This window comes from Hyphomonas sp. (assembly GCF_018402285.1).
Classification (GTDB): Bacteria; Pseudomonadota; Alphaproteobacteria; order Caulobacterales; family Hyphomonadaceae; genus Hyphomonas.
Genome location: NZ_JAGYJH010000003.1, coordinates 940,161 through 1,163,950 on the forward strand (window position 1 = coordinate 940,161; position 223,790 = coordinate 1,163,950).

Annotated in this window: 219 protein-coding genes, 1 tRNA gene, 1 other RNA gene, 3 pseudogenes and 1 riboswitch (1 of these 225 only partly in view); of the genes and pseudogenes, 135 read left to right on the top strand and 89 right to left on the bottom strand. The window is 64.0% G+C overall.

Translation table 11 applies throughout. The features are described from left to right. On the top strand, positions 1-630 hold the 3' portion of the coding sequence (locus KG722_RS07150; protein WP_213271063.1) for an MBL fold metallo-hydrolase. Its footprint begins 270 nt before the window's first position; only the last 630 of its 900 coding nucleotides appear in the window; the start codon falls outside the window, past its left edge; the stop codon is at positions 628-630. 66 nt (positions 631-696) lie between these two features. Here KG722_RS07150 and KG722_RS07155 read toward each other — a convergent pair whose 3' ends face one another. After that, positions 697-1,200 carry a hypothetical protein gene (locus tag KG722_RS07155; RefSeq protein WP_213271064.1) on the bottom strand — a complete coding sequence of 168 codons (504 nt, stop codon included), beginning with the start codon at positions 1,198-1,200 and terminating at the stop codon, positions 697-699. A gap of 111 nt (positions 1,201-1,311) precedes the next feature. On the opposite strand from KG722_RS07155, the gene KG722_RS07160 reads away from it, so the two are divergent. The 4 genes from KG722_RS07160 (at position 1,312) to KG722_RS07175 (ending at position 8,109) form a co-directional block, all read left to right on the top strand. Continuing rightward, on the top strand, positions 1,312-2,937 hold the full coding sequence (locus KG722_RS07160) for a peptide ABC transporter substrate-binding protein (protein ID WP_213271065.1): 1,626 nt from the start codon (positions 1,312-1,314) through the stop codon (positions 2,935-2,937). Between the two features lie 41 nt (positions 2,938-2,978). Next, positions 2,979-4,091, top strand: coding sequence for a DUF3667 domain-containing protein (locus tag KG722_RS07165; RefSeq protein WP_213271066.1), 1,113 nt, complete (start codon positions 2,979-2,981; stop codon positions 4,089-4,091). 257 nt (positions 4,092-4,348) lie between these two features. Continuing rightward, positions 4,349-7,348: a TonB-dependent receptor gene (locus tag KG722_RS07170; protein WP_300998292.1), complete on the top strand. Its 3,000-nt coding sequence runs from the start codon at positions 4,349-4,351 to the stop codon at positions 7,346-7,348. A 224-nt stretch (positions 7,349-7,572) separates the two neighbouring features. Continuing rightward, the gene (locus KG722_RS07175; protein WP_213271067.1) at positions 7,573-8,109 is read left to right on the top strand and encodes a hypothetical protein; all 537 of its coding nucleotides are present in this window, start codon (positions 7,573-7,575) and stop codon (positions 8,107-8,109) included. Positions 8,110-8,133: 24 nt separating this feature from the next. Here KG722_RS07175 and KG722_RS07180 read toward each other — a convergent pair whose 3' ends face one another. Together KG722_RS07180 and KG722_RS07185 are read right to left on the bottom strand one after the other, a co-directional pair. Then, positions 8,134-9,030 carry a class I SAM-dependent methyltransferase gene (locus tag KG722_RS07180; protein ID WP_213271068.1) on the bottom strand — a complete coding sequence of 299 codons (897 nt, stop codon included), beginning with the start codon at positions 9,028-9,030 and terminating at the stop codon, positions 8,134-8,136. Further along, positions 9,027-9,842 carry an RNA methyltransferase gene (locus KG722_RS07185; RefSeq protein ID WP_213271069.1) on the bottom strand — a complete coding sequence of 272 codons (816 nt, stop codon included), beginning with the start codon at positions 9,840-9,842 and terminating at the stop codon, positions 9,027-9,029. The genes KG722_RS07180 and KG722_RS07185 overlap by 4 nt, the downstream gene beginning before the upstream one ends. Before the next feature lie 104 nt (positions 9,843-9,946). On the opposite strand from KG722_RS07185, the gene KG722_RS07190 reads away from it, so the two are divergent. From KG722_RS07190 to KG722_RS07405, 44 genes and pseudogenes are all read left to right on the top strand, one after another. Then, positions 9,947-11,377, top strand: a complete 1,431-nt coding sequence (locus KG722_RS07190; protein ID WP_213271070.1) for a hypothetical protein — start codon at positions 9,947-9,949, stop codon at positions 11,375-11,377. Continuing rightward, a complete protein-coding gene (locus tag KG722_RS07195; protein WP_213271071.1) occupies positions 11,374-12,636 on the top strand; it encodes a hypothetical protein in 1,263 nt (420 codons plus the stop codon). The genes KG722_RS07190 and KG722_RS07195 overlap by 4 nt, the downstream gene beginning before the upstream one ends. Before the next feature lie 115 nt (positions 12,637-12,751). Next, a complete protein-coding gene (locus KG722_RS07200; RefSeq protein WP_213271072.1) occupies positions 12,752-13,588 on the top strand; it encodes a M48 family metallopeptidase in 837 nt (278 codons plus the stop codon). 200 nt (positions 13,589-13,788) lie between these two features. Beyond that, entirely contained in the window at positions 13,789-14,235 is a 447-nt protein-coding gene (rplK, locus tag KG722_RS07205) for a 50S ribosomal protein L11 (protein ID WP_213271073.1), read from the top strand. A gap of 5 nt (positions 14,236-14,240) precedes the next feature. Continuing rightward, a complete protein-coding gene (gene rplA, locus KG722_RS07210; protein ID WP_213271074.1) occupies positions 14,241-14,936 on the top strand; it encodes a 50S ribosomal protein L1 in 696 nt (231 codons plus the stop codon). A gap of 394 nt (positions 14,937-15,330) precedes the next feature. Then, the gene (gene rplJ, locus KG722_RS07215) at positions 15,331-15,846 is read left to right on the top strand and encodes a 50S ribosomal protein L10 (protein WP_213271075.1); all 516 of its coding nucleotides are present in this window, start codon (positions 15,331-15,333) and stop codon (positions 15,844-15,846) included. 58 nt (positions 15,847-15,904) lie between these two features. Further along, a complete protein-coding gene (gene rplL, locus KG722_RS07220) occupies positions 15,905-16,282 on the top strand; it encodes a 50S ribosomal protein L7/L12 (protein ID WP_213271076.1) in 378 nt (125 codons plus the stop codon). 154 nt (positions 16,283-16,436) lie between these two features. Next, positions 16,437-20,575 (top strand): annotated as a pseudogene (gene rpoB, locus KG722_RS07225) (DNA-directed RNA polymerase subunit beta). A gap of 114 nt (positions 20,576-20,689) precedes the next feature. Further along, the gene (gene rpoC, locus KG722_RS07230; RefSeq protein ID WP_213271077.1) at positions 20,690-24,898 is read left to right on the top strand and encodes a DNA-directed RNA polymerase subunit beta'; all 4,209 of its coding nucleotides are present in this window, start codon (positions 20,690-20,692) and stop codon (positions 24,896-24,898) included. Between the two features lie 426 nt (positions 24,899-25,324). Beyond that, positions 25,325-25,696: a 30S ribosomal protein S12 gene (rpsL, locus tag KG722_RS07235; RefSeq protein WP_011647831.1), complete on the top strand. Its 372-nt coding sequence runs from the start codon at positions 25,325-25,327 to the stop codon at positions 25,694-25,696. Positions 25,697-25,711: 15 nt separating this feature from the next. Next, positions 25,712-26,182: a 30S ribosomal protein S7 gene (gene rpsG / locus KG722_RS07240; protein WP_213271078.1), complete on the top strand. Its 471-nt coding sequence runs from the start codon at positions 25,712-25,714 to the stop codon at positions 26,180-26,182. Positions 26,183-26,268: 86 nt separating this feature from the next. Continuing rightward, positions 26,269-28,392 (top strand): elongation factor G, encoded by a 2,124-nt coding sequence (gene fusA, locus KG722_RS07245; RefSeq protein ID WP_213271079.1) that lies wholly within the window; start codon positions 26,269-26,271, stop codon positions 28,390-28,392. A 36-nt stretch (positions 28,393-28,428) separates the two neighbouring features. Next, positions 28,429-29,619 carry an elongation factor Tu gene (gene tuf, locus KG722_RS07250; protein ID WP_213271080.1) on the top strand — a complete coding sequence of 397 codons (1,191 nt, stop codon included), beginning with the start codon at positions 28,429-28,431 and terminating at the stop codon, positions 29,617-29,619. Between the two features lie 391 nt (positions 29,620-30,010). Next, positions 30,011-30,331, top strand: coding sequence for a 30S ribosomal protein S10 (gene rpsJ, locus KG722_RS07255; RefSeq protein WP_011647827.1), 321 nt, complete (start codon positions 30,011-30,013; stop codon positions 30,329-30,331). Beyond that, a complete protein-coding gene (gene rplC / locus KG722_RS07260; RefSeq protein ID WP_213271081.1) occupies positions 30,331-31,089 on the top strand; it encodes a 50S ribosomal protein L3 in 759 nt (252 codons plus the stop codon). The genes rpsJ and rplC overlap by 1 nt, the downstream gene beginning before the upstream one ends. Beyond that, the gene (gene rplD / locus KG722_RS07265) at positions 31,089-31,733 is read left to right on the top strand and encodes a 50S ribosomal protein L4 (RefSeq protein WP_213271082.1); all 645 of its coding nucleotides are present in this window, start codon (positions 31,089-31,091) and stop codon (positions 31,731-31,733) included. Before rplC ends, rplD begins: the two co-directional genes overlap by 1 nt. Further along, positions 31,733-32,032: a 50S ribosomal protein L23 gene (locus KG722_RS07270; protein WP_213271083.1), complete on the top strand. Its 300-nt coding sequence runs from the start codon at positions 31,733-31,735 to the stop codon at positions 32,030-32,032. The genes rplD and KG722_RS07270 overlap by 1 nt, the downstream gene beginning before the upstream one ends. An 18-nt stretch (positions 32,033-32,050) precedes the next feature. Then, a complete protein-coding gene (gene rplB, locus KG722_RS07275) occupies positions 32,051-32,881 on the top strand; it encodes a 50S ribosomal protein L2 (protein ID WP_213271084.1) in 831 nt (276 codons plus the stop codon). A gap of 18 nt (positions 32,882-32,899) precedes the next feature. Beyond that, positions 32,900-33,178, top strand: a complete 279-nt coding sequence (rpsS, locus tag KG722_RS07280; protein WP_035592996.1) for a 30S ribosomal protein S19 — start codon at positions 32,900-32,902, stop codon at positions 33,176-33,178. A gap of 2 nt (positions 33,179-33,180) precedes the next feature. Next, positions 33,181-33,570 carry a 50S ribosomal protein L22 gene (gene rplV, locus KG722_RS07285; RefSeq protein WP_213271085.1) on the top strand — a complete coding sequence of 130 codons (390 nt, stop codon included), beginning with the start codon at positions 33,181-33,183 and terminating at the stop codon, positions 33,568-33,570. Further along, the gene (rpsC, locus tag KG722_RS07290) at positions 33,570-34,307 is read left to right on the top strand and encodes a 30S ribosomal protein S3 (protein WP_213271086.1); all 738 of its coding nucleotides are present in this window, start codon (positions 33,570-33,572) and stop codon (positions 34,305-34,307) included. Before rplV ends, rpsC begins: the two co-directional genes overlap by 1 nt. A 3-nt stretch (positions 34,308-34,310) precedes the next feature. Further along, the gene (rplP, locus tag KG722_RS07295; RefSeq protein WP_213271087.1) at positions 34,311-34,727 is read left to right on the top strand and encodes a 50S ribosomal protein L16; all 417 of its coding nucleotides are present in this window, start codon (positions 34,311-34,313) and stop codon (positions 34,725-34,727) included. Between the two features lie 2 nt (positions 34,728-34,729). Continuing rightward, positions 34,730-34,927, top strand: coding sequence for a 50S ribosomal protein L29 (gene rpmC, locus KG722_RS07300; protein WP_213271088.1), 198 nt, complete (start codon positions 34,730-34,732; stop codon positions 34,925-34,927). An 11-nt stretch (positions 34,928-34,938) separates the two neighbouring features. Then, positions 34,939-35,184 carry a 30S ribosomal protein S17 gene (gene rpsQ / locus KG722_RS07305; RefSeq protein ID WP_213271089.1) on the top strand — a complete coding sequence of 82 codons (246 nt, stop codon included), beginning with the start codon at positions 34,939-34,941 and terminating at the stop codon, positions 35,182-35,184. Then, positions 35,181-35,549 carry a 50S ribosomal protein L14 gene (gene rplN, locus KG722_RS07310; RefSeq protein ID WP_213271090.1) on the top strand — a complete coding sequence of 123 codons (369 nt, stop codon included), beginning with the start codon at positions 35,181-35,183 and terminating at the stop codon, positions 35,547-35,549. The genes rpsQ and rplN overlap by 4 nt, the downstream gene beginning before the upstream one ends. Before the next feature lie 2 nt (positions 35,550-35,551). Then, positions 35,552-35,869, top strand: a complete 318-nt coding sequence (rplX, locus tag KG722_RS07315) for a 50S ribosomal protein L24 (RefSeq protein ID WP_213271091.1) — start codon at positions 35,552-35,554, stop codon at positions 35,867-35,869. Further along, positions 35,862-36,416 carry a 50S ribosomal protein L5 gene (gene rplE / locus KG722_RS07320; RefSeq protein ID WP_213271092.1) on the top strand — a complete coding sequence of 185 codons (555 nt, stop codon included), beginning with the start codon at positions 35,862-35,864 and terminating at the stop codon, positions 36,414-36,416. Before rplX ends, rplE begins: the two co-directional genes overlap by 8 nt. A 19-nt stretch (positions 36,417-36,435) precedes the next feature. After that, a complete protein-coding gene (gene rpsN, locus KG722_RS07325; protein ID WP_213271093.1) occupies positions 36,436-36,741 on the top strand; it encodes a 30S ribosomal protein S14 in 306 nt (101 codons plus the stop codon). 16 nt (positions 36,742-36,757) lie between these two features. After that, the gene (gene rpsH, locus KG722_RS07330) at positions 36,758-37,153 is read left to right on the top strand and encodes a 30S ribosomal protein S8 (protein WP_213271094.1); all 396 of its coding nucleotides are present in this window, start codon (positions 36,758-36,760) and stop codon (positions 37,151-37,153) included. A gap of 12 nt (positions 37,154-37,165) precedes the next feature. Next, on the top strand, positions 37,166-37,777 hold the full coding sequence (rplF, locus tag KG722_RS07335) for a 50S ribosomal protein L6 (RefSeq protein ID WP_213271095.1): 612 nt from the start codon (positions 37,166-37,168) through the stop codon (positions 37,775-37,777). Positions 37,778-37,781: 4 nt separating this feature from the next. After that, positions 37,782-38,144 carry a 50S ribosomal protein L18 gene (gene rplR / locus KG722_RS07340; RefSeq protein WP_213271096.1) on the top strand — a complete coding sequence of 121 codons (363 nt, stop codon included), beginning with the start codon at positions 37,782-37,784 and terminating at the stop codon, positions 38,142-38,144. A 13-nt stretch (positions 38,145-38,157) separates the two neighbouring features. Then, positions 38,158-38,760 (top strand): 30S ribosomal protein S5, encoded by a 603-nt coding sequence (gene rpsE, locus KG722_RS07345; RefSeq protein ID WP_213271097.1) that lies wholly within the window; start codon positions 38,158-38,160, stop codon positions 38,758-38,760. A 12-nt stretch (positions 38,761-38,772) separates the two neighbouring features. Next, complete coding sequence (gene rpmD, locus KG722_RS07350; RefSeq protein ID WP_213271098.1) at positions 38,773-38,958, top strand: 50S ribosomal protein L30; 186 nt, start codon at positions 38,773-38,775, stop codon at positions 38,956-38,958. Between the two features lie 49 nt (positions 38,959-39,007). Next, a complete protein-coding gene (gene rplO / locus KG722_RS07355; RefSeq protein WP_213271099.1) occupies positions 39,008-39,487 on the top strand; it encodes a 50S ribosomal protein L15 in 480 nt (159 codons plus the stop codon). A gap of 89 nt (positions 39,488-39,576) precedes the next feature. Then, positions 39,577-40,932: a preprotein translocase subunit SecY gene (gene secY, locus KG722_RS07360; RefSeq protein WP_366910189.1), complete on the top strand. Its 1,356-nt coding sequence runs from the start codon at positions 39,577-39,579 to the stop codon at positions 40,930-40,932. Then, on the top strand, positions 40,929-41,498 hold the full coding sequence (locus tag KG722_RS07365; RefSeq protein WP_213271100.1) for an adenylate kinase: 570 nt from the start codon (positions 40,929-40,931) through the stop codon (positions 41,496-41,498). The genes secY and KG722_RS07365 overlap by 4 nt, the downstream gene beginning before the upstream one ends. Positions 41,499-41,646: 148 nt before the next feature. Continuing rightward, positions 41,647-42,015 (top strand): 30S ribosomal protein S13, encoded by a 369-nt coding sequence (rpsM, locus tag KG722_RS07370; RefSeq protein ID WP_213271101.1) that lies wholly within the window; start codon positions 41,647-41,649, stop codon positions 42,013-42,015. Positions 42,016-42,028: 13 nt separating this feature from the next. Further along, entirely contained in the window at positions 42,029-42,418 is a 390-nt protein-coding gene (rpsK, locus tag KG722_RS07375; protein WP_011647803.1) for a 30S ribosomal protein S11, read from the top strand. 63 nt (positions 42,419-42,481) lie between these two features. Continuing rightward, complete coding sequence (locus tag KG722_RS07380) at positions 42,482-43,501, top strand: DNA-directed RNA polymerase subunit alpha (protein ID WP_366910222.1); 1,020 nt, start codon at positions 42,482-42,484, stop codon at positions 43,499-43,501. Positions 43,502-43,545: 44 nt separating this feature from the next. Further along, positions 43,546-43,968, top strand: coding sequence for a 50S ribosomal protein L17 (rplQ, locus tag KG722_RS07385; RefSeq protein WP_213271103.1), 423 nt, complete (start codon positions 43,546-43,548; stop codon positions 43,966-43,968). Positions 43,969-44,479: 511 nt separating this feature from the next. Then, positions 44,480-45,691 (top strand): RtcB family protein, encoded by a 1,212-nt coding sequence (locus tag KG722_RS07390; RefSeq protein ID WP_213271104.1) that lies wholly within the window; start codon positions 44,480-44,482, stop codon positions 45,689-45,691. A gap of 310 nt (positions 45,692-46,001) precedes the next feature. After that, the gene (locus KG722_RS07395) at positions 46,002-47,066 is read left to right on the top strand and encodes a hypothetical protein (protein ID WP_213271105.1); all 1,065 of its coding nucleotides are present in this window, start codon (positions 46,002-46,004) and stop codon (positions 47,064-47,066) included. A gap of 101 nt (positions 47,067-47,167) precedes the next feature. Then, positions 47,168-47,764 carry an HD domain-containing protein gene (locus KG722_RS07400; protein WP_213271106.1) on the top strand — a complete coding sequence of 199 codons (597 nt, stop codon included), beginning with the start codon at positions 47,168-47,170 and terminating at the stop codon, positions 47,762-47,764. Positions 47,765-47,779: 15 nt separating this feature from the next. After that, a complete protein-coding gene (locus tag KG722_RS07405; RefSeq protein ID WP_213271107.1) occupies positions 47,780-48,004 on the top strand; it encodes a hypothetical protein in 225 nt (74 codons plus the stop codon). A 128-nt stretch (positions 48,005-48,132) separates the two neighbouring features. On the opposite strand, the gene KG722_RS07410 is transcribed toward KG722_RS07405, so the two are convergent. Continuing rightward, the gene (locus tag KG722_RS07410; protein WP_213271108.1) at positions 48,133-49,053 is read right to left on the bottom strand and encodes an SDR family NAD(P)-dependent oxidoreductase; all 921 of its coding nucleotides are present in this window, start codon (positions 49,051-49,053) and stop codon (positions 48,133-48,135) included. A gap of 142 nt (positions 49,054-49,195) precedes the next feature. Between KG722_RS07410 and KG722_RS07415 the strand changes: the two genes are divergently transcribed. Continuing rightward, complete coding sequence (locus KG722_RS07415; RefSeq protein ID WP_213271109.1) at positions 49,196-49,561, top strand: VOC family protein; 366 nt, start codon at positions 49,196-49,198, stop codon at positions 49,559-49,561. A 64-nt stretch (positions 49,562-49,625) separates the two neighbouring features. Here the strand turns inward: KG722_RS07415 and KG722_RS07420 are convergent, their stop codons facing one another. Next, complete coding sequence (locus tag KG722_RS07420; RefSeq protein WP_213271110.1) at positions 49,626-51,107, bottom strand: peptidase S10; 1,482 nt, start codon at positions 51,105-51,107, stop codon at positions 49,626-49,628. Positions 51,108-51,441: 334 nt separating this feature from the next. Here KG722_RS07420 and KG722_RS07425 point away from each other — a divergent pair, with 334 nt between their 5' ends. The 5 genes from KG722_RS07425 (at position 51,442) to KG722_RS07445 (ending at position 59,129) form a co-directional block, all read left to right on the top strand. Next, positions 51,442-52,275, top strand: a complete 834-nt coding sequence (locus tag KG722_RS07425; RefSeq protein ID WP_213271111.1) for a hypothetical protein — start codon at positions 51,442-51,444, stop codon at positions 52,273-52,275. A 93-nt stretch (positions 52,276-52,368) separates the two neighbouring features. Next, positions 52,369-53,658, top strand: a complete 1,290-nt coding sequence (locus KG722_RS07430; RefSeq protein ID WP_213271112.1) for a nucleoside transporter C-terminal domain-containing protein — start codon at positions 52,369-52,371, stop codon at positions 53,656-53,658. Positions 53,659-53,750: 92 nt separating this feature from the next. Then, positions 53,751-55,751, top strand: coding sequence for a TonB-dependent receptor (locus KG722_RS07435; protein ID WP_300998295.1), 2,001 nt, complete (start codon positions 53,751-53,753; stop codon positions 55,749-55,751). 10 nt (positions 55,752-55,761) lie between these two features. Continuing rightward, positions 55,762-56,376, top strand: coding sequence for a glutathione S-transferase family protein (locus KG722_RS07440; RefSeq protein WP_213271113.1), 615 nt, complete (start codon positions 55,762-55,764; stop codon positions 56,374-56,376). Positions 56,377-56,480: 104 nt separating this feature from the next. Further along, positions 56,481-59,129: a M1 family metallopeptidase gene (locus KG722_RS07445; protein WP_213271114.1), complete on the top strand. Its 2,649-nt coding sequence runs from the start codon at positions 56,481-56,483 to the stop codon at positions 59,127-59,129. Between the two features lie 21 nt (positions 59,130-59,150). Here KG722_RS07445 and KG722_RS07450 read toward each other — a convergent pair whose 3' ends face one another. Then, on the bottom strand, positions 59,151-59,942 hold the full coding sequence (locus KG722_RS07450; protein ID WP_213271115.1) for an SDR family NAD(P)-dependent oxidoreductase: 792 nt from the start codon (positions 59,940-59,942) through the stop codon (positions 59,151-59,153). Further along, positions 59,939-60,370 carry a PaaI family thioesterase gene (locus KG722_RS07455; RefSeq protein WP_213271116.1) on the bottom strand — a complete coding sequence of 144 codons (432 nt, stop codon included), beginning with the start codon at positions 60,368-60,370 and terminating at the stop codon, positions 59,939-59,941. The genes KG722_RS07450 and KG722_RS07455 overlap by 4 nt, the downstream gene beginning before the upstream one ends. Before the next feature lie 111 nt (positions 60,371-60,481). Between KG722_RS07455 and KG722_RS07460 the strand changes: the two genes are divergently transcribed. The 4 genes from KG722_RS07460 to KG722_RS07475 are packed head-to-tail and all read left to right on the top strand — an operon-like array spanning position 60,482 to position 63,553. Beyond that, positions 60,482-61,642: an acyl-CoA dehydrogenase family protein gene (locus KG722_RS07460; protein ID WP_213271117.1), complete on the top strand. Its 1,161-nt coding sequence runs from the start codon at positions 60,482-60,484 to the stop codon at positions 61,640-61,642. Further along, entirely contained in the window at positions 61,642-62,877 is a 1,236-nt protein-coding gene (locus tag KG722_RS07465; protein ID WP_300998296.1) for a serine hydrolase domain-containing protein, read from the top strand. The genes KG722_RS07460 and KG722_RS07465 overlap by 1 nt, the downstream gene beginning before the upstream one ends. Next, positions 62,874-63,131: a DUF3253 domain-containing protein gene (locus tag KG722_RS07470; RefSeq protein ID WP_213271118.1), complete on the top strand. Its 258-nt coding sequence runs from the start codon at positions 62,874-62,876 to the stop codon at positions 63,129-63,131. The genes KG722_RS07465 and KG722_RS07470 overlap by 4 nt, the downstream gene beginning before the upstream one ends. A 44-nt stretch (positions 63,132-63,175) precedes the next feature. Then, positions 63,176-63,553 (top strand): TfoX/Sxy family protein, encoded by a 378-nt coding sequence (locus KG722_RS07475; protein WP_213271119.1) that lies wholly within the window; start codon positions 63,176-63,178, stop codon positions 63,551-63,553. A 2-nt stretch (positions 63,554-63,555) separates the two neighbouring features. Here KG722_RS07475 and KG722_RS07480 read toward each other — a convergent pair whose 3' ends face one another. After that, positions 63,556-64,044, bottom strand: a complete 489-nt coding sequence (locus tag KG722_RS07480) for a DUF3291 domain-containing protein (protein WP_213271120.1) — start codon at positions 64,042-64,044, stop codon at positions 63,556-63,558. 95 nt (positions 64,045-64,139) lie between these two features. Next, positions 64,140-64,940: an enoyl-CoA hydratase/isomerase gene (locus KG722_RS07485; RefSeq protein WP_213271121.1), complete on the bottom strand. Its 801-nt coding sequence runs from the start codon at positions 64,938-64,940 to the stop codon at positions 64,140-64,142. 165 nt (positions 64,941-65,105) lie between these two features. Here KG722_RS07485 and KG722_RS07490 point away from each other — a divergent pair, with 165 nt between their 5' ends. Beyond that, complete coding sequence (locus tag KG722_RS07490; protein WP_213271122.1) at positions 65,106-66,542, top strand: coniferyl aldehyde dehydrogenase; 1,437 nt, start codon at positions 65,106-65,108, stop codon at positions 66,540-66,542. Between the two features lie 110 nt (positions 66,543-66,652). On the opposite strand, the gene KG722_RS07495 is transcribed toward KG722_RS07490, so the two are convergent. After that, positions 66,653-68,854 (bottom strand): transglycosylase SLT domain-containing protein, encoded by a 2,202-nt coding sequence (locus KG722_RS07495; protein WP_213271123.1) that lies wholly within the window; start codon positions 68,852-68,854, stop codon positions 66,653-66,655. 99 nt (positions 68,855-68,953) lie between these two features. Between KG722_RS07495 and dapA the strand changes: the two are divergent. Both dapA and smpB read left to right on the top strand, forming a co-directional pair. After that, a pseudogene (dapA, locus tag KG722_RS07500) lies at positions 68,954-69,834 on the top strand (4-hydroxy-tetrahydrodipicolinate synthase). A 9-nt stretch (positions 69,835-69,843) separates the two neighbouring features. After that, positions 69,844-70,329: an SsrA-binding protein SmpB gene (gene smpB / locus KG722_RS07505; protein ID WP_213271124.1), complete on the top strand. Its 486-nt coding sequence runs from the start codon at positions 69,844-69,846 to the stop codon at positions 70,327-70,329. Between the two features lie 91 nt (positions 70,330-70,420). Here smpB and KG722_RS07510 read toward each other — a convergent pair whose 3' ends face one another. The 5 genes from KG722_RS07510 to KG722_RS07530 are packed head-to-tail and all read right to left on the bottom strand — an operon-like array spanning position 70,421 to position 75,497. After that, positions 70,421-71,464, bottom strand: coding sequence for an alcohol dehydrogenase family protein (locus KG722_RS07510; protein ID WP_213271125.1), 1,044 nt, complete (start codon positions 71,462-71,464; stop codon positions 70,421-70,423). 44 nt (positions 71,465-71,508) lie between these two features. Beyond that, positions 71,509-72,528 (bottom strand): phosphotransferase family protein, encoded by a 1,020-nt coding sequence (locus KG722_RS07515; RefSeq protein WP_213271126.1) that lies wholly within the window; start codon positions 72,526-72,528, stop codon positions 71,509-71,511. Positions 72,529-72,581: 53 nt separating this feature from the next. Beyond that, positions 72,582-73,241, bottom strand: coding sequence for a uracil-DNA glycosylase (locus KG722_RS07520; protein WP_213271127.1), 660 nt, complete (start codon positions 73,239-73,241; stop codon positions 72,582-72,584). After that, entirely contained in the window at positions 73,231-75,123 is a 1,893-nt protein-coding gene (locus KG722_RS07525; RefSeq protein WP_213271128.1) for a gamma-glutamyltransferase family protein, read from the bottom strand. Before KG722_RS07525 ends, KG722_RS07520 begins: the two co-directional genes overlap by 11 nt. Further along, entirely contained in the window at positions 75,120-75,497 is a 378-nt protein-coding gene (locus KG722_RS07530; RefSeq protein ID WP_213271129.1) for a TIGR02301 family protein, read from the bottom strand. The genes KG722_RS07525 and KG722_RS07530 overlap by 4 nt, the downstream gene beginning before the upstream one ends. A gap of 39 nt (positions 75,498-75,536) precedes the next feature. Between KG722_RS07530 and KG722_RS07535 the strand changes: the two genes are divergently transcribed. The 3 genes from KG722_RS07535 (at position 75,537) to KG722_RS07545 (ending at position 78,804) form a co-directional block, all read left to right on the top strand. Further along, positions 75,537-76,532 (top strand): NAD(P)-dependent oxidoreductase, encoded by a 996-nt coding sequence (locus KG722_RS07535; RefSeq protein ID WP_213271130.1) that lies wholly within the window; start codon positions 75,537-75,539, stop codon positions 76,530-76,532. Between the two features lie 24 nt (positions 76,533-76,556). After that, positions 76,557-77,735, top strand: a complete 1,179-nt coding sequence (locus KG722_RS07540; protein WP_213271131.1) for a PQQ-dependent sugar dehydrogenase — start codon at positions 76,557-76,559, stop codon at positions 77,733-77,735. Positions 77,736-77,799: 64 nt separating this feature from the next. Further along, the gene (locus tag KG722_RS07545) at positions 77,800-78,804 is read left to right on the top strand and encodes a magnesium transporter CorA family protein (protein WP_213271132.1); all 1,005 of its coding nucleotides are present in this window, start codon (positions 77,800-77,802) and stop codon (positions 78,802-78,804) included. 26 nt (positions 78,805-78,830) lie between these two features. On the opposite strand, the gene KG722_RS07550 is transcribed toward KG722_RS07545, so the two are convergent. Further along, entirely contained in the window at positions 78,831-79,757 is a 927-nt protein-coding gene (locus KG722_RS07550) for an alpha/beta fold hydrolase (RefSeq protein WP_366910223.1), read from the bottom strand. Positions 79,758-79,819: 62 nt separating this feature from the next. After that, a complete protein-coding gene (locus KG722_RS07555) occupies positions 79,820-80,803 on the bottom strand; it encodes a nitronate monooxygenase (protein WP_213271134.1) in 984 nt (327 codons plus the stop codon). 91 nt (positions 80,804-80,894) lie between these two features. Between KG722_RS07555 and KG722_RS07560 the strand changes: the two genes are divergently transcribed. Continuing rightward, positions 80,895-81,260, top strand: a complete 366-nt coding sequence (locus KG722_RS07560; protein ID WP_213271135.1) for a hypothetical protein — start codon at positions 80,895-80,897, stop codon at positions 81,258-81,260. Positions 81,261-81,423: 163 nt separating this feature from the next. Next, positions 81,424-81,696, top strand: coding sequence for a hypothetical protein (locus tag KG722_RS07565; RefSeq protein WP_213271136.1), 273 nt, complete (start codon positions 81,424-81,426; stop codon positions 81,694-81,696). Positions 81,697-81,832: 136 nt separating this feature from the next. Here KG722_RS07565 and KG722_RS07570 read toward each other — a convergent pair whose 3' ends face one another. From KG722_RS07570 to KG722_RS07580, 3 genes are all read right to left on the bottom strand, one after another. Further along, positions 81,833-82,618: an SDR family oxidoreductase gene (locus KG722_RS07570; protein ID WP_213271137.1), complete on the bottom strand. Its 786-nt coding sequence runs from the start codon at positions 82,616-82,618 to the stop codon at positions 81,833-81,835. 169 nt (positions 82,619-82,787) lie between these two features. After that, positions 82,788-83,234 (bottom strand): NUDIX hydrolase, encoded by a 447-nt coding sequence (locus KG722_RS07575; protein WP_213271138.1) that lies wholly within the window; start codon positions 83,232-83,234, stop codon positions 82,788-82,790. Continuing rightward, positions 83,231-84,568 (bottom strand): hypothetical protein, encoded by a 1,338-nt coding sequence (locus tag KG722_RS07580; protein WP_213271139.1) that lies wholly within the window; start codon positions 84,566-84,568, stop codon positions 83,231-83,233. The genes KG722_RS07575 and KG722_RS07580 overlap by 4 nt, the downstream gene beginning before the upstream one ends. Between KG722_RS07580 and KG722_RS07585 the strand changes: the two genes are divergently transcribed. The 3 genes from KG722_RS07585 (at position 84,567) to KG722_RS07595 (ending at position 86,508) form a co-directional block, all read left to right on the top strand. Further along, on the top strand, positions 84,567-85,598 hold the full coding sequence (locus KG722_RS07585; RefSeq protein ID WP_213271140.1) for a patatin-like phospholipase family protein: 1,032 nt from the start codon (positions 84,567-84,569) through the stop codon (positions 85,596-85,598). The two genes, KG722_RS07580 and KG722_RS07585, sit on opposite strands and share 2 nt — an antisense overlap. A gap of 79 nt (positions 85,599-85,677) precedes the next feature. After that, positions 85,678-86,091 carry a hypothetical protein gene (locus tag KG722_RS07590; protein ID WP_213271141.1) on the top strand — a complete coding sequence of 138 codons (414 nt, stop codon included), beginning with the start codon at positions 85,678-85,680 and terminating at the stop codon, positions 86,089-86,091. 135 nt (positions 86,092-86,226) lie between these two features. After that, positions 86,227-86,508, top strand: a complete 282-nt coding sequence (locus KG722_RS07595) for a hypothetical protein (RefSeq protein WP_213271142.1) — start codon at positions 86,227-86,229, stop codon at positions 86,506-86,508. Here KG722_RS07595 and rsmD read toward each other — a convergent pair. Continuing rightward, positions 86,505-87,065, bottom strand: a complete 561-nt coding sequence (gene rsmD / locus KG722_RS07600; protein ID WP_213271143.1) for a 16S rRNA (guanine(966)-N(2))-methyltransferase RsmD — start codon at positions 87,063-87,065, stop codon at positions 86,505-86,507. The two genes, KG722_RS07595 and rsmD, sit on opposite strands and share 4 nt — an antisense overlap. 143 nt (positions 87,066-87,208) lie before the next feature. On the opposite strand from rsmD, the gene KG722_RS07605 reads away from it, so the two are divergent. From KG722_RS07605 to KG722_RS07625, 5 genes are all read left to right on the top strand, one after another. Beyond that, entirely contained in the window at positions 87,209-87,877 is a 669-nt protein-coding gene (locus tag KG722_RS07605) for a crotonase/enoyl-CoA hydratase family protein (RefSeq protein ID WP_213271144.1), read from the top strand. Between the two features lie 65 nt (positions 87,878-87,942). Continuing rightward, the gene (locus KG722_RS07610; RefSeq protein WP_213271145.1) at positions 87,943-88,131 is read left to right on the top strand and encodes a type II toxin-antitoxin system VapB family antitoxin; all 189 of its coding nucleotides are present in this window, start codon (positions 87,943-87,945) and stop codon (positions 88,129-88,131) included. Next, positions 88,128-88,496: a type II toxin-antitoxin system VapC family toxin gene (locus KG722_RS07615; RefSeq protein WP_213271146.1), complete on the top strand. Its 369-nt coding sequence runs from the start codon at positions 88,128-88,130 to the stop codon at positions 88,494-88,496. The genes KG722_RS07610 and KG722_RS07615 overlap by 4 nt, the downstream gene beginning before the upstream one ends. An 8-nt stretch (positions 88,497-88,504) precedes the next feature. After that, positions 88,505-88,945: a deaminase gene (locus KG722_RS07620; RefSeq protein ID WP_213271593.1), complete on the top strand. Its 441-nt coding sequence runs from the start codon at positions 88,505-88,507 to the stop codon at positions 88,943-88,945. 58 nt (positions 88,946-89,003) lie between these two features. Beyond that, positions 89,004-90,740 carry a cation:proton antiporter gene (locus KG722_RS07625; protein ID WP_213271147.1) on the top strand — a complete coding sequence of 579 codons (1,737 nt, stop codon included), beginning with the start codon at positions 89,004-89,006 and terminating at the stop codon, positions 90,738-90,740. 12 nt (positions 90,741-90,752) lie between these two features. Here the strand turns inward: KG722_RS07625 and KG722_RS07630 are convergent, their stop codons facing one another. Then, positions 90,753-91,646, bottom strand: a complete 894-nt coding sequence (locus KG722_RS07630) for a LysR family transcriptional regulator (RefSeq protein ID WP_213271148.1) — start codon at positions 91,644-91,646, stop codon at positions 90,753-90,755. 157 nt (positions 91,647-91,803) lie between these two features. Beyond that, a complete protein-coding gene (locus KG722_RS07635; protein WP_213271149.1) occupies positions 91,804-92,550 on the bottom strand; it encodes a sulfite exporter TauE/SafE family protein in 747 nt (248 codons plus the stop codon). Positions 92,551-92,680: 130 nt separating this feature from the next. Between KG722_RS07635 and KG722_RS07640 the strand changes: the two genes are divergently transcribed. From KG722_RS07640 to KG722_RS07660, 5 genes are all read left to right on the top strand, one after another. Next, on the top strand, positions 92,681-93,982 hold the full coding sequence (locus tag KG722_RS07640; RefSeq protein ID WP_213271150.1) for an acyl-CoA dehydrogenase family protein: 1,302 nt from the start codon (positions 92,681-92,683) through the stop codon (positions 93,980-93,982). Positions 93,983-94,051: 69 nt separating this feature from the next. Then, complete coding sequence (locus KG722_RS07645) at positions 94,052-94,765, top strand: hypothetical protein (protein WP_213271151.1); 714 nt, start codon at positions 94,052-94,054, stop codon at positions 94,763-94,765. A 43-nt stretch (positions 94,766-94,808) separates the two neighbouring features. Further along, positions 94,809-96,107 (top strand): MATE family efflux transporter, encoded by a 1,299-nt coding sequence (locus KG722_RS07650; RefSeq protein ID WP_213271152.1) that lies wholly within the window; start codon positions 94,809-94,811, stop codon positions 96,105-96,107. 46 nt (positions 96,108-96,153) lie between these two features. Next, positions 96,154-97,104, top strand: coding sequence for a serine protease (locus KG722_RS07655; protein WP_213271153.1), 951 nt, complete (start codon positions 96,154-96,156; stop codon positions 97,102-97,104). A gap of 98 nt (positions 97,105-97,202) precedes the next feature. After that, the gene (locus KG722_RS07660; RefSeq protein ID WP_213271154.1) at positions 97,203-98,492 is read left to right on the top strand and encodes an acyl-CoA dehydrogenase family protein; all 1,290 of its coding nucleotides are present in this window, start codon (positions 97,203-97,205) and stop codon (positions 98,490-98,492) included. Here KG722_RS07660 and ttcA read toward each other — a convergent pair whose 3' ends face one another. Then, positions 98,493-99,380, bottom strand: coding sequence for a tRNA 2-thiocytidine(32) synthetase TtcA (ttcA, locus tag KG722_RS07665; protein ID WP_213271155.1), 888 nt, complete (start codon positions 99,378-99,380; stop codon positions 98,493-98,495). 5 nt (positions 99,381-99,385) lie between these two features. Then, the gene (gene trmFO / locus KG722_RS07670) at positions 99,386-100,789 is read right to left on the bottom strand and encodes a methylenetetrahydrofolate--tRNA-(uracil(54)-C(5))-methyltransferase (FADH(2)-oxidizing) TrmFO (protein WP_213271156.1); all 1,404 of its coding nucleotides are present in this window, start codon (positions 100,787-100,789) and stop codon (positions 99,386-99,388) included. Positions 100,790-100,888: 99 nt separating this feature from the next. Between trmFO and KG722_RS07675 the strand changes: the two genes are divergently transcribed. Next, entirely contained in the window at positions 100,889-101,695 is an 807-nt protein-coding gene (locus KG722_RS07675) for a hypothetical protein (RefSeq protein WP_213271157.1), read from the top strand. A gap of 63 nt (positions 101,696-101,758) precedes the next feature. Continuing rightward, positions 101,759-102,736: a hypothetical protein gene (locus tag KG722_RS07680; RefSeq protein ID WP_213271158.1), complete on the top strand. Its 978-nt coding sequence runs from the start codon at positions 101,759-101,761 to the stop codon at positions 102,734-102,736. Positions 102,737-102,758: 22 nt separating this feature from the next. Here KG722_RS07680 and uvrA read toward each other — a convergent pair whose 3' ends face one another. Continuing rightward, positions 102,759-105,740: an excinuclease ABC subunit UvrA gene (gene uvrA, locus KG722_RS07685; RefSeq protein WP_213271159.1), complete on the bottom strand. Its 2,982-nt coding sequence runs from the start codon at positions 105,738-105,740 to the stop codon at positions 102,759-102,761. Positions 105,741-106,143: 403 nt separating this feature from the next. On the opposite strand from uvrA, the gene KG722_RS07690 reads away from it, so the two are divergent. Together KG722_RS07690 and blaOXA are read left to right on the top strand one after the other, a co-directional pair. Beyond that, a complete protein-coding gene (locus tag KG722_RS07690; protein WP_213271160.1) occupies positions 106,144-106,632 on the top strand; it encodes a single-stranded DNA-binding protein in 489 nt (162 codons plus the stop codon). Positions 106,633-106,693: 61 nt separating this feature from the next. Continuing rightward, complete coding sequence (blaOXA, locus tag KG722_RS07695; protein ID WP_300998395.1) at positions 106,694-107,518, top strand: OXA-1090 family carbapenem-hydrolyzing class D beta-lactamase; 825 nt, start codon at positions 106,694-106,696, stop codon at positions 107,516-107,518. On the opposite strand, the gene KG722_RS07700 is transcribed toward blaOXA, so the two are convergent. Next, on the bottom strand, positions 107,506-108,561 hold the full coding sequence (locus KG722_RS07700) for a kelch repeat-containing protein (protein ID WP_213271162.1): 1,056 nt from the start codon (positions 108,559-108,561) through the stop codon (positions 107,506-107,508). The genes blaOXA and KG722_RS07700 overlap by 13 nt on opposite strands. Positions 108,562-108,738: 177 nt before the next feature. Here KG722_RS07700 and gyrA point away from each other — a divergent pair, with 177 nt between their 5' ends. The 4 genes from gyrA to queA are packed head-to-tail and all read left to right on the top strand — an operon-like array spanning position 108,739 to position 114,051. Next, a complete protein-coding gene (gene gyrA / locus KG722_RS07705) occupies positions 108,739-111,519 on the top strand; it encodes a DNA gyrase subunit A (RefSeq protein WP_213271163.1) in 2,781 nt (926 codons plus the stop codon). A 52-nt stretch (positions 111,520-111,571) separates the two neighbouring features. Then, entirely contained in the window at positions 111,572-112,069 is a 498-nt protein-coding gene (gene coaD, locus KG722_RS07710) for a pantetheine-phosphate adenylyltransferase (RefSeq protein ID WP_213271164.1), read from the top strand. Continuing rightward, positions 112,066-112,971 (top strand): peptidylprolyl isomerase, encoded by a 906-nt coding sequence (locus tag KG722_RS07715; RefSeq protein ID WP_213271165.1) that lies wholly within the window; start codon positions 112,066-112,068, stop codon positions 112,969-112,971. Before coaD ends, KG722_RS07715 begins: the two co-directional genes overlap by 4 nt. Positions 112,972-112,995: 24 nt before the next feature. Then, positions 112,996-114,051: a tRNA preQ1(34) S-adenosylmethionine ribosyltransferase-isomerase QueA gene (gene queA / locus KG722_RS07720; protein WP_213271166.1), complete on the top strand. Its 1,056-nt coding sequence runs from the start codon at positions 112,996-112,998 to the stop codon at positions 114,049-114,051. A gap of 8 nt (positions 114,052-114,059) precedes the next feature. On the opposite strand, the gene KG722_RS07725 is transcribed toward queA, so the two are convergent. Next, the gene (locus KG722_RS07725) at positions 114,060-114,524 is read right to left on the bottom strand and encodes a GIY-YIG nuclease family protein (protein WP_213271167.1); all 465 of its coding nucleotides are present in this window, start codon (positions 114,522-114,524) and stop codon (positions 114,060-114,062) included. 48 nt (positions 114,525-114,572) lie between these two features. Then, a complete protein-coding gene (locus KG722_RS07730; RefSeq protein ID WP_213271168.1) occupies positions 114,573-115,196 on the bottom strand; it encodes a ribonuclease HII in 624 nt (207 codons plus the stop codon). Between the two features lie 761 nt (positions 115,197-115,957). Between KG722_RS07730 and KG722_RS07735 the strand changes: the two genes are divergently transcribed. Then, a complete protein-coding gene (locus tag KG722_RS07735) occupies positions 115,958-116,731 on the top strand; it encodes an SDR family oxidoreductase (protein ID WP_213271169.1) in 774 nt (257 codons plus the stop codon). Between the two features lie 203 nt (positions 116,732-116,934). Here the strand turns inward: KG722_RS07735 and KG722_RS07740 are convergent, their stop codons facing one another. Next, positions 116,935-117,981: an alpha/beta hydrolase gene (locus tag KG722_RS07740; protein WP_213271170.1), complete on the bottom strand. Its 1,047-nt coding sequence runs from the start codon at positions 117,979-117,981 to the stop codon at positions 116,935-116,937. 180 nt (positions 117,982-118,161) lie between these two features. On the opposite strand from KG722_RS07740, the gene KG722_RS07745 reads away from it, so the two are divergent. Next, positions 118,162-118,950, top strand: a complete 789-nt coding sequence (locus KG722_RS07745; RefSeq protein ID WP_213271171.1) for an enoyl-CoA hydratase/isomerase family protein — start codon at positions 118,162-118,164, stop codon at positions 118,948-118,950. Between the two features lie 7 nt (positions 118,951-118,957). Here the strand turns inward: KG722_RS07745 and KG722_RS07750 are convergent, their stop codons facing one another. After that, positions 118,958-119,326 carry a VOC family protein gene (locus KG722_RS07750; protein ID WP_213271172.1) on the bottom strand — a complete coding sequence of 123 codons (369 nt, stop codon included), beginning with the start codon at positions 119,324-119,326 and terminating at the stop codon, positions 118,958-118,960. 125 nt (positions 119,327-119,451) lie between these two features. Here KG722_RS07750 and KG722_RS07755 point away from each other — a divergent pair, with 125 nt between their 5' ends. Next, positions 119,452-120,429 carry a quinone oxidoreductase gene (locus tag KG722_RS07755; RefSeq protein WP_213271173.1) on the top strand — a complete coding sequence of 326 codons (978 nt, stop codon included), beginning with the start codon at positions 119,452-119,454 and terminating at the stop codon, positions 120,427-120,429. 273 nt (positions 120,430-120,702) lie between these two features. Then, positions 120,703-121,185, top strand: a complete 483-nt coding sequence (locus tag KG722_RS07760) for a TspO/MBR family protein (protein ID WP_213271174.1) — start codon at positions 120,703-120,705, stop codon at positions 121,183-121,185. On the opposite strand, the gene KG722_RS07765 is transcribed toward KG722_RS07760, so the two are convergent. Then, entirely contained in the window at positions 121,177-121,989 is an 813-nt protein-coding gene (locus KG722_RS07765; RefSeq protein ID WP_213271175.1) for a hypothetical protein, read from the bottom strand. The genes KG722_RS07760 and KG722_RS07765 overlap by 9 nt on opposite strands. After that, a complete protein-coding gene (locus KG722_RS07770) occupies positions 121,986-122,195 on the bottom strand; it encodes a DUF2093 domain-containing protein (RefSeq protein ID WP_213271176.1) in 210 nt (69 codons plus the stop codon). The genes KG722_RS07765 and KG722_RS07770 overlap by 4 nt, the downstream gene beginning before the upstream one ends. Positions 122,196-122,350: 155 nt before the next feature. Between KG722_RS07770 and recA the strand changes: the two genes are divergently transcribed. Both recA and alaS read left to right on the top strand, forming a co-directional pair. Next, the gene (gene recA / locus KG722_RS07775; RefSeq protein WP_366910206.1) at positions 122,351-123,448 is read left to right on the top strand and encodes a recombinase RecA; all 1,098 of its coding nucleotides are present in this window, start codon (positions 122,351-122,353) and stop codon (positions 123,446-123,448) included. A gap of 177 nt (positions 123,449-123,625) precedes the next feature. Next, positions 123,626-126,271 (top strand): alanine--tRNA ligase, encoded by a 2,646-nt coding sequence (alaS, locus tag KG722_RS07780; RefSeq protein WP_213271177.1) that lies wholly within the window; start codon positions 123,626-123,628, stop codon positions 126,269-126,271. 263 nt (positions 126,272-126,534) lie between these two features. Here the strand turns inward: alaS and KG722_RS07785 are convergent. The 4 genes from KG722_RS07785 to KG722_RS07800 form a co-directional block, all read right to left on the bottom strand. Then, a tRNA-Pro gene (locus tag KG722_RS07785) sits at positions 126,535-126,611 on the bottom strand. 126 nt (positions 126,612-126,737) lie between these two features. Then, positions 126,738-127,103, bottom strand: coding sequence for a hypothetical protein (locus KG722_RS07790; RefSeq protein ID WP_213271178.1), 366 nt, complete (start codon positions 127,101-127,103; stop codon positions 126,738-126,740). 26 nt (positions 127,104-127,129) lie between these two features. After that, a complete protein-coding gene (locus KG722_RS07795; RefSeq protein WP_213271179.1) occupies positions 127,130-127,960 on the bottom strand; it encodes a universal stress protein in 831 nt (276 codons plus the stop codon). An 83-nt stretch (positions 127,961-128,043) separates the two neighbouring features. Then, positions 128,044-129,099 carry a Glu/Leu/Phe/Val dehydrogenase gene (locus tag KG722_RS07800; RefSeq protein WP_213271180.1) on the bottom strand — a complete coding sequence of 352 codons (1,056 nt, stop codon included), beginning with the start codon at positions 129,097-129,099 and terminating at the stop codon, positions 128,044-128,046. A gap of 140 nt (positions 129,100-129,239) precedes the next feature. On the opposite strand from KG722_RS07800, the gene KG722_RS07805 reads away from it, so the two are divergent. Then, positions 129,240-130,694, top strand: coding sequence for a TrkH family potassium uptake protein (locus KG722_RS07805; RefSeq protein ID WP_213271181.1), 1,455 nt, complete (start codon positions 129,240-129,242; stop codon positions 130,692-130,694). On the opposite strand, the gene KG722_RS07810 is transcribed toward KG722_RS07805, so the two are convergent. The 8 genes from KG722_RS07810 to KG722_RS07845 form a co-directional block, all read right to left on the bottom strand. After that, positions 130,691-131,512 carry a sulfite exporter TauE/SafE family protein gene (locus tag KG722_RS07810; RefSeq protein ID WP_300998396.1) on the bottom strand — a complete coding sequence of 274 codons (822 nt, stop codon included), beginning with the start codon at positions 131,510-131,512 and terminating at the stop codon, positions 130,691-130,693. The genes KG722_RS07805 and KG722_RS07810 overlap by 4 nt on opposite strands. 24 nt (positions 131,513-131,536) lie before the next feature. Further along, positions 131,537-131,770, bottom strand: a complete 234-nt coding sequence (locus tag KG722_RS07815) for a hypothetical protein (RefSeq protein WP_213271182.1) — start codon at positions 131,768-131,770, stop codon at positions 131,537-131,539. 71 nt (positions 131,771-131,841) lie between these two features. Further along, on the bottom strand, positions 131,842-132,954 hold the full coding sequence (locus KG722_RS07820) for a hypothetical protein (protein WP_213271183.1): 1,113 nt from the start codon (positions 132,952-132,954) through the stop codon (positions 131,842-131,844). Positions 132,955-133,086: 132 nt separating this feature from the next. Further along, a complete protein-coding gene (locus tag KG722_RS07825; protein ID WP_213271184.1) occupies positions 133,087-133,503 on the bottom strand; it encodes a DUF1489 domain-containing protein in 417 nt (138 codons plus the stop codon). 9 nt (positions 133,504-133,512) lie between these two features. After that, on the bottom strand, positions 133,513-134,259 hold the full coding sequence (locus tag KG722_RS07830) for a hypothetical protein (protein ID WP_213271185.1): 747 nt from the start codon (positions 134,257-134,259) through the stop codon (positions 133,513-133,515). Positions 134,260-134,424: 165 nt separating this feature from the next. Then, positions 134,425-135,684, bottom strand: a complete 1,260-nt coding sequence (locus tag KG722_RS07835) for an amidohydrolase family protein (protein ID WP_213271186.1) — start codon at positions 135,682-135,684, stop codon at positions 134,425-134,427. Beyond that, complete coding sequence (locus tag KG722_RS07840; RefSeq protein ID WP_213271187.1) at positions 135,681-137,084, bottom strand: amidohydrolase family protein; 1,404 nt, start codon at positions 137,082-137,084, stop codon at positions 135,681-135,683. The genes KG722_RS07835 and KG722_RS07840 overlap by 4 nt, the downstream gene beginning before the upstream one ends. A 139-nt stretch (positions 137,085-137,223) precedes the next feature. After that, positions 137,224-137,520: a hypothetical protein gene (locus tag KG722_RS07845; RefSeq protein ID WP_300998303.1), complete on the bottom strand. Its 297-nt coding sequence runs from the start codon at positions 137,518-137,520 to the stop codon at positions 137,224-137,226. Positions 137,521-137,658: 138 nt separating this feature from the next. Between KG722_RS07845 and KG722_RS07850 the strand changes: the two genes are divergently transcribed. Then, complete coding sequence (locus KG722_RS07850; protein WP_213271188.1) at positions 137,659-139,023, top strand: acyltransferase; 1,365 nt, start codon at positions 137,659-137,661, stop codon at positions 139,021-139,023. 23 nt (positions 139,024-139,046) lie between these two features. Here the strand turns inward: KG722_RS07850 and gcvPB are convergent, their stop codons facing one another. From gcvPB to KG722_RS07905, 11 genes are all read right to left on the bottom strand, one after another. Beyond that, entirely contained in the window at positions 139,047-140,618 is a 1,572-nt protein-coding gene (gene gcvPB / locus KG722_RS07855) for an aminomethyl-transferring glycine dehydrogenase subunit GcvPB (RefSeq protein ID WP_300998304.1), read from the bottom strand. Then, the gene (gcvPA, locus tag KG722_RS07860; RefSeq protein WP_213271189.1) at positions 140,618-141,961 is read right to left on the bottom strand and encodes an aminomethyl-transferring glycine dehydrogenase subunit GcvPA; all 1,344 of its coding nucleotides are present in this window, start codon (positions 141,959-141,961) and stop codon (positions 140,618-140,620) included. The genes gcvPB and gcvPA overlap by 1 nt, the downstream gene beginning before the upstream one ends. A gap of 3 nt (positions 141,962-141,964) precedes the next feature. Further along, positions 141,965-142,336, bottom strand: coding sequence for a glycine cleavage system protein GcvH (gene gcvH / locus KG722_RS07865; protein WP_213271190.1), 372 nt, complete (start codon positions 142,334-142,336; stop codon positions 141,965-141,967). A 17-nt stretch (positions 142,337-142,353) separates the two neighbouring features. Beyond that, on the bottom strand, positions 142,354-143,508 hold the full coding sequence (gene gcvT, locus KG722_RS07870) for a glycine cleavage system aminomethyltransferase GcvT (RefSeq protein ID WP_213271191.1): 1,155 nt from the start codon (positions 143,506-143,508) through the stop codon (positions 142,354-142,356). 148 nt (positions 143,509-143,656) lie between these two features. After that, a riboswitch (glycine riboswitch) is annotated at positions 143,657-143,748 on the bottom strand. Between the two features lie 51 nt (positions 143,749-143,799). Beyond that, positions 143,800-144,576, bottom strand: coding sequence for an isocitrate lyase/phosphoenolpyruvate mutase family protein (locus KG722_RS07875; protein WP_213271192.1), 777 nt, complete (start codon positions 144,574-144,576; stop codon positions 143,800-143,802). Positions 144,577-144,685: 109 nt separating this feature from the next. Further along, positions 144,686-145,051, bottom strand: a complete 366-nt coding sequence (locus KG722_RS07880; RefSeq protein WP_213271193.1) for a DUF6768 family protein — start codon at positions 145,049-145,051, stop codon at positions 144,686-144,688. Next, complete coding sequence (locus KG722_RS07885) at positions 145,048-145,593, bottom strand: RNA polymerase sigma factor (RefSeq protein ID WP_213271194.1); 546 nt, start codon at positions 145,591-145,593, stop codon at positions 145,048-145,050. Before KG722_RS07885 ends, KG722_RS07880 begins: the two co-directional genes overlap by 4 nt. A gap of 49 nt (positions 145,594-145,642) precedes the next feature. Beyond that, positions 145,643-146,707 carry an endonuclease/exonuclease/phosphatase family protein gene (locus tag KG722_RS07890; RefSeq protein WP_213271195.1) on the bottom strand — a complete coding sequence of 355 codons (1,065 nt, stop codon included), beginning with the start codon at positions 146,705-146,707 and terminating at the stop codon, positions 145,643-145,645. Positions 146,708-146,805: 98 nt separating this feature from the next. Beyond that, entirely contained in the window at positions 146,806-147,945 is a 1,140-nt protein-coding gene (locus KG722_RS07895; protein ID WP_213271196.1) for a YcjF family protein, read from the bottom strand. 602 nt (positions 147,946-148,547) lie between these two features. Then, positions 148,548-150,317: an arginine--tRNA ligase gene (gene argS / locus KG722_RS07900; RefSeq protein ID WP_213271197.1), complete on the bottom strand. Its 1,770-nt coding sequence runs from the start codon at positions 150,315-150,317 to the stop codon at positions 148,548-148,550. Between the two features lie 3 nt (positions 150,318-150,320). Beyond that, positions 150,321-150,908 (bottom strand): hypothetical protein, encoded by a 588-nt coding sequence (locus KG722_RS07905; protein ID WP_300998305.1) that lies wholly within the window; start codon positions 150,906-150,908, stop codon positions 150,321-150,323. Positions 150,909-151,021: 113 nt separating this feature from the next. On the opposite strand from KG722_RS07905, the gene ispH reads away from it, so the two are divergent. From ispH to rfbA, 4 genes are all read left to right on the top strand, one after another. Further along, positions 151,022-151,969 carry a 4-hydroxy-3-methylbut-2-enyl diphosphate reductase gene (gene ispH, locus KG722_RS07910; protein WP_213271198.1) on the top strand — a complete coding sequence of 316 codons (948 nt, stop codon included), beginning with the start codon at positions 151,022-151,024 and terminating at the stop codon, positions 151,967-151,969. 238 nt (positions 151,970-152,207) lie between these two features. After that, positions 152,208-153,272, top strand: a complete 1,065-nt coding sequence (gene rfbB, locus KG722_RS07915; protein ID WP_213271199.1) for a dTDP-glucose 4,6-dehydratase — start codon at positions 152,208-152,210, stop codon at positions 153,270-153,272. 44 nt (positions 153,273-153,316) lie between these two features. Then, positions 153,317-154,219: a dTDP-4-dehydrorhamnose reductase gene (gene rfbD, locus KG722_RS07920; protein WP_213271200.1), complete on the top strand. Its 903-nt coding sequence runs from the start codon at positions 153,317-153,319 to the stop codon at positions 154,217-154,219. Next, entirely contained in the window at positions 154,216-155,085 is an 870-nt protein-coding gene (gene rfbA, locus KG722_RS07925) for a glucose-1-phosphate thymidylyltransferase RfbA (protein WP_213271201.1), read from the top strand. The genes rfbD and rfbA overlap by 4 nt, the downstream gene beginning before the upstream one ends. A gap of 24 nt (positions 155,086-155,109) precedes the next feature. On the opposite strand, the gene kdsA is transcribed toward rfbA, so the two are convergent. Both kdsA and KG722_RS07935 read right to left on the bottom strand, forming a co-directional pair. Continuing rightward, the gene (kdsA, locus tag KG722_RS07930; RefSeq protein WP_213271202.1) at positions 155,110-155,964 is read right to left on the bottom strand and encodes a 3-deoxy-8-phosphooctulonate synthase; all 855 of its coding nucleotides are present in this window, start codon (positions 155,962-155,964) and stop codon (positions 155,110-155,112) included. 69 nt (positions 155,965-156,033) lie between these two features. Next, positions 156,034-156,525, bottom strand: a complete 492-nt coding sequence (locus KG722_RS07935; RefSeq protein WP_213271203.1) for an NAD(P)H-dependent oxidoreductase — start codon at positions 156,523-156,525, stop codon at positions 156,034-156,036. Between the two features lie 62 nt (positions 156,526-156,587). Between KG722_RS07935 and KG722_RS07940 the strand changes: the two genes are divergently transcribed. Then, positions 156,588-157,535, top strand: a complete 948-nt coding sequence (locus KG722_RS07940; protein ID WP_213271204.1) for a rhodanese-related sulfurtransferase — start codon at positions 156,588-156,590, stop codon at positions 157,533-157,535. Here KG722_RS07940 and KG722_RS07945 read toward each other — a convergent pair. From KG722_RS07945 to KG722_RS07965, 5 genes are all read right to left on the bottom strand, one after another. Next, complete coding sequence (locus KG722_RS07945; protein WP_213271205.1) at positions 157,519-158,592, bottom strand: hypothetical protein; 1,074 nt, start codon at positions 158,590-158,592, stop codon at positions 157,519-157,521. The genes KG722_RS07940 and KG722_RS07945 overlap by 17 nt on opposite strands. Before the next feature lie 173 nt (positions 158,593-158,765). Next, positions 158,766-159,284 carry a regulatory phage cox family protein gene (locus KG722_RS07950; RefSeq protein ID WP_213271206.1) on the bottom strand — a complete coding sequence of 173 codons (519 nt, stop codon included), beginning with the start codon at positions 159,282-159,284 and terminating at the stop codon, positions 158,766-158,768. 4 nt (positions 159,285-159,288) lie between these two features. Beyond that, the gene (locus tag KG722_RS07955) at positions 159,289-160,041 is read right to left on the bottom strand and encodes a TlpA disulfide reductase family protein (RefSeq protein WP_213271207.1); all 753 of its coding nucleotides are present in this window, start codon (positions 160,039-160,041) and stop codon (positions 159,289-159,291) included. 156 nt (positions 160,042-160,197) lie between these two features. Next, positions 160,198-161,406, bottom strand: a complete 1,209-nt coding sequence (locus KG722_RS07960; protein ID WP_213271208.1) for an acetyl-CoA C-acyltransferase — start codon at positions 161,404-161,406, stop codon at positions 160,198-160,200. A gap of 170 nt (positions 161,407-161,576) precedes the next feature. After that, positions 161,577-163,169 (bottom strand): phosphoenolpyruvate carboxykinase, encoded by a 1,593-nt coding sequence (locus KG722_RS07965; protein ID WP_213271209.1) that lies wholly within the window; start codon positions 163,167-163,169, stop codon positions 161,577-161,579. A gap of 456 nt (positions 163,170-163,625) precedes the next feature. Here KG722_RS07965 and KG722_RS07970 point away from each other — a divergent pair, with 456 nt between their 5' ends. Further along, a complete protein-coding gene (locus tag KG722_RS07970) occupies positions 163,626-164,804 on the top strand; it encodes an aminotransferase (RefSeq protein ID WP_213271210.1) in 1,179 nt (392 codons plus the stop codon). Here KG722_RS07970 and KG722_RS07975 read toward each other — a convergent pair. Both KG722_RS07975 and KG722_RS07980 read right to left on the bottom strand, forming a co-directional pair. After that, complete coding sequence (locus KG722_RS07975) at positions 164,787-165,197, bottom strand: NUDIX domain-containing protein (protein WP_366910207.1); 411 nt, start codon at positions 165,195-165,197, stop codon at positions 164,787-164,789. The genes KG722_RS07970 and KG722_RS07975 overlap by 18 nt on opposite strands. Before the next feature lie 128 nt (positions 165,198-165,325). After that, positions 165,326-165,619 carry a hypothetical protein gene (locus KG722_RS07980; protein WP_213271212.1) on the bottom strand — a complete coding sequence of 98 codons (294 nt, stop codon included), beginning with the start codon at positions 165,617-165,619 and terminating at the stop codon, positions 165,326-165,328. A gap of 255 nt (positions 165,620-165,874) precedes the next feature. Between KG722_RS07980 and KG722_RS07985 the strand changes: the two genes are divergently transcribed. After that, a complete protein-coding gene (locus KG722_RS07985) occupies positions 165,875-167,215 on the top strand; it encodes an acyl-CoA dehydrogenase family protein (protein WP_213271213.1) in 1,341 nt (446 codons plus the stop codon). 51 nt (positions 167,216-167,266) lie between these two features. Here the strand turns inward: KG722_RS07985 and KG722_RS07990 are convergent, their stop codons facing one another. Next, the gene (locus tag KG722_RS07990; protein WP_213271214.1) at positions 167,267-168,631 is read right to left on the bottom strand and encodes a tryptophanase; all 1,365 of its coding nucleotides are present in this window, start codon (positions 168,629-168,631) and stop codon (positions 167,267-167,269) included. Between the two features lie 251 nt (positions 168,632-168,882). Here KG722_RS07990 and KG722_RS07995 point away from each other — a divergent pair, with 251 nt between their 5' ends. After that, positions 168,883-170,634: a DUF4332 domain-containing protein gene (locus KG722_RS07995; protein ID WP_213271215.1), complete on the top strand. Its 1,752-nt coding sequence runs from the start codon at positions 168,883-168,885 to the stop codon at positions 170,632-170,634. Here KG722_RS07995 and KG722_RS08000 read toward each other — a convergent pair whose 3' ends face one another. Continuing rightward, positions 170,635-171,615, bottom strand: a complete 981-nt coding sequence (locus tag KG722_RS08000; protein ID WP_213271216.1) for a Gfo/Idh/MocA family oxidoreductase — start codon at positions 171,613-171,615, stop codon at positions 170,635-170,637. It lies immediately after the preceding gene. A gap of 186 nt (positions 171,616-171,801) precedes the next feature. Between KG722_RS08000 and KG722_RS08005 the strand changes: the two genes are divergently transcribed. Next, positions 171,802-172,227: a hypothetical protein gene (locus tag KG722_RS08005; RefSeq protein ID WP_213271217.1), complete on the top strand. Its 426-nt coding sequence runs from the start codon at positions 171,802-171,804 to the stop codon at positions 172,225-172,227. Between the two features lie 85 nt (positions 172,228-172,312). Continuing rightward, entirely contained in the window at positions 172,313-172,594 is a 282-nt protein-coding gene (locus KG722_RS08010) for a hypothetical protein (RefSeq protein ID WP_213271218.1), read from the top strand. Between the two features lie 8 nt (positions 172,595-172,602). Here KG722_RS08010 and KG722_RS08015 read toward each other — a convergent pair whose 3' ends face one another. From KG722_RS08015 to KG722_RS08030, 4 genes are all read right to left on the bottom strand, one after another. Further along, positions 172,603-175,875, bottom strand: coding sequence for an efflux RND transporter permease subunit (locus tag KG722_RS08015; RefSeq protein WP_213271219.1), 3,273 nt, complete (start codon positions 175,873-175,875; stop codon positions 172,603-172,605). Then, on the bottom strand, positions 175,875-176,948 hold the full coding sequence (locus tag KG722_RS08020) for an efflux RND transporter periplasmic adaptor subunit (RefSeq protein ID WP_213271220.1): 1,074 nt from the start codon (positions 176,946-176,948) through the stop codon (positions 175,875-175,877). Before KG722_RS08020 ends, KG722_RS08015 begins: the two co-directional genes overlap by 1 nt. A 162-nt stretch (positions 176,949-177,110) precedes the next feature. Further along, a complete protein-coding gene (locus KG722_RS08025; RefSeq protein ID WP_213271221.1) occupies positions 177,111-178,610 on the bottom strand; it encodes an amidase family protein in 1,500 nt (499 codons plus the stop codon). Positions 178,611-178,677: 67 nt separating this feature from the next. Next, positions 178,678-179,250 carry a superoxide dismutase family protein gene (locus KG722_RS08030; protein WP_213271222.1) on the bottom strand — a complete coding sequence of 191 codons (573 nt, stop codon included), beginning with the start codon at positions 179,248-179,250 and terminating at the stop codon, positions 178,678-178,680. A gap of 48 nt (positions 179,251-179,298) precedes the next feature. Here KG722_RS08030 and KG722_RS08035 point away from each other — a divergent pair, with 48 nt between their 5' ends. After that, positions 179,299-180,051 carry a TlyA family RNA methyltransferase gene (locus tag KG722_RS08035; protein ID WP_213271223.1) on the top strand — a complete coding sequence of 251 codons (753 nt, stop codon included), beginning with the start codon at positions 179,299-179,301 and terminating at the stop codon, positions 180,049-180,051. On the opposite strand, the gene KG722_RS08040 is transcribed toward KG722_RS08035, so the two are convergent. Next, on the bottom strand, positions 180,048-180,623 hold the full coding sequence (locus tag KG722_RS08040; protein ID WP_213271224.1) for a copper chaperone PCu(A)C: 576 nt from the start codon (positions 180,621-180,623) through the stop codon (positions 180,048-180,050). The genes KG722_RS08035 and KG722_RS08040 overlap by 4 nt on opposite strands. Positions 180,624-180,720: 97 nt before the next feature. Continuing rightward, positions 180,721-181,491, bottom strand: coding sequence for a glycine zipper domain-containing protein (locus KG722_RS08045; RefSeq protein WP_213271225.1), 771 nt, complete (start codon positions 181,489-181,491; stop codon positions 180,721-180,723). Between the two features lie 127 nt (positions 181,492-181,618). Between KG722_RS08045 and KG722_RS08050 the strand changes: the two genes are divergently transcribed. Both KG722_RS08050 and KG722_RS08055 read left to right on the top strand, forming a co-directional pair. Beyond that, positions 181,619-182,716 (top strand): class I SAM-dependent methyltransferase, encoded by a 1,098-nt coding sequence (locus KG722_RS08050; RefSeq protein WP_213271226.1) that lies wholly within the window; start codon positions 181,619-181,621, stop codon positions 182,714-182,716. Between the two features lie 149 nt (positions 182,717-182,865). Then, on the top strand, positions 182,866-183,366 hold the full coding sequence (locus KG722_RS08055) for a porin family protein (protein ID WP_213271227.1): 501 nt from the start codon (positions 182,866-182,868) through the stop codon (positions 183,364-183,366). Between the two features lie 82 nt (positions 183,367-183,448). On the opposite strand, the gene aroC is transcribed toward KG722_RS08055, so the two are convergent. Beyond that, positions 183,449-184,540 carry a chorismate synthase gene (gene aroC / locus KG722_RS08060; RefSeq protein WP_213271228.1) on the bottom strand — a complete coding sequence of 364 codons (1,092 nt, stop codon included), beginning with the start codon at positions 184,538-184,540 and terminating at the stop codon, positions 183,449-183,451. 84 nt (positions 184,541-184,624) lie between these two features. Here aroC and pdxH point away from each other — a divergent pair, with 84 nt between their 5' ends. The 4 genes from pdxH (at position 184,625) to KG722_RS08080 (ending at position 187,579) form a co-directional block, all read left to right on the top strand. Beyond that, positions 184,625-185,284: a pyridoxamine 5'-phosphate oxidase gene (gene pdxH / locus KG722_RS08065; protein WP_213271229.1), complete on the top strand. Its 660-nt coding sequence runs from the start codon at positions 184,625-184,627 to the stop codon at positions 185,282-185,284. Between the two features lie 90 nt (positions 185,285-185,374). Further along, positions 185,375-185,764, top strand: a complete 390-nt coding sequence (locus tag KG722_RS08070) for a DUF4345 domain-containing protein (protein WP_213271230.1) — start codon at positions 185,375-185,377, stop codon at positions 185,762-185,764. Positions 185,765-186,319: 555 nt separating this feature from the next. Continuing rightward, positions 186,320-186,673, top strand: a complete 354-nt coding sequence (locus KG722_RS08075; protein ID WP_213271231.1) for a DUF4398 domain-containing protein — start codon at positions 186,320-186,322, stop codon at positions 186,671-186,673. A 12-nt stretch (positions 186,674-186,685) separates the two neighbouring features. Beyond that, entirely contained in the window at positions 186,686-187,579 is an 894-nt protein-coding gene (locus tag KG722_RS08080; protein WP_213271232.1) for an OmpA family protein, read from the top strand. A 99-nt stretch (positions 187,580-187,678) separates the two neighbouring features. Here the strand turns inward: KG722_RS08080 and KG722_RS08085 are convergent, their stop codons facing one another. Then, positions 187,679-188,068: a hypothetical protein gene (locus tag KG722_RS08085; RefSeq protein WP_213271233.1), complete on the bottom strand. Its 390-nt coding sequence runs from the start codon at positions 188,066-188,068 to the stop codon at positions 187,679-187,681. Beyond that, complete coding sequence (locus KG722_RS08090) at positions 188,065-188,667, bottom strand: glycerophosphodiester phosphodiesterase family protein (RefSeq protein WP_213271234.1); 603 nt, start codon at positions 188,665-188,667, stop codon at positions 188,065-188,067. The genes KG722_RS08085 and KG722_RS08090 overlap by 4 nt, the downstream gene beginning before the upstream one ends. Before the next feature lie 115 nt (positions 188,668-188,782). On the opposite strand from KG722_RS08090, the gene KG722_RS08095 reads away from it, so the two are divergent. From KG722_RS08095 to KG722_RS08105, 3 genes are all read left to right on the top strand, one after another. Then, entirely contained in the window at positions 188,783-190,408 is a 1,626-nt protein-coding gene (locus KG722_RS08095) for a long-chain-fatty-acid--CoA ligase (RefSeq protein ID WP_213271235.1), read from the top strand. Between the two features lie 22 nt (positions 190,409-190,430). After that, positions 190,431-190,778 (top strand): DUF3088 domain-containing protein, encoded by a 348-nt coding sequence (locus tag KG722_RS08100; RefSeq protein WP_213271236.1) that lies wholly within the window; start codon positions 190,431-190,433, stop codon positions 190,776-190,778. Between the two features lie 96 nt (positions 190,779-190,874). After that, positions 190,875-191,780 (top strand): DUF1499 domain-containing protein, encoded by a 906-nt coding sequence (locus tag KG722_RS08105; RefSeq protein ID WP_213271237.1) that lies wholly within the window; start codon positions 190,875-190,877, stop codon positions 191,778-191,780. On the opposite strand, the gene KG722_RS08110 is transcribed toward KG722_RS08105, so the two are convergent. The 4 genes from KG722_RS08110 to KG722_RS08125 all read right to left on the bottom strand — a co-directional run bounded on the left by KG722_RS08110 (position 191,781) and on the right by KG722_RS08125 (position 193,942). After that, positions 191,781-192,257, bottom strand: coding sequence for a hypothetical protein (locus tag KG722_RS08110; RefSeq protein WP_213271238.1), 477 nt, complete (start codon positions 192,255-192,257; stop codon positions 191,781-191,783). Between the two features lie 61 nt (positions 192,258-192,318). Then, positions 192,319-192,795: a PaaI family thioesterase gene (locus KG722_RS08115; RefSeq protein WP_213271239.1), complete on the bottom strand. Its 477-nt coding sequence runs from the start codon at positions 192,793-192,795 to the stop codon at positions 192,319-192,321. 8 nt (positions 192,796-192,803) lie between these two features. Further along, a complete protein-coding gene (locus KG722_RS08120; protein ID WP_213271240.1) occupies positions 192,804-193,175 on the bottom strand; it encodes a tRNA-binding protein in 372 nt (123 codons plus the stop codon). Next, positions 193,175-193,942, bottom strand: a complete 768-nt coding sequence (locus tag KG722_RS08125; RefSeq protein ID WP_213271241.1) for an SDR family oxidoreductase — start codon at positions 193,940-193,942, stop codon at positions 193,175-193,177. The genes KG722_RS08120 and KG722_RS08125 overlap by 1 nt, the downstream gene beginning before the upstream one ends. A 135-nt stretch (positions 193,943-194,077) precedes the next feature. Here KG722_RS08125 and KG722_RS15425 point away from each other — a divergent pair. Both KG722_RS15425 and KG722_RS08130 read left to right on the top strand, forming a co-directional pair. After that, a pseudogene (locus KG722_RS15425) lies at positions 194,078-194,233 on the top strand (PepSY domain-containing protein); the annotation flags it as partial. 251 nt (positions 194,234-194,484) lie between these two features. Beyond that, positions 194,485-194,982, top strand: a complete 498-nt coding sequence (locus KG722_RS08130; RefSeq protein ID WP_213271242.1) for a YciI family protein — start codon at positions 194,485-194,487, stop codon at positions 194,980-194,982. A 5-nt stretch (positions 194,983-194,987) separates the two neighbouring features. On the opposite strand, the gene KG722_RS08135 is transcribed toward KG722_RS08130, so the two are convergent. Further along, entirely contained in the window at positions 194,988-196,652 is a 1,665-nt protein-coding gene (locus tag KG722_RS08135; RefSeq protein ID WP_213271243.1) for a DUF262 domain-containing protein, read from the bottom strand. A 111-nt stretch (positions 196,653-196,763) separates the two neighbouring features. Here KG722_RS08135 and KG722_RS08140 point away from each other — a divergent pair, with 111 nt between their 5' ends. The 12 genes from KG722_RS08140 to KG722_RS08195 all read left to right on the top strand — a co-directional run bounded on the left by KG722_RS08140 (position 196,764) and on the right by KG722_RS08195 (position 210,122). Further along, positions 196,764-197,597: a fumarylacetoacetate hydrolase family protein gene (locus KG722_RS08140; RefSeq protein WP_213271244.1), complete on the top strand. Its 834-nt coding sequence runs from the start codon at positions 196,764-196,766 to the stop codon at positions 197,595-197,597. Between the two features lie 371 nt (positions 197,598-197,968). Next, a complete protein-coding gene (locus KG722_RS08145) occupies positions 197,969-199,198 on the top strand; it encodes an EAL domain-containing protein (protein WP_300998306.1) in 1,230 nt (409 codons plus the stop codon). 82 nt (positions 199,199-199,280) lie between these two features. Beyond that, positions 199,281-199,850 (top strand): hypothetical protein, encoded by a 570-nt coding sequence (locus KG722_RS08150; RefSeq protein ID WP_213271246.1) that lies wholly within the window; start codon positions 199,281-199,283, stop codon positions 199,848-199,850. Between the two features lie 33 nt (positions 199,851-199,883). Next, entirely contained in the window at positions 199,884-200,735 is an 852-nt protein-coding gene (locus KG722_RS08155) for a TIGR01459 family HAD-type hydrolase (RefSeq protein ID WP_213271247.1), read from the top strand. 105 nt (positions 200,736-200,840) lie between these two features. Continuing rightward, positions 200,841-201,272: a MaoC family dehydratase gene (locus KG722_RS08160; protein WP_213271248.1), complete on the top strand. Its 432-nt coding sequence runs from the start codon at positions 200,841-200,843 to the stop codon at positions 201,270-201,272. Then, positions 201,272-202,198, top strand: a complete 927-nt coding sequence (gene ribF, locus KG722_RS08165; RefSeq protein ID WP_213271249.1) for a riboflavin biosynthesis protein RibF — start codon at positions 201,272-201,274, stop codon at positions 202,196-202,198. Before KG722_RS08160 ends, ribF begins: the two co-directional genes overlap by 1 nt. 144 nt (positions 202,199-202,342) lie before the next feature. Continuing rightward, the gene (locus KG722_RS08170) at positions 202,343-202,906 is read left to right on the top strand and encodes a YbjN domain-containing protein (RefSeq protein WP_213271250.1); all 564 of its coding nucleotides are present in this window, start codon (positions 202,343-202,345) and stop codon (positions 202,904-202,906) included. Between the two features lie 202 nt (positions 202,907-203,108). After that, positions 203,109-206,123 carry an isoleucine--tRNA ligase gene (ileS, locus tag KG722_RS08175; protein ID WP_213271251.1) on the top strand — a complete coding sequence of 1,005 codons (3,015 nt, stop codon included), beginning with the start codon at positions 203,109-203,111 and terminating at the stop codon, positions 206,121-206,123. A gap of 104 nt (positions 206,124-206,227) precedes the next feature. After that, on the top strand, positions 206,228-206,764 hold the full coding sequence (lspA, locus tag KG722_RS08180; protein WP_213271252.1) for a signal peptidase II: 537 nt from the start codon (positions 206,228-206,230) through the stop codon (positions 206,762-206,764). Between the two features lie 34 nt (positions 206,765-206,798). After that, positions 206,799-207,296 (top strand): DUF3035 domain-containing protein, encoded by a 498-nt coding sequence (locus KG722_RS08185; protein WP_213271253.1) that lies wholly within the window; start codon positions 206,799-206,801, stop codon positions 207,294-207,296. Positions 207,297-207,363: 67 nt separating this feature from the next. Next, positions 207,364-208,722: a pitrilysin family protein gene (locus tag KG722_RS08190; protein WP_213271254.1), complete on the top strand. Its 1,359-nt coding sequence runs from the start codon at positions 207,364-207,366 to the stop codon at positions 208,720-208,722. Then, on the top strand, positions 208,722-210,122 hold the full coding sequence (locus tag KG722_RS08195; RefSeq protein WP_213271255.1) for a pitrilysin family protein: 1,401 nt from the start codon (positions 208,722-208,724) through the stop codon (positions 210,120-210,122). The genes KG722_RS08190 and KG722_RS08195 overlap by 1 nt, the downstream gene beginning before the upstream one ends. 249 nt (positions 210,123-210,371) lie before the next feature. Here KG722_RS08195 and KG722_RS08200 read toward each other — a convergent pair whose 3' ends face one another. Next, positions 210,372-211,322: an NAD regulator gene (locus tag KG722_RS08200; protein WP_213271256.1), complete on the bottom strand. Its 951-nt coding sequence runs from the start codon at positions 211,320-211,322 to the stop codon at positions 210,372-210,374. Next, complete coding sequence (locus KG722_RS08205) at positions 211,322-211,894, bottom strand: HD family hydrolase (protein ID WP_366910224.1); 573 nt, start codon at positions 211,892-211,894, stop codon at positions 211,322-211,324. The genes KG722_RS08200 and KG722_RS08205 overlap by 1 nt, the downstream gene beginning before the upstream one ends. A 245-nt stretch (positions 211,895-212,139) precedes the next feature. On the opposite strand from KG722_RS08205, the gene KG722_RS08210 reads away from it, so the two are divergent. Continuing rightward, the gene (locus tag KG722_RS08210) at positions 212,140-212,289 is read left to right on the top strand and encodes a hypothetical protein (RefSeq protein WP_213271258.1); all 150 of its coding nucleotides are present in this window, start codon (positions 212,140-212,142) and stop codon (positions 212,287-212,289) included. 14 nt (positions 212,290-212,303) lie between these two features. Here KG722_RS08210 and KG722_RS08215 read toward each other — a convergent pair whose 3' ends face one another. The 5 genes from KG722_RS08215 to KG722_RS08235 all read right to left on the bottom strand — a co-directional run bounded on the left by KG722_RS08215 (position 212,304) and on the right by KG722_RS08235 (position 215,413). Continuing rightward, entirely contained in the window at positions 212,304-213,425 is a 1,122-nt protein-coding gene (locus tag KG722_RS08215; protein ID WP_213271259.1) for a beta-ketoacyl-ACP synthase III, read from the bottom strand. Between the two features lie 126 nt (positions 213,426-213,551). Beyond that, a complete protein-coding gene (locus tag KG722_RS08220) occupies positions 213,552-213,824 on the bottom strand; it encodes a hypothetical protein (RefSeq protein WP_213271260.1) in 273 nt (90 codons plus the stop codon). Further along, a complete protein-coding gene (locus KG722_RS08225) occupies positions 213,821-214,030 on the bottom strand; it encodes a hypothetical protein (RefSeq protein ID WP_213271261.1) in 210 nt (69 codons plus the stop codon). Before KG722_RS08225 ends, KG722_RS08220 begins: the two co-directional genes overlap by 4 nt. Then, complete coding sequence (locus tag KG722_RS08230; protein ID WP_213271262.1) at positions 214,027-214,608, bottom strand: DNA-3-methyladenine glycosylase I; 582 nt, start codon at positions 214,606-214,608, stop codon at positions 214,027-214,029. Before KG722_RS08230 ends, KG722_RS08225 begins: the two co-directional genes overlap by 4 nt. Then, positions 214,601-215,413, bottom strand: coding sequence for a folate-binding protein (locus KG722_RS08235; RefSeq protein WP_213271263.1), 813 nt, complete (start codon positions 215,411-215,413; stop codon positions 214,601-214,603). The genes KG722_RS08230 and KG722_RS08235 overlap by 8 nt, the downstream gene beginning before the upstream one ends. A gap of 537 nt (positions 215,414-215,950) precedes the next feature. Between KG722_RS08235 and KG722_RS08240 the strand changes: the two genes are divergently transcribed. The 3 genes from KG722_RS08240 (at position 215,951) to KG722_RS08250 (ending at position 221,199) form a co-directional block, all read left to right on the top strand. Next, positions 215,951-217,366 (top strand): M20/M25/M40 family metallo-hydrolase, encoded by a 1,416-nt coding sequence (locus tag KG722_RS08240; protein ID WP_213271264.1) that lies wholly within the window; start codon positions 215,951-215,953, stop codon positions 217,364-217,366. Positions 217,367-217,494: 128 nt separating this feature from the next. Next, positions 217,495-219,363 carry a feruloyl-CoA synthase gene (locus tag KG722_RS08245; protein WP_213271265.1) on the top strand — a complete coding sequence of 623 codons (1,869 nt, stop codon included), beginning with the start codon at positions 217,495-217,497 and terminating at the stop codon, positions 219,361-219,363. A gap of 288 nt (positions 219,364-219,651) precedes the next feature. Next, positions 219,652-221,199 carry an acetolactate synthase large subunit gene (locus tag KG722_RS08250; protein ID WP_213271598.1) on the top strand — a complete coding sequence of 516 codons (1,548 nt, stop codon included), beginning with the start codon at positions 219,652-219,654 and terminating at the stop codon, positions 221,197-221,199. A gap of 73 nt (positions 221,200-221,272) precedes the next feature. On the opposite strand, the gene KG722_RS08255 is transcribed toward KG722_RS08250, so the two are convergent. Next, complete coding sequence (locus KG722_RS08255) at positions 221,273-223,354, bottom strand: S9 family peptidase (RefSeq protein WP_213271266.1); 2,082 nt, start codon at positions 223,352-223,354, stop codon at positions 221,273-221,275. Between the two features lie 120 nt (positions 223,355-223,474). Between KG722_RS08255 and ffs the strand changes: the two genes are divergently transcribed. Continuing rightward, positions 223,475-223,567, top strand: an RNA gene (gene ffs / locus KG722_RS08260) — signal recognition particle sRNA small type. Positions 223,568-223,790: the final 223 nt, after the last annotated feature.

The window sequence follows — 223,790 nt, forward strand, 5'->3', positions numbered from 1 at the left end:
GGCCCGCTGGCCGAATGGGCAGGCTGCAGGACCTATGCGCGCGACGCCGGCATTCATACGGCCAAGGACGAGCTTGGCAGCGCAGACGACCTGCGCTTCATGCCGGACGTGAAGCTGAAGGATGGCGATACCGTCTCCGGGCCGGGCTGGACGCTGGAGGCGATCTTCACGCCGGGCCATACCGCCAACCACACCTGCTTTGCCCTGCGCGAAGAGAATGCCTGTTTCACCGGCGACCATATCATGGGCTGGTCAACCACGGTGGTCTCCCCGCCGGACGGGGATATGGGCGATTATATGGACAGCCTCGAGAAGATCCGTGTGCGTGGTTTCGAGACGCTCTGGCCAACCCATGGCGAGGCGGTGCGCGGCAAGGAATTCGTCAACACCTTCATCACCGAATATGCGGCCCACCGGCGCGCGCGGGAAGCGGCGATCATCGAGCAGTTGGCCCGTGGGCGGACGAACATCCCGGAGATGGTTTCGGAAATGTATGCCGATGTCGACAAGCGCCTGCATCCGGCCGCCGCGATGAGTGTGCTCGGGCACATGATCGATCTTGTCCGGCGCGGCGTTGCGCGCACGCCCGACAGCGCGCCGACGACAAGGTCGGTTTTCGAGCTTGCCTGAGCCTGGCCTGAGCCTGGCCTGAAACTGGCCTGAACTCGGCCTGAACTGGTCCAGGAAACGCCCAGGTCAGTTTTCCCGGCGCACCCGGAAGGCGAGGCCTCCGTCAAGCTTCATCTTGTAGCTGCCCATTGCGGCCTGGAAGATTTCAGCTGTCTCGACATCGCGCGCCCTGACTTTCTTGTCATCGATCTGCTGCCAGACCGAGCCGTTCTCGAGCGTGACGCGCAGCTTGCCGCCAGCGCCGGAAACCGACTTTACAGCTTCGGTGACCCGCTCCAGTCCGGTCGCGCCGGATGTCTCGCCCCCGCCGAAGGCGGGCAGGGAGGGGATGCGGAACCCGAAGGATTCGCGCTGGACCTTTTCGACTTCGGCCCGGGTGATGACTTTCACCTCGCCCTGAGCCTGGGCCTCTTCCAGCCGCCCGGCGGCGGCGTCGTAACAGCCTACCCGCTCGGCCGGGTCTGCGATCACGCGGCAGGCGAGGACCGCCTCAAGGCTCGCTTCCTGAGCGAGCGCCGGCCCGCCAAGGCCCGCGGCAAACAGTGTCATGACAGCAAGACGACGCAGCATGGATCAGCTCCCGTTCACTTATCTGTGGGCAAGTCTTTGCTTTTTGCTGCCCGTCTGGCACCAGTTCTGGCAAATTCGGAACGAGACTGGAAGATCAAGGAGGCATAACCGATGAAAATGAGATCCCTGCTGGCCGGCGCGGCCAGTGCGATGCTGGCGCTGACGCTGGCTGCCTGCGGTGGTGGCGGCGGCTCTGCCGAAGACGATGTGCCAACGCTGCGGCGCGGCATCTCGGCCAAGGTTGATACGCTCGACCCGCACAAATCCTCGGCGGCCTGGGAAAACATTATCATCGGCGACATGATGATCGGCCTCACGACCGATGATGCCGACGGCACGCCTGTGCCGGGGATGGCGACAAGCTGGGAGGTCGATGACACCGGGACGGTGTGGACCTTCAAGCTGGGCGATTACACCTGGTCGGACGGGGCGCCGGTAACCGCCGAGGACTTTGTCTACGCTTTCCGCCGCATCCAGGACCCGACGGTCGCGTCCCAGTATGCCTCGATGCTGTGGCTGGTGAAGAATGCCGAGAAGGTGAACAATGGCGAGCTGCCGCCCGAGGAAATGGGCGTGCGCGCGATTGACGAGAAGACCTTCGAGATCACGCTGGAATATCCCGCGCCCTACCTGCCGGGCCTGGTGTCTCACTATACGACCTTTCCGGTGCCGCGTCAGGCGGTGGAGACCTTCGGCGACGCCTGGATCCAGCCGGAGAACATTGTCGTCAACGGCCCTTACAAGCTTGTCTACTGGCGCACTGGCGACCAGCTGGTGGCGGAGAAGAACCCGTCCGGTTTTGGCGCGGCCGAGGCCTGCTTTGACCGGGTCGTCTATTTCGAGATCGAGAATGAAGCCGCCTATGAGAACAAGATCTCGGCCGGAGAACTCGACATCAACAATGCCTTTTCGGGCCCCCGCCAGTCAGAGATCGAAGCAAAATTCCCCGGCTGGGTCCGCACCGGGCCAGGCCTCCTGACCACCTACTGGACGTTCAATCAGCAACGCGCTCCCTTTGATGATGTGCGGGTGCGCAAGGCGCTTTCCCTGGCGCTCGACCGGGAATTCATGGTGCGCAATGTGATGACGCCGGGTTTCCAGGCGGCCTATGCCTTCGTCCCGCCGGAGATGAGCAATTACGACGTCGATCGCCCGGCCGTCTACTGGAAGGATCTCTCGCGAGAGGAACGCCTCGCCCAGGCCCGCAGCCTGCTTCAGGAGGCCGGCTTTGGCCCGTCCAACCCGCTGCGCTTCGAGTTCACCCACCGCTCGACCGGGGACAATCCGAAGGTTGCCCCCGTGGCCCAGCAGAACTGGGCGGAGATCGGCGACTGGGTGCAGCCGACCATCGTGCGCCAGGACACCAAGGTGCTCTATGCGCGCCTGCGCCAGAACGACTTCCAGGTGTCGGACGCCGCCTGGCTGGCGGACTTCGATGATCCGATCAACTTCCTCTACCTGCTCCAGTCGACGACCGGGCAGCAGAACTATGGCCGCTATGCGAACGCTGAGTATGACGCGCTGCTGGCCCGGTCGAACCAGGAACTTGATCCTGCCAAACGGGCCGAACTGTTTGCGCAGGCCGAAGCCCTGATGCTGGAAGAGTATCCGATCACGCCGATGTGGGTTCAGGTGACCCAGAACCTCGTCGATCCGACCCTGACGGGCTGGGAAGACAATGCGAAGGATGTCCATCGCTCGCGCTTCCTGTGCCGGGACGGCCTGACGGCCAACTGAAGCCAGGACGGGGCCATGTAGCATGCAGGGGGGAGGGGTGGATGGAGCATGAAGCTGAAGCCGCTGGCATGGCCGCTGCCGGAGGGCTCTCCAGCGGCGCCCACCACCCTGTCACCACAGGGGTGCCGTGCCGCAATTGCGGCACGGTGCTGCATGACCGGTTCTGCCCGTCCTGCGGGCAGCTGGGGGCGGACTTCCAGCGCCCGGTGTTTGAACTTGTCAGCACCAGCCTCGGCGACATGTTTGCCCTCGACGGGCGTCTCTGGCGCACCGTTCCGGCGCTGCTCTTCCGCCCGGGCTGGGTGACGCGGCAGTATCTGGACGGGAAGCGGGCGCGCTTCGTGCCGCCGTTCCGGCTCTTCCTCCTCTCTTCGCTGATCTTCTTCTTCATGGTCTTCGGCGTGCTGGAGCGTCAGCCCTGGATGCAGGAGCTGCGCATCGATCCGGCAGACCTTGCCGGCGACCAGATTGTGGCCGACGGGGTGAGGGTGAACCTTGGCGGGGAGGCGGCGGCTGCGCGGATCGAGGCAGAACTCAGCCAGTCAGGCCTGACGCCCGAGCAGCAGGCAGAGCTCTCGCGCGCGATCGAGGCGGGCGATACCGGCGGGATGCTCGACCATTTCATCCGCGAGGATGGCTCGGTGGACCGGGAGGCCCTGCGCGCTTCCATTGCCGAGCAGAATGCGGGCAGCATGACGCCCGAGCAGATCAGGACGACGCAGGATGTCGCCGACCGTGTGGCGCGGGTGTATGAGAATCAGGCGCTGTTTGCCGGCCGGATGAAGGAATGGGCACCGCGTTTCACCCTGCTTTTCCTGCCGATCTTCGCTTTCCTTCTGGCGCTGTCCTATGGCTGGCACCGGAAGAAGTTCTTCTATGACCACCTGATCACCAGCCTGCATTACCAGACCTTCGTGCAGATCATGCTGGCCGCGCTCATCGGCGCCAGCGTGATCTTCCCGCCGCTGGCGGGCTGGGCGTCGCTGATCTCGCTGGTTTTGCTCTACCTGTATCTCGGGCGGCTCTTGCGGGTTACCTATCGCACGGGGCATTTCATGTCGGGATTGCGCGCCTTTATCCTGCTGAATGCGGGCTTTCTGGTGCTGTCCCTGCTGGCGATCGGCCTGGTGCTGCTCAGCTTTTTCCTGGTTTGACAGGGCAGGGGGCGGTCAAGCCACTTCGTGACGGCCGGCGGAAATCCGGGCTGAGTGACACATCACAAGGCCTTGTTAACCATCGGATGTCTCCGAGTGAGGCGTTGTTGCCACAGTTTGCCGCTTTCATGACATTTTTGACAAAGCGCGATTGACTTGGGGAGAGGAGCAAACCTTAACTCCGGGCAATTGTCCGCCTAGAGGGTTGGCGGACGCTCGTTGCTTTACGAGCAGTTTTAACGGGAGAGAGCACACTTATGAGTGAATTTAACCTCAAGACACGTCTTTTGATGTCGTCGATGATCGCCGGGGCGATGTTTGTTGCGACCGCAACAATCCCCGCCATGGCACAGGAAGATGAAACGCCTGTGACAACAACGGATGAGGCAGCTCCGGATGCCGAAGCCCGCCAGCAGCGCATCACGGTCACCGGCACGCGCATCCTTCAGCCGAACCTGACGACCACCAGCCCGGTTTCGTCGGTTTCCTCGGAAGACTTCAAGCTTCAGGGCGTGACCCGCGTTGAAGACCTGGTCACCCAGCTGCCGCAGGCTTTCGCAGCGCAGAACTCGACCGTTTCGAACGGCGCTTCGGGTACCGCGACGGTTTCGCTGCGCAACCTCGGCGCGACCCGCACCCTGGTCCTGATCGATGGCAAGCGCATGCCTTACGGCTCGCCCAACGACCCGGCCGCTGACCTCAACCTCATCCCCAGCCAGCTCGTCGAGCGGGTTGACGTCCTGACCGGCGGCGCGTCGGCCGTTTACGGTTCTGACGCCATTTCGGGCGTCGTCAACTTCATCATGAAGAAGGACTTCGAGGGCGTTCAGGTCGACGCCCAGTATGGTTTCTTCAACCATGAGAACGACTACGACACCAACGGCAACCTCCGGGACGTGATCGAAGGCCGCGCCGCGACCAACCCGAGCCAGTTCGCGCTGCCCGAAGACAATGTCACCGTCGGATACAGCAAGGAAATCACCGGCGTTATCGGCATGCAGACCGATGATGGCCGGGGCGGTTTCGTCGGTTATGTCGGTTACCGCAACAACGATTCGGTTCTGCAGAAGTCGTTTGACTATTCTTCCTGCGCCATCGGCAGCGCGAATGCGACCGGCTTCACTTGCGGTGGTTCGGGCACGGCTGATCCGGCCCGCTTCACTGACTTTGCCACATTCGACCTGACATTTGACCGCGATTCCGGCGCCTACCGCCCCTGGAGCAACGCAACCGACCAGTACAACTACGGCCCGCTGAACTTCTATCAGCGTCCCGACGAGCGTTACTCGGCAGGTTTCTTCGCCGACTATGAAGTCAATCCGTATGTGAATGCATATGCGAACTTCATGTTCATGGACTACCAGTCGAACTCCCAGATCGCGCCTTCGGGCAACTTCTTCTCGACGGCCAGCATCAACTGCGACAACCCGCTGCTTCCGGCTGCGATCACGGCTGTGAACGGCTGTACGCCGGCTGCAATCGCGGCGGGCGATTCGGTGACGATGTATATCGGCCGCCGGAACACGGAAGGCGGCGGTCGTCAGGACAATCTGGGCTACCAGACCTATCGCGGCGTTATTGGCTTCAATGGCCCGCTGTTCGACGTCCCAGGCTTCGAATACGATGTCTCGGCCCAGTTCAGCCAGGTCACGCTTACGCGTTCCTATGGCAACGAGTTCTCCACCGCTCGTCTGACGCGGGGCCTGGACGTGATCACCGACCCCGACACCGGCCTGCCGGCTTGCCGCAGTGCCGTTGATGGTTCTGATCCCAACTGCGTTCCCTACAATCCGTTTGTCCAGGGTGGTATCGGCCCTGACTTTCTGGACTATGTCCAGCTTCCGCTGCTGCAGAACGGGACCACAGAGCAGTCTGTCGTGATTGCCTCGATCACGGGTGACCTTGGCCAGTACGGCTTCCAGCTGCCGACCGCAGATGAAGGCCTGAAAGTTGCCGGCGGCCTGGAATATCGCCGTGACGCGATTTCCCAGACAGTTGACGTCAGCTTCTCCTCTGGCGACGGCGCTGGCCAGGGCGGACCGACGCTGCCACTGTCAGGCTCGATCGATGTGTACGACCTCTTCGGTGAATTCCAGCTTCCGCTGATCACCGGCCGTCCGGGCGTCGAGCTGCTTTCGCTCGACGGCGCGGCACGCGTTTCGGACTACTCGACGGGCATCAGCTCGGAAGCCTGGAAAATCGGCGCAGAATATGCTCCGACCTCTGACGTCCGCTTCCGCGGAAGCTATCAGAAGGCTGTTCGCGCCCCGAACGTCATCGACCTGTTCACCTCGCAGGGCCTTGGTCTCTTCGACATTGACGATGATCCGTGCGACTTCACCGACCCGGCTGGCGACGGCACGGCAACGGCTGCCGCCTGTATCGGCGGCGCGCCTCACCAGCTCACCCTGACCCAGGCAAATGCCGGTTTCGTCACCTCGCCCGCTGGCCAGTACAACCAGCTGACCGGTGGTAACCCGGACCTTGATCCGGAAGAAGCAACGACCTTCACCGTCGGCTTTGTTGCAACGCCGAGCTTCGTTCCGGGCCTGTCGCTGTCGGTCGACTATTACGACATCGAGATCACCGAAGCGATTTCTTCGGTCGGTTCGTCGGTTACGACGCAGCTTTGCTACTTTGAAGGTGATGCAGACGCTTGCGGCCGCATCACGCGTAACCCGGGTACGGGCGCCTTCTGGACCCCGGGCGGCGTCATTCAGGACCTCAACCTCAATATCGGTGGTATCCAGACCTCCGGTGTGGACATCTCGGGTGCTTACGGCTTCGACATCGGCCAGCTGGGTGGGATCAACCTCACCTATAACGGTACCTATCTCGACAGCTATACGGTTGACCCGATCAACCAGCCCTTCGCAGAGTTCGACTGCGTGGGCAAATACGGCAACGATTGCGGTACACCGACCCCGGAATACCGTCACCGCGCCCGACTTGGCTGGGCAACGCCGTATGATGGTCTCGGTCTGAACCTGACCTGGCGTCACATCGGCGCTGTCGACCTCGACACCGGTGCAACCGGCCGGGTTGACTCGACCCTGGACGCTCAGGACTACTTCGATGTCTCGGGTACCTGGGCTGTCAGAGACTGGGCTGCGTTCCGCTTCGGCGTGAACAACTTCCTGGATAATGACCCGCCGCTGTCGGCTTCGGTCGGCACCACGGGCAACGGCAACACCTACCCGCAGACCTATGATGCCATGGGCCGCTACGTGTTCCTTGGCCTGACAGTCGACTTCTAAGAAGTCTGCGACAGCAAGAATCTGGGAACGGCGGTCCTTCGGGGCCGCCGTTTTCTTTTGTGGCGGGTTCGGTATCGGCCCCTTCAGGCCCTCTCATGAACCGCGCTCAAGGCTGCCTGGGGGAGGCGTTGCCCTGGCATTGCGTGGCTGTCCCCCCTGTTGAGGGGGATTACAGGGGCGCGGGGTGTGTCATTCTGAACGCCTTCAGCACATGGGAGATCGACATGACCCTCAACCCACCCTTGAAGATACTGGCGGGGATTGCCGTGGCGGGCCTCGTTGCGGCGTGCGCCAGCGCGCCGGCGCCGCCTGAAGCACCGGCGGCTGTTTCGGCCGTGCCGGACCTGCCTGCGCCGGAATGGCGCAAGATCATCCAGCAGGACGAGCGCTTTGCCGTCTTCATCAGCCAGCCGGCCTTGCGCGAGGGGGACCTTGCCTTTTTCCGGATGGTGTATGTCTACATGCCGGACGAGGTGTCCTTCGAAAACCGCTTTGTGGCCTGGCAGGAATATCCGTATGCGACGCTCGACTGCGCGCGGGACAGCGTGAGGATGGGCCAGCGCACGCGCTATGATTTCGAAGGCAGTGCGTTCGGACAGGACGAGGATACGGCTTTCTATCCGATCATCGGGCACGCGGTGGCGCGCTCTCGCGATGTCATCTGCAAGAATGAGCCCTGGGACGGCATGGATGTGGTCGCCGGCGGCGCAGGCTGGGTAGAGCGCGAGCGGGCGAAAATCCCGGGCAGCAAGGCCCTCTGACACCCGCAACGGGGCAGGGCAGCGTCAGGCCGCCCGCCAGCGGGCGTAGAGCGCGGTTGGCAGGAGCCGGTCTGACCCCTGCTGGGGCAGGGCCATCTCGCCCATTTCCATTACCCCGCCATAGGGCGCCAGCCGGTCGCCCAGCGCCTGGGCGACGGCGAGATAGGAGAGGCGCACGGCATAGGCGGTCAGGATGACGAATTGCGGCGCCTCGCTGAGGAGGCTCTGCACGCCGTCGAGCAGTTCGGGCAGGCTCTCTTCGAAGCGCCAGGTCTCGTTTTTCGGGCCGCGGCCAAACTTTGGCGGGTCGAGCACGATGGCGTCATACCTGCTGCCCCGGCGGATTTCGCGGGCGACGAATTTCATCGCGTCATCGGCGATCCAGCGGATGGTGCGATCCTCCAGGCCGGACAGGGTCTGGTTGTCCTTGCCGTATCCGTTGGATTTGGGGCTGGCATCAAGGTGAACGACCTCTGCGCCGGCCGCCGCGCAGGCGAGCGACATCATGCCGGTATAGCCAAAGAGGTTGAGCACTTTGAGAGGACGCTTTGCGGCGCGGATCTGGTCCTGCGCGAATCGCCAGTGCACGGAGTGTTCCTGGAAGACGCCCATATGGCGGAATGCGGTGCGCCGCGCGGTGAAGGTAAGGCCGTTCCAGCGCATCGGCCAGTTTTCGGCAGCGCGCGCGGAGAGCACTTCCCATTGCCCGGCCCCGTCTTCATCCTGCGCCTTGGTGACGAAGCGGGCGTCTGCCTTCCAGCTCTGCACCGGGCGGGCTGGTTCCCAGAAGGCCTGCGGGTCGGGGCGGATCACGGTCTGGCCGGCGAAGCGTTCGAGCTTCTGCAGGTGGCCGGAATCGAGCAGGGCGTAGTCTTCCCAGTCATCTGCCACGAGCAGGCGGGTTTCGGTTTTCAGGCTCATGCATAGCTCCGCTGGCGCCAGGCTTCATAGATCATGATGGCGCTGGCCTGGGCAAGGTTCAGGCTGTCGGCGCCCCCGCGCATGGGAATGAGGCAGAGCGTGTCGCAGGCCGCTTCGGCCCATTCCGGCAGGCCCGCCTGTTCATTGCCCATCAGGAGGATCGCGCCGCCGGTGAAATCGGCGCCGTCATGGCGCATGCCGGCATTTACGGAGGCGGCAGAGAGGCTGAGGCCCACGCCCTTGCGCCAGGTGTTGAAGGCGTCAAAGCTCGCCTGGGCGAAGGGGACATCGAACACCGATCCCATGGACGCGCGCACGGCCTCGAAACTGTAGGGATCACAGCAGGTGCCGATGAGGATCACGCCGCTTACCCCGGCGCAGTCTGCGGTGCGCAGGATGGTGCCGAGATTGCCGGGGTCGCGCACTTCATAAAGGGCGATGTAGAGCGGCGGGGGGGCCGGTTCGGGCAGGGTCTCGAGCGTGAGGTGGCGCTGGCGGAAGGCGGCAACCACGCTCTGGGCGTTGTCCTTCTGGGTGATCCTGGTCATCAGCCGCTCAGGCGCCATCACGACGCGGGCGCCGGCCTTTGCGGCCGCTCCGGCGAGGTCACGGATCTGTGGCCGTTCTGCCATATCGGCCGCGATAATGACGGTTTCGGGCTGCCAGCCGCGGGCGAGGCCTTCGCTCACGATCCGGGCGCCTTCTGCGAGAAACAGGCCGGATTCGGCGCGCTCCTTCTTGCGCTCAAGGCCTTTCAGGGCCTTGATCAGCGGATTGGACGGGCTGGTAATCAGTTCAAGGGGCTGTTTCATCGCCGGAATGGGTCTGTCGGGTTCATCTTGCGGTCTGGTAAGGGTTAGGGCATGCCTCGGCTCAGAGGGTGCTGTGGGGGTACTGGTTTTGGGAGGTCAGCGACGTGTTTCGCCTGCTTGACTACCTGATTGGGGGGCTTGCGCTCCTGGCCCTGCCTTTCCTGTTGTGGTGGGGCATCTACCAATCCCCGCAGAGCGCTGTAAACCTCCAAGCACGGCTGGAGGCGCGCGCGGCCGCCGCCCTCACACAAAGCGGCAATCACTGGGCGCGTGTCTCGATGGATGGCCAGCGGGCTGTCCTGACCGGGGCGGCGCCGTCCCATGACGCCGTCACCGAGGCTGCCCGGGCGGTCCGCCGCAGCAGCGGGCCGGGCGGAATTGTCTTCGGAGGGGTCACGCAGGTGGAAAGCCGCACAGACGCGGCCCCGCCCATTTCCCCCTATGTCTGGCGGGCCCGGAAGACGGCCGAGGGGCGGATCGAGCTCTCCGGCCATGTGCCGACCAAGGCCATTCAGGCGAGCCTGATCGAGGAGGCGCGCCTGGTTGGCCGCGCGGCCGTGGATGACCAGATGACGCCCGCGCCCGGCGCGCCAGGCGGAAACTTTCAGGGCATTGCCCGCTTTGCCCTCACCCAGCTGTCACAGCTGGACGAAGGGGAGGTGACGATTTCCGATTACCGGGTGATCCTCAAGGGCAGCGTGGCCGATCCGGCCAAACGCGCCGGGATCGTGTCCGCGATGTCGAAGATCGCGGCGCCGTTCCGGGGCGAGCCTTTGCTGACAGGTGAGATGCACTGGCAGGCGGCGCTGGCAGGGGGCGTGCTGAGCCTTTCGGGAAGCGTGCAGACTGAGGCAGAGCGGCGCCAGGTTCTGGCGGTCGTTAAGAGCGCCGGATTTGAAGGCGAAATCAAAGACGGGATGACGCTTGAGCCTGCTCCGGCGGAAGGGTGGCTCGCAGGGGCGCTGGCGGGCCTGCCTCAGTTCACGCAGTTTGATGAGGGCGTTATGGCATTTGACCCGGCAGGCGGCGTGTTCCGGTTTGAAGGCGCAGCGCGCGCCAGCACGCTCCATTTCCTGCAAGAGGACATGGCGCGGGAAGCGGCTGGCTGGAAGACCGTAATGGGGGCTGAAGTGGCCCGAAATGTTACCGCAATGGCCGCACGTGTCACCCCGGCGTCTGCCGATGGCGCGCCTCTGGCGTGTGAGGACGAACTTGCCGCAGCGCTCGCCGCAGGCGGCATCGGCTTTGCCGAAGGCGGCGCGAGGATTGCCCGCCAGAGCGGCCCGGCGCTCGACCAGATCGCCGCAATCCTGCTCAGCTGCGACACGGCAGACCGTTTCGAGGTCATCGCCCCGGGCAGCGTGCAGGCTTCGGAACTGGCGGATTTCCTTGTGTCGGCGGGGGTGGCGCGTGCGCGCCTGGCTGCTATCAGCTATGGCTCACAGCCGGGCACAGAGGCTACTCAGTCAGCCGAAGATGGCGGGGACAGTGCCCGGCCTGTCGATATCAGAATTGCGGAACGGAGCAGACAATGACCTGGCTTGTGGCACATATGTGGATTGCACTGGCTGGCGCGGCGCTTCTGGCGCTGGCGCTGGGCTGGTCGATCCGCGGCATGCTGCTGCTCGGCAAGCTGCGCCGGGCTGAAGTGGACCGCGACGTGGCGCGCGTGGAGCTGGGCGAAGCGCGCGAGGAGATCGAGCGGCTGTTTGCCTCTCAGCGCAAGCTGCTGTCAGGCCAGGGAGACACGCAGGCCTATGAGGCCATGCAGGTGTCGCCCCAGGCCGATCCGGCCCTTGAGCAGCAGCTGGCAGAAACGGCCGCCGCCCTTCAGGCGGCGCGCAGCGAACTGGAAGCCCTTCGGTCTGCGCCGCCCGTCCTGGCGCCCGTGCTGGCGCCCGCGCCGGAGCTTGCCGCGCTTCCTGTGGCAGACGGCGGGCACATGCAGAAAACCCGGGAACTGGAAGACCGCGTGGCCGGGCTGGAGGCAGACCTTGCCGAGGCGCGCCGGGCGCTCGGCGCGGCAGAACTGGCCCGCGCTGAAGCGGTGGCGGCTGCGCCGGCTCCGCAGGCAGCCTCTCCGGCTGAAGCCGATCCGAAACTGGTCTGGAAGGTTGAGTACCTGACCCAGCGCGTGAAAGCGCTGGAAGGGGAGGTAGCCGCCCAGCCGGTATTGGCCACCCTGGCTGCCCCGGTTGCAGAGCCCGGTGGCGCCGCCGAGGCCCCTGCTGCCAGAGCGGCCGAGGAATCGGCCGAGGAAGAACTGGCAAGCCTGCGCTGGCGCAACCGGTATCTTGAAGGGCGCCTTGCGTATTTTGAAGGCGATGCCGAGAGCGTCGCGGACGAAATGGAGGACGCCGGGGAAGACATCGACCCGCAAGACGACGCGGCAGACGCCCTGGCGGATGAGGACGATGCCGCCGCAGACTTTGCCGAGGATGACGAGGCGGACGAAGGCGCCTCCGCCGCTGAGGCGATCCTTGGCCGTCTGGAGAAAGAAGATGCCCTGGCCGATGCCGGAGAGCCTGGCGCCGGCGCGGCCCCCGTGCGGCCCCTGGCGCTTGAGCGGCCGGTCGAAGGCACGCCCGACGACCTGACCCTGATCGGCGGCATCGGCCCGCGCATCCAGGACGTCCTCAACTCGCTCGGCATCTATCACTATGACCAGATTGCCGAATGGACGCTGGAAAACATTGCCTGGGTCGACGCGTATCTGAACTTCCATGGACGCGTGAAACGTGAAGGCTGGGTCGAGCAGGCGGCCGTTCTGGTTGGCGAGGGCGCCGAGCCCTGAGGCGGGCAGTTCACATTCAGCGCGGGTTCACGCGCCGACCCTAGACTGGGCCAGCCAGATTGCATTTTGCCGGCAGAGGGTTAACCTTCGCCTTGCCGGTCACAAGGAGAGACAGATGGTCGAACGGATTGATTTTGACGGCGAGATTCTTGCCGGCGCGCCCAAGATCGCCATGTCGCGCCGCGCGATCATCACGGGCATTGCGGCCGGCTCGGTCCTGCCCTTCGTGTCGGGCTGCACCACCAACCCGGAAACCGGCCGCAGCCAGTTCCTGCTGATGGGCGACGCGGACGTCGCCAGCATGGCAACGGCGGCCTGGTCGGACATGAAGTCCCAGGTGCCCCAGACGTCGAATTCGGCGCTGCGCAACCGTGTGCTGAATGTCTGGAACCGTACCGCCAAGGGCGCCCGGCGCGACCATGAGCAGTGGGATGTGGCCGTGTTTGACACCGACGACATCAACGCCTTCGTGATGCCCGGCAACCGGGTGGGCGTGTATCGCGGCATCACCGAGCTGACCGAGAATGACGACCAGCTCTCGTCCATTCTGGGCCATGAGGCCGGACATGTGACCGGCCGTCATGCGGCCGAGCGCATGTCGGTGGCCATGGCGGCGCAGGCCGGCATGATGGTTGGCCAGATCGCAGTGGCGTCTTCCGAAGAGCTCAGCAAATATGGCTCGGCCATCGGCGCGCTGGGCGGCGCGGCCGTGCAGTTCGGCGTGATCTTGCCCTATAGCCGCAATCATGAGCTCGAAGCAGACCGTCTCGGCGTCGATTACATGCACAATGCCGGGTATGACGTGAAACAGTCGGTGCGTCTTTGGGAGCTGATGAACGCCCAGTCCAAGGGCCAGCGCCCGCCAGAGTTCATGTCGACCCATCCTGATCCGGTCCGCCGCGCCCAGGAGCTGCGCCAGTATATCAACGCCCGCGGCTATGCGATGATGTAGGCAGGGCGGCCACGCCGCTTGTGTTGAATCGGCCCGGACGCCCGGCGCTCCGGGCTTTTTCATGCCCGCGCTTGACCGGGCAGGGGCTTTGGGCCATACGCCCCGCTTCTGCGGGAGGCTGCCAACCCGACCGCGGAGCCTCGATATCAACCGGGCGGATCGAAAGACCACCGCCCCTTCGCCAACGTTGTGAGGACAAAATGGCTAAGAAACTTCTGGGGCAGATCAAGCTCCAGATCCCGGCCGGCAAGGCCAACCCGTCGCCGCCAGTGGGCCCGGCCCTGGGCCAGCGCGGTATCAACATCATGGAATTCTGCAAAGCCTTCAACGCCCGTACCCAGGGCATGGAAGAAGGCATCCCGACCCCGGTCGTGATCCAGTATTACCAGGACAAGTCGTTCACCTTCGTCACCAAGACGCCGCCTGCCACTGTTCTGCTGAAGAAGGCCGCTGGCCTGAAACTCGGCAAGAAGCCGGCATCGGGCGCGAAAAAGCCCGGTTATGACACCGTCGGCAAAGTGACGATGGATCAGGTGCGCGAGATCGCGAAGGTCAAGATGGACGACCTGAACGCGAACGATCTCGATGCTGCCACCAAGATCATCGCCGGCTCTGCCCGCGCGATGGGCCTTCAGGTTGTGGAGTAAGCGACATGGCGACCAAAGGTAAGCGTACCCGCGCAATCGAGCAGACCGTCGACAAGACGAAGGCGTATTCCGTCTCGGAAGCCGTCAAGCTCGTGAAATCGAACGCCAAGGCGAAATTCGACGAGTCGATCGAAATCGCCATCAATCTCGGCGTTGACCCGAAATATGCCGACCAGCAGGTCCGCTCGGTGGTGAACCTCCCGGCAGGCACCGGCAAGGACGTCCGCGTGGCCGTGTTCGCCAAGGACAAGAAGGCTGAAGAGGCCCTTGCTGCCGGCGCAGACATCGTGGGCGCCGAAGACCTGTTCGAGAAGGTCAATGGCGGCTTCATGGACTTCGACCGCGTCATCGCGACCCCGGACATGATGGGCCTCGTCGGCCGTCTCGGTAAGGTGCTCGGCCCGCGCGGCCTGATGCCGAACCCGAAAGTTGGCACCGTGACCCCGAACGTCACCCAGGCGGTCAAGGACGCCAAGGGCGGCGCCGTCGAGTTCAAGGTCGAGAAGGCCGGTATCGTTCACGCCGGCGTTGGCAAGGCCAGCTTCTCCGACGCTGACATCGAGAAGAACGTCCAGGCGTTCATTTCGGCAGTTGTAAAAGCCCGCCCGTCGGGTGCGAAAGGCACGTTCGTTCGCAAGGTGACCCTGTCTTCGACGATGGGCGCCGGTGTTACGATCGACCTGGCTGAAGCCAAAAGCTGAGACCAGGCCCCCAAACGGGCAAGGATTTGAGAAGGCCCGGAGCTGCCCTGCGGCTCCGGGCTTTTTTGCGCCCCTGTGAAAAATTCAGGGAAGGGGGTTGCAGACCTCTGGAAAAACCGTTAACAGCCGCCGCTTGACGGGAGTTCTCCGATATGCATCGGCGGCCTCCCGTTTTCCTGTCCAAGACCATAGGTCGTACCCTTCGGGGTTGCTAAGGGCCATCTGGCCGCCTGTGTAGACGGGGTGAGGCGTTGAAACGGTTCGGAATTTCCTGGAATCCCCAGGAAATGCAGACCGGGCAGGCCAATCCCTGGGCAGGCGCTGAGGCTCTTTCGGGGGTTTTGGCGATTACCAGGGCGGCCGGATGGTCCGGGCGCCTCAATGGAGACCCGCAATGGATAAAGCTGGAAAAAGCGCGGCTCTCGAGAACCTCAAAGGGGTTTTCGAAGGGGCGGGCGTGGTCGTCGTGACCCACTATACCGGTCTTACCGTGGCGGAAATGACGAAGCTGCGTGGCCTTCTCCGCAAGGACGGCGCGCACTTCAAAGTGGTCAAGAACCGCCTTGCGAAAATCGCGCTGGGCGGGGCAGGTGGCGACAAGGCACAGGAGCTCTTCCAGGGCCCCGTGGCGATCGCCTACTCGCCGGATCCGGTGTCGGCTGCCAAAGCGGCCGATGAGTTCTCGAAGGAAAATTCGAAACTCGTCATCATCGGCGCCGTGATGGGTGAGCAGGTCCTCGATGCCAGCGGCGTCGAAGCCCTCGCGAAACTGCCGTCTCTCGACCAGCTGCGTGGCAAGCTCATCGGGCTCATTCAGGCTCCGGCAACGAAAGTTGCAGGCGTCATCCAGGCCCCGGCGTCGCAACTTGCCCGCGTGGTGTCCGCCTATGCGTCGAAAGACGCCGCATAAGACACCCGTTTTCGCTACACCAAGACACTAACAACCGAACCAAACAGGAATCAAAATCATGGCAAATCTCGAAAAGATTGTCGAAGATCTCTCGGCTCTGACCGTTCTGGAAGCTGCTGAGCTTGCAAAGATGCTCGAAGAAAAGTGGGGCGTTTCTGCCGCTGCTCCGGTGGCTGTTGCTGCTGCTGGCGGTGCTGCTCCGGCGGCTGCTGTCGAAGAGAAGACCGAATTTGATGTCGTTCTGACCGACGCCGGCGCGAAGAAAATCGAAGTCATCAAACTCGTCCGCGAAGTCGTTCCGGCTCTCGGCCTGAAGGAAGCCAAAGACCTCGTCGAAGGCGCTCCGAAGACCGTCAAGGAAGCCGTTTCCAAAGCTGACGCTGAAGAGATGAAGAAGAAGTTCGAAGCTGCAGGCGCCAAAGTCGAGCTCAAGTAAGCTCTGCAGTTGAAGCATCCGGGCGGCGTTCGCGCGAGGCGTTGCCCGTTCTAGGATCTGCGCGGCGGTCTCCATTTGGGATCGCCGCGTACTCGCGTTCTAATCACAGGCTGCCTGCGCGCGTGCGGGCAAGCCGAAAGACTGGGAACCTGGGATGGCACTCTCCTTCACGGAAAAGAAACGTATCCGCAAAAACTTCGGCCGCATTCCCGAAGCCATCGAAATGCCAAACCTGATCGAGGTCCAGCGCGAGTCCTACGAAGCCTTCCTCCAGATGAACACGCCGCGCGAAAAGCGCTCGGACGATGGCCTGGGGGGTGTCTTCAAATCGGTTTTCCCGATCACGGACTTCTCTGAGCGCGCGACCCTCGAATACGTCTCCTACGAGTTCGAACAGCCAAAGTTCGATGTCGAAGAGTGCATGCAGCGCGACCTGACGTTCCAGGCGCCGCTGAAAGTGCGCCTCCAGCTCGTCGTGTTCGATGTCGATGAAGACACCGGCGCCCGCTCCGTCAAGGAAGTCAAAGAGCAGGAATGCTATCTCGGCGACATCCCTCTGATGACCGAGAAGGGCACGTTCGTCATCAACGGCACCGAGCGCGTGATCGTCTCGCAGATGCACCGCTCGCCAGGCGTGTTCTTCGACCACGACAAGGGCAAGACCCACGCTTCGGGCAAGCTGCTGTTTGCTGCCCGCATCATTCCCTATCGCGGCTCCTGGCTCGACTTCGAGTTCGACGCGAAGGACATCCTCAACATCCGTATCGACCGCAAGCGCAAGCTGCCGGCGACAACGATGCTGTATGCGCTCGGCTATGACACCGAGCAGATCCTCGACCAGTTCTATTCCCGCTCGATCTACCGCCTGGACAAGAAGGGCTGGGTCACCGGTTTCCGCGCTGACGCCTGGAAGGGCGTGAAGCCGGAATTCGACCTGATCGACGCCAAGACCGGCAAGGTTGTTGCCGAGGCCGGCAAGAAGATCACCGCCCTCAAGGCCAAGCGCGCCGCAGAATCGGGCACCGACGAGATCCGCGTGACCTCCGAAGCCCTGATCGGCAAGTTCCTGGCCCGTGATGTTGTAAATCTCGAGACCGGTGAAATCTTCGGTGAAGCCGGCGACGCGCTGGAAGAGGCGACGATCGCCGAAATGCGCGACTATGGCATCGACGCGATCGAAGTGCTCGACATCGACGCCGGTGGCCGCGGCCCCTGGCTGCGCAACACGCTTAAGGCAGACAAGAACGAGACGCGCTTCGAGGCGCTCTCCGACATCTACCGCGTGATGCGCCCCGGCGAGCCGCCGACGCAGGAAGCCGCCGAGGCCCTGTTTGGCCAGCTGTTCTTCGATTCTGAGCGCTATGATCTCTCGGCCGTCGGCCGCGTGAAGATGAACATGCGTCTCTCGGTGGCCGTGCGCGAGTATGAGTCGGCTGAAGACAGCATGCGCACGCTGCGCAACGAGGACATCATCGGCGTCATGAAGGTCATCCTCGACCTGAAGGACGGCAAGGGCGAAGTCGACGACATCGACAACCTCGGCAACCGCCGTGTCCGCTCGGTCGGCGAACTGATGGAAAACAACTACCGCATCGGTCTGGTGCGCATGGAGCGCGCGATCAAGGAACGGATGGGCGCGGTCGATATCGACACCGTGATGCCCCACGACCTGATCAACGCCAAACCGGTTGTGGCGGCCGTGCGTGAATTCTTCGGCTCCTCGCAGCTGTCGCAGTTCATGGACCAGACCAACCCGCTCTCCGAGATCACCCACAAGCGCCGTCTCTCGGCGCTTGGCCCGGGCGGTCTGACACGTGAGCGCGCAGGCTTTGAGGTCCGTGACGTTCACCCGACCCATTATGGCCGTATCTGCCCGATCGAGACGCCGGAAGGCCCGAACATCGGTCTGATCAACAGCCTTGCCACCCATGCCCGCATCAACAAGTACGGCTTCATCGAGAGCCCGTACCGCCGGGTGAAGAACGGCAAGCTGACCGAAGAGGTCGTGTATCTCTCCGCCATGGAAGAGAGCATCTATTCGATCGCTCAGGCCAACGCGACCGTGAACGCCAAGGGCGAGCTCGTGAACGAGTTCGTCAACGCCCGCGTTGCCGGCGACGTGACCATGGTTGCCAAGGAAGAAGTCCAGTACATGGACGTCTCTCCCAAGCAGGTCGTCTCGGTTGCTGCCTCGCTCATTCCCTACCTTGAGAATGACGACGCCAACCGCGCGCTCATGGGCTCGAACATGCAGCGTCAGGCTGTGCCGCTCGTAAAGTCCGAAGCCCCGTTCGTCGGCACCGGCATGGAAGCGGTCGTTGCCCGCGACAGCCGCGCTGCGATCGTTGCCCGCCGGGCAGGGGTGGTTGAGCAGGTTGACGCGATGCGTATCGTTGTGCGCGCCACGGAGGATCTCGAAGGCTCCAAGTCGGGCGTCGATATCTACCGTCTCGCCAAGTTCCGCCGCTCGAACCAGAACTCGTGCATCAACCAGCGCCCGATCGTGAAGGTCGGTGACGTTGTCACGAAGACCGACATCATCGCTGACGGTCCGTCCACGGATCTCGGCGAGCTGGCCCTCGGCCGTAACGTGCTCGTCGCGTTCATGCCCTGGAACGGCTACAATTTCGAGGACTCCATCCTGATCTCCGAGCGCATCGTGCGTGACGACGTGTTCACCTCGATCCACATCGAAGAGTTTGAAGTCGCTGCCCGCGACACCAAGCTCGGACCGGAAGAGATCACCCGCGACATCCCGAACGTCGGCGAGGAAGCGCTCCGCAACCTCGACGAGGCCGGCATCGTGGCGGTTGGCGCTGAAGTGAAGGCGGGCGACATTCTCGTCGGCAAGGTCACCCCGAAGGGCGAAAGCCCGATGACGCCGGAAGAGAAACTCCTCCGCGCCATCTTCGGCGAGAAGGCCTCCGATGTGCGTGACACCTCGCTGCGCGTGCCCCCGGGCGACGCCGGTACGGTTGTCGATGTCCGCATCTTCAACCGCCATGGCATCGACAAGGACCAGCGCGCGCTTCAGATCGAACGCGAGCAGATCGAGAAGCTGCAGGAAGACAAGGAAGACGAACAGTCGATCCTGGAGCGCAACACCTATACGCGTCTGCACGACATTCTCGTCGGCAAGGAAGCGGCTGCAGGTCCCAAAGGCTTCAAGGCCGGCAAGATCGCAGAAGCTGCCCTTGAAGACCTGACCCACCGCCAGTGGTGGGAAATCGAGCTGAAGTCGGAGAAGGCCCAGGCCGAACTCCTCGCCCTGCGCGAGCAGTTCGACGCGTCGATCCGCGAGCTTGATGCCCGCTTCAACGACAAGGTCGAGAAGGTCCAGCGCGGCGACGATCTGCCTCCGGGCGTGATGAAGGTCGTCAAAGTCTTCCTGGCCGTGAAGCGCAAGCTTCAGCCGGGTGACAAGATGGCCGGCCGCCACGGCAACAAGGGGTTATCTCCAAGATCAACCCGCTCGAAGACATGCCCTTCCTGGAAGACGGTACGCCGGTCGATATCGTTCTCAACCCGCTGGGCGTGCCTTCGCGCATGAACGTCGGTCAGATCCTCGAGACGCACACCGGCTGGGCCTGCCGCGGCCTTGGGCACATCATCGACAAGGCCCTGGAAGAGTTCCACCAGAAGCATGATATGAAGGCGCTCAAGGCGTCGCTGAAGCATGCCTATGGCGCTGGCCAGGAGATGCCTGAGACCGATGCGGAAATCATCGAGCTCGCCGGTAACCTCCGCAATGGTGTTCCGATTGCAACGCCGGTCTTCGATGGTGCCCGTGAGGAAGACATCAATGACCTGCTGACACGCGCTGGTCTGGATACGTCGGGTCAGGTCCGCCTGTTCGACGGCCGCACCGGTGTGGCATTCACGCGCCCGGTCACGGTTGGCTACAAATACCTTCTGAAGCTCCACCACCTGGTCGACGAGAAGATCCACGCCCGCTCCACGGGTCCCTACTCGCTCGTCACCCAGCAGCCGCTGGGCGGCAAGGCACAGTTTGGCGGTCAGCGCTTCGGCGAGATGGAGGTCTGGGCTCTGGAAGCTTATGGCGCTGCCTACACGCTGCAGGAAATGCTGACGGTGAAGTCGGACGATACCGCCGGCCGTGCCAAGGTCTACGAAGCGATCGTCCGCGGCGACGACACCTTCGAGGCCGGCATTCCGGAAAGCTTCAACGTGCTGATCAAGGAAATGCGCTCGCTCGGTCTCAATGTGGAGTTGCTCGAGGAGAACGGCCTCGAGCGGGACGCAGCAGAAGAGGCCCCGGTGGCCGCCGAGTAGACTTTCCGCAAAATAGGGCCCCGCTGAAAAGGCGGGGCCTCGCCGACCCGGATTTATTCAGGGCAGGGGAGAGAGACCTCCCCCTAAACGCCCGCCCCAAGGAGCAGACACCCTATGCGCCAGGACGTCGCCAATATGTTCAACACCAATACGCCCGCCCCGAGTTTCGAGGCGATCCGTATTTCGATTGCGAGCCCGGAGAAGATCCGCTCCTGGTCGTCTGGTGAAATCAAGAAGCCCGAAACCATCAACTACCGTACGTTCAAGCCCGAGCGTGACGGCCTCTTCTGTGCGCGGATCTTCGGCCCGACGAAGGATTACGAGTGCCTCTGCGGCAAGTACAAGCGCATCAAGTATCGCGGCATCGTCTGCGAGAAGTGCGGCGTTGAAGTGACCCTCGCGCGCGTTCGCCGCGAACGCATGGGCCACATCGATCTGGCCGCCCCGGTTGCGCATATCTGGTTCCTCAAGTCGCTTCCCTCCCGGATCGCGACGCTGGTGGACATGCCGCTGAAAGACGTCGAGCGCGTTCTCTATTTCGAGAGCTATGTGGTCATCGAGCCCGGCCTGACCGAGCTTGAGCCTCACCAGCTCCTGACCGAAGAAGAGTATATGGACGCGCAGGACCGCCTCGGCGAAGACGCGTTCACCGCGCTCATCGGCGCAGAGGCCATCCGTGAGATCCTCAAGAGCCTCGACCTGCCGACGCTGGCCGAGACGCTCCGCGAGGAACTGCGCGAATCGAGCTCCGAGCTGAAGACGAAGAAGTATTCCAAGCGCCTCAAGGTGGTGGACTCCTTCATCCAGTCGAAAGCCAAGCCCGAATGGATGATCCTGACGGTTGTTCCGGTCATCCCGCCGGACCTGCGCCCGCTGGTTCCGCTCGATGGCGGCCGCTTCGCCACGTCTGACCTCAACGACCTCTACCGCCGCGTGATCAACCGGAACAACCGCCTGAAGCGCCTGATGGAACTTCGCGCGCCGGACATCATCATCCGCAACGAAAAGCGGATGCTGCAGGAGTCGGTGGACGCCCTGTTCGACAATGGCCGCCGCGGCCGCACGATCACCGGCACCAACAAGCGCCCGCTCAAGTCGATCTCCGACATGCTCAAGGGCAAGCAGGGCCGCTTCCGCCAGAACCTTCTGGGCAAGCGCGTCGACTATTCTGGCCGTTCGGTCATCGTGGTCGGCCCGAACCTCAAGCTGCACGAATGCGGCCTGCCCAAGAAGATGGCGCTTGAGCTGTTCAAGCCGTTCATCTATGCGCGCCTCGACGCCAAGGGCCTCGCCGGCACCGTCAAGGCTGCCAAGAAGCTCGTGGAAAAGGAAAAGCCGGAAGTCTGGGATATCCTCGACGAGGTCATCCGCGAGCACCCGGTTCTCCTGAACCGCGCGCCGACGCTGCACCGTCTCGGCATCCAGGCGTTCGAGCCGAAACTGATCGAAGGCAAGGCCATCCAGCTGCACCCGCTCGTCTGCGCCGCGTTCAACGCGGACTTCGACGGCGACCAGATGGCTGTCCACGTTCCGCTGAGCCTCGAGGCCCAGCTGGAATGCCGCGTGCTGATGATGTCGACCAACAACATCCTCTCGCCCGCCAACGGCAAACCGATCATTGTCCCGTCCCAGGACATCATCCTCGGTCTCTATTACCTCTCGCTCGACCGCAAGGGCGAGCCTGGGGAGGGCATGGTCTTTGCTGACCTTGCCGAGATCGAGCATGCGCTGGACGCGGGCCTCGTCTCGCTCCACTCCAAGGTCAAGGCGCTGTATGACGGCGTCAGTTCGGATGGCAAGCCCGAGCGCCGCATCATCGAAACCACGCCGGGCCGTTACATGGTGGCCAACATCCTGCCGCGGTCGAAAGCCATTGGTCCGGAACTGGTCAACACGGTCCTCTCCAAGAAGGCGATCGGCAAGATCATCGACGAAGTCTACCGCCTGTGCGGTCAGAAGGCGACGGTGATCTTCTGTGACAAGATGATGGAGCTGGGCTTCCGTGAAGCCTGCAAGGCCGGCATCTCCTTCGGCAAGGATGACATGGTCATTCCCGAGGCGAAGAAGAAACTGGTCGATGCCACAAAGGAACTCGTGTCCGATTATGAGCGTCAGTACGCTGACGGCCTCATCACGCGCGGCGAGAAGTACAACAAGGTTGTCGACGCCTGGTCGAGCTGCACCGACAAGGTTGCGGACGCCATGATGGAGTCTGCTGCCAAGGCGCAGATGTCGCGTGGCAAGGAGCAGGTCAACTCGATCTTCATGATGGCCGATTCCGGCGCCCGGGGTTCGAAGAACCAGATGAAGCAGCTTGCCGGCATGCGCGGCCTCATGGCCAAGCCGTCGGGCGAGATCATCGAGACGCCGATCATCTCGAACTTCAAGGAAGGCCTGACCGTCCTTGAATACTTCAACTCGACCCACGGCGCCCGTAAGGGTCTGGCCGACACGGCTCTTAAGACCGCCAACTCCGGTTACCTGACACGCCGCCTTGTCGACGTGGCCCAGGACTGCATCATCAACGAAGATGATTGCGGTACGGAGAAGGGCATCGATATCAGCCCCGTCATGGAAGGCGCAGACGTCGTCGTCTCGCTCAACGAGCGCATCCTCGGCCGCGTCATCGCCGAAGACATCAAGAGCCCGGACGGCAAACTCGTTGTGCCGGCCAATACATATGTCGACGAAGATGTTGCCGCGCTGATCGATACGGCAACGGTGGACCGCGTGAAAGTGCGCTCGCCGCTGACCTGCGAAACCAAGAACGGCATCTGTGCGCAGTGCTACGGGCGCGATCTTGCCCGCGGCACGCTGGTCAACCGCGGCGAAGCGGTCGGCGTCATCGCGGCCCAGTCGATCGGCGAGCCGGGTACCCAGCTCACGATGCGTACCTTCCACATCGGGGGCGCCGCTCAGGTTGCCGACCAGTCGTCGCTGGAAGCCAGCTTCGAAGGGACGGTGCGTTTCACCGACGCCGAGATCGTCACCCGCAAGGACAAGACCATCGTTGTGGTCGGACGCCGCATGCAGGTCGAGATCGTCGACGCCGACGGCCGCACGCGCCAGTCTTTCCGCCCGGCCTATGGCACGCGCCTGATGGCCAAGGATGGCGACAAGGTCATGCCCGGCAAGCTGCTGGCTGACTGGGATCCCTTTGCCCAGCCGATCGTCTCGGAAGTGGGGGGTGAGGCGCGCCTCATCGACCTCGTCGAGGGTGTCACGGTCCGCGAAGAAACCGACGAAGCGACGGGTATCTCCGCACGCGTCGTCGTCGACCCGCGGTCGAGCTCCAAATCGGCCGATCTCAAGCCGTCGATCCAGATCGTGGACGGAAACGGCAAGCCGGTGAAACTGCCCAACGGGTCGCACGCGACCTATGTGCTGTCGGTTGGCGCCATCCTCTCGGTCTCTGACGGGGACCGGATCGAGCCGGGCGATACGCTCTCGCGCGTCGCGACGGGCGGTGCCAAGACGAAGGACATCACGGGCGGTCTGCCGCGCGTGGCCGAACTCTTCGAAGCCCGCCGTCCGAAGGATCATGCGATCATCGCGGAAGTCGATGGCCGCGTCGAATACGGCCGCGATTACAAGAACAAGCGCAAGGTCACGATCGTTCCGACCGAAGAGGGGCGTGAGCCGATCGACTATCTGGTGCCGAAGGGCAAACACCTTGCGGTCCAGGACGGCGACTTCATCAAGCGTGGTGAATACCTGATGGACGGCAATCCCGCCCCGCAGGACATCCTTTCGACGCTCGGCGTGGAAGCCCTGGCCAACTACCTCACGGACGAAGTGCAGAAGGTCTATCGCCTGCAGGGCGTGCCCATCAACGACAAGCACATCGAAGTGATCGTTCGCCAGATGCTGCAGAAGGTCGAAATCACCGATGGCGGCGACACGGTGTTCATCACCGGCGAGCATATCGATGCGATCGAGTTCGACGAGGCCAATGAAGCCATCCGCAAGTCGCGCAAGAAGGACCAGCGCGAGGCCACGGCCAACCCGCTGCTTCTGGGCATCACCAAGGCGTCGCTCCAGACCCGCAGCTTCATCTCGGCTGCGTCGTTCCAGGAAACGACCCGCGTGCTCACCGAGGCCGCCATCCAGGGCAAGATCGACACGCTCGACGGTCTCAAGGAGAACGTCATCGTGGGCCGTCTGATCCCGGCCGGTACGGGCGGCGGTATCCGCCAGTTCCGCCGCGTGGCCGCCGAGCGCGACCTGAAGCTGAAGGCCAAGCGCGCTGCCGCCATGGCCAAGGCGGAGGAGGGGATTGCCCTCGTCAGCCTGCCGGCGCCCGCCAGGGACACCGCCGAATAGGCGCCTTGCGACTTGAATGAACCGGAAAAGCCTGCCAGCAATGGCAGGCTTTTTCATGTTAAGGGCGCATGTCGATGAAGGGTGGATGGACAGGAATTGCCGGGGTGATCTGCGCGGTTGCGGCCGTCGCCCTCATCGCCTGGATGTGCTTTGAAAGCTGGGGCGGGGTCTCGCCCTTCTGAATCGGCACACGGCAATGCGGAAAGCCGCGCCACCGCCCTTGACGTGCTGCGCGCGCGAGTCTACACGCCCCGGATCGTCAGGGAGGCAAAAGGGCGTTTCGTCCTGTGCCGCACCGGAACAGCAATGGTCCGGAGAAGCTGACCCCCAATTTTCCGCTCGTCCCGGAAGCCTGGTTAAGGGCCTTCGGGGCACACGTCATTATAGGCCCTCGGGCCGCAAAGTACGAAGAGACAGTAGGCCCGAATGCCCACCATCCAGCAGCTGATCCGCAATCCGCGCGAGCCAAAGCGCACCCGTACCAAGACCCCCGCCCTGAAGGCCTGTCCTCAGCGCCGCGGTGTCTGCACCCGCGTTTACACCACGACCCCGAAGAAGCCGAACTCGGCGCTCCGGAAAGTGGCCAAGGTGCGCATGACCTCCGGATTTGAATCGCTCTGCTACATCCCCGGCGAAGGCCACAACCTTCAGGAGCACTCGGTCGTGCTCATCCGCGGCGGCCGCGTCAAAGACCTTCCGGGTGTGCGCTACCACATCGTGCGCGGCGCGCTCGACACCCAGCCCGTCAAGAACCGTAAACAGCGCCGCTCGCATTACGGCGCGAAGAAACCGAAGTAAGAGGACTACAGATCCATGTCCCGTCGTCACAGTGCCGAGAAGCGTGAAGTCCTGCCGGACCCGAAGTTCAAGGACATCATTGTCACCAAATTCATGAACCAGATCATGCGCGACGGCAAAAAGTCCGTTGCCGAACGCATCGTTTACGGCGCGTTTGACCTGGTCGAGACCCGTTCCAAGAAGAACCCGGTCGAAGTGTTCCACAACGCGCTTGAAGCTGTCGCGCCGGCCGTCGAAGTCCGTTCGCGCCGCGTCGGTGGCGCAACGTATCAGGTCCCGGTCGAAGTGCGCACCGAGCGCCGCCAGGCCCTCGCGATCCGCTGGCTGGCAGCAGCTGCCGCGGGCCGCAACGAGAACACGATGCGTGAGCGTCTGGCCGGCGAACTGATGGACGCCAGCCAGGGCCGCGGCAACGCGGTCAAGAAGCGTGAAGACACCCACCGCATGGCCGACGCGAACAAGGCGTTCGCCCACTATCGCTGGTAACAAGTAAATCGCCGGGCGGCAGGGTTACCTCGCCCGGCGAGTGACCCACCCTTCCCCTCGGGAAGCAGAAACGAAGGTTTGATCTCATGGCCCGCGAATACCCGCTGGAGCGATACCGCAACTTCGGCATCATCGCGCACATCGATGCCGGCAAGACCACGACGACTGAGCGCGTCCTTTATTACACGGGCAAGTCGCACAAGATCGGCGAAGTGCATGATGGCGCCGCAACCATGGACTGGATGGAGCAGGAGCAGGAGCGGGGGATCACGATCACCTCGGCCGCCACGACCACCTTCTGGGAACGCACGGAGGACGGCTCGACGGCTCTGTCGCCGAAATACCGTTTCAACATCATCGACACCCCCGGACACGTCGACTTCACGATTGAGGTCGAGCGCTCGCTCGCCGTGCTTGATGGCGCGGTTGTTCTGCTTGACGGCAATGCCGGCGTTGAGCCCCAGACCGAAACTGTCTGGCGCCAGGCTGACCGCTACAAGGTTCCGCGCATCGTGTTCGTCAACAAGATGGACAAGACGGGCGCCGATTTCTTCAATTGCGTGGCGATGATCAAGGACCGGACCGGGGCGACCCCGGCGCCGATCCAGATGCCCATCGGTTCGGAAACCGAACTTGAAGGGCATATCGACCTTGTCACCATGACCGAATGGGTCTGGGAAGGCGAAGATCTTGGCGCGAGCTGGGTCCTGAGGCCAATCCGCGAGAGCCTGAAAGCGAAAGCCGAAGAGATGCGCGCGCATCTCGTCGAGCTCGCCGTGGAAATGGATGACGCGGCGATGGAGGCCTTTCTCGAAGGCAATGAGCCGGATGTCCCGGCGCTGCGGGCACTGATCCGCAAAGGCACGCTTGCCTTGAAGTTCGTGCCCATCCTGTGCGGCTCGGCGTTCAAGAACAAGGGTGTCCAGCCGATGCTGAACGGCGTCGTGGATTACCTGCCAAGCCCGCTCGATGTGCCGGCCTATCTCGGCTTCAAGCCGGGCGATGAGACCGAAACGCGCGACATTCCGCGCTCGGCTGATGACGGCCAGCCTTTTGCCGGTCTCGCCTTCAAGATCATGAACGACCCCTATATGGGCACGCTGACATTTACCCGCATCTATTCGGGCAAGCTGTCAAAAGGCGACGCGTTCCTGAACGCGACCAAAGGCAAGAAAGAGCGTGTTGGCCGGATGGTCATGATGCACGCCAACAAGCAGGACGAAATCACCGAGGCCTTCGCGGGCGATATCGTCGCGCTGGCTGGCCTCAAAGAGACGACGACCGGGGACACGGTCTGCGATCCCGCACAGCCTGTCGTGCTCGAAACGATGACGTTCCCGCAGCCCGTGATCGAGATCGCGGTCGAGCCGAAAACCAAGGCAGACCAGGAGAAGATGTCGGTCGGTCTGCAGCGTCTTGCTGCCGAAGATCCTTCTTTCCGTGTCGAAACCAACTTCGAGTCCGGCCAGACGATCATGAAAGGGATGGGCGAGCTTCACCTCGACATTCTGATCGACCGTCTCCGCCGCGAGTTCAAAGTCGAAGCCAATATCGGTCAGCCGCAGGTGGCTTACCGTGAGAAGATCGGCCGCACGGCCGAAATCGATTACACGCACAAGAAACAGTCGGGCGGCACCGGCCAGTTCGCACGCATCAAGCTGACATTCGAGCCGCTTGAGGCCGGTTCGGGTTTCGAGTTTGTCAGCGCAATCGTTGGCGGCGCCGTTCCCAAGGAATACATCCCGGGTGTCCAGAAGGGCCTCGATATGGCCAAGGAGAACGGTCTGCTCGCAGGCTATCCGGTGACGGATTTCCGCGCGACACTGACGGACGGCGCGTTCCACGATGTGGACTCCAGCGTGCTCGCCTTCGAGATCGCGGCCCGCGGCGCATTCCGTGAGCTGAAAGGCAAGGGCGACCCGCGCCTGATGGAGCCGATCATGAAAGTGGAAGTTGTCACGCCGGAAGACTATATGGGCGACGTGATCGGCGACCTGAACTCCCGCCGCGGCCAGATCCAGGGCTCCGAAGCCCGGGGTATCGCCACGGCCATAACGGCGATGGTGCCGCTGGTGAACATGTTCGGCTATGTATCCAACCTTCGTGGCATGTCGCAGGGCCGGGCCCAGTTCACCATGTTCTTCGATCACTATGACGAAGTTCCGCGCGCTGAAGCACAGAAGATCATTCAGGAAGTCTCGGGCTCCTAATCGGACCCCATGTACAAGAGCTAGAGGAGAGGCCCGATGGGCAAGGCAAAGTTTGAGCGCAACAAGCCGCACGTGAACATTGGCACGATCGGCCATGTTGACCACGGCAAGACGACGCTGACGGCGGCGATCACGATCACGCTGGCGAAGACCGGTGGCGCGACGGCGAAGAATTACGCCGATATCGACGCGGCGCCGGAAGAGAAGGCGCGCGGCATCACGATCAACACGGCGCATGTCGAGTATGAGACGCCGGCGCGCCACTATGCGCACGTCGACTGCCCCGGCCACGCTGACTATGTGAAGAACATGATCACGGGCGCCGCGCAGATGGACGGCGCGATCCTGGTGTGTTCGGCCGCTGACGGCCCGATGCCGCAGACGCGCGAGCACATCCTGCTGGCCCGCCAGGTCGGCGTTCCGGCCCTGGTCGTGTTCCTGAACAAGGTCGACATGGTCGACGACGCCGAGCTGCTCGAACTCGTCGAGATGGAAGTGCGTGACCTGCTCTCGTCCTACAACTTCCCGGGCGACGAGATTCCGATCATCAAGGGGTCGGCTCTGGCCGCCGTTGAAGACCGCGACCCCGAAATCGGCCAGAATGCGATCCTGGCTCTGATGGACGCTGTCGACACCTACATCCCGACCCCGGAGCGTCCGCTGGACAAGCCGTTCCTGATGCCGGTTGAAGACGTGTTCTCGATCTCTGGCCGCGGTACGGTTGTGACCGGCCGTGTCGAGCAGGGCATCGTCAAGGTTGGCGAGGAAATCGAGATCGTCGGCATCCGCCCGACGGTGAAGACGACCTGCACGGGCGTCGAGATGTTCCGCAAGCTGCTCGATCAGGGCCAGGCCGGCGACAATATCGGCGCGCTGCTGCGCGGTGTTGACCGTGAAGGCGTCGAGCGCGGGCAGGTTCTCTGCAAGCCGGGCTCGATCACGCCGCACACGCTGTTCGAAGCCGAAGCCTACATTCTGACGAAGGAAGAGGGTGGCCGTCACACGCCGTTCTTCACCAACTACCGTCCGCAGTTCTACTTCCGCACCACGGACGTCACGGGCATCGTGAAGCTGCCGGCTGACAAGGAAATGGTCCTGCCGGGTGACAATGTGAAAATGGATGTCGAGCTGATCAACCCGATTGCCATGGACAAGGGCCTGCGCTTCGCCATCCGCGAAGGCGGCCGTACCGTCGGCGCCGGCGTCGTGTCGGAAATCAAGAAGTAATCGCCGGTTCGCGCAGCGAAGCGATTGCTCCGGTGGATCAATCGCAGGTGATTAGGCTTCCACACAGGACGTATCAGACAGAGAAGGCCGCCCTTTCGGGGCGGCCTTTTTTCTTGCCGGAGCGGTAAATGACCCGCCCGGAGGGGCTTGGGGGCAGGGGAGGGTGCGGCCTGGGGCGATAGCGGCCCGGTTGCCTGCAGATTCATCGAAACCAGCTGTTGACGCACCCGATTCTCTGGCATAGAAGCCGCACTTCGCCGGGATGGCTGCGCTTCTTCAATAGCGAACGCTCCCTCGAAACTGACAATTAATCTACACCCCCTCCCGGGCGCTCGATGCTGACGAGCCATCGCGCCATGGGATAAAGTGTTTTGCGCGGACGGACCAAACGATGGAACGACAGAATATCCGGATCAGGCTGAAGGCCTTTGATCACCGCGCGCTCGACATGTCGGCGAAAGAGATCGTGAACACGGCGAAGCGCACTGGCGCTGAAGTTCGTGGACCGGTCCCGCTCCCGACCCGTATCGAGCGCTTCACGGTGAACCGGTCGCCCCACATCGACAAGAAGTCGCGTGAGCAGTTCGAAATCCGCACGCACACCCGCATTCTCGACATCGTGGACCCGACGCCCCAGACCGTCGATGCGCTGATGAAACTTGACCTGTCGTCGGGCGTCGGCATCGAGATCAAACTCGAGGGGGCCCGCTAATGACGCTTCCTGCTGCCCGCACCGGCGTTCTTGCCCGCAAAGTCGGCATGACACGCATCTTCGCTGCTGACGGCCGTCATGTGCCCGTCACGGTGCTCTCGCTTGATGGCTGCCAGGTCGTCGGTGTCCGCTCGGAAGACGAGCGCGCCGTGACCACCAAGAAAGGCGGCCAGGTTACCCGCACTGATGGCTACAAGGCTGTCATCATGGGTGCCGGCGACAAGAAAGCCAAGAACACCACCAAGGCTCAGCGCGGCCAGTTTGCCAAAGCCGGTGTTGCGCCCAAGGCGAAACTCAAGGAATTCCGCGTCAGCGGCGACCTTCCGGAAGTCGGCTCGACCGTTCAGGCCGACCATTTCGCAGAGGGCCAGCTGGTCGATGTTTCGGCCATGACCATCGGTAAAGGTTTTGCCGGTGCCATGAAGCGCTGGAACTTCTCCGGTCTGCGCGCATCGCACGGCGTGTCCATCTCCCACCGGGCCCACGGCTCGACGGGTATGAACCAGGACCCGGGCCGCGTGTTCAAGAACAAGAAAATGGCCGGTCACCTCGGTGACGAGCGCGTCACGACCCAGAATCTGGAAGTCGTGCGCACTGACGTCGAGCGCGGCCTCATCCTCGTCAAGGGCTCAGTCCCGGGCCATGACGGGACTTTCGTTGAAATCCGCGATGCTGTGAAGAAAGCCCTGCCGGCCGCTGCGCCTGCTGCCGGTTCCTTCAAGGCTCCGGAAAAGCTCTCCGCCGGGGGTGAAGGCTAATGGAACTCGCAGTTAAAACCCTCTCTGGCGACGCTGCCGGCAAGATTGATCTCGACGACGCGATTTTCGGCATTGACGAAATCCGTGGCGACATCCTTCAGCGCACCGTTCGCTGGCAGCTTGCCCGCCGTCAGGCCGGCACGCACAAGGTCAAGTCGCGTTCGGAAGTGAACCGCACGACCAAGAAGTCGATCAAGCAGAAAGGCTCGGGCGGCGCCCGTCACGGATCGCGCAACGCGCCGATCTTTGTTGGCGGCGGTATTGCCCACGGCCCGCGCGTTCGCAGCCATGCGCACGATCTGCCCAAGAAGATCCGCAAGATGGCCCTGGCGCATGCCCTGTCGTCCAAGGCAAAGGAAAGCTCGATCCTGGTCCTCGACAAGGCCGAGCTCGACGCGCCCAAGACCAAGGCGCTGATCGAGGCGTTCAAGAGCCTCGGTATCGAGAACGCGCTGATCATCTCGGGCACGGAAGTGAACGAAAACTTCGCCCGCGCCGCGCGCAACATCCCGAACATTGACGTCCTGCCGGTTGCCGGCCTCAACGTCTATGACATCCTGCGCCGCCACACGCTCGTCATCACCAAGGAAGCCGCCGAGGGTATCAAAGCCCGTTTCGACGGCGCCAAAGCGGAGGCTGAATAATGGCCGAAGTGAAACCCCATCATTACGACGTGATCCGCCGTCCGCTGATCACAGAGAAGTCGACGCTCGTCGCCGAACACAACAAGATCATCTTCGAAGTGGCGCCTGACGCTGACAAGAAGGCGATCAAGGAGGCTGTCGAGGCCCTGTTCAAGGTGAGCGTCACGAAGGTCAACACCCTGACCCAGAAGGGCAAGACGAAACGCTTTCGTGGCTTTGAAGGCCGCCGTTCCGACGTGAAGAAAGCCATCGTTACGCTCGCTGAAGGCCAGTCGGTCGACATCTCGACGGGCCTCTAAGGGAGAAGGACGAAGCTCATGGCACTGAAGACATTCAATCCGACCTCTCCCGGCCGCCGCCAGCTCGTGCTGGTGGACCGCACAGGTCTCCACAAGGGCAAGCCGGTCAAGGCGCTCACCGAGGGCATCAGCTCCAAGGGTGGCCGCAACAATCAGGGCCGCATCACCGTCCGCCACCAGGGCGGCGGCGTGAAGCGTCTTTACCGGAAAGTCGATTTCAAGCGGAACCGCTGGGACATCCCGGCTGTTGTCGAACGCCTCGAATACGATCCCAACCGCACGGCATTCATCGCCCTGATCAAGTATCAGGACGGCGAAATGGCCTACATCATCGCGCCGCAGCGCCTTGAAGTAGGGGACACCGTCGTCACGTCCGCCACGGCTGATATCAAGCCGGGCAACACGCTGCCGCTGAAGTCCATCCCGGTCGGTACGATCATCCACAACATCGAGCTGAAGCCCCAGAAGGGCGCGCAGATGGTCCGCTCCGCCGGCACCTATGCCCAGCTGGTTGGCCGCGATTCGGGTTATGCCCAGATCAAGCTGGCTTCCGGCGAGCTCCGCATGGTGCTCGACAACTGCCTGGCCACGATCGGCGCGGTGTCGAACCCGGACAAGATGAACGAAGTCAGCTCCAAAGCTGGCCGCAACCGTCACCTGGGCAAGCGTCCGACGGTCCGCGGTGTCGTCATGAACCCGGTCGACCACCCGCACGGTGGTGGTGAAGGTAAATCTTCGGGCGGCCGTCACCCGGTCTCGCCGTGGGGCAAGAAAACCCGCGGCCCGAAAACTCGCAACAACAAGGCAACGGATCGTCTCATCATCCGTCGCCGTAACGCTAAACGCTAATCAGGGAGCCCGAGAGACATGTCCCGTTCTGTCTGGAAAGGCCCGTTCGTTGACGGCTACCTTCTGAAGAAGGCCGAAGACGCCCGTTCGTCGGAAAAACGCGCTGTGATCAAAACCTGGTCGCGCCGCTCGACGATCCTGCCTCAATTCGTCGGTCTGAACTTTCAGGTTCACAATGGCAACAAGTTCATCCCGGTCACGGTGACCGACGAGATGGTCGGCCACAAGTTCGGCGAGTTCGCGCCGACACGGACCTATTATGGTCACGGCGCCGACAAGAAAGCGAAGAGGAAGTAGTCATGGCAAAGGCCAAGAATCCTCCCAAGCAGGCCGCGAATGAATCGCGCGCCGTGCTGCGCATGTACCGCTCCAGCCCGCAGAAGCTGAACCTGCTGGCTCAGCAGATCCGTGGCATGCCGATCCAGCGCGCGCTCAACGAGATGAAATTCTCGCCCAAGCGCCCTGCAAAGGATGTCTACAAGCTCCTGCAGAGCGCTGTCGCGAACGCCGAGAACAATCACGGCCTCGACATCGACAGCCTGGTCGTTGCCGAAGCACATGTCGGCAAGAACCTCGTCATGAAGCGCATCCGCGCCCGTGCCCGTGGCCGCGCTGCGCGCATCGTGAAGCCGTTCTCGCAACTCACCATCGTCCTGCGGGACAACAGCCAGACTGCGGAGGCCGCATAATGGGTCAGAAAGTCAATCCGATTGGCCTGCGCCTCGGCATCAACCGTACGGCTGACAGCCGCTGGTATGCTGACAGCGCCGACTTTGGCCGCCTCCTTCACGAGGACATCGCGATCCGCAAGGCGATCCGCGAAAAGCTCAAGCAGGCCGGCATCTCGAAGATCATCATCGAGCGCCCGCACAAGAAATGCCTCATCACGATCCACACGGCACGTCCGGGTCTCGTGATCGGCAAGAAGGGCGGGGATATCGAAGTGCTCCGCAAGGAACTCGCCAAGATGACCACGGACGAAGTCCGCGTGAACCTGGTGGAGATCCGCAAGCCGGAAATCGATGCTACGCTCATCGCAGACGACATCGCCCGCCAGCTCGAGCGCCGGGCTTCGTTCCGCCGCGCGATGAAACGGTCGATCCAGTCCGCCATGCGCCTTGGCGCCGAGGGTGTTAAAGTTGTTGTCTCCGGCCGTCTCGGCGGCGCGGAAATCGCCCGGACCGAAAAGTATGCCGAAGGCTCGGTGCCGCTGCACACGCTGCGCGCCGACATCGACTATGGTACGGCCGAAGCTGAAACCACCTATGGCATCATTGGTGTGAAGGTGTGGGTCTACAAAGGTGAGATCCTCGAGCACGATCCGATGGCTCAGGACAAGCGCCTCGAGACGTCCGGCCAGTCGCGCGCTCGCGCAAACGCCAACCAGCGCGGCCCGGCATCGGGCGCCCAGGCGGCAGGAGCTTAAATCATGCTGCAACCGAAACGCACCAAGTTCCGCAAGGCCTTCAAGGGCCAGATCAGCGGACAGTCGAAAGGCGGCTTCACGCTGTCGTTCGGCCAGTTCGGCCTCAAGGCTCTCGAGCCGGAGCGCGTCACCGCGCGCCAGATCGAAGCCACTCGCCGTGCCATCACGCGTGAGATGAAGCGCCAGGGCAAGGTCTGGATCCGCGTGTTCCCGGATGTTCCGGTCACCGCGAAACCGATCGAGGTCCGCATGGGTAAGGGCAAGGGCGGGGTTGACCGTTGGGTTACCCGCGTTGCGCCCGGCCGCATCCTGTTTGAAATCGACGGGGTCCCGGAAGACGTCGCGCGCCAGGCACTCGCCCTGGGCGCCGCGAAGCTTCCGATCAAGACCAAAGTCGTCAAGCGTATCGAGGGGATCTGATCATGAACGCCGCTGATGTACGCGCCAAGAGCGCCGATCAACTCAACGACGAGCTGATCAAGCTCAAGAAAGAACAGTTCAATCTGCGCTTCCAGGCAGCCACGGGCCAGCTGGAGAAGACGGGCCGGGTAACCGAAGTTCGTCGCGACATCGCTCGGATCAAGACGATCCTGCGCGAGAAGGCCCAGGCAGGCAAGTAAGGAGACCGAGCATGCCCAAACGTATTATGAAAGGCGTTGTTGTCTCCGCCAAGCAGGACAAGACCGCCATTGTCCGTGTCGAACGTACCTTCACGCACCCGATGCTGAAGAAGATCGTCCGGAAAACCAACAAGTACCACGCCCATGACGAGAACAACGTCGCGGTCGAGGGCCAGATTGTAGCCATCCGCGAGTGCGCGCCGAAGTCCAAACTGAAGCGCTGGGAACTCGTTTCCGATGAAGGGAGTGACGCATGATCCAGATGCAAAGCCACCTGCGGGTCGCCGATAATTCTGGCGCGCGCCGCGTGATGTGCATCAAGGTGCTCGGTGGCGCAGGCCGCCGTTACGCCTCGGTGGGCGATGTGATCGTGGTCTCCATCAAGGAAGCCATTCCGACCGGCCGCGTGAAGAAAGGTGACGTCCGCAAGGCTGTCGTCGTTCGCGTCGCCAAGGACATCAACCGTGCTGATGGTTCGACGATCCGCTTCGACAGCAATGCTGCCGTTCTGATCAACAACAATGGCGAGCCGATCGGCACACGCGTCTTTGGCCCTGTTCCGCGCGAACTGCGCGCCAAGAACCAGGTCAAGATCGCCAACATGGCCCCGGAGGTCCTGTAGTCATGGCTGCAAAGATCAAGAAGGGTGACACGGTCATCGTGATCACGGGCAAGGACAAGGGCACCAAGGGCGAAGTCCTGAAGGTGATCCCGGACGAGAGCCGCGTTCTCGTTCGCGGCGTGAACCTTGTGAAACGCCACCAGAAGCCGAGCCAGATGGATCCCGGCGGCCTGAAGACATTCGAGGCGCCGATTCACGTGTCCAACGTGGCTCTCGCCGATCCGCGCGATGGCAAGGCTGTCCGCGTCGGCTTCAAGATTGACCAGCATGGCCGCAAGACGCGCTTTGCGAAACGCTCAGGGGAATCGATCGATGTCTGAGGCATATGAACCCCGCCTCAAGCGGAAGTACCGGGAAGAGATCCGGGCGAAGCTGCAGGAACAGTTCAATTATTCGAACCCGATGAAGGTTCCGAAGCTCGACAAGGTCGTGATCAACATGGGTGTTGGCGAAGCCGTCAACGACTCCAAGAAGATCAAGTCGGCCCTGGCTGAGCTGGAGCGCATCGCGGGTCAGAAACCGGTTGCCACCAAGGCCCGCAAGTCGATCGCCGGCTTCAAGGTCCGCGAAGGCATGCTGATCGGTGCGAAGGTCACCCTGCGCCGCGATCAGATGTACGAATTCCTTGACCGTCTCACGACGATCGCTCTTCCGCGCGTGAAAGACTTCCGTGGTCTGAACGGCAAGAGCTTCGACGGCCAGGGCAACTACGCCATGGGCCTCAAGGAGCACATCGTGTTCCCTGAAATCAATTATGACGAGGTGGAAGAGATGCGCGGGATGGATATCATCGTGTGCACGACCGCCGAGACGACCGAAGAAGCCAAAGCACTCCTCGCCGAGTGTGGCTTCCCGTTCCGGAACTAGCGCCAGGAGATCTGCTGACATGGCAAAGAAGAGCGCAATCGAGAAGAACAATAAGCGGAAGGCTCTGGCCGCCCGTTACGCGGCCAAGCGCGCACAGCTCAAGGCGGCTGCGATGGATGAAAACCTGTCGCTGGAGGAGCGCTTCAAGGCGCGTCTCAAGCTCGCTGAACTGCCGCGCAATTCGGCCCAGAACCGTGTTCGCAACCGTTGCGAGATCACAGGCCGTCCGCGTGCGTTCTATCGTAAACTGAAGATGTCGCGTATCGCGCTTCGTGAGTATGGCTCACGCGGTCAGGTTCCCGGCCTTGTAAAGTCCAGCTGGTAAGAGAGGAGGGAAGCACATGAACATTTCCGATCCCCTCGGCGATATGCTCACCCGGATCCGCAACGCGCAGATGCGCGGCATGTCGAAAGTGACGTCGCCGGCATCCAAGCTTCGGGCCCGTGTTCTCGACGTCCTTACGGACGAGGGATACATCCGGGGTTACGCCGAGATCGAGAAGAGCGGTCACAAGACCCTCGAGATCGAACTCAAGTATTATGAAGGCCAGCCGGTCATCTCCGAGATCAAACGTGTCTCGAAGCCTGGCCGCCGGGTCTATTCGTCCGTCACGGACATTCCGCTGGTGCGTAACGGCCTCGGCATTTCCATCCTGTCTACGTCTCAGGGTGTGATGTCGGACAATGCCGCGCGCGCCAAGAATGTCGGCGGCGAAGTTCTGTGCCGCGTATTCTAGGAGGCAGGTCCCATGTCCCGTATTGGTAAGCTTGCGATCCCCGTTCCGGCCGGTGCGACTGTCACCGTCGCCGGCCAGACGATCAAGGTCAAAGGCCCGAAGGGTGAGCTTGAGCTCGTCCTGCCGGAAGTCATCACCCCGAAGCTCGACAATAACGAGCTCTCGGTAAACCCGCGCGCTGACCTGATCCAGGCAGCCAACGATGTCATCGAAGCCGAGACGGCAAAAGGCAAGCGTCCTCCGACGTTCGCACAGTCGCTCTCGCAGGATGCGCGTACCCAGTGGGGAACTGCCCGTGCCCGCGCCGCCAATATGGTGGAAGGTGTCACGAAGGGTTACTCCAAGACGCTCGAACTCGTCGGCGTTGGTTACCGTGCCCAGATGCAGGGCGTCGATCTGAAGCTCGCGCTCGGCTATTCGCATGATGTGATCTACAAGGCGCCGCAGGGCATCAAGATCGAAGTTCCGAAGCCGACGGAAATCATCATTTCGGGCGCTGACAAACAGGCCGTTGGCCAGGTCGCGGCCGAGATCAAGAAGTTCCGTCCGCCAGAGCCGTACAAAGGCAAGGGTGTTCGCCTGCAGGGCGAGTATGTCCGCCGCAAAGAAGGCAAGAAGAAGTAACGCCATGAAGACGTCACGCGAAAAGTTGCAACGCCGCGCCCAGCGCGTCCGCACCAAGCTCCGCCGGGTCGCCGAAGGCCGTCCGCGCCTTTCGGTGTCGCGCAGCCACAAGAACATCTCGGTGCAGATCATCGACGACGAGAAGGGCATCACGCTCGCTTCGGCTTCGACGCTCGAGAAAGAAGTTATTGCCGGCGCCAAAAGCAGCGGCAACGTCGAAGCAGCAGCCCTGGTGGGCAAGGCAATTGCCGAGCGCGCGAAGAAGGCTGGCGTCGAAGATGTTGTCTTTGATCGCGGTGGCTACATGTTCCACGGCCGGGTGAAAGCCTTGGCAGATGCCGCCCGTGAGGGCGGCCTGAAATTCTGAAGGAGTTTGCCTGATGGCTGAGGAAAGAGGTGAGAAAAGAGGCCGCCGCCGCGACCGCGAGAATCCGCGTGATCGTGACGATGAAGCCTCCGAACTCGTCGACAAGCTGGTTGGTATCAACCGCGTCGCGAAAACCGTGAAAGGCGGCAAGAACTTCGGTTTTGCTGCGCTCGTGGTTGTCGGTGACCAGAAGGGCCGTGCCGGCTTCGGCAAGGGCAAGGCCCGTGAGGTTCCTGAAGCCATCCGCAAGGCGACCGAGGAAGCCAAGCGCAACCTGGTTCGCATCCCGCTCCGTGAAGGCCGCACCCTGCATCATGACGGCAATGGCCGTCACGGCGCTGGCAAGGTCGTCCTGCGGGCAGCCCCTCCCGGTACCGGCGTGATCGCCGGTGGTCCGATGCGTGCTGTCATGGAAGTCCTGGGCGTTCAGGATGTCGTCGGCAAGTCGCTCGGTTCGTCCAACCCCTACAACATGGTGCGTGCCACCTTTGATGCCCTGAAAGGTCAGGCCAACCCGCGTACGGTTGCCTCCAAGCGCGGCCTCAAAGTCCAGGATATCGTTGGCCGCCGCACCGATGGCGCTTCCGAAGCCGGCATGGCCGACTCGGTGAACTGATAGGAGACCCTCATGTCCCAGAAGAAAGTCACCGTACGCCAGGTTGGCAGCCCCATCGGCCGCAAGCCGGACCAGCGCCAGACCCTTCAGGGTCTTGGCCTGAACAAGGTCGGCCGCACCAGCGAGCTGGAAGACACTCCGGCTGTGCGCGGCATGATCCGCAAGGTATCCCATCTCGTGGAAGTGGTCGGCGAATAAGCCTCACTGGCTGCCGGCCCATTTCCTCCGCTTATCGAAAGCTACTGCCATGAAACTCAATGAACTTTCTCCCGCCGATGGCTCCACCAAGAAGCGCATGCGCGTTGGTCGCGGCGTTGGCTCGGGCAAGGGCAAGACGGCCGGCCGCGGCGTGAAAGGCCAGAACGCACGTTCGGGCGTGGCCGTGAACGGCTTCGAAGGCGGTCAGATGCCGATCTACATGCGTCTTCCCAAGCGTGGCTTCACGTCGCCCGGTTCAAAGAAGATGTCCTGGGTCAACCTTGGCCGTATCGCCAAGGCGATCGAGGCAGGCCAGCTCGACGCGGCCAACGTCACCGAGGAAACCCTGGTTGCCTCCGGCGTTGTCCGCAATGCCCGCGATGGCATCCGCCTGCTGGCCAAGGGCGAGGCCCCCAAGAAACTGAACATCACTGTCACCGGCGCCTCGAAGGCAGCTGTGGAAGCGGTGCAAAAGGCTGGCGGATCGGTCACGGTCACCGGCGCTTCGAAAGACGCTGCTGAAGAATAATACGGGGTTCTTGCTCAACCCCTCTTCACAAATCCTGTGTCGCCGCCGATCTTGGCGGCGAACGCTTTTCAGGGAGGCTCGTGCGGCCGATGGCGAATGCTACGGAACAAATGGCTCGCAACCTCAACTTTGCGACCTTTGCGAAAGCCAAAGACCTACAGGCGCGGATCCTTTTCACGCTCGGTATTCTGGTCCTGTACCGTTTAGGGACATTCATCCCGATCCCGGGCCTCGACCCCTCGCAATACGCAGCGCTGTTTGACGCCCAGTCGAGTGGCATTCTCGGCTCCATGAACATGTTTGCCGGCGGCGCCGTCGAACGCATGGGTGTCTTTGCGCTCAACGTGATGCCCTACATCACGGCCTCGATCATCATCCAGATGATGACGTCGGTGTCTCCCACCCTTGAAAAGCTCAAGAAGGAAGGGGAGGCAGGCCGCAAGCAGATCAACCAGTACACCCGCTATCTCACGCTGGCGTTTGCCCTGGTTCAGGCCTTCGCGATTGCCGGCGGCCTCGTGGCCGTGCGCCTGGAGGGCATCTCCTCCTGGTTCTTCATCCTCACCGGCGTCGTCACGCTGACAGGCGGCACCATGCTGCTGATGTGGATGGGCGAGCAGATCACCGCCCGCGGCATCGGCAACGGCATCTCGCTGATCATCTTCGCCGGCATCGTCGCGGAGCTTCCGCGCGCCATCTACAACCTCGTGGCCCAGGCCCGGACCACATCGGTGGATATCGGCTTCATCCTCGCGATTGTCGTCATGGTGCTCGCCCTGGTCGTCTTCATCGTGTTCATCGAACGCTCGCAGCGCCGCCTGATCATCCATTATCCCAAGCGCCAGCAGGCACAGGGCTTCGCTCAGGGCCAGAAAAGCTTCCTGCCGCTGAAGATCAACACCTCGGGCGTCATCCCGGCCATCTTCGCCACAGCGCTTCTGATGCTGCCGCTCACGGCTGTCGGCTTCCTGGGCGGCAATCCTGCAGATGCCGAGACCACCGGCATGACGGGCGTCCTGGGCTGGCTGGCGACGAATTTCGCGCCCGGTTCCTGGACCTACATCATCACCTATGCCGTTCTGGTGGCGTTCTTTGCCTTCTTCTACACCTCGATCATGTTCAATCCGCAGGAAACCGCGGACAATCTGCGCAAGTATGGCGGCTTCATTCCCGGCATCCGTCCGGGTTCCAACACGGCCGCCTATATCGACTATGTGCTGACCCGCCTGACGACGATTGGTGCCCTCTACCTCGTCTTCATCTGCATCCTGCCGGAGTTGCTGCGTCGATATTTCCCTCAGATTCCGTTTTACATCGGGGGCACGTCTCTGCTCATTGTAGTTTCGGTGACCATGGATACTGTCACGCAGATCCAGTCACATCTGATCGCCCACCAGTATGAGGGGATGATCAAGAAGTCGAAACTCGGGGGCAAGAAGAAGTGAACCTGATACTTTTCGGTCCGCCGGCTGCGGGCAAGGGCACTCAGGCCAAGCGACTGGTTGAGCAGCGCGGCTTTGTGCAGCTTTCTACAGGCGACATGCTGCGCGCCGCCCGGGCTTCGGGCTCCGAACTGGGACAGCGCGTGGCAAAGATCATGGATGAGGGCGGCCTTGTCTCCGACGAGATCGTGATTGACCTGATTGCCGAGCAGCTGACGCTTCAGGCCGGCGCGCCGGGGTTCATTTTTGACGGGTTCCCGCGTACGATGGGTCAGGCCGAGGCGCTTGATGCCTTGCTTGAGTCGCGCGGCGCAGAAGTCGATCTGGTCATCCGCATGATCGTGGACGACACACGGCTCCTGGAACGGGTCACCAAACGCTTCGAGGAGCAGGGAAGGGCGGACGACAACCCCGCCACCTTCTCGCGCCGCCTGGAGCGTTACTATGAAGATACCGCGCCTCTCGTACCCCTGTACGCAGAGCGTGGCGTACTGGTCGAAATCGATGGAATGGGCACAATTGACACTGTGTCCGGGGAAATCGATGCGGCCCTGAAACAATCCGCGTGAACGGCGCAGTTCTGCTGTTGACGGGGAGAAAACCGTGGCTATAAGCCTCAAAACTTAGCTTCAGGCTTAACCGCCGGTGCGCGCGACGGGCGTTATTCCCGCTTGGCGCGCATTTCATGTTTTAAAACCCGCTTGAGGAGAAACGGCTTTGGCCCGTATTGCAGGCGTAAACATTCCGACTAACAAGCGCGTCGAAATCGCGCTGCGCTATATTCATGGCATCGGCCCGGCATTCTCCAGGGAAATTTGCGAGAAGGTCGGCGTTGAGCCGTCGCGCCGCGTGAACCAGCTGACGGACGCAGAGGTCATCAAGATCCGCGAAACCATCGATGCCGGTTACATGGTTGAGGGTGACCTCCGCCGTGACACCTCGATGAACATCAAGCGTCTCATGGACCTTGGTTGCTATCGCGGCCTGCGTCACCGCAAGAAGCTCCCGGTACGCGGTCAGCGTACGCACACGAACGCACGGACCCGCAAGGGCCCTGCGAAGCCGATCGCCGGCAAGAAGAAATAGGATCTGACGCCCCATGGCCCGCGAAGCTACCCGTATCCGCCGCCGGGAACGCAAGAACATTACCTCTGGTATTGTTCATGTGAACTCGAGCTTCAACAACACGATGGTCACCATCACCGACGCTCAGGGCAACACCATTTCCTGGTCGTCCTCGGGCGTGATGAACTTCAAGGGCTCGCGCAAGTCGACCCCTTACGCCGCCCAGATGGCGGCTGAAGACGCCGCCAAGAAGGCGAAAGAGCACGGCCTGCAGACGGTTGAAGTGCGCGTGCGGGGTCCCGGTTCGGGCCGTGAGAGCGCGCTGCGTGCCCTTCAGGCTGCCGGCCTCACCGTGACGGCGATCAACGATACGACGCCGATCCCGCACAACGGATGCCGCCCGCCCAAGCGCCGCCGCGTCTAAAGAATACTTCCGGCAGCGCCTTTCGGCGCTGCTGTCCTTTTCGAGGAACCCTGAATGACCACTGTGAATGACCGTAACTGGAAAGTGCTGATCCGTCCGAACCGTCCTGTCGTCCAGGCCGGATACGACGCGAAGCGCAAAGCAAAGCTCGTGGTCGAGCCTCTGGAGCGTGGCTACGGCACGACGCTCGGCAACGCGCTGCGCCGCGTTCTTCTCTCGTCGCTGCAGGGCGCTGCCATCATCGGCGTCCAGATCGACGGCGTTGTCCACGAATTCTCCGCCATCCCCGGCGTGCGGGAAGACGTCACGACGATCGTTCTCAACCTCAAGCAGGTTGCGATCTTCATGGAGTCCGACACGCCCAAGCGGATGGTTCTGCGCGCCAAGGGCCCCGGCGAAATCAAGGCCGGCCAGATCGAAACCCCCGGCGATGTGAAAATCCTCAACCCCGACCTCGTGATCTGCACGCTGGACGGCGGTTCGGAAGTCCGCATGGAATTCACCGTTGCCACCGGCAAGGGCTATGTCGCCGCTGAAGGCCACCGTCCCGAAGACGCTCCGATCGGTTACATCCCGATCGATGCGATCTATTCGCCGGTCCGCCGCGTCGGCTACCAGGTCGAAGACACCCGTGAAGGCACCGTCCTCGACTATGACAAGCTGACCCTCGACATCGAAACCGATGGCTCGCTCTCCCCGGAAGACTCGGTGGCCTATGCTGCCCGCATCCTCCAGGACCAGCTCCAGCTCTTCATCAACTTTGAAGAGCCCACGCTCGACACCGGCGGCTCGGCAGACGAAACGGATCTGGGCTTCAACCCGGTCCTGCTCAAGAAAGTCGACGAGCTCGAACTCTCCGTTCGCTCGGCCAACTGCCTCAAGAACGACAACATCGTTTACATCGGCGACCTCATCCAGAAGTCCGAGGCGGAAATGCTCCGTACCCCGAACTTCGGCCGCAAGTCGCTCAACGAGATCAAGGAAGTTCTCGCCGGCATGGGCCTGCATCTCGGCATGGAAGTGCCGGACTGGCCGCCTGAGGACATCGAAGGTCTCGCCAAGAAATACGACGATCACATCTAGCCCAGGAAATACCGGGGCCTGACCACCTCGGAAGGAACGTAGCCATGCGCCACCAGATTGCCCACCGCAAGCTCAACAAGACGGCCTCGCACCGCAAGGCGATGTTCGCCAACATGGCTGCCAGCCTGATCGAGCACGAACAGATCGTCACCACCCTGCCGAAGGCCAAGGAAATGGCCCCGCTGATGGACAAGCTCGTCAGCCTGGCAAAGAAGGGCGATCTTGCGTCCCGCCGTGCGGCCCTCTCGAAGGTCCGTAACGAAACGGCTGTCCGCAAGCTGTTCGACGTCTTCGGCGAGCGCTACAAGGACCGCAACGGTGGCTATACCCGCGTTCTGAAGGCCGGTTTCCGTCCGGGCGACAACGCCCCGATCGCCGTGCTCGAACTGGTCGACCGTGACGAATCGGCAAAAGGCGCCGCCGACAAGGCCCGCCACGCTGCCGAGCTGGAAGCTGCAGACAACTAGTCTTCGTCCCGATCTTTTCCGATCGCGTTCATCACGCCCTGGAGCCCCGCTCCGGGGCGTTTTGCATTTGCCCACCTCTCTAGGGGAGCGGAGACGTGCGGTCCCGGAGCAGCCGCTCGCCGCTGCCGGACGCGTCGTGAACTGAACCTTCCGGGAAATTATTTTCTGTAAGCAGATCAAAAGGCTTCGGACAAATCCGTCCGGGGCGTTGATTTTTCCCTTGACGCCCGGGCAGCTCACATTCATACGGCGCCTCCATTCAGCAACGGAGCCCGCAGATGACCTGCCGGTATTTGGATCAGCCAAGGAAAGACGTCGCCCCTGAGCGGGCGAACGGCCGATTCCGCATGGAGGTTGCTGGATAGGGACTGCTGATCAGTCCCGGGGCCCGAAAGGGTCTTGTGCCCGCCCTCCGCGCGTTTCGCCCGGAGGGTTTTTTATTGCTTGGAATCCGAAGGGGCCGCGCGGAGGGCTTGAAAAGGAGGGGCTTCCGGAGGGAAGCTGAAACACGATGAGCGAGTTTGAAGTATTCGAGACCTTCGCCGGTGGCCGCATCAAGGCCTGGGTGAAAGGCGTGGAGGTGGAAGACGGCGCGCGCGCACAGCTGGAAAACGTTGCCGGCCTGCCATTCGTGCATTCGCACCTGGCCGTGATGCCGGATGTTCACTTTGGCCGCGGCGCCACGGTGGGCTCGGTCATCCCGACCAGGGGCGCGATCATTCCGGCGGCGGTCGGCGTCGACATCGGCTGCGGCATGATGGCGATCCGCACCAGCCTCACCGCCAATGACCTGCCTGACAGCCTTTCGGCTGTCCGTGCAGAGATCGAACGCAAGGTGCCGGTTGGAAACGGTCCGGGGGGAAACCATAAGGAAACCCCGGCGCGCGCCGCCACGGCCCTGCGCAATTCGGGCCTGCATGAGCGTCTCGACAAGGTGCTGGCAAAACACAGGCGCATCCAGCGCACGATGTTTGCCAAACAGCTCGGCACGCTGGGCGGGGGCAACCATTTCGTCGAGCTTTGCCTTGATGAAGAGGCCCGCCTCTGGGTGATGCTCCATTCCGGCTCGCGCGGAACGGGCAATATCCTTGGCACCTATTTCATCCAGGAAGCCCGCCAGGCCCTGGAAAAGCGGGTGCTCGGCTATCATGTGCCGGACAAGGACCTCGCCTTCTTCGTGGAAGGAGAGCCCCTGTTCGAGGACTATATCGAAGCGGTCGGCTGGGCGCAGGACTATGCGCGCCTCAACCGGGAAGTGATGATGGACCGTGTACTGATGGCCATGCGGGATGTGCTTGCGCCCTTCACGCTGGGCAAGTCGGCGGTGAACTGCCACCATAATTATGTGGAGCGGGAACACCATTTCGGCGCCGATGTCTGGGTCACCCGAAAGGGCGCCGTGCGCGCCCGGAAGGATGAGCTCGGCATCATTCCGGGCTCGATGGGGGCAAAATCCTTCATCGTGCGCGGGAAGGGCAATCCGGACGCCTTCTGCTCCTGCTCGCACGGGGCAGGGCGCTCGATGAGCCGCGCGGAGGCCAAGCGCCGATTTACTCTTGAGGACCACCTCGCCGCAACCGCCGGCGTGGAGTGCCGCAAGGATGAAGGCGTGATCGACGAAACGCCGATGGCCTACAAGGACATCGACGCTGTCATGGCGGCGCAGACAGATCTTGTTGACGTGGTTCACACCCTCAAACAGGTCGTCTGCATCAAGGGCTGAAGCGCGAAAGCGCTTCAGCCACCTGGCCGCTCCTATTTTTTGAATTGACAAAATGTCGCAACCCTGACACTAGGCCGACCTCGTCATCTGGAAACAAATCCGTAACCGGAGGAAGTTTTTCAGTGGCATCAAACCGGAAGACACCATGAAGCAGAGTATCAAGACCCATACCTGCTCTTCGCCTCGCCGGGGAGCGCCGTCTGCGGCCCCCGCGCGTTTGCCGGTGGCCTGGCTGATCTCGCACAGTTGATCTGATCCTTGCCTTGCGCGCAAAAGATGCGCCCACGGCATATTGAGAAGGAGGTGGATCATGGGCACGCCCATGACCCTGCCGGTGCTCCTGGCCGATGGCCGGGCGCCGCCGGTCACGCCCCTCATGGCCTTTCTGGCCGGGGCACATGCCGATCTGGCTGGCCGCATCTGGCCTGCGCCGCATGAGGAATTCCTCCTGCTGCCGGCCGCGCGGCGTCATGCTGCCATCCTCCTCGCCTTGCGGAGCGGATACAGCGCGCAGCGTCTGCAATGGCTCGCCGCCCGTGCGCGGGATGGGGAGCTCGCCGCAGAAATCTTCGGCGATCATCCGCCCGGCGGCGCGATGAAGGCCCTCGGCCGTATGGGGGAAATCCTCTGGGCGGGCGAGGCTTATCCGGTCTTCATCGATCTCTTCCGGGATGAGGCCGCCCGCCAGCTCATCCGTCACATGCCGGCGCTTCATCCGGAGGTTCTTGCCATTGTCAGCCTGCTGCCGGTCCGGCTGCGCCTGGCAAATGTGGTCAGCCTTCTGGGAACGGAGCGTCTGGCGGCGGCAGATCTTGCAGCTGCCTATGCCATGGCCCTGCGCGTGCGGGGTGAGGCGGCCGCAGGCGACATCGCCCAGCGTTTCGGCCGGGCGAAGACCTGGGCCGGGCTGTTCGAGGCCGCCGTTCAGGTCGTCCAGCCGCTTGTGCTGGCGCCGGTGGTTCCGCCCCCGGACCTGCCCGAGCCCTTCGTCCCGGTGCGGCGTTTCGAGATGCTGTCGAAAACCGCGCTCGAATTCCGCAACTGCCTGCGCGACTATGCGGCAGACCTTGCCTCGGGCCGCATGGCGGTCTGGATCTGGCGGGGGGAAGGCGGCCCGGCGGCGATTGCCCTGCGGCGCGATGCGGCGGGCTGGCGCCTCGCCGAAGCCCGCGGCCGGGACAATGCCGAGCTGCCCGATGCGGCTCTGATGGAGGTTGTTGCCGCTGTCCGCGCCGCCGGGGTACGCACCGGCGAAGCCTGGGCGATCCTCTACCGGCGGCTGGAAGACCGGGTGCATGAAGACCCCGCCGCCCGCCCGGCAGAAGGCCCGCCCAGCTGGCGGCAGCAACTCTGCCTTGGCTATCTCTGGGACTGAGGAAAGCGGGGAAGCGCCTGGCGTCCGGGCCCGGGGCTTCCCTTGCTTTGCAGCCGCCCCGATCCGGGTTAGTCTCCCTTAAGGGAACAGGAGGAACCATCATGGCCGACGGACAAGACACTGAAATACGGGCAAAATTCCGCGAAATGCTGGAAGGCTCCAAGGATGACTGGGACATCATCGCGGAGCATTCGCGCCACTTCAACAAGGGCCTCGCTGCCCGCGTCATCAACCATCTGAAACTGCTGGACGGAGACTTCGGCGGCTTCCCGGTCGACCGGCTGACCCACTCCCTGCAGACCGCCACCCGCGCCCACCGCGATGGCCGCGACGAGGAATATGTTGTCTGCGCCCTGTTGCATGACATCGGCGACACGCTCGGCAGCTACAACCACCCCGATGTCGCCGCCGCGATCCTCAAGCCTTTCGTCTCGGACGCCAACCACTGGATGGTTGCCAATCACGGCATGTTCCAGGGTTATTATTTCTTCCACCATCTGGGCCTTGACCGGAATATGCGTGAGCAGCACCGGGACAATCCCTACTTTGAGCATTGCGCCCAGTTCTGCCATCTCTACGACCAGTCCGCCTTCGATCCGGAGTATGAGAGCGAGCCGCTCGAATTCTTCGTGCCGATGGTCGAGCGCGTCTTCTCGCGCCCGAAAAACTCGATGTATCTGCGCAAGGCAGAAGAATAGGATCGGTGGGCGGCCATGCTGAAGCTTCTGGTATTCGTGGCGCTGGTGCTGGCCGTCCTGTATTTCTTCACCTGGGCAAACCGCCGCCCGCCGGGAGACTGGCGGCGCGATGGGGAAGATGACGGCCCGCTCACGCCCACAGGCCGTATAGGCCTTGATGATGACACGCGCCCGCCATCTGCGCCCGCCCCCGAGCATGAGCTGGAAGACGCCGGCACAAGCCGCCGCCAGGACAGCTAGCGCCGCCCCTCCGAGCATCGGGAGATCATCTGCCCACGCCCTTTGCCCAAAGAGAAAGGGCGCCGGCGGGCCCCCTTACGGAAACCAGCCAGCGCCCTTCGATCTCTACACTGTAAACCTTGCGAGGCTTACTTCGCAGCTGCGGCGGCAACTGCCGAGAAGATGTTCTGCCCATGCTCGCCGCCGGCCTTGAAGGCCGGGCGGGTGGTGTTCACGTCGGTGATCTGGTCCCATTTGGCGGCAACGGCTTCCACCGTCAGCGCCTCGCCCTGGCCCACGAACACGCCGGCCGTTTCCACGATCCGCGCCATCGAGAACGCGCCTGCGCCCGCTGACAGGATCATGCCGGTCGGCGCCTCCTCCTTCACGAGGTTGAGCACGCCCGGCGTCACATATTCCGGCTTCAGCGCTTCGAGCATCGCTTCGGACATGATGTCCTCGGTCATCCGCGTCGCGGCGATCGGGCAGACGGCGTTGATCTTGATGTCGTTCTTAGCCCCTTCGATCTTCAGTGTGTTCATCATGCCCACCACGCCGAGTTTCGCGGCGCCATAATTGGCCTGGCCAAAGTTGCCATAGAGACCGGTGGAGGAGGTGGTGACAACGATCCGGCCGTAATTCTGCGCCTTCATGATGTCCCAGGCGGCGTGGATCGGAAGGAAGCTGCCGCGCAGGTGAACGGCGAGCACAAGGTCGATGTCCTCGACGCTCATCTTGGAGAAGGAGCGGTCGCGCAGGATGCCGGCGTTGGCGATGAGGATGTCGATCCGGCCCCATTTGGCCATCGTGTCGTCGATCATGCGCTTGACGCCGTCAACGTCGGATACCGAGGAGCCATTGGCGATGGCTTCGCCGCCGAAGGCTTCGATTTCGGCCACAACAGCCTTCGCCGCGTCCGAGCTGCCGCCCGAACCATCGCGCGAGCCGCCCAGATCGTTGACAACGACCTTTGCGCCGCGGCGGGCAAGTTCAAGCGCGTGAGCGCGGCCAAGGCCGCCGCCAGCGCCGGTCACAATGGCTACGCGGCCGTCAAAACGGATCTCGGACATGGGTATCTCCCTGTAAACGGTGGTCCTGATTTGGCGGTGTCACACCAGACGTTCACGTCAACGTCAAGCATGTCCGCTGCGTCACCCCTTGCCGCAGGCGCTGCGGCATGATTGCTGGCGCCCTGCGATATGGGAGGAAACTATGCTCGCTTACCTGACCCTCGGAACCAATGACAAGGAAAAGGCCTTCGCCTTTTACGACGCCGTGCTGGGCGAAATGGGCGCCAAGCGCTTCTTCGCAAACGACCGCCTGCAATTCTACGGCGTCGCCCCCGGCCAGCCGATGTTCGCCATCGGCACCCCCTATGAAGGCGCCGCCACCGCCGGCAATGGCGTGATGCCCGCCATCGCCGTGGCCGACAAGGAAACCGTCGACAAGGTCTACGCCAAGGCCCGCGAGCTTGGCGCGCCCTGCGAAGGCGAACCTGGCCAGCGCATGCCCACCTTCTACGGCGCCTATTTCCGCGATCCCGACGGCAACAAGATCTGCGTCTGCAAGCTCGGTTAATTCCGTTTCAGGCCGGACACTCAAAAGCCCTCCGGCGCAAGCCGGAGGGCTTTTTCCTTGGCACTCACTCCGGCCGCTGATCCTCCAGCGCCCCGGCATAAAACGCCCGCAGGTCTGCCGCGATCGCGTCCAGCGCAGGCTCGTTCAGATACATCATGTGCCCGGCCTGATAGTAGGTCATCGCCACCCGCTCCTGCGGAATGCCATAGCGGCCAAAGGTGATCTCCGCGTCGAAGAAGGGCGTGATCATGTCGAAATAGCCGTTGGCCACCCAGGCCCTCAGGGCCGTGTTCCGGCGCATGGCGGTGGAGAGCTGCCGCCCGGCATTCACATAGCTCGGCTCCCAGTATTCCCCCTCAGCGGCGTTGCGGAAGTTCCAGCCATTGCCCGCCGCCTCGCTGGAAACGATATAGGGCCGGTCCATGCGCACGCCGAGATCCCGGTAGAGATAGTCGTTGAGCAGGGAGGTATACGCCGACTCGATGAAATAGCTCGACGCGTCGGCCTCAGGCACCTCGGCCACATCATCGGCCTCATCCCCGGCATAGCGCCCGTCCAGCCGCCCGATGGCAAGGCCCTCCTCGCGCAGCAATTCCTTCTGAAAACGCGGCATCAGGATGCGCAGGTCAGAGCGCTCAACATATTCTGCCGAAAGCCCGGTGAAATAGACCAGCCGCTCCCGGATGCGCGCGCGTTCCTGCGGAGAGAGCTGCGCGCCTTTCCAAAGCGCCGGGCCATATTCATCGCGCGCAAAGGCGCGGGCATCGCTCAGAAACTCTGCCTGCGGAACGCCTTGTCCGGCCTTGCCATGATACTGCGCCGCTGCTGCCATGCTCGGCAGGTAGGTGACATAGGAATAGACGTTATCATGCACCGAGGTTGAGCCCTCATAGTCGAGCGCCTGGGAAATCAGCACCAGCCCGTTGAGCGAAATGTCCACTTCGCCCGTCGCCATCCGGTGGGCAAGGTAAGCCGCCCGCGTGGTGCCAAAGCTTTCCCCGATCAGATATTTTGGCGCGTTCCAGCGCTGGTTCTTGGTGATCCATATACGGATGAATTCCGCAATCGAGCTGCCATCGCCTTCCTCGCTCCAATAGTCCTTGTCCACGCCCTTGCCCACGGCGCGGCTATAGCCGGTGCCGACCGGATCAATGAACACAAGGTCGGTCACGTCCAGGAGGGACAGCGGATTGTCCAGCATCACATAGGGCGCGGCGCCATCGTCGCTGTCAGCATCGCTCGCCACCTGAACGCGCTTGGGGCCGAGCAGGCCAAGGTGCAGCCAGACAGAGGCAGAGCCGGGCCCGCCATTGAACACGAAGGAAACCGGCCGCGGCCCGCGCGCATTCTCGCGGATATAGGAAATGGTGAAGAGGCTCGCGGCCGGCTCGCCATCCTTGCCGGGAATATGCGTCTCGCCCGCCTCCACGCGGTAGGTCATCTTCTGCCCGCCAAACGTTCCGGAATGCGTGCTGGTAAACATCACCGGCTCGGGCACCGGCTTGGCGGCGGCTTCTTCCTTGGTCGCGGCTCTTCTCCTGCGCAACGGCAAAGCCGGGCAGGGCGGCGCCCAGAACCAGCGCCATCAACAATCCCCGTAATTTCATGGTCAGCCCTCAGCCCTTTAAAGCCCATCCCGCCGGTTCGCATGCGTGCGGACAGGCGCTTGATATCAAAGGCAAAAGCTATTGCCCGTTTCCGGGGCCGTCAAATCCTTCAGCCGCGCTGGCGGGCTGGCAATAATAACCGTCCTACGCGCCATAGTATCCATTTCCTCTTTCCATTGCCGCCGAATTGGTGGGTATGTAAAAAAGGCTTTATGGCGCCCACACCACGCTGATCGCCCTCGGGGAAAAGCTCGTGATCCGGGAGGAAGAGGAATGCGAACAAAAGCCGGCCTAGCTGCGCTCCTGCTCACGTCCTGTTCTGGTGAGGCTGCCGAGCCTGTCCTCGAGGCATGTGAGCAAGACCTGGCCGATACCAAGATAGGCCTTGTGGCCAAGATCCGCGTCGACGGACATCCGCGAACCGTCCTCTTGGATACAGGGATAAATGGGTTGGTAGTCAGCGATCAGGACTTTCTGGCGCCTCCTGCCGAAACGCATGAAGGGGAGGCCCTACAGCAAACAGTTCTGCCAAGGACCGTGACCCTCCAAGGGTGCCCTTCTGAAATCGAGGTGCCTGCCATTTCATCAAGGAAGATGCCGGACGGGATGCTGGCCTCTTCCAATGCCTTGATGAACCCCGATGTGCTGGCACGCGGCCATCTCGTCACCCTGAAGATCGGCGAGAAGAAGCTCAGCATCCAGCCACTTGAAAGGGGGACGGAGTCTTGTGCAGCCCACCGGGAAGATCCGTCCCATATTCCCGTGATGGACCGCTACACGATGCGGGTCGAAGACCACCAAGGCGTCATGCACACCGCGATCCTTGATACGGGTACAGGTGTATCAGTCTTCAGGACAGAATTGCTTGATCCGACGGCTCCCAAGATCCGGAGCGGCAAGCTCTTGACCCTGTCCGGGATTGTCGATGCCGATCTTTATGGCGGTCAGAAGGTCGTGCTCGGAGGCAAGCATGCCTTGGAAGCGGACGTACTGATTGCCGACGTCCCATTCCCTTCGGATATCGGCGGCTTTGTCGGGCTCAACATGCTCGGCGCTTGCGACGTCGCCTTCTGCGGGGATGCCACTTGGCTCGCCTGCGAGGGGTAGTCCCCGCCTCAATTGCCATTCCCGCTTTCCAAGCCTTTCCGCGCCCGTTAAGTCTCAACGCTTGGGTCTGATTTGCGGGAGGGCTGACGCAACATGCCGGCAGGATATGAATGGGGCTGGGATAACGGCCGCGCGCTGATCGGGATCGTCCTGATTTACGGTCTGTGCTGGGTGCTTTCGGAAAAGCGCAAGCTCTTCCCCTGGAAGATCGTGCTCGGCGCCACGGCCATGCAGTTTGCCTTCGCCCTCATCCTCTTCGGCATTCCCTTCATCAAGGACATCCTCCTGGCCGCCAACGGCCTCGTCGATGGCCTCCAGAACGCCACCCGCGCGGGCACCAGTTTCGTCTTCGGATATGTCGGGGATAACGTCGCCGCCAGCGAGCTGATCGGCGGGTCCGCCCCGCCACTCTTCTTCTTCCAGATCCTGCCCATCATCATCGTCGTGGCGGCCCTCTCGGCCATCCTCTGGCATTGGCATATCCTTCGCTGGATCACCAATGGCTTTGCCTTCGTCTTCCGGCGCGGCATGGGCCTCGGCGGGGCCACATCGCTGGCCGTCTCGGCCAACGTCTTCATGGGCATGACCGAAGCCCCCGTCCTCATCCGCCCTTACATCAAAGGCATGACGCGGTCCGAGCTGCTGATCATGATGACCGCCGGCTTTGCCACCATCGCGGGCTCGGTCCTCGTCGTCTACGGCGCCTTTCTCGAAGGCAAGATGGCAAACCCCTTGCCCCAGCTTCTGGCCGCCTCGATCATCGCTGCGCCTGCCGCCGTCGGCGTCGCCCTCGCCATGATCCCGGAAACGACGCCCGCGTCGGAGCGGATGAAAGACCCCGATTTCAAATACGCCTCCACCATGGATGCCTTCTCCACCGGCGCCACCGATGGGCTGAAGATCGTCTTCAACATTGCCACCATGCTGATCGCCGCCCTTGCGCTGCTCTGGCTGGTCAATGCAGGCCTTGGCGTCTTCCCGGATGTGAACGGCGCGCCGCTCTCCATCGAGCGTATTCTCGGCTGGATCTTCGCGCCCCTGATGTACATGATCGGCGTGCCGTGGAGCGAAGCCTCCCAGTCCGGCTCGCTGATGGGCGTGAAAACCGTGCTCACCGAATTTGTCGCCTTCCTGCAGCTGGCAGAGGTTCCGGTCGAGGCGATGGACCCGCGCACGCGGATGATCACCGCCCACGCCATCTGCGGCTTTGCCAACTTTGGCTCCATGGGCATCCTGATCGGCGGCCTCTCCATCGTCGAGCCCGAGCGCCGCGACGACTTCCTCAGCCTCGCCTGGCGCACCCTCCTGGCCGGCACGCTCGCCACCTGCCTCTCCGGCGCCGTGGTGGCCGCGCTGCCCTACGCCCTCTTCGCAGGCGGCTGACGCAGCGGCCGGGGTCGCCTTCGGGCCCGCCAGGCCCTAGATGTGACGCGGGCGAGGGCAACCGCCGCGCCCTGAAAACAGGGAGCCTTGATTTGCCTTATCGGACCGGACTGCTCGTTATTGCCGCTGCCATGCTTGCGCCCTCTGCGCCGGCCGAAGCGCCCCAGCGGCTGGACCCCGTCGAAGTCTATGGCGACCGCCCAGAGCAGGCCCCCGGTTCCCGCGCCATCCTGGACGCGCAGCTCATCGCCGACACCGCCGCCGACCGCCCCGCCGAAATCCTCAACCAGGCCCCCGCCGTCAACATCCAGATGAATTCCGGCCAGGAGCATCTCATCTCCATCCGCTCGCCCGTTCTCACGGGCGGAGCCGGGCAGGGCAGCTTCCTCATCCTCGAGAACGGCGTCCCCATCCGCTCGCCCGCCTTCGGCAATGTCAATTCCCTGATCGAGCCCCATCATGAAGTGGCCGACGCCATCGAGATCGTCCGCGGCCCCGCCAGCGCCAAATACGGCTCCAACGCCGTCCACGGTCTCCTGAACTTCATCCTGCCCGATACATCCAGCGCCCAGAGCCTGCGCCTCAGCTACACCTCCCTCGAGCGCCTGCGCGGCGACGCCTCGGTCAATCTCGGCAGCGCCACGCGCCTTAACCTCTCCCTCATGGACGACGCGGGCTGGCGCGACGACACGCAGAGCCAGCAGCAGAAACTCTCCCTTGTCACGCAGGCAGACTTCGCCGGCTGGGACGCCTCCTTCTGGCTTGCCGCCTCCAGCCTCAACCAGGAAACCGCGAGCTTCATCCAGGGCCCGCGCGCCTATGAGGACGACGCCCTTCGCGAAACAAACCCCAACCCCGAAGCCTTCCGCGATGCCTGGTCGGCCCGCCTCGGCGGCCGTCTCTCGCGCGATGTCGGCCCTGGCACGCTCACCCTTCTGCCAAACCTGCACAGCCAGGCGATGATCTTCTCCCAGCATTTCCTCCCCTATGGCGGCGTGGAGAAAAACGGCCATACCGGCGGCGGCGTCCTCGCCCGCTATGAGTTCACCCCCACCGGCCCTGTCCGGTGGCGCCTCGGCGCCGACACAGACTTCGCCACCGGCTACCTGCGCGAGATCCAGCCCACCCCCAATCCCAGCCCCAATTTCCCGCAAGGCATCCATTACGACTACACTGTCGATACGCAGGTCTTCGCCCTCTGGGCAGAGGCCGATTGGCAGCTCACGGAAGGTGTCCGCCTCCTCGCCGGCCTGCGCGGGGAAACCCATGCCTATGACTATACCACCGACGCCCCCACCGGCATCAATGGGCGCTTCAATGTGCCTGAAAACCGCACCGATGATTTCACCTTCCTCACCCCCAAGCTCGGTCTCGTCTGGGACCAGCCCTGGGGCGCCCTCTATGCCAACTACGCCCGCGGCGCCCGCGCCCCGCAGGTCTCCGATCTCTACCGCCTTCAGAACCGTCAGGTCGCCGGAGAGATCGACACCGAAACCCTCGACAGTCTCGAAATCGGCGCCCGCGGATCGTCCTTCGGCGGGCAGCTGGACTTCGACATCGCCCTCTGGGGCATGGAAAAGGAAAACTTCTTCTTCCGCGATTCTGATGGCCTCAATGTCCCCGACGGCTCCACCCGCCATATCGGCATTGACGTTCAGGCAGGCTGGGCGTTCACAGACACCCTCTCGGCCAAAGGCAATGTCGCCTGGAGCGAGCAGACCTACACCTTCAACCGTCCCGTCGTCGCCGCCCGGGAACGCATCACCTCCGGAAACCTGATCGACACCGCGCCTCAATGGCTTGCCGACGCCCGCTTCGACTGGCAGGCGAGCGATGCCCTGCGTCTCTCGCTCACCGCCGAACATGTCGGGGAGTATTTCATGGACCCCGCCAACACGGCCCGCTATCCCGGCCACACCGTCCTTGGCGCCCGCGCGGGCTATACGCTTCCCGGCGGCCTTGAAACCTTCCTCATCATCCGTAACCTGACGGACGAGAAATATGCCGACCGCGCCGATCTCGGCTTCGGCAATGAACGCTATTTCCCCGGAGAGCCCGTGAACGCGGTCTTTGGGCTGACAAAAACATTCTGAGGAGGACGCAATGAAACTCTACCACAGCCCGATGGCGCCAAACCCCGACCGCGTCGTCTATTTCCTGCGCGCCAAAGGCAAGCTCGACGCTGTCGATCTGCAGGAAGTCTCGATCATGCAGCAGGACCACAAGAAGCCCGAATACCGCGACGTCTCGCCCTTCTCGCAGGTCCCTGCGCTGGTGCTGGACGATGGCACAAAGCTCACCGAGAGCCGCGCCATCTGCACTTATTTCGAAGGTATCTTTCCCGAGCCAAACCTGATGGGCGCAGACCCCAGGGAAAAAGCCCTCATCGAAATGTGGGACCGCCGCATCGAACTCATGTTCTTCATCCAGTTCGCCGGCTGGTTCCGCAATTCCCACCCGATGATGGCCCCCCTCGAAGTGCCCCAGAGCGCCGAAGCCGCCGCCAAGAGCGAGAAGGCCGCCCGGAAAATGGCCGAGCGCCTCAACGAGCATCTGGCCAGCAACGAATTTGTCGCCGCAGACCGCTTCTCCATCGCCGACATCACCCTCTTCATCACCTGTGGCTTCTGCCGCGTCATGAAATGGGCGCCCCACAAGGAACACGCCCATCTCGGTCGCTGGTACGACGCCATGGCCCAGCGCGGTTTTGCGGGCTGAGGCTCTCATCCCGAACACCCCTCATCTCCCCGGAACCGCGATCAAGGGTTTCCTCCCCGGCCTGATGCGCTATTCCTAGGGGTCAGGCAGCCGGGGGAGTTTTCATGCGGTTTCTGACAGTGGCAAGCGTCGCGGGTCTCTTCCTTCTCGGGGCCTGCGCCCAGAGGTCGGCCTGGAGTGTTCCGGTTCAGCCGGTGGATGCGGCCGCCCTCGCCAAGGTCGCCCCCGCCGGGCGCCTGCCGGGCACTGCCCGCCCGGATGCTTACCGTGTCAGCCTCGATCTTGACCCCCGCCAAACCCACTTCTCCGGCTATGTGGAGATAGATGTCGCCCTTCAGGCCGCCGCCAACGGTATCTGGCTTCACGGCGATGATCTCACCGTCTCCCGCGTCACGGCCACGGCCGGGGACGAAACCGTCGAGGCAAGCTGGGCCGAAATTCTCGACACCGGCGTCGTCTGGGTCGGCTTCCCCCGGCGCCTGGAAGCGCGCCGGGTTACCCTTGCTATCGATTACACCGCCGCGTTTGACACCGGCCTTGCCGGTCTCTTCCGCGTCGAATCGCAGGGCAAATGGTATGCCCTGGCCAAATCCGAAAGCATCCAGGCCCGTCGCTTCCTCCCCGGCTTTGACGAGCCGGGCTTCAAGGCCCCTTTCGAGATGGACTTCACCGTGCCCGAAGGCATGCACGCCATTGCCAACACGCCGGAAGTCTCCCGCGAGGCGGCGGGTGAGGGCTTCGAGACGATCCGCTTTTCGCCCACCCGTCCTCTGTCGACCTATCTTCTCTCCGCCGCCGTGGGGGATTTTGACAAGGTCGACCGCCCGGCCCTGCCGCCCAACGATGTGCGCCGCTTTGAAGTTCCGCTCACGGGATATGCCCGCGCGGGCAAAGGCGATGAGCTTGCCTTCGCGCTGGACCTGACGCCCGAAATGATGCGCGTCTTCGAGGAGATGCTGGGCCAGCCCTATCCTTATGAAAAGCTCGACATCATCGCGGCCCCGCAATGGCCCTCTGGTGCCACCGAGCTTGCCGCCGCCATCACCTACCGTGAAGGGCGCATCCTCGTCGGCCCCAATACCGGCCCGGCGCTCATCCGTAGCGTGAAGGAAATCCACGCCCATGAAATCGCGCACATGTGGTTTGGCAATCTGGTCACCCCGCCCTGGTGGGATGATCTCTGGCTGAAGGAGGCCTTCGCCGTCTGGAGCGAAACCGCCGTCCTTTCCATCATGGAGCCGGAGAACAATCACGAGCTTGCTGCCGTCGCCGATGGCATCCGCGCCATGTCGCTCGACAGCCTGAAAGGCGCCCGCGCCGTGGCCGAGCCCATCGACCGCAATGAGGATGTTCGCAACGCCTATGACGCGATCACCTATTCCAAGGGCCAGTCGGTCATCCGCATGATCGACACTTATTTTGGCCCGGAAGTCCTGCGTCCGGCGCTCGGCCGCTATATTGCCCGCTACGCTGATGGTGAGGCCGACAGTGCCCGCTTCTATGAAGCCATCGGCAAGGCCAGCGGCGAGCCTGCCATCGGCGAGGTCTTCCGGAGTTTTGTCACCCAGCCCGGTGTGCCCCTCGTCACGGCGCGGCCCGTCTGCGGCGCCGGCGCTGCCAAGATCGAGTTCAGCCAGTCGCGCTACCGCCCCATCGGATCAGAAATTTCGCCCGGAGCCCGTTGGTCCATCCCGGTCTGCGCCGCCTGGCAGGACGGGGCCAATGCCGGGGAGGTCTGCACGCTTCTGACTGGCCCTCAGCGCACCGTCGATGTGCGCGGCGCCATCTGCCCGGATGTTATCGTCCCCAATTCGGAAGGCTCGGGCTACTACCGGTTTGATCTGCCTGCAGAGAACTGGCGCGCCCTGACAGAGAATTTTGCCGCGCTGCCGGCGGCCGAAGCCCTCGTCTCGATCGACAGCGCCCAGGCCGGTTTCAATGCCGGCACGCTGGAGGGAGAGGCTTATCTCGGACTGCTCGAGGCGGGCCTTGTCCATCCCCATGGCACGGTCCTGATCGCTGCGCTGAACGCCTGGGACGCGCTGCTTGTCCAGCTCGGCGAAGGGGCAGAGCCTGCCCGGGCCCTCGCCGCGGCCGCGCTGGAGGGCAGGGCGTCGCCATCAGAAGCTGAGGCCGCCTTGCGTCTGCGCGGCTTCCGTGCCGGCTCGCTTGCCGAACCTGAAGCCCGCGCCGCCCTGATCGCCGAGGCCGATGCCTTCCTTGCCGGAACAGGCCCCCTTTCCAGCGACCTCTACACCTACGCCCTGCGCGCCGCGCTTGAAGATGGCGGCACGGAGATGTTCGACCGCGTGGTTGCGGCAACCTCCCGCATCGATGAGGCGGTCTTCCTTCAGGCCGCCGCCGACACGCTCGGCAGCGCTGCCTCCCCGCAGGACGCCGCCCGCGCGCTTGATCTCATCTATAGCGGCGGCATCAGCCAGCAGGTCACCCTCTCTCTGGCCACCAGCCTGATGAACAACCCCGCCCACCGCGACGCCACCTGGGCGCGCATCACCGGAGACTTCCCCGGCTTCACCGCCAGGGTCCCCTCGCAGATCCGCCGCGCCACCCCCCGCCTTGCCCGGGCCTTTTGCGACCCTGCAATCATCCCGGACCTGGAAGCCCTCTTCGCCGCAGGCAGCCGCGATCTGGCCGGGCATGAGCGCGCGCTCGCCGAGACGAAGGAATACCTCGCGCTCTGCGCTGCCCAGAAGGCCCATGCCCTGGAAGTGCTCGCGCCGGTTCTTGAGTGATCTGGCCGCCTTTGGCGCGCTTCAGGCGTTCTTGATCGTCAGCCCGCCATCGACCGGGATATGAACCCCGTTGAGGAAACTCGCCGCCGGCAACACCAGAGAGAGGGTCATGTTGGCAACCTCTTCCGGGATGCCGTACCGGCGAAGGGGTACGCGGCGCTTGGCGTATATTTCCTTGTGTTCATCGGAGATACCCGCCGTGATGCCGGTGATGATCGGCCCTGGGCAGATGCAGTTGACGGTGATGCCTTCCCGGCCCAGATCGACCGCCAGGCCGCGCGTAAGCCCGATCACGCCATGCTTTGCCGCCACATAGGGCGAATTGCCAGGCGTCGCACCCAGCCCTTCGGTGGACGCGATGTTCACAATCCGCCCCCAGCCATTCTTCCGCATATAGGGCAGGGCCGCCCGGATCGCCCGCTGGTGCGAGGTCAGCATCACATTGATGGACGGGCCCCAGCTGTCTTCATAGCTTTCCTCTCCCACCTGTCCGGGGATGGCAAATCCTGCATTGTTGACGAGGATATCCATCCCGCCAAAATGCGCCGCCGCCTCGTCCACCACCTGCTTGATCGCGGCGCCATCGCCCACGTCCAGCGCCCAGCCCTTTACATGCTCGATGCCGGCCGCCTTGATTTCATTGACGACCTTGTCGACGTTCTCCTGGCGAAGGTCGGTCACCGCGACATTGGCGCCTTCCCGCGCAAAGAGATGGGCGGTCGCCCGCCCCATCCCGCTGGCTGCGCCGGTGATCAGCGCTGTCTTGCCTTTGATGCTTCTGGACAGTTCCTGATAGGGGGGCTGTTCGCTCATGCCTGTTTCCTCCGTTTTTTGATTGTGCCTGAAAAGTTGAGAACCGGCCGGCCATCCTGCCCTGTCACCAGGCCGCGCACGAAGCTCAGCGAGCCGCCCTTGCGCAGCGTCTCCCCGCGCGCCTCCAGCCGCTCGCCCTCCAGCGCTCCGTCGAGAAATTCTGCTGTAAAAGCAACGGTAACACCGTAGCTGCCTTCCATGGCCTCATGGCCAATGGCAAACAGGGCAAAGTCGGCGAATGTCATCAGGCACCCGCCATGGGCCACGCCCCCGGCATTCATGTGCTTGCGCTCAACCCGGAAGGCAGCCACCGGCCCCTTGTCGTCGACGCGGAAGTAGAACGGCCCGGCGGTCTCATGCTCGAAGGGCTCTTCGGCCCAGGTGGTCCAGCCTGCAAATTCACCGTTCGCTGCAATCGAAGTCGACATGTGTCCCCGCTGTTTTTTGCCTGCGGCAACCATACCCCTACGGCCCCCTTCGACAAGCGTGCCGTTGGGGCATAAAGTGCCCCCTGAAGAGAAAACCGGGAGAAGACACCCATGGCCTTTGACGCCGAAACCCGCGCCGCCCTGATCGACCAGGTGCGCCGCTTCGTGACAGAAACCTGCGTGCCCGTAGAGGCCCAGGTCGGCGATGAAGACGCCGTGCCCCAGCCTGTCGTTGATGCCATGAAAGCGCTCGGCCTCTTCGGCATCGCCGTGCCGGAAGAATATGGCGGCCTCGACCTCGACATGGAAACCGAGTGCCTCGTGGCGATGGAGCTTGGTCAGACCTCGCCGGCCTTCCGCTCGGTGGCCGGCACCAATATCGGCATCGGCAGCCAGGCGCTTGTCCTCTTCGGCACCGAGGCGCAGAAGCAGAAATGGCTGCCCGGCGTGGCCTCCGGAGATCTCATCGCGAGCTTTGCCCTGACCGAGCCTGAAGCAGGCTCCGACGCCGCTGGTCTCAAGACCAGGGCCGTGCGTGACGGCGACCATTACATCCTCAACGGGACCAAACGCTACATCACCAATGCCAACAAGGCCGACCTCTTCACGGTCATGGCGCGCACCAACCAGGACGAGCCTGGCGCCAAGGGCGTGTCCGCCTTCATCGTGGAGCGCGACACGCCGGGTCTTTCTGTCGGCAAGCCGGAGAAGAAGATGGGCCAGCAGGGCGCCCATATCTGCGACGTGATCTTCGAGAACGCCCGTGTGCCCGCCGCCAACATGATCGCCGGGGAAGGCGAAGGTTTTAAAGTGGCCATGAGCGTGCTGGACAAAGGCCGCCTGCATATCTCCGCTGTGGCAACCGGCGTGTCCAAACGCCTGATCCGCGAGATGGTGAACTACGCGCTGGAGCGCAAACAGTTTGGCAAGCCGATCTTCGAGCACCAGATGCTGCAGGCCCTGATCGCCGACAGCCAGGCAGAAACCTATGCTGCCGAATGCATGATCATGGACGCCGCCCGCCGCCGAGACGCGGGCGAGGACATCACCATGCTTGCATCGTGCACGAAGCTTTTCGCCACCGAGGCCTGTGGCCGCGTCGCTGACCGTGCCGTGCAGATATTCGGCGGAGCCGGCTACGTTACCGATTACGGCATCGAGCGGTTCTATCGCGATGTCCGCATCTTCCGCCTCTATGAAGGCACCAGCCAGATTCAGCAGATCATCATCGCGCGGGAACTTGCCCGCGCCGCCAAGGCAGGAAAACTCTGATGTTTGAACATGACATGGCCGACCCCGGCGAACTGGGCCTGAATGCCGACCGCCTCGATGCGATCCCGGCCTTCTTCCAGAAGAACTATCTCGACAGCGGCAAGCTGCCCTGCATGGCCACGCTGATCTCGCGCGGCGGGGAAGTTGCTCATGAAAGCTATATCGGCGCGACCGAAATGGGCGGCAGCCGCCCGATCGGCCCGGAGACGATCTTCCGCATCTATTCGATGACGAAGCCTGTCACCACGCTCGCCATCATGATGCTGTTCGAGGAAGGCAGGCTGAGGCTGGAGCATCCCGTCAGCCGGTATATTCCTGAATACAAGGATGTGAAGGTCTGGGCTGGGGGCACCGCCGATGCGCCCAGGCTGAAAGATCCCGACCGCGAGATGACGATCCTTGATCTGATCACCCATACGTCCGGCCTGACGTATGGCTTTCTGATGCAGGACGAGACCGACGCGATCTACCGGCGCGAAAAGGTCGGCACTCCGAAGCAGACGTTGCAGGAAATGGCCCGCCAGATGGCGGGCCTGCCGCTGGCTTTCTCGCCCGGCACAGAATGGCGCTACAGCCACTCCATCGATGTGCTCGGCGCCATCGTCGAAATCATCACCGGCCAGGAGCTGGATGCGTTCTTCCGGGAGCGGATATTCGGGCCGCTGCAGATGAACGACACCGATTTCTGGGTTGCCGAAGACAAGATCGACCGGCTGATGGCCTGCTACCAAAAGGACGCCAGGACCGGCGAGACCACGCTGGCAGACCCCGGCGGGGCGGCCTCGCGCCTTTATGCCAGGCGGCCGGTTCAGCTCAATGGCGGCGGCGGCCTTGCCTCCACCGTGCGGGACTATCACCGCTTTGCCCTGATGCTGCTGCGCGGCGGCACGCTGGACGGGGCGCGCATCATCAGCCCCAAGACATGGGAGTTCATGCGCCAGAACCATCTGCCCGGCGGCCAGACCATGCGCGGCATGGGCCGCTCGGCCTTCACCGAGGTGATGTCCGAAGGCGTCGGCTTCGGCATCGGCGGGTCGGTCGTCACCGATATCGTGCAGACGCGCCAGCCTGGAAGCGACGGCACGTTCAGCTGGGGCGGCCTTGCCTCCACCTTCTTCTGGATCGACCCGGAGGAGGAACTCATCGCCGTTCAGGCAACCCAGCTCATGCCATCCTCCACCTACCCCATGCGCCTGCAGCTCCAGCAGCTCGTCTATGCGGCAATTGACTGGTGAGCGAGGACCCGAAAAATCCCGTTCGCGAGGCCATCCTGACGCTCACGGCGGCAAAAGGCGCTGGCAGGACCATCGCGCCGGAGGATGCTGCCAAAGCGATCAGCCCCGAACACTTCGTCCGGGTCCTGAAGGACGTACGCGGCGAAGCCGTCCGCCTTCACAAGGCAGGTCTCATCACGATCTACCGAAAGGGCAAACCGGTGGAGGACCCGGAGACGTTCAAGGGTGTGTACCGTCTGGGGCTGCCGGTTTAGGCGCACAGGAGGGGCCTGTTGTCTCCCTGCATCTGAGAGGATACGTGCCCAAACCGCCTGATCCGTTTCACGAGTTTGTTCTGGAACTGCTTGCAGGCGCCGGGCCCATCCTTATCCGGCGGATGTTTGGCGGGGCGGGTGTGTTCACGGGCGGGCTGATGTTCGCCTTGCTCGCCGACGACCAGATCTACCTGAAGGCCGATGAAAGTCTGCGCGCTGACCTTACGGCAGAAGGCTGCCTCCCCTTCCTGTATTTCCGGGCGGGTGACAGCAAGGGCGTCGATCTGGGGTATGTCGCGTTGCCGTCATCGGCGATGGACGATGCCGATGAAGCCGTTGCCTGGGCGCGGCGCGCCATCCGCGCGGCGCAAGCGGCTGACGCCAAGAAGCCGGCGAAGCAGCGCAGGTCAAGGCCTGGGTGATGTCAGGCGACAGCCGGGCGCAGGGCGGGTTCGTCCAGCGAAAAGGCGTAGTCGGATGATCCGTTCCGGCGCAGGTGCTGAAGCCGCTGATAGCCGTCTTCGAGGGTGAAGCGCTCGCCGCGCGCGGCCCACCACATGACAAGGCCGGGCCCCTCGCTGCGGTCAATTTCCTGGCTGAGGCGGCGCATGCCCGGCGGGTGGGTGCGGCCGTTATAGGTGAAGGATTTCAGGTCTTCCAGAGAGCGCCAGACCGCGATGGTCGACACATCCGGGGCGCGCCAGTCGTCGGGATAGGGAAAGGCGTCTGCATAGGACCGCCAGCTGCCATCGGGGCAGCGCAGACCGTGATTGTGGAAGTGGAGACCGTCAAAACTGTCTGCATCCGAAAAGATGCGCGGCAAAACGGACAGGAAGGTGCTCACGAACGGGTTATCGAGGCGGAACGCGCCCAACGGACGGGCGCAGTTGAAGTGTACCAGCCTGAAACCCATTGATCCTTGTCCCCTTAGGCGCATTTTGCGAACCGTAGGGGGACAAGGTTGAATAATCCCTAAGGTGAACTCAGAGAATATCGGGCAATCTGAGGTTACCTGCCTTTGAACACGGCCGGACGCTTCTGGAGGAAGGCGCCGACGCCTTCCTTGAAGTCGTCCGTGCGGCCGGCGGTGCGCTGGGCAACGCGCTCGCCGTGCAGGGCGGCGTCGAAGTCGGATTCGGTCGCGTCCCAGATCAGCTTGCGCGTCAGGGCGAGGGCGACCGTCGGACCCGCGGCGAGCTTGCCGGCAAAGTCGAGCGCGGTCGGGAGCAGCTCGGCATCTTCCACAACGCGGTTGACGAGGCCCCAGGCATGGGCCTGGTCGGCGGAGACCTTCTCGCCGAGAAGGGCCATTTCCATGGCGCGGACGCGGCCGATGGTGCGGGCGAGCAGCCAGGTGGAGCCGCCATCTGGCACAAGGCCGATGCGGCGGAAGGCCTGCAGGAAGTAGGCGCCTTTCGATGCGATCACGAGATCACCCATCAGGCCGAGCGCGCAGCCGACACCGGCCGCCGCGCCGTTGACGGCGGTGATGACCGGGTGGGGATGTTCGCGGATGGCGGTGACGAGGGGATTATAGAAGGCGTCGAGCGCCTTGCCCGCGTCCGGCCTGGAGCCGGGATAGGCGATCTCCGGGCCAGAGCCCATGCCGCCGAGGTTTGCGCCCGAGCAGAAGCCGCGGCCCTTGCCGGTGAAGATGGTGCAGCGGGCTTCACTGGCGGCTGTTTCAAAGGCGTGGAGCAGCTCGATGGCCGTGTCGACGCCGCAGGCGTTGAGCGTCTTGTCATCATTGAAGGCGATGATGGCGGTATCGCCGTTGCGCTCATAGGAAATCTTCTCGTACGTCGCCATTGGCGCCTCCCTGTGGGTTTTCTGGTCTGACCGGCATGGTTGTAGAGCCAAGCGGCGCAGGCGGGAACGCCTCACGCCGGGTAAGCAGATCGCGAGACCTATTGGGCAAACACTGAACAGGCGCTACAGTATTCACAAACCACAAGGGATTGGAGATACCAGCACATGGCCCTCGACGCTGCGCCAAAAACCGGCATGAACGGACTGCTCGCGAAACAGAAGGCGGCGCACCTGCGGGACGGGATACCGTCGGTCCAGAAGCGGATTGAATGGCTCGACAGGTCGATCGACCTCCTGGCCACGCATGGCGCCGCGCTCACCGATGCGATGGCAGCCGATTTCGGGCACCGCTCCAAAGACCAGTCGAACCTCACCGACATCGCCGGATCGATCAGCGCGCTCAAGCATGCCAGGTCGCATGTGGCCAAATGGATGAAACCGGAGAAGCGGAAGGTGGAGTTTCCCCTTGGGCTTCTCGGATCGAAGGCCGAGCTGCAGTTCCAGCCCAAGGGTGTGATCGGGGTGATCAGCCCGTGGAACTTCCCGGTGAACCTGACTTTCACCCCGCTGGCCGGTGTGTTTGCCGCCGGCAACCGCTGCATGATCAAGCCGTCCGAATTCACCGAGGCGACCTCGGAACTGATGAAGGAACTGATCGCGAAGTATTATAGCCCCGAAGAATGCGTCGTCGTTACCGGCGGGCCCGATGTCGGTGCGGAGTTTACCAAGCTTGCCTTCGATCACATCCTGTTTACGGGCGCGACGTCGGTGGCCAAGCATGTGATGCGGGCGGCGGCTGACAATCTGGTGCCGCTGACGCTGGAGCTTGGCGGGAAGAGCCCGGTGGTTCTGGGCCGGTCGGCTGACCTTCAGAAAGCGGCAAACCGGATCATGGCGGGCAAGACGCTGAACGCCGGCCAGATCTGTCTGGCCCCGGATTATGCCTTCGTGCCGAAAGAGAAGACGCAGGACTTCGTGGCGGCGGCGACCCGGGCAGTCGAGACGATGTATGCGTCTGGCCTGAAGGATAATGACGATTACACCTCGATCGTGAACCAGCGCCATTTTGACCGGATCAACGGCTATATCGAGGATGCGCGCGCCAAGGGCGGGCAGGTGATCGAGATCAATCCGAAGGGCGAGAATTTCTCCCAGCAGCCCCATCACAAGATCGCGCCGACGCTGATCATCGACCCGACCGATGACATGAGGGTGATGCAGGACGAAATCTTCGGGCCGATCCTGCCGATCAAATCCTATGGCGACACCAAGGATGCGCTGGCCTATATCAACGCGCATGAACGCCCGCTCGGCCTTTACTATTTCGGTGAGGACGAGAGCGAGAAGAGCTTTGTCCTGAACAACACCACATCCGGCGGCGTGACCGTGAACGATGTGATCTTCCATGCGGCCCAGGAAGACCTGCCCTTTGGCGGTGTTGGCCCGTCGGGCATGGGCTCCTATCACGGCCGCGACGGCTTTCTGGAGTTCAGCCACAAGAAGGCGATCTATACCCAGACCAGGAGCGAGCTGCTGGCGATGATGCGCCCGCCTTATGGCGACAAGTATCGCGCGCAGATCAAAGGCCGGATGAAGAAATAAGCCTGACCGGCTTGAGAATACGGACGCCGGCAGGCAGACCTGCCGGCGTTTTTTGTAGAAAACTCCCTTACCACTTCAACAGCTCTTGGCGACTGGTTCGACAAGTGCGGTCAGCGGCGGCCGCGTTTGAGGTCTTCGGTGATCTGGATGTCGGCTTCCTGGCCGTCGATGCGATGGCGGTAGACCTGGATGTTTTCCAGGACGCGCTGGATGTAATTGCGGGTTTCGGAGAAGGGTACAAACTCCACCCAGTCGACCGGGTCTATCTGGCCGGTGCGCGGGTCGCCATAGTCGCGGACCCACTGGCGGGGGCGAGAGGGGCCGGCATTGTAGGCGGCTGCCGTCATGATGTAGCTGCCGCCGAACTGCTTCAGCAGCGTGTCGAGATGCAGGCCGCCCAGGGTCATGTTGTAGGCGGGGTCGGAGGTCAGCCAGGACTGCTGGTAGGGCATCCCGCGCAGGCGGGCTTCGTTGCGCGCGGTCGATGGCATGAACTGCATCAGGCCGAGGGCGCCGACGGGGCTGCGGGCGTTGGGATTGAACTCGCTCTCCTGGCGCGTGATGGCCAGGATGAAGGCGCGCTCGACCTCGGGCTGGCGGGAGAGCGGGTGCATCAGGACCGGATAGGCCGCTTCCGGCGCCAGGACGCCCTTGAACAGGCCGGCCTTGCCCGCGCGCACGGCGGTGTCGGGCTGGTTCAGCTGATGGTTCAGCGCCGCCAGAAGCTCGAACTCGGCGGGGGTGGAGAGGATGTCATCAAGATGATGCGAGAAGGTGCGGTAGAGACCCATCTCGCCGGTCCCGCCGATGAGGCGCAGGGCACGGATCATCGGATTGGCCTCGAAGGCAGCCATTTCTTCCGGAGCCGGAACAATCGGCGGACCGAAATTGATGGTCTTGTCGCCGATCCGCTCGGCCGAGAGCTGGCCGTAATAGGTGTATTTGTGGGTGGCGGCAGAGGCATAGGCGGCGAGTGCCTGGTCTGACTGACCAAGCGCGTCGCGGGCGCGGCCGGTCCAGTACTGGCCGCGGGTGAGGCTGACCGGCGAGGAAACGCTATTGGTCATCGTCTCGAAATGTTTCAGGCCGCGCGTTGCGTCGCCATTGAGGCGCAGGGCGATCCAGCCGGAGATCCATTCTGCCTCGGCAAAGTCGCCCCCGGCGGTCATGCCGTGGGGCGAGGCGAGATTGTAGGCGCGGCTGTAATTGCGGGCCTTCAGATCGTTACGCACGGCGATGGCGCGCTCGTCCCAGAGGCGGCCGCGCCCGGCGGCGGGCACGTCCTTGCCATTGATCTGGGTGAGCAGCGGGGCGACAGCGTCGTCCATGTTCTTGGCGCGGCGCCAGCGGGCGCGCTCATAGAGGAGGCCGGGATGGTTCTGCAGGTTTGCAGGCACGGCCTGAATGGCGGCGTCGACATTGCGGGCGCGCTGGGAGAGGGCGATCCGGGCATCGACCAGCTTGCGAAAATCGGCGGTGAGCTGGGGCTTGAGCGCCTGGGCGTCCGAGCGCTGGCCGGTCCAGAGGAGGAAGTCGACGCGGGCGCGGTGGTCGTCCTGGCTGAGGGACTGGCCCCAGCTGGCCAGCACCGTGCGCTGCTCGCTGGAGCTGAGCGTGTTGCTGCGCCAGGCGTCGCGGATGACGGTTTCGGCCTTGGCGCTCTGGCCGGTCTGGCGCAGGGCGGCGGCGAGGGCGACCTTGCCGGCGCCGGTGATGGGGCCTGATTCCTCGAGCCATTTCACGCGAGCTTCGGCAGTCAGGTTGCTGTCGCCGATGATCTCCTCGGCGCGGCGGCGCATCCTGTCGGTCAGCGGCCAGGCAGACAGCGTGGTGAGGGCATAGTTGACCTCGTCGAAGGTCATGCCCGGCACGCCGTCGGAGGCGCGCTTCCAGAGGATGACATCGCGCAGCGCCGGATCGGTGGCGGCGTACTGGATGCGGGTGGCCTCGCTCCAGGCGCCGCGGTCGAGCGCGCTGAGGGCGGCTTTGAGCTGGGCGACGCTTGTCGGGCTTACGGGCTGGGCGGCCAGGACATTGGGAAGAGCGCCGGGGAGCGTCGGGGTAAGCGGGAGGGTTCCCGGGGCTGAGGTCTGGGCGGGGGCGGCGCCCGGCAGGACAACGCCGGGGGTCAGTGCGCGCAGGACGGGCGCGGGCGTGGTTTCTGATACCGCCACCGTTTCAGGGGCGGGCGCGGGCACGGGCGCCGGAGAATCGGCCCGCGGCTTGAGGCTGGGGGCTTCGGGCCGGGAGGCGGCCGACGTGCCTGTAAGAAGGAAGGAAATCGCCACAAAAACAGCGGAAATACGGATCATTGGACGGCTCACCCGAGTTTATTTCTGCGCCAAAGCGTGACAAGTCAGACGTCTGAGCCTAGCACGCAATCCCAACCAATCCCTGAACGGCAAGTTAAAATGTTTCACGGCTCAATCCCAGCCCTTGTAACACCCTTCAAGAATGGCAGCCTCGACAGGGCGGCGTTTGCCAATCTGGTCGAGCGCCAGATTGCGGCGGGATCAGCGGCGCTGGTGCCGGTGGGCACGACGGGGAAACCTCGACGCTGTCGACCGAGGAGCACAAGGCGGTTGTCTCGCTTTGTGTAGAGGTTGCTGCAGGGCGCGTGCCGGTGATTGCCGGGGCGGGATCGAACGCGACCGATGAGGCGATCGATCTGGTGGCCCATGCCAAGGCGGCGGGCGCGGACGCGGCGCTGGTCGTTTGCCCCTATTACAACAAGCCCAACCAGGACGGGCTCTACGCTCACTTTCGTGCGATCAATGACGCGGTCGCCCTGCCCGTGCTGCTCTACAATGTGCCGGGGCGCACGATTGTCGACCTGATGCCGCAGACAGTGGCGGCGCTGGCGAAGTTGCCGAACGTCATCGGCATCAAGGATGCGAGCGACGAGATGGAGCGCGTGGCCCTGCATGCGCATCTCATCGGGGCGGAGGAGCAGTTCGTGCAGCTTTCGGGCGAGGATTCCAGCGCGCTGGCGCACCGCGCGATGGGCGGGGCAGGATGCATCTCGGTGACGGCCAATGTTATGCCCGAAGCCTGCGCGGCGATGCATGCTGCCTTCGAGGACGGGGACCTGGACACGGCGCGGGCGATCAACCAGCGGCTCGTGCTGCTCCACCGGGCGATGTTCTGCTCGCCCTCGCCGGGGCCGGCGAAATATGCGCTCTCCCGGATGGGGCTTTGCCAGCCGGATGTGCGCCTGCCGCTGACCAGGCCGGACGCCGCCGCGATGGCGATGATCGAAGAGGCCATGGCGCTGGCCGGTCTCAATACCTAGATAGCCCTGATGGCAGTCAAGAAGAACGAACAGATCAAGGGACGCACCGACGGGCTGGTGGCGGAAAACCGCCGCTCCCGGCGAGAGTATTCCGTGGAGGATACGCTGGAGGCCGGCATCATGCTGGTCGGCTCTGAGGTCAAATCCCTGCGCGAGGGGCGGGCGAACATCGCCGAGTCCTATGCGTCAGTGGAACAGGGCGAGCTGTGGCTGATCAATGCCGAGATCCAGACCTATGGCGGGGCCAACCGCTTCAACCATGAGCCGCGCCGGAAGCGGAAGCTCCTGGTATCGAGGCGGGAGCTGTCGAAGCTCTCCCAGGAAGTGGAGCGGGCGGGGCGCACGATCGTGCCGCTGAAGCTCTACTTCAACGACAAGGGCCGGGCGAAACTGCTGATCGGCGTGGCCACGGGCCGCAAGGCGCATGACAAGCGCGAGCATGAGGCCAAGCGTGACTGGGCGCGCGACAAGGCGCGGATCCTGAAGGCGGGTTAGGGTTCGCCCTTCGGGCAAACCTCACCTCCCAAGTCGTTTGAGCGCGGGCCCCTCCTCTCCTGCCGCGCGGGAGCGGGGTTAAGGCGCAGGCTCACAAAGTCAGGTCAAAGACCATCTTCATGGCCCCTTCGGTGCGTTTGTCGAAGATGTCATAGGCGCGGGCGCCCTCTGAGAGGGGCAGTGTGTGGGTTATGTATTTCTCCGGCTTGATGCGGCCGGACTGGACCAGCGGGATCAGTTCGGGCCATTCCTGGGGGACTGAACATGTCCCGATACGGAAGGTGAGGCCCATGCCGAAGGCCCTGGCCATGGGGAAATCGAAGCTGCGATCCTGATTGACGCCGATGACCGAGACCGTGCCTCGCCGGCCAGCAAGGCCGAGACTGGCCTTGATCGTGGCGCCGTGGCCGACCGCTTCGATGACGGCGTCACACATGCGGCTCTTTGTGGCCTCTTCGATGAGGGCGCGGGCGTTTGCCGGGTCTGGCGTTTCAAGGCCGATGGCGCGGCCAGCGGCGCGGCGTTCTTCCACAAGGTCTATGCCGAAGACGCGGGAGGCGCCCATGATGAAGGCGGCCTCTGCTGCCAGAAGACCGATCGGGCCGAGGCCGACGACGGCAACAGTGGCGCCAGGTTGGATGTCGCCATTGCGCGCGCCGAACCAGGCGGTGGCGAGGGCGTCGGTCATCATCAGGGCCTGATCGAGGCTGATGCCGTCCGGGATTTTCTGGGCGTTGAAGTCGGCGGCGGGGACACGGACGGCTTCCGCCTGGCAGCCCTGCAGCTTTGAGGAGAGGCCATAGCAGCCCGCCGCATTGAATTCGCACTTGTTGACAACCCCGGCGAGGCAGGCGCGGCACTGGCCGCAGCCCACCGCCGCCGAGATCATCACCTTGTCGCCGACTTTCAGCTGGCGTACTCCGCGGCCCACCTCGACCACTTCGCCGACAGCCTCGTGCCCGACGCAATAGCCGGTGTCTTCTGAGAAGGTTTCGCCGTGATAGATGTGCAGGTCGCTGCCGCAGATGGCGCATTTGTCGACCTTGATGATCGCGTCGCGGTCATCGTGCAATTCTGGATCTTGCATGGACTCGTAGGCGATGTCGCGCGGGCCGCGATAGATGAGGGCTTTCATGGTGCCGGTTGCTCCGTTTTCGGAAGGATGGTGACGTGTGCTGTTCAGCTGATCCAGCGCAGGGCGCGTTCGAGAAGGCCGATGGTACTGGCGTGGAGGCGGTCTCCGGTTTCCTTCGGCGCCTTGCCGGCGCAGGCGCGGGCGTAGGTGCCCTCCAGGATGATGCCGAGCTTGTAACAGGCGAGCACGCTGTACCAGTGGAGGCCGGAGAGGTCGCGGGTAGTTTGGGCGGCATAGTGGGCGACAAGCTCGTCCGCCGTCGGAAAGCCTTCCCAGGGCGTGACCGAGACGGTGCCGGTGTTGCCTTCGGGCCAGGTGGCGAGGAGCCATCCCAGATCGAGCAGCGGGTCTCCGATGGTGGTGAGTTCCCAGTCGACAATGGCGGCAAGCCGGGGCGCATCGAAGCGGAACATGACATTGGCGAGGTGATAATCGCCATGGATGATGCCGGCCTGGAAGCTGCGGGGTCGGTTAGCATCGAGCCAGTCGCCGACGCGGGTGATGCCGGGGATGTCCTTGCGGCCATCCCATTCAGGGATTTCGGCATAGCTTTCGAGCTGGGCCTTCCAGCGGCCGACCTGCCGCTCGAGATAGTTCTCGACCTTACCGAGGCCTGTGAGGCCCAGAGCGAGATAATCCTGCGCGCCGAGAGCGGCGATGCCATCGACGAGGGAGAGGCCCATCTGGTGGCGCATCTCCGGCGATGAGGCGAAGGGCTCCGGCAGGCCGGTGGTGGCGTTGTAGCCGTCGATAGGCTCCATCAGATAGAAGGCCGCGCCGAGGACGGTTTCATCCGGGCATGCCGCGATGAGGCCGGGATGGGGCACATTTGTGCCCTTCAGGGCGGTGAGCATGCGGGCCTCGCGGCGCATGGTTTCGTTGGAGTTTGCCCGCAGCACCTGCGGCGGGCGGCGCAGCACATAGGCGCGGCCCGAGCGGGTGAACTTCAGGAGGATGTTCTGCGTGCCGCCGGCAAGGAGGGCGGCCTGCGTGATCGGCCCGTCGCCGAGCGCCTGCGTATCCATCCAGGCGGCAAGTGTGCCGAGATCAACGCCTGTGCTCATGCCGGTTCCCCCGAATTTGGTATCCGGGCGCAACATGGACCGAGGCAGGCAGGCTAGCCAAGGGCTTCCTTTGCGGAAGCGAACACAGCTTCGAACATCTCCGGCGTCAGGCGGCCGGTGTTCGTGTTGTAGCGGGAGCAGTGATAGGAGGAGAGAAGCGTGACGGATCTGCCGTTTGCTGCGACCTCATATTTTGTTCCGTGGCCGAACGGATATCGGGCGACCTTGAGGCCGAGGGCGCGCAGGGTGGAATCGTGGCTGATCTTTCCGAGGCAGAGGATCACTTTCAGTTTCGGCAGGGCGGCGAGGCGCGCTTCGAGGAAGGGGCGGCACTGGTTGATCTCGGCGCCGACGGGCTTGTTTCCCGGGGGCACGCAGCGCACGGCATTTGTAATCATGGCGTTCTGCAGGACGAGCCCGTCATTCGGGTCGCCGGTGAATTTTCCTTTGCTGAAACCGAACTTGTCAAGCGTGGCGTAGAGCAGGTCTCCGGCCCAATCGCCCGTGAACGGACGGCCTGTACGGTTGGCGCCTGTCACGCCTGGCGCAAGTCCGACGATGACGAGCTCAGCCCGGTCGGTGCCGAAGCTGGGGACGGCGCCGTTAAACCAGCTGGGCTCCTTGGCGCGCACGGCTTCGCGGTAGCCTACGAGGCGGGGGCAGAGGGGGCAGTCACGAGGGGCTTCAGGAGCCGCGGCGGGTTTAGTACCCATCCGCATTCCCGTCCTTGCGCATTTCGGTGGCGGCGATCCAGGCGCCGCTTTCAAAATCGCGCATGATGGCCTGGTAGCCGCCATAGTTGGCTTCGCAGCAGGCGACTTCGTAGCCGCGGGCTTCGAGCTCTGCAGCGACGGAGGCGAGGCCGCGTTCCAGCATAACCTTGCCAGTGCCGGTGTTGCAGTCGTCGCCGAGGGCGTTGGTGGGTTCGCAGCCGCCATCATGTTCCCAGCGGGCCGCGTCGCCCGCTTCCTGCAGGCCCATGCCGAAATCGATCAGGTTGGTGATGATCTGGACATGGCCCTGGGGCTGGGTGGCGCCGCCCATGAGGCCGAAGCTGAGCCAGGGCTCATAGGGACAGGCCATCTCGGCAGGGACCGCGCGGACCTGGCAGCCGGGGAGATCCTTCCGGAAAGCGAAGGCCGGGATGATCGTGTGGAAAGGCCGTTTGCCAGGGCCGAAAACGTTTGGGTGCGCCGGATCCAGGCTGAACAGTTCGCCCCGGTCCTGGAACATGAAGCCCATGTCATCTGGCACGAGGCCCGAGCCCATGCCGCGATAGTTGGACTGGATGAGGGAGACCATCATGCCGTCCTTGTCGGCGACGGTGAGGTAGGTGGTGTCGCCGTCGCGCAGGGCAGCGTCGGTGACCTCCGTGCCCGGAGCAACTTCCAGCATGGCGCGCGAGGGGTCGATGCGTTCGGCGCGTTTGGCGTTGTAGCCGGGGGCAACGAAGATTGACGGGTCGATTCCCGAGAAAGCGGGATCGGCATAGCCGAGCGCGCGGTCTGCGAAGGCGAGGCGTTTGGCCTCGACCATTGCGGTGACGGCATCGGGTGAGCCGAAGCCCATGGATTTGAGGTCGAAGCGCTCGAGCATTTCCAGCATCTGGAGGGCGGCGACGCCCTGCGTGTTGGGGCCAAGCTCGCAGAGTTTCACTTCGCTGCGATATTCGACGCAGATCGGCTCTATCCATTCGCCCCTGTGGGCGCGGAAATCATCAAAGTCGAGCTTGCTGCCGGCCCGGCCAAGATAATTGGCCATTTGTCTGGCCATGACGCCGGAATAGAATTCGCTACGGCCTCTCAGGCCGATGGTTTCGAGCGTGTCGGCCAGGTCGGGGTTCCTGAACAGGGATCCGGCGACCGGGGCGGGGCTGAAATAGGTTTTCTTCGCGTTCTGGTATTCTTCAAGTTCGCCGCGCTCATAGGCAGGCTCGAAGCGCAGAGGGCCGCGCGACCAGTACCAGGCGATCATCTCCGGGATGGGGGCGCCCTCGCGCGCGTATTTCACCGTAGGCGCGAGATTGTCCGCCATCGGACGCTTGCCGAATTTTTCATGCAGGGCAAACCAGCCATCGACAGTGCCGGGGACAGTCACGGTGATGCTGCCGAAGGAGGGCAGGGATTTGCCGTCCCGGAACTGGTCGGCCTTGGCCTGCGCATCGGCGAGGGTTGCCTCCATCGCCGTGCGGCCCGAGCCGTTATAGCCGTAGAGCTTCTCTGTTTCCGGGTCCCAGACGATCGCGAAGAGGTCTCCGCCGATGCCGTTGCCGGTCGGCTCGACAAGGCCGAGCATGGCATTGGCGGCGATGGCGGCGTCAACGGCCGAGCCGCCGGCTTTGAGCACATCAAGGGCGGTCTGGGTGGCCAGCGGGTGGGCGGTGGCGGCCGCGCCATTGGGGGCGACGACGGCTGAGCGGGTGGCGATGGGGCGGCCGCTTTCCGGGCGCTGGCCGGTCATGGGAAAGGCGTCATTCCTGAGCGCGGGCGCGGTTTGGGTGGCGGCGTCCAGCGCTTCGGGGGCGGGCGCAGGCGTCTGGGCGCAGGCAGCCAGGGCAAGGGCGCAGACCCCGCCGATGATAAGGGCATAGTTCATTCGAATCCTCCTGCGCCCCGGCGGGCGCCTTTCGGGAAGTAGTGCGTGGCGAGGCGCACGGCGAGTTCTTCGCCGGTGCGCGCAAAACGGGCCTCTGCTTCAACCGCGCGGCCGTCGCAGACGCGGAAGGCGTCGCTGGTTTCGCTGTAGCCTGCATTGAAGGCGGCAACGAGGGAAGAGCGGACGCTGCCGGCCTCGGGCGCTTCATAGGCCAGAAGATCGGCCATGTAGCGGCGCCAGTATTGGTCGTCATTGCCGTTGCAGAGCACGCGGACGGCATGGGCGCCGCCAAGGATGCCGGCAAGATCGGCTGCGTCGCGGAAATAGTCAGGCCCGCGCACGGGCAGGTTTCCCTGCGGCAGGGCGGGCATCATGCTTGTGCTGGCGCCAAGGGCCAAGCTAAGCAGGAGGGCATGAAAACACTTCTTCTTCATGCGCGGACATTCGCGCGCATCGCGCCCCGGCTCAAGGGGCTGAACGCGGCTCTGAACATCGTGACGGTGGATGACGCCCAGCGCTTCCATGACGCCTGGACGTCCAGGGCGCTGGACGGGCCGCCGCAGGTGGACCTCGCCTTTGGCAATATCGATGCGTTTTACTCCCCGTCCGTGCGCGAGTTCATGACCGCGATCCTGAAAAGCCCGGATTTTGACTGGTTCCAGTCAGCCGCCGCAGGCATCGAAAACCCGGCACTGGTGGCGATCGGGCAGAAATCGAAGCGCTACACGACCAACCATACCCAGGCCGAATCGATGGCCGAATGGGCGATCTGGCAGGCGATGGACTTTTTCCGCGCCGGGCCGGGGCACCGGGCCAATCAGGCTATCGGGAAATGGGAGCGTATTCGCGTGCGGGAAATGCAGGGCTCCGGCTGGCTGATCGTGGGCTATGGCTCGATCGGGCAGGCGGTCGGCAAGCGGGTGAGCGCGCTGGGCGGGACGGTGACGGGGGTGCGTCGCACGCCGGGACCTGCCGAGGGCGCCGCGCGCATTGTCCCGCCCGATGCGCTGATGGCGCAGCTGCCGGGCGCGGATGTGGTGCTGCTCTGCCCGCCCCATACGCCAGAGACCGAAGGGATGGCCAACGCCGCCTTCTTTGCGGCGATGAATGAAAGCGCCCTGTTCCTGAACCTCGGGCGCGGCGCGCTGGTGAATGAAGACGCGCTGATGGCGGCGCTGGACGCGGGGCGGCCTGCCTTTGCGGCGCTGGATGTGACCCGGACCGAGCCCCTGCCCGCCGAAAGCCCGCTCTGGAAACATCACAAGCTCGTGATCACGCCGCATGACAGCTCCGATACGCCGGGCACCATCACGCGGGGGGACGAGACTTTCCTTGCCAATCTGCGACACTATCTGGACAATGAACCCATGAAGCATCTTGTTGACCGGGCGGCCTTTGCTGCCGGGTGATCCGGACACAGAGGAGTTACCGATATGCGACAGTTCAAGCTCGTTTCCGCCGCCGCCCTTGCGGCAGGCCTCGCCCTGGCCGCCTGCGCCACGCCGGCTGAAAATTCCGGCGCCGGGGGCGATGGCAGTTTCACCGTGACCGGCTCTGACCGGGTAAAGCTGGTGGCAACGCCGCTGGAGACGTTTGACGCGCCCTGGGCGATGACGTTCCTGCCAGATGGCCGCGCGCTGGTGAGCGAAAAGGCCGGCGCGCTGTGGCTCGTCAGCGCGGAGGGCAAGAAGCTCGGCGAGATCAGCGGCGCGCCGGATGTGGAGCCCCGGGGACAGGGCGGGCTGGGCGACATCATCCTGCATCCTGACTTTGCAGAAACCGGGCAAGTCTATCTTTCCTATTCGGCGCGGGAGGCAGGAAGCATCGAGCAGTCGAATGCGGTGGTCGAGCTGGCAAAGATCGCCCTGACGGAGACCGGCGGCACGCTCAGTGAGCGGACGGTTATCTGGCAGCAGACGCCGAGGCATACCGGCAACGGCCATTATGGCCACCGGATGGCGATCTCGCCGGACCGGCACCTGTTCATTACTTCCGGCGACCGGCAGCTGTTCACCCCGGCCCAGGACATGACCAGCAATATGGGTAAGGTCGTGCGGCTGAACCTCGATGGCAGCGTGCCGGCGGATAATCCGTTTGTCGATCAGGGCGGCGTTGCTGCGCAAGTATGGACGCTTGGCCATCGCAATCCGCTGGGTATCGACTTTGACAATTCCGGCCGTCTCTGGGTGCAGGAGATGGGTCCGCGGCATGGGGACGAGCTGAACCTGATCGTCCGGGGAGAGAATTACGGCTATCCTGAGGTTTCCAATGGCGACCATTATGACGGGCGCAAGATTCCCGATCATGACACACGGCCTGAATTTGCCGCGCCGGCCGTCTACTGGGTGCCGGCGATCAGCCCGGCGGGCCTTGAAATCTATTATGGCGGCATGTTTCCGGACTGGAATGGCAATGCCTTCATTGGCGGGCTGTCGTCCCGGGCCCTGATCCGGGTCGAGATCGGCGAGGATGGCGCCGGCGCGGAGGAAGGCGGGCGCTACAGCTGGAACAAGCGTATCCGCGAGGTTGAAGAAGGTCCGGACGGAGCAATCTATGTGCTGGAAGACAAGGAAGGCGGGCGGCTGATCCGCCTGACGCCTGCCCAGGAATAATCCGGCAGTTGCCATTGCGCGCAACTTTACGCAGACATGGGCGGACCAGACCAAAGGCCCGCCCATGATCCGCACCTTCGCCAATGACGCAAACCGTTTTGTGTTCACCGGCGATACGCTGGAGCAGCTCGACGCTGCAGTCTGGGTCGACATCCTCCGCCCGAGCAAGGACGAGGACACAGCGGTCGAGCGGGCGCTGGGCATCGATGTGCCCACGTTGGAGGAAATGAGCGAGATCGAGGTTTCCAGCCGTCTCTATACGGAAGAGGGGGCAACTTTCATGACAGCGATGATGCTCTCCCGCACAGATGGCGACAATGTGATGCTGTCCCCCATCACCTTCATCCTGAAGGGGGATCAGCTGATCACCGTGCGCTATACCGAGCCGCGCTCGATTGATGCCTTCATTGCCAAATGCCAGAAGAGCGCGGCCTGCACTGCCGACGGCGTGGTCAGCGGACTGCTGGACGGCTTGATAGAGCGGATCGGGGATGTACTGGAGCGGACGGGACATGAGCTTGACGCGCTGTCGGACAACATCTTTGCGATCAGGGCCCCGGAAGACGCAGCCGCGCCGGCTGTTGCGGCGGCCAAGCCTGCGCGTCGGGGCCCCCGGAATTACCAGTCCGTGCTCGAACAGATCGGCCGCAAGGGCGACTTGCTCTCCAAGGTGCGCGAAAGCCTGATTTCCTTCCAGCGGCTTCTGGCGTTTGCGACGGAAATCGCCACGACCCGCAAGCCGGGCAAGGAATATGAAGGGCGTATCCGTACCCTGTCACGCGATGTGCAATCCTTGAGCGACCATACCGGCTTCCTGACGCAGAAGATCACTTTCCTGCTGGATGCCACGCTCGGCATGATCAATATCGCGCAGACCGGCATCATCAAGATTTTCTCGGTGGCAGCGGTGGTGTTCCTGCCGCCGACGCTGATTGCATCCATCTATGGGATGAATTTCGAGGTCATGCCGGAGCTTTCCTGGCCCTACGGATATCCGATGGCGGTTTGCCTGATGGTCCTGTCGGCGATCGTGCCCTACCAGTTTTTCAAATGGCGGGGCTGGCTTTAGGGCCAACCGGCAGGCCTGGCGGGCGTCTAGTCTTCAAGGAACTTCCTGAGCGGCGCAAGGGATTGAGCGGGGTCTTCCTCCATCGGCACATGGCCAAGGTCAGGGAAGGCGACGAGCCGGGCCTCAGGCAGGAGGTTTGTATAGTCGGCAGAGTTGCTGAAAGGGATCAGCCGGTCTTTCTTTCCCCACAGCAGAAGGACAGGCGCCTTGATCAGCGGCAGGCGGGCTGCAGGGTCCGTCAGGACCGTCTGTTCCATCCGCTTGAGCAGGGCGCCGCGCCCGCCCGGGGCCAGCATGAGGTCATGATAGCGCTTCACGGTGGTTTCGTTCAGCTTTCCTGGATCGCCATAGCTGGCCGCAAGGTTTGGCCGGATGGCGGACCTGGGCAGGGTGAACCGCATTGCCTTCATCACGGCAGGCACATCGGCCGCTTCGCCATAGGCAAAGCCCGGGCTCGCAAATCCGTCCGGGGAGATCAGCACCAGCTTTTCGACCCGGTCGGGATGATCTGCGGCCATGTTCCAGGCGATCCGTCCACCGATGGAATTTCCGGCGAGCGTTGCCTTGCCGATTTCCAGCTGGTCCATCAGGGAGAGGATCAATTCGATCGAGCGGGCATCTGTATAATCGCCTTCCGGATCGGGCGGCGAAAGCCCCGAGCCCGGCAGGTCGAGCCGCACGACGCGGTAGTCAGCCTTCAGCGCATCCGCCCAGGGTTCAAATGTATGCAGGCTGGAGCCAAAACCATGCAGCAGGAGGATGGCAGGGGCATCGCGAGGGCCATCGTCGCGCACATGCAGGCGCGTGCCCGCGACGATGCGCATGTCGCTTGCCTGGCGGAGATAAAGCTCCTCAAGCTCAGAGCGCGGCTTGTCGGGTGTATAAAGCCAGCAACCGCCAAGCAGCACGGCCGCCAGAACAGTTCCCAACAGGATCGCGCTGAGCTTCAAGATCACCTCGCCGCCTGAACCCGGCAGACATTTCAGGGTCTGCGAACGGTTCAGGCGGGAGTGTATCAGGCTTTCACGCCAACCAGAAGCGCCGCCGAACGGGCAATGGCAGCTTCAGCGTCGCGCATGATGTCGGCGACGATGTCCGCAACCGGTTTGACTTCCTTCACGCCGCCGGCCGACTGGCCCATGGCGAAGCAGGACTTGTCCATCGAGAGTCTGGCTTCGTCCGTGATCCCACCAATGCCGCCGATGACGCCGGTCTGGGTCGAATGGATCGCCTGGAAGGGGAAGGGCTTGATGTCTTCCGGGCGGCTTTCCCAGTCATTTATATAATCATTGGTGCGGCAGCGCATCGGCTTGCCGGAATAGCAGCGGGTGCGGGTCGTGTCGGTGTCACCGGCGGTGACAACGGCGTTCTTGTACATGTTCGCAGCGTGGGCTTCGGCAGAAGCGATGAAGCGCGTGCCCATCCAGACGCCCTGGGCGCCGAGAGCGAGGGAGGCGGCCAGGCCGCGGCCATCATAGATGCCGCCAGCGGCGATGACCGGGATATTCACCGCTTCGACCGCCTGGGCGACGAGCGGCATGGTGCCGACGAGGCCGGTATGGCCGCCGCCCTCGCCGCCCTGGAGAATCACGGCGTCGCAGCCAGCCTGCTCTGCCTTGATGGCGTGCTTGACCGCGCCGCCGACGACCATGACTTTGAGGCCTGCTTTTTTCAGCCGGTCCATGATCGGCATCGGTACGCCGAGGCCGGCGATGAAGCTGTCAGCGCCGCCATTGATGATGACATCGACGGACTCTTCAAGGCTTTCGGGGCTTGCGGCCAAGAGGTCGACGCCGAAGGGTTTGTCGGTCAGCTGGCGCACCTTTTTCATCTGCTCGGCGATGAACTGGGGAGAGGTGCCGGCCATGCCGAGGACGCCGTAGCCGCCGGCATTGCACATGGCGGCACAGACTTCCGCGTAGGAAACCCCGCCCATACCGGCGAGCATGATCGGGTGCTGCGTTTTCAGCAGGTCAGTCAGGCGTGTCTTGATGGCCATCTCTAAGTCCCTTTGTTTCAAAGCGGTTGGTTGGCCGAAGGGCTAAACCGGCGCCCCAGCGTCAACGCAATAGGGCAAGGCGAGACCCATTGTGGCCTTTTTTGCCGCCACTTTGCCGCAATCTGGCCGCGATCCCCAGCCAGAGAATTGGAAGTTGACTGGTGCGAAGCTGGCCAACGGGTGTCATCAGACAAAAAATTTAAGAGGGGAAGCTCTTATGAAGAAACTTATCGCAAGCGCTGCAGCAGCCGCTTTTGTTGCTGGTTTTGCCTTTGCAGGTGAGCCGCCGGCCGAAGCTGAAGTCGCCGCAGAGGCCGCTGAAGTTGTCGAGGAAGTCGCTGAAGAAGCCGCAGAGGAAGCTGAAGCAGCTGCCGACGTGGCTGAAGAAGCCGCTGAAGTTGCTGAAGAAGCTGCCGAGGAAGCCGCTGAAGAAGCCGCTGATGAGGCTGCTGAATAAGCAGGCAGTAATACGCTCTATCGCCCCTTCCCAAAGCGGGTGGGGGCTTTTCTGTAACCAGCCCGCGAAAGGCGTTCCTTATCTGAAGAATGAACTTTCAGTAACGGGACAATGGTGCTAAAGCACCGGCCGTTCGCAAGAACACAACAGGGGTACTACCAACATGAAAAATCTGTTCCTGATCGGCGCTGCTGCGCTCGTTCTGGCCGCTTGCGGCGCAACCGAAGAAGCTGCTCCGGCAGCTGAACCGGCGACCGTCGAAGAAGCAGCTGCTGAAGCCGGTGAAGCCACCGAAGAAGCAGTTGTCGAAGCTGTCGAAGCCACTGAAGAAGCCACTGCAGAAGCTGCAGCTGCTGTCGAAGGCGCTGTCGAGGAAGCTGTTGAAGCGACCGAAGAAGCCACTGAAGAAGCAACTGAAGAAGTTGCTCCGGAGTAATTTTCCGGGCCGGGTAACCGGCTAAAAGACAAGGCCGCTTCCCTATGGGAGGCGGCCTTTTTCTTTTGTGGTTCATTCCCTCACGGACACTTTGTGGCGCGAAAAGGAATGACCCATTCCGCGCCGCCGGCGCGAATCAGAACTTGGCGTAGCCACCGTCGATGACGAGCGTGTCGCCTGAATGGTATTTCGAGGCGTCCGAGGCAAGGTAAACGGCCATGCCGCCGAAGTCTGCCGGCTCGCCCCAGCGGCGAATCGGGACGCGGGAAATGACTTTGGAGGTAAAGACTTCCTGGCCCTGGGCGCCTTCGGTCATGTCGGTCGCGATCCAGCCGGGGAGGATGGAGTTGGCACGGATTCCGTAGCGGCCGTACTCGACGGCGCAGGCGTTCATCATGGCGATGAGGCCGCCTTTGGTGTGGGCGTAGGCCTGGTTGCGGCCGGCCCCTTCGATGCCGGCCAGGGAAGCGGTGCCCACGAGGCTGCCGCCAAGGTCACCCTTCTTGGCGCGGGCGACCATGGACTTGGCCGCTTCGCGCAAGGTGAAGAACGCGCCGACGGAATTGATGCGGGCGTTATACTCCCAGGTTTCCAGCGTCATTGTTTCGAAGGAGGCAGCGCCGCGGCCGACACCGGCGTTCGCGATACAGCAATCGATGCGGCCGAACTCTTCCTCGGCTTCTTTCATTGCGTTGATAACCTGTGATTCTTCGCCGACATCGACGGCCCAGGCCTTGACCTTTCCGGTGCCGAGACCGGAGGCCGATTTGACGGCGGCATCATTGTCAGCCGTCTTGCGGCCCCAGATCACGACGTCGGCGTTCGAGGCGGCGAGGGCCTCCACCATGCCGAGGCCGATGCCCTTGTTGCCGCCGGTGACGACGCACACCTTGCCGCTCAAATCGAAGGGTTTGTAGACCATGAACCTGATTCCTCCCGGATAATCTCTTGATTGAGTAAAGCGTACTGACAGACCTGACGCAGGGGCGGGTCAAGGAAATAAATGGGGGATAAGGGCTGCAAAAAACGCCAAGGATGCCTGCAAGCGATGGCTCAAAAACGCCAACGGGGTTGCCGCGCGCTGGCGTTTTTCAGGCCGCGGAGACCATCGCGCGGGCTGCCTCTATGATCCGGCGGGTCTCTTCCCAGAGGGGGATGGCGGCAAGGCGCTCCGGCGAGACCCATTCGGCATGGGCCGCATCGTCGCCCGCCACCGGATCGCCCGCGACCCAGACGGCGGCAAAATCAAACAGCAGGTAATGGCGCGCGACCTCGCCCGAGCGGCGAGAGGTGAAGATGGCGTCAACGACATCGGCAAGGCCGACCAGACGGGCAGTGATGCCGGTTTCCTCCCTCAGCTCGCGCAGGGCGGCGGCCTCTGTGCGCTCGCCAAATTCGATCCGCCCGCCGGGGATTGACCAGTCACCGGCCAGCGGGGGCGTGCCCCGGCGGATGAGGAGGACGTCCTCCCCCTTGAAACAGGCGGTGCCGACGGCGGGTGTGGGGCGGCCGGGCGGCGGGGCGACGGGGACGATCATGATTTTTCCAGGAGGGCGACGGCCTCGACATGCGCCGACCAGAGGAACTGGTCGACCGGATGAACGCTAAGGAGGCGGTAGCCGCCATCAGCGAGCGTGCGCAGGTCGCGCGCCAGTGTGGCCGGATCGCAGGAGACATAGGCCATGCGGGGCACAGACGATCTGGCGATTTCGGCGCACTGGGCGGCAGCGCCTGCGCGGGCGGGATCCAGCACCAGGCCATCGAACCGGGCGAGTTCTGACGGGGCGAGGGGATTGCGGAAGAGGTCTCGCGCGTCGGCGGTGACGGGTTTCAGGCCGGGAGCGGCCCGGGCGGCGGCGCGCAGGGCTTCGATAGCGGCGCGCCCGCTTTCGGCGGCATGGACGGGAATGCGCTCTGCCAGGCGCAGGGCAAATGTTCCGCAGCCTGAGAATAGATCGGCGGCGAAAGTGGCGCTGCTGAGATGGGCCAGAACGAGGCGGGCCATTTCGGCTTCTGCCTCGGCGCTCGCCTGAAGGAAGCCGCCGGGGGGGGGCAGGAGGCTGGCGGCGCCCACGGGGAGGCGCGGGGCCCGCTCAGTCAGCACGTCTTCGCCTTCCAGCGAGACACGGGCAAAGCCTGCCCGCAGGGCGGCGCCGGTTACTTCGGCGCGGGCAAGCCGGGCAGCCTGTTTGGGAACACCGGTCACATGCAGGTCAAGCCCCGAGGCGGTTTCGGTGACGAGGAGGCCGAGATCATCCTTGCCAATCAGGAGCGGCGCGATGATGTCTTTCAGCTTTGGCACCGCCGCAATTATGGCCGGGCGCAGGACAGGACATTCTTCCAGGGCAATCAGATGATGGCTCTTGCGGCCATGAAAGCCGAGGAGTACGGCCTTGCCGGATCTGCGCGCGGAAAAGGCGGCGCGCCGGCGCGAGCCGGGCGGGGTGACCCATGTTTCGGTTACGTCCGTCTCCAGGCCGCGCGCCCTCAGGGAACGGACGATCAGGTCGCGCTTGAAAGCGGCGTAGGGGGCGGGCGCCATGTGCTGCAGGGTGCATCCGCCGCAGGCGGTGAAATGGCGGCAGGCGGGGGCAGCGCGCTCGGGCGAGGGCGCAATGAGGCGTTCCGGTTTCAGCCGGTCGCCTTGCCCGCTGACTTCCACGACCTCTCCGGCAAGGGTAAAGGGCACCGACACCCAGCCCTCCCCCTCGCGCGCGCGGCCATCGCCCTGCGCGCCGGTGTGATCGATGGTTATCGTGCGCAAAAAGGCGGCAGGCGGGGCCATCGTGTTTCCTGACTGGCGGGCGGAGTGGTGATCTTCAGGTTCCTCCGGTAGCAGGGACGGGCCGCAGCCGACAAGGAGCCGGAACATGGCAAACGCCAATGGAAACGGGAAAGCGAACGGAAAAGCCCGGCCAAAGCCGAGACCGATCAGTCTGGCGCTGCAGGGCGGGGGCGCGCATGGCGCCTATACCTGGGGCGTTCTGGCCCGGCTGAGCGAGGATGAAACGCTCGCGATCGAGGCGATTTCGGCAACCTCCGCCGGGGCGGTCAATGCGGTGGCCTATGCCGCCGGGCTGGCAGAGGGCGGGCCGGCCGGGGCGCGGGCGGCGCTTGAGGAAATATGGCGGGCGGTCTCCGACGCAGGCGCGGGCATGAACGCCTTTGGCGCAGTAGGCTTCCAGATCGCAAGCGCGCTTCAGAGCTTTGCCAGCCCGTACGACTTCAACCCGTTCAACTACAATCCGCTGCGCAAGATCGTCGAGCAGCGGGTGAACTTTGACGCCGTGCATGCTTCCGGCCTGAAACTCTTCCTGTCTGCCACCAATGTGGAGACCGGCAAGGTGCGCGTGTTTTCCAGGGACGAGATTACTGCTGACGCCGTGCTTGCCTCGGCCTGCCTGCCGCAGACCTTCCAGGCGGTGGAGATTGGCGGGGAAGCGTTCTGGGATGGCGGGTTCATGGGAAATCCCAGCCTTTTCCCCCTGATCTATTCAGGCGCGCCGCAGGATGTGCTCCTTGTGCTGCTTAATCCGCTGGTGCGGCCTGGGGTTCCCAAACGGGCGGCGGAGATCAACGAGCGGCTGAACGAGATCAGCTTCAACGCGTCCCTGATCGGGGAGCTGCGCGCGATCGCCTTCGTGCAGCGCCTGATCGATGACGGGATGCTGAAAGAGCCGATAATGAAGAAATACCGCAGGCTGAACATTCACGCCATTCGGGGAGGGCAGGACCTGCTCGGCTATGGCCTTGCGACGAAATCCGAGGCGCGCTGGCGGTTCCTGACCGAGCTGCGTGACAAAGGCCGGGACGCGGCAGGCCGCTGGCTGGCGGAGTGCGCAAAGGATGTGGGCACGAAGCAATCGAGCTTTGATATCCGGAAGGAGTTTCTGGAGGTTTAGGCAAAGGCGTGCCGCAGGCTGAGTTTTCGGATTGGCAGCAAAGCGCTTTGAGATACAATCTCCTTGAAAGGACCCTTCCATGCGCCGCGTACTGATGTCCCTTCTGCTTTCGGGCCTTCTGGCGGCGGCCGCGTCTGCCGGTCCAAAGCCCTCGGGCAATGAGCCGCTTACCGCCGAGGCGATGAAGGCTGAGCTCTTCGGGGTGCGGATGTCGGGGGTCCAGGTGCAGACCGGCGAGGCCTGGTCGGAATGCATCGAGCCGGGCGGACGCACGCTCTACGAGATTGGCGATTACATTTCCGAGGGCGTGATGGAGATTACGCCCGAGGGGCAGGCCTGTTTCACCTATCCGGGTACCGGCACGTCCTGCTTCCGTGGCCAGCGCGCGCCGAAGGGCTACATGTTTTACGCTGTGGGCGGGGGCGGATCCTTCTACGCCACTAAGATCGAGCGCGGCGTGAAGACGTGTCTTGCGCGTGATCTGATCGGATAGGAGCCGGGTGAATTGGTTCGACTGGCATTGATATCTTGCGCGCTGCTGGCAATAGCGGGCGCCGGCGCGGCAGAGAGCGCGCCCAATGGGTTGCTGAGTGCTGAGGAAATCCGAGCCGAGTTTCCAGGAACACGGATGAGCGGCGTGCAATTGGGCACTGGCCTGGGATTTGTCGAATGCATCGAGCCGGGTGGCCGCTCGATCTTTCAGCTCGGCGACAGTTACAGTGAGGGAACCATGGCGGTCACGCCAGAGGGGCATGCGTGCTTCACCTATTCCAGTGGAGTCCACTGCTACCGGATGCAGCGCGTTCCGAAGGGATATATGGTGCGCGGTGTCGGTTCGCGGGACGCGTTCCATGTGCGCGCGGTCGAGCGCGGTGTTACGCGATGCACAGCCGATGACCTGATCGGCTAGGCGCGCCTGAGAAACTCCACGCGGGCGGCGCCGAAGTCGCGCGTGTCGATAACCTCCCAGCCCTGATACATCAGCGTTTCGTCAGAGCCGGTTTCGACCATGGCGATGGCGCCTTCAGCAAGCCAGGCGCCCTTGACCAGGCAGTCAAGCGCGGGGGCGACAAGGCCCTTGTGATAGGGCGGGTCGAGGAAGGCGATGTTGAACGGGCTGCCGACGCCGGCGGGTTTTTCGCCAAGGTCGATGGCCGAGCGGCGGTGGAGGCGGGTGTTTCCGAAGAGGCCGAGGGCTTCGATATTGTCGCGGATGGCGCCGCGCGCGCCGTGATCTGTTTCGACAAACAGGCAGAAGGCGGCGCCCCGGCTCATGGCCTCAAGGCCGAGCGCGCCCGAACCGGCGAAGAGATCGATCACGCGGGCGCCCTCGATGGGCGGGGCCCAGGCTGCGTGGGCGAGGATATTGAAAAGGCTCTCGCGCGTCCGGTCGCTGGTCGGCCGCGTCGTCATGCCCCTGGGAGCGGAGAGGGCACGGCCCTTGTGCTGTCCGGCTATGATGCGCATGGCGGCGTGTTCCGTGGTGAGTGTGCCCTGCCTCTAGGGCCGGGGCGCGCGAATGACAACCGCTCAGGGATGACACCGCGCGAGGGCTTGATGTCTGGTCTGACTAGAGTTTTTGTGGCGCACACAGCTGAGGAGATGCCTGCGTGACCGCCAGTGTTAAAATCGAGAACGAGATTGCCGTTGTCATCATGGATGATGGCAAGGCCAATGCCATCAGCCTGACCATGGTGGAGGCGCTCAATGCAGCGCTGGACGAGGCGGAAGCGTCGGCGAAGGTTATCGTTCTGGCCGGGCGGCCGGAGCGGTTTTCGGCGGGGTTTGACCTGAAATTCTTTGCCGCCGCCGAGCCCGAACAGATGCGGTCGCTGGTGGTGGGCGGGGGCAAGCTCGCTTTCCGGCTGTTTACTTCGGAGAAGCCCGTGGTCATTGCGTGCACCGGGCATGCGATTGCGATGGGGGCGTTCCTGCTGCTCGCCGGCGATACACGGATTGCGGCGCGGGGCGCCTACAAGATCGGCGCCAACGAGACGGTGAACGGCATGGTGCTGCCCGCCTTCGGGGTGGAGCTGCCGCGGGCACGGCTCAACCCGATGTACCTGACGCAGGCGCTGGCGCAGGCAAAGCTCTACGCGCCGGATGAAGCGCTGCCTGTGGGCTGGGTCGACCAGGTGGTGGAGCCGGGCGAGGTGATGGGCGCGGCGATGGCGGAGGCCGAGCGGCTGCTCCCGATCGCCAACTTCGCCTATGGCCGCAACAAGCGCATGGCGCGCCAGCCCGCGATTGATCTGATTGCGCCGACATTGGAGGCCTAAGCGCCCGCGCTCGACAGTGAGCATCATTTGATGCTATAAATGATGCTCATTGGAGGCCGCCCGCGATGCGTACAACCCTGAATCTGGATGATGAGCTGATGGCGAAAGCCGCAGAGCTGACCGGTATCGAGGAAAAGCCGGCGCTGATCCGCGAAGCGCTCAAGGCGCTCATTGCGCGCGAGGCGGCGCGGCGCCTGGCGCTGCTGGGCGGGAGTGATCCGGACGCGGCGGCTGCGCCCCGGCGCCGGTTTTGATCCTTGCCGACTCTTCGATCTGGATTGACCATCTGCACAAGACAGATGCCCGTCTGGTTGGGCTGCTGATAAATGGCCAGATCCAGGTTCATCCCCATGTCATCGGCGAGCTGGCGCTTGGGTCGATCCGAAAGCGCGAAGAATTTCTGGACATGCTTGTAAGGTTGCCGATGGCGTTTCCCGCTTCGCACGGAGAGGTATTGTCCCTGGTCGAACAGAAAAAACTCTATGCGCGGGGGATCGGCTACTCAGATGCGCATCTGATCACGTCCAGCCTTCTGACACCCGGCACGAGCCTCTGGACACGGGATCGCCGACTTGCGGACGTTGCCCGTGAGCTTGGAACTCTGGCGGAGATAACATGACTTTACCAATGGCCCGCGCCATGGAACTGGCGCGTGAAGCGGCGAAGGCGGGCGAGGTGCCTGTGGGCGCCGTGGTGGTGGACCCGGAGACCGGCGAGATTGTCGGCGAGGGCTATAACCGGCCCGTGGCTACGCATGACCCGAGCGCCCATGCCGAGATCATGGCCATCCGCGCCGCCGCGCAGAAAATTGGCAATTATCGCCTGACGGGGCTCGACCTGCATGTGACGCTGGAGCCGTGCGCGATGTGCGCCGGGGCGATCAGCTTTGCCCGCATCGGCCGGCTGGTGTTTGCCGCTGCCGACATCAAGGGCGGGGCGGTGATGCACGGGCCGCGCTTCTTCGAGCAGCCCACCTGCCACTGGCGGCCGGAATGGCGCCAGGACCCGCTGCATGAAGCGGAGGCAGCCGACCTCTTGCGTGACTTCTTCCGCACCCGCCGGGGCTGACAAAGCCTTGGCCAGCCTGCAATAGTCGCCCTCAGGTCAGAAAGGGGACATTTTGCCAATGGAGCATGCCGCGCACGGGCCAAGCCCGACCCTGATCAAGGACATGCTCGTTTTCCTGCTGGCGGCGGGTATTCTTGTTCCGGCGCTGCGCTGGCTGAAGATGCCGACGATTATCGCCTTCATGCTGGCGGGCGTGGCGCTCGGGCCGTTTGCGCTCGGCCACTTTGCAGAGGCCTATCCGGTCCTCACCTATTTCTCGATCACCGAGCCGGAAGCGGCGCTGCCCTTTGCTGAGCTCGGCGTCCTGTTCCTGTTGTTCCTTCTGGGCGTGGAGTTTTCGTTCAAGCGGCTCTGGGCCCTGCGCAAGGTGGTGCTGGGGGCGGGCGGCATGCAGACCGTGCTCAGCGCAGCCGCGATAGCGCTTGTGGGTTTCGCGCTGGGGCTCGACCCGGCGGTGTCGATGATCCTCGGGCTGGCGCTGGCGCTCTCGTCCACGGCGATCGTGATGCAGGTGCTGGTGGAGGAGCGGCGCGCGGCGCAGCCCGCCGGGCGCACATCGCTGGGCGTGCTCCTCTTCCAGGACATCATGGTTGCGCCGATCCTGATCTTTGTCGGCTTCGTCTCGCTCAAGAGCGGCGCCAATCTGGGCGGGGTGTTGCTCGACGCGCTCGTTCGGGGACTGATTGCCATCGCGGTGATCTGGGTGATCGGGAACTTCCTGCTGGGCCGGGTGTTCCGGCTGGCGGCGGCCAGCGGGGGGCGGGATTTCCTGATGGCGCTGACCCTGCTGACGGTGGTGGGCGCGGCGGCGATTACCTACAGCGCCGGATTGTCGGTCGCGCTCGGTGCTTTCCTGGCCGGGCTGCTGGTGGGGGAGACCGAGTTCAAGCACCAGACCGAGGTGGACCTTGAGCCCTTCAAAGGGCTGCTGCTCGGCCTCTTCTTCATGACCGTGGGAATGAGCCTCGACCTGCCGGCGATCCTGGCGCAGCTCGGCTGGGTCATGGCGGCGCTCGCCGGGCTGATCGCGCTGAAGCTGCTCATCGCCTACCTTGCCTGCCGCCTGTTTGCCGGGGGGCACCCGATCTCGATCGAGGCGGCGCTGCTGCTGGCGCCCGCCGGGGAGTTTGCGTTCGTGATCCTGACCGCGGCGCAGGCAGGCAATGCCGTATCGCCGGAGGTGGCGACTTTCGTGGCGGCGGTTGCGGGGCTTTCGATGCTGCTGACGCCGCTTCTTGGCCAGCTTGGCCGGCGGCTGGCAGCGCGGCGGCCGCAACTGCCCGACGCCAACGGCATGGAGCTGACCGAGCCGTCCGGCATGGAAAACCATGTGATCCTGGCTGGCTATGGCCGGGTGGGGCGCGCCGTTGCGCGTATCCTGCAGGACGAGGATGTGACGATTGTCGCGCTCGACCGGGACCCGGCCAAGGTGCATCAGGCGCGTCTTGACGGGCTGGCGGCTTATGTCGGGGATGCGGCACGCCCGGAGATCCTCGAGCTGACGGGCATTGCCCGTGCCGACCAGTTCATCGTCACCGTGGATGATCCGGTACGGGCAGAAGCAATGGTGCGCTGCGCGCGCAGCCTGCATGCCGACATGCTGATCCTGGCACGCGCGCATGACGGTGAGCATGCGGCGATCCTGGAAGCGGCCGGGGCCGAACATGTGGTGCCCGAGGCCGTGGAGTCGGGCTTGCAGATGGCGGGCATGGCGCTGGAGAACTTCGGATACGATACCGAGACGGTGCGTGACATCCTGGCGGTTGTGCGCGACGAGGAATACCGCCGCGCCTGAGCCGTTTCCGGATCAAAGGGCCTTCGCGACGGTCCGGATCAGGCCGCGCAGCCAGATGAGCGCAGGGTCCTGCGCATATTCCCGGTGCCAGTAGAGCATCGATCCCGGGGCGGGAAATTCGAAGGGCAGGCTCTGGACGGCGAGGCCTGAGCCTTCGGCAATCGGGCTTGGCGCAACCAGGGAAAACTGCGTGCAGCGGACGACTTCCAGGGCTGGCATGTAATGAGGCAGGCGGTGGACGGGCGTGATGCGCTGGCCCTGCGCGCGGGCCATTTCCTCGATCAGGCTGCGTCCCTCGCGGCGGCTGGACACGGTGATATGGCGCAGCGCAAAGAAGCGTTCCGGCGTCAGCGGTTCGCTGCCCCACGGATGATCCTTCGCCAGGACGCAGACATAGGGCGTTGATGTCAGCAGCGCGCGTTCAAGGTCAGCCCCGCGCAGGTCTTGCACATCGATGGCAAGATCGAGCCGCCCGGAGGCCAGCTCGCCCGCGATGGCCGAGCGCTGGAGCTGGCTCCAGGCGATGCGGATGCCGGGCGCGTCTGCCTCCAGATGGCGGGCAATCGGCGGGGCAAGGATGTGCGCGCTCGCATCCCGGCTGGAGATGTTGAAGACGCGGGTGGAGCGGGAGGGTTCGAACACGGAGCGCGGCTCAAGGCCATTGCGCAGCTTGTCGAGCGCTTCGCGCACGGCCGGCATCAGCGCCTCGGTCATGGCGGTTGGCTTAACGCCCCTTCCGTCGCGCACGAAGAGGGGGTCCTCGAAATGGGCGCGCAGGCGGGAGAGGGCGTTGCTGACAGCTGGCTGGGTGATGTGCAGCATCTCGCTCGCCCTTGTGAGACTGCGTTCGGCATGGATCGCTTCCAGCACAGGCAGGAGGTTCAGGTCGAGGGTGCGCAGGTTCATGACGGGCGTCCGGCATATCATCACTATCAGTGATGATATTGTTTCATAAAATAAAGTAGCCGAATAGTCCTGGCAGGCGCAGAAGGGGATAGTGATGCCAACATTCCTGCGCAAGCGCCTGAACCCCCTGCCGTATATGCGGTGGGCCGGGGCTGGTTTAGAGCCAGCCGGCGGCGCGTATCAGCATGAACACGCCCACAGCGGTGACCAGCCAGCGCATCCAGAAGCGGAAATCGATGTCGGTCATCCTTTCAAGCAACTTGCCGCCAAGCGTGGTGCCCAGCATCGACAGGGGCAGGGCAGCGGCAAAGAACCAGAGCGGCGGCAGCAGGCTGTCTGCGGCCGAGGCGAAAAGGGCGGCGCCCCAGAAGGCGATCTTCACCAGATGCGCCAGCACCTGCGTGACGGCCTTGGTGGCGACCACCGCGCGCCGGTCCATCTCGGTGCGCGCGAAGAAGATATCGAGCAACGGGCCGGTGACGCCTGCCAGCGTGTTCATGGCCTGCAGGGCAAAGCCGGCAAACTCGGCCTGGCCGGGGCGCTGAACGTCAATGTCGATCCAGGCCTTGGGGATCCAGACGGTGAAGGCGGCCGCTGCCAGCAGGATGTAGACTGCGGTTGCCTCCGGGCGCCAGGAAACAAGGAACAACAGCGCGATGGCGGCAATCGAGCCGAGCGCGTAGCGGCGGAAGATCCTCCAGTCGATGAATTTGCGCCAGAGGATCGCGCGGTAGCCATTGGACACGATCTGCACTGCGCCGTGTACAACCATGGCGGTGGCGACCGGGAGCAAAGCGGTCAGCGCCGCCATCAGGATCAGGCCGCCCGCCATGCCGAATACGCCCGAAATGAAGGAGGTGACGATAACCGTCACCAGCAATGCAAGGGCGATCACCGGGCTCATGGCGTGCGCCATAGCGCATTTGCCCGCGCGCCACGAGGGGGCGAAAGAATTTGCACGCGCCCCCCCATCTCAGTTACCCTGACATCAGGGAAGAAGACGACAAACACCCATCCAGAGAGGAAACACAGCCATGCCTGATACCCAGCACACGCCCGACGCCTATGCCGAGCTCAACGACCTGCGCATGTCCGAAAGCGTCCGCCCGCTTTACGATCATGTGAAGAAGTTCATCGAGGAAACCGTGAACCCGATGAGCGTCGAGTTCCATAAACTTGGCGAAGGCAATCCGAATATCTGGACCTATGCGCCCGGCCAGCTCGAATGCCTGGAGAAGGCCAAGGACGAAGCCAAGAAGCAGGGCCTCTGGAACTTCTTCCTGCCCGACGCAGAAACCGGCGAAGGCCTCTCGAACCTCGACTATGCGTATATCGCCGCCGAACTCGGCAAGAACCCGATGGCCTCGGAAACCATGAACTGCTCGGCGCCTGACACCGGCAACATGGAAGTGCTCGAGCGCGTCGGCACGCCGGCCCAGAAGGAGAAGTGGCTGAAGCCGCTGCTCGAAGGCAAGATCCGCTCGGCCTATGTGATGACCGAGCCGCACATGGCGTCTTCGGATGCCAAGAACGTCTCGATGAAGTGCGAACTCGACGGCGATGAGTATGTGCTGAACGGCGAGAAGTATTATGCATCCGGCGCCGGCGATCCGCGCTGCAAGATCATGATCGTGATGTGCCGCTCCAACAACGGACCGGATGTCAACCGTCAACAGTCCCAGGTCCTCGTGCCGCTGCCCCATCCGGGCGTCACCATTGTCGGCCCGATGCACGTCTTTGGTGAGCCCGACGCGCCGCATGGCCACATGCATCTGCGCTTCGAGAACGTCCGCGTACCGAAGGATAACATGCTGCTCGGCGAAGGCCGTGGTTTCGAGATTTCGCAGCTGCGCCTTGGCCCCGGCCGTATCCACCACTGCATGCGCTCCATCGGCCAGGCCGAACGCGCGCTTGATCTGATGTGCATCCGTGGCCTCAGCCGTGAGGCCTTCGGCAGGCAGCTGGCGAAACTCGGCGGCAACACCGAAATCATCTCCCGCGCGCGGATTGAAATTGAAGCGATGCGGATGATGGTTCTCAAAGCCGCCAGGGCGATGGACGTGCTGGGCAACAAGGAAGCCCGCGTCTGGATTTCGATGGTGAAAGCCATGGTGCCCGAGCGCGTCTGCAAGATCATCGACGACGCGATCCAGATCCATGGCGCAACCGGCGTGTCCCAGTGGACCCCGCTCGCCCGGATGTATGCCAGCCAGCGCACGCTGCGCCTCGCGGATGGCCCGGATGAAGTCCACCATATGGTTGTGGGCCGCAACGAGCTGCGCAAGTATGAAGGCGGGGTGGAAGACCCCGCGCTGGCCGCCATCTGGCGCAAGTAATCTTCCCGCCTGATTGACAGGCTGATGGAAGAAGAAGACCCTCCCTGTATCCACAGGGAGGGTTTTTTGATGCGCCGCATGTCTGGTGTTCTCGCCGCCGCAACGGTCGCTCTGGTATCGGCCCTGCCGGCCTCGGCGCAGGGCATGGAGCGGATGATGGTCACCGCCAATCAGGTGGAGGAGAGCGCGCGGATCAGCGCGCCGGCTGTCTACCGCCAGATTCCGGCCGATTTCGTGATGGTGGCCATCACCTATCAGAGCGCAACCCGGGACGCAGCCGAGCGGCGCAAGGAACTCGAAACGATGTTCGACCGGCTGAAGGCCAGGGCGGGCAAGACACAGGGCTTCAGCCTCGCGGGCGGCACGCTGGGCCAGTCGATGGCGGATATCGACACGGTTCTGTTCACGGATGTCTATTCGAGCGACTATTCCGGCACGGGGCGCTTTACCCTGACGCTGAGCATCGACACGAAGGAGGAGGAGTCCTTCGAGGCGCTGATGAAACGCGCCCAGCAATTTGTGGCCGCGATCGAGACGCAGGGCCGGGCCGAGGCGTATCTGGGCGATACGCAGTATATCGGCGCGCGGGACGTCGCCAAGCACCGGGCCGATCTGGTGGGCGACATCGCGAAGGAAGTTTCCGGCCTGCGTGTGACCTTCGGGATGAACCGCTCCAGGGTCATCCTGACGGGGCTTGAAAGCCGCATTATCACCCAGCCCTCCGGCCCGCTGGAGCTGGAGATCTTCATTCCCTATACGCTGACCCTGGAAGCAGGCAACTGAGGCGGTTTCCCTGCGGGCACAAAGGGGCTAGTCCCCGCCGGGCATGACAGCAGCCGTCTTCACCCGACCCCGCGCGCTGGCGCTGGCCTGGCCAATCATGCTGGCGCAGGTTGCGACCGCAACAACCGGCATTGTCGACACTGCCGTGATGGGCCGTTTCGGCACGGCCGCAGAACTGGCGGGCGTCGGCCTTGCGGCGGTTGTCTTCAACGTCCTCTATTGGGGGTTCGGCTTCCTGCGCATGGCGACGACCGGCCTGACCGCGCAGGCGGACGGGGCGGGCGAGGCGGCCGAGACCAATGCCATCCTGAAGCGGGCGCTGGCGCTGGGCGGCGGCATTGGCGTGCTCATTCTCATCACTTTCCCGCTGGTCTCGCGCCTTGCGCTCGGCCTGTTTCAGGCCGAGGCGCTGGTGGAGGCAGACGCCGCCGCATATTTTCAGGCCCGCATCTGGGGCGCGCCCGCCGCGCTGATGGGCTTTGCGATCACCGGCTGGCTGATCGGGACCGGGAGAACGCGGGCGCTGCTGGCCGTGCAGATCGGGATGAACGCGGTCAATGCCGGACTCGATTTCCTGTTCGTGGCGGTGTTCGACTGGGGACCGGCGGGCATCGGGGCGGGCACGGCGATTGCCGAATGGGCCGCGCTGGCCCTCGGCCTTGTCATCGTGCGCTCTGCCCTTGGCTCCGGCGCGGCGCTGTTTGACCGGGCAAGGCTTGCCGCCCTCCTGAGCGCCAACCGGGACATCATGATCCGCACACTGGCGTTGCTCTTCAGCTTCGCCTGGTTCGTCAATTCCGGCGCCCAGCAGGGCATCGCGGCGATGGCGGGCAATCAGGTATTGCTGCAATTCATCGCCGTGTCCGCCTTTGTACTCGATGCCTTCGCCTTTGTGGCGGAGAAGGAGGCGGGCGCGGCCTATGGCGCGCGCGACCGGGCAAGGCTTGTGGGCGCCATGCGGGTGACAAGCGAGCTGGCGCTCATCTGCGGCGTTTTGTTTTCCCTTCTGTTCTGGCTGGGGGGCGGGGCAGTCATTCATGCCTTCATCCTCGACCCGGCCGCAAGGGACGCAGCGCTCGCCTATCTGCCCTGGTGCGCCGCTGTGCCGGTTATTGGCGTGGCAGCCTGGCAGCTTGACGGATTGTTTCTCGGCACGACGCAGGGGCCGGCCGTGCGCAATGCCGGGATGCTGGCGATGGCGGCCTATGTGGCTACCGACCTCGCCCTTGCCCCGTCCTTTGGCAATGGCGGGGTCTGGGCCGCGTTCCTCCTCAGCTATGTCTACCGGGCCGGGGCGCTCGGGCTTTACTGGCCGCGCCTCATGCGGCGCCTGGAGGCTTGACGCGCACGGCCCGTGGGCAGATGCTCCGCGCCTTGAGGGACATGCCATGGGCAAATGCCAAAGCCTTCTCGTGGTTGCCGTGATGTTTTCCGGCCTGCCTGCCGCAGCGCAGATCGTTGGCGGGCAAACAGCGAACCCGGACGATTGGCCCGGAATGGTCTCCCTGCAGGCTGTCGCGGGCCGCAATGACTACCATCTTTGCGGCGCCACGATGATTTCGCCTGAATGGGCCCTGACAGCCGGGCATTGCCTGGAAGGCGTGCGCATCGAGGGCGCCCGCGCGGTGCAGTATTTTGTCGATGAGCCAAGCCTCGAGATGACGCGCTTTGGCCCGTTGCGGCTCGTGATCGGAAACGGTGACCTGCGCGATCCGGTGGCCGGAAGCGTCTTTGCCGTCGGCGAGATAAAGGTGCATCCCGGCTATGAAGCGGGTTTTCCGGAAGCGGGAAATGATGTCGCCCTGATCCGTATCCTGGGGCGCTGGCGAGGGCCGGTCATCGCTCTGGAGGGGTTGGCAGAGGATGACGGCGCAAGCGAGACAGAGGCAACCCTGGCAGTTGCAGGCTATGGCCGGCTGGGGGAAGGGGCGCAGGACGCTGTGGCGATCAACCGGTCCGGCCGCCGCGTCAGCGCGCCAAGCCTTGTGCTGCAGGAGGGCTGGGTGCCGCAAGTCGAGATGGACACCTGCCGCGCGCGGCTGGACGAGCGGATCGCCGAATGGGGACTTTCCGAAGTCTATGCGGAGGCGGCACTTGATGCTGCCACCCAGTTCTGTGCCGGAGAGGGCGGCATTGACGCCTGCCAGGGCGACAGCGGCGGGCCGATTGTGCGCCGGACCCCGGGCGAGGCACCTGTGCAGACCGGTATTGTCAGCTGGGGCGTTGGCTGCGCCCGGCCAGACAGCCCCGGCGTCTATATGCGTGTCAGTGCGTATGCGGACTGGATTTCCCAGACGACGGGATTGACGACGGCGTTGGTGCCCGGTCGCGAAGAGTGAACCTGCCGATTGCCGCGGGGTGACTCCGCAATAGTCCCTATTCCGGCAATAGCAAGCGCGGCGCAGGGTTCCCCGAGCGAGATAAGGGAACCGGCGAGATGCAATTCGAGTACAGCCAGAAAACGCAGGACTACATGGCCCGCGTGACCCAGTTCATGGACGCGCATGTCCATCCGGCAGTGGCCCAATACAAGGCTCATCACGCCAAGGATCGGTGGGGCGTCAATCCCGTGCTGGAGCGCCTTAAGGAAAGGGCCAGGGCCGAAGGCCTGTGGAACCTGTTCCTTCCGCCGAGCAGCGATCACGATGACGGCCCCTATCGCGGCGCGGGACTTACCAATGCCGAATATGCCCCACTTTCCGAAATCATGGGGCGGGTGGGGTTTGCCTCTGAAGTCTTCAATTGCTCGGCGCCCGATACCGGCAATATGGAAGTGCTCCACCGGTATGGTTCGCCGCTGCAGAAGGAGCGCTGGCTCGGGCCACTGCTGCGCGGGGAAATCCGCTCTGCCTTCCTGATGACCGAGCCGCTGGTGGCCTCTTCCGACGCTACCAATATAGAGACAACAATTGTCCGCGAGGGCGATGAATATGTGATCAATGGCCGCAAATGGTGGTCCTCCGGCGTAGGGGATCCACGCTGCAAGGTTGCCATCGTGATGGGCAAGACAGATGCGGGCGCCGAGCGCCACCGTCAGCAGAGCCAGATCCTCGTGCCGATGGACGCGCCGGGGATGAAGATACTCCGTATGCTGCCCGTGTTCGGATATGATGACAGCCCGCATGGCCATGCCGAAGTTCTGCTGGAGCATGTGCGGGTTCCGGTTTCCAACCTGATCCTCGGTGAAGGGCGCGGCTTTGAGATCGCGCAGGGCCGCCTTGGGCCCGGCCGCATCCACCATTGCATGCGAACCATCGGCGCGGCCGAAGTTGCCCTGGAGAAGCTCTCCCGCCGCGTGCTGACGCGCGAGGCGTTCGGCAAGGCGCTTTACCAGCAATCCATCTGGGAGCAGAGGATCGGGGAAGCCCGCCTCGACATAGAGATGACGCGCCTGCTGACGCTGAAAGCGGCTTATATGATGGACACAGTCGGAAACAAGGGCGCGGCCAATGAAATCGCCATGATCAAGGTGGCCGCTCCGCGCGCGGCGCTGAAGGTCATCGACGAGGCAATCCAGGCCCATGGCGGCGCAGGGGTCACAGACGATTTCGGCCTGGCAGAGCTCTATGCGGGCATCCGCACATTGCGTCTGGCGGACGGGCCGGACGAGGTTCACCTGCGCGCCATCGCCCGCAATGAGCTCAGGAAATACAAGGAGGCGCCGGACTATCCGGCCCATCGCCCGGAGACCGGTATCGCCTGGCCGCCGGTTCGGGAAATTGCATGATCAGAAGGGGACGTTCGGGTCGTCTTCGCCTTTGCCGCCGAGCATCAGCCCGGCAAAGTCGAACATCCGGGGATCATGCAGATGGCTCGGGCGCACATTTGTAAGCGCCCGGGCCATTACCTGCCGTGTGCCCGGCTTTTTCTGTTCCCATTCGCTGAGCAGGCGGTTCATCGCCACCCGTTGAAGCCCGTCCTGGCTGCCGCAGAGATTGCAGGGGATAATGGGAAACTCCATCGCTTCGGCAAACCTGGCGAGATCGTCCTCTGCGGCTGTGATCAGGGGGCGGAACACCTGCACGTCGCCCTCGTCATTCAGGAGCTTGGCTGGCATCGCCGCAAGGCGCCCGCCATGGATGAGGTTCATCATGAAGGTGGCGAGCGCGTCGTCCCGGTGATGGCCGAGCACAATGGCCTCGCAGCCTTCCTGCCGCGCCACGCGGTAAAGAATGCCCCGGCGCAAGCGCGAACACATCGAGCAATAGGTACGCCCTTCGGGCACCTTCTCCGTCACGATGGAATAGGTGTCCTCGGTGATGATCTTGTGGGTGACGCCGTTCTTCGTCAGCCAGTCTGGCAGGATATGCCTGGGAAAGCCCGGCTGGCCCTGGTCGAGATTGCACGCGATGAGATCGACCGGCAGCGCGCCCTGCCATTGCAGGTCGAGCAGTACGGCGAGCAGGCCGTAGGAATCCTTGCCGCCAGACAGACAGACCAGCCATTTCGGGCGCGGCTTCTCGCCTGTCTCGATGGCGCGCCGATCCACCAGGCCATACGTGTCGATCACTTCCAGCGCCCCGCGCACGAGCCGCTTGCGCAGTTTCTTGAAGCTCACGCTCGAAGGCGTGTTTGCAAACAGCGCAGGGATGGGGGAGAGGGTCGTGTCAGCCATCGGTCCTACTCTGCCGCCACCATCGTTTCGCCTGCGAGCCAGTCGTCAAAATCATTCAGGGCTCGGATGGCCTGCGCCATTTTCTTGGCCCGGCCCTTGTCCTTGCCACGCAGGCGTTTACCGTCCGGACCCTTTCGCTCATATTCCTCGATATCGGGGAACAGGCCAAAGTTCACGTTCATCGGCTGGAAGGTCTGCTTTTCGCCGAGGTGGCCGCCGGTGATGTGGTTGACGAGCGCCCCGATGGCCGTGGTCGGCGGCGGCGGTTCCAGTTTCTGTCCGAGACGTTCAGCGGCGGCAAGTCGGCCGGCGAGCAGCCCCATCGCCGCGCTTTCGACATAGCCTTCCACGCCCGTTACCTGGCCGGCAAAGCGCAGGCGCGGCATCGTCTTCATGCGCAGCTGCCGGTCCAGCAGTTTGGGCGAGTTGAGGAACGTGTTGCGGTGGATGCCGCCGAGGCGCGCAAACTCGGCCTTTTCCAGGCCCGGGATCATCCGGAAAATGTCCGTCTGCGCTGCATATTTCAGCTTCGTCTGGAAGCCGACCATGTTCCAGAGCGTGCCGAGCGCGTTGTCCTGGCGCAGCTGGACAATGGCATGCGCCTTGACGGTCGGGTTGTGCGGGTTGGTGAGGCCCACCGGCTTCATCGGCCCAAAGCGCAGCGTCTCGCGCCCGCGCTCGGCCATCACTTCGATGGGCAGGCAGCCTTCAAAATAAGGCGTGTCCTTTTCCCAGTCGCGGAACTCGGTCTTCGGCGCAGCGAGCAGGGCATCGAGGAAGGCGTTATACTGCTCTTCCGTCATCGGACAGTTTATATATGCGGCTGTATCGCCGCCCGGGCCCGCCTTGTCATACCGGCTCTGGCGCCAGGCTTTGTCCATATCGATGGAGTCGAAATAGACGATCGGCGCGATGGCATCAAAGAAGGCAAGGTCGGTCTCGCCGGTATGGGCGCGGATCGCTTCAGCAAGCGCAATGGAGGTCAGCGGCCCGGTGGCGACGATCACGCTGTCCCAGTCTTCGGGCGGAAGGCCCGCGATTTCCTCGCGCACGATCGTCACCAGCGGGTGGGCCTCCAGCTTGGCGGTCACCGCCTCTGAGAAGCCTTCGCGGTCTACCGCCAGCGCGCTGCCGGCGGGCACCTGATGGTCCTTCGCGGTGGTGATGATGATCCCGTTCGCGCGGCGCATTTCCTCATGGATCACGCCGACGGCGTTGCCGGTATGGTCGTCCGAGCGGAAGGAGTTGGAGCAGACGAGTTCGGCGAGCTTGTCGGTCTGGTGGGCGTCTGTTCCGCGTGTCCCGCGCATTTCGTGCAGGATAACGGGGACACCGGCAGAGGCGATCTGCCAGGCCGCTTCGGAGCCGGCCATGCCGCCGCCGATTACATGGATGGGTTTCAGGGTCATCAGGCGGACATGAGGCCGCCGCCGCGGCGCGTCAAGATAGCGTTTGCCGGGCCGGGGGAGAGGCACTAGGTGTGCCCTCAGATGAGAAGAGCCGACGAGATGACACCGCGCCTTGCTGTTTTCCCGCTGATCACCGCTGCCTGGACGGGGGCGCTGGCCGCTCTGAAGCCGGCTGCGCTCTGGCTGATCCTGTTTGCCTTTGCGGCGGGTCTTTATGGGGCGGCGCTGCGGTCGGACACCGGTTTCTGGGTGCCGCTCGGGGCGGCCATCCTGGCGTTTCTGGCCGGTGTCGGCCTCTCCCGGCGCAGCTATGGCGCCCTGATCCCGGGCGCCAGGGCGCCCTTCCTGCCCCTCGCCCATGCCAATCTGGCAGTCTATGGCGCCTTCCTGTTCATCGGCTTTTTCGTCGTGTTTTTCCTGATGCTGCTGCCGGGCATCCTGATGCAGGAGGCCGGGCAGTATCAGCTCGACAAGGACACCGATCCCGCCATCGCACAGGAAGCCTTCCTCGCCATGCTGGCAACGCCCTTTGGCGCGGTGTTCATTGTCTGCTGCCTTGCCGGGGCAAGCCTCCTGGGCTGGATCGCCCTGCGCCTCACGCTCTATGGCGCGGCGACGGCGGCCACCGGCCAGGCGCATGTTTTCCGCACATGGGGCCTCACCAAAGGCCAGCTGTCGCCGCTCGGCGCGGCGAGCCTTGCCACGCATATCTTGCCCTTTGCTCTGGGCGTTGCCGTCAACGGCGCCCTTCACCGCGCCTTGCCCGATACCGCTTCAGGCCATTTCATCAGCGGTGCGGCTGGCGTGATTGTGTTTGCCCCCTTCCTGCTGGCAGGCCATGGCCTCGCGGCGGCAGCCTGGGAAAAGCTGAAGCCCGCCGAAACCTCAGCCCCGCCCCCCGCCTGAGGCGATTGATGCCGCCCGCGATTCAGGCGTACTCTCCCGGGCAGGCTGACCGGGAGACATGCCATGCCCAACGGGTTTTCATTTGATCGCGCGCTGACCTACCCCTTCAAGGCGCCGCATTTTGGCAGTTTCCCGTGGATCTTCGGGCTCTCCTATGCCGGCATTTATGTCGCACTGTTCACGGCGGTCGGCCTGCTTGGCTGGCGAACGGCGGCCGACTGGTTCCTCACCCTGCAGGCGCTCGAGAACGACCCCAATCCGGCGCCGGACGAGGTGTTTGGCGTGATCTTTGGCGGGCTCGGCACCCTGATCCCGCTGCTGCTGGTCGTGTCGGTCCTCGGCTGGGTTGTCTGGGCGATGTTCGAGGTGGCCTCCCAGAAGCGCTACCTGTTCGGCGAGAAGTTTTCGCTCGGTTTTGGCGGGGATGAGCTGCGCATGATGATCGTCGGCCTGCTCTGGGGCCTGATGAGCCTTGCCATCTTTGCCCTCCCGCTTCTCCTGATGGTCAGCGCCTTTGGCGTGCTCATCGCGTCAGACCTCAATGGTCCGATGGATGACGAAACCGCCCGGCAGTTCCTCGGGCCGTTCTTCGGCGGGTTCGGGCTGATGTTCCTGCTGTTTTTCGTTTATGTCTTCGTCGCCACGCGCCTGTCGCCCTGTTTCGGGCTGACGGTGAAGGCGCGGGAAATCCGCTTCTTTGATGCCTGGACCGTTTCGCGGGGCCGCTTCTGGCCGATCCTCGGGGCCTATGTCATCATCCTGATCGTCGTCAGCGTGGCGTCGCAGATGGTGTCGATGCTGGCACAGCTTGTGATGATGCCGCTGATGATGAACCTGCCCAGCGGCGAGGTGACCGGCGATGAGGTCGCCGCGATCTTCCTCTCGCCCGCCTTCCTCATCCCGATGGCGCTGATCTATTTCGTCCTGCTGTTCGTGCAGGGGCTCACCCAGCATTTCGTCGGCGCGCCGGCATCGCTCGCCGCCCGTCACGATCCGCGCAACGACCTTGGCGAAACAGAGCGCGTCGACATCTTCTCCTGAGCGCAGCAGGCCCGCGCGGGGCTTACTTTGCGCCTGCGCCGGCCCGGGTTTTCTTCGCAGGCTTCCTGGCCTTCTCCGGCGGGGCGGGCGTATCCGCCTTGGCCTTGGCGGCGGCCCTCTCCCGCTTGTTGCGGGCCGCGCGGCGTTCGTCCTGGCGGCGGAACGTCTCGGCGAGGAATTTGCCCGTCCAGCTTTCGGTGATCGCGGCAATGTCTTCCGGTGTGCCTTCTGCCACCAGTTTCCCGCCGCCATCCCCGCCCTCGGGGCCAAGATCGAGCACCCAGTCGGCGGTCTTCACCACGTCAAGATTGTGCTCGATGACGACCACGGTGTTACCCGCGTCCACCAGTTCATGCAGCACTTCCAGAAGCTTCTTCACATCCTCGAAATGCAGGCCGGTCGTCGGCTCGTCCAGGATATACAGTGTACGGCCCGTTGCCCGCTTGGAGAGTTCCTTGGCGAGCTTGACGCGCTGGGCCTCCCCGCCTGACAGGGTCGTCGCCTGCTGGCCAACCTTGATATAGCCAAGGCCCACCTGGTTCAGCGTATCAAGCTTTGAGAAGATCGCCGGCATCGCCGAGAAAAACTTCGCTGCGTCTTCCACCGTCATGTCGAGCACATCGGCAATCGACTTGCCCTTGAAGAGTACGTCGAGTGTCTCGCGATTGTAGCGTTTGCCCTTGCAGGTCTCGCAGGTGACGTACACGTCCGGCAGGAAGTGCATCTCGATCTTGATGACGCCGTCGCCCTGGCAAGCCTCGCAGCGCCCGCCCTTCACGTTGAAACTGAACCGGCCAGGCTGATATCCGCGCGCCTTGGACTCTGGCAGGCCGGCAAACCAGTCACGGATCGGCCCGAAGGCGCCGGTATAGGTCGCCGGGTTCGAGCGCGGCGTGCGCCCGATGGGCGACTGGTCGATATCGATCACCTTGTCGAGATGCTGCAGGCCCTCCAGGCTCTCATAGGGGGACGGGGCATCCGACGCGCCGTTGAGCTTGCGCGCCAGTGCCTTGTAGAGCGTCTCGATGATCAGCGTGGACTTGCCCCCGCCCGAGACGCCCGTGATCGCCGTGAACGTGGCGAGCGGGATCGAGGCGGTGACGTTCTTGAGATTATTCCCGGTCGCGCCCTTCAGCGTGATGCGGCGCGAGGCCTTCACCACCGGGCGGCGCTTGGGGATCGCAATTTCGCGTGTGCCGTTGAGATAATCCGCCGTCAGACTTTTCGGGTTTTTCATTACCTCTTCGGGCGTGCCCGACGCGATGATCTCCCCGCCATGTACGCCGGCGGCCGGGCCCATGTCGATCACATGGTCTGCCATAAGGATCGCGTCCTCGTCATGCTCGACCACGATGACTGAGTTGCCAAGGTCGCGCAGGCGCTTCAGCGTTTCCAGAAGGCGTTCATTGTCCCTCTGGTGGAGGCCGATGGAGGGCTCATCCAGCACATAGAGCACGCCCGTCAGGCCAGAGCCGATCTGGCTGGCAAGCCGGATACGCTGGCTTTCCCCGCCCGACAGCGTGCCCGATCCGCGATTGAGCGTGAGATAATCGAGGCCCACATCATTGAGGAAGATCAGCCGGTCGTTGATTTCCTTCAGGATGCGGCTGGCAATCTCGTTCTGCTGTTTGGTCAGCGCCTTGTGCACCTTGCCAAACCAGTCGCCCGCCTTGCGGATGGAAAATTCTCCGGCCTCGGAGATATCCAGCCCGGCAATCTTTACCGCCAGCGCCTGGGGCTTCAGGCGTTTGCCGCCGCAGGCCGGGCAGGGCGCGGCCGACTGGAAGCGCGCAATTTCCTCGCGCACCCAGGCTGAGTCGGTTTCGCGGTAGCGCCGGTCGAGATTGGGGATCACGCCCTCGAAGGTCTTCTTGACCTTGTAGCTGCGCATGCCGTCATCATAGACGAACTGGATTTCCTCGTCCCCGGTGCCATGGAGGATAATGTCCTGCACCTTTTCCGGCAGCTTGTTCCAGGGCCTGGAAAGGTCAAAGCGGTAATGGGTCGAGAGCGCCTGCAGCGTCTGGGTCTGGTAGGGAGAGGTGGATTTCGCCCAGGGCGCAATCGCGCCATTCAGGAGGTCAAGATCCTTGTCCGGAACAATCAGAGCCGGGTCGATCTTCAGCTGTTCGCCAAGCCCGTCGCAGGAGGGGCAGGCGCCGAAGGGGTTGTTGAACGAGAAGAGGCGCGGCTCGATTTCCGGGATCGAGAAGCCGGAGACGGGGCAGGCAAAATTTGCGCTGAAGGTAATTCGCTTCGGCTCGGTCTCGCCCGGCGCGATATCGGCATATTCGCCCACGGCGATGCCTTGTGCCAGGCCCAGCGCCGTCTCGAAGCTTTCCGCAAGGCGCTGTTCCATCCCGGCACGGACGACCACGCGGTCGACCACGACATCGATGTCATGCTTGAATTTCTTGTCGAGCTTGGGCGGGTCTTCCAGTTCGTGGAATTCGCCGTTCACCTTGACACGCTGAAAGCCGTTCTTCAGCAGCTCGGCAAATTCCTTGCGGAACTCGCCCTTCCGCCCGCGCACCATGGGCGCGAGCAGGTAAAGCCGCGTGCCGTCTTCCAGCTCCATCGTCCGGTCGACCATCTGGCTGACCGTCTGGCTTTCGATCGGCAGGCCGGTGGCGGGCGAATAGGGGATGCCCGCCCGCGCCCAGAGGAGGCGCATATAGTCATAAATCTCGGTGACCGTGCCGACGGTCGAGCGCGGGTTGCGGCTCGTCGTCTTCTGCTCGATCGAGATGGCTGGGGAGAGGCCCTCGATGCTCTCCACGTCCGGCTTCTGCATCAGCTCCAGGAACTGGCGCGCATAGGCCGAGAGGGACTCCACATAGCGCCGCTGGCCTTCGGCATAGATCGTGTCGAAGGCGAGGGAGGATTTGCCCGAGCCGGACAGGCCCGTCATCACCACAAGCTCGCCGCGCGGGATGTCCACGTCGATGTTCTTGAGATTGTGTTCCTTGGCGCCGCGCACGCGGATGAAGGGGGATTCGGCCATGGGAAGGCGGACTTTCTCGGGAGGACGGTTTGGGGTGGCGCCTGTTAGGGCTGTTTGGGTGGTTTGCGGCCTAAGAACACGGAGTCAACGGCGGTCTTGTTGGACAACGCTCGCCGCAGAATAACGATCCAGACGGCAGACAGGAATATGATGGCAGCAAAAAGGATCACGGTGAGCATATCGGGCATAAGCTTGTCTCATCAAAAAATGCGCGGGAAAGTCGTCCTTAATCTGTGGCGCGAGTCTGCATTGACGACAAGAACAAAGTATGAACATTTGGGTGCGACTGCTTTTAGGGCAGGCGGGACGGTGGAATTTCCTCCCGATGAGGCGACAGGGGGCCCGGGAAGAGTAGAACAACTCGAATCGGACTCGAAACAGTATTTCAGCGCGGAGGCCCCACATGGCGGGATCGGTAAACAAGGTCATTCTCGTGGGCAATCTCGGGGCAGACCCTGAGGTGAAGCAGTTCCAGAATGGCGGGCAGGTTTGCAACCTGCGGATCGCAACTTCTGAAACCTGGCGCGACAAGGCTTCGGGCGAGCGCAAGGAAAAGACCGAATGGCACGCGGTTGCGATCTTCTCCGAAGGCCTCGTCAAGGTCGCCCAGAACTATCTCAAGAAAGGCTCGAAGGTTTATCTTGAGGGCAAGCTGCAGACCCGCAAATGGCAGGACAAGGACGGCAACGACCGCTACACGACCGAGATCGTCCTGCAGGGCTTTGATGCCACGCTGGTGATGCTCGATGGTCGCGGCGAAGGCGGCGGCGCCGGTGCGGGCGGCGGTGGCCGTGAGACCGGCTATTCCGGCGGCAGTGGCGGTGGGCGCCAGCAGATGAGTGGCCCGAAAGAGAGCTTCAGCCAGGATCTCGACGACGAGATCCCGTTCTAGGGCCGGTGGCATGAGGGCAGCGGTTGCATCTCGATGGACGGGCCTGCGGGCCGGCCTCCTGATGCTGGCCGCCGCCCTGATGACGGCCTGCGCCACGCCGGTCTGTTGCGCCCCGGCGCCGGAGAAAAACCCGCTTGAACAGGCCTTGCTGGAAGAGGGCGTCAGTCCGGCCAGTTCGGCGCTGGTGATCTTTCGTCTCGAGGACGAAAAGGTCTGGGCGAGCGGTGGCGCGCGCATCCGTGAGCGCTTTACGCCCGCCTCAACGTCCAAAATCCCGCATACCCTTCTGGCGCTGGAAACCGGCGCCGTGACCGGGCCCGGCGAGCTGTTCGAGTGGGATGGCCAGAAACGCTTCGTCGACAGCTGGAATGAAGACCAGACTTTCGGTGAGGCCTTCGGGCGCTCGACTGTCTGGATCTACCAGATCGTCGTCCCCCGCATCGGCGCCGCGCGCCTGACCGAAGAGCTTGCCGCCTTCGGCTATGGCAATGCCGAGATTGGCGGGCCCGAAAGCATCACCCGCTACTGGCTGGACGGCCCGCTCGCCATTTCAGCCACCGAGCAGGTCGAGTTCCTCGCCCGCCTGGCCCACCGCACCCTGCCGCTCTCGGCGCGCAGCTATGAGATCGCCGTGCCGATCATGGAGCTCGATCGCGGTGACGGCTGGACCCTCTATGGCAAGACCGGCTGGAAAAGCGTCGAGGGTCAGACCGACATCGGCTGGTTTGTCGGCTGGGTCGAACAATCGGCCGGAGACGCGCCCGGCACCTACGCCTTCGCCCTCAACATGGACATGCCCGGCGGCATGGAAGAGGCCCCCAAACGCCGCGCCGCAGTGGAACGCGCCTTGCGCTCGATTGGCGCCCTGCCTGATCAGGGCCGGTAAATTTCCACCCGCGCGCTCGTCTCCACGCCGCCGGCTTTCAGCGCCCCGCCAATGACATGAATGGCCCCGTCCAGCGTCACCGCGCCCAGGCCGTGGCGGGGATGGGGCATGGGCGCAATTGCTGCCCAGGCATCGGACGCCGGATCATAGATCCAAGCCTGCGGATACACCCCGCCGCCATTGTCGAAGAACTCTCCGCCAAACGCATAGAGCTTGCCGCCCAGCGCCGCTGCTGCCAGCCCGCCCTGTGCCTGAGGCATTGGCGCGGCCTGGCGCCACCGGGCTTCGGCCGCATCATAGACTTCATGCGCCGCGGTATTCCCGCCCGCCACGCTGCGTCCGCCCACCACATGCAGGTTGCCGCCAATTGCCGCCCCCGCCGCACTGTTGCGCGCGCTCAGGCAGGGCGCAGCCTTTTCCCATCGGCCATCAATCCCGGTCAGCACGAAATGATGCGCCTGGTCGGTCTGGTCGCTCCAGGCAGCATTCGCCTCTCCGGCCGGCGATCGCCCGCCCATCAGGTGCAGCGCCCCGCTGGCATCGGTCAGCAGCACCGCCTCCGCGCAGGGCCTGGGCAGCGCCGGCGCGGTCTCCCATCGCCCGGCGGCCGGGTTGAGGCGCCATCCGGTGCCCTGGCTTTCCCAGATCCGGTCTGGCGCCGAAGACTGGTAGCCACCAAAGGTGTGCAGCTGCCCGCCAAAGCTCACCAGGTGCGGATGGTGCCGCGCCACCGGCAGGGGGGCCTGCGCCCGCCAGCCCAGCCCGTCATCCCGCCAGGCATGGTGGGCATCGGTCGGTCCGGTGATCTGGCCATTCTCGGCCACAAACCCACCCGCCAGATGGATCGCCCCCTCATGCAGGCAGGGGTAAATCTCCTGCACCGGGAAGGGCAGGGCCTCGCCCATCGACCAGCCCGCCGGCAGGCTCTCTGCGCCCTGCGCAACAGCGCCGTCGGCCCCCTTGCAGGCGGTTGCCGCAAGGGCGGCCCCGAGGCCGAGCATAGTTTGCCGTCTCGAGAGGCGAAACTTCAATGATTCCAGCATGATATACTCCTCAGCAGAGGGCGCAGAAAACTGCCGGAAAGCCCGGAAATCACTGCAAATAAAGGCACCTGGACGGTAGCCCCGGGAAGGCGCGGCTGCTAGTCTGTTATCCAGCAAAAGTGGCGATTCGGACGTCCCCGTCCTGAACACAGACCCAAGACTGCAGAAGGCCTTTCCATGAGCGATCCGACCACCCCTCCGGACGAGCCGGAAACCCCGGAAAATGGCGCGGGCAAGCCCCCGCCGCAGGACGGCATCGAAGGGATTTCGATCGAGTCGGAGCTGAAGTCTTCGTATCTCGACTATGCGATGAGCGTGATCGTCAGCCGCGCCCTGCCGGATGTGCGCGACGGCCTGAAGCCGGTTCACCGCCGCATCCTGTTTGCGATGAACGAAGGTGGCAATACGCCCGACAAGCCCTATTCCAAATCGGCCCGTATCGTCGGGGACGTGATCGGTAAGTATCACCCCCATGGCGACTCGGCGGTCTATGACGCCCTCGTGCGCATGGCCCAGCCCTTCTCGATGGGCGTGCCACTGGTTGATGGTCAGGGCAATTTCGGCTCGATCGACAACGATCCCCCGGCCGCCATGCGTTACACCGAAAGCCGGATGACCAAGGTCACCACCCACCTCCTGGCCGATCTCGACAAGGACACGGTGGACTTCCAGGACAATTATGACGGCAAGGAAAAAGAGCCTGTCGTCCTGCCCGCCCAGTTCCCCAACCTGCTGGTCAATGGCGGCGGCGGTATCGCGGTCGGCATGGCCACCAACATCCCGCCCCACAATCTCGGCGAGATCATTGACGCCACCCTGGCCATGATCGAAGACCCGGCGATCACCGATGAAGCCCTGTGCGAAATCGTTCCGGGGCCGGACTTTCCTACCGGCGCCCTGATCATGGGTCAGTCGGGCAGCCGCAAGGCGCTGATGACCGGCCGGGGCAGCGTCATCATGCGCTCGAAGACCGAGATCGAGGAAGCCAAGAATGGCCGCCAGGCGATCATCGTCAGCGAGATTCCCTATCAGGTGAACAAGGCGGCGATGATCACCAAGATCGCCGAACTCGTCCGTGAAAAGAAGATCGAGGGCATCTCGGACCTGCGCGACGAGTCAGACCGCAACGGCATCCGCGTTGTCATCGAATTGAAGCGCGACGCCAGCGCAGACGTGGTGCTCAATCAGCTTTACCGCTTCAGCCAGCTGCAGAGCTCTTTTGCCGTCAACATGCTCGCCCTCAATGGCGGGCGTCCCGAACTGATGAACCTGCGCAAGGTGCTCGAATGCTTTATCACCTTCCGTGAGGAAGTGATCGTCCGGCGTACCAAGCACGACCTCGGCAAGGCGCGTGACCGCGCCCACGTCCTCGTCGGTCTCGCCCTCGCCGTCGCCAACATCGACGAAGTCATCCGCCTCATCCGCACCTCGCCCGATCCGGCGACGGCGCGCCAGCGCCTGCTCGACAAGGCCTGGCCGCAGCAGGACATGGGCCCGCTGATCGACCTGATCGCAGACCGCCGCACCCGCCGCGGCTCCGAAGAAGGCACGATCTATCTCTCAGACGAGCAGGCCCGCTCAATCCTGAACCTCCCGCTCCACCGACTCACCGGCCTTGGCCGCGATGAAATCGGCAATGAAGCCCGGGGTCTGGCCGACAAGATCGCCGAATATCTCGAAATCCTGCGCTCGCGCCCGCGCATCCTCGGCATCATCAAGGCCGAACTTGCCGAGGTGAAGGAAAAGTTCGCCGTGCCGCGCCGCTCGCAATTTGTCGATGGCGGTGTCGACATGGAAGACGAAGACCTCATCGAGGTCGAAGACATGGTCGTGACAGTGACCCATGGCGGCTATGTCAAGCGCACACCGCTCTCGACCTACCGTACGCAGAACAGGGGCGGCAAGGGCCGCTCGGGCATGTCGATGAAGGATGAGGATTTCATCGTCCGCGTTTTCTCGGCAACGACGCATACGGAAATCCTGTTCTTCTCCTCGGCCGGCATGGTCTACAAGGAGAAGGTGTGGCGCCTTCCGATCGGCGGGCCAACCTCGCGCGGCAAGGCGCTGGTCAACATCTTCCCGCTGGCTGCTGATGAGCGCATCGAAAGCGTCATGCCGCTGCCTGACAGCGAAGAGGCGGCCGAACATCTGGACGTCATGTTCGCCACACGCTCTGGCAATGTCCGCCGCAACCGGCTGGCAGATTTCACGCGCGTCAACCGCGCCGGCAAGATCGCCATGAAGCTCGATGAAGGAGATGGCATCGTCTCGGTCCAGCTCTGTTCGGAGAAGGATGATGTGCTGCTGACCACAGCGCTCGGACAGGCCATCCGGTTTGAAGTGACCGATGTGCGCGTCTTTGCCGGCCGCGATTCCACCGGCGTGCGGGGCATCCGCCTTGCCACGTCGGATGAAGTGATCTCGATGGGCATCCTTCGCCATATGGGCGTCACGTCCGAAGAAGCGCGCGCCTACCTGAAACACGCTGCGGCCATGCGCCGCGCGGTCACTGGCGAGGAAGAGGAAATCTCCGACGACGAGGAAGAAGCCGTCGCCGAGGCCGCCCTCTCGGCCGAGCGGATTGCCGAGCTTGGCGCCGCCGAGGAATTCATCTTCACCGTCGCCGATGACGGCATGGGCAAGCGCTCGTCGGCCTACGACTACCGGGTCACCGGACGCGGCGGAAAGGGCCTTGTCGCCCAGAATATCTGGGGCCGCGACAAGAAAGGCGGGCCGGTCAAGAAGGTCGCCCAGTCCTTCCCGGTCGGCGATGGCGACGAGGTTATGCTGGTCACCGATGGCGGCCAGCTGATCCGCACGCCGGTCGACCAGATCCGCATTGCGGGCCGCTCCACGGGCGGGGTCTGGGTGCTGCGCACGGGGGATGGCGAAAGGGTTGTCTCTGCGGCGCGGCTTGTCGATGACGGCGAAGGCGGTATGGATACTTCTGAGGGTTGATGCTGCGCTGGCGTAACAGGCTCTCAACCTGGTTTTGAGAGGAGGCGCCCCCGTGCATCGTATTGGCCTTTATCCCGGCACTTTTGATCCGCCGACAGCCGGTCACATCGACATTTTCGGCAGGGCGGCAAAGCTCGTCGACACGCTGATCATCGGTGTGGCCATCAATGAGGCCAAAAAACCGCTGTTCAGCCTGGATGAGCGCGTGGCCATGGTCGAGCATGAATGCGCCAACCTCAAAGGACCGGGCATGGCCGAGATCAAGATCCTGCCGATGCGGGGCCTGCTGATGCACTTTGCTGAGAAGTGTAACGCTAACATCATCGTGCGCGGCCTGCGCGCGGTCCAGGACTTTGAATACGAGTTCCAGATGACCGCGATGAACGAGCAACTGAATCCCGACATTGAAACCATCTTCCTTATGGCCGATGTTCGTCACCAGGCGGTGGCTTCGCGGCTGGTCAAGGAAATCGCGAGCCTCGGCGGTGATATCACGCCGTTCGTAACCCCGTCGGTGAAAAAGGCTCTGCTGGAGAAGTACAAACAATGAAGATACGTGGCTTTGCAGCGGCGGTGGCAATGGCGGGGCTGCTCCTGCCGGCGTGCGCCGATACGGTCCAGGATGCCTGGTCGTTTGAAGCGGCTGATGACGCGGCTGCAAATCCCGATGACTGGCGCGCGGTCGAGGCAGACCGACTGTTCATCTTCGACACCACAAAAGGCCGTATTCTGATCGAGGCCTTCCCGGATGTGGCGCCCAATCATTTTGCCCATTTCACGGCCATCGTCCGCTCGGGCGACTATGACGGCACGAGCTTTCACCGCGTCATCGATGATTTCATGGCCCAGGGGGGGGATATCTTCGCCCTCAAGGGCCGCGAGTCCGGCGAGCCGAATGTTGCGGGTGAGTTCACCTTCCGGCGTGATGTCGCACAGATGCCGCTGGAGGCCCCCATCGGGCCGGACGACAGCGCCAAGCATGGCTATTATCACGGTTTCCCGATCCAGACCCAGCCCTCCTTCTTTGCCGAAATGTCGGTGGACGGACTGGTGGAAAGCTCCATTCCCCATTGCGCCAGCGTCGTTTCCACAGCGCGCACCGACGATCCAAACTCTGCCAATGGCCAGTTCTTCCTGATGCGCGGATACTCGCCCCATCTGGACCGCCAGTATACGGCATGGGGCCGTGTCATCGGCGGGCAGGATGTCGTCTTGTCGATCAAGTCCGGCGCGCGCGAGGCCAATGGCTCGGTCACCGACCCCGATATCCTCTCCGCGGCAAGGATCGCCGCAGACCTTCCGGAGGCGGAGCGTCCGAAAGCCTATGTCCTGCGCACCGACACCGATGCCTTCCGCGCAGCGCTGGAAGCCCGGGGCGAACTCAATATATGCGACCTTCCGCCGGTTCCGGCCGTCATCCTCGATCCGGCTGCTGCCAGGGCAGAAGAATAGGGAGGCTATAGCCGGTAAAGGCCTATGGACCTCTCGGTATTCCAGTTCGATCTGCCTGAAGATCTCATCGCCCTGCGGCCCGCCGAGCCGCAGGACAGCGCGCGCCTGCTCGTCGTGCAGGGCGATGGCCGCCTCATTGACGCTACCGTCCGTGACCTGCCGCAATTCCTCAGCCCCGGCGACGTCCTTGTCTTCAACGACACCCGCGTTCTGCCCGCCGCCCTCAAGGGCGTGCGCCCGGCGCGCGACGGGGCGAGCCGCGATGTCGAGGTCGATGTCAACCTCGTCGAGCGCCAGGGCGATTGCCTCTGGCTGGCACTCGCGCGGCCCGGCCGCCGCCTCAAGGATGGCGACGTTATCCATTTCGCCGAGGGTTTTGCCGCCACCATCGTGTCGCGCCGCGAGGGCGGGGAAATCCTCCTCGATTTCAACTGCGACAGCGACGCGATGATCGCCGCGCTTGACGCCCATGGCGCCATGCCGCTGCCGCCCTATATCGCCCGCCGCCGCGCCGCCGATGCCTCAGACCGGGAAACCTACCAGACCCGCTTTGCCGGCGAGGAGGCTGCCAGCGTCGCCGCCCCCACTGCCGGTCTCCATTTCACGCCGCGCCTCCTTGCCGAAGTCGACGCCGCGGGTCTCAAACGCGAGACCGTTCGCCTGCATGTCGGCCTTGGCACGTTCAAGCCGCTGGAAGAGCGCCACCTTTCCGAAAACCGTCTGCATGAGGAGTGGCGCCGCATCACGCCGGACGTCGCCGCCCGGCTGAACGCCGCCCGCGCCTCAGGCGCCCGTCTCGTGCCCGTCGGCACCACCGCCATGCGCACACTGGAAAGCTGCGCGGGTGAAGACGGCCAGATCCACGCCGCCACCGGCCCTACCGACATCTTCCTCAAACCCGGTGACCCCGTCCGCGCCACTGACGCGCTGATGACGAATTTCCACCTGCCTGGCTCCAGCCTCTTCATGCTCGTCAGTGCCCTGATGGGCACTGACGTCATGCGCGCGGCCTACGCCCATGCGATTGCGGAGAGATATCGCTTCTATTCCTATGGGGATGCCTGCCTGCTGCTGCCGTAAAAACCGGCTCAGCCCGCATTGCGCTTGCCAAAGCCCAACAGCCCGGCACCAAACTCTGCCCACCACCGGCGCCAGCGCCAGGCCTTGCGCAGCTTGGCATGGCGCGGCGCGTCCAGTTCGCCGCGTGGAATGAGGACATCATTCATCTTGGGCTGATAGCGCCGGATCAGGTCTTCCTCCACCCGCGCCCGGTCCGTCCCGGTACGCACAAGCAGCACATGCCGCTCGGTCGCCCCGCGCTTCCACCAGGCCTCCCACCAGCGTTCATGCCCATAGAGACGCGACTTCAGATTGGTCGCCTTGCCGATGTAAAGCGGGAACAGGAAAAAGCCGAAACGCCGGCGCACGAAGATGTAGATGCCGCTGCCCTCGGGAATGCCCTTGCGCGTCAGCGTGATCTTGAACCGGTAGGCCTGCCCGGTTTCGCCATACCAAGTGTGCCATCCAAACAGGAACCAGTTGAGTAAAAACATGCGGCCGCGTCCCGTAAATATCCCGTTCGGGAAATTCGGTGGCGCCGGTTAACAGGGTCTTAACAGGGCCTTGACCGGGGCGAAGCTCCGGCGATGAACCGGGCAGGGCCCAAGCTCGGCCAGAGCGGCGGCGTGGGCGGCCGTGCCATATCCCTTGTGCCCGGAAAAACCGTAGCCGGGGTGCAGCTTGCAGAGCGAGGCCATCTGCGCGTCCCGGTGCGTCTTGGCGAGGATCGAGGCGGCCGAAATGGCCGGCTCGGTCAGGTCGCCCTTGATGATCGCGCGCGCGGGCGCGGGCAGGTCACCGGGCAGGGCGTTGCCATCGATCAGGATCAGGCCGGCCCTGGCCAAAACGGCCCTGAATTGTCCGGATTTGTCCGAAACTGTCTGCGATTGGCCGAAAATGGCCCGCCGCATGGCCAGGAATGTCGCCTGCCGGATGTTCAAAGTGTCGATCTCTTCCACGCTCGCCTCGGCCACGCACCAGGCCAGCGCCCGCTCGCGGATCAGCGGCGCCAGCCGCTCGCGTGCCTTTTCCGACAGCTTCTTGGAATCGGTGAGGCCATCAATCGGCCGCGCCGGGTCAAGGATCACCGCCGCCGCCGTTACCGGCCCGGCCCAGGGCCCGCGCCCGGCCTCGTCCACGCCGATGATGAGGGGAAGGTTTCGCATTGGCCCACAAGACAGGAGTCGCCGCGCCCTGCCAAGATCGGGCCTGTTGACGGCCGGCGCACGCGGGAATACCGCAGGATACATGCGGACATCGACCGGCCTTCTCCAGCAACAGACCTGCCAGCAGAAACTGGCGGGCGGCGTCCGCAAGGGGAGAAACCAGCCGGGCTGAGCCTGCTTACCACACCTCCCGAACGACGCGCCCGCCCGGACCCCCGAGGCGGGTTTTTCATGTTCTGAAACAAGAATTTACAGTCAATGTCTTAGGCATCCGATGAAGAGGTCGAGGCGCTCCTGGGCGCCTTCCTCGATCCAACCCTGCCCAAATCGGGCCGGACCCACGCTGCCCATTTTGCCGCCGCCATCGGCCTGATCGCCCGGCATGGAGGGCCGCCCTGCCGGAAAGGCACGCGGCAATCTGCGCCTGTAATGTCGCCACCGGCGGAGAGAATACCGACACGGCCGGCTATCACGAGACGATCACGCCCGCCGCCCTTGCCATTGCCCGCGCGCATCTTGCCGCCCATCCCGGCGCGCCTCTGCATGCCAGCCTCAACAGCCTGCTCGCCGGTCCCTGCGGCGATCCGGGCTGGATCCCCGCCTGCTGGACCAGGGAACATCTCTGCTCCGCCGAGCCCCGGCGCGGCTGGGTCGCGCCAGGCCATCAGCTCCTGCCGGAATGAGGCCCTCGCGCTGAGGAAGGGCTGGTCATCGCCCCGCGCCTCGGCCAGCATAAGGGGACATAGGGAAGGAACATCATCATGGATCTCGGCCTGACGGACAAAGTCGTTTTCATCGCCGGCGCCAGCCGCGGCATCGGCTATGGTATCGCGCGCAGCCTGCTGGAAGAGGGGGCCAGGGTCGCCCTCACGGCGCGCGGCGCCAAGGCGCTGGAGGAAACCCGCGCGGATTTTTCCGCCGAATTTGGCAGCGAAAAGGTCTGGTCCTTCGCGGGCGATCTCACCCAGACATCCGGCATCGAGGCGGCGCTGGCCGCCTGCGAAGAGGAGTTTGGCCAGATCAATGCGGCCGTCGCCAATGTCGGCCTCTCGCCCTCGCCGCTTGGCGTGGAAGTCTCCGATGATGACTGGCAGGCGGGCCTCGATCAGAACCTGAACTCCGCCTTCCGCCTCGCGCGCGGCGCCATCCCGCGTATCACGAAGGCGGGCGGGGGCAGCTTCCTTTTCATCAGTTCGATCGCCGGCCTCGCCTCGCTCGGCACGCCGCTGATCTACGGCGCCACCAAGGCGGCGGTAAATCATCTCTCCACCTCGATTGCCCGCTTCACGGCGGACACCAACGTCCGCGTCAACACAATCGCGCCGGGCAACATCATCTTTGAAGGCAGCACCTGGGAGAAAAACGCCAACGGCCCCCGCGGCGACGCCTGGGCGAAATGGATCAGGCGAGAAGTCCCGATGAAACGCTTCGGAACCCCCCGTGAAATCGGCGACACGGCCGCCTTCCTCCTCTCCGAACGCGCCAGCTTCATCAATGGCGAAGTCATCGCCGTCGATGGCGGCCAGACGCGCTAAACAGGCCGGGGCAGGGCACGGACTTGTCCGGACATGGCCGCTTTCCTGTCAGAGTTGGCACGAGTTGGCGAAAACTGTCCCCTCGGAGGCTCATCCTGAGCAAAGTCGAAGGACGAGCCGGTGCGCAGGCCCTCCCCCACCCGCTGCTCGGGACAGGCCGCAGCCCATCCCGACACGTCTCAAGCAGACTTTCTGTCCCCGGATCACCTTGGATCAGCGCTTTTGCCGGGCAGCCCAGGGGCCGCGCCGGGCAAAGCTGCCGGGGTTTGCACCACGCGGCCTTTCAGTGAGGTCAGCCAGGGAACCAGCGCCGCATTCACCTCTGCCGGGCGCTCCTGCTGGGTCCAGTGGCCACAACCGGGCAGCACCACTGCCGTTTCCAGATTGGGCACGAATTTCTGCATACGGCCGACCGGGTCTTCGATCATGCCAAAGCCGGAAAAGGCAGGGTCCTTGTCCCCGGCAATGAAACAGGCCGGCTGCTCGATCAGCCGGTCCTTGTAGGGCTGAAGGAATTCCCAGTCCCGCGTATGGTTGCGGTAGCGCGACAATGGCCCGAAAAAGCCGGAGCCTTCAAATTCCTTTGTGTAGTAATCAAGATCGGCCTCGCTCATCCAGCTGCCGATGGTTTCAGGCGGGTGCAGCCCGTCGAGCAGCGGAAAGTCCGAAGGCTTGCCCACCGGGAAATCGCCCGGTTTCGCTTCGCCGGAAATGGCGTGGTAAAATCCCTTGAGGAACCGCCTTGGCTCAGCCTCGAAGGCGGCTTCTGCCCGGCCGGGATCGCGGAAATAGGACTGGTAGAAGAACCTGTTCTTGTCGTCCCATACCTGCTTGATGACGAGATCAAACGACACCTGAGGCACCCCGAAATGGGGCACCGACATCGCCGCCACGGCCGCGATGCGGTCAGGATGGATCAGCGCCGTGTTCCAGACCTGCGGCGCTCCCCAGTCATGCCCGATCAGCACGAACGGTGCGTCGGGTGACAGCGCCTTGCCGACGCCCAGAATATCCCCGACCAGCGCTTCCATCCGGAAATCGGCTACGGCAGGGAACTTTGACGAGCCGCCATAACCGCGCACATCCATCGCCGCCGCCGTGAACCCGGCCGCCGCCACCGGCCCGATCTGGTGGCGCCAAGAATACCAGCTCTCGGGAAAGCCATGCACCATCAGCGCCAGCGGGCCGGAGCCTTCAATGGCCACCCGGATCCTGGCTTCGCCTGCGTCAATCACCCGGAATTCCGGCATCGCTGTTCCTCCCGCTTCAACTCCGCGAAGCTGCGTCAGGCCAGCCCATCTGGCAAGCTGGGCCGCCGCGTCAAGCCGCGTCCACCCAGGCACGCTTGACGCCGGGGCGGGGATTGCGCCGGGCCGCTGCCCCAAGCAAGCTTCGGGCAAAACAAGAGCAGTGATCAGGGAGGAATGGATATGACGGCACATCACATCAAACTGACCCGCGAGGAAGACGGCATCGCCATCCTCACCATCGATCGCCCGGACAAGCGCGGCGCGATGACCTATCTGATGCTGCACACTTTCATCGATGCCGTGCGCGAAGCCGGCACGGATGACAGCATCCGCGTGCTGATCATAACCGGATCGGGCGGCAGCTTCTGCGCGGGCACGGACCTGTCCGATCTCTCCACCATTCCCGGCGAAACCCGCAGCGTGCGCGGGGAAGCCCATCAGGATGATATCTGGTGGCCGCTGGTGTCCTGCCCCAAACCGGTGATCGGCGCGATTGATGGTTATGCCGTCGGTATGGGCGCTGAATTCACCAGCCAGTGCGATGTGCGCATCATCACGCCGCGCACGCGTTTTGCGTGGAACTTTGCCCATCGCGGTCTTGTGCCCGATACCGGCGCGGGCAGCTGGCTCCTGCCGCGCATCATCGGGCCGAGCCGGGCGTTGCGCCTTCTCTATTCAGGCGGCTTCCTCGAAGCCGAAGAAGCCCTCTCCATCGGCTATGCCAACGCCATCGCCGAACCCCAAGCCCTGCTCGACGCCGCCCGCGCCGAAGCCCGCCGCTATCTGGCCTCCTCGCCCTTCTCCATCCGCCGGATGAAGGAACTGGTCTGGAAGGGCCTTGAGCGCGATGTGGCCGAGCACATGCAGGCGCATGTCACCGCGCTCTCAGCCTGTTTCAAATCCGCAGATCACAAGGAAGGCGTTGCCTCCTTCCTCGAAAAACGCCCGGCGAAGTTCACCGGCCAGTGAAGCAGCGTCAGCCCATGACGAAAGCATTGAGCTTGTTGCCGTCCGGATCGCGGAAATAGCCGGCATAGAAGGTGTCGCCGCGCGGACCCGGCGCGCCTTCATCCGTGGCGCCTAGGCTGAGGGCAAGACGGTGGAGACGGTCGACCTGCGCCTTGTCCTTCGCCTGAAGGGCGACCATCACGCCGTTGCCTGCGCTCATCGGATTGCCATCCTGAGGATAGCAGACGCCAATCCCGGCCGCGCCATCAGGCGTGCCCCAGGCGATGAATGTGTCCGTGGTGAACATGCGCGGCGTGCCCATTTCACTGGCGATCGCGTCATAGAATTTACCGGCGCGCTCCAGGTCGCGCGTCCCGATGGTCACATAGCCGATCATGATTCCCTCCCTTAACCAGCGCCTCGAACATAACAGGAACAAAATTCCCGGTCCAGCCCTGGCCTCAATAATTTGACGCAGGCCATCAGACCGGCTTCATTGCCGCGCAAACAGGAGACAGACCCATGACCCAGCAAAACGCCTATGCCATCCGTATACAGAAAACAGGCGGGCCCGAGGTCCTGGCAGCAGAACCCATGGAGCCCCGCGCCCCCGGCGCGGGCGAGGCGCGTGTGCGGCAGACGGCGGTGGGCCTCAACTTCATCGACACCTATCACCGCTCGGGCCTCTACCCGCTGAAGCTGCCCGCAACGCTCGGCTCAGAAGCCGCGGGTATTGTCGAAGCGGTTGGCGAGGGCGTCACGCATATCAAGACGGGCGACCGCGTCGCCTATCTCGCTGGCGGCACCTATGCCACGCACTATACCGGTGCGGCCGCATCGATGGTGAAGCTGCCCGATTTCGTCAGCGACGAAGAAGGCGCCGCGCTGATGCTGAAGGGCCTGACAGCCTGGATGCTTCTGTTCGAGATACGCCCTGTGAAGCCTGGCGATGAGGTGCTGATCTGGGCGCCCGTCGGCGGGGTCGGCACGATCCTCACGCCCTGGGCGGCGCATCTGGGCGCGCGGGTAATCGGGGTGACTTCAAGTGAGAAGAAGGCCGCCAAGGCCAAGGCGCTGGGTGCGGCCGACGTCGTTGTCGGCTATGACGGCGTGGCGGAAAAGGTGCGGGCGCTGAATGGCGGCAAGGGTGTCGACATCGCCTTCGACAGTGTCGGCAGGATCTCTGCCGAAGCCTCCCTCGCAAGCCTCAAGCCCCGCGGCTGGTTCATCACCTATGGCAACGCGTCGGGTCCGGTAGACCCGATCCCGCCCGCGCGCCTTGCCCAGGGCGGCAGCCTTATCATGACACGCCCCGGCCTGTTCACCTTCCTCCAGGCGCCCGGCGCGCTGGCGCGCGGCGCGGGCCTTTTGTTCGAGGCGCTGAAAGCAGGCGTATTCAAGGCCGACATTGGCCAGCGCTTTGCCCTTAAGGATGCCGCCGAGGCTCACAAGGCGCTGGAAAGCGGCAAGACGACCGGCGCGACGATCCTGGCGCCGTAGGCGCTTCCTCCATTCGCCGCAATAGGCCCGCAGACTTGCGCCGTAAACGGAGGAGGACGTGTTCTGTGAGGAGACGAGTGGCAGGGCTGTCGGCGCTGGTCCCTGCGGCGGGTCCGGCATTACAGGGGTCAGCAAACGGACGCGTTCGAGAGCCTCATGGAAGGCGCAGGCCAGCCTCTGCGCCTTGACTGAATTGCCAGGACCGGAAGAAGAATTCGCAACATTGTCCGGCTGGCCCTATATGAGGGCTGGAAGAGGAGTTCCGGCGCGCCCATGGATTTTGCTATGCTTGCCAGTCTCGGCGTTTTCCTTGCGCTGAACCTTGCTGCCGCCTCCAGCGGGGCAATCTTCCGGCCGGGAGAGTGGTATGCCCGGCTGGCGAAGCCAGCCTGGACGCCCCCGAACTGGGCGTTCCCGGTCGTCTGGTCGATCCTGTTCCTGATGAATGCCGCATCAGGCTGGCTGGTCTGGCAGACGGCGGGCCCCGCCGCCAGCGGCCCGCTTGGCCTCTATGTGCTGAGCCTTGTTCTCAATGCGAGCTGGTCGGCGGTGTTTTTCGGCCTGCACCGGATGGTGCTTGGCTTTGTCAATGTCAGCCTGATCTGGTTATCGATTGTTGCTGTCGCTCTGGCCTTCTGGCCGATCAGCCCTGTGGCGGCGGCGCTGCAGCTGCCTTATCTTGTCTGGGTGACAATTGCCGCAGCGCTCAATCTGACAGTGGCGCGCATGAACCAGGTGGCAGCAAGGTCAGCCTGACAGGGGCGGCTGAACCAGCTGCCGCTGCGCGTCTATATGGACGTCCGTGCCCGGACGGCGCGAGCCAGCGAGCATGCGCCGGGTGATGCGCTCATAATGCTGGATGAAGCGCGCGGCCCAGGCGCGGCGGCCGTCTGGCATCGCTTGACCGCGCGACAGCCATAGCGCTGCTTCCTGCTCCAGCCGCCAGCCAAGCACGGTGTCAAACCCCGGCGCCAGGATATGGAAGAAGGCATCGGCTTCCTCCCAGAGCGCAGCATACCCGCCCGCCAGCGCGTCTTCCTGATATTGCCGCCACGCGCCGCCTGGGTCTTCGGCTTCCACACTGTTCATCGCTGGAGCGCCTGGCGCGCCGGCGTCCGGCAACGCGCCCATCAGCCAGCCCTCGATCACGATGGCAGCCGGCCGGCCATGGAACCGGCGCCAGGCGCTGGGCGCGTCCCGGTCATCGGCCAGCTTGTCGAACCTGGGGACGGGCGTTTCCGACGCGCCATCTGCGCCGCGAAGCCGCGTGAGCGTGGCCTGCAGCAGGGGGAGATCGTGCGTACCCGGCGGGCCGCGCGTGGCCAGCAGAGGGCTGACCCTGCGGGCAAGGGCTTCGCGGTCGGGCCGGGTCAGATAGAAGTCATCGATGCTGGCGACGGCGACCGGCAAAGACAGTGCGGCGGATGCGCCTTCCAGCGCGGTTGATTTGCCCGAGCCTTGCGCGCCCGATACCAGCAGCAGCGGAATGTGGCCGGCGGGGGCTGCCTCGACCTGCCGGGAAATCCAGTCTCTGAGGCAGCGCGCAACCGCGTTCCTCAACGCGTCGGCGCGAGCTTCTGGGACGCAGCTTCGGCGTCCCAATAGGCTTCCTGAAGATCCACGCTCCAGTAGCGCAGCGCGCCGAGCGGGATTTTCCGGCCGGTTACGGCGCAGGTGACGTAACTTCCGGCAGAGACCTGCTCAAAATCATTGTCACCATAGATTAGGCGGGCCTCGCCGCCGTCGGAGCCGGGTCGTGTAAGCATAAGGACACCCTGCCTCAAAAAGCATGCTATGGAAAGTCTGACTGATCGTAAGTTTCTGCTTTGTTCTCCAGAACAAATGTGGTACATCCGCATTTGAGATGGCATTCGGGGGCCTTGCCAAACCGGCCCTCATGGTAGACCAAAGGAGACGACTCGTGACCAAACCTGCTCTTATTCTCGTGGACAAGGAATCCGGTGTGGACAAGCAAAAGGCCCTCGAAACGGCGCTCGGCAACATTGAGCGGTCCTTTGGCAAGGGGTCCGTCATGCGCCTGGGGGACAAGAAAACCCTGGATATCGAGGCAGTTTCCACCGGATCGCTAGGGCTCGATATCGCGCTCGGCATCGGCGGCCTGCCCAAGGGCCGTATCGTCGAGATTTTCGGGCCGGAGAGCTCGGGCAAGACAACGCTCTCGCTGCATTGCGTCGCCGAAGCCCAGAAAAATGGCGGCGTGTGCGCCTTCATTGATGCTGAACATGCGCTGGACCCGGTCTATGCCTCCAAGCTGGGCGTCGATCTGGACGATCTTCTGGTGTCGCAGCCCGATACGGGCGAGCAGGCGCTCGAGATTGCGGACACACTGGTACGGTCCGGCGCGGTGGACCTTGTGGTCATCGACTCGGTGGCTGCCCTGACCCCGCGGGCCGAGATTGAAGGCGAGATGGGCGACCAGCTGCCAGGCCTCCAGGCGCGCCTGATGAGCCAGGCGCTGCGCAAGCTGACCGGTTCGATTTCCAAGTCTAAGTGCATGGTCATCTTCATCAACCAGATCCGGATGAAGATCGGCGTGATGTTCGGCAACCCGGAAACGACGACCGGCGGTAACGCCTTGAAATTCTACGCATCCGTGCGTCTGGACATCCGCCGGATCGGCCAGATCAAGGATCGTGAGGAAGTCATCGGCAACCAGACGCGCGTCAAGGTTGTGAAGAACAAGGTGGCCCCGCCTTTCCGTCAGGTCGAATTCGACATTATATACGGGGAAGGTATCTCCAAGACGGGTGAGCTCGTGGATCTCGGCGTCAAGGCGAATGTCGTGGAAAAATCCGGTTCCTGGTTCTCCTATAATGGCGAACGGATAGGCCAGGGTCGCGAGAAGGCACGGCAGTTCCTCAAGGATAACCCGGCGGTCGCAAACGAGATCGAGGATGCGGTCCGCCGGAATGCAGGACTTCTGGCGGAGGAACTTCTCTCTGCCGGTATGGCAGCGGGCGATGACGGCGAAGATGACGCCGAGGCCGCCGAGGGCTGACATAAGAGGCTTCCGGTCCCTATCTGATCTCCTGACCGGAAGATTCCCCCCTTTGCGGTACGCCTGAGCTTGGCGGGCCGCAAAGGGGGCTTTATATCGCCGGTGTAATCTTGTGCCGGTTTCTTGTCTGATTCCGGCATATCCATCTGTTGAACCGGCAAGGGCCAGAAACGACACATGAACGGCGTCAATGATATCCGGGAAACATTCCTCGGCTTTTTCGAGAAAAACGGGCATGCCCGGCGCCCGTCCGCGCCGCTGGTGCCACAGAACGATCCCACGCTTCTGTTCGTGAATGCGGGCATGGTCCCCTTCAAGAACATCTTCACCGGCACAGAGAAGCCGTTTTCGCCACGCGCGACCACTTCGCAGAAATGCGTGCGTGCCGGCGGCAAGCACAACGACCTCGACAATGTCGGCTACACGGCGCGCCACCACACCTTCTTTGAAATGCTGGGGAATTTTTCCTTCGGTGACTATTTCAAGGATGATGCGATTGCCCTGGCCTGGGAGCTGGTGACCAAGGAATACGGCCTCGACGCCAAACGCCTCCTGGTCACGGTCTACGCCGATGATGAAGAGGCTGCGTCCCTCTGGAAAAAGGTGGCCGGATTTGACGATTCGAAGATCATCCGCATCGCCACCAGCGACAATTTCTGGTCGATGGGCGACACCGGTCCGTGCGGCCCGTGCTCTGAAATCTTTTTCGACCATGGCGACAAGGTCGCCGGCGGCCCCCCGGGCAGCCCGGACCAGGATGGTGACCGGTTCATAGAGATCTGGAACCTCGTCTTCATGCAGTTCGAACAGCATCAGGATGGCAGCCGCACAAGCCTTCCCAAGCCCTCGATCGATACCGGCATGGGGCTGGAGCGTGTCGCGGCCGTCCTGCAGGGCGTTCACAACAATTACGATATAGATCTTTTCCGTGCCCTGATTGCCGCGGAAGAAGCAGTCTATGGACAGAAGGCGGCCGGCGACAAGACGGCCTCTTTCCGCGTGATTGCGGACCATCTGCGCACGTCGGCCTTCCTGGTGGCAGACGGCGTTCTGCCGTCGAATGAGGGCCGGGGTTATGTTCTGCGCCGCATCATGCGCCGCGCGATGCGTCATGGACACATGCTGGGCGCGCGCGAGCCGCTGATGCACAAGCTGGTTCCAGCCCTGGTCGCCGAGATGGGCAAGGCCTATCCCGAGCTTGGTCGCGCGCAGGTCGCCATCGAGGCTGCCATCGAACAGGAAGAAGCCCGCTTTCAGCGCACGCTGGGCAACGGCCTCAGCCTGCTCGACAAGGCGGTCTCGGAGCTCTCCCCCGGCCAAGCGCTTCCGGGCGACGTTGCCTTCCGCCTGTCCGACACGTTCGGCTTCCCGCTCGACCTGACGCAGGATATCCTGCGGGGGCGCGGGCTGGAAGTGGATGTTGCCGGTTTTGAAACCGCGCTGGACGCGCAGCGCGAGACGAGCCGCGCGGGCGGCTTCTCTTCGGGAGATCAGGCCACGGAAGAAATCTGGTTTTCGGTCCGCGATACCAAAGGCGCGACGAAATTCACAGGCTACAACGCCACCGCCGGAGATGGCAGGCTGGTGGCGATCGCGTCAGGCGGTACCGTGTCGGATGCGCTGGAAGCTGGCCCGGCCGAGCTGGTGTTTGACGCTACGCCCTTCTACGCCGAATCCGGCGGCCAGGCGGGCGATCACGGCGAGATCGTGTTCGAGGGCGGCGCGCGCTTTGTGGTGCGCGATGTTCAGAAACGCGCCGGAGACCTGCATGTCCATATCGGCGAGCTTGTCTCAGGCTCGGTGAAAACCGGCGCCAGGGCGCAGCTGCTCGTGAATGCCGCGCGCCGCAAGGCCGTGATGGCAAACCATTCGGCGACCCATCTGATGCACGCCGCGCTCCGCAAGGTTCTGGGGCCGCATGTCACGCAGAAGGGCTCGCTCGTCGAGGCCGACCGGTTCCGGTTTGACTTCTCGCATGGCGCGCCTGTTACCGGGGCCCAGCTGGAAGCCATCGAGGACGAGGTCAACGCGCAGATCCGCGCCAATATCGAAACCGGGATCAAGGTCTCCACGCCCGAGCAGGCGATTGAGGCCGGGGCTCTTGCCCTGTTCGGCGAGAAGTATGGCGATGAAGTCCGTGTGCTGTCGATGGGCGAGGCCGGTGATGGCGGGCGTGCCTATTCGGTCGAGCTGTGCGGGGGGACGCATGTCTCCCGCTCGGGCGACATCGCGGTCTTCACGATCATTTCGGAAGGTGGCGTCTCTGCCGGCATCCGGCGGATCGAGGCGACAACGGGCGCCGAGGCCCTTTCCTATCTCAAAGGCCGGGCGCAAATCGCCGCCGACATTGCCGAGAGCCTGAAAGTTCCGCTCAAGGATCTTCCCCGCCGTGTGGCAACACTCACCGAGGAGCGCCGCACGCTCGAGCGCGAACTCAGCGATGCCAAGCGCAAGCTCGCCATGGGCGGGGGCAGCGGCGCGCCGGCCGGCCCGGAAGTGATCAATGGCGTCAACCTGATCGCCCGCGTGGCTGACGGCGTGGGCGGCAAGGAGCTGCGCGCGCTGGTGGACGAAGCCAAGTCGAAGATCGGCTCAGGCGTCGTGGTGTTCGTTGGTGTCGATGGCGGCAAGGCAGGCGTCGCGATCGGTGTCACCAAGGACCTCACGGAGACATTCTCCGCTGTCGAGCTGGTGAAGTCTGCGGCCGCCGCCATTGGCGGCCAGGGCGGCGGCGGCCGGCCGGACATGGCACAGGCCGGCGGCCCCGATGGCGACAAGGCCAGCGAGGCGCTGGAAGCCGTGCGCGCCGCGCTCAGGGGCTGAAATCCTGACGATCACCTGGGCATTTGAAAATCGGGGCGGCGGCTTTCGGCCTGCCGCCCCGATCTTTTTGGCAGATGGTTTGCGGACGGCCGTTCAGGTGATAAAAGACAGAGCAGGAAACGAGACAGCCGCCTTTCCTGCGTCCAGTCAAGGCAGTCGGGTTGCCCAAAGGCCAGGGCAGAGATGGCGGGACCTCTTTCGTTAAATCGCTGAGTTCAGGTCTCAGGACCCAAGCCGTGCGCGTCTGGCGCACCGGGGATCGATGGTCGGAGTGAGAGGATTCGAACCTCCGGCCCCTAGCTCCCGAAGCTAGTGCTCTACCAGGCTGAGCTACACTCCGCCGTCCATCGCGGGCGGCCCGCAGCCCGCCCGAAGCCCGCGTGTTTACGCCGGGCCGGGGATTTTTCAAGGGGCAAAAGCGGTTACCTGCCCGCATTCCAGGCGGCTTTCCGGCCCTTGCGCATGCCTAGAGGCTGGCGATGTCGACAACCTTGTAGGTCAGGGGTTTCTGGCCGTGAAAGGCGACAGTCACGTATTCGCCTTCGCGGAACACATGGTCGCCGAGACGGTGAACGCTTTCATCCTCGCCCTCTTCTTCCTCGTCATAGCGGAAGAACCAGTTATTGCCCCGGTGGGTCAGCCACCCGTCGGCCTGCTCGGCCGGGTCGGGATGCAGGCGGTAGACGCGGCAGTCCGCGCGATTGGCGCGCCAGCTGTCCAAGTCAAGCCGTCCTTCAGCCGTCAGCGGCGCGATGATCGTGTAGCCCTGCCCGGGAACGGCGTCGGTGCCGGGGTTGAGGGCAAGTTGCAGGGAAATGCGGTTGAGCGTCATGTCAGGCTCCGGAATTGAAAGATGTGTCAACGGGCGATCGCGAGGGCCGGGGCTTCATCGGCGCTCAGAAGGCGCCTGCTGGTGCCGCCGAAGAGCCGCTCGCCGATTCGGGAGTGGCCGTAAGCGCCCGCCACGATCATGCTGGCGCCACTGCCCCTGGCGAGCGCCAACAGGGCGGCAGAAACCTCCCCCTCGATGGGCGACACGCTGGATCTGATACCTTTGCGCTTCAGCCAGTCTTCCAGCGAGCCGGGTTCGATCCCGGGCCGGGCTCCGTCGCGCTCGGCGTCCTTGCGGTTCTGAGCGATGATCACTTCGCCGGCAGCCTTGAGCAGCGGGGCGTGGAAGCGCAGCGCGCGGGCGGCCCCGTTTGATCCATCCCAGCCGATCACGACCGGGCCGGGAGTGTAGGGCTCCGTGCCCGAAAGGACGACCGGCAGGCGCGCATCCATCATCACATGGTCAAAGGCAATGGACAGCGGCTCGCCGCTGCGGGCGGCGCTGCGCGGGAAGAGGAGCGCGTCGGCGAGGGTGGCGGCGCTTGCGGCGGCGGCCTCGGCATTGGCCACCTGGTGAAGGAAAACGCTGTCCAGGCCGGGGGTGACACCCACGCCCTGCCGGAAAGCAGCTTCGGCCTTTTCGAGCATTTCCTTCTGAAGTTCGATGATGTTCGTGGTTGCCGCGGCGGTCAGGCCGGTGGATTCCGGCGTGGTGACAAGCATGACGGCCGCCTGCGGGTCAGGCAGGGCGCAGAGGCCGGTCAGGCTGGTGCCCAGCATTCGGGCCATTGCCAGCGCAGACCGGGTTGTCTCGGCATCCGTTTCCGGTGTGCCCTGAAGCATTGCGACGACTGACATGGCTCTCTCCTGTGTTTCCACCACGCCCTTGGGCGTGACAGCATCAACGTAGCAACACAGGCTTGGTTCCGGAGTAAGGAGGTCTACTTAGGCGCGGCGGCTTTGGCGCCGGCAATGCGCTGGCGCGCGATGCGGTCTGCCACTGCGTTGGCTGGCTGCCCGGTGGAGAGCGCCTCGTCGAGCACTTCGCCGAGCGTCTCGATCAGGCGGGCGAGTTTGCCGTCCACCCAGTCGCGGGAATAGTTGCCGGAAATCTCGGCCGCCACATTGATGATGCCGCCGCCATTGATGACATAGTCGGGGGCATAGAGAATGCCCTTGCGGCGCAGGAACTCGCCCATTTCCGGGACGATCAGCTGATTGTTGGCGGCCCCGGCCACGCCTTTGACGCGCAGGCGGTCGAGTGTTTTTTCGTTGATCACCGCGCCGAGCGCGCAGGGCGAGAAGATGTCGGCTTCCGCGTCATAGATATCGTCAGGCTGGACGATAGTCGCCCCGGTGCTGGCGGATACATCTTTCAATGCCACCTGGTCGATGTCGGAAATGACAAGTCTGGCGCCATCCCTGGCCAGATACGCGCACACATGGGCGCCGACCGAGCCAACGCCCTGCACCGCCACGGTGCGTTCTGACAGGTCGCCTGTCCCGTAGAGGCGCTTGGCGACTTCACGGATGCCGAGATAGACGCCGCGCGCCGTGATCGGCGAGGGGTCGCCGCTGGCGGCGGCGCCTTCATCGAGGCCGGCCACGTAGCGCGTTTCCCGGCGCACCATCGCCATGTCCGAAGTGTCGATGCCGACGTCTTCGGCGGTATAGTACGATCCGTTCAGGCTATCGACAGCGCGGCCGAAGGCCCTGAACAGGGCTTCTGACTTGTCCTTGCGCGGGTCGCCCCAGATCACCGATTTGCCCCCGCCGAGCGGCAGGGCGGCCATCGCATTCTTGAAGCTCATGCCCTGCGAGAGACGCAGCGCGTCGGTCAGCATCGCGTCGCTGCTGGCATAGTTCCACATGCGGCACCCGCCGGCTGCGGGTCCAAGCGCGGTGGAGTGAACCGCAATGATGCATTTCAACCCGCTTTGGGCGTCGTGGAAGGCATGAACACCCTCATGGGCGTCAAAAGAGGGATGATCAAACATGTTTGGCCGGATTTTTTGGAAACAGAAACGCTTTGCAGCGCTCTAGCCGGGAGCGCGCCGCAAGGTCAACTGCGGGGGCTGTGACAGCGCCGTCTCATATTGACACCTTTTCAGGGATTGGGGCTTAAGGTGCCCGCCGAATGCAGTTGCGCCCGGTCCTTCTCGCTCTCGGCATCATGACCGTCCTCCTTGCCGGGGCGATGGTGCCCTGTGCCTTGCTGGATCTGGCCGATGGCAGCGATGAGGCCCACGTCTTCTGGTTCTCTTCCTTTGCCTCCGGACTGGTTGGCTGCCTGCTCTGGGTTCTGGCCCGGGGCGGCGATACGCGGATCGGCCAGCGGGAGACATTCCTGCTCACAGTCTCGGTCTGGATGCTCGTGCCTGCGGTTGCGGCTGTGCCCTTCCTGGTCTCGGGGATGTCGTTCACCGATTCCATTTTCGAGGCCGTCTCCGGCCTCACGACCACCGGCGCGACGGTGCTGTCGGGCCTCGACACCATGCCGCGCGGATTGCTCTTGTGGCGCGGTGTCCTGCAATGGATCGGCGGCATCGGCATCGTCGTCACGGCCGTCGCCATCCTGCCCCAGCTGCGGGTGGGCGGCATGCAGCTCTTCCAGCTTGAGAGTTCGGACATCACCGGCAAGTTCCTGCCGAGGATCAAGGATATCGCGGCCTATATGGGCCTTACCTACCTGATCATCTCCTCGGCCTGCGCCTTCTCCTACAGCCTGGCGGGCCTGAACTGGTTTGATGCCATCGTGCATGCGATGTCGACGGTCTCGGCCGGGGGCTTTGCCAACTACGACGCGTCATTCGGGCATGAAAACCTTCAACCGGCGATGGCCCCGGCCATCTTCTTCATGGCGGTGGCGGGCCTGCCTTTCTCATTGCTGGCAATGCTGGTTCTGCAGGGACGCATCCGCCCGATGCTGCGCGATCCCCAGCCGCGGCTGTATTTCGGCCTGCTGTTCCTGTTCACGGTCACGATCGTCATCTGGCATGAAGCCGTGGTCGAGCCGCCGATCTTCGATCACATCTTCCACGGGATCACGGAGACCGCCTTCAACATCATCTCGGTGATGACCGGGACGGGCTACGCCTCGACGGCCTATGACACCTGGGGGCAGCCGGCGATCATCATCTTCCTGCTGGCGACCTTCATGGGCGGCTGCGCCGGATCGGCCTCCTGCGGCATGAAGATGTTCCGGCTTGAGATCACGGCCAAGGCCCTCGTCGCCTGGTCCCAGCGCATGGTCCAGCCCCATCGGCGCACGCCCGTTCGCTATGCCGGCAAGCCGGTCGATGAAGAGACGCTGCAGTCGGTCATGGTGTTCATGTTCCTCTATCTCGTCACCTTCATGGTGGCGGCCGCGCTGCTGTCCTTCACCGGTCTTGATCCGCTGAGCGCGATTTCGGCCTCGGCCACGATGGTCTCGAATGTGGGACCGGCTCTTGGCCCGGAGGTCGGTCCCTCGTCGAACTTCGCGTCGGTGACAGATTTTGCCAAATGGGTCTGCACGGTGGCCATGCTGCTGGGGCGGCTGGAGTTTGTCGCCGTGTTCGTGGTGCTGACGGGCCGTTTCTGGCGGGGCTAGAGCCCGGCTGCCTGCCACAGCATGCGCAGCGAGACCACGCCCAGAAGAATGCCGAACAGGCGGCGCAGGCGATCGGCGTCCAGTTTGTGGGCGAGGGCTGCGCCGACGGGGGCCATCAGCACGGTGAACACCGAGATCAGCGCGAAGGCGGGCAGGTTCACAAAGCCGGCCGAAAAGGGCGGCAGGCCGTCCCGCCCCCAGCCCACGATCATGGCCGCGATGGCGCCTGGCAGGCCGATGGCGACGCCCCAGCCCGCTGCGGTCGCTACGGCCCGGTGCATCGGCATGGCGCAGAGGGTCATCAGCGTCACCCCCAGCGTGCCCCCGCCAATCCCCATGATGGAGGAGAGCGCGCCATTGAAGGTGCCGATGCCGGCGCGCTTCAATCCGCCCGGCATCTGCGGGGCAAGTTTCCAGCCCGGCCGGCCGAAATAGAATTGCGCGGCAAAAAGGATCAGCACGGTCCCGAAGATGGCGAGCATGACCTGCTTGGAGACATACCCCGCCAGCAGGATGCCCAGCACCGAGCCAAGGACGATCCAGGGCGACCAGGCGCGGATGATCTGCCAGTCGACTGCGCCGCGCTTGTGGTGGGCCATCACGCTGCGGACGGAGGTGAGGATGATGGTGGCGAGCGATGTGGAGACCGCCACATGCATGGCCGTCTCCCGGTAGCCGAGACTGTCCAGCAGGAAGAACAGCACCGGCACGATGACGACGCCCCCGCCAATGCCGAAGAGGCCGGCGGCGAGCCCTGCAAACAGGCCGGCAACTGCCAGAGCGAGCAGCATGGGCCCGTAGGTGCCGAGGAAATCCATCACGTCCCGCGCTCTGGCTGGCGGTCAGGGGTGATGGTGGTGGGCTTCGGTGTTGAGGCGGCCGCATTTGCCGCACTGGATGACGACGCCGTGCACGTCGCGGTGGGCGACATTGATCATCAGCCTGGTCTTGCAGGCGCCGCAGCGATGGGTCTCGTCGCCGCCGCCTTCGCGGACCGGTTTGCCGGCGGTGTGCTCGAGGATGTCAGCGCCTTCGGCCTGCTGCGGGGTGAGGAGGATCATGTCGAACTGGGGCATGGCGAGGCCTTTCTGATGCCGGACAACGGAACACTTATCCTCTCGACTACAGGGGCTCCATTATCAAGGCCTCACCCGCCGATCAGCAGCAGGGTTTCGCGGCTGCCTTCTGCGCTGAGGCCGGCCTGCAGGGCGTAGAGGTGGCCGATCAGGTCGAGGGTGGACTTGGCCGATTTGCAGCGGTCATCGATGTAGAACCACACGCCGCGATAGGGCACCGATACGGCAGCCGTCAGGGGCTGCTCGAGGCTCCAGGACACGCCGAAATAATCCCCCAGCACATGCGTCCAGACGCCAACCGGCGCGCAGGGCGTGGGCGGCGCTTCCGGGCCGCTGATGGGGATGACGAAATCCTCGTGTCCTGGCGGAATATCGACCGCGTGGGAGAGGGCCGCCATCATGCCCAGCACGCTGCGACCGCGCAGGGGGGAGTCGCCCTTGCGGGCGGAGCGGGTGGCAAGCTCTGCCGAGTAAAGGCCATCCTCCATGGTGAATTGTGCGGCGGCGTCGTGTTCCTTGAAGAGGCGGGCGAGGGCTTCGCCGTCGTGCGATCCCGAATGCCAGGTGATCACGACCCGGGCGGCCTTGTCCTCCTCGTCATTCATCACCTGAACCAGCAGATCACCTGACAGCTGCAGGCGCCGCATCAGGCGGGCGAGGCCGCGGAAGGGGGCATTATCCGGCACGGTTTCCGGCGTCGGCCCCGCAGCGGCGCGGGCGTTATCCACGTCGCCGATCCGGGCGACGCAGCAGAGCATCAGACGCTCGACACTCCAGCCGGACTGGCTCAGCAGGAAGATCGATTCCGGGGCCACCGGCTGGAGCAATTGCTGGGCATACGCCCCGCCGCGCAGGACGTTGTAGACGGCGGTGGGGGTTTGCGATCGCTGCAGGCCGGCCTCTCCGGCGAGCAACTCGGTGAAGGGGCCGTCATCGAGGCCGATGGCGCTGGCGAGACTGCCGCCCCGGCCGGAGAAATCCTCGGTGGTCAGGGTCTGGATTTCCACGAAGCTGACGGGATCATTGTAGCGCAGCTTCACGATGTTCAGCAGAAGCTGGCGCTGCTGGGCGGTGGCCACTTCGTTGGAATAGGTCAGCGTATCCTGCGAGATCGGCGAGGTTGTGCGCGGTGTGGCGCAGGCACTCAAGGCGGCGGCGAGCGCCAGCGTGGTCCAGAATTTCATATGTCACGTCCCCAAACTTCCACACCAGGAGAGGCGCAAAAAAGGGACAAACCAGATCAGGACCGGTCACATGACCGACAAAAGGAGTGCCAGGTCCGGCCACTCCCGGACAATTCGGGACAGGCCAGCGCCCTACCAGACACCGGCATTCTTGAGGGCCGCGTCAAGGTCAGCGGGCAGGTCGACCGCCGCCTCTCCGGATTTGAGGTCGCGCGGCGCCTCCTCCGGTTTCAGATAGCGCCAGCCCTGGAAGGGGCGCTTTGGCTGGGCATAGGTGCGCACGAGGTCGGGGTCGAAGACGAGCTCGCAGAGGTCTTTGCCGTCCTCATCCTTGACGGCGCGGATATCGATGATGCGCTGGCGCACGCGAATGGCGCGCTTGATGACCCAGTAGATCGAGCCGCCCTTGAGCATCTCTTCGGCGCGCTTGGGATACATGCGGGTGTGATGGACGGGCGCGGGCAGGTGTTTCATCAGGCGCGCCTGCCAGTCGGCCAGGTCGTCGATGTCGTCAGCGCCGACGCAGAGTTTCACCATGTGTACCGTCATGCCCCCAACCTAGCGGAGAGGCGCGCCAAATCCAGTGGGGAGGCTCACCTCAATCATCCCGGCCTGTTGGTCGAGATAGGCGCGTTCGGCTTCCGGGCTGGCGAAGAAGAACTCAATGCCGGTGACTTCGGCGCGGTAGCTGCGGGTGATGCGGCGGAAGGCGGCGCGGGCTTCAAGGTCGATGGTGAAACCCGACACATAGGAGAAGCCCCAGCGCGGCTCGGTGCTGAGGATGTAGGACTGGTTGTATTTCGTCAGCTTGCCGCCGGAGGGACCGTTCACGGCTTTCGGGAGCGTGTAGTCGATCTGCAGGAAGCGCTCGCCGACCGGATCGAGCAGCGCGTTGGCCTGCAGGCGCTCGGCGGCCCAGCGGTCGAACTCGTTGTCATTGTAGTTGGGGTGGTGGCGGAAGCCGACACGCCAGGCATGGCCTTCGGTGTTCACCTGAACGGTCTGGCCAAGACAGGCGCGCAGATCGTCCGGGAAAAGACGGCCATCGGGGGCTGCTTCGCTCGCCCAGTTGGCGGCGACCGCGTCGAGTTCCTCGTCATGGCCCTGGCGGGAGACGAGTGTCCAGCGCTGGCCCCGGGGCTCACGCGGGTCGAAGGCGTAGACCTGACGGGCCGACCGGGAGCTGAGCTCGACGGTGAAGGCGGCGCGCAGGGTTTCGGGCGCTTCGGTGGCTTCCAGCGCCGCATGCATCGGCCCGGTTCCGGTCGCCATTGTCAGAGAAGCCAGGAATACCTGCAGCAGCATCACTCTACCCATCGCGTTCGGCGCAAACTCATCCGGAGGAATTGCGGCAACTTCGCGGCAGGGTGACCCCCGCCGCGCGGTTTCAGGCAAACTCAGCGTCCAGATGCCTCAGCCTTGCCCGCCCAACATTTACGGGAGTTGAACAAAAGGCATACGGCGCCGGATTTAATGCTTGTAGGCCAGCGGACGTTGGCTGGTGTCGAGGCTGAGATAGCGGTCGCGCAGCTTGGTCTGGCGCGATTCCATCGGTTCGCTCACCCCGTCGATGAACACGGCCGTGGGCGCGGACGTGACCTCCAGCGGGTCGCCGTCCCAGGCCACGACATCGGCGCGGGCGCCGGGCGCGAGGACGCCGAGGCCGGTCATGCCGAAGATTTCGGCCGGGGCGGTCGTCAGCGCTTTCATCGCTTCATCAAAGGGCAGGCCGTTGGCGACGGCGTTGCCGGCAATCTGCGGGGCGAGGCGGGCCTGATGGCTGTCATCATCGAGGTTGACGATGGCCAGGGTGACGCCGGCCTCTGCGAGGCGGGCGGCGTTTTCGCTGGTGGCGGCGAGCTGGGAGAAGCTGGTCGGGAGGTTCGAAAAGGCGTCGATGATGACGGGGATCTTCATCGCCGCGAGCCGGTCTGCGACGCGCCAGCCTTCATCGGCGCCGACGATGGCGAGCTTCAGCATCGGGTTTTCCTGCCTGAACTCCATGATGGCTTCCAGATCGCTGGCGCGGCGGGCCTCGATCAGGATCAGCTGGTCGCCTTTCACTGCGGGCATGAGCGCCTGCGCGTCCATCCGGGTCAGCACGTTGCCGTCGTTATGGGTCATGTAGCGGGCGCCGAAGAAGCGTACGTCATCAAAGGCGCCGCGCAGGGCGGTCCAGGCGGCCGGGCGCGAGCCGCCCGAGAGCGAGGCGCCGCGCTCGCCCAGCACAAGGAAGGCAAAGGCGCGCTGCTTGAAGATCGAACCGGGCAGGCCGCTGGTGTCAGCCAGGAAGCCCTGTCCGGCGAAGAGTTTGGAGCGGGCATCGGGCGCCACCGCAATGCGCGTGAAGCCTTCAAGCCGGGTGACGGCAATCGGGGTGGCGTCAGGGTTGAAGCCATCGGCGGCATTGAGGGCGGCGGAGAAAGGCGAGCTGCCTGCGCCGGTGTCGTTGGCCGAGCGCTCGCCGGTCACTTCGGTGATGCCGGTGCGCGAGAAGGCGGAGATGAGGCCGGGGGTGACCCATTCGGCCTCGACCCTGGCCATGCCGGCTGGGGGCGTGCCCGTGCCGACCGAGACGATGCGGCCCTCATCGATCACAACGACGCCATTGGTGAGGGTTCCCTGCGCCGTTCCGGTCCAGACTTTTTCTCCGACGATGGCGACGGGCTGGGCAGCGCTGATCGGGACAAGGCAGAGGGCGGCAAGGCCGAGAAGCAGAGAACGGATCATTTGCGGTCTCCTTCACCGGGCTGGCCGAGTTCAAAATCCATCACGGGCTGGATGGCGGGGTCTTCGCGGTCATACATCAGGGCGCCGTCGATATAGACCTTCTCGGCCTGGGCGTAGACGCTGAAGGGGTTGGCCGACCAGACGACCACATCAGCCATCTTGCCGGGCTCGAGCGTGCCGGTCCTGTCATCGATGCCGAGGGATTTGGCGGGGTTGAGCGAGAGCCATTGCCAGGCCACTTCGATGGGTATGTCGATGCCTGCCCGCTTGCCGTCCGACCAGGCCTTGGCGGCTTCCTGGTTGAGGCGCTGGATGCCGATGTCGCTGTCGGAGTGGACGATGGCGCAAGCCCCCGCATTGTGGACCATCGGGATGTTCTCGCGGATGCCGTCATAGGCTTCCATCTTGAAGCCCCACCAGTCGGCCCACATGGACGAGCAGGTGCCATATTCGGCGAGCTTGTCGGCGATCTTGTAGGATTCGACGGCATGGTGGAAGGCGGCGACACGATAGCCAAACTCCTCGGAGAGATCGAGGATGATCGCCATTTCGTCGGCGCGGTAGCAGTGCATGTGGACGAGGATGTCTCCGTTGAGGACGCCGGCAAGGGTTTCCAGTTCGAGATTGCGGGCGGGCTCCTCGCCTTCCCCGTCGATGAAGGCATCCCACTTCTTCTTGTATTCTGCCGCTTCGATCCAGGCAGCGCGGTAGCCTGCGACATTGCCCATGCGGGAATAGGGCGCGCCTCCCGGGAAGCTGCCGCGGCCATAGCCATAGACGCGCTTGGGGTTTTCTCCGCAGGCCATCTTGAGCGTGTGGGGCGCGCCGGGGAATTTCATTTCCTGCACAGAGCGGGCGGGCACGTTTTTCAGGACGACGCCGCGCCCGCCGAAGAGGTTGGCACTGCCTGGAAGGATCTGCAGCGAGGTGATCCCCCCTGCCAGCGCGCGGGTGAAGCCGGGGTCCTGGGGCCAGACCGAATGCTCCACCCAGACTTCGGCGGTGACGGGGCCTGAGACTTCATTGCCGTCGCCATGGGCTTCGACGCCCGGCGAGGGATAGGCGCCCAGATGGCTGTGATTGTCGATAATGCCGGGGGTGACCCATTTGCCGGCGGCATTGATTGTGGCGGCGCCCTCCGGGGCGGTGAGGTCTGCGCCGACGCCGGTAATCTTGCCGCCTTCAATCAGGACGCTGCCGCCTTCGATGAGGCCGCCCTTGCCGTCGAGGACGGTGGCGCCCGTGATCAGCGTCGCGCCGGAGGGATAGGCGGTGTAGGTGGAGGGGAAGGGATCAAAGACGCGGGAGACCTCGCCGTCCTTCTTTGCGTCGCCCGATCCTCCACAGGCGCTCACGGCGAGGCAAAGGCCCAGGCCGGCGCTCAACAGCAGCTTCTTCATCTATGCCCCGCAAGTCAGCTAATCCTTGTCCCCTATCAGGGCAAAGTTTGCTGTCGCTTGCAAGGGCTGGAGGTGAGCTTTGGCCCGGCCTGAGCTTATTCTGACACAATGTGTTTGTCGCGGCCGAAGACGCTGCGCATCAGCCAGTTTGGCGCCATGCGCTCGATGCGGGGATGGCGCGCCATGACGCTCTCCATCCAGCGGCGGCCCCAGACGGCGTTACGCCCGAGCAGGACGACCCCAGGATGGCCATCGGAAGGCCGATTGGAATGAACGGCGTGGCAATGCCAACCGGAACTGCCAGGGCGATCATGCCGAGACCGGTCACGGCGAGTGTCTGGCGCGCGACGACGTTCACTCCGTTGCGCAGAACGTGAATGGGCTTGGGCGGCGCGTAGACCGGTTCGTTCAGGAGGGGGGCGTTTTCAGGTGGCATGGCGATCAATATGGGTTTGGAGCTGATACTTACCAGAGTAACGCACGAGATGTGTCGAAAGTCTGGCAAGGGCGTGACCTCATTGCTACACCTTCGGATAACTGAGCATTTGCGTAGAGAGAGTTGGCCCCGCCGGACATGAAGCTTCACTCGATCCAGCTTCTGCGCGGCATTGCGGCTCTCCTGGTGGTTTTCTACCACGCCTGGGGTTTACAGCTCCTCACCATCGACCCGGAAAATTCCGCGCCCGGCCTGCTCGGCGGCATTTTTGCCAGCGGGTATGCGGGGGTCGATCTGTTCTTTGTGATCTCCGGCTTCATCATGGTGTGGGTGACGCGGCAGACGGCGCCGGGGGTAGCGGGGGTTGGCGCGTTCCTGTTCTCGCGGGTGACGCGGATCTATCCGCTCTGGTGGGCGGCGGCGGGGCTGGCGACGGCTTACTATCTTTTCCTTCATGTTCCCGATGCGAACGATCCGGCCTGGCGGGCGGCGCTGCAGGAGGGAGACGCGGCAGGGTTTCTGGTGAAGTCCTTCTTCCTCCTGCCCCAGCCTGACCTGCCGGTGCTCAGCCTTGGCTGGACGCTGATGCATGAGCTGTATTTCTACGCCGTGTTTGCCTGTCTCCTGCTGTTGCCACGGGGCTTGCTGCCCTTTGCCCTGCTGGCCTGGGGCGGGGCGATTGTCGGCGCGTCGCTGCTGGGTCTGTCACGCCCGGGCGCGGTGAACCTCATGACGCTCGCCATCCACCCGCTGACGATGGAATTCATCTTCGGGGCGATGGTGGGCCTGATCGTCAGCGCGGGCTTTGTCGCCCGCTCAGGGCTTCTGACGCTTGGAGCGGCGCTTTGGTTCACGACAAATCTCTGCCTGCAGGGCGAGGTAACGGCGTACACCTATCAATGGGGCCGGGTGCTGGCCTTTGGCATTCCGGGCGCGCTGCTGGTCTATGGCATTGCGGCGCTGGAGCAGCATGGGCGGCTGGTATGGCTGGTGCCGGTGACGGCGGCGGTGATTGCCTGCGCGGCGGTCTACCAGATGCACGGGCTGACACCGGTGAGCGAAGCGGGCCTGCGGCAGGGCGCGGCGATGTGGGCGGTGGGCGCGGGCGTGCTGGCGGCGGGGGGCGTGATCGGCCTTGGCTGGCTGGGCGGACGGTTTCTACCCGGGGCGATGTATGGTCTGGCCCGGCCGCTGGAGGGGCTTTTCCGGGCAGGCAGCCATATCGGCGACTGGTCCTATTCGATCTATCTGGGGCACATCTTCGCGATCGGCGGGCTGATCTTTGCGATCCGCTGGATGGCGGAGACGGGCGGATGGGCCGCGCCGTTCGTGCCGGGAGCGCCGGGGATTGGCGATGACCTTGCCTATATCGCGGCCGTCTTCATCGGCGCCCTGCTGGCGGGGTGGACCGGCCACAGGCTGGTCGAGCGCCCGGCGCTGGCCCTGTTCAGAATGCTGAGACGGCGGCTGTTTCCCAACAGCCGCCGTACCCGGGATGTGTGATTGAGGCCCTGCGAAGGCGCCGCTTATTCGGCGGCGACCTTGCTTGTGTCTTCGGGGGCCCATTTCAGAACCGGCTTGCGGGCGGCGCGGGTCTCGTCGAGGCGCTTGGCCGGAGCGAGGTAAGGGGCGCCTTTCAGCGTGTCGTCGCCTTGCGCCGCGCGGCGGGCGATGGATTCCAGCGCGTCGCAGAAGCGGTCGAGCTCGGCTTTGGACTCTGTTTCCGTCGGCTCGATCAGCATGGCGCCATGGACCACCAGCGGGAAGTACATCGTCATCGGATGGTAGCCCTCATCGATGAGGGCCTTGGCGATGTCGATGGTTTCGATGCCGTCTGCGGTAAAGGCGTCGGAGAACAGCGCCTCATGCATGCAGTAGCCATCGAAGGCGGGGCTCATGACGTGCTTGAGGCGGGCCTGGATGTAGTTGGCGTTGAGGACGGCGTCTTCGGCCGCCTGTTTCAGGCCATCGGCGCCGTGGCTGAGGATATAGGAGAGGGCGCGGACGAACATGCCCATCTGGCCATGGAAGGCAACCATTCGGCCGAAGCTTTCGCTGGCGTCCCCGTCCACATGTTCGACGAGACGGTAGATACCGTCTTCGTCCTTGTTGACGTAGGGCACCGGCACATAGGGCGCGAGCGCTTCGGAGAAAACGGTCGGGCCAGAGCCAGGGCCGCCGCCGCCATGGGGCGTGGAGAAGGTCTTGTGCAGGTTGATGTGCATGGCGTCGACGCCAAGGTCGCCCGGGCGCACGCGGCCGACGATGGCGTTGAAGTTTGCCCCGTCGCAATAGAAGTAGCCGCCGGCCTGGTGGATCAGGTCGGCGATTTCGCGGATGTCGGTTTCAAACAGGCCGCAGGTGTTGGGGTTGGTCAACATGATGCCGGCGACATCATCGGACTTTTCCAGCTTTGCTTTGAGGTCTGCCATGTCGACCCGGCCACGCCTGTCGGCCTTGATCTCGTCGACGATGAAGCCGCACTGGACGGCCGTGGCCGGGTTTGTTCCGTGAGCGGATTCCGGCACGAGGACGCGCTTGCGAGTTTCCCCTTCGCCGCGCGCGATCAGCGCCTGTCGGATGGCCAGCATGCCGCACAGCTCGCCATGCGCGCCGGCTTTCGGGCTCATGGCGACAGACGGCATGTTGGTGAGGACTTTGAGCCAGGTGGCGAGTTCATCTATCAGCTGCAGCGCGCCCTGAACGGTCGCCTGCGGCTGGAGGGGGTGAATGTCGCCAAAGCCGGGCAGGCGCGCCATCTTTTCGTTGAGACGCGGATTGTGCTTCATCGTACACGATCCAAGGGGAAAAAGGCCAAGATCAATGGCATAGTTCCTCTGGGAGAGGCGCATGTAATGGCGCACGGCCTGCGGCTCGGAGAGCCCCGGCAGGCCGGTGTCCACCTTGCGGGCGACGCCGCCGAGACGGGATTTGAGGCCCTTGGGTTTGGGCAGGTCCACGCCGGTGGTTTCGGGCGTGCCGATCTCGAAGAGAAGGTCTTCATGCTGAAGAAGCCCGCGCGAGCCCGAAACGGTCTCGATGGCAGCGGCAGAGACGGAAGCGGGCGCCGTGGGACGGCCCATTGTGTTCATGGACATCAGATGATCTCCTTCAGAGCGTCGGCATAGGCGGCGATATCATCTGGCGTCGTGCATTCGGTGGCGGCGACGAGAATGACGTCACCGAGGTGATCGCCGGGGAAGAGGCGGGAGGCGCGCACGCCGCCGACGACGCCGGCTTCATCGAGCATCGCGAGGACGGCTTCGGCGTCCATCGGGGTGCGGATAGCAAACTCGTTGAAGAAGCGCGGGGTGAGGACTTCCACGCCCTTGACGGCACTGAGGGCATCGGCGAGCTCGATGGCCGCTTCATGGTTGAGCTCAGCGAGTTGCCTGAGGCCCTTCCCGCCCAGCAGCGTCATGTGGGACGTGAAGGCAAGGGCGCAGAGGCCGGAGTTGGTGCAGATGTTGGAGGTCGCCTTGTCGCGGCGGATATGCTGCTCGCGGGTCGAGAGCGTCAGCACGAAACCGCGCTTGCCGTCTGCGTCCACCGTTTCGCCACAGAGGCGGCCTGGCATCTGGCGCACGAGCTTTTCGCGGCAGGAGAAGAGGCCGACATAGGGCCCGCCGAAATTGAGCCCGTTTCCGATCGACTGGCCTTCGCCTGCAGCAATGTCCGCGCCCATTTCTCCGGGAGGGGTGACCATGCCGAGGCTGACAGCTTCGGTGAATACCGAAACCAGAAGGGCGCCTTTCTCATGCGCCGCGCTGGCGATGCCGGAAAGATCAGTGACCGTGCCGAAGACGTTCGGGCTCTGGCCGATGACGCAGGCGGTTTCTCCGTCCACGGCCTTTGAGAGCTCGTCCTCGCCGTCGATGGCGACGGGCAGCTGGACGACCGTGAGGCCTTGTGCCTCACAGAGGAGGCGTGTGGCGGCGGCATAATGCGGGTGGAGGCCGCCAGAGAGAATGATCTTCTTGCGGCGGGTGGCGCGGGCAGCCATCACGGCGGCCTCGGCGCAGGAGGTGGAGCCGTCATACATCGACGCGTTGGCGACATCCATGGCGGTGAGCGCGGCAACCTGGGTCTGGAACTCAAACAGGGTCTGCAGGGTCCCTTGCGCGATTTCCGGCTGGTAGGGCGTGTAGGTCGTCAGGAATTCCGAGCGCTGGATGATCATGTCGACCGTGGCCGGGACATGATGCTTGTAGGCGCCCGCGCCGACGAAGAACGGGCCGGAGGAGGCTGAGCGGTTCTTCGCGGCGAGTTTGGTCAGGTGCCGCTCGACGGCGAGCTCGCCCTGATGATCAGGCAGGCCGGCAATCTTTCCCTTCAGGCGGGCGGCGTCTGGCACGTCCGTATAAAAATCATCGACGGATTTCGCGCCGATGGTCGCCAGCATGCTGGCGCGGTCCTCAGGCGTGAGCGGCAGGTAGCGCATGTATCAGAGCCCTTCGCAGTAAGCAGTGTAGGCGGTTTCATCCATCAGTCCGTCAAGCTCGCCCTTGTCGGCAATCTGGATGCGGACGAACCAGGCGTCGCTCTCGGCGGCCTCGTTGACCTTTTCCGGCGCATCGGAAAGGGCGGTGTTGGCTTCAAGGATCGAGCCGGAGATCGGGGCGTAGACGTCCGAAGCGGCCTTGACGCTTTCGACGACGGCGAAGTCTGCGCCCTTGGCGATCTTCGCGCCGGTTTCAGGCAGTTCTACATAGACGACATCGCCGAGCTGGCCGGCGGCATAGGCGGTGATGCCGACTGTGCCGGTGTCGCCTTCGACGCGGACCCATTCATGATCTTTGGTATAGTAGGTGGTCATTGCGCAGCCCTCCAGGATCAGCGTTTGTAGTTTTGGGGAACGAACGGAAGGGCGGCCACTTCGGCGGGCCGGGCCTTTCCGCGGACGATAAGGTCAATCTTTGTGCCGGGTGCGGCATGGTCGGCGGCGACATAGCCCATGGCGACGGGCGCGTCATAGGTCGGGCCGAAGCCGCCGGAGGTGATGACGCCGATGATTTCGCCGTCCAGCTGGATCTCGGTGCCTTCGCGGGCCGGGGCGCGCTCGAGCGGGCGGATGCCAACGCGCTTGCGGGCGGGGCCGTCTTTCAGTTCCCGAAGGATACGCGCGGCGCCGGGGAAATCGCCCGCTTCGCGGCGGCGCTTCTGGATGACCCAGGCAAGGTCTGCCTCGATGGGGGAGATGTCCGGGGCAAGGTCGTGGCCGTAAAGGCAGAGACCTGCCTCCAGGCGCAGGGAGTCGCGCGCGCCAAGGCCGATGGGCTTTACCCGCTCGTCGGTGTACATCTCTTCAATCAGCGGCAGGCCGGCCTCGGCCGGGATCAGGACTTCAAAGCCGTCTTCTCCGGTATAGCCGCAGCGCGAGACGATGCAGCGCTGGCCGTTCATTTCGAACGGCATGTGGTGCATGAATTTGAGATCTTCGCAGCCGGGGAAAAAGTCCGCCATTACATCGACGGCCTTAGGGCCTTGCAGGGCAAAGAGGATGCGGTCATCGGCGCGCGTCAGCACGGCCTTGCCGGCGAGAGCTGTCTCGAAGAGGCCCCAGTCCTGCTCCTTCATTGCGCCGTTGACGACAATGTAGAGCGTGCCCTGAGCCTCATCGCCCAGGGGCCGGGTGATGATGAGATCGTCGAGGATGCCGCCGTCTTCATTCAGGAGGACGGTTAGGCGGGCCTGGCCGGGCTTGAGGCTGGTGATGTCGGAGGGGACGAGCTGCTCGATCAGAGCTGCGATTTCGGCATGGGCGGCCTCGCCCCCGCCGATGCCCGCTTCCAGGGTGAGGAAACAGGGGCCCATATGGGAGACGTCGAACAGGCCGGCCTGCGTGCGCGTCCAGATATGTTCGGGCATCACGCCTTCAAACTGGACAGGCATTTCATAGCCGGCAAAGCCCACGAGCTTGCCGCCCATCTTCACGTGGCAGGCGTAAAGCGGGGTGCGCTTCAGGTTTTCAGTCGCGGCCTCTGACATGGCGCCCTTTCATAGAGTGACGGCGCAGCGCGCGAGGGCGCTGCTCTGGTCCGTCGCCCCCGCTGTCCGGGCGCCTGAGAGATTCCGCCGGTCATAAACCGGCTTGCTCCTTCGGCGAGGCGTATTTTCAGCCTCTTTCCAGCGTGTTGACCCTCTTCCGGCCCTTTTGCCTGAGCGTTTCCGGGGCGGTTGCGCCTTCGGCGGCGGCTACCGAATGCCGCTCTCTCCCGGAAGAGGATATATGGCGGTCAGCTAGCCCGGATTCCCGGGCGGGGCAAGGGCGGGCGCGCGTTAGTCCGCTTCGGCTGCGCGATGTGCAAAGGAAGTGAGCGTTGCCATCGCCGCGCGCCAGGGAAACGGGCCATAGCTTATGCGGCGCACGCCTGCCTCTGCCAGCGCGCCAAAGCCGCCCGCCTCCGGACCGGCCATCACATTCACCGGCAGGGGGCACGCCGCGCAGATTTCTGCGATCAGCCTGATATCCCGCAGGCCGGGCACAAAGAAGCTGCTGGCGCCGGCTGCAGCATACGCTGCGCCGCGGGCGATCACGTCATTGATGCGGGCGGGGTGGTCCTCGGGCCTCTCGCGCAGGCAGATGTCAGTGCGTGCGTTGATCCAGAAGCCTGGCAGGAGACTGTCAGCCGCCGCGCGCGCGGCCCCGATGCGGGCCGCCGCTTCCCCGGGCGGGCGCACGCCTTCGCCCTCGCCGGCGGGGTAGCCGTCCTCAAGGTTTATGCCGGCAGCGCCTGTGCCCACGACCTGGCGGATGTTCTCGGCCAGACCGTCTGTGGTGGCGGCATAGCCGGCTTCAAAGTCGAGCGAGACGGGAAGCTCGACCGCTGCCACGATCCGTGCGGCATGATCGAGCACCAGATCGAATGGCACAGCCTCGCCATCGGCATAGCCGAGCGCGCCGCCGACCGAAGCGCTGCCTGTTGCCAGCGCGCGGGCTCCCGCCGCCGCTACCGCGCGGGCAGACCCCGCATCCCAGATGTTGACCAGCACGAGGGGCCGGGCGCCGTTATGGAGGCTGGCGAAGCGGGCAAGTTTCTCGGCCTGGCCGGGCATGTCGGGCGTCCTCCTGAGCTGGCTATGGGTCATGGCGGGGATGCCAGAGGCCCCCGCCGTCTGCCACCCGATTCTTGCGCGTCCGGGGAAATGCGCCCCCGCAAACCTGTCAGAGCGCATTCCGCGCAATGCGCAGCTCGATGCGTTTGAGCTCGCGCAGCAGGGCAAGATGGTGCATCCGCATCCAGAACCAGACCTTGATCATCGCCACCGCCAGCATGCTGAAGAGGAAGGCGGCGAGCCAGAAGATCATTTCGCGCAGCTCTTCTGCCCCGAGGATCTGGACCGCTGACCAGACCGCAATGGCAAAGAAGGCAAGGCTCAGCACAAAAGCGAACGCGGTCCAGAATTTCAGCGGCCCGGTGAACGTCGCGCCCAGCTGGCCGATCAGGCTTTCCCCGTTTTCCAGGTTTTTCAGGAAGGCTTCGTCCTCGGCGGAAAGGCCGTCTTTCAGCCGTGTTTCAAAACTCGTCATGACAGGTCTCCTTCAAGAAGCTGTTTGAGATGTTGGCGCGCATGGAAGATGCGCGACTTTGCCGTGCCGGTGGGAACGCTTAAGGCTGCGGCGGTTTCGGCAAGGGTGAGGCCCTCGCTGAAATGGAGAATGGCGGCGACGCGGTGGTCGGCGCTGAGCTGGCCAAGTGCGGCCATGAGGGAATGGCGCAGGGGCGCGGTGTCGATGCCGGCCGGTTCGGGCGCGGCCTCTTCGGGCAGGAAGCGCTGGCGTGCCGCGCTCGCCCGCCGGATACGGTCTGCGCATTTCCGCGTCAGGATGCCATAGGCCCAGGCGGGAAACATCGCCGGTTCCGATAGGGTGAACCAGCCTCGGCAGATCCCGCCCCAGGCTTCCTGCACCGCCTCGCGCGCCTCTTCGGGATCGCCCAGCATCCGCCGGGCCGCCCGCATCAGGCGCGGTTGCCAGCGGGCGGCCAGCCGGTCTGCGGCGCGGGCATCGCCGGCGCGCACCAGCGTGACGAGCAGTTCGTCATAGATCCTGTCTGTATCGCTGAGAGCCATCGCCGCGCCTGTCCTTCAAAGGGATAGTCGCGCGGGCAGGGCGAAAGGTTCAATCAGATTCGGTATTCGGTTCTGCCGCCTCTGGCCCGGTCAGGCTGAACCTGGCGACGACGGGCTGATGGTCGGTGATGGCGAAGCCGAGATCGAGGCCGCGGACGTCTTCCACGGTCACGTTGGGGGAGACGATGAAGCCGTCGATGATGGTGGTGTAGTTTATGCCGCGCCTGTAGGGCTGTTCATTGGTGCGGGTGGTGGGGATGGCAGGGTCGATCACGATCTGCCAGCCCGGTCGGAGGGCTTCGCGGGGAAAGTCATGCACCCAGAAGAGGGCGCTTTCGTCGCTCTCATAGGGGAAGTCTGTCGCGGCCAGGCGCATGTTCCAGTCACCGCCGAGGACCACGCCCTTGCCCTGCTGGTAGTGCGACTGGGCCAGGTCGAGCACTTCGCGCACCTGCTGCATTCGCGTGCCCGCGCCCTCATCGAAGGCGGAGAGGTGGACGTTGAGGATGACCCAGGGGGCGCCGGAAACGTCAAGCTCGGTGACCTGGACATGATAGCGCCGCTGGAGGAAGCCCATGATCGGCCCGGGCTCTTCGGTCAGGCGGACGAGCTTTGCGGGCTCTGCGGCCACTTTCGTGAATGTGCCCAGCCCATGGCGCAGGCTGAGCGGGCCGGGCAGCAGGCGCGTGCGGATGTCTGAGGAGAAGACCATTCCATAGCCGGGCAGCGCGTCTTTCACGCCGGAGAGGACGTCGACATTGTGGGTGAGGAAGCCCGGCGCGGCGAGTTCCTGCATCAGGACGATATCCGGCACCTCCTCGCGCAGGACAGCCTGGATGCCAGCAAGGTTTTTCTCCACCGCCTCGCGGCCAGGCGGGCGCAGCATCTGCCCGCCATCGGCCTGGAAATCGGACGCTTCGCCGAGGCCGGAATAGCCGATATTCCAGACCATCAGCCTCAGCGGAGACTGCGCGGCGGGCAGGGCGTGCGCAGCGTCTTCCCGCTGCTCGGGAATGGCGCGGTCATTGAGGGTGACAAAGGCCGCAATGCCAAGCCACAGCGCGGCCAGCATGACCAGCAGCGAGATGTAGACGAAAGTTCTGCGCAGCCACATGTGCACCGCCCGGCCAGCCTGGATCCCACCACCTTCCATCTGAGCCAAGCCGGGCGGCTGTGTCCATCGGCGCATCTGACGCAGCCGTCACGATGGCGTCAGCTGCCCACCGGACGCCCGGCGCCAAACCAGCTGCGGATCAGTTCCCAGGTGCTGCGGGAGCCGGCGAGGACGCGCTCGGTGGCGCGGGTGGCGTGGGTGGTGAGCCCGCCGACGCGTTTGAGCAGGTCGGTGATCACCGAGCCTGACTCGGCCTTCACTTCGCGCAGGGCGCCTTCGGAAATCGCCGCCGCCTGGCCTGCCGTCCAGCCCTTGAAGCTGCGGCAGCGGCGCTTGGCGAGATAGCCAAGCTTCAGCGTCATCATGGCATTGATGCCGCCATCCATCACCGGACCGGCGATCAGCCCGCCCATCCGGCCGAGCAGGCTGCCGATCACCTCGCCGGTAATGTCGGTCACGTCCTCCAGCGCGCGGGCGGCGACGACGATGGCCGCGACATCGCGCAGGATGCGCAAGCTGCCCATGAGATGGGGCCGGCCGAAATAGATGCGGGAGACTTTCGCCACGAGATTGGCATTGCGCCAGAGGACGATGAAGGCGTCGACGGTGCCGTTCATCGACAGGGCGGTGGCCACGCCGACGCCGACGGCCTCGGCATGGATGATCTGGTTCACGCGGCGGTCGAGCGGGGCGAGCCGGGCTTCGATATGCTCCCGCTCGAAGGCCTCAAGGTCCAGCGAGAGGGCATGGGCTTCTGCAGGCCCCGCCCGGGCGGCGCGGGAAGCGAGGGCGCGGCCTTTGGCGATGCTTTCCAGGATGGCGGCGCGCTCGGCCTGCACTTCGGGATTGGCGGCGAGCATCTTCAGATAGCGCACATCATAGGTGAGGCGTGCGGCAATGGCGGCGGGATCGGGCGCCTTGGGATCAATCAGGATATCCGGCGGCCGGGCGGCCACCGGCATGGAGAGGAAGGCGGCGATGGGCCGGGCGACCAGCCAGGCGAGCGCGGCGGTGAGGCCGGCAATGTAGACAAGGCCTGCGACGGGGTGAAGGTCATCAAACAGGCGGTAGAAGAGATAGCCCTGACCGATCACGATCAGGCAGGTGATGACGACCAGAATACTCGCCGCGAGCTTCACCACCTGCCAGCCCTGCGCCCATTGGGCGGCGAGTTCCCATTGCTGCGGCGGCTTATCGGATGGGGACGGGGCCGGAACCGGAACAAGCGCTTTGGCCATGAGCAGTGTCCTCCTAGCTGAGCAGGGCTAAACCCTTTTGAGGTGGGGAAGGTCAGGGGCAGGGGCAAGCGTCAGGGACAGTGGGGCAGCTTTCAGGCAGCACGACTGGCCGGACGCAGCGGGCGCTGGCCAGGTTGACGGGGTGTGTCCGGGGTCAGGTAAAAGCCAGGATGTATCGGCAGTTGCGCGGGTGCAGGCCCCCCCTTCACGCCGTCTCGGGGCGTTTGCAGGGAAAACGCCTGTCCCTCAAAGCCCCCGCTCGCGCAGGGGAAGAAAAGACGGTGCAGCGCATCGGCGTTGAGCAATCTGGCAGCGCTGTTTCCCATGCCCGATCGTGCGATGCTTTGCGCAGGGGCGGGAGTGGTCTGCAGGCTGACGGGCGCGGCTGCCGCGCGTCCGTCAGATCGGCGACCAGGAGGAGATACCACAACACCCCCGGCCAGAAGATCGCCGGCACCGCGCTGAAATACGCCGTGAAGACCGGGTGTTTTCTGACCCGGGTGGAAGGCGGCGAGGGTGTTCACGGGGCGCAGGATACGCCCGGGGCCGGAGGGGGCGGGATTTCCTGGATCGGGCCTTGTCGGGGAGGTGTTGCGGCGCTGTTACATCCGCTCCGGCACCGTAATGCCGAGCAGGTCCAGCCCCGTCTCCAGCTGATGCCGCACGCCGTCGGCAAGCGCTAGCCGGCTTGCGCGTTTCTCCGCGTCGGTTTCGGCGGCGATGGGCAGGGCGGCGTAGAAGCTGCTGAAGGCCTGGGCGAGGCCGTAGAGGTGTTCGCAGAGGATGTGGGGCATGCGCTTTTCGCGGGCGCCGAGGAGGGCAGCGCCGAAGCCGTCGAGTTGCAGGACGAGGGCGCGTTCGGTGTCTTCGGTAACCCTGACATTGCCCGGCGCATGGCCGTTTTCGGCGGCCTTGCGCAGCACCGATTTTACCCGCACGGCGGCATACATCAGGTAGGGCCCGGTCTTGCCCTCGAAGCTGGTGAAGCGGTCGAGGTCGAACACATAGTTCGTGGTGCGCGTGTTCATCAGGTCGGAGAAGCGCAGGGCGGCGACGGCGACCTTTTTGGCGACATCGAAGCGTTCGGCCTTGCCCATGTCTGCGGGGAGGTTTGCGGCGGAAAGCTTCTTCTCCGCCTCTTCCATCGCCATCGCCTGAAGGTCAGCGAGGCGCAGCACGCCGCCTTCGCGCGTCTTGAAGGGTTTGCCGTCCGGCCCGTTCACCGTGCCGAAGCCGATATGTTCGAGGCGGTCCTCGGCGATCAGCCCCAACATTCCGGCGGCGCGGAACACCTGCTCGAAATGCAGGGCCTGGCGCTGGTCGACCACGTAGAGCATCCGCTCGGGCGCAGGTTTCAGCGTGTCCATCCGGTCAAGGATCGTGGCGAGGTCGGTCGTGTGGTAGCCCGTGCCGCCGCGGCTGTTGACCAGCATGACGGGGGGCATCTCTTTCTTGTCGCTCTCCCGCGCCACGTGCACGATCAGCGCGCCGTCGCTCTCCTCGGCAAGGCCGGCATGCTTGAAGCGCGCGACGAGGCCGGGGATGAGGCCGTCCACATCGCTCTCGCCCTTCCAGAGGTCGAAGGAGACGTTGAGGAAGCCATAGTCAGCTTTCAGGGCCTCGACCGAGACATCGATGAAATGACGCAGCAGGGCGCGGTAGCCGGGGCGGCCGGCCTGCATTTCTGCGACGGCGCGCTGGGAGCGCTCATTGCGGGCTTCGTCGGCTTTTGCCTTGTTCGAGGCCTGCGGATAGAGGCGGCCGAGATCGTCGATGGTGACGGGCGGCTCGGCCGGGTAGGGGCCGGTATAGGCCGCGTCGAAATAGATGAGGCCGGGTTGCTCGTCGTAAAGCTCGGTGACGAGGTGGCCCATCTGGAGGCCCCAGTCTCCGAGGTGGACGTCGGAGGTGACCTGATCGCCGGCAAAGCGGCAGATGCGCTGCAGCGTGTCGCCGATGACGGCAGAGCGGAGATGGCCGACATGCATCGGTTTGGCGACATTGGCGCCGCCAAAGTCGATGACGGTGACCCCGGCGTCGGCGGCTTTCTCCGCGCCGGCCATCGTGTCGCCGCGCACCGCTTGCGCGCGGGTCGAGAGGGCGGCGTCGGAGACGCGCAGGTTGATGAAGCCCGGGCCGGCGACTTCGGCGGAGAGGACGCTGGCATGGTCCTTGAGGCGGGCAGCGATTTCGGCGGCGATTTCGCGCGGGTTACGGCCTGCCGCTTTCGCCGCGGCCATGGCGCCATTGCACTGGAAATCGGCCAGCTCTGGCTTGTCGCTGCGGCGGACTTCGCCGAAGCGGGCCGCAAGGCCCATGGCCTCGAAGGCGGCGCCTGCGGCGGCCGTCAGCTCCCCAGCCAGACTTCCCATGGCTTACTCCGCAACCGACGCGCCGGCGTCCAGGCGGAAGCGCTTGCCCGCGCGGTTGAATTCCAGCTGCTCGGCCGTCAACTCGAAGCCGACGACGATTTCGAAGTTCACCCCCGAAATGGAGCCATCGGCGCGGGGGATGGTGATGCGGTTTACCAGCTCTGACTTCTCGGTCAGCGTCCTGCCGCGGAATTCGGCCTGGCTGGCAAAGGTTTCGCGGGCGAGGACCTTGCCGTTGCGGCGCGTGACGGCGACGAAATAGGGGTAGATGTGGCCATCGGCGGTGGCCGCCGGGCCCTTGCCATAGGCGAAATCGATCTCGATTTCGGCGTCGAGCGGGAAATCCTCGGTGTAGCGGCAGAAGATGCGCACATCGACGATCTCGCCGGTGAATTCGATGTCCGAATAGAGCTCGCCTGAGCCATCGGCCATTTTCACATAGCGGGCAGCGTCATAGACCGAGCCGACGACCGGGCAGGGGCCGGCGTTCGGCGTCGAATCGAGGCTCTGGGCGATTCGGCTGCTGCGGCAGCCGGTCACCGCTGTGGCGGCCAGGAGGGAAGCGGCGAGGATAAGGGCAATTCTGCGCATGCGTCGGCGTGTCCATCTTGGCCTTATGCAAAGGCCTGTCCATGTGATAACGCCCCCGTGTTAAAGGCCTAGCGGCGCCCACGCAACGCATTCGGCGCAGGAGAGAGACCCTTATGACGACGAAACCGGCCCTGACCCTGCGCCTGGCGGCCCCGCGCGGCTTCTGTGCGGGCGTGGACCGCGCCATCCAGATTGTCGAGGAAGCCCTGAAAAAATGGGGCGCCCCGGTCTATGTGCGCCATGAAATCGTCCACAATCGGCATGTGGTGGAGCGGCTGGAGGCCCTGGGCGCCATCTTCGTGGAGGAGCTGGAAGATTGCCCGGATGACCGGCCTGTCATCTTCTCGGCCCATGGCGTGCCAAAATCGGTGCCCGCCGAGGCGGGCCGGCGCAACATGATCTATGTGGACGCAACCTGCCCGCTGGTTTCCAAGGTGCATGTGGAGGCCGAGCGGCATTTCACCAATGCGCGCGAGATCGTGCTGATCGGCCATGCCGGCCACCCTGAAGTCATCGGCACGATGGGCCAGCTGCCCGAAGGGGCCGTGGCGCTGATCGAGACGGTGGAGGACGCCCGTGCCTTCCAGCCGAGGAACGCGGCCAGCCTCGCCTTCATCACGCAGACGACGCTGAGCGTGGACGACACGGCGGAAATCGTGGCCGCGCTGCAGGCGCGTTTCCCCGGCATCGCCACGCCGCACAAGGAAGACATCTGCTATGCCACGACCAACCGTCAGGAGGCGGTCAAGGTGCTCGCGCCGGGCGCGGGGCTGGTGCTGGTGATCGGGGCACGGACGAGTTCAAACTCCGTCCGCCTCGTGGAAGTGGCCCTGCGCGCAGGCGCGGCGCGGGCCGAGCTTGTCGCCTCGGCGGAGGATATCGACTGGGCCTGGTTTGACGGGGTGGACACGCTCGGCCTCACCGCTGGCGCCTCGGCGCCCGAAGACCTGGTGCAGGGCGTGATTGAGGCGTGCCGGGAACGCTTCGAGGTGACCGTGGACACGGTGAAGACGGCGGATGAGACGGTGACGTTCAAGCTCCCGCGGATATTGGTTGGGTAATCCCATCGGGTGCACTGCGCGTTGCTTAATGCACCCTATGGGGCACCTTGCCGGTTTCATCCCCTGATACTGCTGATTGCCCCTGCCATAAGGTCGCCCCTGGACAGGGAAATGTCTGCAGATTGGGGAAAACAGCTTGCCCGGGGCTCGCTTGATTGGCTAGTGGCAGGGAGTTCAACCTGAGAGCTGCGTGCCCGGCACAAGCACCGGGGCGTGGCCGGGCCATAGGAGAATGCGAGTGGCAAAGGTCGTTGTAACCGGGGGAGCCGGGTTCATCGGGTCGGCTGTGGTGCGCCATCTGGTCAGGGACCTTGGCGCCGAGGTCGTCGTGATCGACAAGATGACCTATGCCGCCACACGCGGCAGCATCGCCCCGGTGGAAGACACCGGCCGGGTGAAGCTGATCGTCGAGGACATCTGCAATCAGGGCCAGATGGCCGAGATCATCGCGCGCGAGCAGCCAGACCAGATCCTGCACCTGGCGGCGGAAAGTCATGTCGACCGGTCGATCTCCGGCCCGCAGGCCTTTGTGGAAACCAATGTCACCGGAACCTACAGCATGCTGGAGGCGGCGCGGGCCTACTGGAACAGCCTGACGGGCGCTGCGAAGGAGGCGTTCCGCTTTCTGCATGTCTCGACCGATGAGGTGTATGGTTCGCTCGGCGAGACCGGCCTCTTCACCGAAGAGACGCCGTATGACCCGTCCTCGCCCTATTCGGCATCGAAGGCGGCGTCCGACCATCTGGCCAAGGCCTGGCAGCGCACCTATGGCCTGCCGGTGGTGGTGTCGAACTGTTCCAACAATTACGGGCCGTATCATTTCCCGGAAAAGCTGATCCCGCTGGTGACGCTGAACGCGCTGGAGGGCAAGCCGCTGCCGGTTTACGGCAAGGGCGACAATATCCGCGACTGGCTGTTTGTTGAGGACCATGCGCGGGCGCTGGCGATGATCGCGTCGAAGGGCCGGCCGGGGGAGACCTATAATGTGGGCGGGGGCAACGAGCGCACCAACCTGCAGGTGGTCGAGGCGATCTGCGAGGAGCTTGACCGGGTGATGCCGGCGGCGGGCCCGCGCCGTAATTTGATCACTTTCGTTGCCGATCGTCCCGGGCATGATCACCGCTACGCAATCGATGCGACAAAGCTGGAGAGCGAACTTGGCTGGCGCGCGCAGGAAAACTTCGAGACCGGCCTTCGCAGGACCATCGCCTGGTATCTTGAGAACGAGGCCTGGTGGGCGCCGCTGCGCAAGAGCGTTTATTCCGGCCAGCGCCTCGGCCTTGCCGAGAAGGCTCCGGCCTGACCTCGCACCCAGGCCAGAGTAAGACTGACAGCAAGAGAGTTTCCATGACGACATTGACGGTCCTCATTGCCGGCAGGGGCGGGCAGGTGGCGCGCGCGCTTGCCGCCTCCGTGCCGGCCGGTGTCAACGCCGTCTGCCTCGGGCGGCCGGAAATGGACATCACCGACAGCGCCAGTATCGCCCGGGCGATGGAAGAGGTTGCGCCCGATATTGTCATCAATGCGGCAGCCTATACGGCGGTCGATCAGGCCGAGAGCGAGCCTGAGGCGGCCCGGCTGGTGAATGCGGTGGCCGCCGGAGCGCTGGCGCAGGCGGCAGCGGCGCGCGGGGCGCCGATCCTTCATCTTTCCACGGACTATGTGTTCAATGGCGAAAAGACCTCGCCCTATGTGGAGAGCGATCCGGTGGCCCCGCTCGGGGCCTATGGGCGCTCCAAGCTTGAGGGCGAGCGCGCCGTGGCGGCAGGAAACCCGCAATCGGTGATCCTGCGCACGGCGTGGGTCTATAGTCCGTGGGGGAAGAATTTCGCCAGGACGATGCTGCGGGTGGGCGAGACGCGCGATGAGCTTGCCGTGGTGCATGACCAGCGGGGCAACCCGACCAGCGCGGCCGCCATTGCCGCGGGCCTCTGGTCGATTGCGCTGGGCTATGGCCGCGCGGGGGCGCCGCTGGGGGCGGGCGTCTTCCACATGACGGCGCAGGGCGAGGCGAGCTGGGCAGAATTTGCCGAAGAGATTTTCGCGGTCAGCGCAGCGGCCGGCGGCCCCGGCGCCCGTATTAAAAGGATCACAACTGCCGAGTATCCAACGCCCACGCAAAGGCCGGCCAATTCCCGGCTGGATTGCAGCGCGCTGGCGGCAGCCCATGGAATTGCGCTGCCGCCCTGGCGGGAAAGCACCCGCAGCGTTGTGGAAGAACTGGTCAGAACGAAAGGTTGGAGGGCATGAAGGGCATTATTCTGGCGGGGGGCAAGGGCACGCGCCTTTATCCGATCACGCGCGGCGTCTCGAAACAGCTGCTGCCGGTCTATGACAAGCCGATGATCTTCCATCCCGTCACGACACTGATGATGGCGGGCATCCGGGACATTCTCGTGATTTCGATGCCCGAGGCCCTGCCGGCCTATCAGCGCCTCCTGGGGACGGGCGAGGACTGGGGCATGAACTTCACCTATGCCGAGCAGCCCGAGGCGCGCGGCCTTGCCGAGGCATTCCTGATCGGGGCGGATTTCGTGCGCGGTGGTCCGAGCGCGCTGGCGCTGGGCGACAACATGTTCTACGGCGCGGGCCTGCGCGGGGACCTGCAGGAAGCGGGCAGCCTGACCAGGGGCGCGGAAGTGTTCGCCTTCCAGGTCACCAATCCCGCCGAGTTCGGGGTGGTGGAGATCAACAGGGACGGGGTTGCCCTCTCGATCGAGGAAAAGCCGGTCAAGCCGCGAAGCAACTGGGCTGTCACCGGGCTCTATTTCTATGATGACCAGGTGGTTGATATTGCGCGCGAGGTGAAACCCTCCGCCCGCGGAGAGCTTGAGATCACCTCGATCAATGACTTCTACTTGCAGAAGGGCCTGCTGAAGGTCAAACGCCTGCCGCGCGGAACGGCGTGGCTGGATGCGGGCACGTTTGACGGGCTGATCCAGGCGTCTCAGTTTGTCCAGACGCTGGAAAAGCGCCAGGGCCTGAAAGTGGCGTGCCCGGAAGAAGTTGCCTGGCGCTGCGGCTTCATCGGCGACGCGCAGCTGGAAAAGCTCGCGGCCGGTTACAAGAATGAATACGGCGACTATCTGCGCGGCATCCTGCTCAGCGAGCACTGACCCGCGCGCGGCCCCATCATCGGGTCACGCCGGGTTCACGGCCATGTGGAGGGCTTTGAGGGTTGCCAGGAGGTCTGCGGCGCCGGCGAGCGGCAGGCAGCTTGGGCCGTCGCAGAGGGCCTTGTCGGGGTCTGTGTGGAACTCCAGGAACACCCCGTCGGCGCCGGCGGCCACGGCGGATCTGGCGATGATGGCGACCCCGTCGCGCCGCCCGCCTGTGGAGGCCCCGCCGGTGCGCGGATCGGCGCCGGGCAGCTGGACGGCATGGGTGGCGTCGATGGTGACCGGGCAGCCGAGCTTCTTCATCTCGGGGATGGCCAGCATGTCGACGATGAGATTGTTGTAGCCAAAGCTCACGCCCCGCTCGCAGAGGATGACGCCGGTTTCCGGGGCGACTTCGGCGATCTTGGAGACGATGTTCCTGGCGTCCCAGGGCGCCATGAACTGGGCCTTCTTGGCCTGGATCAGCGCTTTTTCCCGGGCAGCGGCTTTGGCGGTGGCGATGACGAGGTCGGTCTGGCGCACGAGGAAAGCGGGCAGCTGGATGATGTCGGCGACGGCGGCGACCGGCTCGGCCTGGCCGGGCTCATGCAGGTCGGTGATGACGGGCACGCCGAGCTTGCCCTTGACCCGGGCAAGGATGTTGAGTCCCGCCTCGAGGCCCGGGCCGCGATAGGAGGTGATGGAGGAGCGGTTGGCCTTGTCGAAGCTCGCCTTGAACACATAGGGCAGGCCCAGGGCCGCGCAGATGCGCTTGAGCTCGGCGCCCACTTCCAGCGCCAGACCCTCGTCTTCCAGCACGTTGAGCCCGGCCATCACCGCCAGCGGCCCGCCCCCGCCAATTGTCCAGCCAGAAGGAATGTGCGTCAGCGCCGTCATGATCTCTTGCTCCGGGGTTCCTGATCGCGGCTTGTTAGCGGAATTAACACACCGCGCGAACCCGTTTCCTCACCAGATGCCGGCGCCGATCCCGGCTGCCAGTGCCGCCCCGAGAGCGTGGCAATGTGCCCGCTCGGCTTCGGGCAGGGTCTTGGGCGCAAGGATTTCCTCCGGGGTCTGTGCCTGCATGCAGACGATTCGCGCGGGCTGGACTTCCCGCAGACGCCATCCGGTTGCGATGCGGCCGGCCTGGCGCGCCGCGCCGGCGCCGTCCGATCCGGCCGCGATCATCAGGGCGTAGGGGCGCCCTTCGATGCGGCCGAGGACGGGATAGTAGCAGCGGTCGAAAAATTCCTTCATCTCGCCCGATAGGCTGGCGAGGTTTTCCGGGGCAGCGAAGAGATAGCCATCTGCGGCGAGAAGATCCTCCGGCCCGGCCTCGGCCGCCCGCAGGAGGCGGGGCGCGCACGCCTCGTCAGCGCGCGCGCCTTCAAACGCGGCCCGCGCCATCGCCTCTGCCGTGCCGGTGCGCGAGTGCCAGATGAGGAGAAGCTGTTTCATGGCTGCCAGCCTAAGGGATTCCCCCGTTTTCCCAAGTCCGCGCTTCTGTCATAAGGCGGTCCATGACCGTCCAGATTGCCGCCCTCTACAAATTCTTCCGCTTCCCGGACTATGCCGCGCGCCGCCAGCAGATCGCCGCCAGGCTCTGCGGGCTGGGCATCAAGGGCTCGCTGCTGCTGGCGGAGGAAGGCGTCAACGGCACGATCGCGGGCAGCTGCGAAGCGATTGAGGAAGCCCTCGCCATGCTGCGCGCGCTGCCCGGAGCAGAGACGCTGGAGGCAAAATTCTCGGAGGCAGCGCAGATGCCGTTCCTGCGGCTGAAAGTTCGCCTGAAGCGCGAGATCGTCACCATGGGCGTGCCGGGCACCGACCCCAATGATCTGGTTGGCACCTATGTCACGCCGCAGGACTGGGACGCGCTGATCGGCGACCCGGATACGGTTCTGATCGACACGCGCAATGACTATGAAGTGGCCATCGGCACGTTCGAGGGCGCCATCGACCCGAAGACCGAGACCTTCCGCGAATTCCCCGCCTGGTTCCGCCAGTTCCGGGAGCGGTTGGAAGCGGAGGGCCGCGCGCCGAAGATCGCCATGTTCTGCACCGGCGGCATACGCTGCGAGAAGGCGACGAGCTTTGTGAAGGCCGAAGGCATCGGGGATGTGTTCCACCTGCAGGGCGGCATCCTCAAATATCTCGAGACCGTGCCGCAGGAGAAAAGCTCCTGGCGCGGGGAGTGTTTCGTGTTCGATGAACGTGTCGCGGTAGGGCATGACCTCTCGCCGGGAAGTCATGTCCTCTGTCATGCCTGCGGGCATCCCGTGTCAGAAGCGCAACGTGCAGACCCGGCCTACAGGCAAGGCGTCTCCTGCCCGCACTGTATCGACACGATGACGGACGCCCAGCGCGCGCGCTTTGCCGAGCGTCAGAAACAGATTGAGCTGGCCAGACAGCGCGGGCAGGCGCATGTCGGCCCGCATAGGGTCGTACCCCTCAATTCCAGGGATTGAACCGCCGCGGAATGGCCGGCGGGGCGCCGTCATCGTCGTCCTCGCGCCGGCTTTCGGGCAGAGGCGGGAAGTCTGCGTCATCTTCCAGGCTGGGCATGATCTCGGGAAGATCCTCGGTTCCGTCGATGACCAGCGTGGCGGGCGAGGCCTGACCGGCGGGCGCGGGCTTTGCCTCGGGCGGGTCAACGCGCTGCGTCCCGGCAAAGCCGACGCCGTAAGGAATGCCTGACAGCGAGAAGCGCTGCTGCATCGGGCTCGGCGGCGGGGCGGGCTCGGGTTCAGCTTGGGTCTGAAGGTCGGGCTCAGGGGCTGGTGAGGACTCTGTCTCTGCGGTCATGGCGACAGGTTCTGGCCCGGAGGCGGGCGCCCGGGAGGTTTCCGGCTCGGCCGTAGCTTCGGGTTCAGGCTCTGGCGCGACCAGGGCAGCGGCTTCGTCCTCGCCCTCAGCGTATTCCTCAGTCTCTGCATAGGCGGCCGGGAGCGGCGCGGGGGCAGGTTCGGGCTGGGGCTCAGCTTCAGCAACCGCTGCCACAGGTTCTGGCTCTGGCGCGACCGCAACTTCCGGACCGGCCACAGGCGCGGTGTTGTTGATCTGGTCGGCCAGCGTCGCCACGGCGGCGGTGATCGCCGTCTCGCCTTCCAGCGAGAGGGTTTCGTCGGTCAGCGTTTCCGGCTCGGGCTCGGCTTCGGGTTCTGGCGCCGGGGCATTGACCGGCTCTGCCTCCACCGCTTCGAGGCCCGCCAGCAGGGCGCTGATCGCCTTTTCGGCGCCGCGCGCATGGCGGTGGGCTTCGCGGAAGAGTTCGCCGACGAACTGGGAATAGGGCCGCCCGGCAGCGTCCTTCTCGTCGGCGATTTCTTCCGGCGTGCAGGTCTCTATCTCGCGACCCACGGCATCGGTGAGGATCACGCCATGCGGCTCCGGGGTCAGAACCACGCGGTAGCCTTCGGTGTCATGCACGACTGTGCCGTTCTCCCCCTCGATCCAGGAGACACGCTGCTTGCGTGTCATCTCGCTCAGCTTGTCGATCAGTTTCTTGGTCGAGGGATGCAGCATTCTTTTCCCGCCTTCTCATCCGTTTTGGTCATCACCTGCACACAGGACTAGCCGGTCAGCGCACAAGATTCAAACCTTGCATCAGTGCCGGAGGCCGCAAGAGGCGCTTTACGATTTTCTCAACCCTATTTCGCGTCACCGGCGAGCAAGATCAGGGCACAATCGGGGTGCGATCAGGGCACTGGGGGCAGGTAAGTCTGTTGCAGCAGCAGCAGGTCCCCGCCCGTTCCGCCAAATTCGAGACGCAGGCGGCCGGACTGGCAAACAAGGCTGATGTCGCGCGCCGTTTCCGGCGCGGCGCAGCTTGCTTTCAGCGGCGCGGCCACCTCGCTCAGGCGGCTTGTGCCCGCACGCAGCCCGCCGGGGCCGCTGACCTCGGCCGACCGGGTTGCGACCGCGCCGGCATAGCCGCGCGTCCAGTCGGGCGTCACGATGTAGAGGGGCGTTTTGCTGCCAGCTTTGCGGATGTGGAAGGCGGGCGTGTCCGGATCGGAGAGGGTGACAACTTCCAGCCCCGGGAAGGCGCGTTCCATGGCAGGCACGGTGAAGGGTGTCTGTGCCAGGAGGCCTGCGGCGCCGTCCGGGCCGATGGTGTAGGCGGCGTCTGCAGCTTCCGTCCCGTTGGCGTTCCGGCCCTCCGGCGTGCCGCAGGCAGCAAGGGCAAGGGCGCAGGCGAGAGCGAGCCGGGTCATGTCCTCATTCTATGCCGGAAGGCTGCGAAGAGAGAAGGTCCCGCACGTCTTTTCTGACTTCGGCGATGTCCTGGATGAAGGTCTTTACCGGCTGGTCCTCGATCACGCGCAGGTCGGTGCGGAAGCCGCGCACGACGCCGTCGGGCGAGACGAGCAGGTAGCTCGGCGTCCAGCTGATCTGCAGCTGCTGGCGCAGGCTGGCATCGGTATCGAGCACGACCGGCGGCAGCGTATAGCCGGCAGAGGCGAAATAGGCCTCCAGCGAGCCATACTTGCCGTAAAGCTCTTCCGGCGTGGCGCGGTTGGCATTGGCCGGCACGTGAATCGACACGAAGTCGAGATCAGGATCCTGCGCGATGGCGCGGGCGAGGGCGTCAACATAGGGGCCATCGGCGACACAGTCGCTACACCAGGCGCCCCAGACATCAATCACGGTCCAGCGGGAAATGTCTGACGAGCGGAACGTGCCGCCATCGGATGTGGGCGAGGTAAACTCGGGCAGTTTCTGGCCGAGCAGGGCGTACTGGAAGGGGCGGCCATAGCCGTCACGGTAGACCCCGTCACTTCTGGTGTCGGCGGCGCCTTCGGGCGGGGTTGCGTTGGCGGTGATGAAGCCCTGGGCGACCGGCCCGGGAGCGGGCGTATCGGAGGACTGCCCGGCAGGGGCCACGCCGGCGCTATCGGCAACCGGCGGATCAGACGCGCCGCAGGCCCCGAGGAACACAGCGGCGGCAAGCATGAGGATCGAAGGCTTCATCGGAAAATACTCCAGCAGTGCCAGAGAGTTTGTCACTTCCCGTTGGGCGGATGAAGGCAGTTCTCCTCAAGCCACCTGTAAGCAAAAGGGCGGCCCGGATGAGCCGCCCTTCCGAATTTTGTCTGCTGGCGTCCGGCAGGCGCCGGAAAGTCAGGCTCAGCTGTAGATTTCGAACAGGCCGGCTGCGCCCATGCCGCCGCCGATGCACATCGTGACAACGCCCCACTTGGCCTTGCGGCGCTGGCCTTCGAGCAGGATGGAGCCGGTGCAGCGGGCGCCGGTCATGCCGAAGGGGTGGCCGATGGAGATCGAGCCGCCATTGACGTTGTATTTTTCCGGGTCGATGCCGAGGCGGTCGCGCGAGTAGAGGCACTGCGAGGCGAAGGCTTCGTTGAGTTCCCAGAGGTCGATATCGTCGACCTTCAGGCCGTGACGCTCGAGCAGGCGCGGAACGGCGAAGACCGGGCCGATGCCCATCTCGTCGGGATCGCATCCGGCGACATTGAAGCCGGCAAAGCGGCCGAGGGGCTTCAAGCCGCGCCTGGCAGCTTCCTTGGCTTCCATCACGACCACGGCCGCGGCGCCATCAGAGAGCTGGGACGCGTTGCCGGCTGTGACATATTTGCCCTGCTTGATGACCTGGCCACCGGAGAATACCGGCGGAAGGCCTGCAAGGCTCTCATAGGTCGTACCCGGACGGTTGCAGTCGTCGCGGTCGGCGATCACGTCCTGGAAGGTTTCTTCCTTGGTTTCCTTGTTGATCAGCTTCATGCGGGTGTTCATCGGCACGATTTCCTGCGCCATGTAGCCCTTCTGCTGGAACTCGGCCGTGCGGCGCTGGCTCTCTGCAGAATACTGGTCCTGGTATTCGCGGCTGACATTGTAGCGCTCGGCCACGATCTCGGCGGTTTCGATCATCGTCATCCAGATGGCGGGCCAGGTCTTGGCCAGTTCCGGCTCGAAATACTTGTGGCGGTTGGACTGGCCCGAGCCCTGAACGAGGCTGATGCTTTCCACGCCGCCGCCGACCGTGACGGCTGCGCCTTCGTTGATCACAGTGTGGGCCGCGTTGGCGATTGCCTGCAGGCCAGAGGAGCAGAAACGGTTGATCGTTGCGCCCGAGGTGCTGGAGGGGCAACCGGCGGCGAGGGCGGCGTTGCGGGCAACGTTGTGGCCGGTAGCGCCTTCAGGCGCGGCGCAGCCCAGGAACACGTCTTCCACAGCGGCGGCTTCAACGCCGGCGCGCTCGAGCGCGCCCTTGATGGCGTGGCCGGCCATGGTGATGCCATGGGTGTCATTGAGGGCGCCGCGACCAGCTTTGGTCAGGGCGGTACGGGCTGTTGAAACGATTACGGCTTCACGCATGGCTTCCTCCGGATATGAGCGTTCGTCTTGTTGCGGCGCACCCTAGTGAGTGAATTGCCCGGACGGAAGCCTTCCCTTTACGTCAACGTGCATTGGTCGCAGCAGCTAAAGAAAAAGCCCGCCGGGCGTGTCCGGCGGGCTTCTTTATCATGCACGCTCAGCGGAAGGGCTTAAGCGGTGACCTTCGGCTTCGGGGCAGATGCCTTCACGGCGTCATCGACATAGGCTTCAAACTTCTTGAAATTGGCTACGAACTCTTCGGCGAGTTTCGCCGCCTGCATGTCATAGGCTGCCGGGTCGGCCCAGGTGGTGCGCGGGTCGAGGATGCTGGCGTCGACGCCCGGCACGGAGACCGGCACGAGGAAGCCAAAGGTTTCGTCCTTGCGGAACTCGACAGTGTTGAGCGAGCCATCGAGCGCAGCGTTGAGCAGGGCGCGGGTTGCCTTGATCGGCATGCGGTTGCCCTGGCCATACGGGCCGCCGGTCCAGCCGGTGGAGACCAGCCAGCAGTCGACATTGTAACGTGCGATCAGCTCACGCAGCAGGTTGCCATACTCGGAAGGGTGGCGCGGCATGAACGGGCCGCCAAAGCAGGTTGAGAAGGTGGCGGTCGGTTCGGTGACGCCCTTCTCGGTGCCGGCGACGCGGGCGGTATAGCCGGAGAGGAAATGATACATCGCCTGCGCCGGGGTCAGCTTGGCGATCGGCGGCATGATGCCATAGGCGTCTGCGGTCAGCATGATCAGGTTTTTCGGCTGGCCGCAGCGGCCCGTCAGCGACGCATTCGGGATTGCTTCGATCGGATAGGCGCCGCGGGAGTTTTCAGCCAGCGCGGCGGAGTCGAGATCGAGTTCGCGCGTGGTGGCATCCATCACGACGTTCTCGAGCACGGTGCCCCACTGTTTCGTGGTGGCATAGATTTCCGGCTCGGCCTCGGCCGACAGCTTGATCATCTTGGCGTAGCAGCCGCCTTCAAAGTTGAAGAGACCGTTTTCCGACCAGCCATGCTCGTCATCACCGATCAGCGTGCGCGAAGCGTCTGCCGACAGCGTCGTCTTGCCGGTGCCCGACAGGCCGAAGAAGATGGCTGCGTCGTCTTTGTCCGAGGTGTTGACCGAGCAGTGCATCGGCATCACGCCCTGATTTGGCAGCAGGTAGTTGAGGATGGTGAAGACAGATTTCTTCGTTTCGCCGGCATAGGATGTGCCACCGATGAGCACGAGGCGCTTGGCGAAGTTGACGGCAATCACCGTCTCGCTGCGGCAGCCATGCCTCGCCGGATCGGCGCGGAAGCTCGGGCAGTTGATGATCGTAAATTCGGTCTTGAAGCCAGCCAGCTCATCCGTGGTCGGAAGGCGCAGCAGGTGGCGGATGAACAGCGAGTGCCAGGCAAACTCGGTCACAACCGTGACAGGCAGGCGGTAGTCGAGATCGGCGCCGCCGAAGAGGTCCTGCGAGAACATGTCCTGCTGGGCGAGGTGCGCCTTGAAGTCTGTCCACAGAGCGTCGAACTGCTCGGGCGTCATCGAGGCATTGTTGTCCCACCAGACGGTTTTCTCGGTCGTCGCGTCGCGCACCGTGAACTTGTCCTTGGCGGAGCGGCCGGTGTGCTGGCCGGTTTCGACCACCAGCGCGCCGCCCTTGGCAATGCGGGCTTCGCCGCTTGCCACGGCCGTTTCGTACAGGCGTGCTTCGTTCCAGTTTTTCCGGATGGATTTGGTCTGCACGCCCAGCTCGGCCAGGATTGCTACGGTATCGCTCATTACGCTGTCCTCGAATTTTTGCGAACTCTTAGGGCGCCCCGGCCCTGCCACCATGGGCCCCATTAGCGCTTCACGAGACCCTTTTGCAACATCCGTGCCCATGGGAATTTGGCTGCGCCGCAGCATTTCTGGCGGTTGATAACGTCGCACTACGGATGTCCCGCGTTGTCAAATGTTGGGACCGGTGTCATTTTTTCAGCTGGTGCAGAGCCGCCAAAAATTGAGGCAGCTGGCCCTGGCCAGAATGGCACAGGGCGCCTGCGCCAAAGGGATGACACCCGGCCGGGAGACCCCGCGCCCCCGAGGGGAGGGTGGCGCAGGGGAGGGGGCCTGCCGCCCAGGCTCGCCCTGTAAGGGGCGCCGGCGCGAACCATGCTCCGCAGGCAGACGAACATTCTGCCGGGGCATCGGGCTTCAATTGCCCAAGGCGCCGGCCTTCTATAGATCAGACCCAGCATGAAACCGCTCAATCCGGACTTTGCCAGCCTCGGCACCACCATCTTCACCACCATGTCCGCGCTCGCCGTGGAACATGGGGCGATCAATCTCGGCCAGGGCTTTCCCGACGAGGATGGCCCGGCAGACATCATCGCGAAGGCGGCAGACGCGCTGAGCACCGGCCCCAACCAGTACCCGCCGATGGCGGGCCTGCCTGCGCTGCGCCAGGCGGTGGCCGCCCATGACCGGCGCTTTTACGGGCTGGACTATGACTGGCAGGATGAAATCCTTGTTACATCCGGGGCAACCGAAGCGCTCGCCGCCTGCCTCATGGCGCTGCTGGCGCCGGGCGATGAGGTGGTCCTGTTCGAGCCGCTCTATGATTCCTATCTGCCCATCATCCGCCAGTGCGGCGCGACGCCCCGGATCGTGCGGCTCGAGGCGCCCGGCTGGGACATTCCGGAGAGCTCGCTCGCCGAAGCCTTCAGCCCGGCGACCAAGCTTGTGCTGATCAATTCGCCGATGAACCCGACGGGCAAACTCTTTGCCGCCGGCGCGATCGAGGTGATCGCGCGCCATGCCCGCGCCCATGACGCCTATCTTGTCTGCGATGAGGTTTACGAACACCTGGTCTTCGATGGCCGGCGCCACCAGCCCATCGCCGCCCTGCCGGAGATGCGCGCGCGCACGCTGCGCATCGGCTCGGCGGGCAAGAGCTTTTCCCTGACGGGCTGGAAGGTTGGCTATGTCAGCGGCCCGCGCGAGCTGGTCTCGGCCGTTGCCAGGGTTCACCAGTTCCTGACCTTCACCACGCCGCCGGGCCTTCAGGCGGCAGTCGCCTATGCCCTGGCAAAAGATGACGGCTATTATTCAGGTCTCGCCGCGTCGCTGGAGGCCAAGCGCGACCGGCTCGCGGCAGGCCTGAGGCAGGTTGGCTTCACGGTGCTGCCGGCGGAAGGCACTTACTTCCTCACCGCATTGACCGATGGCATCGGGCCGGCGCTTGACTCGGATGTCGACTATGCGCGCTGGCTGACGACAGAGGCCGGCGTCGCGGTTATTCCGTGCAGCGCCTTCTATGCCGGTGACAATCCGCCCCGGAACATGATTCGCTTCTGTTTCTGCAAGAAGAACGAGGTGCTCGACGCTGCCATCGCCCGGCTGGCCGCAGCGCTCGGATCAGGCCCGTCGCCTTGATGCGAGCCAGTCCCTGACCGGGCTGGTCAGATGGCCTGGCAGGGCATCGAGCGCAAACCAGCCCCAGCCGCCATGCTTGTCCGGCTCGAGTATCTGAGGCTCGCCCGAGAGGATCTGCGCCGAATAGACCGGCGCCACCCAGTGCCTTCCGTCGCCGGCGTCGATCGTCTGGGCAATGCAGGCGAGCCCTGTCAGTTCGATCTCGATGCCAAGCTCTTCCCGGATTTCCCGCCGGGCCGTGTCCTGGGCCCGCTCGCCGAAATCGACCTTGCCGCCGGGCAGGCCCCACGCGCCCGCTTCAGGCTCTTTCAGGCGCTGGATCAGGAGGATGCGGCCCTGCGCGTCCAGAATGGCCGCGCCGCATCCGGCTTCGACGGGTTTGGTCATTTTCATGTCCCCGAATGTCCGGAAGTGGCCGGAATTGTCCCCTGTCTGGCACGATCTGGCAGCGTTGCGGAACAAAAAAAGCCGCCGCGTGTGTCTCGCGGCGGCTTTGAAGAAAGGCTTGGAGAGGGGTAGCCTTATTTCTTGGCGGCAGTGTTGCACTCGGCCAGTTCTTCAGCCGTCAGCTCGGCGCTGGCGTTGCGCAGGGCGGTGATCTGGCCGACTTCCTTGGCGATCTTCTTGCAGACGCGCACGGTCGGTGCCTTGCGCTTCAGGTCGCCGGTGCAGACGGTGCCGTTGCAGGACCAGACAACGCTTTCGGCGATGACGCGCTTTTCAGCGACAGGCGCTGCGGTTTCAAAGGTGTAGCTGGCGAAAGCAGGCAGGGCGACGCCTGCGAGAGCCAGAGCGGCGATTGCGGAACGGAGCATGGGAGGCTGCCTTTGTTCGAGGTTGAGAGCTGCGTGTTTTTCGGTGGGGCATTTATGCCTGACCTTCACGCTAAAGAACGCTGAACATTTCGTCAAGTGTTCAGAGCGCTGAATTCAGGATTTTGGAGAACTATTCGTTCCGTTTGCTGCGCCGCAGCACATTCTCCCGGTGTCATTGCCCCGGCGGCACAAATTGCCGGGGCCGCCCTTAGGGATAAGGTATTCCCAAACCGCGCAGGAAACGAGGAAACGCCCATGGATTTCAACATCCCACAGGACATCGCCGACTATCTGATCGTGCTCGACAAATTCATCGAGGACGAAATCAAGCCGCTTCAGGCACAAGACGACAATGAACGCTTCTTCGATCATCGCCGCGAATGGGCGCGGACCGACTTTGAAAATGAAGGCCTGCCCCGCCCGGAATGGGAGCAGCTGCTGCGCGAGGCCAAGAAGCGCGCCGACAAGGCCGGTCACCTGCGCTACGCCCTGCCGAGGGAGTTCGGCGGGCAGGATGGCACCAATCTCGGCATGGCGATCATTCGCGAGCATTTCGCCCGCAAGGGCCTCGGCCTGCACAACGACCTGCAGAACGAGCACTCGATCGTCGGCAACTTCCCGCAGATCCTGATGCTGCGCGACTTTGCAAGGCCCGACCAGAAACACCTCGCCAATGCTGCCCTTGAAGGCAAGTTCATCGCCTGCTTCGGCCTCACCGAGCCCCATCACGGCTCTGACGCAACGCATATGGAAACCCGCGCCGTGCGCCACAAGAAAGATGGCAAGGATGGCTGGCTGATCAATGGCGAGAAGATGTGGATCACCGGGATGCATGTGGCCACCCACATCATGCTGTTCTGCCGCACCAGCGGGAAGGATGGCGATGCCAAAGGCATCACCTGCCTGATCATCCCGGCGCGCGACCCCGGCGTGATCATTGAAGAATATATGTGGACCTTCAACATGCCCACAGACCACCCGCGCCTGACGATCAAGGATGTGTGGGTGCCCGAAGACGCCGTGTTCGGCCCGCCGGAAGGCGGCCTCGCGCTCGCCCAGCATTTCGTTCACGAAAACCGCATCCGCCAGGCGGCCTCTTCCTGCGGCGCGGCGCTCTACTGCATTCAGGAAAGCGTGAAATACGCACTGGAGCGCAAGCCCTTCGGCAAGCCGCTGGCTACCAACCAGGCCATCCAGTTCCCGCTGGTGGAACTTGCCACGCAGGCCGAGATGCTCCGTCTCCTGATCTTCAAGACGGCCTGGGAAATGGACCAGATGTCGAAGCCGGAAGTGGCGATCAAGCTCTCCGACAAGGTGTCGATGTGTAACTATTACGCCAACCGTCTCGTCTGCGAAGCGGCCGACCGGGCGATGCAGGTGCATGGCGGCATCGGCTATTCCCGTCACAAGCCATTCGAGCACATCTACCGCCACCACCGCCGCTACCGGATCACCGAAGGTTCCGAAGAGATCCAGATCCGCAAAGTCGCCGGCCACATGTTCGGCTTCATGGGCCCCGGCAAACACGGCCAGCCCAAAGGCGAAGTCGACGCCAAGGGGAAAAGCGCCGAGCCGACGGATTTTGCGGTTCGGTGACAACTGCAGACAAGAACGCAAAGCCGGGCAAACAGCCCGGCTTTTTTTGTGTCAGAGCCTCTCAAACGCCGCCGTGAAATGCCGCATCATCGGGGGTTCTTTCACGATGCGCAGGCCCTTGAGCTTTTCCTTGGTGGCGGCGACGTCTTCCAGCACTTCGACCACATAGTCGGCATGGCTCTGGGTGTAGACGCGGCGGGGCATGGCCAGGCGGACGAGGTCCATGGCGGCGGGGGCTTCGGCGCCATCGGGCTTGCGACCGAACATGACGGTGCCGATCTCGCAGGCGCGGATGCCGCCGGTTTCATACATCGCGCAGGTGAGCGCCTGGCCAGGATATTCCAGCGGCGGAATATGCGGCAGGAAGGCACGGGCATCGATGAACACGGCATGGCCGCCAGCAGGCTTCACGACGGGGATCCCCATCGCATCGAGCCGCTCGGTGATGTAGGAATTACTCCGTACCCGGTAGCGGAGATAATCCTCGTCGATGATCTCCTTCAGCCCCTGGGCAATGGCGTCAAGGTCGCGGCCCGCAAGCCCGCCATAGGTGGGGAAGCCCTCTGTCTGGATCAGCAGCGTGCGGGCGCGCTCTGCCAGGGCATCATCGTTCAGCGCCAGCCAGCCGCCGATATTGGCGAAGGCGTCCTTCTTTGCGCTCATTGTCATGCCATCGGCGACGGCAAAACAGTCGCGCACGATGTCCTTTATCGAGCGGTCCTTCTGGTCGTCTTCGCGCAGCTTGATGAACCAGGCATTCTCGGCAAACCGGCAGCCATCGATATAGAAGGCCTTGCCGAACTTCCTTGCGAGCGCCGCCGCGCCGTGAATGTTGGCGAGGCTGACGGGCTGGCCGCCGCCGGCATTGTTGGTGATCGTCATCATCACGGCCGGGACGCGGTGGCCCTCTTCGGTCAGCACACGCTCCAGCGCGGCCAGGTCCATATTGCCCTTGAACGGATGATCCAGGGAAGGCACGCGGCCTTCAGCAATCGGAATGTCCAGCGCCTCGGCGCCCATTGCCTCGATGTTGCCGCGCGTCGTGTCGAAGTGCGTGTTGGAGGGGATGAGGTCGCCTTTTCTGGCGATCAGGGAGAAGAGGAGGTGTTCGGCAGCCCGGCCCTGGTGGGCGGGGATGATGTGGGCAAAATCCATCAGGTCTTTCACCGCCGCTTCAAAGCGGTAGAAACTCGGCGCGCCAGCATAGCTTTCATCGCCGGTCATGACAGCGCCCCATTGGGCCGCGCTCATGGCGGAGGTGCCGCTGTCAGTCAGCAGGTCGATGATCACGTCATCGGAATGCAGCTTGAAGAGGTTATGCCCGGCCTTGGCCAGAAGCGCCTCGCGCTCGGCGCGCGTGGTCATGCGGATCGGCTCGACCGATTTGATGCGGAAAGGTTCGATAATGGTCTTCATGAGGGGCACTCCCGGCTGAAACGGTTCCGGGAGTGGGGCCTTTTTGACACATGCCCCGCGCACAGGAACCTCCTGCGCCGCGGTTGCCCCTCCGGCTGAAGGGAGGACGGCCGCGCTCAGCGCCTGTTGCGATGGGTGCAGTTATCATGGGCAAATGGCCCCTGCCAAGCGTCTGGCAGAATATTAGGTTAACAGCACATTCACTATTTCGGGCCACCACTGGACTCCTGATTTGCTCTCAGGATGAGACCATGACCCTGCTTGAACGCGTTATCCGCGCGCATCGCTGCCGCTCAACCCACCATTTCATCGCATTTGATGCGCTGTCCCTGCTTGAGGGAGAGAAGGCCGATGGCTGGAAATCGCTGATGCTGGTGCATCATGAGCACCTCCTGAAGGGCGCCAAGGCGCCGGATGACACCTTCAAGGACTTCAAGAACCATGTCCTGCATGTGGGCGAGGGCGAATGGGGGGGCGCGCGCGCCAAGGCGGCCGAATGGTATGCCGTCGCGGTCGACCTGCTTCGCCGCAAGCGCTGGAGTGAGGCTGCCTGGGCGCTGGGCGTCCTCAGCCATTATTACGCAGACCCGATCCAGCCCTTCCACACCGGCCAGACCGAGGCCGAAGGCGTCATCCACCGCGCCGTGGAATGGAGCATCGCCAAATCGCGGCCGGAGATAGACGCACGCATTGCCGAGCAGGGGTATCCGGACGTCAAAATTCCCGCTGGCCTCGGCTTTGTCTCCGACATGGTACGCGAAGGGGCGCAGCGATCGCACGCCTACTATAATGTTTTCATTGATCATTACGACATTGACGCAGGCGTTGCCGATCCGCCCGCCGGGCTCGACGAGACGATGCGGTCTGCGATCGTGGAGCTGGTCGCCTATGCCACCGCCGGGTTTGCCGCGATCATGTCGCGGGCGATCGAGGAGGCGGCCGTCTCCCCGCCCAGGGTGAACCTCACCCTGCAGGGCTATATCGAGACCCTCGACATTCCCCTGCGCTGGATCACGGCGAAGCTGGAAGACATCGGCGACCGCCGCCAGGTCGAAAAGATGTACAAGGAATTCCGGAAGACCGGAAAGGTTATCCGTACCCTGCCGGAGGACGACAAGCTGATCCGCGAAATGCACGCTAAGGAAGTGCGCCGGATCTCGATCAAGCAGCTGAATGCCGAGCCGGCAGCGCCGATAGGCACGAAGCGCGATGACCTGCCCGAGATCGCCAAAGAGGCTGATCCGGAGCTTCTGGAAGAGGCGTTTGAGGACGAGGAAATCGAGGCGGAGGCAGACGGCCTGGCCGATGAGACTTCGCTCGACGAGGAAGAGGGGGCTCTGGACGCAGCTGATGAAGCAGAGGCCTCCGAAGAGGATGAAGAGTTCATCGAGGCGGAAGACGAAGATGCCGATCTTGATGCTGAAGAAGAGGTCGACGCCGAGGCCGATGAGGCCGAGCTGGACGACGAAGACTATGACGATGAGGAAGACGAGACCGAAGCGGACGCCGAGACCGATGACAGCGATCTTGAGGACGAAGAGGCCCCGCCCGCCATCATCGCGCCGGTCTCAACCCGGCGTCATGCCAATGCGCTCACATTCGAGTCTCCCGTGGTCGATGCGCCCTCCATTGGGCCGAAGACGGCCGTACATCTCGCCAGGGCAGGCATCGAGACAGTCGGTGACCTGATCATCTGCGATCCGGATGAAACGGCCGAGCTGATTGCGGTGCGCCACATTACCGTCGACGCGATTGAGACCTGGCAGATGCAGGCCACCCTGATGATCGAAGTGCCCGGGCTGCGGGTGCATGACGTTCAGCTGCTGGTGGGCGCAGGCATATCGTCTCGTGACGATCTGGCCAGCGCCTCGGCCGGTACGATCTTCGAACTGGCGATGGAATTCCTGCAGACGTCCGAAGGCAGCCGCGTCCTGCGGCCCGGCGAGACGCTGGAGGAGGACGAAGTGGAAGAGTGGATCGAATTGGCGCAGGAAACCGCCTGATCAGGTTCCGCGCGCCTTAAGCCCGCCTGCTTCATAGATCGCATCAATCATCGCCATGTTGGCAACAGCGTCTTGTCCGCCCGTGAGCGGTGAGGCACGCCCGGCGATCACATCCATCATGTGGGCGAGCTGGTAGTCATAGGTCGTTTCTCCGTCCACGGTATAGCGTTCAACGCGTTCGCCGCGCTGGATCGAAATCGAGTTGCCCTTGCTCGGGTGCAGCGGGTTCATGGCCCGCAGGATGCCTTCGCTGCCCCTGAGGGCGATAAAGGCGCGTGTCTTCTGCCCCGGTTTCATGGACGTCCGGATGCGCCCGGGAATGCTGCCCGGGAAGGCAAGCTCGGCCTCCGTCACCAGATCGATACCGGGCGTTCCTTCCTCGATACGGGCGGAGACAAGGTCTGGTTCGCACCCGGCAATCGAGCGCAGCCAATGCAGCGGGTAGCAGCCAAGGTCCATGAGGGCGCCGCCGCCAAGGTCGGGCCTGTGGCGAAGCTCATCTGGCGAATAGGGGATCATCACGGAAAATTCCGCCTTCATGGCGCAGAGTTTTCCGATGGCGCCGCCACCGACCTTTTCGAGGATGTCGAGAAACATCGGATGAACGCGGTAGTGGAAGGCTTCCAGCAGGTGTTTGCCTGTGCGCGCTGCCGCGCCGGCCATCGCGCGCGCTTCTGCGGCGTTCATTGCGAAAGGCTTTTCGCAGAGGACATGCTTGCCTGCCTCAAGGGCGGCAATCGAGAGGTCTGCGTGACGGTTGGGCGCCAGGGCGTTGTAGATGAGGTCGATGCCGGGATGGGTGATGAGCGCTTCATAGCTATCCACAACTTCCCGAATGCCGTGCCGGGCGGCATAGGCAAGGGCCTTCTCGCCATCCCTGGCGGCGACGGCCACAATCGCGCAGTCGCTCCGCCGCTTCACCTGCGGGATCAAGGCCTTGGGCGCGATTTTTGCCGCCCCCAGGATGCCGATCTTGATCATGCTTGGCCCTCCATTGCGGGCAACAGGTAAACAAACGGGCGACTTTTGTTTACCCCTGCCTGACATCGCTTAATCTCTTTCTTGATGGTTGGCCCAAAAAGATTCACCTGATTCAGAAATCAGAAACCACGCTCGCGTTTAGTGGGGCTTCCACGAGGCCGTTGGACCCTAGGAGTGCCTTTGCCAATGATGATTGATCTGATAGCGCACATCGCTAAAGCCAACGGCCTCGCGGAACCCCTTGCAAAACAGGCGCTTGGCATTCTGCTCAATGGCGCAGACCGCCAGGGCGCGCCGCTGGCCGCTGCCATATTCCGCACGGTTCCCGGCACACGGGCGCTCGCCGCACGGGCAGGTTCGGATATCGGCGCCCCGACCGGTGACATCGCCCGTCTCATCGAACTGACCCCCGGTGGCCGCCGCCGCGTTGTCGAGCACATGTTCGGCGCCTTGCGCAACGCCGGCATTGACCATGAAACCACAGGCCGCATCCTGCCTTCGATTGGTGCCTGGATGCAGGATACCTATGGCATCGAAGGGCTTGGCCTGCTCGGCGCCCTGATCGCTCATGACAGCGAAGCGGGCGCTGCTGCCGCCGCGCGCGCTGCCTGAGACAGCCATTCTGACGCGAGGGCCTGTCTTTTCATTTCCGGCCAAGCCCGCTAGAGCCCCTCGTCTGAACTGACGAGGGCCTGCCATGACCATAACCGAAAACCTGCGCGCGGATGAAGCGATTGCCGTGCGGCTGATGCAGGCGATCCGGGCTGATGCCGAAGTCCAGTGTGCGCCCGGTATACTCGATCTGGTGTCGGTGACGCTTGACCTCTCGGCGACTGCCGAAACGCCCGAGGCGCTGACCTACACTCCGCGTGTGGACCGCAGGACCCGCACCATCCTGTTCACCAGCGGATCGGCCAGGGGCAAATCCGGCGCTGTGATGACGGCAACCGTAGTCTACCGGATCCGCCCCGCTGAGTGATCGGGCGCCTATTCGGCGGCCGGAAGAACTTCCCTGGCCGGCTTTCCGTCCTCATTGGCTGCAACGCTGCCCGAAGGCGGCGGCGTGCGATCCCCGCCCTTGCGGGCGCGGAGCCAGCCGATGAGCTGGAGCATGTAAGGCTTCAGCCAGTCGGCAACTTTCCGCGCGCGGCGCTTCATCCGGTAAGGCACCAGCAGCCAGGTCGGTGTCACGAGCAGGATCATGAGCGTGGAAAAGGCGAGGCCGAAGACAACCGCCGTGGCCAGCTGGACCCACCATTCGGACGTTGATCCGCCAAAATTGATCGCGCCTTGGGAGAAGACCACCGTCGCCTGAAGCACCATCGGCAACAGCCCGCATACGGTTGTTCCCGTGGTGAGGAGGATCGGGCGGATACGCTGGGCCGCTGTCGCCAGGGCGGCATCTTCCGGGGCGCGCCCATCAGACAAGAGGCGGTTATATGTGTCGATGAGAACAATATTGTTGTTCACGACGATGCCCGCGAGCGCAACGATACCCGTGCCGATCATCAAGATGCTGACATAGGGCAGGACAAGGTTGATGCCGACAAGAACGCCTGCCGTGGAGATGATCACGGCCGTCAGCGTCAGGATGACCTGCCAGAAATTGTTGTATTGCCACAGCAGAATCACCGCCATCATGAAGAGGGCCGCGGCGGCTGCCCCGCCGAAGAAGGCGGCTGCCTCGGCGGTGTCTTCGTCCGCGCCTTCAAAGCGCACTTCCACGCCGGCGGGCATATCCTGCCGGGCAATCCACTCCTTGAGTTCGGCCACGATAGCCGCGCCGGCGCCTTGTTCCATAGCGTTGGCACGTACCGAGACCACGCGTTTGCCGTCGCGACGCTCAATCGTGCTGACACGCGGGGCAGGTTCCCGGTTCACAAAGAGGGACAGGGGTACATTGCCTTGCGGCGTTGTGATCCGAAGGCTGTCAATGGCGGAAGCCGAGCGGTCATCTTCCGGGAAGCGAACGCGGATATCCAGTTCGTCATTGGAATCGTCGGGCCGGTAGCGGCCGACGAGGATACCGTTGGTGACCAGCTGCACGGCGGCGCCGACCTGGGCAACATCCACGCCGAACTTTCCGGCTTCCGCGCGGTCTACCGTCAGCTGATATTCAACGCCGGGCAAGGGCCGGGAATCGTCGATCTCGCGCACGTCGTTGCGCGCCTCCAGCCAGCCACGGATCAAGTCGGCTGCCTGATAAAGTTCACCATTGTCGAAGCCGAGCAGGGCAACCTGGATGTCCTTGCCGCCGGGCGGGCCTTGCTCGCGCGCGCTGATCTGGAAGCGAAGGGCAGGCACATTGGAGAGGCGTTCACGGACGACTTCGAGCGTCTCGCGGCCATTATAGGGGCCATCGGCAGTTGTCTTGAGATCCATCAGGATCTGGCCGATCGTGTCGGCGGGCATGCCGCCAGAAGCATCCATGTTGACGCCGCCGTTTGAGGTGCCCGAACGGGTCGAAAGGGCTGTGATACCGTCAAGGCCGGCGATTGCCGCTTCCGCGCGCTTGACCAGTGCCGATTGCTCCGCCGCCGACAGGGCGCCTTGCGCCTGAACGAAGACATAGGCCTGTTCCGGTTCGATATCGAGGAAGAGTTCAGACTTGTGCTGCTCGGATCCAAACCAGGTGAAGATCAGGAAAACGGCGCCAAACGCGATCCCTGTGGTGATCAGCGGGCGTTTGATGGTCTGGCTGACGATGCCGACATAAGTGCCAAGCCATCCTTTGGCCTTGCGCGGGTCTGAGTCTGCCGCCAGGGTAGCGAGGTCTTCATCTGTGCCGCCCGGACGGGCACCGAACACCGAACCCAGAACGGGAAGGAAGATCAGGGCGGAGATGAGCGATGCCGTCAGAACAAAGATCAATGTGATCGGCAGGTAGGCCATGAACTTGCCGGGCATCGAGTTCCAGAAGAGGAACGGCACGAATGCAGCAAGAGTGGTGAGCGCAGAGCTGACAACCGGCCAGAACATGCGCTTGCCGGCCATGGCGTAGGCTTCCTTGCGCGGCCGGCCTTCGGCCATCTTCCGATCGGCATATTCGGTAACGATGATGCCGCCATCAACGAGAATACCGACGGCAATGACGAGGCCGAACATCACCATCATGTTGATGGTGTATCCAAAGGCGCCGAGGAAAAGGAATGCCATCACGAAGGTGGCGGGAATGGAAATGCCGACAAGCGCGGCAGACCGCACACCGAGCGCGGCCACAACGATGATCATCACCAGCACGATGGCCGTCATGATCGAGCTCTGAAGCTGGCCGAGCTGCGTGCCGATCATTTCGGACGTGTCAGAAGTGACCACGGCTTCAATCGTCGGCGGCCAGGATTCCTGCTCGATGGCGATGGCTTCGCGCACGAAATTGGCGGTATCGAGAATGTTGGCGCCGCTGCGCTTGACCACTTCGATCAGCAGGGCGTTTTCGCCATTGAAGGTCGCAAAGCTTGTCGGGTCCTTGAACGTTCGGCGCACTTCGGCCACGTCGCCCAATGTGATCACGGCGTTCTCGGTGCGCTTGACCGGCAGTGCGAGCGCGTCGGCGCCGGTGCGGATGATGCCGGGCACCTTGACCGCGAAGCTGCCCTGGCCCGTCTCGATGGAGCCGGCGGCGACCAGCCGGTTATTGGCCGAAACCACCGACATGATTTCCTGATAGGAGATGTTGTAGGTTTCCAGCTTCACCGGATCGACGACGATCTCGAGTAGCTCTTCCCGTTTGCCGAGCACGCGCGCCTCAAGGATGGTGCCGTTGCTTTCCAGCCGGTCTTTCAGGTTTTCGGCGATGCGGGCCAGGCCGCGCTCGGGCGCGTCACCATAAAGGTTGACGACCAGAACCGGGAACTGCGCGGCGTTGAATTCGGTAACAATCGGCTCGCGCGCGTCTTCGGGGAAATAGCGCTTGGCCATGTCCACCTTGTCTTTGACGTCCAGAACGGCCTGATTGATATCGGCGTCGATCTCGAATTCGAGCACCAGCTGGGCGGCGCCTTCGGTGCCGTAGGAGTTGAAGGTCTTGAGGCCCTCGAGCGACTGGATTTCCTGTTCGATGGGTCGGACAAGCAGGCGTTCGGCGTCTTCCGGCGTCACGCCGGCCAGGGGAACCGTGATCGCCACGAAGGGGATCGGAATGTCCGGGTCCGCTTCCTTGGGCATGTTTATATACGTGATCGTTCCGGCAATCAGCACACAGACCAGGATGGTAAGGATCATCCTGGCCCGGCCGATGGCCCAATCAATGACGCCGGTCATCAGCGGGCTCCCTCGGCCGGAACCGGCTGGATCTTCACGCCGTCATTCAGATAGTCCTGGCCCATCGAGATCAGCAGGATGCGTTCAGGAAGACCCGTCACCCAGGCGCCTTGAGGCGTTTCGTCGATCACGTTCACCTGCGCGAAGGTGACTGTGTCGTCCTCAAGCACATGGCGCACGCCGAGTTGTCCGCCGTCGGAAAGGGTCAGCAGGGAGGGTTTGATAAGGGTTGCCTGAACCTCTCCGGCAGGAATGGTCAGGGAGGCGGTTACGCCCGCCGCAACAATCTCATCGCCGGTTTCGAGTTCTGCTTCCATCGGAAAGGTCCGGGTCTGTTCATTGGCCGTGCGCGCGACAAAGCGCAGCTTGGCGGGGAATTTGCGCCCGTCTGCGAGCAAGGCTTCGCCGGTCATCCCCGTCTTGATGAGACCGGCCTGGGCTTCAGTCACTTCGGCGGCAACGATCACTGGCGTCATGTCCACCAGAAGGCCGCAGGCGCCGCCGGGGGAAAGGTAATCACCCGCCTCGGCCAGCCTGCGCTCGAATACGCCGTCAAACGGCGCCCGGATCTGCGTGCGTCCCAGCTCCACCTTTGCCGCGGTCACGGCGGCTTCGGCGGCGTCGAGGCTTGCCTTGGCCGATGCTTCGCGATTGGCAGGGGTCAGGCCCTTCTCGGCCAGAGTGACTGCAGCTTCAAAGTCGATCCGTGCCGCGTCCCGGGCGGCTTCGGCTTCCTGGACGCGTGCGCTGCGCGATTCAACGTCCAGCCCGCAAAGCAGCGTCCCGGCCTTCACGAATGTCCCTTCGCGGACCGGCGTGGAAACAACCGTGCCCGACGTGCCGGATTTGAGGGTCACGGACTTATCCGGTGCAGTCTGGCCTTTTGCAGAAATGTGGACCATGTGCAGCTGGCTTGTCGCTTCCACGACCAGCGCCTGGGGCGTATCGGGCCGTGCGGACGCCTCTGCAACGGACTGCTCCGTGCTGATGCTGCCGCGCATGGCGCTGCGGACACCGAAATAGGCGACGATGATCGCCAGAATGATTGCTGCGATCAGTACGGAACGGTTCACGTGTGAGGTCTTTCCTGGGAGGAAGGCGGTAAAATAGGTCATCCTGACGCAAGAGTCAGGATCGGTGCTGAAAGATTTCTAGCACGCGACCTCTTTCCACCCTGCAAAGGACCGGAACACTTTGGTTAATTGCTTGTTCTGCTTGATTAATTCTTACGAATATTACAGCGCCGTGACAGGCGGCTTGCGACCCACCCAGGGGCGGGCGGCCTCCAGTTCCAGCGCCAGCTCGAACAGCAGGGCGTCGTCACCCCGGCGGCCGGAGAACATTGCCCCGATCGGAAGGTCCGCCGGCGACCAGCTCAGCGGAACGCTCATGGAGGCTGCCCCGGCAACGTTCATCGGTGAGGTGTAGGCCACAAAGCTGAGCACGCTGTCCATCACGGCGTCGAAATCTCCATCCGGGCCCTGTTCACCAACAGGCACGGCCGGGCTGCCCGTCACCGGGGTCAGGAGAAGGTCCAGATCGCTGAAGAAGGCGTGATACTCCTCCTGGAAGGCGAGCAGGTATCCGACGATGCCGGGAAGGTCTGCCATGCGTTCTGAGGCAAGCCCGGCCAGGCCGAGCGTCCAGGGCTCGACGATCTCAGGGCTGATGGGCTTGCCGGAATATTCGCTGACCTGGCGCGCAAAGTCCGCCGCGCCGGCCGCCCAATAGGTGATGAACGCGTCGGTGAATTTCGGCCCGTCCATCGGGATCGTGTAGTCGATGACCGTGTGGCCAAGATCCCGGCAGAGCTGGGCCACATCCTCCAGCGCTGCGCGCGTCTCGGGATGCAGCTGCGTCCCGCCGATGGGCTCGGGCGCAAAGCCGATCCGCAGGCGCCGCGCCAGGGGCTGTACCTCGCCCAGCATTGGATAGCCGCTCGCCTGCGTTTCCGCCGCACGGAACAGCGCGATGGAATCCCGTACACTGATCGTCACGGCATGGTTCACGGAAATCTGCAGTGGCGGCGGGATCGCGCCGGGCTCGCTGTAGGGCAGCCGGTCGCGCGAGGGCTTCAGCCCGAAGACGCCGCAGGTCGAGGCCGGAATCCGGATCGATCCGCCCCCGTCGCTGGCATGCGCAAAAGGCACCACACGGGCCGCCACCAGCGCGGCCGCCCCGCCGGATGATCCCCCAGGTATCCGGCTGATATCCCAGGGATTGCGCGTCGGGCCATTCGAGAGCGGCTCGGTGGACGAGATCAGCCCCGCTTCCGGCGTGGCGGACTTGCCGAGCGACACGATGCCCGCGCTGCGCCATTTGGCGGCAAAGACATTGTCGGCTGTCGCCCGGTGTCCCGTCAGGCCGCGGCTTCCCTTGAGTGTCGGCGCGCCGCGCCAGTCGATCAGGTCCTTGATGAAGCTCGGCACCCCGGCAAACGGTCCAGACAGCACCCCGCCCGCATCCGAGCGTGCCAGCTCGAATGTCTCGGTCACGATCCCGTTGATCTGGCCTTCCACCGTCCGGGCACGCGCGATGGCCGCTTCCACCTGCGCCAGCGCGGTTGTCTCGCCCGCGGCAATCGCCGCTGCCATGGCCATGCCATCGCGGAAAGCAGGCGGCGTGGCAGGCGCCGAAAAGCTGCCTGCGTCCTTCGGCTCTCCCTGGCCACAGGCGGCCGCCAGTACCACAGCCGCTCCCCCGGCCAGTGCCGTGCGGCGGTTCATCGGCATCATGGGTTGCTCCCCGGCAGGTTCATGGCTGGCAGATCAGGGTCACCGGTCGGATGGCTCGAACGCGCGTTCAGCTTCCATCCGCTTCAATGACTGCGCAAGCAACACGCGGCCCGGCCCCGCCGATGGGTTGGGTCAGGTGGTCATCCCGGTTCTGATGGATCACCAGCGCAATGCCGTCGCCCTCCAGCGCCGGGGCAAGCTCGAAGAGGCCTGTGAAGGCTTCATATCCTGCCGCCCCGTCTGCCCCGGCCCAGATATTGGGAAGGTCGCCCATTTCCGGGCCGACCGGGTTCATCAGGCCATGCTTGCCCTCGGCCTTGCCATGATGCCCGCCCGAAAGCGTGAACGTGCCCACATCCGAACAGTCGCCCTTCTCATGCAGGTGCAGGCCGTGCCAGCCCGGCGCCAGCCCGCCTTCGTCAATCGTCACTTCCATCAGCACGCCGTGTGGCCCCTGCTTCAGTCGCGCCAGGCCGATCTGCGCGCCCGACCCGCCGATGATAAGCGCAATCGCGCTCGCCTCGGCCGGCACCGGCTTTGCCGCCTCCGGCATGTCGGGCGTGTGATTTTCCGGATGGGCCGGGGTGGCGCAGGCAGCCAGGCCAAGGGCGCAAACAGCAGGCACGACAGTTTTCAACATGCAGGGTCTCCTATCGATTTAGGGCTGAGTATAGGGCAGGGTTGGGAAATGTCAGACCCTGACCTGCCAGAAAAAGACCGCGCAGACCGGATGCTCGTTGCCCTCGGCCTGTTTGACACGCGCTCGGCCGCGCAGGCCGCGATTGCAGCCGGCCATGTCCGTGCCGGCGGGCAGGTCATCCGCAAGCCTTCCGAAACCATCGCCCGCACGACGATCATCGAAGCGGCCGCTGCCCATCCCTATGTCTCGCGCGGTGGGCTGAAGCTCGCCCACGCGCTTGATACATTCGGCATAGAGGTCACGGGCAGGACATGCCTCGATCTGGGCGCCTCGACCGGCGGGTTTACCGATGTTCTGCTTCAGCGCGGCGCGGCCCATGTCACCGCCATCGATGTCGGCCACGGCCAGCTCCACCCCAGGATCGCCGCCGACCCGCGGGTCACGGCGATCGAGGGCCTCAACGCCCGTGACCTCTCGGCAGGTCAGCTGAAGTCACCGCCCGGAATCCTCGTCTGTGATCTAAGCTTTGTGTCCCTGCACAAGGTCTTGCCGGTGCCCCTCTCGCTGGCGGCGACGGATGCCGTCCTGGTTGCCCTCTTCAAGCCCCAGTTTGAAGTTGGCCCGGAAAATGTCGGCAAGGGCGGCATCGTCACCGATCAGGCCGCCATCGATACCGCGCTTGGCGCGTTCCCCGGCTTCCTCGCCAGCTGCGGCTGGCAGCCGGACACCCCCATCCCCAGCCCGATCGAGGGCGGGGACGGAAACCGGGAATACCTGTTTCTGGCGAGGCGCCGGACCTAGTCCAGCGTTGCCACGGTGAACGGCATGTCGATCTCTCCGGTCGTGCCATCTTCGTGCTGAATGCTGACGGTTACCGTCACGCTGGCGCCCGGCGTCAGGCTGCCCGGCTGCACCCCGAAGAACATCATATGGTCGCCGCCACGCTTCAGCACGCGGTCTTCATTGGCCGGCACGGCAAAGGCGTCCACCTTGCGCATCGCCATCCTGCCGTCTTCGCTCATTTGATGCGTGTGCAGTTCAACGGCCTGCGCAAACGCCGCCTGCGCCCCGGTGATCGTCACTGCGCGCGTGCCGGCGGCAAATGTGCCAAAGCCCGCCGTCACATCGCGTCCTTCCGGAGGCACGAAAACCGTGCCCTCCAGAAGCGCGAGCGAGCCGGCAATCTCTCCGCGGTCCACCTGGGCGTCCGCTTCCCCGCCCGTCTCATCTTCGGGCCTGGCGGCTTCTTCGCCCGCCTGGATTTCTGCCGCCACCGGCGTTTCAGGGGCAGGTGCCGGGGCATCTGCAGCCGGGGCGCACGCCGCCAGAATCATGCCGGCAATGCCAGCGGCAGAATAGAGGGAAACGCGCATGAGAAGGCTCCGATCCGGTCTTGGGTGACCGGAGTGAAGCCCAGCTTCACGCGGTGGGCAACATCCGTTGATGCCGCACGCCCGCCCGCTTCAGGCGTCAGTAGCCGTAAAGCTCTTCATCCTGCGACCAGCCATCCTGCACCTGCCATTGGCGGCTGGCGTTATTCCAGCAGGCCGTGACAGGATCTCGCATCACCTGGCCGTCGGGCATCCGCGTTTCGCGGTGGATGACGCGGCAGTCCCCGCCGGCAGCGCTCTGGCCGCCGCCATACTGATATCCGCCAGACGGGGGATAGGCCGGCGCCGGGGCAGGCGCCGGGTAAGAGGGATAGCTCGACGCCGGATAGGGCTGCGGGGCAGGCTGGGGATAGGAATTGGGCGCCCCGCGCATCACTTCGGCCCCGCCATAGAGGCCCTGTGTCGATTGCGGGATAGAGCCATAGGGGACCGAAGAATAATTGCTGACCGGCGCATAGGCGACCTGGCAGTCCCCGCTCGATTTCTTGCCGATGTCGCTGCCCGCCAGCCCGCCGACGAGTGCGCCAAGTGTTGCGCCAACGGCCACCTCGCCGGAGTTTGACCGGCTTTCCTTGTAATAGCGCGGCGGGCCACGGCGGCGATATTCGGTATAATAGCGGTCATTGTCGATATTGTTGCCGATGGCGCCGCCGATCAGGCCGCCAACCACCGCGCCGAGGATGGCCCCGCCGGTGCCATCAGAGGATTTCTGCCGCTCGCACTGCACATTGCGGGCAGGCGCAGGATAGGGATCATAGCCGTAGGCGCCGCCATACTGGGCATGGGCCTCGCCCGGCAGGGACACCGCCAGCAGGCTTACGCCGCAGGCAAGAAGGGCCATCTTCATCATCACCGCACTCCTGTTTCGGGGCCATGGGCCGCCAGTGTTGACCCTAGTTTCACCGGTTCAAGCTGAACAGGACCTGAAGGCCAGAAGGCGGCTGGACGGGCGGGGCAGGCAGGCACATATTGAGTCCATGGGATGGCGCAAGATAGCCGCGAAAACTGCCGGACGGGCCCGCTATGCGGCGGGCCAGGGCCTGCGCTCGGCCTGGTACACAGCCCAGATGCAGGCTGCCCGCAGCCGCGCGGAAGGTTTCAACCGGCCCGGCGAACCTGCCTTCGAGCCCAGCCGGGGGCGGCCTGACATGGCCGAGCTTCGCCGCGCCTATTTCGAGCTCTTTCTGCAGGACCGCGCCAATATCGAGGCTGGCCTTTACCCGGCGCCCGGTGAACTCGCCCTCGCGCGACTGCCCGGCACGCTGAAAGCGGCCCGCGCCTTTCAGCAGGATGTCCGGGACGTGGACCGTCGGCGTCTCTCCCGGGACGGCGCGGAAATCCAGCGGCAGTTTGAGGAGGAGGGCGACTTCCTCAAACGCAACGCCAACCGCTATCCGGACTATTACCTCCAGAATTTCCACTACCAGTCCGGCGGCTGGTTCACCGATGAGAGCGCCGAGCTTTACGACACCCAGGTCGAGGCGCTGTTTTCAGGCACAGCCGACGCCATGCGCCGCGCTGCGCTTGCCGAGATCGCGCGGGAGCTGAAGGGCCGCGACCAGCGGCAGGTCAGCCTCCTGGACGTGGCCTGCGGCAATGGCCGGTTCCTCGAGAAAGTGCTGGAGGTCTGGCCAAGGCTGAAGGTCACGGGACTTGACCTTTCCCCCTCCTACACCGAGGCGGCCCGGGCGCGGCTGGCCAAGTGGCGGTCTGTCGATATCATTCAGGACATGGCCGAAGCCATGCCTGTGGAAAATGCAAGCTTCGACATGGCCGTTTCCATCTATCTCTTCCACGAACTCCCCGCGCGTGTCCGTCCGCTGGTTCTTTCGGAAGTCTTCCGTGCACTGAAGCCCGGCGGCCTGTTCATCCTCACCGACAGCCTGCAGTTCGCTGACCGGCCGGCGCTGGACGGCCTGCTCGAATATTTCCCCCATGGTTTCCACGAGCCCTACTACAAGGACTATCTCGGTTGGGACCTTGACGGGGCATTGACGCAGGCAGGATTTGTTAAGGAGTGTGGCAGGCTTGCCTTTCTTACGAAGGTAACCGGCTGGCGAAAGCCACATAGCTGACACCAATATTAAGTATCCGTCATTTAGCGTGGTTTTTCAAACACACCGCTCCTGCTTTGCTTCAAGATGACTGCAAGGAAAGGTGGCACACTGAGTTTCCATTGCTATTTCCGCCCTGCGCTCGGCGCAGATTATGGAGATAGCATATAATGAAAATCGCACTTGCTTCCCTCGCCATTGCCCTCACGGCCGTACCGGCCGCTTTTGCTCAGGGCGATGCCGAATTGAGCGTTGGCTATTCGAACGTTGATGTCGGTCCTGCCGATGTTGGTGCCCTCACGGGTCGTGGCTCTTACTTCTTCACCCGCAATCTGGGTGTCGAGGGTGAGGCATCCATTGGTATCAAGGATGATGATGTTGGTCTGGGTACGGTCGAACTCGACCACTCCGTCGGCGCTTTCGGCGTCGTGCGGGCTCCGGTTTCCGACAAGTTCCACATGTTCGGCCGCGTTGGCTATGCCACCTCGGAACTGAGCGTCAGCGCGCCTGGCGTCGGTTCGGCATCGGGTGATTTCGACGGTGTCGCTTACGGCGTCGGCGCGAAATACTTCGCCACCGAACGCTTCGGCTTCCGCGGCGACTTTACAAAATTTGAAGGCGACGATTCTGATGCGGACGTCTTTTCGGTTGGCGCAGTGGTGCGCTTCTAAGCTTCCCCTGCCAGACTGAATCGAAAACCCCCGGCGCAGAACGCGCCGGGGGTTTTTGTCTTTGGGCAGATGGTCTCAGGGGTCAGCGCCCCGTCTGGCCCCGATGGCGCAGCTTGGCGTCTGCCAGAACGCAGGCCATCATCGCCTCGGCAACCGGTACTGCGCGAATGCCGACGCAGGGGTCGTGCCGGCCAATTGTGCGCACGTCGACTTCCTTGCCATCACGGGTAATGGATTTGACTTCATTGAGGATCGAAGAGGTGGGTTTGATCGCGATGCGCACGACCACGTCCTGGCCTGTCGAAATGCCGCCCGCGACGCCGCCATTGTTGTTGGCGAGAAATCGCGGCGCGCCATTGCCTGCCCGCATTTCGTCGGCGTTGTCTTCGCCGCTCATCGCGGCGGCGGCAAAGCCTGCGCCGATTTCGACGCCTTTGGCGGCATTGATGCTCATCATGGCGCCGGCAAGTTCGGCGTCGAGCTTGCCATAGACAGGCGCGCCCCAGCCGGCGGGAACGCCGGAGGCGTGGACCTCGACAATGGCGCCGGTCGAGCTGCCGGATTTGCGGACGCTGTCGAGATAGTCTTCCCACTGCGCGGCCATCTTCGCGTCCGGGCACCAGAACGGGTTGTTCTGGGTTTCCGCCCAGTCCCAGTTTTCCGGGTCGATCCTGTGCGGGCCAATCTGCACAACAGCGCCGCGCAGGACGATGTCTTCGCCGAGCATCCGCCGGGCGACGGCGCCTGCGCCGACGCGGGCAGCCGTTTCGCGCGCCGAGGAGCGCCCGCCGCCGCGATAGTCGCGCACGCCGTATTTCTGGTCATAGGCATAGTCGGCATGGCCGGGGCGGTAGCGGTCGCGGATCTCGCGGTAATCTTTGGAACGCTGGTCGGTATTCCCGATCATCAGCGAGATCGGCGTGCCGGTGGTGACCGGGCCATCGGTGCGGTCGTCCTCGAACACGCCGGAGAGGATTTTCACCTCGTCGGCTTCCTGGCGCTGGGTGACGAAGCGGGAGGTTCCGGGGCGGCGCTTGTCGAGGAATTGCTGGATGAACGGGGCGTCCAGCGGCAGGCCGGGCGGGCAGCCATCGATCACGCAGCCAAGCGCGGGCCCGTGGCTTTCGCCCCAGGTGGTGACGCGGAACAGGTGGCCGAACGTATTGTGCGACATGTGACAGGCTATCCTCTCGCGGCTGCGGGCCACGTCCTATATGAAAAACGAAGCCTTACAAACCGCGAAAAGGTGGGCGTGCCCATGAGTTCTTCCGTAATTCCGCCAACCCCGAGCGCGGCTGACTATGCCGGCGAGGGCGACCGTCCTCTGGTGCCGGAGGCCAGTGACCCGATCAGCCTCTTCCAGGACTGGATGGCGCAGGCGCGCGCCTCCGAGCTCAACGATTCCAACGCGATGTCGCTGGCGACGGTGGACGCGGAAGGGCGGCCGGATGTGCGGATCGTGCTGCTGAAGGGCGTGGATGAGACGGGTTTTACCTTCTTCACCAACCTTGAGAGCGTCAAGGGCGTGCAGCTGGCGGGCCATCCGGTCGCCGCGCTCTGCTTTCACTGGAAGAGCCAGCGCCGGCAGGTGCGGGTGCGCGGCGGGGTTACTCCCGTGAGCGCGGCTGAGGCCGACGCCTATTTTGCCAGCCGCGCGGCCCAGAGCCGGATCAGCGCGATTGCGTCCGACCAGTCCCGCCCGCTGGCGGACCGGGCGGTCTTCGAGCAGCGGGTGGCAGAAATCTCGTCAATCTATGGCGACGACAATGACATTCCGCGCCCGCCGCACTGGGGCGGGTTTCGCCTGGCGCCTACTGAAATCGAGTTCTGGCAGGACCAGGCGTTCCGGATGCATGACCGGCTGCGCTTTTACCGGAAGGAAGAGGGCGGCTGGGCGACGGTGCGGCTTTATCCCTGAAGCCGGCCGCCCATTCCAAAACGTCACAATATTAAAGGTGACGCCTCCGTCAACTTGTGGGATTGAAGGCCCGCAAATGGGAGGACGGACATGAAACTTGGCTTGCAGATCGTACTTGGACTTTTCTCGCTGATACCGCTGGCCTTTGCCGTGATGGGGATGGCCAATGGCGCGGCCGGGCTTGATCCGGGCGGAAGCATTGCGGCGGCGGTCGACAATCAGTTCCGCTATCTTTCAGGAATGTATGTGGTGGTCACGCTGCTGCTCTGGAGCATCATACCGAAGATCGAGACGCATTTTCGCACCGCCGCGATCATCTGCGCCGCGCTGTTTGTAGGCGGCATTGGGCGGTACCTGTCCCAGATGGTGGTCGGGCCGGGCACGGAGACCCAGCTTTCGGGCATGTATATCGAACTGGGGTCGCCGCTGCTGCTGGTCTGGCTCTGGTTTGTGGTGAGGCAGGCTAAGGCAAAGGCGTAGCGCCTGCGGCCGGAACGCGCGGGGCGCGGCGGGTTTCCTTTGAAACTGTCATCCCGGCCACAGGGCGAAAGCCTGATTGAGCCGGGATCTTCTGTGTGGGGTTTCCGGAAAAAGCGCGGAGAGAAGGTCCCGGATAATCGCTGGCGCGATATCGCGGATGACACGGGGGTTTTCAGGCCAGGAGGACTTAGCGTTTGCCTCCCCCCCTCCGCCCCTGCGGGGCGCCTCCCCCATGAAGAAAAGGGGAGGATACCCGCGCTCGGGGCTGAGGGATTGTCTGCTGGAGGGGTTTCGGATTCCTCCAAAAAAAGCCGACGGGCGGATAAAAACTCCAACGACACTCCCATACCAAAAGTGTCCCAGATCCGGCCATTCTCTTCCAGTTCGGGCCAGTTCGGGCAAGTTCGGGAAAGTTCGGGCCAGAATGGCATGCCTGCCGCCGGTTTCGGCAAAGCGCGGCGCGCGTTATTTTCGCTGGCAGGGAACCTTTGCCGCCGGGGGGCGTTCCTGATTCACGTGCCATGCTCCTGCCAGGAGCGGCCGAGGAGATTTCCCATGAAAAAGATTGTTGCAGCGGCCCTGATGGGCACGCTCCTGCTTGCTGCGCCTGCAGCTTTTGCAAACCCGGCGCGGGATGAACTCATCCGCACCGAATCCCAGATCGCCGCGCTGAATACGGCGGACGCCTCTTCGGCGGCGCCTGAAAATTTCAAGGAAGCCCAGCTCCGCCTCAGCGAAGCCAAGGCCGCCGAAGAAGCCAACAAGCGGGAGATCTCCCTCTGGCGCTCGGCAGAAGCTTCGCTTCAGGCTGAAATCGTTCAGGAAAAGATAAAACTCCGTGCCCTCGAGCGTACTGTCTCTGAAATCGAGACAGGCATTTCCGCGCTGCGCCGCGAACTGAATTCATAGAAAGCCATCCAGATGAAATCCGCATTCAAACAAACCGCCGGCCTTGCCGCACTGACCCTCGCGCTCTCGCTGGGCGCCTGTTCGTCCACGCCCGATCCAAGCCCGAGACTGCTCGCTGCTGAAGCTTCGCTGCAACAGGCCAAGGCCACGCCCGCAACGATGGAAACCGGACGTTCGGCTCTAGAGAAAGCTGACACGTCACTCGCCGAGGCGCGCGACTATTACATGCGCGGCAAGGAAGACGCCTATATCCACACCGTCCGCATGGGCGAAGGCTATGTGATGCTGGCCGGCGCGCGTGGCCGCCAGCGCGAGGCAAATGCCCGCATCGAAGCTCTGAATACGGAGCGTGCGCAGGTCGTCTCCCAGGCCCGGATGCGCGAAGTGGCGTCGGCCGAGGCCGCTACAGCTGACGCTGAAGGGCGCGCAGACCGCTCTGATGCCATTGCGGCGGGCGCGGTTGCCGACAGCGCAAGCTCGGAAGCTGCCCGCATTGCTGCCGAAAACCGCGCAGCGGCGCTCTCGGCAGAGCTGGCTGACTATGAGCAGACCAAGACCGAACTCGGCGTGACGCTGATCCTGCGTGACCTGCAGTTTGCCTTGGACTCAGCGGTGCTGACCAGCGGCGCGCAGGGGCGGCTTGCTCCGCTCGCCTCGTTTATGGCGAAACAGCCGGACTCCCGTATCCAGATTGCCGGGCATACCGATTCCCAGGGCGCAGAATCCTATAACCAGGACCTCTCGGCGCGACGGGCAGCCTCCGTTGGCACCTACCTGATTTCGACAGGAGTGGACGCCTCACGCATCAACACTATCGGCCTTGGCGAAAGCACGCCGCTTTCCTCAAACGATACGGCGGCTGGACGCGCCATCAATCGCCGCGTTGAGGTGACCATCCTCGACTAGTTTGAGGCCGGATAAACTTCAATGCGCGTGGAAACCGCCGGGACCCCTGTCCCGGCGGTTTTTTCATGGGGTCGCATCCAGCGTAATGGAGAGACCGGCTCAGCGCGAAGCGCACGCTGCCCAGCCGTCATCATCGGCGGTGAGCCAGTCGGCGACGCGGTAGGGCTCGTCGGTGGCGATGAGGACGACGCCGTCATCGACGAGGCGCTGGTATTCGCTGCCGTCATCGTCGGCCCAGTACTGGTCGTCGAGGCGTTCGCCCTTGCGGCCGAGGGTGCCGAAGGCGGGCTCGACGCCTTCGTCCAGCAGGCGGGCGAAGGCTGGCGGGTCGGGCTCGCGCGTTCCGGTCCAGGCGATGACGCGGGTGCGGTCGACACCGAGGGCTTCGAGGGTTTCAAGGTCGCGGCTGCCGCGCGCCGAAGCGGTCATCATGGCGCCGGGGGCGACGCGGGCGATCTCGGCGGCTTCCTCATCGGAATAAGAGATCATGATGACATTGCCTTCGGCGCCGGCAGCGGTGACGGCGGCCCAGATGTTGGCGAAGGAGGTGGTTTTCTTGCGGTCGAGCTCCACGATGGTGCCGGTCTCCTTTGCCCAGAGGAGGACGTCGGTGAGCTTGGGGGATTGAAGGCAGTGACCTTGCCGTCGATGTCCTTGAGGCGCTTGCCGGCGATGGCGGACCAGTCGGTATCGGAGTTATAGCCTTCCCCTTCGATGGTGCGCCCGAAGCGGTCGTCATGGTGCAGGAACAGCACGCCGTCACGGCTTTCGGCGACATCGACCTCGAAAACGCGGATGCCGCGCTCCAGGGTGTATTGCATCGTTTCGAGGGCGTTTTCCGGATAGCCGGGGGCAAAGCCGCCGCGATGGGCGGCCACGACCACGCCGCCGGTTTCCCGCAGGCAGTCGAACAGGGCGGGCAGCTCGGTGGCGAGGCCCGCGGTGACCGGCGCGGGCGCCGGGGCGGCGGTGTCAGTGGCGGCGTCTGCAGCGCCCTCTGTAGCGCTCTCTGCAGGGACAGCGGCGGGGGTTTCGCTGCAGGCGGCCAGGACAAGGGCTGAAACAGCCATAACGAGAAGTCTGCACATATACTTGTACTTTCCTTGCGTCAGCGTAGTTGCCCGAATAGACAGGGCTTTGATAAATCACAAGCACAGACCCAACGCGGCAAGACCAACAAGAACCGTTCCGGAGGAAAACTACATGAAAGGCATTATGCAGGACTGGCCGCTGACCGTGGACAAGATCCTCGAACATGCGCGCCTGCAACACGGTGATCGCGAGATCATCACGCGGCGGGTGGAAGGCAATATCACGCGCACGACCTATTCGCAGCTTTATGACATGTCCAAGCAGGTTTCGACCGCGCTGAAGGATGAGGGCATTGGCCTGGGCGACCGGGTGGCGACGCTGGGCTGGAACTCCGAGCGACACATGGCCAGCTGGTATGGCGCGATGGGCATGGGCGCAGTGCTGCACACCATCAACCCGCGCCTGCACCCTGACCAGATCGCCTGGATCGCCAACCATGCCGAAGACAAGATCCTGATCTTCGACAAGACGTTCCTGCCGATCGTGGAAGCGATCAAGGACAAGCTGGAGACGGTGAAGACGTTCGTGATCTATGCCGGCGCCGACACGATGCCGGAGAACAAGCTGGGCGCGATTGCGTTCGACATCTGGATCGACGGGCGCAGCAAGAGCGTGCGCTGGGGCGACTTTCCCGAAGATACCGCCTGCGGGCTCTGCTATACCTCCGGTACGACGGGCAACCCCAAGGGCGTGCTCTATTCCCACCGCTCCAACGTGCTCCACACCCTGGTGACCATGGGCAAGGACGCGATGGGCATGGGCGCCTCGGACTCGGTCATGCCGGTGGTACCGATGTTCCATGCCAATGCCTGGGGGCTGGCGATGTCCTGCCCGGCGACGGGGGCCAACATGGTCATGCCCGGCGCGCAGATGGACGGGGCCTCGATCTATGAGCTGCTCGATTCGGAGAAGGTGTCGCTGACGGCGGCTGTGCCGACCGTCTGGCTGATGCTGCTGAACCATCTGCAGCAGAACAATCTCAAACTGCCCTACCTCAAGAAGGTGCTGATCGGGGGCTCTGCGATTCCGGAGAAGATCCTGCGGGCGTTCGAGGAAGAGTATGAGGTGGATGTGGTGCATGCCTGGGGCATGACCGAGACTTCGCCGCTGGGAACGCTGGGCGCGCTGCCGCCGCATCTGGAAACGGCGCCGGTGGACGAGCGGATGAAGCAGAAGCTCAAGCAGGGCCGCGCGCCGTTTGGCGTGGAGCTGCGGCTGGTGGACGATGACGGGGTGGAGCTGCCGCGCGATGGCAAGACCTCCGGCCGCCTCCTGGTGCGTGGGGCGGCGATTGCGGCAGGCTATTTCAAGGGCGCAGGCGGGCATGTTCTGGATGCGGACGGCTGGTTTGATACAGGAGATGTCGCTACCATCGACGAGATCGGCACGATGACGATTACTGACCGGGCCAAAGACGTGATCAAGTCCGGCGGGGAATGGATTTCCTCCATCGATATCGAGAATATCGCCGTGGGGCATCCGAAGGTAGCGAACGCGGCGGCGATCGGCATCTACCATCCCAAATGGGACGAGCGCCCGCTCTTGATCATCCAGCCGGCCGCCGGGGAAAATCCGACCAAGGAAGAAATCCTGAAAAGCCTCGAAGGCAAGATCGCCAAATGGTGGACGCCGGACGACGTGCAGTTTGTCGAGTCTATTCCGCTGGGCGCAACCGGCAAGATCAACAAGCTGGCCCTGCGCGAGACGTTCAAGGACTATAAGCTGCCGACCGCGTAAGGTTTGGGGCTTGAGCCCAAAGATGCAACGGGATGTCCTGTTCCTGCTGAAGCCCGGGTTTCATGACCCGGCCTTGCCGGGGCAGGACTTCTATTGCTGGCATTGCGCGCTGATGGAGGGGGTGCTTGCTTCCTTCCCGGAGCTGGCGCCTGAGCTGGAGGTGCGCCGGATCGCGTTTGCGCGGCCTCGCGGGGATGTGATCCGGCTCATCGGAGAGGCAAACCAGTCCCTTCCCGTGCTGGTGCTGGCCGAAGATGCGCCGGCCGATCTGCCCGCAGCGGTGCATGAAGGGCGACGGTTCGTGAACGAGCCGATGGCGATCCTCGACATTCTGCACCGGCGGCATGGCTATCCGCCCGCCCATCCCTGAAGCAAAGGGGCCTGAAGCAAGGGGCCTGAAGCAAGGTTTGCGATTGCCGGTTTCGCAGAACAGGCTAGGTTGCCGCCAGAAACGGGAGGCAGCCTGATGGTTGACGATACGGGAACAGGTAATGAAGTTCCTGCATCCGCCGGATGGCGGGGCAAGCTGGCGGGGTTTGCCCTGGCGCTGTCGATCTTTTCGGTGGCGTGGTTTGCGATTGCGGCCATCGGCTCGAAGCTCGGCCTCTGGGGCTGGCAGTTTGGTCTCGGGGTCATGACGATCCAGTGGGGTCCGATGCTGCTGCTCGCGGCAAGCGTCGTGGCGCTGCTGGCGCTGATCATTTCCCTCATCAGGGCGCCGCGCAAGAAAGCGGCGATGCTGGCCTTCGCGGCGGTGCTGATCTCCGGCCTCGCGCTGGGCCGGGTGGCAGCCTTTGGCGGAACGGCCGAGCGCCTGCCGCCCCTGCATGACATCCAGACCGACTGGGCAAACCCCATCCAGCCCAGCGACGCGCTGCTGACCGAGCGGGAGGCTACTGAGGCCGACAACCCGATCGAGGACGCGCCGGTGATTACCGAAGGCGCCAATGCCCGCTGGCCGGGGCTCGGCGGGCGGCTTGTCTCCGAGGTTCAGGAAGAGGCCGAGTTTGACACCGCGACGCACAAGTCTCCCAAGGAAACGCCCTATCCCATGCTCGCGCCATTGATCGCGCCGGGCAGCGTGGAAGAGGGCTATGCCGCCGCGCTGGCCGCCGTGGAAGGCAAGGGCTGGAGCATCGTTCTGGCTGATCCCGAAGAAGGCCGCATCGACGCGACCGAGACCAGCTTCTGGTATGGCTTCAAGGATGACATTCTCATCCGTGTCCTGCCCGATGAGGCGGGCGTGCGGATTGATGTACGCTCGGTCAGCCGCGTCGGGCTCTCCGACCTCGGCGTCAACGCCAAGCGCGTGCGCGACCTGCTGGACGAACTGGAAGTGCGTCTCAACAAGGCCGCGCCCGCAGAGAGGTAATTACTCCTTGCTGGCCACCGGGCCGCGCCAGGTCTGCATCATGTCCTCGGTGATGAGGCCGTGGTTGGGCTCGGCGCCCCAGCACATCTGCGAGCAGGAGCCGGCATGGAACCTGCCGGCTTCGTCGTGAGAGACGGCAACTGCGTTGAGGCTCTCAAAGCTGAAAGTGACCCCGCAGGCGGCAGAGCTGGAGGCGGAGCGCACCATCACATATTCGGGCATGTCGCCCTTCAGGCTGCGCGTGACTTTGAAAAGGTAGATCAGTTCGCGAGGGTATTCGAAACCGTCCTCGGTCTCGGCCGGGAAGTTTCCGGACGCCGGCTTGCGCACCGACATCAGCTCTCCGACGAACGCGCCGGCAGTGTATTCGCTTTCGAGCAGCGGGCGCTGGCTGTCGCAGGGCAGGCAGCTGCACGCGAGGGCGGCGGGAGCCGAGACAGCGGCGAGCGCGGCAAGGGCGGCGAGGGGCTTCAGCATGGGGCGGTTCCTTTGATCGCATGAGCCGGCATTGGCTGGCGCAGGACAGATGAACGCACAATTACCGCTTCAGGTTCAACTCTTCCATCGTGCGGATGGCCTTGGCGGCAGAGACGCGGACGAGGTGGCGGCCTTTTTCGTCGCGCCAGTCAGCTTCGACGAAACCCGAGGTCTTGCCGCGCGAGACGAGCGTGCCCTTGATGGTGATGAGGCCGTTGGGCACCGGGCGGAAGATGCGGGTCTGCAGCTCGGTCGTGGTGAACCACTCGCCCTCTTCCAGCGCGCTCGCCATCGTCATCGAGACGATGTGATCGGAAAGGCCGGCAACCCAGCCGCCGAACACGCGGTCCGGGCCGATGTCGCGGCTGCCATCATTGGGCCACTCATAATAGACATGGCCGTAGGAAACTTCCTTCAGCCAGTCCTGCGGGCGGATGCCGAGATTGCGGATGCCGGGCGGCAGTTCCCAGTCGCCTGACCGCAGGCGTTTGAAGAAGGCGTCCTGCTGGGCAGACATTTCCGTGCGGGCGTCGGTCATGCGAGGGGTCATGAGAGTCGGGCGCCATTGGGAACAGGCTGGTCGGGCGAGAAAAGGACAATCTCGCCAACAGGATCGGCAAAGCCGAGGGTGAGCACTTCAGACATGAATTTTCCGATCTGGCGCGGGGGGAAATTCACCACCGCGGCGACCTGACGGCCGATCAGCGCGTCAGGCATGTAATGAGCTGTGATCTGGGCGGAGCTTTTCTTCCGCCCGACGCCGGGCCCGAAATCGATGACCAGGCGGAGGGAAGGCTTGCGCGCGCCCTCCAGCGGGGCGGCCTCAAGGACCGTCCCGATACGGATGTCTACCTTCAGGAAGTCATCAAAGCTGATTTCAGGCGCCGGGGATGCGTCCGGCGAAGCGGTCAGGTGCATCAGGTAACCGTTGCGCCCCCGTCGACGACGAGCATCTGGCCGGTCATGTAGCTGCCCGCCTTCGAGGCGAGATAGACGGCCGCGCCGGCGATCTCTTCAGGCTCGCCGATGCGCTTCAGCGGGGTGCCGGTGAGCGAGCGCTTCAGGGTTTCCGGGTTTTCCCAGAGGGCCCTGGCGAAGTCTGTCTTGATCAGGCCCGGCGCGATGCAGTTGACGCGGATATTGTCGGCGCCGAATTCGGTGGCGAGGTTGCGGGCGAGCTGGAAGTCTGCCGCTTTCGAGATGTTGTAGGCCCCGATGATCGGTGTGCCGCGCAGGCCGCCGATGGAGGAGACGATGATGATGGCGCCGTCTTTCCGGGCCTGCATCTGGGGGGCGACCATCTGGACCAGCCAGTGGTTGGAGATGATGTTGTTCTGCAGGATCTTGGTGAATTGATCATCCGAGATGCCGGCCATCGGACCATAATAGGGGTTGGAGGCGGCGTTGCAGACGAGGATGTCGATCTTGCCGAAGCTCTTATTGGTTTCGTCCACCATCGCCTGCAGGTCTTCCTTGGAAGAGATGTTGGCGGGGACGGCAATGGCGGTGCCGTCGCCATGCTTCTTGTTGATGCCGTCGGCGACTTCCTCGCAGGGGCCGGGCTTGCGCGAGGAGATGACGACGCGGGCGCCCTGATCGGCCATGGCCTCGGCAATGGCGCGGCCGATGCCGCGCGAGGATCCGGTGATGATGGCGGTTTTGCCGGTAAGGTCGAACAGGCTCATGGGGCGCTCCTCTTTCGTGTCGTGTTCAGGCTTTTTGCTGGGCGCACGCTAGGGCGTACCTGTCAGGATCGCTAGGGGTTCCGTCAGGGAATTTGGAAGTGCGCGGCCGCTGACCGCCAGACCGGCGAAGAACTGATGCGGATCACCTTTGCCGACCATAACCGCGTCGACCAGTTCATGGCGCAGGGCGTGGCCTTCCATGAAGGACAACTCTACGGCCCGCTCAACCAGCTGACAGGGTTGCTGGCGGCGTTGGGTGTGGTGGCGCTCAGCATCACCGGGGCGCTGATGTGGTGGCGCCGGCGGCCGAAAGGGCGGCTCGGCCTGCCGCCCATGCCGCCGGACAAGCGCCTCGCGTCCGGCCTGGTCCTGCTGGTCATCTGCCTCGGCATCTTCCTGCCAATGGCAGGGATAACCCTCGTCCTTGCGCTGGTGGCAGACCTTCTCTTTGACTGGCTGGGCGACCGGGCGGGGCAGGAAGCAGCCTGCTTGAACCGGGCCGCGTGGCGGCGCATGATCCCGCCCCAGAGGGGGAGGAAAACATGCGTCTTCATGTGCGGGCGAGTTTTGCCGCGTTGTCTTTTGCCGCCCTTTCTGCCTGCGCGAGCGCAGGCGAAACGCATGAAGCGGCAGTCTTGCCCGCAACCTATGACGCGGCGCTGGCGGAAAAGCTCGGCGCGGATGAGTACGGCATGCGGTCTTACGTCCTCGCGATCCTCAAGACCGGGCCGCAGGACAGCGTGATCACGGACACGGCGGAACGCGCCGCGCTGTTTGCCGGGCATTTTGCCAGCATGGGCAAGCTTGCCGGAGAGGGAAAGCTGGTGCTCGCCGGCCCGCTCGGCGGCGAGGACGGGCGGCGCGGCCTCTTCATTCTCAACACCGCCGACATCGACACGGCGAAGGCATGGGTGGCCACCGACCCGACCATCGAAGCGGGCGTCTTCGTCGTGGATTACAGCAAGTATTATGGCTCGGCCGCCCTGATGCAGATCAACGGGGTCCATTCCACGATCCAGAAGAATGAGATCGCGGACTAGTCAGGTCAGCCGGCAAGGCCCCAGGCCGCCATCATGATGTCGGCGAGTTTCTCTGTGCGCCGGCGCACGACATCGGAAGTCCAGGCATCCTGCTCCATCAGGTCGCGCGTCAGGGCAAATTCCTGCCCGCCGCCGCCATTGAAATAGATTTCCTTCTTGGCGCGATAGTCGAGCCGGTCGGCCAGCTGGTTCACCTTGTTGGTGAGCAGAACAAAGTTGCCGATCGTGTCGCACTGTTCGCGCCGCTTCACCGGGTCGGGCCAGGTGATCATCCAGTGGCTGTCCTCGGGCGGATTGCGCGGCAGGACGTGTTCGACCGTGGCGTCGGATTCCGGCGGGATCGTGCGCCCGCCTTCGATCGCCGCGTTGAGGCGCAGGGCGATGGCCCGGCGCTGGCCATAGGTGCCAAAGCGCGTCGTCAGCCGGTCGCGCAGCTTGCGGGCCTCGTCGCGGGTGACCATGAACGGTCCGGTCTTGGAAAACAGGACACGGTCATTGCGGATGGCATCGGTGATGCGGGCGAGCTTCTTGTTGCGCGCCTCGCGCTCCTGCACCATCACCTGCGAGATGTAGGAGGTGCGCTCGAGGCTGGCGAAGAATTCTGTCGCCATCGGATCGGCAAAGCCGCGCTCGACGATGAACTGGATGGCCGGCGCCCGCCAGGTCTTGTGCTCGAGCGCGCGCAACTGGTTGATACTGTCGAGCACGCCCTGGGGCGCGCCCAGGCCGGTTTCGTCGCGCCCTGTCTCTGCAACGCGAAACGCCTCGACATAACCCGGCAGCATTTCGTCGAGGAATTTGCGGGGCTCGATCTTGTTGAGGACAGCTTTCTGGAAGCCGGCAAACAGGTCGCCCTTGGGCGAGCGGTCATGGATCACGCGGATCTGGCGCAGCAGATCGTCAAACGCCCCGCCGCCGAGGATGGCTTCATAGCCGGCCCAGCGCTCAGCATAGTCATTGGCATCGGCGCTGGTGAATTTTGCCCGCTGGAAGAGTTCGGTCTTGATGATGTCATGGGCGCCCGGCTCCTTGCCGCGCGTGTTCAGCACCCGGAACACCTTGAAGCCCTGGTCCTTGTTGTCGACCACGACGCGTACCAGCGCGCAGCCACCGGTGACGACATCGGCCAGCGCCCGGCGGCGCTCTGCCGTCATGCCGCGCAGCTCGCGGTGAAAGGCGGCGGTATTGCCGATGATCTTCTGCTGGCTTTCACTCTCGCCTGGCTCGTTGTCGAGCTTCAGGGTGGCGCCAGGTGTCTGGATGGTGTCGCGGAAGAAGGCGCCGACATCGTAGTTGAGCGCGATGCGCCAGTTGGCGCCCTCGCCCAGCAGCGGGCGGTCTTCATCCGCGACGAGCTTGTGCAGGGCGGCGGCGCGGTCGGGGTCGGTTTCCAGGTCGCGCAGCACGCAGAGCAGGATGGTCAGGGTCGTCAGGCGCTGCTGGCCGTCGACGATTTCCAGATGGCCGGCTTCGTCGCCATTCACGAACACCAGCGCGCCGATGAAGTGGGCGATGGAGGCGTCCATGGCGTCGACAAGGTCACCCAGAAGGTCGAGGGCTTCGCGGTCGCCCCAGGAATAGCTGCGCTGGTAATGGGGCATGCGCAGCCGCTCGCCCGGCGCGAACACTTCGCTCAGAGAACTTTCCTGCGCGCGGACGCCAAGTTGCATAGTCTACCCCTTCAACTGGTCCCCTCCCTAGCCCTTGCCAAAGCGGTCCACAACGCGAGATGAACATCGTGCAATGTGGTTTGGGCTGTAGTGTGACAGGAGAGTAACGATATGCGCCTCGTGCGTTTTGCGGCCGCAGGGCAGGTCCGGTTCGGCCATCTGGAGGGCGATACTGTCGTGCCCGTTGCAGGCGAGACCTTTGTCGACGCGCTCGAAGGGCGCGAGAAAGGCGCGCCTCTGGCGCTCAGTGTCGTGCAACTGCTGGCGCCGGTGCCGGCGCCGCGAAAAATTCTGGGGATAGGTGTGAACTATGCCGCCCATGCCGCCGAGAGCGTGAGCTTCGTCAACACATCCAAACCCGAAGTCCAGAAGTGGTTCAACAAGCAGGCTACCGCCGTCAACGGACCCTACGCGCCGGTACATCTTCCCAAGGTCTCCGGCCAGCTCGACTATGAAGGCGAGCTGGTCGTGGTGATCGGAAGGCATGGCCGGCATGTGCCTGCGGCGAGGGCGATGGAAATCGTCGCAGGCTTCTGTATCGGCTGCGATTATTCGGTACGCGACTGGCAGAAGGCCAGCCAGACGATGATCATGGGCAAGGGCTTTGACACGCACGCGCCGTTCGGCCCGGCGCTGGTGACGCCTGATGAGCTGGGTGAGATTTCAGACCTCGAAATCCGCAGCTTCGTGAACGGCGAGCAGCGCCAGTCCGGACGTCCGCGCGACATGATCCACGATATCGGGGCCCAGATTGCACATTTGACGGCGGCCTTTACGCTTGAGCCAGGGGATGTGATCTTTACCGGAACCCCGGCGGGTGTCGGCGCGGGCTTTGATCCGCCCAAATGGCTGAAGGCAGGTGACCGTGTACGTATCGAGATCGACGGACTGGGCCACATCGAGAACGAGATCGTTCCCGAGCCGGATACGGCGCGAATCGGCTGAGCGCAAGGGCGGAATTTCGGGCCTGGTCGGGGCCTGGTCCGGGGCCTGATCCGGGGCCCAATCCCGGGAACGACGGGGCCCTGCCTTTTGGGCAAGGCCCCCGTCTCCCCCGAGATCGCCCCCGCTCCGGCCAGCACTGGCCGCGGACCGGGGGCGTTCTTAACAAGGAACAGCCCATGGTTAACCTTTGAAAACTTCTCTGTCCACGCGCCTTCTATAGCCGGAGCATCAGGAAACGGCCGGTTGTGGCTGATTTGCAACGATTTGCCGCCAGCTTGCCGGGAAGGGCAAATCAGGACAATTCCGAGCAATTCGTTAACCATTTTCGCCTTAATTTTAAGATTGATGGGCTGTTTGCGGGTGCTGACCTGATGACTTTTTTCTTGTTCCTCCTTTATCTCGCCGTTGGCGCGGGGGCCGGATACGGCCTGTTTTCGCTGACTATGGCGGGTTTGCCGCTGTCGATCGCGGGTGGAGCGGTCACCTCAGCCGTCCTCACCCAGATCCACGTCCTGGTCCGCACAAGCGGGGCCGCCAAGAAGATCGATGCAAGGATCGACTCGGTCGAACGCGAAGTGACCGACACCTCCCGCCGCATCAACGTGCTCGATGCCCGTGCCGAGGCACTGGAAGAGACCGTCAAGATCGAGCTGGGTGAACGCCGCGACGCGCTCGTCAACGAGATGCGCCAGCTGGAAGGCCTGATCGACAAGCTGACCCGCAGCTTCGAGACCCGCCTGACCGACAGCACGGCGCTTGCCCGGGTGCAGCCTGTGGAAGACGCGGCCCTGCGGGATGTGCGCGACTCGCTCAAAGATGGCCGGGTGGACCTGCACCTGCAGCCCATCGTGTCGCTGCCCCAGCGCCGGGTGACCTTCTATGAAGGCTTCACCCGTCTGCGTCGCCCTGATGGCAGCCACATTACGCCCGCCGATTTCCTCGATGCCGCCCGCCGGGCAAGCCTTATGGGCATCATCGACAATTTCATGCTGTTCCGCTGCGTGCAGATCGTGCGGCGCCTGGCTGAGCGAGACCGCCGCGTCGGCGTGTTCTGCAACATCTCCTCGATCTCGCTGGAAGACCCGACCTTTTTCCCGATGTTCCTGGACTTCATGACCGAGAACCGGGATCTCTCCGGATCGGTGATCTTCGAGATCCGGGCTGACCGGTTCGAAGGGCGCTCTCCCGCGATGCGCGCCAATATGGACAAGCTGACCGCGCTCGGCTTCCGCTTCTCCATCGACCATGTGACGGGGCTCGACCTCGACCTGCCGCGCCTGCAGGCCGCGGGCGTGCGCTTTGTGAAGGTCAATGGCAGCCAGCTGATCGACCAGCTGCGCGATCCCCACGGGCCCCGCCCGGCCACCGCGCTCAACCGGAAGCTGTCGGCCCATGAAGTGGGCGCGGCCTTCTCGCGCTACGGCATCATGCTGATCGCCGAGAAGATCGAGGACGAAGCCAGTGTCGTCGAAATTCTCGAGTACGAAATTCCCTTCGGCCAGGGGCACGTATTCAGCGCGCCCCGGCCCATCAAGTCGTCCCTGATGGAAGATACAGCGCCCCCGCGCGAGTTGATCGAGCGTCTTTCGAACTATCACTGATCCGCGCGCCGCGCGGGGGCTTGATTCTGTCCATATTTGAGCGTCCTGTGACCTGTGCACGCCATGTGGAGGGACACAGATCATGCGCCGGGTGTTTGCCGTTATTTCCGCCATCCTGCCGGCTGTTGCCGTCGCCTGTGTGTATGCGCCCGAAGCCGCCCCGCCGGCGCCAGCGCCGGTTGGCGCTCTGAGCGCGCCGGCCGCGCCCGCTGCGCGCCATGTCAGCCTGACGGCAACGCTGCCGCACGCCCCCAGCGAGGGCCTGCCGCCCGAAGTGCTCGATCCGATCATCGAGGGCACACCGCTCAAGCTCGACCTGACGCTGCTGCCCCCGCTCACGCCCTCCCTCCGCCAGCCCGATGGCACCTACGCCCTCGCCGAAGCCTGCGATTTCGGCGTGGTGGAAGCCGGCGCGGTCTCCCTGCCGACCGGCTCCTGGCACATGCTGATCAATGCCGAGCTCGGCAGCCCGTCCGCCAATCCGGCGAGCCTTCTGAGCTGCGAGTATGATGCAAGCCGCATGACCGAAGACAGCCCCGGCGCCCGCTGGCGGCTGCGCGGGTGTTTCCTGCCGCAGGCCGTGTCGATCCCGACCGCCATGCTCTGGTCGCTGAGCCCGCTCCCGGCATCGGCCTGTGGCATCGGTGATTGACCAGGCCACCCGCCCGGCCTAGCTCGCTCGCCCATGACAGCTCTGCTTTTCCCGCCCGGCCTTGCCGGTCTCGCCAGCCGCTATGACACTATCCTCTGCGATGTGTGGGGCGTGATCCATAATGGCCGCGCCGCCTTCACCGAGGCGTGCGACGCGCTGGTGAAGTTCCGCGCCGGCGGTGGCCGCGTCTGCCTCATCACCAACGCCCCGGTGCCCGAAGCCCAGGTGATCCGCTATTTTGAGCCTCTCGGGGTTCCCGCCGAAGCCTTTGACGCCTGCGTCTCCTCGGGCGACGCGACCCGCTACGAACTCGCCCAGCGCCCCGGCAAGACCGTCTGGCGCCTCGGGGGCGATGAGGGCTGGGAGCATGACCGCTACCTTTATGAAGGTCTCGACCTCAAATTCGAGGACAGTGCCAAGGCCGACCTTCTCCTCTGCATCGGCTTGCGGGACATGGCCAACGACCAGCCCGAAGACTACCGCGCCGAGCTGAAAGAGGGCGTCGAGCGCGCCCTGCCGATGCTGTGCGCCAACCCGGATAAGCAGGTGCGCGTGGGCGGCAAGCTCTACTGGTGTGCCGGCGCGCTGGCAGACGTCTACGAGGATCTGGGCGGGCAGGTGATCTATCCCGGCAAGCCCTACGCTCCGATCTACAAGCTGGCGCTCGAGCGCGTGGCGGCCATGGGCGCCCCGGCAAGGAATGTCCTTTGCATCGGCGACAGCCCGGCCACCGATGTGCGCGGCGCGCGCGGGCAGGGCTTCGACAGCCTCTATGTCGGCACGGGCCTGAAACAGCACGGCCCGGATTTTGAAGCAGAAGTGACCGATCTACTCGCCGATTACGGCGAGATCGCCACTTATGCGATGACAGGGCTCAGATGGTAGGCACTCAGCCCCCTCCGCGGCCCCTCGCGGGCGAGCGGGGGTGACGGCAGCTTCAGCCCCGTGTAACTCACTTCAGCACGCAGAATCAGGGAGCAATCCGGCCGCATGACACAGTTCACCGGTTTCAAATACGAAGACCTCCAGATCGGCCAGGCGCACGAGACCGTGCACACGATCACGGAGAACGACATCCAGCGCTTCGCCGAGGTTTCCGGCGACTACAACCCGTTGCACATGTCCGACGAGTTTGCCGCCAAGACCATCTTCGGCAAGCGCATCGCCCATGGCGCGCTGACCGCCAGCTACATCTCCGGCATCCTGGGCAACAATCTGCCCGGTCCCGGCGCCATCTTTGTCGGCCTCTCGATGCGCTTCAAGCGCCCGGTCCATATCGGCGACACCGTGACTGTGCGCGCCGAAGTGGCCGAGAAGCAGGACCGCGGCAACCGCGTGACCCTCAAGGTCGAGTGTATCGTCGAGGGCAGGCGGGTCATCACCGGGGAAGCGGACGTGGTCGCCCCCAGCCGGGAAAAGTGATGGCCGTTTACGCCGAATATCGCGGGCTTCCCGAGGCGGCCCGGGGCGCGTCGATCGCGCTCGGCAACTTTGACGGCCTGCATGCCGGCCACCGCGCCGTGATGGACGCGGCCCGCAATGCCGGGCACGGCAAATTCTCGGTCGCAACCTTCGAGCCGCCCCCGCGCGCCTATTTCCGCCCGGGCGACCCGCCTTTCCGCATCCTGCGGCCCGAGCGGCGCAACGCGCTGATCCTGAAGGCAGGCGCCGACACCGTGTTCGAGCTGCCCTTCAATGGCGAGATGGCGGCGATGACGGATGAACAGTTCGTCCGCCAGGTGCTGGTCGACGGGCTCGGCGTCTCGCACATTTCCGTCGGCTTTGATTTCCGGTTTGGCCGCGGCCGCATGGGCCATGCCCAGCGCCTCGCCAGCCTTGGCCGCGCGCTCGGCTTTGGCGTCACCATTGTCGAGGAAGTCTCCGGCCACGGCGCCAAGGCCTCCTCCACCGCCATCCGCCAGGCCCTTATGGCGGGCGAGCCGGAACTGGCCGCGCAGCTCCTCGGCAGCCCCTGGATCGCCGATGGCATCATAGAGGCCGGCGAGCAGAACGGGCGCAGTTTCGGTTTCCCCACAGCCAACATCGCGCTGGGCGATCTCATCCACCCTAGGATGGGCGTCTATGCCGTCCGCCTGCGGATCGAGGGCGAGGAAATGTGGCGTGACGGGGTGGCCAATTTCGGCCGCACGCCGACCACCGGTCTGCGCGACCCGCTGCTGGAAACCTTCATCTTCGACTTTGACCGCGAGATTTACGGCCAGCGCGCCGAAGTCCAGCTGATCGCCTATCAGCGCCCGGAGCTGAAGTTTGACTCCCTCGACGCCATGATCGCCCAGATGCACAAGGATGCCGCGCAGGCAAAGGAAACCCTCGCCGCGCGCCGCTGAGACGCGGGTTCCCGCAGCGCGCAAGGCTGGCAACCCCAGGATACCACTACATTTTTTCCTTGTTTCTGCCCCGGTCTGGCCCTTCACAGACGGGTCAAACGGGCGCAACAATTCGCCCGGACGCTCTGCCGGGGAGGACACCACATGCGCAAACTGCTGACATCACTCGCAATTCTCTCGACTGTCGCGCTTGGCGCGCAGGCTGATGACAGCCGCGTTCTGGCCTCGGTCACACTCGCTGATCTCCAGACCCTTTTGGTCGAGGAAGGCCACACCATCCTCAGCACGGGGGATGATGGGGGCGTCTCTGTCCGGGCAAAGACGGCTGATGGCCTGATCTTCAATCTCATCGGAACAGCCTGCGACACCGAATATGCCGATGGCTGCCTCGGCATCAACATTCAGGTACGCTATGATGCCGACGGAAACGAAACCCTGGAGCGGATCAATGATGCCAACCTGATGTGGGGCGCCGTATCGGCCTGGTATTCGGCAGCCGGCTTTGACGGCAACCAGCCCACAGTCGGCATCAGCCGCTATGTCATCCTCGACCGGGGCGCTACCATGGGCAACGTCAAGGACAATCTCCTCAACCTGCTCGCCATCGCGCCGCAGGCGGCCAACTATATCTGGCAGGCCGGTGAATATGCGCCCGGATATGTGGGCGAGTATGAAGACGACGAGGACGACGTCTACGACGATTGGTAGGCAGCGCCCCCGCAGGGGTGACAGCGCCCGGGAAGTCATGCTAACCGCCCCGGTCATGGAACAGGCCCGGGCCCGCAAAATCATGCGAATTAGCGGCCCGGCCGCCGTCTGAAGGCTTTACTTCAGCGGTGGCCGGGTAAAGTTCGTTTGCCCCCATTTCCAACCGGCGTCCAAGCTGCCCCTTTTCTGAACGACAGATCCCATGACCGATACGACTGCAGACCGCGACTACCGCGACACGCTGTTCCTGCCCAAAACCGAGTTCCCGATGCGCGCGGGCCTGCCCAGGGCAGAACCTGAATGGATCAAGCGCTGGGACGCACTCGGCCTCTATGAAAAGCTGCGCGCGGACGCCAAGTCCCGCAGCGCCGAGCCCTTTATCCTGCATGACGGCCCGCCCTACGCCAACGGCCACATTCACCTGGGCACCGCGCTCAACAAGATCATCAAGGACATCATCGTCCGCTCCCACCAGATGCAGGGCTTTGACGCCGCCTACCTGCCAGGCTGGGACTGTCACGGCCTGCCCATCGAATGGAAGGTGGAAGAGGAGTTCCGCTCCAGGAACCGCCCGAAGGACTCCGTCCCGCCGGAGGAATTCCGCGCCGCCTGCCGCAGCTATGCCGAGCATTGGGTGAAGGTCCAGAAGGCCGAATTCCGCAGCCTCGGCATCGAAGGCGAATGGGACGATCCCTACCTGACCATGGCCTTCGGGAGCGAGGCGATGATCGTGTCGGAATTCCTCGACATGGCGATGAAAGGCGGCCTCGTCCGCGGCGCCAAACCGATCATGTGGAGCCCCGTGGAGCGCACCGCGCTGGCCGAAGCGGAAGTGGAGTATCACGACCGGAAGGTGCCGGTAGTTTGGGTGAAGTTTCCTGTCCGCGTTAAGGCGGGAGATGGCCCGAAGTTGCAGCCAGTGCTTGATGCGTCCGTCGTCATCTGGACAACCACCCCGTGGACGATCCCGGCCAACCAAGCCGTCAGCTTTAATCCCGATATCACTTACGGCCTGTACGAAGTCACTGACGTGATGACGCAAGAGGAGCTTGGTTTCCCGCCCTATGTGAAGGCAGGAGACAAGCTGATCTTCGCTGACAAACTTGCTGGCGATGCCTTTAGCGCGGCGAAAGTCCGCGAAGGCGGCTTTAAACGCCTTGGTGATGTTGATCCTGCCGGATGGACACTTGCTCACCCGCTTCACGGCATGTCGGAATTCTTCCAGCACAACATCCCCATGCTTGCCGGTTCCCACGTCACCGATGACGCCGGCACGGGCTTCGTCCACACCGCGCCCGCCCATGGCGAGGACGACTTCGACGTCTGGGTCGCCAGCGGCCACACGACGCAGGAAATCCGCCAGATCGTCGACGCCGATGGCAAGTATACGGACGAAGTGCCCGCCCCGCTCGCCGGTCTGGAAATCATCGTCACCTCGGGCAAGAAGCGCGGCGAGGCGGGCAAGGCGAACAACGAAGTCATCCGCCTCCTCGCCGAGTCCGGAAACCTCCTCGCGCGCGGCATCACCACCATCCGCGACGCCCATTCCTGGCGCTCGAAAGCCCCGGTTATCCGCCGCGCCACGCCGCAATGGTTCATCGCGATGGACAAGCCGGTGCACAATGGCAAGACCCTGCGAGAACTCGCCGTCAAGGCCATCGCCGAGACCGAATTCTTCCCCGCCACGGGCCGCAACCGCCTTTCCGCCATGGTCGAGAGCCGGCCGGACTGGCTGATCTCGCGCCAGCGCAACTGGGGCGTGCCGATCACCTTGTTCGTCAACGCCAAGGGCGAACCCCACACCGCCGCGCTCCCGCGCGAGCAGGCCGACAAGCTCAACGCCAACATCAGGGCTGCCATCGAAAAAACCGGCGTGGACGGATGGTTCGCCACGCCGGACGCGGACTTCTTCACCGGCACCGGAGTCTCGCCCGAAGGCTGGGAAAAAGTGACGGACGTTCTGGACGTCTGGTTTGATAGTGGCACCACCCACGCCTTCGCCCTGCGCAAACGCGGCATCATCGACAATGCCACAGGGCAGGCGGACGTCTATATGGAAGGCTCCGACCAGCATCGCGGCTGGTTCCAGTCCTCCCTCCTGGAAAGCTGCGCCACACGCGGCATGGCGCCCTACAAGAAGGTCGTCACCCACGGCATGGTGGTGGACGCAGACGGCAAGAAGATGTCGAAATCGATCGGCAACACGATCGAGCCTGACGAGTTCCAGAAACAGTATGGCATCGAAATACTCCGAATCTGGACGGCTTCGGCCGACTATTGGGACGACACCCGCATCTCCGACGAGATCATCAAGGGCACTGTCGAAACCTACCGTAAACTGCGCAACACCCTGCGCTATCTCCTCGGCGCGCTTGATGGGTATACGCAGGAAGAAGCCCTGCCCAGCGGCGAAATGCCGAGCCTCGAGCGCTTTGTGCTCCATCGCCTCGCCGAGCTTGACCGCGACGTGCGCGGCGCCTTCCGCGTGTTCGACTTCAAGCGCGCGATGACGCAGATCGTCAACTTCGTGAACGTCGAGCTTTCGGCGGTGTATTTCGACATCCGCAAGGACGCCCTGTATTGCGACCCGGCCTTCACCCCCGGCGCCCGCTGGGACGCGGCCACCGCAGAGTGGGGCAACCGCCGCCGCGCAGTGCGCACGGTCATGGCGCTCGTCATGGAACGCCTGCTCACCTGGCTTGCCCCGGTGATGCCGTTCACCACCGATGAGGCCTTCGGTGAAAGCCACATGAAGGCCCGCGGGCCTTCCGTCCACCTGCTGCAATTCCCGGAAACGCCCGATGGCTGGCTCGATGCGGGCCTTGCTGCCCGCTGGGAGAAAATCTTCGCGGTCCGCCGCGTCGTCACTGGCGCGCTGGAAGTCGAGCGCCGCGAGAAGCGTATCGGCGCGTCTCTGGAAGCGGCTCCGAAAGTCATCATCGCCGACAAGGCCCTGATCGACGCTTTCGAGGGCGAAAATGCCGGCGACATTTTCATCACCTCCGGCGCCGAACTGGCCCAGGGCTCAGCTGGCCCGGACGGGGCATTCACGCTGGCCGAAGCGCCCGGCATCTGGGTCGTGCCCGAAAAGGCCGCCGGCATCAAATGCCGCCGCAGCTGGAAATATTTCGACCCCGCCACGGCCGATCCGGCCTTCCCGGACATCACCCCCCGCGACGCCCTCGCCGTAAAGGCGAGTGACAAGGCGCCCGGGTAGGGCAGACCCCCCCTCATTTCGCGCGCCTCAACAGCGCGTGAGGTGAGGGCCGCCCCTGCACAGAAGTGCTTGATCCCTCCGCCAGCCTCTGCAATCTCACGCCCATGAAACTTTCGCCGCAGACAGCCTGGCCCTTCGCGGTAATTCCGCTCGTCGTCCTGTCCGATCAGGTGACAAAATGGATGATCCTGGCGGAGCCGCGCCTGAACGGGCTTGCCTGCCTCTCCGATGGCCGTCTCTGCGGGCGGATCGAAGTTCCCGGGCCGATGGACCTCTCGATGGTCTGGAACCGGGGCATGAGCTATGGCCTGTTCCAGGCAGAAGGCCTCATGCGCTGGGTGCTCGCCGGGGTCATGGCGGCCATCGCCATCGGTTTCTTCTTCTGGCTGCTGCGGGCGGAGGGGCGCTGGCTGAAAGCCTCCCTGGCCCTCGTTGTCGGCGGTGCCATCGGCAATCTGATCGACCGGGTGCGCTTTGGCGCCGTGGTCGATTTCGTCGACGTGAACGAGCTGACGTTCGGCTATTTCCCCTGGGTCTTCAATGTGGCCGACGCCGCCATCACCATTGGCGCCATTCTGCTGTTTGTAGACCAGTTCTTACTTTCGCGCCCGAAACAGGCTAACAGCCTGGAACAAGGTTAACCCACTCCAGTTCAAGCGGATCTCGTACAGTCACATGAAAAAGACCCTCCCGCTCCTCGTTGCCGGCCTCGCTCTGAGTGTCACCGCGGCCTGTTCGTCCACCGGCAGCGCCGGTTCGGTAACCCCGGACGAGTTCCGCGTCGTCACCAAGCCGCCGCTCGCCATCCCGCCCAGTTACAGCCTGCGCCCGCCCGCGCCCGGCACCACCATCCCGGCCGAGGTCGAGCTGGCCACTACTGGCAACACCGCCGCCTTCGGCACGGCCCTTGGCCAGAATGCCAGCGCTTCGGAAAGGGCCCTCGTGTCGGCGGCCGGTGCCAACGCCGTCAACCCGGCGATCCGCTCCCAGATCGACTGGGAAGAGACCAGGGCAATCCGCAAATCCACCTCGATTGCCGACCGCATCCTCTTCTGGCGCGACTCAAACCCGGAGGACGTCGCCTCGGCGGCCACCGACAACGCCACGGGTGATCGCCCGGTGACGATCGAGCAAACCGGTGGCAACAGCCGGATCAAGCTGCCCGGCACCTGAAACACGCATCCGGGGGGCCGTTCTGGCCCCCCGATTTTTTCCTGACCCTTCAGATCGGAGCATTCCCATGAAACGGATACTCGCCGCTGCCGGGCTTCTTGCCTTTGCAGCCTCTGGCGCGTCGGCAGAGCCGGCCGCCATGACCAATGAGCCCAGCAGCTTCATGCTCGACAATGGCATGCAGGTTGTCGTGGTGCCCGATCATCGCGCCCCGGTCGTCACCCATATGGTCTGGTACAAGGTCGGCGCCGTCGATGAGGCGCCCGGCAAGTCCGGTATCGCCCACCTGTTCGAGCATGTGATGTTCAAGCAGACCAAGAATATCGGCCCGGAGGAGTTCACCTCCATCGTCCAGCGTTCGGGCGGCCAGCTCAACGCCTTCACCAGCTGGGACTACACCGCCTATTTCGAGCGGGTGCACAAGGACCAGCTCGGCAAGATGATGGAGCTGGAAGCCGAGCGGATGGTGAACCTCATCATCAATGACGATCCCAAGGGCCCGTTCATTTCCGAGCGCGATGTCGTCAAGGAAGAGCGCCGCCAGCGGATCGAGAACAATCCCGGCGCGCTGTTGCAGGAAATGGTGCTGACCGAGTTCTGGAAGGGCCACCCCTACGAGATCACCGTCATCGGCCTCATGGAAGAAGTCGGCGCGCTCACCCCGCAGGACGGCCTCGATTTCTACAAGGAATATTACAGCCCGGAGAACGCCATCCTCGTGGTCGCCGGCGATGTCACCGAAGAGGGCGTGCGCGCCCTCGCCGAAACCCATTACGGCCCCATCGAGCCGACCGGCCTCGTCAAGGGCGAGCGCAAATGGCAGCCGGTGGCGCCGCTGACTGAAACGAAACTGATCACCCATTCCGATCCCAAGGTACGCCAGCCGGTCTGGAGCCGCTATTATCTCGGCACCTCGTTCAAGCGCGACCGCGACATGGCGCTGGCGCTGGAAGTGGGCCTGGAAGTCCTCGGCGGCGGCTCCACCAGCCGTCTTTACCAGTCGCTCGTCGAACAGCAGAAAGTGGCCATCAATGTCGCCACCTTCGCCTGGACCACGCTGCATGATGAAGGCCCGGCCGTGATCTACGGAACTCCGGTTGAAGGCACCACGCTGGAAGCGCTCGACGCCGCCGTGATGGACGAGATCGAAAAGATCCTCGCCGAAGGCTTCACCGAGGCTGAAGTGCGCCGCGCGCGCAACAAGCTGGCAGCCGCCGACATCTACCAGAAGGACAGCCAGTCGGCGATGGCCAACCAGTATGGCGCAAGCCTCGTCCTCGGCTTCACGCTGGAAGAAATCGCCAGCTATCCGGACGAGGTTCGCCAGGTTACCGCCCAAGAGGCGCTCGCCGCCGTGCGCGAAGTGTTCGGCGCCGACAAGAACTACATCACTTCCCATCTTCTGCCGGCCGAAGGAGACCTCTGATGCTGAAACTCCGGCTTTTTTCCAGCGCCGCTGCGGCGCTGACGATCGCGGCCTGCGCCACGTCCACTTCGTCTGAGGCGTCCCTTGACGCGGCGGCCGAAACGCCTGCCGCCCCGGCGCTTGAGGTTGCCTTCTATGATGGCGACTTTGTCGACATCCAGCAGTTCACCACGCCCGGCGGGGTCTCCGTCTGGCTGGTCACCGAACCGGCCATCCCGATCGTCTCGGTACAGATGGCCTGGCGCGGTGGATCGGTGGCTGATCCGGCAGGCCTTGAAGGTCTCGGCCAGGCGGTCAGCTATGGCATGAATGAAGGCGCCGGCGATCTTGATTCGCTTGCCTTCCAGACCGCCATGGAAGATCTCAATATGAGCTTTGGCTGCTCCAACGGTACTGAATGGACAAGCTGCTCGGCCACCATGCTGTCGGAAAACGCGGCCCCCTCGATGGAGCTCGTCGCCACGGCGCTCACCGCGCCGCGCTATGATGAAGGCCCGTTCGGGCGTTTCGTGCGCGAGCAGGAAGTCAGCCTCAGGACGCGGGAAACCTCGGCAGGCTATCTGGCCTGGCGCGCCCAGTCGCAGGCGCTCTATCCTGATCATCCCTTCGCCCGGGAAATGACGGCCGAGAGCCTTGCGGCCCTGACGCCCGAGCTTGCCCGCCAGCACAAGGACGCCCTGATGACGAAGGACCGCCTTCTCGTCACGGCCGTGGGCGCCATCTCGCCTGAAGAGCTTGCCCCCCTGATCGACACCGCCGTTGCCGCCCTGCCGGAAACGAGCGAGATGCCCGTCCTCACCCCGATCGCGCTGCCTGAGACGGCCGCGGCCGATCCTGTCGTGGTCTCCCTGCCGCAGCCCCAGAGCCTCGTGCGCTTCATCGGCCCGGGCATGGACCGCAACAATCCGGACTTCTTCCCCGCCTTCGTGCTCAACTACACCTTCGGCGGTGGCGGCTTTGAAGCCCGCCTGATGAAGACGCTGCGGGTCGAGAAGGGGCTCACCTATGGTATCAGCTCCAGCATCGATCCCAACCCGTTCTTTTCCGTCTGGTCGGGCGGTGGCCAGACCAAGAATGAGAGCGCCGGCGAATTCGTCGCCGGCATCCGCGACGAGATGAAAGCCATCATCGAAGGCGGCGTTACCGAGGCGGAACTGGCCGATGCCAAGGCCTATCTGATCGGTTCCTATCCGCTCGGCTTTGACTCCAATGCCAAGATCGCGGGCAACATCATGTCCGTGCGCCAGGATGAACTCGGCATCGACTATTTCGACCGCCGCAACGCCCTGATTGAAGCGGTCACCCTCGAAGACGTCAACCGCGCCGCCGCCACCTACCTGGCCCCGGACCGCTTCAGCTTCTTCATCGTCGGTGAACCCGAAGGCCTTGCCGCCGAGTAAGCCACACCTCCCAACCCCTCTCCCGCAGCACGGGAGAGGGGTCAGAGGTGTCCGATAGTGGCCGGGAATAGCTGCGTTTGCCAGGCACATTTCCGGGGAGGCGCGCCTGTCTGCCTCCGCCTGTCTGCCTCCGCCTGACTGCCCCCGCCGGAAAGTCCGGCTGCGCCGCATATCCCGCCCGCCTTATCCGGCAGGTATCTGGCCCGTGGGCGCTCTCAAATATCGGGAAAGACATTTCCGGGCAAAAAATCAGTCAGCAGACTTTCGCGGTGTCGCCAGTCCTGGCGCGGCAAAGCCGCCTGCCGGGTCCCGCCGGTAGGTGAAGAGTTCTGCCGGACGCCCGCCGGTGGAGGTTTCCATCTGGCCGGTCCCGGTCACCAGCCGCGTCTTCTCCAGGGCGCGGCGGAAGTTCTGTGTGTGCAGCGTCAGGCCGAGGATGCCCTCGACTGCGCGCTGCAGCTCGGAGAGCGTGAAGCGTTCGGGCATCAGTTCAAACACGACCGGGCGGTATTTGATCTTGCCGCGCAACCGGGCGAGCCCGGTGGCGAGAATACGTCTGTGGTCGGAAGTCATGGCCGCGCCGAGTTTCACCCCGGAATCGGGCAAACCCGCATCCCGGGCGCATTCGGCAACAAGCCCGGCTTCATACAGCAGCTCGTAGCGCTCCAGCACGCGCTCCTCGGCCCAGCGCGCCCCGTCCAGCGCAAAGGCGGTCCGGGCGCGCTCCAGCCGCCTTGCATTGCCCGCCGCCCAGGTCTTCAGGCGCGGCGCGATCTCGCCATCAATCTGGGCCGGGCGGCCGCCGCGATGATCTTCCCACGGAAAGTATTGATACCAGCTGCGCCAGCGCGCCTCGAAATTGGCTGCCACCGGCTGCTCCTCCGGCGTCAGGGCGAGGTACCCCACCGAAATGACGTGCGCATTCGGCGGCGCGTCCACCACGCTCGCTTCAGGCGTCTCCCGGTCCTTGTCGCCGAAAGTGTAGAGCTGCTCGACATAGCCAAGTTCAAAGCCGGTCTGCTCACGCACCCAGCCCCTCAGGGAGAGATCGAAGGTGCGATGGTTGACCGGGTCGAACGGGCCGAAGGGAAGGGCTTCCTCGCCGCTTGGCCGGCGGGTCACCAGCACATGCGGCTCGCCCTCCTTGATGGCGACCATCACGGCCGAGAGACCGATCAGCAGGGGCGGGGCAGACGGCATCAGGCCGCCTCCGCCGCGATCACGGCCTGGATGTCCTCAAACCGTTTCAGGAACAGCCTCTGCGCGTCCGGTGCGGGCAGGGGCTTCAGGCGCAGCTTCATGCCCTCAGGCGGGTGCCCGAAGAAGCCGTCCGATTCTGTCTCGCTGAAACCCGCCAGCTGCACCGCTTCAAACCAGGCGCAGATATGGTCTGCCTGCTTGATGACCTTCTTCAGCTTTACCGGCGTGATGGGTTTGAGGCCAAAGCGGATATGGATCGCCTCCTGCAGGCGCGCTTCGACATCCTTGTAACTCTCGCCCAGCAGCGCCTTGAACGGCGAGATCATGTCGCCGATCACATATTCGGGGCTGTCATGCAGCAGCGCCGTCAGCCAGGCTTCGGGTGGCAGGCCGGGCACCAGGCGGCGCACGATCTGCTCCACCAGCACGGAATGCTCGGCCACCGAGAAGGCATGCTCGCCCCGCGTCTGCCCGTTCCAGCGCGCCACACGGGCGAGGCCATGGGCAATATCCTCGATCTCCACATCCATCGGAGAGGGATGGGCCAGATCGAGACGCCGTCCAGACAGCATGCGTTGCCAGACGCGCGGGGGCTTAACAGATCGCTTCAATGACGGGCCTCCATGGGGGCATCTTAAGGGATTGGTAGCACGGGTAAACAAACGGAGGCGATACGGTTACAAACTCGCCTTGTTTGTGCCCCGCTTTGCCAATGACGCATTAAGGCCTCTCAGGCATAACCCTTGCAACACAGGCAATGGCTCCGTCTTTTCGCGGCGCCGCAGCCCACGGCCAGTAGAGTGACGGTGACCGCCCCATGATTGACATCCTGCACCAATTCGCAACCGGCTCGGGCTTTCCGATGGCTGTTCTTGTATGTGGTGCCGTCATTGTGGTCACGGAGGCTGCCCGCGCCAGCCGCCGTGCCCTGTGGGGTGACCTCTTCACCGAAGACTTCGACGAGTAAGTCAGGCCGGGCGATCAGCCCACCTTTTCCAGAACGACAGATCCTGCCGAATAGCCTGCTCCGAAGGAGCAGATCAGGCCCCTTTCGCCGTCTGCGAAGTCTTCCGAATGCAGATGGAAAGCGATGATCGAGCCGGCCGAGGACGTGTTGGCATAAGTGTCGAGCACGGTCGGGCTTTCCGCTTCGCTGGCCTCATGGCCGAGCACTTTTGACGAGATCAGCCGGTTCATGTTGGCGTTCGCCTGGTGCAGCCACATGCGCTTGAGCTTTGCTGCCTCAAGGCCGAGTTCCCCGAGATGGGCGCTGATCATCTCCGCCACCATCGGCACCACTTCCTTGAACACCTTGCGGCCTTCCTGGACGAACAGCTTGTCCGGGGCGCCGATGCCGTCGGGCGCCGCGCGGTTGAGGAAGCCGAAATTGTTGCGGATATTGTTGGAGAACTGGGTCTTCAGCTTGGTGCCGAGGATCTTCCAGTGCTTTGCCGGGGCGATGGAGATGTCCTCCACCAGCACGGCGGTGGCCACGTCGCCGAAGATGAAATGGCTGTCCCGGTCGGTGAAGTTGAGATGGCCCGAGCAGACCTCGGGGTTGACCACGAGTACGGACTTTGCATTGCCGGAGCGGACAAAGTCTGCCGCCGTCTGGATGCCGAAAGTGGCCGAGGAGCAGGCGACGTTCATGTCGAAGGCAAAGCCCCCGATGCCGAGCGCTTCCTGGATCTCGATCGCCATCGCCGGATAGGCGCGCTGCATGTTGGAGGCCGCGCAGATCACCGCGCCCACATCCTTTGGGTCACGCCCGGCGCGCCTGAGGGCGTCGCGGGCGGCATGCACAGCCATCTCGGCGAGCACGGAAATCTGCTCGTTCGGTCGTTCTGGAATGCGCGGGGTCATGACATAGGGGTCCAGCACCCCGGCCTTGTCGATGACGTAGCGCGCCTTGATGCCCGAGGCCTTCTCGATGAACTCGACGGAGGAGTGGGGCTTGGGCTCCAAAAGGCCGGAGCTGATATCGGCGGCGTTCTCGAGGTTCCAGTTGTCCGCCCAGGCATTGTAGCTCTCGACGAGTTCTGCGTTGGAAATCGAATTGGGGGGTGTCCACAGGCCTGTGGCGGAAATCACGGGGGTCTGCATAGGGCTCTCCGGCGGCGCCTGTCCGCCCCGAGGCGTCAGGCCCTTCTTGCTATATCCTTATTTTGCAAGCTCTAACGCGCGTTGCAGGCCCAGCACAAGGCTGCAGCGTCAGACCGCGAGGCCTTGTCAGTCGTTCACCTGGCCGGGGCCGCCATAGACCTTGCGCAGCCGCTCGCGCTCTTCGGAGGCCTCGATCGTGTCCTGAAGGGCGTCGATCTGCTTCTGGTGCTCGCCCCTGACCGCCGCAACCACCGTTTCGCGGCAAAGGCGGCGCGCTTCGGGATCCACCTTGTTCTCGCAGGTGGCGAGGGCTTCAGCGCCGGCCTTGTCTTCCCAGGTCGCGCAGCCGCCGAGGGTGAGGCCTGCCAGCAGGGCGGCAGCGGTCAGCGCGCGGTTCACGGGACCCGCTTGCGCTCGGCTTCGCGCTTGGTGGACATGGCGACGTCCGCCACGACGTTCTTCACGCAGCGGTCACGGTCCTCAGCGTCCTCGATGCTGGCGCAGGCATCCAGCGGGTTGGCGTAAGCGTTGGGCTCGGCAGTGCTCTGGCATCCGCCGGCAACGGCCAGAAGGCCCACAGCCGTAACAAACATAAGCGTCTTCATGAAACCTCCCGCACACCCTTGTGTCTGGGGCACCCTACCTCATGATCGTTGACCATGCCAACCGCCTGCGCCCATGCGTAAACGATGGTCGGGCCGACGAACTTGAAGCCCCGTTTCTTGAGGTCCTTCGACATGGCCGCCGACCAGTCCGTGCTGGTGGGCGCGTCACGGAAAGTCTTCCACTTGTTGATGATCGGCTGGCCGCCGACAAAGCTCCAGCAGTAATCGGAGAAATCCTCGCCCGAATCCCTCATCGAGAGGTAGGCCCGGGCGTTGCCAATCACCGCGTCGATCTTCCTGGGGCTGCGGATGATGCCGGGATTGGTGAGGGCTTTTTCAGCGCGTTTCTGCGTCCAGCGGGCGAGCCTTTCAGGGGCAAACCCGTCAAACTCCTCCCTGATGCTCTCCCGCTTCCTCAGGATGGTGATCCAGCTGAGGCCCGCCTGCATCCCGTCCAGCTGCAGCTTCTCCCACAGCCTGCGCGGGTCGCGCTCGGGCACGCCCCATTCTTCGTCATGATAGGCGCGGTAGACCGGATCGGTGGCCGGCGCCCAGCCGCAGGCATGGGGTTCACTCATGGGTGGGAGCCTCAAGATGGGCTTTGACTTCCGCGATCAGCCAGGGCGCGCTGTCGATTTCGGCCGGGGCGCCCTTCACGCTGACGGGCTGCCTGTCCTGCAGCGATTTGGCAAACCTGTCCGTCCGCAGGAGGGCGAGCGCTTCGCCGGCGGCGGCGCTGGTGACTGTGCCCAGAAGGCTCTCCCCGGCGCGTACTTCGGCGCCGGTTTCGAGGCCCTCTCCCTGAAGCCGCACGGTGCGCTTGCGGATGAGACCCTTGCGCTTCATCCGGCTGGCCACTTCCTGGCCGACGAAACAGCCTTTCCTGTAGTCGATGCCGTTCATCACATCCATGTTGATGTCGGTCGGGAACACCTCGGCAGCGCGGTAGTCGCGGCCCCATTCGGGAATGCCGGCAGCGATGGCGAGGGCATCCCAGCGCAGCAGCGGATCTGCCGCTTCGCCCGCAGGCACGATCGACCGGCGCGGCAGCTTCGGCGTGCGCGGATCGGCCAGGCCTTCCACATTGATGGCGCAGACCAGCGTTTCGTCCCGATCGATCTCGACGGACGAGCGCAGCCGGAACATCTTCAGGCGCTTCATCAGGTCGTCAGCCGCCTCGGCATGTACATCGATCAGCACGCCATCGGCGGCGCGGTGGGCGATATAGTCGGCGATGATCTTGCCTTGCGGGGTGAGGAGGGCGCCGTAGCGCGCATCGCCCTCTGCCCAATCGGCGACCGTGTGGGTGACAGTCCGCTCCAGCAGGGCGATGGTGTCAGGTCCGGAAAGGCGGAGTATGGCGCGGTCGGGAAGGCGGTGCATGGCCCTGATCTAGGCGCGGCAGCCTCTGCCCGCAATGCCTTTGCGCCCGGGCCGGGCTCAGCGCTTGAAGATCGTTGCCGTTTTCTTCCAGATATCGCTTGCCCGGCCTGTCGGCGATGACCCGCCCGGCCAGGCAGGGCGTCTCGACGCCTGCCGTGCAGACCGCGCCAAAGCCCGCACATAGCGCCCGCGCCGCGGCAATGATCAGGATCAGCGCGGTGACGACAAATACCCCGGCGCATGTCTGTGACCGTGACGAAACCGATATCCTTGCGGAATATGCTTTGGTCACCGAGGCCGCCTTCCGCCCAGGCCGGGGCGCCATCCTCAAGGGATTTCCCGCTCGCGAACACCTCTGTCTGACCGGTTTCGCCCAAGCTGCATGGGACAGGCGGGGGCGCGAGAACCAGAAGCGGGCAATCACAGCTCTTGCGGCGCCCGCCCGGCTTTGGGGCTTGCCCTTTGCCTCCGGCTGCGCGAGCAGTCGATCCAGAGAGATTTCAGGGCGCCCGCCCGCCGATCACCGAAAGGACCCCCATGCGCTTCATCCCCGGCCTTCTCCTGTCCGCCGCGCTGCTGACCGCCACTCCGATGGCCCTCGCCGAAGAGCGCACCGCCTTTGAACGGCAGGCGCGGGAAATATACCAGACGGCTGTAGAAATCCGCACAGCCAAGGGCCAGTCGAAAGTGCCGGAGCTTGTCGACTATCTCGTCAGTGAGCTGAAGACGGGTGGATTTGCAGATAGCGATATTCTTGTGACGGATCACGAGAGCGGCGGCGAGCCGGTGCAGGGCCTGATGGTCTGGTACCGGGCCGAAGGCACGGCGAGCGAAAAGCCGATCGTTCTGCTGGCGCACATGGATGTGGTCGATGCGCTGCCTGATACCTGGGTGCGTTACCCGTTCGAGCTGATTGAAGAGGATGGATATTTCTTCGGGCGCGGCACCGCCGACAACAAATACGGCGTCACCAGCCTCATCGCCACCTTCCTGCGCCTGAAAGCGGAGGGTTTCAAGCCGAACCGGGATCTTGTGATCGTGCTTTCCGGTGATGAGGAGACCGGCATGATCTCCACCCGCGCGCAGGCAGAATACACCGCGGCAAACATCGACCCGGCCTATGTCCTCAACGCCGACGCGGGCGGTGTGTCGCTGGACATGGATGGAAATGCCCTGTTCTACGGCGTCCAGGGCGCAGAAAAGACCTATGCGACCTTTGAGCTGACCGTCTCCAATCCGGGCGGTCACTCCTCTGCGCCCAGAGCAGACAATGCGATCTACGAGCTGGCGGATGCGCTCAAGCAGATCGAGGCCTACAAGTTTCCGGTCATGTCGAGCCCGCTGACGCGCGCCTCATTGAAGATGGCCGGCGCGCAGACCCCGGGCGATCTGGGCAAGGCCATGCTGGCCTTTGCAGACAATCCTGGCGATGAAGCGGCCATTGCCGTTCTGCGCGCTGATCCCTCCACCGCCGGCACGACCGGTACGACCTGCGTGGCCACCCTGCTGCGCGCCGGCCATGCCGAGAACGCCTTGCCGCAACGGGCAACGGCAACCGTGAACTGCCGCATCTTTCCTGGGGTTGGCATCGCGGCGACCGAGCAGGCCCTCAAGGATGTCATCGGCAATGAGGGCGTGGCGTTCAAGCTGATCTCTGATCTCGTCGAAAGCCCGGAGTCGGAGCTGCCCGACGAGGTCATGGCCGCTGTCGGCAAGGCGCTCGCCGCGCGCGGGATGGAGGGCCTGACGATCTTTCCGAGCATGTCCTCGGGCGGCACGGACGGCATGTTCTACCGCAATCTGGGCTATGACACCCTCGGCATCGGCGGCGGCGCAGCCAAGCCGAACGACACCTTCGCCCATGGCCTGAACGAGCGGATGCTGGTGGATGCCTTCTATGGCGGGCTCGACCATTGGTATATCATCCTCAAGGACCTGGCCGGCGCCGATTAGGCCGCCATCCGGCGCAGCTTGCAGGGCAGGGGCTTGCTCAATCCTGCGGCCTGCGCCAGCTATCAGGCCTGAAAGCGATGTTTCATGGCCGGCAAAGCGCGGCCATGCGGGGAGGATAAAGTTCGCTCATGAGCAAGACTGCGCATATTCCGTTTCGTGAGGTGCCTTACCTTCCGCTGAAGCTGAAGATCGACCGGCGCCCCGACGGCACGATCTATCTCGACAGCGGCCATCCCCTGAAAGCCCATCCGCCGCACATGCTCGCCCCGCTTGTTAAGTGGGGCGCCGAGCGTCCCGATCAGGTCTGGCTGGCTGAACGCTGGCCGGAAGACCCCGCCGCCGATGACTGGCGCCGCATGACTTATGCCGATGGCCTTGCCGGCGTCCGGCGCATCGCCGCCGCCTTCCTCAGCGAAGGGGCAGGGCAGGACGCGCCGGTGATGATCCTTTCGAACAACTCCATCGACAATGCGCTCGTCATGTACGCCGCCATGTGGGCCTCAAGCCCCGCCGTGCCTGTCACGCCGGCCTATGCCACGCTGAGCCAGGATCTCCTGCGCTTTGGCTATATCGACCAGCTGACCACGCCGAAATTCATCTATGTCGAGGATGGCAGGGCCTACCAGCGCGCCCTCGACAGTCTCGACCTCACGGGCCGCCTCGTCATCTATTCCCGCAACGCGCCGGAAGTGCCGCGCTCTGTCAGCCTCGAAGACTTTGCCGGACAGGCCGGGCCCGCCGTGGACGAGGCCTATGCGCGCCTGACGCCCGGAACGGTGGCCAAATACATGCTCACCTCCGGCTCCACCGGCGAGCCCAAGGCGGTTATCAACACCCATGGCATGGTGGCGGCCAACGCCAAGATGATCCGGTCGGTGTGGGACGAGGAACGCCTCGACGCGATCACCGGCGGCCCGCAGGTGATGGTGAACTTCCTTCCCTGGAGCCACACCTATGGCACCCATTCGATTCTGCACAACATGCTCGACTGGGGCGGCACGCTCTATATCTGCCAGGGCGCGCCGACGCCCGCCCGCCTGCCCGAGATGATCCGTAGCCTGAAGGAAATCCCGACCACCCAGCATACCACCGTGCCTCAGGCATGGGCGGCGCTCGCCACCGCGCTGGAACAGGACGAGGCGCTCGCCGAAGTCTTCTTCTCCCGCCTCACCTCCATGGCCTATGGCGGCGCCTCCATGGGGCAGGACATCTACGAACGCATCCAGGAAGTCGCCGTGCGCGTTACCGGCGAGCGTATCTCGCTCTCGGCAGGTTATGGCGCCACCGAAACCTCGCCCACGGCCTCAAACGTCCACTGGCCCAATGACAGGATGGGCCTCATCGGCCTGCCCCTGCCGGGCAACACGTTCAAGCTCGTGCCGGCCGGCGACAAGCTTGAGCTGCGGGTGAAAGGCGTAAACGTCACGCCCGGCTATTTCCGCAACCCGGAGAAAACCGCCGAAGCCTTCGACGAGGAAGGGTATTACAAGCTCGGCGACGCCGTGAAGTTCGTGGACCCCGGCCAGCCAGAACGCGGCCTCGCCTTTGATGGCCGCACGGTGGAGGAGTTCAAGCTCGCAAGCGGCACATGGGTTTCTGCAGGCGCAGTGCGGGTCGCGGCCGTTGCGGCGTGCGGCGGAGCGCTCTCTGATGCGGTCGTCTGCGGTCTCAACAAGGACGAGATCGGTCTTCTCGGCTTCCTCAACCTTGCCTGGTGCCAGCGTCTCGTCGGTGAGGCTTTGCCTGCCGATCAGCTGATCGCGCATCCGAAGGTTCAGGAAGCGGTCAAGGCCGGGCTTGCCGCCCACAACAAGGCCCATCCCAATGCCGCTGCCCGCATTGCGCGTATCCTGCTTCAACCCCAGGAGCCTCGCGCAGACCTCGGCGAAATCACAGAGAAGGGCTATATCAACCAGTCCCGGACGCAGGCCCTGCGCGCTGATCAGCTCGACCTGCTTTATGCGGCAGATGCCGCTGCGGGAAAAATCCTGATTTAAAGGCACGTTAAAGTGCTGAAAACTGCATGTGTCGGGAAAACTGCCCGAATAAGGGCTCGATTCCTTATCCAATCTGCTTAATTATGCCCCCGGAGCTGCCGGGTAACCGGAAGCTTCAGCCATTCCCCTTTGGCTTGGGCGGGTCGCGGATAATCTGGAAACGCCCCTTGTTTCCAAATTGCCTGCGGCCCGCTTTGGTTTTGCCCCGGCGCCGAAACCCGCTAGGGAACGCCAGCAACATATTCAGGGGAGGCTTCGCCCATGTCCGACATTGAAACTGCCGCCACGATGACCGGCGCCGAGGCGCTCGTTTCCACTCTGGCCGATCATGGCGTCACCGCCTGTTTTGCCAATCCCGGCACCTCGGAGATGCATCTTGTCACCGCGCTTGACCGCGAGCCGCGCATCCGTTCGGTGCTTTGCCTCTTCGAGGGCGTGGCAACCGGCGCGGCCGATGGCTATGCCCGCGTCACGGGCCGGCCTGCCATGACGCTCTTGCATCTGGGCGCAGGCTTCATGAACGCCGGGGCGAACATCCACAATGCCAAGCGCGCCTGGACGCCGATGATCAACGTGATCGGGGATCATGCCGTGCCGCATCTGCGCTATGACGCCCCGCTCACCTCCAACATCATGGGCCTTGCGGGCCCGAACTCTGTCTGGATCAAGTCTGCCGATCATGTCTCCGCCACCGGCGATCTCGCCGCCGAGGCCTGGGCGGCGAGCTTTGGCCCCGTGCCCGGCCCGGTCTCGCTGATCCTTCCGGCCGACTCCGCCTGGACCGAAGGCGCAAGGCCCGGCCAGACCCGCGCCCAGCCTTTCCTGCGCGCGCCGGACGCGGCCCGCATCGAGGCGGCCGCCAAGGCCGTGAAGTCCGCGGGGAAGCCGATGATCCTGATCAGCGGCACGGCGCTCACCGGTCCGGGTCTGGGTCATGCGGCCCGCCTGAAAGCTGCCGGCATCCGTGTTCTGACGGATACGTTCTTTCCGCGGCAGGTGCGCGGCGCGGGCATCTTTGCGCCCGAGCGGATGCAGTATTTCGCCGAAGGCGCAATGGCAGACCTTGAAGGCACAGACCTGATGCTGATCGCCGGCACGCAGGTGCCCGTTGCCTTCTTCGCCTATCCCGGCAAGCCAAGCCTTCTGGTTCCCGAAGGCTGCACGCCAATGGTGCTCGGCGGCCCGGAAAGCGACAGCGCCGCCATCCTCGAAGCCCTTGCCGACACGCTTGGCCTGACCGAAGCGGCCCCTGTGCAAGCGCTTGACCTGCCTGCCGCGCCCACTGGCGGGCTGAATGCCGCCACCATCGGCGCCTCCATCGCGCGCCATATGCCCGAAGGCACCTTCGTCTCTGATGACGGGGTTTCCAACGGCCTGCCAAGCTTCATGATGACCGGCCGGGCGCGCCCGCATGACTGGATGATGCTGACCGGCGGAGCGATCGGGCAGGGCATGCCGCTGGCGCTGGGCGCTGCCATCGGCGCCAAGGGCCGCAAGGTACTCTGCCTCACGGGCGACGGCGCGGGCATGTATACCAACCAGGCTCTCTGGAGCATGGCACGTGAGAAGGCAGACGTCGTTACCGTCGTCTTCGTCAACCATTCCTACCGTATCCTGAACATCGAGCTCGCCCGCACCGGAGCCGGTAATCCCGGCCGCGTGGCGGCAGACCTCCTCGGCCTCGGCCGCCCGGAGATCGACTGGGTGAAACTTTCCCAGGCGCAGGGCGTGCCGGCGGTCGACGCAACAACGGCGGAGGAATTCGACGCAGCCCTCGCCCGTGCCTTCAGCGAGCCTGGCCCGCACCTCATCGCAGCGCATGTGCCTGCGCGCTAGGGCGGCGGGATCAACTAAAAAAGCCCCCGGAAGAAATTCCGGGGGCTTTACTTTCTGACCCAGATCCCGAGAGCTACTCAGCTGCGTCTTTTTCCTTTTTCGCCGGATCATATCTGGCAAACCAGCCCATGATGTTGTCCGTCTTGGCTATCAGGCGGCTGGGGCGGGCGGCGATATAGTGCGGCGAGCCGGGAATGCGGATGAGCGCGGTATCGACCCCGTTCATCTTGAGGCCCGTATAGAACTGCTCGGCTTCCCATGTCGGTGTACGGAAATCCTCTTCGCCCACCATCATCAGGGTTGGCGTCGTCACCTTGTCGACATAGCGGATCGGCGAGCGCTCAAGGAAGGCTTCCGGGTTGGACCAGGGGTCTTCGCGTATCCAGTGGCGCCGCACGAACTGGGCAATATCGGCTGACAGCGCCATTGTCATCCAGTTGATCACCGGCTTGACCGAGGCAGCGGCCGCAAAGCGATCGGTCTTGGTCACGATCCAGGCGGTCAGTATGCCGCCGCCTGATCCTCCGGTTACGAACAGACGGTCTTCGCTGACATAGTTGCGCTTCACCAGCTCATCCACGACGCTCATCAGGTCGTAATAATCATTGCCCGGATAGGCCCGGTCGATGGCGAGTGCGAACTCTTCGCCATAGCCCGTCGAGCCGCGCGGGTTCGTCCAGACAGTGACATAACCTTCGGCCGCAAAGCGCTGGATTTCGCTGGCAAAATAGGGGCCATACATCGCATAGGGTCCGCCATGGATTTCCATGATCATCGGGAAACTGCCATCAGCCTTGAAGTCCGGGGGCAGGGCGACCCAGGCTTCGATCTCCAGCCCGTCATGGCTGGACGGCACCTTCAGCTCCTCGACGCGCGCCATTTCCAGATAGGGCAGGATGTCCTCATTGAGGGCCGTGGCAACCTTGGCGCCCTTGCCGTCGATCCCGGCAAACGCCACTTCAGAAGGCCGCCCCGCAAATCCGGCAGTATAGGCAAGGACGGGCTTTTTCCCTCCGCTGACGGAGAAGCTGCCATCGGCATAGGGTCGCCCGATCGAGGCGCCCCCAATATCGGTCACGAGTTTTGTGGCACGGCCGTTGAGATCAATCCGGAAAAGGCTGAGAACGCCGTGATCTTCAGACAGCACCAGCAGGCTCTTGCCATCGGGCGCCCACAGGGTCTGGCCGATGCTGCCGGGGAAGTCGGCCGCGATTTCCCGCGTGTCGCTGCCGTCGGCATTCATCAGGTAGAGATTGTCCTGTTGATAGGAGAGCACCTTGTCGTCAAACCCGCGATAGGCAACCGTCTTGCCGTCAGGCGAGACAACCGGGCCGTAGTCCGGCCCGTCGCGGCTCGTCAGGGGGCTGATCGAAAGGTCGGCCAGGCTGACCGCATAAAGTTCGCTCTCCACAGGATCGAGGTCTGCGTCCTCAGCGAGATTGCCCGAGACCAGCAGAGTGCCATTGCCCAGCCAGGCCGGGCCGCCGAGGTCGTTGTCTTCAAACGTCACCTGACGCGGCGTGCCGCCGTCCACGGGCAACACAAAGATCTGCGTCGTGCCGTCCTTGAGATAGCCAGCCCCGTCAAAGCGGAACTGGAGGCGGTCATAGACCCTGACCGGATCGCTCCATTTACCGCCTTCTGGCGTCGCGGGCGCCTTTGCAAAGCTCGGCGTTTCTCCGGGCACGAACATCGAGAAGGCAATGAACTTCCCGTCCGGCGACCAGGCAGGCTGCGACGGCGCCTGCAGGAACTGGGCGAGCGGGTGGCTGCGCCCGGTGTCGGGATAATAGACGCGCAGTTCCGGCTTGCCGGCCGCGGCGGTCGCATAGATCAGGCGCGAGCCATCAGGCGACCAGCGCGGGTTGGACGCGCCTTCGGCGCTCACCACCAGCGGGCGATGATTGCCGGTAGCGGTGTCGATGCTCCAGAGCTGGCCCGTATCCCGGTCCGTCATCCTGTCCATCGACCGGCGGACATAGACGAGGGTTTTGCCGTCCGGGGAAACCTGCGGATCGGTCGCGTATTCCATGTCGAACACGCGCTCGGCGGTAAAGCGCTTGGACGGCGCCTTGTCTTTCTCTGTGTCTGCCATGGCCGGCGTGATCGCCAGCAGGAGCGAAACGCTCGCCACGGTCATTATGCGGGAAAACATAGATAGCCCCTCCATCCGCAATTTTCTGTGCGCTTGGCGTAACATGCTGAATGCGCTGGGCAAGGGCCGGCGGCGATCCGGGCTTGCGATTCGGGGCCTGCTCACGCATATAGCCCTCGGAGGCAGGCGGCGGACGGGCCGCTCGCCAATCGGGTCAGGCGGGGAACCGAGCAGCCCTAACGAGCTTCAGTCCGGGTCGTTTGCCTGTCTCCACCCACTCCCCTCATTCGCGAATCCCGAATCTGCGTCACAAGCGCGGGGCGATTCTGTTGAGATGCGGTGCCCCACACCAGCGCCAGAGGCGGCCAGCCTCCGGCAAGCGTTCGCCGGGGCGGGAAAATTCATCAAATGAGCCTCTTTCACGCCTGCACCATAAGACGCTACACTCCCTTTGAATCGCCCGTATTCACTGGAACAGGGGCGCCCGGTTAAGCGT

Coding starts and splice junctions, on each gene's coding strand:
- ileS (WP_213271251.1), top strand. CDS start 203,109: ATGACCGATACGACTGCAGACCGCGACTACCGCGACACGCTGTTCCTG.
- KG722_RS07760 (WP_213271174.1), top strand. CDS start 120,703: ATGGATTTTGCTATGCTTGCCAGTCTCGGCGTTTTCCTTGCGCTGAAC.
- KG722_RS08140 (WP_213271244.1), top strand. CDS start 196,764: ATGCGCCTCGTGCGTTTTGCGGCCGCAGGGCAGGTCCGGTTCGGCCAT.
- KG722_RS08110 (WP_213271238.1), bottom strand. CDS start 192,257: ATGCTGAAGCCCCTCGCCGCCCTTGCCGCGCTCGCCGCTGTCTCGGCT.
- rplL (WP_213271076.1), top strand. CDS start 15,905: ATGGCAAATCTCGAAAAGATTGTCGAAGATCTCTCGGCTCTGACCGTT.
- rfbD (WP_213271200.1), top strand. CDS start 153,317: ATGACGACATTGACGGTCCTCATTGCCGGCAGGGGCGGGCAGGTGGCG.
- KG722_RS07730 (WP_213271168.1), bottom strand. CDS start 115,196: ATGCGAAACCTTCCCCTCATCATCGGCGTGGACGAGGCCGGGCGCGGG.
- KG722_RS07455 (WP_213271116.1), bottom strand. CDS start 60,370: ATGTCGACTTCGATTGCAGCGAACGGTGAATTTGCAGGCTGGACCACC.
- KG722_RS07995 (WP_213271215.1), top strand. CDS start 168,883: ATGACCCTGCTTGAACGCGTTATCCGCGCGCATCGCTGCCGCTCAACC.
- gcvT (WP_213271191.1), bottom strand. CDS start 143,508: ATGTCAGAGGCCGCGACTGAAAACCTGAAGCGCACCCCGCTTTACGCC.
- KG722_RS07935 (WP_213271203.1), bottom strand. CDS start 156,525: ATGAAACAGCTTCTCCTCATCTGGCACTCGCGCACCGGCACGGCAGAG.
- rpsE (WP_213271097.1), top strand. CDS start 38,158: ATGGCTGAGGAAAGAGGTGAGAAAAGAGGCCGCCGCCGCGACCGCGAG.
- KG722_RS08050 (WP_213271226.1), top strand. CDS start 181,619: ATGGGATGGCGCAAGATAGCCGCGAAAACTGCCGGACGGGCCCGCTAT.
- KG722_RS08135 (WP_213271243.1), bottom strand. CDS start 196,652: ATGCAACTTGGCGTCCGCGCGCAGGAAAGTTCTCTGAGCGAAGTGTTC.
- rplV (WP_213271085.1), top strand. CDS start 33,181: ATGGCAAAGGCCAAGAATCCTCCCAAGCAGGCCGCGAATGAATCGCGC.
- KG722_RS07790 (WP_213271178.1), bottom strand. CDS start 127,103: ATGACGCTCAACCGCATTTCCCTGCAACTTGCCCTCAACCCCGGCACC.
- gcvPB (WP_300998304.1), bottom strand. CDS start 140,618: ATGTCCATGAACACAATGGGCCGTCCCACGGCGCCCGCTTCCGTCTCT.
- KG722_RS07755 (WP_213271173.1), top strand. CDS start 119,452: ATGACCCAGCAAAACGCCTATGCCATCCGTATACAGAAAACAGGCGGG.
- rplA (WP_213271074.1), top strand. CDS start 14,241: ATGGCGACCAAAGGTAAGCGTACCCGCGCAATCGAGCAGACCGTCGAC.
- KG722_RS08070 (WP_213271230.1), top strand. CDS start 185,375: ATGAAACTTGGCTTGCAGATCGTACTTGGACTTTTCTCGCTGATACCG.
- rplD (WP_213271082.1), top strand. CDS start 31,089: ATGGAACTCGCAGTTAAAACCCTCTCTGGCGACGCTGCCGGCAAGATT.
- KG722_RS07820 (WP_213271183.1), bottom strand. CDS start 132,954: ATGAAATTCTGGACCACGCTGGCGCTCGCCGCCGCCTTGAGTGCCTGC.
- KG722_RS07650 (WP_213271152.1), top strand. CDS start 94,809: ATGACAGCAGCCGTCTTCACCCGACCCCGCGCGCTGGCGCTGGCCTGG.
- KG722_RS08125 (WP_213271241.1), bottom strand. CDS start 193,942: ATGAGCCTGTTCGACCTTACCGGCAAAACCGCCATCATCACCGGATCC.
- KG722_RS07975 (WP_366910207.1), bottom strand. CDS start 165,197: ATGAAAATGACCAAACCCGTCGAAGCCGGATGCGGCGCGGCCATTCTG.
- rfbA (WP_213271201.1), top strand. CDS start 154,216: ATGAAGGGCATTATTCTGGCGGGGGGCAAGGGCACGCGCCTTTATCCG.
- KG722_RS07525 (WP_213271128.1), bottom strand. CDS start 75,123: ATGAACTATGCCCTTATCATCGGCGGGGTCTGCGCCCTTGCCCTGGCT.
- KG722_RS08160 (WP_213271248.1), top strand. CDS start 200,841: ATGACACAGTTCACCGGTTTCAAATACGAAGACCTCCAGATCGGCCAG.
- KG722_RS08255 (WP_213271266.1), bottom strand. CDS start 223,354: ATGTTTTCCCGCATAATGACCGTGGCGAGCGTTTCGCTCCTGCTGGCG.
- rplB (WP_213271084.1), top strand. CDS start 32,051: ATGGCACTGAAGACATTCAATCCGACCTCTCCCGGCCGCCGCCAGCTC.
- kdsA (WP_213271202.1), bottom strand. CDS start 155,964: ATGACGGCGCTGACGCACATTCCTTCTGGCTGGACAATTGGCGGGGGC.
- KG722_RS08245 (WP_213271265.1), top strand. CDS start 217,495: ATGAGCAAGACTGCGCATATTCCGTTTCGTGAGGTGCCTTACCTTCCG.
- KG722_RS07635 (WP_213271149.1), bottom strand. CDS start 92,550: ATGAGCCCGGTGATCGCCCTTGCATTGCTGGTGACGGTTATCGTCACC.
- KG722_RS07160 (WP_213271065.1), top strand. CDS start 1,312: ATGAAAATGAGATCCCTGCTGGCCGGCGCGGCCAGTGCGATGCTGGCG.
- KG722_RS07400 (WP_213271106.1), top strand. CDS start 47,168: ATGGCCGACGGACAAGACACTGAAATACGGGCAAAATTCCGCGAAATG.
- KG722_RS07750 (WP_213271172.1), bottom strand. CDS start 119,326: ATGATCGGCTATGTGACCATCGGGACGCGCGACCTGGAGCGCGCCGGT.
- blaOXA (WP_300998395.1), top strand. CDS start 106,694: ATGCTGGCCGCCGCCCTGATGACGGCCTGCGCCACGCCGGTCTGTTGC.
- KG722_RS07700 (WP_213271162.1), bottom strand. CDS start 108,561: ATGCTGGAATCATTGAAGTTTCGCCTCTCGAGACGGCAAACTATGCTC.
- KG722_RS07815 (WP_213271182.1), bottom strand. CDS start 131,770: ATGCCCCAGTTCGACATGATCCTCCTCACCCCGCAGCAGGCCGAAGGC.
- KG722_RS07960 (WP_213271208.1), bottom strand. CDS start 161,406: ATGCGTGAAGCCGTAATCGTTTCAACAGCCCGTACCGCCCTGACCAAA.
- rpsN (WP_213271093.1), top strand. CDS start 36,436: ATGGCAAAGAAGAGCGCAATCGAGAAGAACAATAAGCGGAAGGCTCTG.
- KG722_RS08150 (WP_213271246.1), top strand. CDS start 199,281: ATGCGCCGGGTGTTTGCCGTTATTTCCGCCATCCTGCCGGCTGTTGCC.
- KG722_RS07625 (WP_213271147.1), top strand. CDS start 89,004: ATGGAGCATGCCGCGCACGGGCCAAGCCCGACCCTGATCAAGGACATG.
- gyrA (WP_213271163.1), top strand. CDS start 108,739: ATGAGCGATCCGACCACCCCTCCGGACGAGCCGGAAACCCCGGAAAAT.
- rpsH (WP_213271094.1), top strand. CDS start 36,758: ATGAACATTTCCGATCCCCTCGGCGATATGCTCACCCGGATCCGCAAC.
- KG722_RS07430 (WP_213271112.1), top strand. CDS start 52,369: ATGCCGGCAGGATATGAATGGGGCTGGGATAACGGCCGCGCGCTGATC.
- KG722_RS07675 (WP_213271157.1), top strand. CDS start 100,889: ATGACACCGCGCCTTGCTGTTTTCCCGCTGATCACCGCTGCCTGGACG.
- KG722_RS07735 (WP_213271169.1), top strand. CDS start 115,958: ATGGATCTCGGCCTGACGGACAAAGTCGTTTTCATCGCCGGCGCCAGC.
- KG722_RS08080 (WP_213271232.1), top strand. CDS start 186,686: ATGAAATCCGCATTCAAACAAACCGCCGGCCTTGCCGCACTGACCCTC.
- KG722_RS08215 (WP_213271259.1), bottom strand. CDS start 213,425: ATGCAGACCCCCGTGATTTCCGCCACAGGCCTGTGGACACCCCCCAAT.
- rpsK (WP_011647803.1), top strand. CDS start 42,029: ATGGCCCGCGAAGCTACCCGTATCCGCCGCCGGGAACGCAAGAACATT.
- KG722_RS07515 (WP_213271126.1), bottom strand. CDS start 72,528: ATGAGCACAGGCGTTGATCTCGGCACACTTGCCGCCTGGATGGATACG.
- KG722_RS07415 (WP_213271109.1), top strand. CDS start 49,196: ATGCTCGCTTACCTGACCCTCGGAACCAATGACAAGGAAAAGGCCTTC.
- KG722_RS08105 (WP_213271237.1), top strand. CDS start 190,875: ATGGTTGACGATACGGGAACAGGTAATGAAGTTCCTGCATCCGCCGGA.
- KG722_RS07610 (WP_213271145.1), top strand. CDS start 87,943: ATGCGTACAACCCTGAATCTGGATGATGAGCTGATGGCGAAAGCCGCA.
- KG722_RS07200 (WP_213271072.1), top strand. CDS start 12,752: ATGGTCGAACGGATTGATTTTGACGGCGAGATTCTTGCCGGCGCGCCC.
- rplN (WP_213271090.1), top strand. CDS start 35,181: ATGATCCAGATGCAAAGCCACCTGCGGGTCGCCGATAATTCTGGCGCG.
- KG722_RS07875 (WP_213271192.1), bottom strand. CDS start 144,576: ATGCCCGGCCAGGCCGAGAAACTTGCCCGCTTCGCCAGCCTCCATAAC.
- KG722_RS07970 (WP_213271210.1), top strand. CDS start 163,626: ATGAAACCGCTCAATCCGGACTTTGCCAGCCTCGGCACCACCATCTTC.
- rpmD (WP_213271098.1), top strand. CDS start 38,773: ATGTCCCAGAAGAAAGTCACCGTACGCCAGGTTGGCAGCCCCATCGGC.
- gcvH (WP_213271190.1), bottom strand. CDS start 142,336: ATGACCACCTACTATACCAAAGATCATGAATGGGTCCGCGTCGAAGGC.
- KG722_RS07510 (WP_213271125.1), bottom strand. CDS start 71,464: ATGAAAGCCCTCATCTATCGCGGCCCGCGCGACATCGCCTACGAGTCC.
- KG722_RS07795 (WP_213271179.1), bottom strand. CDS start 127,960: ATGTCAGTCGTCGCAATGCTTCAGGGCACACCGGAAACGGATGCCGAG.
- KG722_RS08235 (WP_213271263.1), bottom strand. CDS start 215,413: ATGCACCGCCTTCCCGACCGCGCCATACTCCGCCTTTCCGGACCTGAC.
- KG722_RS07905 (WP_300998305.1), bottom strand. CDS start 150,908: ATGCGCAGAATTGCCCTTATCCTCGCCGCTTCCCTCCTGGCCGCCACA.
- KG722_RS07990 (WP_213271214.1), bottom strand. CDS start 168,631: ATGAAGACCATTATCGAACCTTTCCGCATCAAATCGGTCGAGCCGATC.
- KG722_RS07445 (WP_213271114.1), top strand. CDS start 56,481: ATGCGGTTTCTGACAGTGGCAAGCGTCGCGGGTCTCTTCCTTCTCGGG.
- rplQ (WP_213271103.1), top strand. CDS start 43,546: ATGCGCCACCAGATTGCCCACCGCAAGCTCAACAAGACGGCCTCGCAC.
- KG722_RS08075 (WP_213271231.1), top strand. CDS start 186,320: ATGAAAAAGATTGTTGCAGCGGCCCTGATGGGCACGCTCCTGCTTGCT.
- KG722_RS07885 (WP_213271194.1), bottom strand. CDS start 145,593: ATGGCTCTCAGCGATACAGACAGGATCTATGACGAACTGCTCGTCACG.
- KG722_RS07390 (WP_213271104.1), top strand. CDS start 44,480: ATGAGCGAGTTTGAAGTATTCGAGACCTTCGCCGGTGGCCGCATCAAG.
- KG722_RS07180 (WP_213271068.1), bottom strand. CDS start 9,030: ATGAGCCTGAAAACCGAAACCCGCCTGCTCGTGGCAGATGACTGGGAA.
- KG722_RS07530 (WP_213271129.1), bottom strand. CDS start 75,497: ATGATGCCCGCCCTGCCGCAGGGAAACCTGCCCGTGCGCGGGCCTGAC.
- rpsS (WP_035592996.1), top strand. CDS start 32,900: ATGTCCCGTTCTGTCTGGAAAGGCCCGTTCGTTGACGGCTACCTTCTG.
- KG722_RS07800 (WP_213271180.1), bottom strand. CDS start 129,099: ATGTTTGATCATCCCTCTTTTGACGCCCATGAGGGTGTTCATGCCTTC.
- KG722_RS08210 (WP_213271258.1), top strand. CDS start 212,140: ATGATTGACATCCTGCACCAATTCGCAACCGGCTCGGGCTTTCCGATG.
- KG722_RS08045 (WP_213271225.1), bottom strand. CDS start 181,491: ATGATGAAGATGGCCCTTCTTGCCTGCGGCGTAAGCCTGCTGGCGGTG.
- KG722_RS08230 (WP_213271262.1), bottom strand. CDS start 214,608: ATGAGTGAACCCCATGCCTGCGGCTGGGCGCCGGCCACCGATCCGGTC.
- rplC (WP_213271081.1), top strand. CDS start 30,331: ATGACGCTTCCTGCTGCCCGCACCGGCGTTCTTGCCCGCAAAGTCGGC.
- rplF (WP_213271095.1), top strand. CDS start 37,166: ATGTCCCGTATTGGTAAGCTTGCGATCCCCGTTCCGGCCGGTGCGACT.
- KG722_RS08155 (WP_213271247.1), top strand. CDS start 199,884: ATGACAGCTCTGCTTTTCCCGCCCGGCCTTGCCGGTCTCGCCAGCCGC.
- KG722_RS07645 (WP_213271151.1), top strand. CDS start 94,052: ATGCGCCGCATGTCTGGTGTTCTCGCCGCCGCAACGGTCGCTCTGGTA.
- KG722_RS07465 (WP_300998296.1), top strand. CDS start 61,642: ATGTTTGAACATGACATGGCCGACCCCGGCGAACTGGGCCTGAATGCC.
- KG722_RS08120 (WP_213271240.1), bottom strand. CDS start 193,175: ATGCACCTGACCGCTTCGCCGGACGCATCCCCGGCGCCTGAAATCAGC.
- pdxH (WP_213271229.1), top strand. CDS start 184,625: ATGAGTTCTTCCGTAATTCCGCCAACCCCGAGCGCGGCTGACTATGCC.
- KG722_RS07980 (WP_213271212.1), bottom strand. CDS start 165,619: ATGCTCCGTTCCGCAATCGCCGCTCTGGCTCTCGCAGGCGTCGCCCTG.
- KG722_RS07805 (WP_213271181.1), top strand. CDS start 129,240: ATGCAGTTGCGCCCGGTCCTTCTCGCTCTCGGCATCATGACCGTCCTC.
- KG722_RS07940 (WP_213271204.1), top strand. CDS start 156,588: ATGACCGTCCAGATTGCCGCCCTCTACAAATTCTTCCGCTTCCCGGAC.
- rplE (WP_213271092.1), top strand. CDS start 35,862: ATGTCTGAGGCATATGAACCCCGCCTCAAGCGGAAGTACCGGGAAGAG.
- rpmC (WP_213271088.1), top strand. CDS start 34,730: ATGAACGCCGCTGATGTACGCGCCAAGAGCGCCGATCAACTCAACGAC.
- KG722_RS08030 (WP_213271222.1), bottom strand. CDS start 179,250: ATGTTGAAAACTGTCGTGCCTGCTGTTTGCGCCCTTGGCCTGGCTGCC.
- KG722_RS08000 (WP_213271216.1), bottom strand. CDS start 171,615: ATGATCAAGATCGGCATCCTGGGGGCGGCAAAAATCGCGCCCAAGGCC.
- KG722_RS08240 (WP_213271264.1), top strand. CDS start 215,951: ATGCGCTTCATCCCCGGCCTTCTCCTGTCCGCCGCGCTGCTGACCGCC.
- KG722_RS07945 (WP_213271205.1), bottom strand. CDS start 158,592: ATGCTGCATCCCTCGACCAAGAAACTGATCGACAAGCTGAGCGAGATG.
- rplX (WP_213271091.1), top strand. CDS start 35,552: ATGGCTGCAAAGATCAAGAAGGGTGACACGGTCATCGTGATCACGGGC.
- KG722_RS07185 (WP_213271069.1), bottom strand. CDS start 9,842: ATGAAACAGCCCCTTGAACTGATTACCAGCCCGTCCAATCCGCTGATC.
- KG722_RS07845 (WP_300998303.1), bottom strand. CDS start 137,520: ATGCCACCTGAAAACGCCCCCCTCCTGAACGAACCGGTCTACGCGCCG.
- KG722_RS07395 (WP_213271105.1), top strand. CDS start 46,002: ATGGGCACGCCCATGACCCTGCCGGTGCTCCTGGCCGATGGCCGGGCG.
- KG722_RS07520 (WP_213271127.1), bottom strand. CDS start 73,241: ATGGGTACTAAACCCGCCGCGGCTCCTGAAGCCCCTCGTGACTGCCCC.
- KG722_RS07535 (WP_213271130.1), top strand. CDS start 75,537: ATGAAAACACTTCTTCTTCATGCGCGGACATTCGCGCGCATCGCGCCC.
- smpB (WP_213271124.1), top strand. CDS start 69,844: ATGGCAGTCAAGAAGAACGAACAGATCAAGGGACGCACCGACGGGCTG.
- KG722_RS07740 (WP_213271170.1), bottom strand. CDS start 117,981: ATGCCGGAATTCCGGGTGATTGACGCAGGCGAAGCCAGGATCCGGGTG.
- gcvPA (WP_213271189.1), bottom strand. CDS start 141,961: ATGCGCTACCTGCCGCTCACGCCTGAGGACCGCGCCAGCATGCTGGCG.
- KG722_RS08040 (WP_213271224.1), bottom strand. CDS start 180,623: ATGCGCGTTTCCCTCTATTCTGCCGCTGGCATTGCCGGCATGATTCTG.
- rplO (WP_213271099.1), top strand. CDS start 39,008: ATGAAACTCAATGAACTTTCTCCCGCCGATGGCTCCACCAAGAAGCGC.
- rpsG (WP_213271078.1), top strand. CDS start 25,712: ATGTCCCGTCGTCACAGTGCCGAGAAGCGTGAAGTCCTGCCGGACCCG.
- KG722_RS08115 (WP_213271239.1), bottom strand. CDS start 192,795: ATGACCGACGCCCGCACGGAAATGTCTGCCCAGCAGGACGCCTTCTTC.
- KG722_RS07655 (WP_213271153.1), top strand. CDS start 96,154: ATGGGCAAATGCCAAAGCCTTCTCGTGGTTGCCGTGATGTTTTCCGGC.
- KG722_RS07580 (WP_213271139.1), bottom strand. CDS start 84,568: ATGTTCCGGCTCCTTGTCGGCTGCGGCCCGTCCCTGCTACCGGAGGAA.
- KG722_RS07680 (WP_213271158.1), top strand. CDS start 101,759: ATGCCCAACGGGTTTTCATTTGATCGCGCGCTGACCTACCCCTTCAAG.
- KG722_RS07745 (WP_213271171.1), top strand. CDS start 118,162: ATGACGGCACATCACATCAAACTGACCCGCGAGGAAGACGGCATCGCC.
- rpsC (WP_213271086.1), top strand. CDS start 33,570: ATGGGTCAGAAAGTCAATCCGATTGGCCTGCGCCTCGGCATCAACCGT.
- KG722_RS07405 (WP_213271107.1), top strand. CDS start 47,780: ATGCTGAAGCTTCTGGTATTCGTGGCGCTGGTGCTGGCCGTCCTGTAT.
- KG722_RS07880 (WP_213271193.1), bottom strand. CDS start 145,051: ATGACGAGTTTTGAAACACGGCTGAAAGACGGCCTTTCCGCCGAGGAC.
- KG722_RS08170 (WP_213271250.1), top strand. CDS start 202,343: ATGCGCAAACTGCTGACATCACTCGCAATTCTCTCGACTGTCGCGCTT.
- ispH (WP_213271198.1), top strand. CDS start 151,022: ATGACGACGAAACCGGCCCTGACCCTGCGCCTGGCGGCCCCGCGCGGC.
- rplR (WP_213271096.1), top strand. CDS start 37,782: ATGAAGACGTCACGCGAAAAGTTGCAACGCCGCGCCCAGCGCGTCCGC.
- rpsJ (WP_011647827.1), top strand. CDS start 30,011: ATGGAACGACAGAATATCCGGATCAGGCTGAAGGCCTTTGATCACCGC.
- argS (WP_213271197.1), bottom strand. CDS start 150,317: ATGGGAAGTCTGGCTGGGGAGCTGACGGCCGCCGCAGGCGCCGCCTTC.
- aroC (WP_213271228.1), bottom strand. CDS start 184,540: ATGTCGCACAATACGTTCGGCCACCTGTTCCGCGTCACCACCTGGGGC.
- KG722_RS07485 (WP_213271121.1), bottom strand. CDS start 64,940: ATGGCGACGTACGAGAAGATTTCCTATGAGCGCAACGGCGATACCGCC.
- queA (WP_213271166.1), top strand. CDS start 112,996: ATGGACCTCTCGGTATTCCAGTTCGATCTGCCTGAAGATCTCATCGCC.
- rpoC (WP_213271077.1), top strand. CDS start 20,690: ATGCGCCAGGACGTCGCCAATATGTTCAACACCAATACGCCCGCCCCG.
- KG722_RS07850 (WP_213271188.1), top strand. CDS start 137,659: ATGAAGCTTCACTCGATCCAGCTTCTGCGCGGCATTGCGGCTCTCCTG.
- lspA (WP_213271252.1), top strand. CDS start 206,228: ATGAAACTTTCGCCGCAGACAGCCTGGCCCTTCGCGGTAATTCCGCTC.
- KG722_RS07965 (WP_213271209.1), bottom strand. CDS start 163,169: ATGAGCGATACCGTAGCAATCCTGGCCGAGCTGGGCGTGCAGACCAAA.
- KG722_RS07410 (WP_213271108.1), bottom strand. CDS start 49,053: ATGTCCGAGATCCGTTTTGACGGCCGCGTAGCCATTGTGACCGGCGCT.
- rplP (WP_213271087.1), top strand. CDS start 34,311: ATGCTGCAACCGAAACGCACCAAGTTCCGCAAGGCCTTCAAGGGCCAG.
- KG722_RS07270 (WP_213271083.1), top strand. CDS start 31,733: ATGGCCGAAGTGAAACCCCATCATTACGACGTGATCCGCCGTCCGCTG.
- trmFO (WP_213271156.1), bottom strand. CDS start 100,789: ATGACCCTGAAACCCATCCATGTAATCGGCGGCGGCATGGCCGGCTCC.
- KG722_RS08015 (WP_213271219.1), bottom strand. CDS start 175,875: ATGACCGGCGTCATTGATTGGGCCATCGGCCGGGCCAGGATGATCCTT.
- KG722_RS08035 (WP_213271223.1), top strand. CDS start 179,299: ATGTCAGACCCTGACCTGCCAGAAAAAGACCGCGCAGACCGGATGCTC.
- uvrA (WP_213271159.1), bottom strand. CDS start 105,740: ATGGCCGAATCCCCCTTCATCCGCGTGCGCGGCGCCAAGGAACACAAT.
- KG722_RS08185 (WP_213271253.1), top strand. CDS start 206,799: ATGAAAAAGACCCTCCCGCTCCTCGTTGCCGGCCTCGCTCTGAGTGTC.
- KG722_RS07830 (WP_213271185.1), bottom strand. CDS start 134,259: ATGCTGCTGCAGGTATTCCTGGCTTCTCTGACAATGGCGACCGGAACC.
- KG722_RS07460 (WP_213271117.1), top strand. CDS start 60,482: ATGGCCTTTGACGCCGAAACCCGCGCCGCCCTGATCGACCAGGTGCGC.
- ttcA (WP_213271155.1), bottom strand. CDS start 99,380: ATGGCTGACACGACCCTCTCCCCCATCCCTGCGCTGTTTGCAAACACG.
- alaS (WP_213271177.1), top strand. CDS start 123,626: ATGAACGGCGTCAATGATATCCGGGAAACATTCCTCGGCTTTTTCGAG.
- tuf (WP_213271080.1), top strand. CDS start 28,429: ATGGGCAAGGCAAAGTTTGAGCGCAACAAGCCGCACGTGAACATTGGC.
- KG722_RS07590 (WP_213271141.1), top strand. CDS start 85,678: ATGCGCCGCGTACTGATGTCCCTTCTGCTTTCGGGCCTTCTGGCGGCG.
- KG722_RS07540 (WP_213271131.1), top strand. CDS start 76,557: ATGCGACAGTTCAAGCTCGTTTCCGCCGCCGCCCTTGCGGCAGGCCTC.
- ribF (WP_213271249.1), top strand. CDS start 201,272: ATGGCCGTTTACGCCGAATATCGCGGGCTTCCCGAGGCGGCCCGGGGC.
- KG722_RS07165 (WP_213271066.1), top strand. CDS start 2,979: ATGGAGCATGAAGCTGAAGCCGCTGGCATGGCCGCTGCCGGAGGGCTC.
- KG722_RS07620 (WP_213271593.1), top strand. CDS start 88,505: ATGGCCCGCGCCATGGAACTGGCGCGTGAAGCGGCGAAGGCGGGCGAG.
- KG722_RS07715 (WP_213271165.1), top strand. CDS start 112,066: ATGAAGATACGTGGCTTTGCAGCGGCGGTGGCAATGGCGGGGCTGCTC.
- KG722_RS08225 (WP_213271261.1), bottom strand. CDS start 214,030: ATGAAGACGCTTATGTTTGTTACGGCTGTGGGCCTTCTGGCCGTTGCC.
- KG722_RS08010 (WP_213271218.1), top strand. CDS start 172,313: ATGACCATAACCGAAAACCTGCGCGCGGATGAAGCGATTGCCGTGCGG.
- KG722_RS07490 (WP_213271122.1), top strand. CDS start 65,106: ATGGCCCTCGACGCTGCGCCAAAAACCGGCATGAACGGACTGCTCGCG.
- KG722_RS08250 (WP_213271598.1), top strand. CDS start 219,652: ATGACCGGCGCCGAGGCGCTCGTTTCCACTCTGGCCGATCATGGCGTC.
- KG722_RS07950 (WP_213271206.1), bottom strand. CDS start 159,284: ATGACCCGGCTCGCTCTCGCCTGCGCCCTTGCCCTTGCTGCCTGCGGC.
- KG722_RS07450 (WP_213271115.1), bottom strand. CDS start 59,942: ATGAGCGAACAGCCCCCCTATCAGGAACTGTCCAGAAGCATCAAAGGC.
- rplK (WP_213271073.1), top strand. CDS start 13,789: ATGGCTAAGAAACTTCTGGGGCAGATCAAGCTCCAGATCCCGGCCGGC.
- KG722_RS07170 (WP_300998292.1), top strand. CDS start 4,349: ATGAGTGAATTTAACCTCAAGACACGTCTTTTGATGTCGTCGATGATC.
- KG722_RS08205 (WP_366910224.1), bottom strand. CDS start 211,894: ATGCTGTCTGGACGGCGTCTCGATCTGGCCCATCCCTCTCCGATGGAT.
- KG722_RS07895 (WP_213271196.1), bottom strand. CDS start 147,945: ATGGCCAAAGCGCTTGTTCCGGTTCCGGCCCCGTCCCCATCCGATAAG.
- rpsQ (WP_213271089.1), top strand. CDS start 34,939: ATGCCCAAACGTATTATGAAAGGCGTTGTTGTCTCCGCCAAGCAGGAC.
- fusA (WP_213271079.1), top strand. CDS start 26,269: ATGGCCCGCGAATACCCGCTGGAGCGATACCGCAACTTCGGCATCATC.
- rplJ (WP_213271075.1), top strand. CDS start 15,331: ATGGATAAAGCTGGAAAAAGCGCGGCTCTCGAGAACCTCAAAGGGGTT.
- rsmD (WP_213271143.1), bottom strand. CDS start 87,065: ATGCGCATCATAGCCGGACAGCACAAGGGCCGTGCCCTCTCCGCTCCC.
- KG722_RS07175 (WP_213271067.1), top strand. CDS start 7,573: ATGACCCTCAACCCACCCTTGAAGATACTGGCGGGGATTGCCGTGGCG.
- KG722_RS07565 (WP_213271136.1), top strand. CDS start 81,424: ATGAAAAATCTGTTCCTGATCGGCGCTGCTGCGCTCGTTCTGGCCGCT.
- KG722_RS08055 (WP_213271227.1), top strand. CDS start 182,866: ATGAAAATCGCACTTGCTTCCCTCGCCATTGCCCTCACGGCCGTACCG.
- KG722_RS07690 (WP_213271160.1), top strand. CDS start 106,144: ATGGCGGGATCGGTAAACAAGGTCATTCTCGTGGGCAATCTCGGGGCA.
- KG722_RS07770 (WP_213271176.1), bottom strand. CDS start 122,195: ATGCTTACACGACCCGGCTCCGACGGCGGCGAGGCCCGCCTAATCTAT.
- KG722_RS07440 (WP_213271113.1), top strand. CDS start 55,762: ATGAAACTCTACCACAGCCCGATGGCGCCAAACCCCGACCGCGTCGTC.
- KG722_RS07840 (WP_213271187.1), bottom strand. CDS start 137,084: ATGAAGAAGCTGCTGTTGAGCGCCGGCCTGGGCCTTTGCCTCGCCGTG.
- KG722_RS07630 (WP_213271148.1), bottom strand. CDS start 91,646: ATGAACCTGCGCACCCTCGACCTGAACCTCCTGCCTGTGCTGGAAGCG.
- KG722_RS08200 (WP_213271256.1), bottom strand. CDS start 211,322: ATGCCGTCTGCCCCGCCCCTGCTGATCGGTCTCTCGGCCGTGATGGTC.
- KG722_RS07425 (WP_213271111.1), top strand. CDS start 51,442: ATGCGAACAAAAGCCGGCCTAGCTGCGCTCCTGCTCACGTCCTGTTCT.
- KG722_RS07985 (WP_213271213.1), top strand. CDS start 165,875: ATGGATTTCAACATCCCACAGGACATCGCCGACTATCTGATCGTGCTC.
- KG722_RS08130 (WP_213271242.1), top strand. CDS start 194,485: ATGCGTCTTCATGTGCGGGCGAGTTTTGCCGCGTTGTCTTTTGCCGCC.
- KG722_RS08025 (WP_213271221.1), bottom strand. CDS start 178,610: ATGATGCCGATGAACCGCCGCACGGCACTGGCCGGGGGAGCGGCTGTG.
- KG722_RS07495 (WP_213271123.1), bottom strand. CDS start 68,854: ATGATCCGTATTTCCGCTGTTTTTGTGGCGATTTCCTTCCTTCTTACA.
- KG722_RS07890 (WP_213271195.1), bottom strand. CDS start 146,707: ATGTGGCTGCGCAGAACTTTCGTCTACATCTCGCTGCTGGTCATGCTG.
- rpsL (WP_011647831.1), top strand. CDS start 25,325: ATGCCCACCATCCAGCAGCTGATCCGCAATCCGCGCGAGCCAAAGCGC.
- KG722_RS08095 (WP_213271235.1), top strand. CDS start 188,783: ATGAAAGGCATTATGCAGGACTGGCCGCTGACCGTGGACAAGATCCTC.
- KG722_RS07555 (WP_213271134.1), bottom strand. CDS start 80,803: ATGGCCATCAAGACACGCCTGACTGACCTGCTGAAAACGCAGCACCCG.
- KG722_RS08005 (WP_213271217.1), top strand. CDS start 171,802: ATGATGATTGATCTGATAGCGCACATCGCTAAAGCCAACGGCCTCGCG.
- KG722_RS08100 (WP_213271236.1), top strand. CDS start 190,431: ATGCAACGGGATGTCCTGTTCCTGCTGAAGCCCGGGTTTCATGACCCG.
- KG722_RS08085 (WP_213271233.1), bottom strand. CDS start 188,068: ATGATCTCTTATTCCGATGAGGAAGCCGCCGAGATCGCCCGCGTCGCC.
- KG722_RS07835 (WP_213271186.1), bottom strand. CDS start 135,684: ATGATCCGTTCTCTGCTTCTCGGCCTTGCCGCCCTCTGCCTTGTCCCG.
- KG722_RS07195 (WP_213271071.1), top strand. CDS start 11,374: ATGACCTGGCTTGTGGCACATATGTGGATTGCACTGGCTGGCGCGGCG.
- KG722_RS07570 (WP_213271137.1), bottom strand. CDS start 82,618: ATGGTCTACAAACCCTTCGATTTGAGCGGCAAGGTGTGCGTCGTCACC.
- KG722_RS07640 (WP_213271150.1), top strand. CDS start 92,681: ATGCCTGATACCCAGCACACGCCCGACGCCTATGCCGAGCTCAACGAC.
- KG722_RS07585 (WP_213271140.1), top strand. CDS start 84,567: ATGGCAAACGCCAATGGAAACGGGAAAGCGAACGGAAAAGCCCGGCCA.
- KG722_RS07810 (WP_300998396.1), bottom strand. CDS start 131,512: ATGGATTTCCTCGGCACCTACGGGCCCATGCTGCTCGCTCTGGCAGTT.
- KG722_RS07595 (WP_213271142.1), top strand. CDS start 86,227: ATGAGCGGCGTGCAATTGGGCACTGGCCTGGGATTTGTCGAATGCATC.
- KG722_RS07955 (WP_213271207.1), bottom strand. CDS start 160,041: ATGAAGCCTTCGATCCTCATGCTTGCCGCCGCTGTGTTCCTCGGGGCC.
- KG722_RS07480 (WP_213271120.1), bottom strand. CDS start 64,044: ATGGGTTTCAGGCTGGTACACTTCAACTGCGCCCGTCCGTTGGGCGCG.
- KG722_RS08090 (WP_213271234.1), bottom strand. CDS start 188,667: ATGTGCAGACTTCTCGTTATGGCTGTTTCAGCCCTTGTCCTGGCCGCC.
- KG722_RS07545 (WP_213271132.1), top strand. CDS start 77,800: ATGATCCGCACCTTCGCCAATGACGCAAACCGTTTTGTGTTCACCGGC.
- KG722_RS08195 (WP_213271255.1), top strand. CDS start 208,722: ATGCTGAAACTCCGGCTTTTTTCCAGCGCCGCTGCGGCGCTGACGATC.
- KG722_RS08190 (WP_213271254.1), top strand. CDS start 207,364: ATGAAACGGATACTCGCCGCTGCCGGGCTTCTTGCCTTTGCAGCCTCT.
- KG722_RS07155 (WP_213271064.1), bottom strand. CDS start 1,200: ATGCTGCGTCGTCTTGCTGTCATGACACTGTTTGCCGCGGGCCTTGGC.
- KG722_RS07660 (WP_213271154.1), top strand. CDS start 97,203: ATGCAATTCGAGTACAGCCAGAAAACGCAGGACTACATGGCCCGCGTG.
- secY (WP_366910189.1), top strand. CDS start 39,577: ATGGCGAATGCTACGGAACAAATGGCTCGCAACCTCAACTTTGCGACC.
- KG722_RS08145 (WP_300998306.1), top strand. CDS start 197,969: ATGACTTTTTTCTTGTTCCTCCTTTATCTCGCCGTTGGCGCGGGGGCC.
- KG722_RS07575 (WP_213271138.1), bottom strand. CDS start 83,234: ATGATCGTCCCCGTCGCCCCGCCGCCCGGCCGCCCCACACCCGCCGTC.
- KG722_RS07825 (WP_213271184.1), bottom strand. CDS start 133,503: ATGACGGTACACATGGTGAAACTCTGCGTCGGCGCTGACGACATCGAC.
- KG722_RS07725 (WP_213271167.1), bottom strand. CDS start 114,524: ATGTTTTTACTCAACTGGTTCCTGTTTGGATGGCACACTTGGTATGGC.